The 227,155-nt window shown below is 71.9% G+C and carries 206 protein-coding genes, 2 tRNA genes, 2 pseudogenes and 1 riboswitch (1 of these 211 running past the window's edge); of the genes and pseudogenes, 95 read left to right on the plus strand and 115 right to left on the minus strand.

From position 1 onward, the window contains the following. A protein-coding gene (locus DBP14_RS09570; RefSeq protein WP_129306595.1) for a penicillin-binding transpeptidase domain-containing protein crosses the window boundary here: on the plus strand, positions 1–497 show its end. The gene continues 964 nt to the left of window position 1, outside the view; only the last 497 of its 1,461 coding nucleotides appear in the window; the start codon falls outside the window, past its left edge; the stop codon is at positions 495–497. Positions 498–562: 65 nt separating this feature from the next. Here DBP14_RS09570 and DBP14_RS09575 read toward each other — a convergent pair whose 3' ends face one another. Next, positions 563–1,390, minus strand: a complete 828-nt coding sequence (locus tag DBP14_RS09575; protein ID WP_241741202.1) for a hypothetical protein — start codon at positions 1,388–1,390, stop codon at positions 563–565. A gap of 184 nt (positions 1,391–1,574) precedes the next feature. On the opposite strand from DBP14_RS09575, the gene DBP14_RS09580 reads away from it, so the two are divergent. After that, entirely contained in the window at positions 1,575–2,513 is a 939-nt protein-coding gene (locus DBP14_RS09580) for a diiron oxygenase (protein WP_129306597.1), read from the plus strand. Between the two features lie 609 nt (positions 2,514–3,122). After that, complete coding sequence (locus tag DBP14_RS09585) at positions 3,123–3,773, plus strand: TetR/AcrR family transcriptional regulator (RefSeq protein WP_129306598.1); 651 nt, start codon at positions 3,123–3,125, stop codon at positions 3,771–3,773. 99 nt (positions 3,774–3,872) lie between these two features. Here the strand turns inward: DBP14_RS09585 and DBP14_RS09590 are convergent, their stop codons facing one another. Further along, complete coding sequence (locus DBP14_RS09590; protein WP_164992286.1) at positions 3,873–5,027, minus strand: RNA-guided endonuclease TnpB family protein; 1,155 nt, start codon at positions 5,025–5,027, stop codon at positions 3,873–3,875. A 170-nt stretch (positions 5,028–5,197) separates the two neighbouring features. Between DBP14_RS09590 and DBP14_RS09595 the strand changes: the two genes are divergently transcribed. Further along, the gene (locus DBP14_RS09595; RefSeq protein ID WP_129306599.1) at positions 5,198–5,527 is read left to right on the plus strand and encodes a hypothetical protein; all 330 of its coding nucleotides are present in this window, start codon (positions 5,198–5,200) and stop codon (positions 5,525–5,527) included. Positions 5,528–5,638: 111 nt separating this feature from the next. Further along, on the plus strand, positions 5,639–6,664 hold the full coding sequence (locus tag DBP14_RS09600; protein ID WP_129306600.1) for a C40 family peptidase: 1,026 nt from the start codon (positions 5,639–5,641) through the stop codon (positions 6,662–6,664). 124 nt (positions 6,665–6,788) lie between these two features. Here the strand turns inward: DBP14_RS09600 and DBP14_RS09605 are convergent, their stop codons facing one another. From DBP14_RS09605 to DBP14_RS09625, 5 genes are all read right to left on the minus strand, one after another. After that, a complete protein-coding gene (locus DBP14_RS09605) occupies positions 6,789–8,036 on the minus strand; it encodes a styrene monooxygenase/indole monooxygenase family protein (RefSeq protein WP_129306601.1) in 1,248 nt (415 codons plus the stop codon). Between the two features lie 97 nt (positions 8,037–8,133). After that, positions 8,134–8,778 (minus strand): ATP/GTP-binding protein, encoded by a 645-nt coding sequence (locus DBP14_RS09610; RefSeq protein WP_129306602.1) that lies wholly within the window; start codon positions 8,776–8,778, stop codon positions 8,134–8,136. After that, on the minus strand, positions 8,759–9,196 hold the full coding sequence (locus DBP14_RS09615) for a DUF742 domain-containing protein (RefSeq protein ID WP_129306603.1): 438 nt from the start codon (positions 9,194–9,196) through the stop codon (positions 8,759–8,761). The genes DBP14_RS09610 and DBP14_RS09615 overlap by 20 nt, the downstream gene beginning before the upstream one ends. Further along, positions 9,193–9,690, minus strand: coding sequence for a roadblock/LC7 domain-containing protein (locus tag DBP14_RS09620; RefSeq protein WP_129306604.1), 498 nt, complete (start codon positions 9,688–9,690; stop codon positions 9,193–9,195). The genes DBP14_RS09615 and DBP14_RS09620 overlap by 4 nt, the downstream gene beginning before the upstream one ends. Beyond that, entirely contained in the window at positions 9,687–13,145 is a 3,459-nt protein-coding gene (locus DBP14_RS09625; protein ID WP_129306605.1) for a nitrate- and nitrite sensing domain-containing protein, read from the minus strand. The genes DBP14_RS09620 and DBP14_RS09625 overlap by 4 nt, the downstream gene beginning before the upstream one ends. A 384-nt stretch (positions 13,146–13,529) precedes the next feature. Between DBP14_RS09625 and DBP14_RS09630 the strand changes: the two genes are divergently transcribed. Then, positions 13,530–14,318: a protein phosphatase 2C domain-containing protein gene (locus tag DBP14_RS09630; protein ID WP_129306606.1), complete on the plus strand. Its 789-nt coding sequence runs from the start codon at positions 13,530–13,532 to the stop codon at positions 14,316–14,318. Positions 14,319–14,345: 27 nt separating this feature from the next. Here DBP14_RS09630 and DBP14_RS09635 read toward each other — a convergent pair whose 3' ends face one another. Next, positions 14,346–14,858: a MarR family transcriptional regulator gene (locus DBP14_RS09635; RefSeq protein WP_129311762.1), complete on the minus strand. Its 513-nt coding sequence runs from the start codon at positions 14,856–14,858 to the stop codon at positions 14,346–14,348. Between the two features lie 242 nt (positions 14,859–15,100). Between DBP14_RS09635 and DBP14_RS09640 the strand changes: the two genes are divergently transcribed. Beyond that, positions 15,101–15,925 carry a lysozyme gene (locus tag DBP14_RS09640; RefSeq protein ID WP_129306607.1) on the plus strand — a complete coding sequence of 275 codons (825 nt, stop codon included), beginning with the start codon at positions 15,101–15,103 and terminating at the stop codon, positions 15,923–15,925. Between the two features lie 133 nt (positions 15,926–16,058). On the opposite strand, the gene lon is transcribed toward DBP14_RS09640, so the two are convergent. Both lon and DBP14_RS09650 read right to left on the minus strand, forming a co-directional pair. Further along, positions 16,059–18,479 (minus strand): endopeptidase La, encoded by a 2,421-nt coding sequence (lon, locus tag DBP14_RS09645; RefSeq protein WP_129306608.1) that lies wholly within the window; start codon positions 18,477–18,479, stop codon positions 16,059–16,061. 114 nt (positions 18,480–18,593) lie between these two features. Next, entirely contained in the window at positions 18,594–19,394 is an 801-nt protein-coding gene (locus DBP14_RS09650) for a rhomboid-like protein (protein ID WP_129306609.1), read from the minus strand. Between the two features lie 180 nt (positions 19,395–19,574). On the opposite strand from DBP14_RS09650, the gene DBP14_RS09655 reads away from it, so the two are divergent. From DBP14_RS09655 to DBP14_RS09675, 4 genes are all read left to right on the plus strand, one after another. Beyond that, positions 19,575–20,252, plus strand: coding sequence for a spermidine synthase (locus DBP14_RS09655; RefSeq protein ID WP_129306610.1), 678 nt, complete (start codon positions 19,575–19,577; stop codon positions 20,250–20,252). A gap of 109 nt (positions 20,253–20,361) precedes the next feature. Continuing rightward, positions 20,362–21,102, plus strand: coding sequence for a response regulator transcription factor (locus tag DBP14_RS09660; RefSeq protein WP_129306611.1), 741 nt, complete (start codon positions 20,362–20,364; stop codon positions 21,100–21,102). After that, on the plus strand, positions 21,099–22,211 hold the full coding sequence (locus DBP14_RS09665; protein ID WP_129306612.1) for an ATP-binding protein: 1,113 nt from the start codon (positions 21,099–21,101) through the stop codon (positions 22,209–22,211). The genes DBP14_RS09660 and DBP14_RS09665 overlap by 4 nt, the downstream gene beginning before the upstream one ends. Positions 22,212–22,503: 292 nt before the next feature. Then, on the plus strand, positions 22,504–26,322 hold the full coding sequence (locus DBP14_RS09675; RefSeq protein ID WP_129306614.1) for a multifunctional oxoglutarate decarboxylase/oxoglutarate dehydrogenase thiamine pyrophosphate-binding subunit/dihydrolipoyllysine-residue succinyltransferase subunit: 3,819 nt from the start codon (positions 22,504–22,506) through the stop codon (positions 26,320–26,322). Positions 26,323–26,642: 320 nt separating this feature from the next. Here the strand turns inward: DBP14_RS09675 and fxsT are convergent, their stop codons facing one another. The 8 genes from fxsT to DBP14_RS09715 form a co-directional block, all read right to left on the minus strand. After that, positions 26,643–29,639 (minus strand): FxSxx-COOH system tetratricopeptide repeat protein, encoded by a 2,997-nt coding sequence (gene fxsT / locus DBP14_RS09680; protein WP_129306615.1) that lies wholly within the window; start codon positions 29,637–29,639, stop codon positions 26,643–26,645. A 76-nt stretch (positions 29,640–29,715) separates the two neighbouring features. Further along, positions 29,716–30,975, minus strand: a complete 1,260-nt coding sequence (locus DBP14_RS09685; protein ID WP_129306616.1) for an HEXXH motif-containing putative peptide modification protein — start codon at positions 30,973–30,975, stop codon at positions 29,716–29,718. Further along, positions 30,972–31,256: a hypothetical protein gene (locus tag DBP14_RS09690; protein ID WP_129306617.1), complete on the minus strand. Its 285-nt coding sequence runs from the start codon at positions 31,254–31,256 to the stop codon at positions 30,972–30,974. Before DBP14_RS09690 ends, DBP14_RS09685 begins: the two co-directional genes overlap by 4 nt. A gap of 124 nt (positions 31,257–31,380) precedes the next feature. Beyond that, entirely contained in the window at positions 31,381–35,169 is a 3,789-nt protein-coding gene (locus DBP14_RS36370) for an SAV_2336 N-terminal domain-related protein (RefSeq protein ID WP_206739240.1), read from the minus strand. Positions 35,170–35,176: 7 nt separating this feature from the next. Continuing rightward, positions 35,177–36,193, minus strand: coding sequence for a MoxR family ATPase (locus DBP14_RS09700; protein ID WP_129311763.1), 1,017 nt, complete (start codon positions 36,191–36,193; stop codon positions 35,177–35,179). A gap of 182 nt (positions 36,194–36,375) precedes the next feature. Further along, complete coding sequence (locus DBP14_RS37260) at positions 36,376–38,850, minus strand: trypsin-like peptidase domain-containing protein (protein WP_347239643.1); 2,475 nt, start codon at positions 38,848–38,850, stop codon at positions 36,376–36,378. After that, positions 38,847–39,296: a CU044_2847 family protein gene (locus DBP14_RS09710; RefSeq protein ID WP_241740855.1), complete on the minus strand. Its 450-nt coding sequence runs from the start codon at positions 39,294–39,296 to the stop codon at positions 38,847–38,849. The genes DBP14_RS37260 and DBP14_RS09710 overlap by 4 nt, the downstream gene beginning before the upstream one ends. A 115-nt stretch (positions 39,297–39,411) precedes the next feature. Further along, positions 39,412–39,591 carry a DUF6104 family protein gene (locus DBP14_RS09715; protein WP_003992906.1) on the minus strand — a complete coding sequence of 60 codons (180 nt, stop codon included), beginning with the start codon at positions 39,589–39,591 and terminating at the stop codon, positions 39,412–39,414. A gap of 249 nt (positions 39,592–39,840) precedes the next feature. Between DBP14_RS09715 and DBP14_RS09720 the strand changes: the two genes are divergently transcribed. Next, complete coding sequence (locus tag DBP14_RS09720; RefSeq protein WP_129306618.1) at positions 39,841–40,908, plus strand: DUF4097 family beta strand repeat-containing protein; 1,068 nt, start codon at positions 39,841–39,843, stop codon at positions 40,906–40,908. A gap of 1 nt (position 40,909) precedes the next feature. Beyond that, entirely contained in the window at positions 40,910–41,992 is a 1,083-nt protein-coding gene (locus DBP14_RS09725) for a PadR family transcriptional regulator (protein ID WP_129306619.1), read from the plus strand. An 89-nt stretch (positions 41,993–42,081) separates the two neighbouring features. Here the strand turns inward: DBP14_RS09725 and DBP14_RS09730 are convergent, their stop codons facing one another. Beyond that, positions 42,082–43,047, minus strand: a complete 966-nt coding sequence (locus DBP14_RS09730) for a zinc-binding dehydrogenase (RefSeq protein WP_129306620.1) — start codon at positions 43,045–43,047, stop codon at positions 42,082–42,084. A gap of 411 nt (positions 43,048–43,458) precedes the next feature. After that, positions 43,459–44,676, minus strand: coding sequence for an NADP-dependent malic enzyme (locus DBP14_RS09735; RefSeq protein ID WP_129306621.1), 1,218 nt, complete (start codon positions 44,674–44,676; stop codon positions 43,459–43,461). 569 nt (positions 44,677–45,245) lie between these two features. Between DBP14_RS09735 and DBP14_RS09740 the strand changes: the two genes are divergently transcribed. The 3 genes from DBP14_RS09740 to DBP14_RS09750 all read left to right on the plus strand — a co-directional run bounded on the left by DBP14_RS09740 (position 45,246) and on the right by DBP14_RS09750 (position 47,961). Then, the gene (locus tag DBP14_RS09740; protein ID WP_129306622.1) at positions 45,246–46,205 is read left to right on the plus strand and encodes an ABC transporter substrate-binding protein; all 960 of its coding nucleotides are present in this window, start codon (positions 45,246–45,248) and stop codon (positions 46,203–46,205) included. A gap of 62 nt (positions 46,206–46,267) precedes the next feature. Further along, a complete protein-coding gene (locus DBP14_RS09745; protein ID WP_129311765.1) occupies positions 46,268–47,164 on the plus strand; it encodes an amino acid ABC transporter permease in 897 nt (298 codons plus the stop codon). Beyond that, entirely contained in the window at positions 47,161–47,961 is an 801-nt protein-coding gene (locus tag DBP14_RS09750; protein ID WP_129306623.1) for an amino acid ABC transporter ATP-binding protein, read from the plus strand. Before DBP14_RS09745 ends, DBP14_RS09750 begins: the two co-directional genes overlap by 4 nt. Before the next feature lie 73 nt (positions 47,962–48,034). Here the strand turns inward: DBP14_RS09750 and DBP14_RS09755 are convergent, their stop codons facing one another. Next, a complete protein-coding gene (locus DBP14_RS09755; protein WP_129306624.1) occupies positions 48,035–48,868 on the minus strand; it encodes a class I SAM-dependent methyltransferase in 834 nt (277 codons plus the stop codon). Positions 48,869–48,967: 99 nt separating this feature from the next. Here DBP14_RS09755 and DBP14_RS09760 point away from each other — a divergent pair, with 99 nt between their 5' ends. Next, a complete protein-coding gene (locus DBP14_RS09760) occupies positions 48,968–49,597 on the plus strand; it encodes a CGNR zinc finger domain-containing protein (RefSeq protein ID WP_129306625.1) in 630 nt (209 codons plus the stop codon). Here the strand turns inward: DBP14_RS09760 and sodX are convergent. After that, positions 49,501–49,935, minus strand: a complete 435-nt coding sequence (sodX, locus tag DBP14_RS09765) for a nickel-type superoxide dismutase maturation protease (protein ID WP_129311766.1) — start codon at positions 49,933–49,935, stop codon at positions 49,501–49,503. The two genes, DBP14_RS09760 and sodX, sit on opposite strands and share 97 nt — an antisense overlap. A 145-nt stretch (positions 49,936–50,080) precedes the next feature. Here sodX and sodN point away from each other — a divergent pair, with 145 nt between their 5' ends. Then, positions 50,081–50,476: a superoxide dismutase, Ni gene (gene sodN, locus DBP14_RS09770; RefSeq protein WP_064535234.1), complete on the plus strand. Its 396-nt coding sequence runs from the start codon at positions 50,081–50,083 to the stop codon at positions 50,474–50,476. A 193-nt stretch (positions 50,477–50,669) separates the two neighbouring features. On the opposite strand, the gene DBP14_RS09775 is transcribed toward sodN, so the two are convergent. Then, on the minus strand, positions 50,670–51,488 hold the full coding sequence (locus DBP14_RS09775) for a class I SAM-dependent methyltransferase (protein WP_129306626.1): 819 nt from the start codon (positions 51,486–51,488) through the stop codon (positions 50,670–50,672). Beyond that, a complete protein-coding gene (locus DBP14_RS09780) occupies positions 51,485–52,366 on the minus strand; it encodes a hypothetical protein (protein ID WP_241740856.1) in 882 nt (293 codons plus the stop codon). Before DBP14_RS09780 ends, DBP14_RS09775 begins: the two co-directional genes overlap by 4 nt. A gap of 6 nt (positions 52,367–52,372) precedes the next feature. Between DBP14_RS09780 and DBP14_RS09785 the strand changes: the two genes are divergently transcribed. The 14 genes and pseudogenes from DBP14_RS09785 (at position 52,373) to DBP14_RS09845 (ending at position 61,531) form a co-directional block, all read left to right on the plus strand. Further along, positions 52,373–52,729: an ASCH domain-containing protein gene (locus DBP14_RS09785; protein WP_129306628.1), complete on the plus strand. Its 357-nt coding sequence runs from the start codon at positions 52,373–52,375 to the stop codon at positions 52,727–52,729. 82 nt (positions 52,730–52,811) lie between these two features. Further along, positions 52,812–52,959 (plus strand): annotated as a pseudogene (locus DBP14_RS36760) (DNA mismatch repair protein MutT); the annotation flags it as partial. Positions 52,960–53,005: 46 nt separating this feature from the next. Next, positions 53,006–53,788, plus strand: a complete 783-nt coding sequence (locus DBP14_RS09795) for a S1 RNA-binding domain-containing protein (RefSeq protein ID WP_241740857.1) — start codon at positions 53,006–53,008, stop codon at positions 53,786–53,788. Between the two features lie 182 nt (positions 53,789–53,970). After that, positions 53,971–54,186, plus strand: a complete 216-nt coding sequence (locus tag DBP14_RS37265) for an Imm21 family immunity protein (protein WP_277752752.1) — start codon at positions 53,971–53,973, stop codon at positions 54,184–54,186. Next, positions 54,101–54,337 (plus strand): Imm21 family immunity protein, encoded by a 237-nt coding sequence (locus tag DBP14_RS37270; RefSeq protein ID WP_277752698.1) that lies wholly within the window; start codon positions 54,101–54,103, stop codon positions 54,335–54,337. The genes DBP14_RS37265 and DBP14_RS37270 overlap by 86 nt, the downstream gene beginning before the upstream one ends. After that, a pseudogene (locus DBP14_RS09805) lies at positions 54,315–54,661 on the plus strand (MerR family transcriptional regulator); the annotation flags it as partial. The gene DBP14_RS37270 and the pseudogene DBP14_RS09805, both read left to right, overlap by 23 nt. Positions 54,662–54,707: 46 nt before the next feature. Then, positions 54,708–55,316 (plus strand): IS607 family transposase, encoded by a 609-nt coding sequence (locus tag DBP14_RS09810; RefSeq protein WP_129306629.1) that lies wholly within the window; start codon positions 54,708–54,710, stop codon positions 55,314–55,316. Next, complete coding sequence (locus tag DBP14_RS09815) at positions 55,313–56,716, plus strand: zinc ribbon domain-containing protein (RefSeq protein WP_129306631.1); 1,404 nt, start codon at positions 55,313–55,315, stop codon at positions 56,714–56,716. The genes DBP14_RS09810 and DBP14_RS09815 overlap by 4 nt, the downstream gene beginning before the upstream one ends. 7 nt (positions 56,717–56,723) lie before the next feature. After that, positions 56,724–57,272 carry a hypothetical protein gene (locus tag DBP14_RS09820; protein ID WP_129306633.1) on the plus strand — a complete coding sequence of 183 codons (549 nt, stop codon included), beginning with the start codon at positions 56,724–56,726 and terminating at the stop codon, positions 57,270–57,272. Between the two features lie 58 nt (positions 57,273–57,330). Then, positions 57,331–57,729 carry a helix-turn-helix transcriptional regulator gene (locus DBP14_RS09825; RefSeq protein WP_129306634.1) on the plus strand — a complete coding sequence of 133 codons (399 nt, stop codon included), beginning with the start codon at positions 57,331–57,333 and terminating at the stop codon, positions 57,727–57,729. Positions 57,730–57,846: 117 nt separating this feature from the next. Continuing rightward, positions 57,847–58,275, plus strand: a complete 429-nt coding sequence (locus DBP14_RS09830) for a hypothetical protein (RefSeq protein WP_129306636.1) — start codon at positions 57,847–57,849, stop codon at positions 58,273–58,275. A 1-nt stretch (position 58,276) separates the two neighbouring features. Next, positions 58,277–59,614 (plus strand): tetratricopeptide repeat protein, encoded by a 1,338-nt coding sequence (locus DBP14_RS09835; protein ID WP_129306638.1) that lies wholly within the window; start codon positions 58,277–58,279, stop codon positions 59,612–59,614. An 85-nt stretch (positions 59,615–59,699) separates the two neighbouring features. Continuing rightward, positions 59,700–61,028, plus strand: a complete 1,329-nt coding sequence (locus tag DBP14_RS09840) for a Clp protease N-terminal domain-containing protein (protein ID WP_129306640.1) — start codon at positions 59,700–59,702, stop codon at positions 61,026–61,028. A gap of 86 nt (positions 61,029–61,114) precedes the next feature. After that, complete coding sequence (locus DBP14_RS09845) at positions 61,115–61,531, plus strand: VOC family protein (protein WP_129306642.1); 417 nt, start codon at positions 61,115–61,117, stop codon at positions 61,529–61,531. A gap of 12 nt (positions 61,532–61,543) precedes the next feature. Here the strand turns inward: DBP14_RS09845 and DBP14_RS09850 are convergent, their stop codons facing one another. The 4 genes from DBP14_RS09850 to DBP14_RS09865 form a co-directional block, all read right to left on the minus strand. Next, the gene (locus DBP14_RS09850) at positions 61,544–61,876 is read right to left on the minus strand and encodes a DUF952 domain-containing protein (RefSeq protein ID WP_129306644.1); all 333 of its coding nucleotides are present in this window, start codon (positions 61,874–61,876) and stop codon (positions 61,544–61,546) included. Between the two features lie 9 nt (positions 61,877–61,885). Further along, positions 61,886–62,134, minus strand: a complete 249-nt coding sequence (locus tag DBP14_RS09855; protein ID WP_129306646.1) for a hypothetical protein — start codon at positions 62,132–62,134, stop codon at positions 61,886–61,888. 141 nt (positions 62,135–62,275) lie between these two features. Further along, a complete protein-coding gene (locus tag DBP14_RS09860) occupies positions 62,276–63,430 on the minus strand; it encodes a family 2 encapsulin nanocompartment cargo protein polyprenyl transferase (RefSeq protein ID WP_129306648.1) in 1,155 nt (384 codons plus the stop codon). Positions 63,431–63,542: 112 nt separating this feature from the next. Continuing rightward, the gene (locus DBP14_RS09865) at positions 63,543–64,949 is read right to left on the minus strand and encodes a family 2B encapsulin nanocompartment shell protein (protein WP_129306650.1); all 1,407 of its coding nucleotides are present in this window, start codon (positions 64,947–64,949) and stop codon (positions 63,543–63,545) included. Between the two features lie 307 nt (positions 64,950–65,256). Here DBP14_RS09865 and DBP14_RS09870 point away from each other — a divergent pair, with 307 nt between their 5' ends. Further along, entirely contained in the window at positions 65,257–65,850 is a 594-nt protein-coding gene (locus DBP14_RS09870) for an N-acetylmuramoyl-L-alanine amidase (protein ID WP_129306651.1), read from the plus strand. A 429-nt stretch (positions 65,851–66,279) separates the two neighbouring features. Beyond that, positions 66,280–67,173: a pyridoxal-phosphate dependent enzyme gene (locus tag DBP14_RS09875; protein ID WP_129311768.1), complete on the plus strand. Its 894-nt coding sequence runs from the start codon at positions 66,280–66,282 to the stop codon at positions 67,171–67,173. 17 nt (positions 67,174–67,190) lie between these two features. Here the strand turns inward: DBP14_RS09875 and DBP14_RS09880 are convergent, their stop codons facing one another. Continuing rightward, positions 67,191–68,786 (minus strand): Na+/H+ antiporter, encoded by a 1,596-nt coding sequence (locus DBP14_RS09880; RefSeq protein ID WP_129306653.1) that lies wholly within the window; start codon positions 68,784–68,786, stop codon positions 67,191–67,193. A 61-nt stretch (positions 68,787–68,847) separates the two neighbouring features. Between DBP14_RS09880 and DBP14_RS09885 the strand changes: the two genes are divergently transcribed. The 3 genes from DBP14_RS09885 to DBP14_RS09895 all read left to right on the plus strand — a co-directional run bounded on the left by DBP14_RS09885 (position 68,848) and on the right by DBP14_RS09895 (position 70,946). Further along, entirely contained in the window at positions 68,848–69,108 is a 261-nt protein-coding gene (locus tag DBP14_RS09885) for a UBP-type zinc finger domain-containing protein (protein WP_129306655.1), read from the plus strand. Positions 69,109–69,441: 333 nt separating this feature from the next. Continuing rightward, positions 69,442–69,855 (plus strand): anti-sigma regulatory factor, encoded by a 414-nt coding sequence (locus DBP14_RS09890; protein ID WP_129306657.1) that lies wholly within the window; start codon positions 69,442–69,444, stop codon positions 69,853–69,855. Next, the gene (locus DBP14_RS09895) at positions 69,852–70,946 is read left to right on the plus strand and encodes an RNA polymerase sigma factor SigF (protein WP_129306658.1); all 1,095 of its coding nucleotides are present in this window, start codon (positions 69,852–69,854) and stop codon (positions 70,944–70,946) included. Before DBP14_RS09890 ends, DBP14_RS09895 begins: the two co-directional genes overlap by 4 nt. 18 nt (positions 70,947–70,964) lie before the next feature. Here the strand turns inward: DBP14_RS09895 and DBP14_RS09900 are convergent, their stop codons facing one another. Continuing rightward, positions 70,965–71,423: a hypothetical protein gene (locus DBP14_RS09900; RefSeq protein WP_129306659.1), complete on the minus strand. Its 459-nt coding sequence runs from the start codon at positions 71,421–71,423 to the stop codon at positions 70,965–70,967. 351 nt (positions 71,424–71,774) lie between these two features. Here DBP14_RS09900 and DBP14_RS09905 point away from each other — a divergent pair, with 351 nt between their 5' ends. Both DBP14_RS09905 and DBP14_RS09910 read left to right on the plus strand, forming a co-directional pair. Further along, positions 71,775–72,743: a diacylglycerol kinase family protein gene (locus DBP14_RS09905; RefSeq protein ID WP_129306661.1), complete on the plus strand. Its 969-nt coding sequence runs from the start codon at positions 71,775–71,777 to the stop codon at positions 72,741–72,743. A gap of 320 nt (positions 72,744–73,063) precedes the next feature. Then, on the plus strand, positions 73,064–73,321 hold the full coding sequence (locus DBP14_RS09910) for a WhiB family transcriptional regulator (protein WP_040248489.1): 258 nt from the start codon (positions 73,064–73,066) through the stop codon (positions 73,319–73,321). A 174-nt stretch (positions 73,322–73,495) separates the two neighbouring features. Here the strand turns inward: DBP14_RS09910 and DBP14_RS09915 are convergent, their stop codons facing one another. Then, on the minus strand, positions 73,496–74,992 hold the full coding sequence (locus DBP14_RS09915) for a PAS domain-containing sensor histidine kinase (RefSeq protein ID WP_129311769.1): 1,497 nt from the start codon (positions 74,990–74,992) through the stop codon (positions 73,496–73,498). Between the two features lie 458 nt (positions 74,993–75,450). Between DBP14_RS09915 and nagB the strand changes: the two genes are divergently transcribed. Next, the gene (gene nagB, locus DBP14_RS09920; protein WP_129306663.1) at positions 75,451–76,236 is read left to right on the plus strand and encodes a glucosamine-6-phosphate deaminase; all 786 of its coding nucleotides are present in this window, start codon (positions 75,451–75,453) and stop codon (positions 76,234–76,236) included. A gap of 85 nt (positions 76,237–76,321) precedes the next feature. Here nagB and DBP14_RS09925 read toward each other — a convergent pair whose 3' ends face one another. From DBP14_RS09925 to DBP14_RS09940, 4 genes are all read right to left on the minus strand, one after another. After that, positions 76,322–77,806 (minus strand): glycoside hydrolase family 3 protein, encoded by a 1,485-nt coding sequence (locus DBP14_RS09925; RefSeq protein WP_129306664.1) that lies wholly within the window; start codon positions 77,804–77,806, stop codon positions 76,322–76,324. 9 nt (positions 77,807–77,815) lie between these two features. Beyond that, on the minus strand, positions 77,816–78,655 hold the full coding sequence (locus DBP14_RS09930; RefSeq protein WP_129306666.1) for a carbohydrate ABC transporter permease: 840 nt from the start codon (positions 78,653–78,655) through the stop codon (positions 77,816–77,818). Continuing rightward, positions 78,652–79,638 carry a sugar ABC transporter permease gene (locus DBP14_RS09935; protein WP_129306668.1) on the minus strand — a complete coding sequence of 329 codons (987 nt, stop codon included), beginning with the start codon at positions 79,636–79,638 and terminating at the stop codon, positions 78,652–78,654. The genes DBP14_RS09930 and DBP14_RS09935 overlap by 4 nt, the downstream gene beginning before the upstream one ends. A 177-nt stretch (positions 79,639–79,815) precedes the next feature. Then, positions 79,816–81,096, minus strand: a complete 1,281-nt coding sequence (locus tag DBP14_RS09940; RefSeq protein WP_129306670.1) for an extracellular solute-binding protein — start codon at positions 81,094–81,096, stop codon at positions 79,816–79,818. Positions 81,097–81,505: 409 nt separating this feature from the next. On the opposite strand from DBP14_RS09940, the gene DBP14_RS09945 reads away from it, so the two are divergent. From DBP14_RS09945 to DBP14_RS09970, 6 genes are all read left to right on the plus strand, one after another. After that, positions 81,506–82,270: a GntR family transcriptional regulator gene (locus tag DBP14_RS09945; protein WP_129306672.1), complete on the plus strand. Its 765-nt coding sequence runs from the start codon at positions 81,506–81,508 to the stop codon at positions 82,268–82,270. Positions 82,271–82,493: 223 nt separating this feature from the next. Further along, the gene (locus DBP14_RS09950; RefSeq protein WP_206739241.1) at positions 82,494–82,757 is read left to right on the plus strand and encodes a DUF3311 domain-containing protein; all 264 of its coding nucleotides are present in this window, start codon (positions 82,494–82,496) and stop codon (positions 82,755–82,757) included. Then, positions 82,754–84,364, plus strand: coding sequence for a sodium:solute symporter family protein (locus DBP14_RS09955; protein ID WP_129306674.1), 1,611 nt, complete (start codon positions 82,754–82,756; stop codon positions 84,362–84,364). Before DBP14_RS09950 ends, DBP14_RS09955 begins: the two co-directional genes overlap by 4 nt. A gap of 162 nt (positions 84,365–84,526) precedes the next feature. After that, entirely contained in the window at positions 84,527–85,033 is a 507-nt protein-coding gene (locus tag DBP14_RS09960) for a GNAT family N-acetyltransferase (protein WP_129306676.1), read from the plus strand. 77 nt (positions 85,034–85,110) lie between these two features. Continuing rightward, a riboswitch (cobalamin riboswitch) is annotated at positions 85,111–85,205 on the plus strand. Between the two features lie 145 nt (positions 85,206–85,350). Continuing rightward, positions 85,351–87,702 carry a ribonucleoside-diphosphate reductase subunit alpha gene (locus tag DBP14_RS09965; protein WP_129306678.1) on the plus strand — a complete coding sequence of 784 codons (2,352 nt, stop codon included), beginning with the start codon at positions 85,351–85,353 and terminating at the stop codon, positions 87,700–87,702. After that, a complete protein-coding gene (locus DBP14_RS09970) occupies positions 87,702–88,715 on the plus strand; it encodes a ribonucleotide-diphosphate reductase subunit beta (RefSeq protein ID WP_129306680.1) in 1,014 nt (337 codons plus the stop codon). Before DBP14_RS09965 ends, DBP14_RS09970 begins: the two co-directional genes overlap by 1 nt. On the opposite strand, the gene DBP14_RS09975 is transcribed toward DBP14_RS09970, so the two are convergent. Further along, positions 88,628–88,891 (minus strand): hypothetical protein, encoded by a 264-nt coding sequence (locus DBP14_RS09975; protein ID WP_241740858.1) that lies wholly within the window; start codon positions 88,889–88,891, stop codon positions 88,628–88,630. The genes DBP14_RS09970 and DBP14_RS09975 overlap by 88 nt on opposite strands. 93 nt (positions 88,892–88,984) lie before the next feature. Here DBP14_RS09975 and DBP14_RS09980 point away from each other — a divergent pair, with 93 nt between their 5' ends. Then, positions 88,985–89,947, plus strand: a complete 963-nt coding sequence (locus DBP14_RS09980; protein ID WP_129306682.1) for a helix-turn-helix domain-containing protein — start codon at positions 88,985–88,987, stop codon at positions 89,945–89,947. 24 nt (positions 89,948–89,971) lie between these two features. Here DBP14_RS09980 and DBP14_RS09985 read toward each other — a convergent pair whose 3' ends face one another. The 10 genes from DBP14_RS09985 to DBP14_RS10030 all read right to left on the minus strand — a co-directional run bounded on the left by DBP14_RS09985 (position 89,972) and on the right by DBP14_RS10030 (position 100,095). Continuing rightward, positions 89,972–91,342, minus strand: a complete 1,371-nt coding sequence (locus DBP14_RS09985; protein ID WP_129306684.1) for a cytochrome P450 — start codon at positions 91,340–91,342, stop codon at positions 89,972–89,974. After that, positions 91,339–92,424: an epi-isozizaene synthase gene (gene cyc1 / locus DBP14_RS09990; protein ID WP_129306686.1), complete on the minus strand. Its 1,086-nt coding sequence runs from the start codon at positions 92,422–92,424 to the stop codon at positions 91,339–91,341. The genes DBP14_RS09985 and cyc1 overlap by 4 nt, the downstream gene beginning before the upstream one ends. Before the next feature lie 270 nt (positions 92,425–92,694). Next, on the minus strand, positions 92,695–93,345 hold the full coding sequence (gene def, locus DBP14_RS09995) for a peptide deformylase (protein ID WP_129306687.1): 651 nt from the start codon (positions 93,343–93,345) through the stop codon (positions 92,695–92,697). A gap of 153 nt (positions 93,346–93,498) precedes the next feature. Then, positions 93,499–94,479 carry a hypothetical protein gene (locus tag DBP14_RS10000; protein WP_129306689.1) on the minus strand — a complete coding sequence of 327 codons (981 nt, stop codon included), beginning with the start codon at positions 94,477–94,479 and terminating at the stop codon, positions 93,499–93,501. A 157-nt stretch (positions 94,480–94,636) separates the two neighbouring features. Further along, the gene (locus DBP14_RS10005; RefSeq protein WP_129306691.1) at positions 94,637–95,866 is read right to left on the minus strand and encodes an HD domain-containing protein; all 1,230 of its coding nucleotides are present in this window, start codon (positions 95,864–95,866) and stop codon (positions 94,637–94,639) included. After that, positions 95,863–97,170, minus strand: coding sequence for an HD-GYP domain-containing protein (locus DBP14_RS10010; protein WP_129306693.1), 1,308 nt, complete (start codon positions 97,168–97,170; stop codon positions 95,863–95,865). The genes DBP14_RS10005 and DBP14_RS10010 overlap by 4 nt, the downstream gene beginning before the upstream one ends. Before the next feature lie 148 nt (positions 97,171–97,318). Continuing rightward, a complete protein-coding gene (gene rsrA, locus DBP14_RS10015) occupies positions 97,319–97,621 on the minus strand; it encodes a mycothiol system anti-sigma-R factor (RefSeq protein ID WP_129306695.1) in 303 nt (100 codons plus the stop codon). Next, positions 97,618–98,301 (minus strand): RNA polymerase sigma factor SigR, encoded by a 684-nt coding sequence (gene sigR / locus DBP14_RS10020; protein WP_206739242.1) that lies wholly within the window; start codon positions 98,299–98,301, stop codon positions 97,618–97,620. The genes rsrA and sigR overlap by 4 nt, the downstream gene beginning before the upstream one ends. A gap of 311 nt (positions 98,302–98,612) precedes the next feature. Next, complete coding sequence (locus DBP14_RS10025; protein ID WP_129306696.1) at positions 98,613–99,242, minus strand: alpha/beta family hydrolase; 630 nt, start codon at positions 99,240–99,242, stop codon at positions 98,613–98,615. A gap of 37 nt (positions 99,243–99,279) precedes the next feature. Beyond that, positions 99,280–100,095, minus strand: a complete 816-nt coding sequence (locus DBP14_RS10030) for an SOS response-associated peptidase (RefSeq protein ID WP_129306698.1) — start codon at positions 100,093–100,095, stop codon at positions 99,280–99,282. A gap of 51 nt (positions 100,096–100,146) precedes the next feature. Between DBP14_RS10030 and DBP14_RS10035 the strand changes: the two genes are divergently transcribed. The 4 genes from DBP14_RS10035 (at position 100,147) to DBP14_RS10050 (ending at position 103,666) form a co-directional block, all read left to right on the plus strand. Continuing rightward, complete coding sequence (locus tag DBP14_RS10035; protein ID WP_129306700.1) at positions 100,147–100,869, plus strand: M50 family metallopeptidase; 723 nt, start codon at positions 100,147–100,149, stop codon at positions 100,867–100,869. A gap of 28 nt (positions 100,870–100,897) precedes the next feature. Beyond that, positions 100,898–102,238 carry a 3-phosphoshikimate 1-carboxyvinyltransferase gene (aroA, locus tag DBP14_RS10040; protein WP_129306702.1) on the plus strand — a complete coding sequence of 447 codons (1,341 nt, stop codon included), beginning with the start codon at positions 100,898–100,900 and terminating at the stop codon, positions 102,236–102,238. Between the two features lie 9 nt (positions 102,239–102,247). Then, positions 102,248–103,258: a ribosome small subunit-dependent GTPase A gene (gene rsgA, locus DBP14_RS10045; RefSeq protein ID WP_129306704.1), complete on the plus strand. Its 1,011-nt coding sequence runs from the start codon at positions 102,248–102,250 to the stop codon at positions 103,256–103,258. Positions 103,259–103,342: 84 nt separating this feature from the next. Then, the gene (locus tag DBP14_RS10050) at positions 103,343–103,666 is read left to right on the plus strand and encodes a multidrug efflux SMR transporter (protein WP_129306706.1); all 324 of its coding nucleotides are present in this window, start codon (positions 103,343–103,345) and stop codon (positions 103,664–103,666) included. Here the strand turns inward: DBP14_RS10050 and DBP14_RS10055 are convergent. Next, positions 103,620–104,396, minus strand: a complete 777-nt coding sequence (locus DBP14_RS10055; protein WP_241741206.1) for a TetR/AcrR family transcriptional regulator — start codon at positions 104,394–104,396, stop codon at positions 103,620–103,622. The genes DBP14_RS10050 and DBP14_RS10055 overlap by 47 nt on opposite strands. A gap of 338 nt (positions 104,397–104,734) precedes the next feature. Here DBP14_RS10055 and hisN point away from each other — a divergent pair, with 338 nt between their 5' ends. From hisN to DBP14_RS10070, 3 genes are all read left to right on the plus strand, one after another. Continuing rightward, complete coding sequence (gene hisN / locus DBP14_RS10060; protein WP_129306710.1) at positions 104,735–105,535, plus strand: histidinol-phosphatase; 801 nt, start codon at positions 104,735–104,737, stop codon at positions 105,533–105,535. 145 nt (positions 105,536–105,680) lie between these two features. Then, a complete protein-coding gene (locus DBP14_RS10065; RefSeq protein ID WP_129306711.1) occupies positions 105,681–106,097 on the plus strand; it encodes a CBS domain-containing protein in 417 nt (138 codons plus the stop codon). A gap of 66 nt (positions 106,098–106,163) precedes the next feature. Further along, on the plus strand, positions 106,164–106,580 hold the full coding sequence (locus DBP14_RS10070) for a Fur family transcriptional regulator (RefSeq protein WP_129306713.1): 417 nt from the start codon (positions 106,164–106,166) through the stop codon (positions 106,578–106,580). An 86-nt stretch (positions 106,581–106,666) separates the two neighbouring features. Here the strand turns inward: DBP14_RS10070 and DBP14_RS10075 are convergent. The 4 genes from DBP14_RS10075 to DBP14_RS10090 form a co-directional block, all read right to left on the minus strand. Next, positions 106,667–106,740, minus strand: a tRNA-Met gene (locus DBP14_RS10075). A gap of 245 nt (positions 106,741–106,985) precedes the next feature. Then, positions 106,986–108,797, minus strand: coding sequence for a tetratricopeptide repeat protein (locus DBP14_RS10080; RefSeq protein ID WP_206739243.1), 1,812 nt, complete (start codon positions 108,795–108,797; stop codon positions 106,986–106,988). 205 nt (positions 108,798–109,002) lie between these two features. Beyond that, a tRNA-Met gene (locus tag DBP14_RS10085) sits at positions 109,003–109,076 on the minus strand. 41 nt (positions 109,077–109,117) lie between these two features. Then, positions 109,118–111,985 (minus strand): UPF0182 family protein, encoded by a 2,868-nt coding sequence (locus DBP14_RS10090; RefSeq protein ID WP_129311774.1) that lies wholly within the window; start codon positions 111,983–111,985, stop codon positions 109,118–109,120. A 163-nt stretch (positions 111,986–112,148) separates the two neighbouring features. On the opposite strand from DBP14_RS10090, the gene DBP14_RS10095 reads away from it, so the two are divergent. Beyond that, the gene (locus tag DBP14_RS10095) at positions 112,149–112,691 is read left to right on the plus strand and encodes a PPA1309 family protein (protein ID WP_241740859.1); all 543 of its coding nucleotides are present in this window, start codon (positions 112,149–112,151) and stop codon (positions 112,689–112,691) included. Between the two features lie 95 nt (positions 112,692–112,786). Here DBP14_RS10095 and DBP14_RS10100 read toward each other — a convergent pair whose 3' ends face one another. From DBP14_RS10100 to DBP14_RS10110, 4 genes are all read right to left on the minus strand, one after another. Next, positions 112,787–113,884, minus strand: a complete 1,098-nt coding sequence (locus DBP14_RS10100) for a PDZ domain-containing protein (protein ID WP_129306715.1) — start codon at positions 113,882–113,884, stop codon at positions 112,787–112,789. 50 nt (positions 113,885–113,934) lie between these two features. After that, entirely contained in the window at positions 113,935–114,108 is a 174-nt protein-coding gene (locus tag DBP14_RS35985) for a hypothetical protein (RefSeq protein WP_164992292.1), read from the minus strand. Positions 114,109–114,204: 96 nt separating this feature from the next. Continuing rightward, positions 114,205–114,666, minus strand: a complete 462-nt coding sequence (locus DBP14_RS10105; RefSeq protein WP_129306717.1) for a molybdenum cofactor biosynthesis protein MoaE — start codon at positions 114,664–114,666, stop codon at positions 114,205–114,207. A 288-nt stretch (positions 114,667–114,954) separates the two neighbouring features. Then, positions 114,955–116,067, minus strand: coding sequence for an SDR family oxidoreductase (locus DBP14_RS10110; protein WP_129306719.1), 1,113 nt, complete (start codon positions 116,065–116,067; stop codon positions 114,955–114,957). 193 nt (positions 116,068–116,260) lie between these two features. On the opposite strand from DBP14_RS10110, the gene DBP14_RS10115 reads away from it, so the two are divergent. Then, the gene (locus tag DBP14_RS10115; protein WP_129306721.1) at positions 116,261–117,736 is read left to right on the plus strand and encodes a zinc-dependent metalloprotease; all 1,476 of its coding nucleotides are present in this window, start codon (positions 116,261–116,263) and stop codon (positions 117,734–117,736) included. Beyond that, on the plus strand, positions 117,733–118,248 hold the full coding sequence (locus tag DBP14_RS10120; protein ID WP_129306723.1) for an NUDIX hydrolase: 516 nt from the start codon (positions 117,733–117,735) through the stop codon (positions 118,246–118,248). The genes DBP14_RS10115 and DBP14_RS10120 overlap by 4 nt, the downstream gene beginning before the upstream one ends. 68 nt (positions 118,249–118,316) lie before the next feature. Here the strand turns inward: DBP14_RS10120 and DBP14_RS10125 are convergent, their stop codons facing one another. The 4 genes from DBP14_RS10125 to DBP14_RS10140 all read right to left on the minus strand — a co-directional run bounded on the left by DBP14_RS10125 (position 118,317) and on the right by DBP14_RS10140 (position 122,223). Continuing rightward, a complete protein-coding gene (locus DBP14_RS10125; protein WP_129306724.1) occupies positions 118,317–119,072 on the minus strand; it encodes an AIM24 family protein in 756 nt (251 codons plus the stop codon). 15 nt (positions 119,073–119,087) lie between these two features. Beyond that, on the minus strand, positions 119,088–119,768 hold the full coding sequence (locus DBP14_RS10130) for an AIM24 family protein (protein ID WP_129306726.1): 681 nt from the start codon (positions 119,766–119,768) through the stop codon (positions 119,088–119,090). A gap of 11 nt (positions 119,769–119,779) precedes the next feature. Next, positions 119,780–121,504, minus strand: a complete 1,725-nt coding sequence (locus tag DBP14_RS10135; protein WP_129306728.1) for a TerD family protein — start codon at positions 121,502–121,504, stop codon at positions 119,780–119,782. A 122-nt stretch (positions 121,505–121,626) separates the two neighbouring features. Then, a complete protein-coding gene (locus DBP14_RS10140; RefSeq protein ID WP_129306730.1) occupies positions 121,627–122,223 on the minus strand; it encodes a M48 family metallopeptidase in 597 nt (198 codons plus the stop codon). Positions 122,224–122,497: 274 nt separating this feature from the next. On the opposite strand from DBP14_RS10140, the gene DBP14_RS10145 reads away from it, so the two are divergent. Then, positions 122,498–123,712 carry a TOMM precursor leader peptide-binding protein gene (locus tag DBP14_RS10145; protein WP_129306732.1) on the plus strand — a complete coding sequence of 405 codons (1,215 nt, stop codon included), beginning with the start codon at positions 122,498–122,500 and terminating at the stop codon, positions 123,710–123,712. Beyond that, positions 123,705–125,057, plus strand: a complete 1,353-nt coding sequence (locus DBP14_RS10150) for an AarF/ABC1/UbiB kinase family protein (RefSeq protein WP_129306734.1) — start codon at positions 123,705–123,707, stop codon at positions 125,055–125,057. Before DBP14_RS10145 ends, DBP14_RS10150 begins: the two co-directional genes overlap by 8 nt. Positions 125,058–125,083: 26 nt before the next feature. Here DBP14_RS10150 and DBP14_RS10155 read toward each other — a convergent pair whose 3' ends face one another. The 5 genes from DBP14_RS10155 to DBP14_RS10175 form a co-directional block, all read right to left on the minus strand. Further along, positions 125,084–125,296, minus strand: coding sequence for a hypothetical protein (locus tag DBP14_RS10155; protein WP_129306736.1), 213 nt, complete (start codon positions 125,294–125,296; stop codon positions 125,084–125,086). A 135-nt stretch (positions 125,297–125,431) separates the two neighbouring features. Beyond that, positions 125,432–125,755: a hypothetical protein gene (locus DBP14_RS10160; protein WP_129306737.1), complete on the minus strand. Its 324-nt coding sequence runs from the start codon at positions 125,753–125,755 to the stop codon at positions 125,432–125,434. Continuing rightward, positions 125,752–126,120: a WhiB family transcriptional regulator gene (locus DBP14_RS10165; RefSeq protein WP_129306739.1), complete on the minus strand. Its 369-nt coding sequence runs from the start codon at positions 126,118–126,120 to the stop codon at positions 125,752–125,754. The genes DBP14_RS10160 and DBP14_RS10165 overlap by 4 nt, the downstream gene beginning before the upstream one ends. Before the next feature lie 175 nt (positions 126,121–126,295). Then, a complete protein-coding gene (locus DBP14_RS10170; protein WP_129306741.1) occupies positions 126,296–126,628 on the minus strand; it encodes a hypothetical protein in 333 nt (110 codons plus the stop codon). Between the two features lie 164 nt (positions 126,629–126,792). Further along, positions 126,793–128,991: an ATP-dependent DNA helicase UvrD2 gene (locus DBP14_RS10175; protein WP_241740860.1), complete on the minus strand. Its 2,199-nt coding sequence runs from the start codon at positions 128,989–128,991 to the stop codon at positions 126,793–126,795. 183 nt (positions 128,992–129,174) lie between these two features. Here DBP14_RS10175 and DBP14_RS10180 point away from each other — a divergent pair, with 183 nt between their 5' ends. Then, complete coding sequence (locus DBP14_RS10180; RefSeq protein WP_129306745.1) at positions 129,175–129,432, plus strand: mycoredoxin; 258 nt, start codon at positions 129,175–129,177, stop codon at positions 129,430–129,432. 96 nt (positions 129,433–129,528) lie between these two features. On the opposite strand, the gene nudC is transcribed toward DBP14_RS10180, so the two are convergent. The 5 genes from nudC to DBP14_RS10205 form a co-directional block, all read right to left on the minus strand. After that, positions 129,529–130,473, minus strand: coding sequence for an NAD(+) diphosphatase (nudC, locus tag DBP14_RS10185; protein WP_164992293.1), 945 nt, complete (start codon positions 130,471–130,473; stop codon positions 129,529–129,531). Between the two features lie 85 nt (positions 130,474–130,558). Further along, positions 130,559–131,971 (minus strand): dipeptidase, encoded by a 1,413-nt coding sequence (locus DBP14_RS10190; RefSeq protein ID WP_129306747.1) that lies wholly within the window; start codon positions 131,969–131,971, stop codon positions 130,559–130,561. A 47-nt stretch (positions 131,972–132,018) separates the two neighbouring features. Continuing rightward, the gene (locus DBP14_RS10195; RefSeq protein ID WP_129306749.1) at positions 132,019–135,495 is read right to left on the minus strand and encodes a UvrD-helicase domain-containing protein; all 3,477 of its coding nucleotides are present in this window, start codon (positions 135,493–135,495) and stop codon (positions 132,019–132,021) included. A gap of 93 nt (positions 135,496–135,588) precedes the next feature. Beyond that, positions 135,589–139,131, minus strand: a complete 3,543-nt coding sequence (locus DBP14_RS10200; RefSeq protein ID WP_164992508.1) for a UvrD-helicase domain-containing protein — start codon at positions 139,129–139,131, stop codon at positions 135,589–135,591. A 353-nt stretch (positions 139,132–139,484) separates the two neighbouring features. After that, the gene (locus DBP14_RS10205; protein WP_129306752.1) at positions 139,485–139,871 is read right to left on the minus strand and encodes an MGMT family protein; all 387 of its coding nucleotides are present in this window, start codon (positions 139,869–139,871) and stop codon (positions 139,485–139,487) included. 186 nt (positions 139,872–140,057) lie between these two features. Here DBP14_RS10205 and DBP14_RS10210 point away from each other — a divergent pair, with 186 nt between their 5' ends. From DBP14_RS10210 to DBP14_RS10220, 3 genes are all read left to right on the plus strand, one after another. Further along, on the plus strand, positions 140,058–142,934 hold the full coding sequence (locus DBP14_RS10210; RefSeq protein ID WP_129306754.1) for a lysylphosphatidylglycerol synthase transmembrane domain-containing protein: 2,877 nt from the start codon (positions 140,058–140,060) through the stop codon (positions 142,932–142,934). A gap of 147 nt (positions 142,935–143,081) precedes the next feature. Continuing rightward, positions 143,082–144,626 (plus strand): alpha/beta hydrolase, encoded by a 1,545-nt coding sequence (locus tag DBP14_RS10215; RefSeq protein ID WP_129306756.1) that lies wholly within the window; start codon positions 143,082–143,084, stop codon positions 144,624–144,626. 133 nt (positions 144,627–144,759) lie between these two features. Beyond that, positions 144,760–146,304, plus strand: a complete 1,545-nt coding sequence (locus DBP14_RS10220) for an alpha/beta hydrolase (RefSeq protein ID WP_129306757.1) — start codon at positions 144,760–144,762, stop codon at positions 146,302–146,304. 77 nt (positions 146,305–146,381) lie between these two features. Here the strand turns inward: DBP14_RS10220 and moeZ are convergent, their stop codons facing one another. The 8 genes from moeZ to DBP14_RS10260 form a co-directional block, all read right to left on the minus strand. Then, positions 146,382–147,560, minus strand: coding sequence for an adenylyltransferase/sulfurtransferase MoeZ (moeZ, locus tag DBP14_RS10225; protein ID WP_129306758.1), 1,179 nt, complete (start codon positions 147,558–147,560; stop codon positions 146,382–146,384). Between the two features lie 63 nt (positions 147,561–147,623). After that, positions 147,624–148,442, minus strand: coding sequence for a spherulation-specific family 4 protein (locus tag DBP14_RS10230; RefSeq protein ID WP_129306760.1), 819 nt, complete (start codon positions 148,440–148,442; stop codon positions 147,624–147,626). Then, positions 148,430–149,389, minus strand: coding sequence for an NAD-dependent epimerase/dehydratase family protein (locus DBP14_RS10235; protein ID WP_129306763.1), 960 nt, complete (start codon positions 149,387–149,389; stop codon positions 148,430–148,432). The genes DBP14_RS10230 and DBP14_RS10235 overlap by 13 nt, the downstream gene beginning before the upstream one ends. 67 nt (positions 149,390–149,456) lie before the next feature. Then, complete coding sequence (locus tag DBP14_RS10240; RefSeq protein WP_129306765.1) at positions 149,457–149,972, minus strand: hypothetical protein; 516 nt, start codon at positions 149,970–149,972, stop codon at positions 149,457–149,459. Next, the gene (locus tag DBP14_RS10245) at positions 149,969–151,141 is read right to left on the minus strand and encodes a hypothetical protein (RefSeq protein WP_241740861.1); all 1,173 of its coding nucleotides are present in this window, start codon (positions 151,139–151,141) and stop codon (positions 149,969–149,971) included. The genes DBP14_RS10240 and DBP14_RS10245 overlap by 4 nt, the downstream gene beginning before the upstream one ends. 218 nt (positions 151,142–151,359) lie before the next feature. Next, the gene (locus DBP14_RS10250; RefSeq protein WP_129306767.1) at positions 151,360–153,087 is read right to left on the minus strand and encodes a DUF3492 domain-containing protein; all 1,728 of its coding nucleotides are present in this window, start codon (positions 153,085–153,087) and stop codon (positions 151,360–151,362) included. 233 nt (positions 153,088–153,320) lie between these two features. After that, a complete protein-coding gene (locus DBP14_RS10255) occupies positions 153,321–154,970 on the minus strand; it encodes a DUF3152 domain-containing protein (RefSeq protein ID WP_164992294.1) in 1,650 nt (549 codons plus the stop codon). Positions 154,971–154,978: 8 nt separating this feature from the next. Beyond that, entirely contained in the window at positions 154,979–156,007 is a 1,029-nt protein-coding gene (locus DBP14_RS10260; RefSeq protein ID WP_129306771.1) for an alpha/beta hydrolase, read from the minus strand. A gap of 242 nt (positions 156,008–156,249) precedes the next feature. Between DBP14_RS10260 and DBP14_RS10265 the strand changes: the two genes are divergently transcribed. The 4 genes from DBP14_RS10265 to DBP14_RS10280 all read left to right on the plus strand — a co-directional run bounded on the left by DBP14_RS10265 (position 156,250) and on the right by DBP14_RS10280 (position 158,144). Beyond that, entirely contained in the window at positions 156,250–156,474 is a 225-nt protein-coding gene (locus tag DBP14_RS10265; RefSeq protein ID WP_129306773.1) for a hypothetical protein, read from the plus strand. A gap of 157 nt (positions 156,475–156,631) precedes the next feature. Then, positions 156,632–157,273, plus strand: a complete 642-nt coding sequence (locus DBP14_RS10270) for a TetR/AcrR family transcriptional regulator (protein WP_129306775.1) — start codon at positions 156,632–156,634, stop codon at positions 157,271–157,273. A 179-nt stretch (positions 157,274–157,452) separates the two neighbouring features. Then, positions 157,453–157,680, plus strand: a complete 228-nt coding sequence (locus DBP14_RS10275; RefSeq protein ID WP_164992295.1) for a DUF3107 domain-containing protein — start codon at positions 157,453–157,455, stop codon at positions 157,678–157,680. 194 nt (positions 157,681–157,874) lie between these two features. Then, positions 157,875–158,144: a hypothetical protein gene (locus tag DBP14_RS10280; RefSeq protein WP_129306779.1), complete on the plus strand. Its 270-nt coding sequence runs from the start codon at positions 157,875–157,877 to the stop codon at positions 158,142–158,144. Between the two features lie 128 nt (positions 158,145–158,272). On the opposite strand, the gene DBP14_RS10285 is transcribed toward DBP14_RS10280, so the two are convergent. After that, entirely contained in the window at positions 158,273–159,040 is a 768-nt protein-coding gene (locus tag DBP14_RS10285; protein WP_206739244.1) for a ferritin-like fold-containing protein, read from the minus strand. A gap of 529 nt (positions 159,041–159,569) precedes the next feature. Here DBP14_RS10285 and DBP14_RS10295 point away from each other — a divergent pair. Together DBP14_RS10295 and DBP14_RS10300 are read left to right on the plus strand one after the other, a co-directional pair. After that, positions 159,570–162,095, plus strand: a complete 2,526-nt coding sequence (locus DBP14_RS10295) for a DEAD/DEAH box helicase (protein ID WP_129306784.1) — start codon at positions 159,570–159,572, stop codon at positions 162,093–162,095. A gap of 150 nt (positions 162,096–162,245) precedes the next feature. Beyond that, entirely contained in the window at positions 162,246–163,121 is an 876-nt protein-coding gene (locus tag DBP14_RS10300; protein ID WP_206739245.1) for an alpha/beta hydrolase, read from the plus strand. A gap of 24 nt (positions 163,122–163,145) precedes the next feature. Here DBP14_RS10300 and DBP14_RS10305 read toward each other — a convergent pair whose 3' ends face one another. Beyond that, positions 163,146–164,039, minus strand: a complete 894-nt coding sequence (locus DBP14_RS10305; protein WP_164992297.1) for an NYN domain-containing protein — start codon at positions 164,037–164,039, stop codon at positions 163,146–163,148. A gap of 180 nt (positions 164,040–164,219) precedes the next feature. Between DBP14_RS10305 and DBP14_RS10310 the strand changes: the two genes are divergently transcribed. After that, positions 164,220–164,396 carry a hypothetical protein gene (locus tag DBP14_RS10310; protein ID WP_164992204.1) on the plus strand — a complete coding sequence of 59 codons (177 nt, stop codon included), beginning with the start codon at positions 164,220–164,222 and terminating at the stop codon, positions 164,394–164,396. Positions 164,397–164,434: 38 nt separating this feature from the next. Here DBP14_RS10310 and DBP14_RS10315 read toward each other — a convergent pair whose 3' ends face one another. The 3 genes from DBP14_RS10315 to DBP14_RS10325 form a co-directional block, all read right to left on the minus strand. Beyond that, the gene (locus tag DBP14_RS10315) at positions 164,435–165,040 is read right to left on the minus strand and encodes a MarC family protein (RefSeq protein WP_129306786.1); all 606 of its coding nucleotides are present in this window, start codon (positions 165,038–165,040) and stop codon (positions 164,435–164,437) included. Positions 165,041–165,144: 104 nt separating this feature from the next. Further along, positions 165,145–166,002, minus strand: coding sequence for a PHP domain-containing protein (locus DBP14_RS10320; RefSeq protein ID WP_129306788.1), 858 nt, complete (start codon positions 166,000–166,002; stop codon positions 165,145–165,147). Between the two features lie 240 nt (positions 166,003–166,242). Further along, entirely contained in the window at positions 166,243–166,884 is a 642-nt protein-coding gene (locus DBP14_RS10325; protein WP_129306790.1) for a DUF6758 family protein, read from the minus strand. Between the two features lie 177 nt (positions 166,885–167,061). Here DBP14_RS10325 and DBP14_RS10330 point away from each other — a divergent pair, with 177 nt between their 5' ends. Further along, on the plus strand, positions 167,062–168,339 hold the full coding sequence (locus DBP14_RS10330) for an MFS transporter (protein WP_129306791.1): 1,278 nt from the start codon (positions 167,062–167,064) through the stop codon (positions 168,337–168,339). A 74-nt stretch (positions 168,340–168,413) separates the two neighbouring features. Here DBP14_RS10330 and DBP14_RS10335 read toward each other — a convergent pair whose 3' ends face one another. Then, on the minus strand, positions 168,414–168,998 hold the full coding sequence (locus DBP14_RS10335; protein ID WP_129306793.1) for a suppressor of fused domain protein: 585 nt from the start codon (positions 168,996–168,998) through the stop codon (positions 168,414–168,416). 499 nt (positions 168,999–169,497) lie between these two features. Here DBP14_RS10335 and DBP14_RS10340 point away from each other — a divergent pair, with 499 nt between their 5' ends. Next, positions 169,498–170,622 (plus strand): magnesium and cobalt transport protein CorA, encoded by a 1,125-nt coding sequence (locus DBP14_RS10340; protein WP_129306797.1) that lies wholly within the window; start codon positions 169,498–169,500, stop codon positions 170,620–170,622. 23 nt (positions 170,623–170,645) lie between these two features. Further along, on the plus strand, positions 170,646–171,161 hold the full coding sequence (locus DBP14_RS10345; protein WP_129306799.1) for a hypothetical protein: 516 nt from the start codon (positions 170,646–170,648) through the stop codon (positions 171,159–171,161). Positions 171,162–171,421: 260 nt separating this feature from the next. Here the strand turns inward: DBP14_RS10345 and DBP14_RS10350 are convergent, their stop codons facing one another. Beyond that, positions 171,422–172,174 (minus strand): hypothetical protein, encoded by a 753-nt coding sequence (locus DBP14_RS10350; RefSeq protein WP_206739246.1) that lies wholly within the window; start codon positions 172,172–172,174, stop codon positions 171,422–171,424. 226 nt (positions 172,175–172,400) lie between these two features. Between DBP14_RS10350 and DBP14_RS10355 the strand changes: the two genes are divergently transcribed. The 3 genes from DBP14_RS10355 to DBP14_RS10365 are packed head-to-tail and all read left to right on the plus strand — an operon-like array spanning position 172,401 to position 175,459. Next, entirely contained in the window at positions 172,401–173,690 is a 1,290-nt protein-coding gene (locus tag DBP14_RS10355) for a CBS domain-containing protein (RefSeq protein ID WP_129306801.1), read from the plus strand. Next, positions 173,680–174,282: a DUF1003 domain-containing protein gene (locus tag DBP14_RS10360; protein WP_129306803.1), complete on the plus strand. Its 603-nt coding sequence runs from the start codon at positions 173,680–173,682 to the stop codon at positions 174,280–174,282. The genes DBP14_RS10355 and DBP14_RS10360 overlap by 11 nt, the downstream gene beginning before the upstream one ends. Positions 174,283–174,325: 43 nt before the next feature. Beyond that, the gene (locus tag DBP14_RS10365) at positions 174,326–175,459 is read left to right on the plus strand and encodes an Mrp/NBP35 family ATP-binding protein (protein WP_129306805.1); all 1,134 of its coding nucleotides are present in this window, start codon (positions 174,326–174,328) and stop codon (positions 175,457–175,459) included. Between the two features lie 161 nt (positions 175,460–175,620). Here DBP14_RS10365 and DBP14_RS10370 read toward each other — a convergent pair whose 3' ends face one another. The 5 genes from DBP14_RS10370 to sigE form a co-directional block, all read right to left on the minus strand. Next, entirely contained in the window at positions 175,621–176,283 is a 663-nt protein-coding gene (locus DBP14_RS10370; protein WP_164992298.1) for a hypothetical protein, read from the minus strand. Between the two features lie 218 nt (positions 176,284–176,501). Continuing rightward, positions 176,502–176,984 carry a sec-independent translocase gene (locus DBP14_RS10375; RefSeq protein WP_129306808.1) on the minus strand — a complete coding sequence of 161 codons (483 nt, stop codon included), beginning with the start codon at positions 176,982–176,984 and terminating at the stop codon, positions 176,502–176,504. An 83-nt stretch (positions 176,985–177,067) separates the two neighbouring features. Beyond that, positions 177,068–178,783, minus strand: a complete 1,716-nt coding sequence (locus tag DBP14_RS10380; protein WP_129306810.1) for a trypsin-like peptidase domain-containing protein — start codon at positions 178,781–178,783, stop codon at positions 177,068–177,070. A gap of 157 nt (positions 178,784–178,940) precedes the next feature. Beyond that, on the minus strand, positions 178,941–179,948 hold the full coding sequence (locus DBP14_RS10385) for an anti-sigma factor (protein WP_129306812.1): 1,008 nt from the start codon (positions 179,946–179,948) through the stop codon (positions 178,941–178,943). Further along, positions 179,945–180,658 (minus strand): RNA polymerase sigma factor SigE, encoded by a 714-nt coding sequence (gene sigE, locus DBP14_RS10390; protein ID WP_129306814.1) that lies wholly within the window; start codon positions 180,656–180,658, stop codon positions 179,945–179,947. Before sigE ends, DBP14_RS10385 begins: the two co-directional genes overlap by 4 nt. A 267-nt stretch (positions 180,659–180,925) precedes the next feature. Between sigE and DBP14_RS10395 the strand changes: the two genes are divergently transcribed. Further along, positions 180,926–181,624 carry an O-methyltransferase gene (locus DBP14_RS10395; protein ID WP_129306816.1) on the plus strand — a complete coding sequence of 233 codons (699 nt, stop codon included), beginning with the start codon at positions 180,926–180,928 and terminating at the stop codon, positions 181,622–181,624. A gap of 96 nt (positions 181,625–181,720) precedes the next feature. Here the strand turns inward: DBP14_RS10395 and DBP14_RS10400 are convergent, their stop codons facing one another. Next, on the minus strand, positions 181,721–181,888 hold the full coding sequence (locus DBP14_RS10400; RefSeq protein WP_018544333.1) for a DUF3117 domain-containing protein: 168 nt from the start codon (positions 181,886–181,888) through the stop codon (positions 181,721–181,723). A 384-nt stretch (positions 181,889–182,272) separates the two neighbouring features. Here DBP14_RS10400 and DBP14_RS10405 point away from each other — a divergent pair, with 384 nt between their 5' ends. After that, positions 182,273–183,076, plus strand: coding sequence for an enoyl-CoA hydratase-related protein (locus tag DBP14_RS10405; RefSeq protein WP_129306818.1), 804 nt, complete (start codon positions 182,273–182,275; stop codon positions 183,074–183,076). 34 nt (positions 183,077–183,110) lie between these two features. Here DBP14_RS10405 and DBP14_RS10410 read toward each other — a convergent pair whose 3' ends face one another. Together DBP14_RS10410 and DBP14_RS10415 are read right to left on the minus strand one after the other, a co-directional pair. Next, positions 183,111–183,698: a DNA-3-methyladenine glycosylase I gene (locus DBP14_RS10410; RefSeq protein ID WP_129306820.1), complete on the minus strand. Its 588-nt coding sequence runs from the start codon at positions 183,696–183,698 to the stop codon at positions 183,111–183,113. Continuing rightward, positions 183,695–184,042: a DivIVA domain-containing protein gene (locus DBP14_RS10415; protein WP_129306822.1), complete on the minus strand. Its 348-nt coding sequence runs from the start codon at positions 184,040–184,042 to the stop codon at positions 183,695–183,697. Before DBP14_RS10415 ends, DBP14_RS10410 begins: the two co-directional genes overlap by 4 nt. 147 nt (positions 184,043–184,189) lie before the next feature. Between DBP14_RS10415 and folP the strand changes: the two genes are divergently transcribed. Further along, entirely contained in the window at positions 184,190–185,050 is an 861-nt protein-coding gene (gene folP / locus DBP14_RS10420) for a dihydropteroate synthase (RefSeq protein WP_129306824.1), read from the plus strand. A 477-nt stretch (positions 185,051–185,527) separates the two neighbouring features. On the opposite strand, the gene DBP14_RS10425 is transcribed toward folP, so the two are convergent. Then, positions 185,528–186,286, minus strand: a complete 759-nt coding sequence (locus DBP14_RS10425; RefSeq protein WP_129306826.1) for a TIGR00730 family Rossman fold protein — start codon at positions 186,284–186,286, stop codon at positions 185,528–185,530. 103 nt (positions 186,287–186,389) lie between these two features. Then, the gene (gene dapE / locus DBP14_RS10430) at positions 186,390–187,469 is read right to left on the minus strand and encodes a succinyl-diaminopimelate desuccinylase (protein WP_129306828.1); all 1,080 of its coding nucleotides are present in this window, start codon (positions 187,467–187,469) and stop codon (positions 186,390–186,392) included. Between the two features lie 162 nt (positions 187,470–187,631). On the opposite strand from dapE, the gene DBP14_RS10435 reads away from it, so the two are divergent. Both DBP14_RS10435 and DBP14_RS10440 read left to right on the plus strand, forming a co-directional pair. Next, the gene (locus DBP14_RS10435) at positions 187,632–188,645 is read left to right on the plus strand and encodes a heavy metal transporter (protein WP_129311780.1); all 1,014 of its coding nucleotides are present in this window, start codon (positions 187,632–187,634) and stop codon (positions 188,643–188,645) included. Between the two features lie 274 nt (positions 188,646–188,919). After that, positions 188,920–189,312, plus strand: a complete 393-nt coding sequence (locus DBP14_RS10440; RefSeq protein ID WP_129306830.1) for an ATP-binding protein — start codon at positions 188,920–188,922, stop codon at positions 189,310–189,312. A 469-nt stretch (positions 189,313–189,781) separates the two neighbouring features. Here the strand turns inward: DBP14_RS10440 and DBP14_RS10445 are convergent, their stop codons facing one another. Both DBP14_RS10445 and fdxA read right to left on the minus strand, forming a co-directional pair. Next, complete coding sequence (locus tag DBP14_RS10445) at positions 189,782–190,879, minus strand: bifunctional succinyldiaminopimelate transaminase/glutamate-prephenate aminotransferase (RefSeq protein WP_129306832.1); 1,098 nt, start codon at positions 190,877–190,879, stop codon at positions 189,782–189,784. A 190-nt stretch (positions 190,880–191,069) separates the two neighbouring features. Further along, positions 191,070–191,390 (minus strand): ferredoxin, encoded by a 321-nt coding sequence (gene fdxA, locus DBP14_RS10450; RefSeq protein WP_030929316.1) that lies wholly within the window; start codon positions 191,388–191,390, stop codon positions 191,070–191,072. Between the two features lie 140 nt (positions 191,391–191,530). On the opposite strand from fdxA, the gene DBP14_RS10455 reads away from it, so the two are divergent. Continuing rightward, the gene (locus DBP14_RS10455; protein WP_129306834.1) at positions 191,531–192,655 is read left to right on the plus strand and encodes a GNAT family N-acetyltransferase; all 1,125 of its coding nucleotides are present in this window, start codon (positions 191,531–191,533) and stop codon (positions 192,653–192,655) included. Between the two features lie 29 nt (positions 192,656–192,684). Next, a complete protein-coding gene (locus DBP14_RS10460) occupies positions 192,685–193,551 on the plus strand; it encodes a transglutaminase-like domain-containing protein (RefSeq protein WP_129306837.1) in 867 nt (288 codons plus the stop codon). Between the two features lie 142 nt (positions 193,552–193,693). On the opposite strand, the gene DBP14_RS10465 is transcribed toward DBP14_RS10460, so the two are convergent. From DBP14_RS10465 to DBP14_RS10505, 8 genes are all read right to left on the minus strand, one after another. Beyond that, positions 193,694–194,308 carry a response regulator transcription factor gene (locus DBP14_RS10465; RefSeq protein ID WP_129306839.1) on the minus strand — a complete coding sequence of 205 codons (615 nt, stop codon included), beginning with the start codon at positions 194,306–194,308 and terminating at the stop codon, positions 193,694–193,696. After that, positions 194,305–195,498: a histidine kinase gene (locus DBP14_RS10470; RefSeq protein WP_129311781.1), complete on the minus strand. Its 1,194-nt coding sequence runs from the start codon at positions 195,496–195,498 to the stop codon at positions 194,305–194,307. Before DBP14_RS10470 ends, DBP14_RS10465 begins: the two co-directional genes overlap by 4 nt. A gap of 5 nt (positions 195,499–195,503) precedes the next feature. Then, positions 195,504–196,244: an ABC transporter permease gene (locus DBP14_RS10475; protein ID WP_129306841.1), complete on the minus strand. Its 741-nt coding sequence runs from the start codon at positions 196,242–196,244 to the stop codon at positions 195,504–195,506. Further along, positions 196,241–197,170: an ABC transporter ATP-binding protein gene (locus DBP14_RS10480; protein ID WP_129306843.1), complete on the minus strand. Its 930-nt coding sequence runs from the start codon at positions 197,168–197,170 to the stop codon at positions 196,241–196,243. The genes DBP14_RS10475 and DBP14_RS10480 overlap by 4 nt, the downstream gene beginning before the upstream one ends. 231 nt (positions 197,171–197,401) lie before the next feature. Further along, a complete protein-coding gene (locus DBP14_RS10485) occupies positions 197,402–199,831 on the minus strand; it encodes a hypothetical protein (RefSeq protein WP_206739247.1) in 2,430 nt (809 codons plus the stop codon). Between the two features lie 185 nt (positions 199,832–200,016). Further along, positions 200,017–200,433 (minus strand): DUF6113 family protein, encoded by a 417-nt coding sequence (locus DBP14_RS10495; RefSeq protein WP_129306847.1) that lies wholly within the window; start codon positions 200,431–200,433, stop codon positions 200,017–200,019. Next, complete coding sequence (gene mshB, locus DBP14_RS10500) at positions 200,430–201,365, minus strand: N-acetyl-1-D-myo-inositol-2-amino-2-deoxy-alpha-D-glucopyranoside deacetylase (RefSeq protein WP_129306849.1); 936 nt, start codon at positions 201,363–201,365, stop codon at positions 200,430–200,432. The genes DBP14_RS10495 and mshB overlap by 4 nt, the downstream gene beginning before the upstream one ends. Before the next feature lie 55 nt (positions 201,366–201,420). Further along, on the minus strand, positions 201,421–201,615 hold the full coding sequence (locus tag DBP14_RS10505; protein ID WP_129306851.1) for a hypothetical protein: 195 nt from the start codon (positions 201,613–201,615) through the stop codon (positions 201,421–201,423). Positions 201,616–201,827: 212 nt separating this feature from the next. On the opposite strand from DBP14_RS10505, the gene DBP14_RS10510 reads away from it, so the two are divergent. Continuing rightward, positions 201,828–203,981, plus strand: a complete 2,154-nt coding sequence (locus DBP14_RS10510) for a prolyl oligopeptidase family serine peptidase (protein WP_129306853.1) — start codon at positions 201,828–201,830, stop codon at positions 203,979–203,981. A gap of 195 nt (positions 203,982–204,176) precedes the next feature. On the opposite strand, the gene DBP14_RS10515 is transcribed toward DBP14_RS10510, so the two are convergent. From DBP14_RS10515 to DBP14_RS10535, 5 genes are read right to left on the minus strand one after another with little or no spacing between them, the layout of a single operon-like run. Beyond that, positions 204,177–205,307: a dipeptide ABC transporter ATP-binding protein gene (locus DBP14_RS10515; RefSeq protein ID WP_129306855.1), complete on the minus strand. Its 1,131-nt coding sequence runs from the start codon at positions 205,305–205,307 to the stop codon at positions 204,177–204,179. Continuing rightward, entirely contained in the window at positions 205,291–206,274 is a 984-nt protein-coding gene (locus DBP14_RS10520; protein WP_129306857.1) for an ABC transporter ATP-binding protein, read from the minus strand. Before DBP14_RS10520 ends, DBP14_RS10515 begins: the two co-directional genes overlap by 17 nt. 7 nt (positions 206,275–206,281) lie before the next feature. Further along, the gene (locus DBP14_RS10525; protein WP_129306859.1) at positions 206,282–207,262 is read right to left on the minus strand and encodes an ABC transporter permease; all 981 of its coding nucleotides are present in this window, start codon (positions 207,260–207,262) and stop codon (positions 206,282–206,284) included. Next, entirely contained in the window at positions 207,255–208,181 is a 927-nt protein-coding gene (locus DBP14_RS10530; RefSeq protein WP_129306861.1) for an ABC transporter permease, read from the minus strand. The genes DBP14_RS10525 and DBP14_RS10530 overlap by 8 nt, the downstream gene beginning before the upstream one ends. 6 nt (positions 208,182–208,187) lie before the next feature. After that, positions 208,188–209,825, minus strand: coding sequence for an ABC transporter substrate-binding protein (locus tag DBP14_RS10535; RefSeq protein WP_129306863.1), 1,638 nt, complete (start codon positions 209,823–209,825; stop codon positions 208,188–208,190). Between the two features lie 505 nt (positions 209,826–210,330). On the opposite strand from DBP14_RS10535, the gene DBP14_RS10540 reads away from it, so the two are divergent. From DBP14_RS10540 to DBP14_RS10565, 6 genes are all read left to right on the plus strand, one after another. Beyond that, positions 210,331–211,359, plus strand: coding sequence for an ABC transporter permease (locus DBP14_RS10540; RefSeq protein WP_206739248.1), 1,029 nt, complete (start codon positions 210,331–210,333; stop codon positions 211,357–211,359). A gap of 79 nt (positions 211,360–211,438) precedes the next feature. Next, a complete protein-coding gene (locus DBP14_RS10545) occupies positions 211,439–213,193 on the plus strand; it encodes an ABC transporter substrate-binding protein (RefSeq protein ID WP_129306865.1) in 1,755 nt (584 codons plus the stop codon). 99 nt (positions 213,194–213,292) lie between these two features. Beyond that, a complete protein-coding gene (locus DBP14_RS10550; RefSeq protein WP_129306867.1) occupies positions 213,293–214,273 on the plus strand; it encodes an ABC transporter permease in 981 nt (326 codons plus the stop codon). Positions 214,274–214,319: 46 nt separating this feature from the next. Further along, complete coding sequence (locus tag DBP14_RS10555) at positions 214,320–215,357, plus strand: ABC transporter ATP-binding protein (protein ID WP_129306868.1); 1,038 nt, start codon at positions 214,320–214,322, stop codon at positions 215,355–215,357. A 26-nt stretch (positions 215,358–215,383) separates the two neighbouring features. Then, positions 215,384–216,430 (plus strand): dipeptide ABC transporter ATP-binding protein, encoded by a 1,047-nt coding sequence (locus tag DBP14_RS10560; RefSeq protein WP_129306870.1) that lies wholly within the window; start codon positions 215,384–215,386, stop codon positions 216,428–216,430. 240 nt (positions 216,431–216,670) lie between these two features. Further along, positions 216,671–217,423 (plus strand): transglutaminase-like domain-containing protein, encoded by a 753-nt coding sequence (locus tag DBP14_RS10565; protein WP_129306872.1) that lies wholly within the window; start codon positions 216,671–216,673, stop codon positions 217,421–217,423. Between the two features lie 46 nt (positions 217,424–217,469). Here the strand turns inward: DBP14_RS10565 and DBP14_RS10570 are convergent, their stop codons facing one another. Continuing rightward, the gene (locus DBP14_RS10570) at positions 217,470–217,880 is read right to left on the minus strand and encodes an ATP-binding protein (RefSeq protein WP_129306874.1); all 411 of its coding nucleotides are present in this window, start codon (positions 217,878–217,880) and stop codon (positions 217,470–217,472) included. A 210-nt stretch (positions 217,881–218,090) separates the two neighbouring features. Here DBP14_RS10570 and DBP14_RS10575 point away from each other — a divergent pair, with 210 nt between their 5' ends. From DBP14_RS10575 to DBP14_RS10585, 3 genes are read left to right on the plus strand one after another with little or no spacing between them, the layout of a single operon-like run. Then, positions 218,091–218,942 (plus strand): helix-turn-helix transcriptional regulator, encoded by an 852-nt coding sequence (locus DBP14_RS10575; RefSeq protein ID WP_129306876.1) that lies wholly within the window; start codon positions 218,091–218,093, stop codon positions 218,940–218,942. Between the two features lie 7 nt (positions 218,943–218,949). Beyond that, positions 218,950–219,147, plus strand: coding sequence for a DUF397 domain-containing protein (locus tag DBP14_RS10580; protein ID WP_129306877.1), 198 nt, complete (start codon positions 218,950–218,952; stop codon positions 219,145–219,147). A gap of 44 nt (positions 219,148–219,191) precedes the next feature. After that, complete coding sequence (locus DBP14_RS10585; RefSeq protein WP_129306879.1) at positions 219,192–219,386, plus strand: DUF397 domain-containing protein; 195 nt, start codon at positions 219,192–219,194, stop codon at positions 219,384–219,386. Here the strand turns inward: DBP14_RS10585 and DBP14_RS10590 are convergent. From DBP14_RS10590 to DBP14_RS10610, 5 genes are all read right to left on the minus strand, one after another. Then, positions 219,373–220,317 (minus strand): GNAT family N-acetyltransferase, encoded by a 945-nt coding sequence (locus tag DBP14_RS10590; protein WP_129306881.1) that lies wholly within the window; start codon positions 220,315–220,317, stop codon positions 219,373–219,375. The genes DBP14_RS10585 and DBP14_RS10590 overlap by 14 nt on opposite strands. 64 nt (positions 220,318–220,381) lie before the next feature. Beyond that, positions 220,382–220,768: a VOC family protein gene (locus DBP14_RS10595; protein ID WP_129306883.1), complete on the minus strand. Its 387-nt coding sequence runs from the start codon at positions 220,766–220,768 to the stop codon at positions 220,382–220,384. 7 nt (positions 220,769–220,775) lie between these two features. Beyond that, positions 220,776–221,324, minus strand: coding sequence for a flavin reductase family protein (locus tag DBP14_RS10600; RefSeq protein WP_206739249.1), 549 nt, complete (start codon positions 221,322–221,324; stop codon positions 220,776–220,778). 347 nt (positions 221,325–221,671) lie between these two features. Continuing rightward, positions 221,672–223,798: a tetratricopeptide repeat protein gene (locus DBP14_RS37275; protein ID WP_129306885.1), complete on the minus strand. Its 2,127-nt coding sequence runs from the start codon at positions 223,796–223,798 to the stop codon at positions 221,672–221,674. Next, entirely contained in the window at positions 223,785–225,023 is a 1,239-nt protein-coding gene (locus tag DBP14_RS10610; RefSeq protein WP_129306887.1) for a hypothetical protein, read from the minus strand. Before DBP14_RS10610 ends, DBP14_RS37275 begins: the two co-directional genes overlap by 14 nt. Positions 225,024–225,653: 630 nt before the next feature. Between DBP14_RS10610 and DBP14_RS10615 the strand changes: the two genes are divergently transcribed. Further along, positions 225,654–226,028, plus strand: a complete 375-nt coding sequence (locus DBP14_RS10615; protein WP_129306889.1) for a transposase — start codon at positions 225,654–225,656, stop codon at positions 226,026–226,028. 226 nt (positions 226,029–226,254) lie between these two features. Next, positions 226,255–227,004 carry a class I SAM-dependent methyltransferase gene (locus DBP14_RS10620; RefSeq protein WP_129306891.1) on the plus strand — a complete coding sequence of 250 codons (750 nt, stop codon included), beginning with the start codon at positions 226,255–226,257 and terminating at the stop codon, positions 227,002–227,004. The last annotated feature ends 151 nt before the right edge of the window (positions 227,005–227,155 follow it).

Raw genomic sequence — 227,155 nt, forward strand, 5'->3', positions numbered from 1 at the left:
CCCAGCTCGCACTGTCGTCGATCGGGCAGTACAACACGCGGGCGACCCCGCTGCAGATGGCGATGGTCGCGGCGGCCGTCGCCAACGGGGGCCGGCTGCGGCTGCCGTACCTGGTGGAGCGCAGCACCCGGCAGGGCGGGGAGACCGTCGCGGGCAGCGGGGTGCGCCCGGCCCGGCAGGTGATGCGCCCGTCGACGGCCGTGAAGCTGAAGGAGCTGATGACCGGCGTGGTCGACGAGGGCACCGGCACGAACGCGGCGATCCCCGGCGCGCTGGTCGGCGGGAAGACGGGGACCGCGCAGCACGGGGTCGACAACTCCGGTGTCCCCTACGCCTGGTTCGTCTCCTGGGCGCGGGCCGACGACGCGATGGAGCCGCAGGTGGCGGTCGCGGTGGTGGTCGAGGACGCGTCGGCGAACCGGCGCGACATCAGCGGCGGCGGGGTGGCGGCGCCGATCGCGAAGGCGGTGATGGAGGCGGTCCTCGGATCGTCGTGAGGTGAGGGGCGCACCGGGGCGCGGCGCGGCCGGCGTACGGCCCGCGGGGCGTACGCCGGCCGGGATCAGTTGGCCGGCTTGATCATCTCGGAGCGGACGGTGAGGGTGTCGCGGGCGGCGGCCGCGATGTCCACGTCGGACGCGTCCTTGTGCTCCACGTCGATCTCGCCGACCACCGCGGCGGTGTTGCCGTCCGCCCATGCGCAGATCGGGTAGGTGACGGTCACGAGGGACTCCTGCTGGGAGACCACTTCGCAGGTGATGGTGGTCTGCGCGCCGGGCGGGGTGGCATCCTTCTCGGGCTGCACGAGCGTCACGCCGTCGGCGTCGGCGGCGCCCTTGAGCATGCCGTGCCGGACGTCGGCCTCGTGCTTGAACCGGCCGTACATGCTCGACACCACGAGCAGACCCTTGGACGGGTCGCCCCCGCGGTCGTAGCGGGCGCCCAGGGCGTGGATGTCCTCGGCGTCCCAGGCGCTGTTGGCCTCGTCCTCGATCTTGCCGGTCTGGCTCGCCGGCATCTTCTCGGCGAACTTGTACTGCCCGTCCACCAGGGTGCCGGGCAGTGTGAGCTTGTTCTCCGCCTTCGGCAGGCTCTTCTCGATCTGCCAGCCGAGCACGCCGAGCGCCACCAGCCCGCCGACGATCAGGACGACGACCCCGCCGACGATGCCGAGGACGAGACCGACCCGGCTCTTCTTCGGCGGCGGCCCCATGGGCGGCATCCCCCACGCCGGGTACGGCTGCTGGGGCGGGTACGGCTGCTGCGGGGGGTACGGCTGAGCGCCGTACGGCGGCTGGGGCTGGGGGCCGGGCGGCGGACCGTACGGGTCGGGGCCCTGCGGGGGCTGCTGGCCGTACGGGTTCTGGGGCTGCTGCGGCGGCGGAGGCATGGACACGCCAGCACGCTACTGCACGCGGGTGACAGCGCCGTACGGCAGCACCCGCGCCCCGCGTCGGCGCCCGGCTTCATAGACGAACAGTCAACAAGTGGCGCGCAGAGGATTGACGAGCTTGCTGACAGGCAGTCTCATAAGAGGCGGACGACATACCCCCGGGCAACGAGGTGAGCAATCCATGACGACCGTGACGGAAGCGGACGCTCTCGACGGGCTGCGCGACGCGCTCGGCCTGCTCAAGGACCGGGAACAGGTTGCCGAACGGCTGCTCGTCTCTTCCGCCAAGCACTCCTTCGACCCGGACAAGGAGCTGGACTGGGACGCCCCCTTCGAGGAGGGCAAGTGGTTCTGGCCGCCGGAGCTGGTGTCGCTGTACGGCACCCCGATGTGGAAGCGGATGAGCGAGGAGCAGCGGATCCTGCTCTCCCAGCACGAGGCCGCGGCGCTGGCGTCCCTCGGCATCTGGTTCGAGCTGATCCTGATGCAGCTGCTCGTCCGGCACATCTACGACAAGGCGGCGACGAGCGCGCACGTGCGGTACGCGCTGACCGAGATCGAGGACGAGTGCCGGCACTCGAAGATGTTCGCGCGGGTGATCTCGCGGGGCGGGACGCCCTGGTACCCGGTGAGCCGGGCCCACCAGAACCTGGGGCGCCTGTTCAAGACGATCTCCACGACCCCCGGGTCCTTCACCGCCACGCTCCTCGGTGAGGAGGTGCTGGACTGGATGCAGCGACTGACGTTCCCGGACGAGCGGGTGCAGCCGCTGATCCGGGGCGTCACGCGGATCCATGTCGTCGAGGAGGCGCGGCACGTGCGGTACGCCCGCGAGGAGCTGCGCCGGCAGATGCTGACGGCGCCGAAGTGGTCCCAGGAGTTCACGCGGGTCACGTCCGGGGAGTTCGCGCGGGTGTTCTCGGTCGCGTTCGTGAATCCCGACGTGTACGCGAACGTGGGGCTGGACAAGCGGGAGGCTATGGCCCAGGTGAAGGCGAGCGGGCACCGCCAGGAGGTCATGCAGACCGGCGCGAAGCGGCTGACGGACTTCCTGGACGACATCGGCGTCCTCCGAGGCGTCGGCCGCCGCCTCTGGAAGTCCTCGGGCCTGCTGGCGTAGGCGGGACGCCCCGGGGGTGGGCCCGCTCCCCGGCGCTTGCCGGGTGCCGCTGCGCCCACCCGTGCCGCCCTGGGGCTCCCCCCAGGCCCTTAAGGCACTGGGGGAGGCACGCATGCCCGCAGCTACGAAAGCCCCGCAAGGGGCGCGGGGCTGTGTCGATATGCGGCTCCGCCGCGTGGGCGCGACCAGCCACCACGCGCCCGCAGCCAAAGACGGCGCACGCGGGGCACCGCCCCGTCAGGGGCGCGGGGAACCGCGCGACCAGCCACAGCGCGCCGGCAGCCGGAGACGGCGCAGACCGGGCAGCGCCCCAAAGAGGCGCGGGGAACCGCGCGACAAGCCACCGCGCGCCCGCAGCCAAAGACGGCGCAGACCGGGCAGCACCCCAAAGAGGCGCGGGGAACCGCGCGACAAGCCACCGCGCGCCCGCAGCCAAAGACGGCGCAGACCGGGCAGCACCCCAAAGGGGCGCGGGGAACTGCGCGAGCGGCCACAACGGGGCCGGGGTCGGCGGGCGGCCGGAGCCGGGCGGCGCGCTGCCGCCGGGGCCGGGGCGGCGCGCTGCGGGCGGAGGTCGACCGGGCGCCCCCGGCGACTACGCTGACGTGCATGACCCCGGCCGCCACCCCCGCCTACCGAAGGCTCAGCGTGGAGGAGCGCCGTACCCAGCTCCTCGACGCCGCCCTCTCCCTCTTCGCGCACCGCGCCCCCGAGGAGGTCTCCCTCGATGACGTGGCGGAGGCGGCCGGAGTCTCCCGCCCCCTGGTGTACCGCTACTTCCCCGGCGGCAAGCAGCAGCTGTACGAGGCCGCGCTCGGATCCGCCGCCGAAGAACTCCAGCACTGCTTCGCCGAACCCCGCCAGGGCCCCCTCCTCCCCCGCCTGTCCCGCGCCCTCGACCGCTACCTGGCCTTCGTCGACCAGCACGACACCGGCTTCAGCGCCCTCCTCCAGGGCGGCAGCGTGGTGGAAACGTCCCGGACCACCGCCACCGTGGACGGCGTACGCCGCTCCGCCGCCGAGCACATCCACAACCACCTCGGCGTCTCCGACCCCGGCCCGCGTCTGCGCATGACCGTCCGGGTGTGGATCACGGCCGTCGAGGCGGCCTCCCTCATCTGGCTCGACGAGGACAAGCAGCCCCCGGCCGACGAGCTGCGCGACTGGCTGGTCGACGAGTTCGTCGCGATGCTCACGGTGACCGCCGCCCGCGACCCGGAGACCGCCGAGCTGGTCGGCGCGCTCGCCGAGGATGTCTGAGACTGGTGCCGTCAACTACCCGGCCCTGAGGGACCGGGCTTGCAGGCAGAGTGAGACGGAAAGCTGATGCCCCACCATGAAACCCTGCGTCCGGAACGCCTACGGCGTTCTGGGGCGGTTGACTGCGCCCCGCTGCCACGCGGCGTCGGCCCGGTGGGCGATGTTGCGGGAGCCGTTGTAGTCCGCGTGCAGGACGATCCCGCAGGACCGGCAGGCGAACCGTGCTTGATCCACTCGGTTGGTCCGGTGGGTGTGCCAGCACTCGGAGCACTGGCGGGAGGTGTCGCGCGGGTCCACATGGACCACGGCAACACCGGCCCGCTTCGCTTTGTACTCGACAAAGGCGTCGAGCTGGGCGAAGGCCCAGGAGTGCAGTCGTGCCCGCTGGTCTTTCCTGGCCGTAACCCTCTGCCGGATACCGGTCAGGTCTTCCAGACCGATACCCCGCGAGGTGCGTTCAGCGGTAGCGACGAGCTTCTTGGCGATGATGTGGTTCCGCTGGGTGGCGTACCGGGCTTCCTTGCGCCGCTGGCGCTTGAGGACACGGGCCGCGCTCTTGGTGCGCTTCTTCTGCAGCTTGCCGCGCAGGTCGCGCTTGCGCTGCCGGTAGCGGTTGATCTGACGGCTGGACATGATCTGGCCGTCCGAGGTGGTGGCGATGTTGACGATCCCCAGATCCACGCCGAGAAAGCCGTCAGGCTTGATCACGGTAGGTTCGGGTATGTCGATGGTGGCGATGACGAAGAACATGCCGTCCCACATCACCAGGTCGGATTCGCCCTTACGCGAGGCGAGCAGGTTCATGGCCTGATCGGAGCAGACGAACGGGATGCCCTTCAGTCGTCCGGCCACCGTCCAGATGGACACGGTCCGGGTATCCCGGTTGGTCAGCATCCGGTCATCAAAGGGCTGTGCCGACTCCTCGCGGAACCGGATCGGCTTCGACTCCGCCTTGGCGCGGCGCTTGGAGCCTTCCGCGCCGTAGTTCCCGGCCCGCAGGTTCGCCTTGAACGTGGCGTAGGCATCGCACACCTTCTTGACCGTGCGTACGGCCGCCTGCGCCCCGAAATCAAAGTCAGCCTTGATTCGGTGGTACACGGCCTCTTGCAGCACGTTCCGGCGCTTGAAGTCCTTGGCGAAGGCCACTTCCGAGGCCGCGTTCGCGGCCCGGTTACAGGCACGCAGGGTCGCTGCCAGTGCGTCCGCGTCATGCGAGGACGCAGGCAACGATTTCACCTGCGCAGTTATCTTCACGCAAATGACGCTGGTAGACCGCTGGGAAGCCAGTCAACTCGGGGCTACCCGAGGGAAGTCCGGGGGCAACGGCGATCCGCCGTGACGGCGAATCGCCGCTCCTTGCCCTGCTCCGCAGGAGCTTCGATTCCTCCCCGCCCTAGAGAACGGGGCATCCCAGAAGGAGACAGGTGAAGAGCCAGGACACTCCCTTCGAGGGCGGCCCCATGGACGGCCGGGTGCTCCCGGTCCTGCTGGGCCCCACCGGGCACCCCCCGAAGACGTACCGCATCCCCGTCCCCGACGCGGCCGGCGGCCCGCCCACCGTGCTCGTCTACCACCGTGTGCCCAGGGGCCACAGCAAGCGGCTGGGCCTGGTCCAGGGCTGGAAGTACCTCTACGACCCCGACGACAAGTACGGCGGAAGGCTCAGGTGGCCCTGGTCCAGGCCGGAGCCCCGGCCCTCGGGGCCGGCGCCACACACCACGCCGTCCGGCAAGCCGGACGACACCGACGGGTGACACGATTACGCCGGACCGCGCACGCTCGCCGCGCGGACCGCGCGAACCCGTGCCCAAGCTGCCGGTGCCCGGGAAGCGGAAAAGCCGCCTCCCCGCACCGGAGGTGATGACGTGTCAGGAGTGCTTCTCCGTCTGGCCTGTACGGCGGCGATGGCGGCCCAGGCCGCCCTCGCACCGGTCCCCGCGGTCGCCGCACCCCAGCCGCAGCGGACCGTCGCCCAACTGCTGACGGACCTTCAGCGGCTGTACCAGCAGGCGGAGGAGGCCACCCAGACCTACGACGGCACCCAGGAGAAGCTCACACGGCAGCGCGCCGAGGTCGGCCGCCTCGACGCCGCCCTGGCCCACGCCCGCCTCTCCCTCCAGGACAGCCGGACCGCCGTGGGACAACTGGCCCGCCAGCAGTACCAGGGGGCCGACGACATCTCCCCCTACGTCCGCCTCCTCCTCGCCCCCGACCCCCAGCACGCCCTGGACGAAGGCCACGTCATCGGCGAACTCGCCGAGCAGCGCACCCGGACCGTGGGCCGCCTGACCGGCGCCGAGAAGAAGCAGGACGCCCTGGCCAAGGCCGCCCGCGAGGCCCTGGACACCCGGCTCACCCTGGCCGGAAAGCAGAAGAAGGCACGGGACGACGTGCAGGCCAGGCTCGGCGACATCGAACGCCTTCTGGCCACCCTCACCCCCGAGCAGCTCAGCGAGATCGCGAAGCTGGAGCAGGCCGGCGTCACCGACGCCCAGCGCAGCCTCACCACCTCCGGCGCCCTCAGCGGCGACGACCGCCCCCCGACCCCGACCGCCCGGCGTGCGGTCGGCTACGCCCTGGCCCAGGTCGGCAAGCCGTACGCCTGGGGAGCGCAGGGCCCGGCGTCGTACGACTGCTCAGGCCTGACCGCCCAGGCCTGGGCCCACGCCGGCACCCCCATCCCCCGCACCAGCCAGGACCAGTGGTCCCGCCTCCCCAAAATCCCCCTCGACCAACTCCGCCCCGGCGACCTCATCGTCTACTACCCCAAGGCCACCCACGTCGCCCTCTACATCGGCGACAAACAGGTGGTCCAGGCCCCCCGCCCAGGAGAAAAGGTCAAGGTCTCACCCCTGGCGAGCTATCCAGTCCTGGGCGCGGTCCGCCCTTGAAGCCCACAGAAGGGGCAGCCAACCTGAAGCGGCGCGGGGCTGAATCGATGTGCGGCTCCGCCGCGTGGGCGCGACAAGCCACAACGCGCCGGCAGCTGCCGAACAGCCCCCGCCCCTACGGCGATCAGGCCACCGAAGCGAGGTACGCCTGACACTTCTCCGGCTCGAAGAAGAAGTTCTCGAAGTCGGCCGGATCATTGAACGCATTGGCGAACCGATCAGCCACCGGCTGCAACTCCCCCGCGGCCCCGATGAGGTTCAGCACATGCTCAGGCGGCGGACCCAGCATCGCGTTGGTCCACTTGGTGACATGCTGCGCCGTCCCCCAGTACCGGTCGAACGCCCCCCGCATCCATTCCTCGTCGAACGGCAGGTCCCCCCGCTCCAGGATGGAGGCGAGGTAGGCCGCCGCGCACTTGGACGCCGAGTTGGAGCCCTGGCCGGTGATGGGGTCGTTGGCGACGACCACGTCGGCCACGCCGAGGACCAGGCCGCCGCCGGGGAGCCGGCCGACCGGGTTGCGGACGGTCGGCGCGTACCGGCCGGCCAGCGTGCCGCCGGCGTCCGTGAGTTCGACCTTGGTGGCCCGCGCGTACTCCCACGGCGTGAACTTCTCCATGAGTTCCAGGGTCAGGGAGAGGTGTTCCGCCGGGTCCTTGATCCCGCCGAAGGCGTCCAGCGGGCCGCCGGGTATGCCCTCCCAGAAGAGGATGTCGGCCGGCCCTGAGGTGGTCAGCGTCGGCATGATGAACAGCTCGCCGACGCCGGGGACCAGGTTGCAGCGCACGGCGTGGAAGCCGGGGTGCTCGGGGCGCGGGCCCAGCCCGTGGACGTAGGCCACCGCGAGCGCGCGCTGCGGCTCGCTGTACGGGGAGCGCTCGGCGTCGCGGGCGAACATCGACACCAGCTCGCCCTTGCCGGCGGACACCAGGACGAGGTCGTAGGTGCGGGAGAAGTAGTCGAGGTCGCCGACGGCCGCGCCGTGGATGACCAGCTGGCCGCCGCGCTGGGCGAAGGTCTCCATCCAGCCGGCCATCTTCACCCGCTGGTCGACGGACTGGGCGTAGCCGCCGAGCCTGCCCACCCAGTCGATGGCCCGCTGGGTCGGCCCGGGGTCGTGCGAGCCGGGGGCCGCGACCGAGACGCCGAGTCCCTCGATCTTCGGGGCCTGGGACTCCCAGAAGTTCAGCTGGAGATCGCGCTCGTGCTGCAGGGCCGTGTCGAACATGCACTGCGTGGACATGACCCGGCCGGAGCGGATCTCGTCCGCGGTCCGGTTGGACATCAGTGTGACCTCGTAGCCGTGCGACTGCAGGCCGAGGGCGAGCTGGAGTCCGGACTGGCCGGCTCCGACGACGAGTATCTTCCGCATACGGGTGCGTCTCCTACGGGTCCTACTGGGCGGGCTTGCTGCGAAGGCTGGTGACGACGGTGGGGTGCCGGGGCCCGGACGGCGGCCCGGCCCGGGACTACTCGGGGGTTTCGTCCAGGGCGTGGGCCACCAGGGCCAGGAGGGTCTCGATGGCCGAGATCCGCCGTCGCGCGTCCATGATCATGACAGGGACGTGCGGGGGGATCGTCAAGGCCTCGCGCACGTCCTCCGGCTCGAACCGCTCGGTGCCGTCGAAGTGGTTGACGGCGACGACGTACGGCATACCGCAGCTCTCGAAGTAGTCCAGCGCGGGGAAGCAGTCCTTCAGCCGGCGGGTGTCGGCGAGCACGACGGCGCCGATCGCACCGCGCACCAGGTCGTCCCACATGAACCAGAACCGCTGCTGGCCCGGCGTGCCGAACAGGTAGAGCACCAGGTCGTCATCGAGCGTGAGGCGGCCGAAGTCCATGGCCACGGTCGTCGACAGCTTGCCCGGCGTGGCGGTGAGGTCGTCGGTGTCCTCGCTCGCCTCGGTCATCAGCGCCTCGGTCTGCAGCGGAGTGATCTCCGAGACGGCCGTGACCAGGGTCGTCTTGCCGACGCCGAAGCCGCCGGCCACGACTATCTTCGTGGCGATCGGGGCCCGCGTCGGGTCCGTCTGCCAGGACCGCAGGTTCTCGTCGGGCTCGGGGCCGACGAGCGGGGAGACGCCAGGAGCGGCGTCAGAGACGACGGAGTCCACTCAGCACCCTTTCCAGCAGCGCGCGGTCCGGGCGGCCGGTGCCGTGCCCGGTCCCGGTGCCGTACACACGGATCTTTCCCTGGTCCGCGAGGTCGCTCAGCAGGACGCGGACCACGCCGAGCGGCATCTTCAGCAGCGCGGCGATCTCGGCCACCGTGCGCATGCGGCGGCACAGTTCGACGATGGCGCGCATCTCCGGCATGACCCGGGAGGCCGGGGCGCTCGTCAGTTCCCGGCGTTCCTCGGGGGCTTCGAGAGCGGCGGTGCTCCCGACGAACGTCTCCACCAGCAGGACGTGCCCGAAGCGGGTACGGCCGCCGGTCAGCGAGTAGGGGCGGACGCGGGCGGGCTTACGGGCGCCACCGCGCACGGGAAGGTGTTTGCGCGCGTTCCTCGCGCTTTTCGCAGGGCCGCTCATCGGGTGCTCCCGGTGGGCTCGGACGTCAGGGACTGGCGCAGTTCGCTGCGGAGTTCGGGGGTGAGGACGTGGCCGGCGCGGCCGACGAAGAGGGCCATGTGGTACGCCACGACGCTCATGTCGCACTCCGCGGAGCCGTGCACGCCGAGGAGGGAGCCGTCACTGATCGACATCACGAACAGGCTGCCCTCGTCCATGGCGACCATGGTGTGCTTGACCCCGCCGAGGTCCATCAGCCTGGCGGCGCCGAGGGTGAGGCTGCCGATGCCGGAGACGATGGTGGCGAGGTCGGCGGAGGAGCCGCGGGGGCCCCGGGCGGGGCGGGCCTCTCGGGACGCCTGGGTGCGGGCGGGGTCGGAGGACAGGAGCAGCAGGCCGTCGGAGGAGACGACGGCGACGGACTGGATGCCGGGTACTTCCTCGACCAGGTTGGTCAGCAGCCAGTGCAGGTTGCGGGCTTCACTGCTCAGTCCATAGGTACTGGGCGCGGTCAACTGCTTGCCTCCTCGGCTGGGCCCCCCGTGACTGGTTCGGTGCGGTTCTCTTCTTCTACGGCCCGGTAGCCGGCCTGTGCGCCCTGGCGGAAGCCGCCGAGCCTGCGGCGGAGGGCTTCGGCGTCGAGGGATGCGGGGCGCTGGCGGGGCGGGGCGGTGGGTGCGGTGATCCTGGGTGTGCGCTTGGGGAGGCCCTTGCTGGTGACCGCCTCGCCTCCGGCTTCGGCGCGGTCTCCGTTCCCACCCGCACCACCCGTGCGGCTTTCGCCGGGTGCGGGTGTCCCCAGCGGGGCGTCCTCACCGCCGGCGGCCGCGCGTGCGTCGTGGGGAGCGGCGGACTCACCGGTGCCCGTGCGGCTTTCGTCGCCGGGTGCGGGTGGCCCCAGCGGGGCGTCCTCACCGCCCGCGGCCGCGCGTGCGTCGTGGGGAGCGGCGGACTCACCGGTGCCCGTGCGGCTTTCGTCGCCGGGTGCGGGTGGCCCCAGTGGCGCGTCCTCACCGCCCGCGGCCGCGCGTGCGTCGTGGGGAGCGGCGGACTCGCCGGTGGCGGGGGCCGGGACAGCGGGGTGCGCGTGGTCCGTGGCGGACGGGCCGTCTGCGGGCCCTGCCGGTTCCTCGGGCTGCCCGGGGGCCGAGGGGTGCGCGGGGGCCGAGGCGGACGAGCCGTTCCCGGGCTGTGCGGCTTCCTCGGGCTGCCTGGGGGCCGCGAGGTCCGGGAGGAAGAGTTCCATCGTCGTCTCGGCGAACGTCTCCGGGGGGGCCTTCGGGCGGGACGGCTCCCGGGTGGACGGCTCCTCGGAGGACTCCGGCCGAGTGTGGGTCTCCGTGACCTGGTTCGGGGCGGCGGCCGCTTCCTGCCCGTCGGCAGCCCACGGGGTACCGAGCTCCTCGATCGCCGCCGGTCCCCCGGCCTCCCGGGCCTTCTCAGCCTTCTCGGCCTCACCGGCCTCGGTGGCCGCCGCCGGTCCCCCAGCCTCCCCGGCCTCACCGGCCTTCTTGAACTCCCCGACCTCACTGGCCTTCTTGGGCTCCCCGACCTCGTCGGTCCACGCCGGTCCTCCGGCCTCCCCGGCCTCCCCGGCCTCGTCAGTCGCCGCCGGTCCCGCGGCCTCCCCGGCTTCCTCGGCCCCCGCGATCGCCGCAGCGTCCCCGGCCTGCCCGAACTCCTCAGGCGCCGCAGGCTCCCCGGTCTGACCGGCCTCCGCAGGTTCCCCGGCCTCCCGGGCCGTGTGTTCGGCGAGGGCTACCAGGGGGTCGACAGGCTTGGGGCGGGTGTGGAGGACGTTGGAGTTGGCCTCGGACTCGGCGCCGGGGAGGGTGAAGGTGTGGGTGGGGCCGGAGGCTGTCGCCGGGGGCGGGACCGCGGCTGTGGGCGGGCCGGTGAGGAGGGACTGGGGCAGGACGACGACCGCCGTGACACCCCCCTGCTTGGGATCGCGGAGCTGGACGCGGACACCGTGGCGGTGGGCGAGCCGGGCCACCACGTAGAGGCCGAGGCCGAGACCGTCCTCGCCCTCCTGGTCGTACGGCGCCTCGGGGTCGAACTCGGTGAGGCGGGTGTTGAGGCGGTCCAGGCGCTCGGCGGCCATGCCGATGCCCTCGTCCTGGACGGAGAGCATGACCTCGCCGGACTCCAGCAGCCAGCCGGAGACCTCGACGGGCAGGTCGGGCGGGGAGAACGAGGTGGCGTTCTCCATGAGTTCGGCGAGCAGGTGGGAGAGGTCGTCCGCGGCGAATCCGGCCACGTGGGCGTGGGGCGGGAGGGCCGCGATTCGGACGCGCTCGTAGCGTTCGATCTCGCTGACCGCCGCGCGGACCACGTCGACGAGCGGCACCGGGCCGGGGTGCTGCTGGACGTGCTCGGTGCCGGCCAGGACGAGCAGGTTCTCGCTGTGGCGGCGCATGACCGTGGCGAAGTGGTCGAGCTTGAACAGCGTGGCCAGCCGGTCGGGGTCCTGCTCCCGCTCCTCCAGGCCCTCGATGACGGCGAGCTGGCGTTCGACCAGGCCCAGGGTGCGCAGGGCGAGGTTGACGAACGTGCCGCTGATGCTGGTGCGCAGTCGCTGCAACTGGTCGGCAGCGTCCGACAGTTCGGCCTTGAGGGCCTCGCGGGCGTCGGCCATCCGCTGCCGCTGGCCGACCAGGTGCTTGCGGTCGGTCTCCAGGGTGGCGACCCGCTGGTGCAGGGCGACGGCGTGCCCGTGCAGGGCGTTGACGGACCGGACGACCTGGGCGAACTCGTCGTTGCGGCCGGTGAACGTGACCGGGTCCTGGGCCGCCGGGTCGTCGGACTGCGCGAGCCGGGCCGAGCCGCGCCGCAGCACGGACAGCGGGCGGGTGAGCGTGCGGGCCATGGCGGTGGCGAGGCCGACGGCGACGAGCATCAGGGCGCCGAGGACGGCGATCCGGATCTCCAGCGCGGTGACGTCGTCGTCCCGGAGCGCTTCGAGATCCTTGGTGCGGTGGTCGTAGAGGGCTGCCTCCACGCCCCGCATCAGGTCGACCCGTGCGGACAGGGCCGCGTCCAGCTTCTTGGTGCTGGTGGTCAGCTCGCTGTCGGCGAGGGTGGGCTGGTCGGTGAGCCTGGCGAGGTAGGTGTCGGCGGAGTTGACCTCGGGGCCGGTGACCGTGGAGTCGTAGGAGTCCACCGCCGCCTTGGGCGCGGTCTCACGGAAGTCGGCGACGGCCGCGTCGGAGCGCAGGCGGGCCTGCTGGGCGGCGGCGGTGAGGGCGTCGCGCTGTTTGCGGTCGGCGTCGGTGGTGGTCCTGGTGGTGCTGGGCAGGCCGGTGACGGGGTTGATCACGGTCTGGCTGCTCGTCGGCACGTTCAGCGCGGCGAGCAGCAGGCCGCGGGCGGCGGCGGACTGCTGGACGGCGGAGTCCAGTTCGGCGAGCGCGTAGGCGCCGGACCCGGCCCGGGGCGGCATCTGCTCGGCCAGTTCGTCGGCCATCCGGTGCAGCTCGGTGATCAGCGCCGAGTACGCCTGGTGGGTGCGCAGGGCGTCGGTCTTGCCGGTGAGGGCGGAGCGCCGTACGGCGGCGATGCCGTCGAGGTCGTGGCGCAGCGCGGCCGGGGTGTCGGTGTCGGCGCGCAGATCCTCGACCTGGCGGTCGACGCGGGCGCTGCGCTGCTCGGAGGGCGCCTTGGCCTTGGGGCGGCCGGCGGCGACGTAGGAGGTGACCTCGTCGCGCTCGTCGGCGAGGGAGTGGGCGAGGGTGAGCGCGTCCTGGGTGCGGGTGGCCAGGGTCACCAGGTCCTGGGAGTCGCTGAGGTCCGAGGAGGCGGTGAGGACGGACGGTGCGCCGGCTCCGGCGACGGCCGCGGCGACCACGGCGACGGCGACGATGAGCCGGGTGCGCACATGGGTCGGGCGGCCGGCGCCGACGGGCGGCTGCTCACCGGTCCCTTCGGGGGCCGTCTGCCTGCCTGTGCGCCGAGGCCGCTTCTTCTGCACCGGTGCTCGCAATCCTGAACTCGTCTCCCCAGGGGCCCGGATGGCGCCCCGTCAGCACGGTGCCATGTGGTGCGTACACCCGGTTCGTACGGTTCCCGACCCTCCCAGCGCCGGTGGGTGGTGGACGCGCATCACCTGACCCGCCACCCGAAGGAGTGAACATCGGAGGAGAGTTGGCGGGCAAGTTCCGGTGGCGTGCGCGACGCCCTTGTACGGCGGGCCGGTTGGACGCGCGCGGCAGGCTTTGGCAGTATTCGCCGCCACGCGCGCCCGGAGTGCGTCATTCCCTCCCAAATCAGGCGCCTGACCTGCGAGGCCGTGTCAATTCGGCGGTGCTTGCCAGCCTTTGGCGGACCGGGTGAAGAGGTCGTGCAGACTGGCCGGATGCGTACTGATCTGGTTTCGGAACCCGGTGACGCGGCCCGCCCCAACGAGGACTGGGCCGGTGTCGGACTACCCGCCTCCGGACAGGGAGGTTGCGTGGTCGTGCTGGACGGGGTGACGCCGCCCGGCGGTGCGACGGGCTGTCTGCATCCCGTTCCCTGGTACACGGCGCGGCTCGGCGGGGCGCTGACCGAACTGACCGTTTCCTACCGGGATCTGACCCTGACCGAGATCCTCGCGCGTGCGATCGGCCGCACCGCCGACGCCCATGCGGACACCTGTGACCTTTCTCACGTGCGAACACCGCAGGCAACCGTCGCCGTGGCCCGCTGGTCCGCCGACACGGTGGAGTACCTGGTCCTGTCCGACTCCGTGCTGCTCCTGCGGGCCCCCGGCGGCACGGTCACGCCCGTCCTGGACGACCGCCTCGCCCGGCTGCCGCGCTCCGCGCTGGCCACGGACGCGCTCGTGGACGCCACCCTGCGCAACCGGGAGGGCGGCTTCTTCACGGCCGCCGCCGACCCCGCCGTGGCCTCCCGGGCGGTCGTCGGCACGCTGCCCCGCCGGGAGGTCGGCGCGCTGGTCGCGCTCACGGACGGGGCGGCCCGCTGGACGGAGAAGTTCGGCGAGGGCGACTGGACGGACCTGTTCGACGTCGTCCAGAAGGAGGGCGCGGGGTCCCTGGTCGAGCGGGTACGGCGGCTGGAGGCGGCCGACCGGGAGGCGCGGGTGCACCTGGGCCGCGGCAAGACGCACGACGACGCGACGGCGGCCCTCGTGGAGCTGTGAGCGGCCCCCGGCCCGCCGGGCGGGCGGCTACGCGTGGGTGTGGTGCGGGCCGGTGCGCCAGGAGCCGTTCAGCTCGTGCAGCAGGCGGGCGAGTTCGGCGACCTCGCGGCGGTCCCAGTGGGCGAGCTGGTTGACGTAGCGGGCACGGCGGGCCTCGCGGACCTTGCCGACCCGGCCGCGGCCCACGTCCGTGAGCGTCACCAGCCAGGCCCGTCCGTCGGCCGGATCCGGCTCCCGGGCGACCAGGCCCAGCTCCTCCAGGGCGCGCAGCTGCCGGGACATGGTGGCCTTGCCGACGCCGACGTATGCGGCCAGCTCGGTGGCGCGCTGCCCACCCAGCTCGTCGAGGCGGATGAGCAGGCCGTACGCCGAGGACTCCAGACCGGGGTGCACCTCGCGGGCCATCTCGCCCTGACTGGCCCGGGCGCGGCGCAGCAGTACCGTCAACTCGCGTTCCAGCGACAGGAATTCCTGGTCTGCACCACTCGGCGTCACCTCCGCGCCGACGCGCGGTCCACCGCCGTTTCCGTCCTCGTGCACGTCAGCACCCCTGATCGGTTTCGCAGTCATGAAAGTTTCCGTCAAACGCCCACATTGCCGCAGCTCCGCCAGTATTTCGCAGGCGTAGACCAACGGCAGCTCCCGGACCCCCTTCCCCGGCGTCATCTACGTGCGTAGCGTCAGGGTCAGTCAACACATGGCATGCCCACGCCAGTGGGTTACCGGTCACTTCTCACGGATCCCCCCACACGGATCCCCCCACCCCTCCCCGGAGGCACGTCATGCCCGTGCACAGACCCGGCACCATCCGCCCCCGCGGCCTCGCGGCCCTCGTGACCACGCTGCTCGCGGCCCTCGCTCTCACCCTCCCGCTCACCCCCGCCCACGCCGCGACCACGCCCGCCCGCGGCACCGCCCACATGGGCATGGGCGTCCTCGCCCACGACGGCCGCAGCGGCACGCCCACGAGCAGTGACGCCACCCAGACCGAGGGCGTCGACGTCGCCGGCTACCAGGGCAACGTCGCCTGGAGCACCCTGTGGAACAGCGGGGTCCGCTGGGCGTACACGAAGGCCACGGAAGGCACGTACTACACCAACCCGTACTTCGCCCAGCAGTACAACGGCTCCTACAACGTCGGCATGATCCGCGGCGCCTACCACTTCGCGACCCCGGACACCACCAGCGGCGCCACCCAGGCCAACTACTTCGTCGACCACGGCGGCGGCTGGTCCCGCGACGGCAAGACGCTGCCCGGCGCCCTCGACATCGAGTGGGACCCGTACGGCGCCGCCTGCTACGGCAAGTCGCAGAGCGGCATGGTCAGCTGGATCCGCGACTTCCTCAACCAGTACAAGGCCCGCACCGGCCGTGACGCCGTCATCTACACGGCCACCAGCTGGTGGACCCAGTGCACCGGCAACTACGGCGGCTTCGCCGCCTACAACCCCCTGTGGATCGCCCGCTACTCCTCCACCCCGGGCACCCTGCCGGCCAGCTGGGGCTACTACACGATGTGGCAGTACACCTCGTCCGGTCCGACCGTCGGCGACCACGACAAGTTCAACGGAGCTCTCGACCGGGTCCAGGCGCTCGCCCTCGGCTGAGGCGCCCGCCTACGGCCGCCCCACGGCCGTAGGCCGGACGTACTCCGGTCGTACCCGGTCGTACTCCGGTTCGTACGGCGAAGGCCCGGGCCTCCCTCACGGGACCCGGGCCTTCCCCTTCCGGCCGCGTCCGTCACGCCGCGGCCGGGACCTCCGCCTCCGCGCCGTTGGTGGCCGGTGCGAGGGCCAGTTCGAGGACCTGGCGGACGTCCGTGACGGGGTGGACGTCGAGCGTGTCCAGGATCTCCGCCGGGACGTCGTCCAGGTCGGGCTCGTTGCGCTTGGGAATGATCACCGTGGTGACCCCGGCGCGGTGGGCGGCCAGCAGCTTCTGCTTGACGCCGCCGATGGGCAGCACGCGGCCCGTCAGCGAGACCTCACCGGTCATCGCCACGTCCGTGCGGACCAGGCGGCCGGAGAGCAGGGACGCGAGGGCCGTAGTCATCGTGATGCCGGCGCTCGGGCCGTCCTTGGGGACCGCGCCCGCCGGGAAGTGGATGTGCACGCCCCGGTCCTTCAGGTCGGCGACCGGCAGTTCCAGCTCGGCGCCGTGGCTGCGCAGGAAGCTCAGGGCGATCTGCGCTGACTCCTTCATCACGTCACCCAGCTGACCGGTCAGGGTCAGGCCCGCCGCACCCGTCTCCGGGTCGGCGAGGGACGCCTCCACGAACAGCACGTCGCCACCGGCCCCGGTGACCGCGAGCCCCGTCGCCACGCCGGGCACGGCCGTACGGCGCTCGGCCGGGTCCTGGGCCGACTCGGGCACGTGGTGCGGTCGGCCGATCAGGCCGCGCAGCTCGGCGTCCGTGACGGTGAACGGCAGCTCACGGCCGCCCAGTTCGTGCTGGGCCGCCACCTTGCGCAGCAGCCGGGCGATGGAGCGCTCCAGGGTGCGCACGCCCGCCTCGCGGGTGTACTCGCCGGCCAGCTTGCGCAGGGCGCTCTCGTCGAGCGTGACCTCGTCCGCGTCCAGGCCCGCCCGCTCCAGCTGGCGCGGGAGCAGGTGGTCGCGGGCGATGACGACCTTCTCGTCCTCGGTGTAGCCGTCCAGGCGGACGATCTCCATACGGTCGGCGAGGGCCTCGGGGACGGCCTCCAGGACGTTGGCGGTGGCGAGGAAGACGACGTCGGAGAGGTCGAGTTCGACCTCCAGGTAGTGGTCGCGGAAGGTGTGGTTCTGGGCGGGGTCGAGGACTTCGAGGAGGGCCGCCGCGGGATCGCCGCGGAAGTCGGAGCCCACCTTGTCGATCTCGTCGAGCAGGACGACCGGGTTCATCGAGCCGGCCTCCTTGATCGCGCGGACGATCCGGCCGGGCAGCGCGCCGACGTACGTACGGCGGTGGCCGCGGATCTCGGCCTCGTCGCGGACGCCGCCGAGGGCCACGCGCACGAACTTCCGGCCCATCGCGTGCGCGACGGACTCGCCGAGCGAGGTCTTGCCGACGCCGGGCGGTCCGACGAGCGCCAGGACCGCGCCCCCGCGCCGCCCGCCGATCACGCCGAGCCCGCGTTCGCCGCGGCGCTTGCGGACCGCCAGGTACTCGGTGATGCGCTCCTTCACGTCCTCCAGGCCCGCGTGCTCGGCGTCCAGGACCGCCTGGGCGCCCTGGATGTCGTACGCGTCCTCGGTCCGCTCGTTCCACGGCAGTTCGAGGACCGTGTCCAGCCAGGTGCGGATCCAGCTGCCCTCGGGCGACTGGTCGCTCGCCCGCTCCAGCTTGTCGACCTCCTTGAGGGCGGCCTCGCGGACCTTCTCGGGCAGGTCGGCGGCCTCGACCCGGGCGCGGTAGTCGTCGGACTCCTCGCCGTCCTGCTCGCCGTTGATCTCCCGCAGTTCCTTGCGGACGGCTTCGAGCTGGCGGCGCAGCAGGAACTCGCGCTGCTGCTTGTCGACGCCCTCCTGGACGTCCTTGGCGATGGTCTCGGCGACGTCCTGCTCGGCGAGGTGGTCGCGCAGCTGCTGGGTGGCGAGCCTGAGGCGGGCGACCGGGTCGGCGGTCTCCAGCAGTTCGACCTTCTGCTCGGTGGTCAGGAACGGCGAGTACCCGGAGTTGTCGGCGAGTGCGGACACGTCGTCGATGGCCTGCACCCGGTCCACCACCTGCCAGGCGCCGCGCTTGCGCAGCCAGGCCGTGGCGAGGGCCTTGTACTCCTTGACGAGTTCGGCGACCTGGCCGGGCAGGGGGTCCGGCACGCTCTCGTCGATCCGGGTGCCCTCGACCCAGAGGGCGGCGCCGGGTCCGGTGGTGCCGGCGCCGATCCGCACGCGGCCGCGGCCCCTGATCAGGGCGCCGGGGTCGCCGTCGGCCAGCCGGCCCACCTGCTCGACGGTGCCGAGCACGCCGGTCTTCGCGTACGTGCCGTCGATGCGGGGGACGAGCAGCACCTTGGGCTTGCCGGGCTCGTCGCGGGCGGCGGCCTGGGCGGCCTCCACGGCGGCCCGCACGTCGCCGTCGCTCAGGTCGAGCGGGACCACCATGCCGGGCAGGACGACTTCGCTGTCCAGCGGCAGCACCGGGAGGACGAGGGTGAATGGGGTGTGCTCAGTCGACATGGTCTCCCCTTTGGCAGTGAAGTTGAGCTATGCCGACTCAACTACCCGAGGGTGAGTGGTGTTCCCTTCCCTTGTTCGCTTTGAGCGATCAGGTGCGCGTCAGGGGGTGCGTTGTCAGCGCCGTGCGCGGGTGCGGGTGCGGGTGCGGGTGCGTTGTGGCTTGTCGCGCGGTTCCCCGCGCCCCTGAAGGGGCGCTTCCGCCCATCGGCGTATCAGAGGCCAGGTCGATATGCCTATCGACAGGGCGATCAGGTGGCCCCAGTTGGTCATGGGGTCCTGGAAGGCCCAGAGGTCCTTCAGGAGGAGGGCGGTGATCAGGGTCAGGAGGGGCCACTTGAGCCACGGGCGGAGGAGGCCGGAGAGGGCGCCCGCGCTCGCCGCCACGCCGAAACTGATGCCGTAGTCCATGCGGTGGAGGGAGGTCGCAGGGAGGTGGCCGGCCAGGACGGCGAGGCCGACGGGGACCTCGGTGGCGAGGGTGGCCAGGACGTGGCCCGCCAGGAAGACGCAGGCCGCGCGGGAGCCGCCGATCCGGCGCTCCAGGGCCGTGAGGACCAGGACGAAGGCGAGGGCGTACGGGGAGAGGACGCCGCCCGCGATCCACAGGGCGCTCGCCAGGAGGACCAGGACGGGGGTCCGCACCAGGTGGGCCACGTCGGTGCTGGAGCCCTGGTAGAGGGCGTGGACGAGGCCCGGGCCGGCGTGGGCGGCGATGACCGAGGTGATGGCGAGAACCGTGGCGTAGGCGAACGTGAAGGGCGTGCCCGTGGGGGTCGGGAGCAGGTGCCAGGGGCGGGGGCGGGCCTCGGGGGGCGGGGGCGCCGGGAGTGCCGGACCTCGCTGGCGGGGCACGCCGTCGAGGAGGGGGGCGCCCGCGGGGGCGGGGGGCGCGGGGCTCGTCGCGGTGCGTTCCACGGCGCTCCTTCCGTTCAGGGCCCCCACCCTTCGGCGCGGGGCGAGCCCGTGTCCACGGTCTTCGCCACACGCGAACGTATTCACAGCAACCTCAGAAGCCCCGCGAGCGCCAGTGGCGGCCGCATTCCGCACGCTTAATGCCGGTGCGGTCACAGTGCGTTGTCAGTGATGATGGCAACCATGACCGCTGCCTACGACATTCCCGTGGTCCTGGACCGTCGCGAAGGACCGTACGGCGAGGTGGTGCTGCGCAGACACGGCGCGCTGCTGCAGATCATCGCCAACGGCTGCTTCCTGATGGACACCTCCGACGGCCGCTCGGAGCGGCTGCTGGTCGACGCGGCGTACGGCGCGCTGGACGGGCGGCCGGGGCCGGAGGTGCTGATCGGCGGGCTGGGCGTGGGCTTCTCGCTCGCACACGCCGCGGCGGATCCGCGGTGGGGGCGGATCACGGTGGTGGAGCGGGAGAGCGCCGTCGTCGGCTGGCACCGGGACGGGCCGCTCGCGGAGCTGTCCGCATCCGCGCTCGCGGACCCGCGCACGCGGATCGTCGAGGCGGACCTCGTGTCGTACGTCCATGAGACATCGGACACGTTCGACGCGCTGTGCCTCGACATCGACAACGGGCCGGGCTGGACCGTGACCGAGGACAATGACAGCCTTTACGGGGCGGCCGGACTCGCCGCGTGCGCACGGGTGTTGAGGCCGGGCGGGGTGCTCGCCGTATGGTCGGCCGAGCCCTCTCCGGAATTTGAAGGAACCTTGCGGAATGCCGGGTTCCGGCAGGTGCGTACCGAAGAGGTGCCCGTTGCCCGGGGCGTTCCGGACGCGGTACACCTTGCCGTCGGCCCTGGATAGCGACGGCGCGGTCGATCCCCGTAATGTGCTGCCGTGACGCGGATCATTCAAGCGTCAATCGCAGTCATGGGATCACCCCACGGATTCCGGAAAGCAACAGGGGCGGGCGATGGAGCAGACACACACCTCCCAGACCGGCGCGGCCACGACCACCCCGGGCGCGCAGCGCCGGGTGCTGGTCGTCGAGGACGACCCCACGATCGTCGACGCCATCGCGGCCCGGCTGCGCGCCGAGGGTTTCCTCGTGCAGACGGCGTCGGACGGCCCCTCGGCCGTCGACACCGCCGAGGCCTGGCAGCCCGATCTACTGATCCTCGACATCATGCTGCCCGGCTTCGACGGCCTGGAGGTCTGCCGGCGTGTGCAGGCCCAGCGCCCGGTGCCGGTGCTGATGCTGACGGCGCGGGACGACGAGACCGACATGCTGGTCGGGCTCGGGGTCGGCGCCGACGACTACATGACCAAGCCGTTCTCGATGCGGGAGCTGGCCGCGCGGGTGCACGTCCTGCTGCGGCGCGTGGAGCGGGCGGCGATCGCCGCGTCGACCCCGCGCTCGGGCATCCTGCGCCTCGGTGAGCTGGAGATCGACCACGCGCAGCGCCGGGTGCGGGTGAAGTCGGAGGACGTCCACCTGACGCCGACCGAGTTCGACCTGCTGGTGTGCCTGGCGAACACCCCGCGCGCGGTGCTCTCCCGGGAGCAGCTGCTGGCCGAGGTGTGGGACTGGGCGGACGCCTCCGGCACCCGGACCGTCGACAGCCACATCAAGGCGCTGCGCCGGAAGATCGGCGCCGAGCGCATCCGTACGGTGCACGGGGTCGGGTACGCGCTGGAGACGCCGACGCCATGACCGAGGGGCGTGAGGCCGCACGGAGGAGCCCCGGGGAGGATCCCTGGGGCGGCGTACGCCCGTTCTCGATCAAGACGAAGCTGGGCACGCTGGTCGTCGTCTCCGTGCTGATCACGACCGGTCTGTCGATCGTCGCGGTGCACACCAAGACGGAACTGCGCTTCATCACGGTCTTCTCGATGATCGCCACACTCCTCATCACGCAGTTCGTGGCGCATTCGCTCACCTCGCCGCTGGACGAGATGAACGCCGTGGCCCGGTCGATCTCGCAGGGCGACTACACGCGCCGGGCGAAGGAGAACCGCCGGGACGAGCTGGGCCGGCTGGCCGGGACGATCAACGTCATGGCGGACGAGCTGGAGGCGCAGGACCGGCAGCGCAAGGAGCTGGTGGCGAACGTCTCGCACGAGCTGCGGACCCCGATCGCGGGGCTGCGGGCGGTGCTGGAGAACATCGTCGACGGGGTCACCCAGGCCGACCCGGAGACCATGCGGACGGCCCTGAAGCAGACGGAGCGGCTGGGCCGGCTGGTGGAGACGCTGCTGGACCTCTCCCGCCTCGACAACGGCGTCGTACCGCTGAAGCTGCGCCGCTTCGAGGTGTGGCCGTACCTGTCGGGCGTGCTGAAGGAGGCCAACATGGTGGCCTCGGCGCGGGCCGGCATGGCGTCGGGCTCGGGCAGCCACACGCGCACGGACGTGCACCTGCACCTGGACGTCTCCCCGCCGGAGCTGACCGCGCACGCGGACCCCGAGCGCATCCACCAGGTCGTCGCGAACCTGGTCGACAACGCGGTGAAGCACAGTCCCGCGCACGGCCGGGTCACGCTGAAGGCGCGGCGCGGGCCGCAGCCGGAGTCGCTGGTGCTGGAGGTCCTGGACGAGGGCCCCGGCATCCCGCGTTCGGAGTGGCACCGGGTGTTCGAGCGGTTCAACCGGGGTGCGGTGACCCGGCCGCACGGCCCGGGCAGCGACGGCGGGACGGGGCTGGGCCTGGCGATCGCCCGGTGGGCGGTGGATCTGCACGGCGGCCGGATCGGGGTGGCCGAATCCGACCGCGGCTGCCGGATCATCGTCACACTTCCGGGACTGTCTTCCGTGCCAAGTTGACGTAAAGTGCGAACCGGAGCCGCAAGATCCACGGAGGTCCGGACCGCCGGGCCCGTGTGATCAGGCACAGGTCCGGGGGCGCGTGGGCGCCGGACCCGGCCCGGCGCACCCTCATATTCGCTCTCACATGCGGAACCTCACTTGTTTCCCGCCATTTCAAGCCCTGAAACAGGGATTCCGGTGTGACTTACGCGACGATGACCTTGCTCGACCGCACCTTCACCGGCTCGGGGGCGTAGCCTTTATTCCCGCTGTCCATCACCTTGTGAAGCGGAAGAGGGCGGTTGCCGCCGTGTCGCCACAGTCCCCCAGTAACTCGAGCTCCCCCAGCCTTCGGCCGGGCGGTGCCCCCACGACCGACGACCAAGCAGCCGGGAAGAACCCCGCTGCCGCGTTCGGTCCGAACGAGTGGCTCGTCGACGAGATCTATCAGCAGTACCTCCAGGACCCGAATTCGGTAGACCGCGCCTGGTGGGACTTCTTCGCCGACTACAAGCCCGGTGCTGCGGCCGCGGGGGCCGCAGAGACCCCGACGGCCGCCCCGGCCAGGCCCGCGGCCCAGGCCGCCCCGGCCGCCGTGCCCGCACCGGCCCCCGCGCAGCCCGCCGCGGCGGCTCCGGCCGCTCCGGCGCCCGCGCAGGCCGCCCCCGCGAAGGCCCCGGCCAAGCCGGCGCAGCCCGCACAGGCGCCCGCCCAGCCGAAGGCCAAGGCGGCGCCGGCCGCTCCCGCCACCGCGGCCCCCGACGGCCCGGAGTACGTGACGCTGCGCGGTCCGTCCGCGGCCGTGGCGAAGAACATGAACGCCTCGCTGGAGCTGCCGACGGCCACCTCGGTCCGCGCGGTCCCGGTGAAGCTGCTGTTCGACAACCGCATCGTCATCAACAACCACCTCAAGCGCGCCCGGGGCGGGAAGATCTCCTTCACGCACCTGATCGGCTTCGCGATGGTGCAGGCCATCAAGGCCATGCCGTCGATGAACTGGTCCTTCGGCGAGAAGGACGGCAAGCCGACCCTCGTCAAGCCGGCGCACGTCAACCTCGGCCTGGCCATCGACCTGGTGAAGCCCAACGGCGACCGCCAGCTCGTCGTAGCCGCCATCAAGAAGGCCGAGACGCTGAACTTCTTCGAGTTCTGGCAGGCCTACGAGGACATCGTCCGCCGCGCCCGTGACGGCAAGCTGACGATGGACGACTTCACCGGTGTCACGGTCTCCCTGACCAACCCCGGCGGCCTCGGCACCGTGCACTCCGTGCCGCGCCTGATGCCCGGCCAGTCGGTGATCATGGGCGTCGGCTCCATGGACTACCCGGCGGAGTTCCAGGGCACCTCCCAGGACACCCTGAACAAGCTCGGCATCTCCAAGGTCATGACGCTCACGTCGACCTACGACCACCGGGTCATCCAGGGCGCCGCCTCCGGCGAGTTCCTGCGCCAGGTCGCCAACCTGCTCCTCGGCGAGAACGGCTTCTACGACGACATCTTCGAGGCCCTGCGCATCCCCTACGAGCCGGTCCGCTGGCTCAGGGACATCGACGCCAGCCACGACGACGACGTCACCAAGGCCGCCCGGGTCTTCGAGCTGATCCACTCCTACCGGGTCCGCGGCCACGTCATGGCCGACACTGACCCGCTGGAGTACCAGCAGCGCAAGCACCCCGACCTGGACATCACCGAGCACGGCCTCACCCTGTGGGACCTGGAGCGCGAGTTCGCCGTCGGCGGCTTTTCCGGCAAGTCGATGATGAAGCTGCGCAACATCCTCGGCGTGCTGCGCGACTCGTACTGCCGCACCACCGGCATCGAGTTCATGCACATCCAGGACCCCAAGCAGCGCAAGTGGATCCAGGACCGCGTCGAGCGCCCGCACACCAAGCCGGAGCGCGAGGAGCAGCTGCGCATCCTGCGCCGGCTGAACGCGGCGGAGGCCTTCGAGACCTTCCTGCAGACCAAGTACGTCGGCCAGAAGCGCTTCTCGCTGGAGGGCGGCGAGTCCGTCATCCCGCTGCTCGACGCGGTGATCGACTCGGCCGCCGAGTCCCGCCTGGACGAGGTCGTCATCGGCATGGCCCACCGCGGCCGGCTGAACGTGCTCGCCAACATCGTCGGCAAGTCGTACGCGCAGATCTTCCGCGAGTTCGAGGGCAACCTCGACCCGAAGTCGATGCACGGCTCCGGCGACGTGAAGTACCACCTGGGCGCCGAGGGCACCTTCACGGGCCTGGACGGCGAGCAGATCAAGGTGTCGCTGGTCGCGAACCCCTCCCACCTGGAGGCCGTCGACCCGGTGCTGGAGGGTGTCTCCCGCGCCAAGCAGGACATCATCAACAAGGGCGGCACGGACTTCACCGTCCTGCCGGTGGCGATCCACGGCGACGCGGCCTTCGCGGGCCAGGGCGTGGTGGCCGAGACCCTGAACATGTCGCAGCTGCGCGGCTACCGCACCGGCGGCACGGTGCACATCGTCATCAACAACCAGGTCGGCTTCACCGCCGCCCCGGAGTCCTCGCGCTCCTCCATGTACGCCACGGACGTGGCCCGCATGATCGAGGCCCCGATCTTCCACGTGAACGGCGACGACCCCGAGGCCGTCGTCCGGGTCGCGCGGCTGGCGTTCGAGTTCCGCCAGGCGTTCAACAAGGACGTGGTGATCGACCTCATCTGCTACCGCCGCCGCGGTCACAACGAGTCGGACAACCCGGCGTTCACGCAGCCGCTGATGTACGACCTGATCGACAAGAAGCGCTCGGTGCGCAAGCTGTACACCGAGTCCCTGATCGGTCGCGGCGACATCACCCTGGAAGAGGCCGAGCAGGCCCTGCAGGACTACCAGGGGCAGCTGGAGAAGGTCTTCACCGAGGTCCGCGAGGCCACCTCGCAGCCGGCCGCCGCCGACATCCGCGCGCCGCAGGACGGCTTCCCGGTGACGGTGCCGACCGCGATCTCCTCGGAGGTCGTCAAGCGGATCGCCGAGTCCCAGGTCAACATCCCCGACCACATCACCGTGCACCCGCGCCTCCAGCCGCAGCTGCAGCGCCGCGCGGCCATGGTCGAGGACGGCACGATCGACTGGGGCATGGGCGAGACCCTCGCCATCGGCTCGCTCCTGCTGGAGGGCACCCCGGTCCGCCTGGCCGGCCAGGACTCCCAGCGCGGCACCTTCGGCCAGCGGCACGCGGTGCTCATCGACCGGGAGACCGGCGAGGAGTACACCCCGCTGCAGTACCTCTCCGAGGACCAGGCGCGGCTGAACGTCTACAACTCGCTGCTGTCCGAGTACGCGGCCATGGGCTTCGAGTACGGCTACTCGCTGGCCCGCCCGGACGCGCTGGTGATGTGGGAGGCGCAGTTCGGCGACTTCGTCAACGGCGCGCAGACGGTCGTGGACGAGTTCATCTCCTCGGCCGAGCAGAAGTGGAGCCAGACGTCCGGCGTCACGCTGCTGCTGCCGCACGGCTACGAGGGGCAGGGCCCGGACCACTCGTCCGCGCGTCCCGAGCGGTTCCTCCAGCTGTGCGCGCAGAACAACATGACCGTCGCGATGCCTACGTCGCCGTCGAACTACTTCCACCTCCTGCGGTGGCAGGTGCACAACCCGCACCACAAGCCGCTGGTCGTCTTCACCCCGAAGTCGATGCTGCGTCTGAAGGCGGCGGCGTCGAAGGCGGAGGAGTTCACGAGCGGGCAGTTCCGTCCGGTCATCGGCGACGAGTCGGTGGACGCGGCCGCGGTCCGCAAGGTCGTCTTCTGCGCGGGCAAGGTCTACTACGACCTCGAGGCCGAGCGGAAGAAGCGGGGCGTGACGGACACGGCGATCATCCGCATCGAGCGGCTGTACCCGCTGCCGGGTGCGGAGCTGCAGGCGGAGATCAAGAAGTACCCGAACGCCGAGAAATACCTGTGGGTGCAGGAGGAGCCGGCGAACCAGGGTGCGTGGCCGTTCATCGCGCTCAACCTGATCGACCACCTGGACCTGGCGGTCGGCGCGGACGTCCCGCACGGGGAGCGGCTGCGCCGCATCTCCCGCCCGCACGGCTCGTCCCCGGCGGTGGGCTCCGCGAAGCGGCACCAGGCTGAGCAGGAGCAGCTGGTCCACGAGGTCTTCGACGCGTAAGCCTCCGGCGGTTCAGCCCGTGTGACAGGGCCCGGCACCGAGTTCTCCCTCGGCACCGGGCCCTTTCGCCTTCCCGGCGGGGTGGCCCCGGTGCGTGCGCGACCGCGGGCCCGTCGTGGCCGCTCGCGCAGTTCCCCGCGCCCCTTACGGGGCCCGTCGGAGCTGCGGGCATGCGTGCCGCAAGGGCGGCGCCCACCCGGCAGCGGCCGTGCTACGTAGCTGCGGGCATGCGTGCCGCTAGGGGCGGCACGGGTGGGCGCAGCGGCACCACCCAGCGGGCAGTGGCTCTCCTCGCCCCGCCACCAGTTCAGGGCGAGGGTTCAGCCCAGGTAGGCCTCGAAGTCCCAGTAGGGGCGGGTTCGCTGGCGGGCGGAGATGGTGTGGGGGTGCTGGGCGCCCAGGGTTCGGGTGAGGGTGAGGAGCGCGTCCTCCTCCAGCTTGCCCGCCTCCTCCTGCTCGTGCGCAGCCCGGAGGTCCGCCGCGAGGGCCACCTGGCAGGACAAGGTCAGGGGATGCTCGTGCCCCAGCACGTGCCGGCTCCGCCGGAGGGTCTCCCGGCTCAGTTCCACCGCCTCGGGGATCCGCCCGTTGAAGTTCCGCGCGGACGCCGTGTTCAGCGCGCAGCCGAGGACCCAGGGATGGTCACCGGTGAGCGTCGAGGTGAGCCCGGCCAGCGCGGACTCGAACATCGCCAGCGCCTCGGCGCGTTCACCCGCGGCCTGCATGACGAGCGCGGTGTTGGTCAGCATGCCCGTGGCCACCGGATGGGCGGGCCCGAGCAGCGCGCGGTACCCGGCCTCGGCCTCGTCGATGAGGTCCCGGGCCTGGCTCAGATCACCGTGCTCCCGCAGGTAGTTGCCGTAGTTGGTGACGAACGCGAGCGTGCGGTAGTGCTCGCGCCCCCGCAGCCGGGCCAGCTGTTCGAGCAGCCCGGCCATGGAGGGTGCCAGGTCCTGGCTGTGCCCGCCCTCGCGGCGCCGGCACATGGTCAGCTGGGCCCGCGCCTCCAGCGTCTGCGGGTGCTGCGGTCCGAGCACCTGGACGTGGGTGCGCACGAGCGGTTCCTGGCGGGCCAGCGCGTCCCGGTAGCGGCCGAGGAGCCGCAGGTCGTGCGCGACGGCGTTGCCGGAGTTGAGGGTGTTGATGTGCCGGGCGCGCAGCACGTTGTCGCGCCGGGCCAGGGTCTCCAGGTCGAGGTCGTACGCCTCCTCGTAGCGGCCGAGGAGCCGCAGTCCGACGGCGAGGTTGTGGCGGGCGCTGAGCGTGCCGGCCTCGTCGGGCCCGAGGAGCCTGTCGTTGCCCTCCAGGACCTGCCGCTGGAGTTCGTACGCCTCCTCGTAGCGGCCGAGGTAGCGCAGTCCGCCGGCCACCGCGCCCTGCGTGGTCAGCTCGGCGATCTCGTCGCGCCGCGGGCCGGACCGCAGCCGCTCCAGCAGCCGCCGGTCGAGTTCGTACGCCTCGCGGAACCGGCCGCGGGAGCGCATGAGGTAGCTCTCGTGGTAGGTGAGGTCGAGCATGGGCCGGGACAGCGGGTCCAGGGCCCGGGACCAGCGGTCGCGGATCTTCTGGGCGAGTTCGAGCCCGCTGGAGTACTCGCCGCTGCGCATGCAGTACTCCAGGCAGTTCAGGACGGTCGCCCGGACCCGGGGCTGGCGGCTGTCCAGTGCGCCGGAGGGCTCCAGGTGGGGCAGGAGTTCGGCGTACCGGGGCCAGTTCCGGCTGTCGGCGGCGTTGCCGGGGTCGGCCTCGGCGAGCAGCGTGCGCACCGCGCGTCGGTGGCCGACCCGGCTCTCCTCGCTGGTCAGCTTGGAGACGATGTCGTGGACGAGCCGGTGCATGTGCACGGACTCCTGGTGCGGGCCCATCTCGGCGCCGAGCGCGCCGCGCGTCTCGCGGGTGAGCACCGAGTAGTTGACCAGGGTGTCCAGGGCCCGGGTCCAGGCGGGCAGGTCGGTGGCCATCCAGCGCAGCTGCTCGGGCAGGTCGGTCTGCGGGTAGGCGCGGATCAGGCCGAGCGGGATGCGGCCGGGCGCGAACGAGGTGCACAGGCCGAGGACGTCGATGGCCTGCGGCTGGGAGCGCCGGAGCCGGTTGAGCAGTATCGACCAGGAGGTCATGGAGGACTGCGGGAAGCCCTCGCCGGTGGCGGGCTCGTCGACGGTGGAGAGCCGGCGTTCGCGGACCATCCGCAGGTACTCGGGCACCTCCATGCCGGACTCGCCGAGCCAGGAGGCGGCCTGCACCAGCGGCAGGGGTACGTCACCGAACTCGGCGGCGACCTCGTCGGCCTCGGTGGCGGTGATGTGGGGGGCCCGGCGCAGCAGGTAGGCGGTGGACTCGGCGCGCAGGAACGACGGCACCTCCACCACGTCGGTGTGCTCGGTCCAGGCCCGGTTGCGGGAGGTGACCAGGACGTGCCCCGCGCCCTGCGGGAGCAGCGCGTTGACGCCGTCGCAGTCGTCCCAGCCGTCGAAGATGACGAGCCAGTTGCCGTACGGCTCGCCGCGCCGCAGGACGTCCCGGACGGCGCGGATGCGTTCGCCGGGCTCGTTGCCGATGGGCAGGTCGAGTTCGACGGCGAGTTCGCCGAGGCGGTCGCGCTGGATGTTGCGGTCGTCGGAGTTGACCCACCACACCAGGTCGTAGTCGGTGCTGAAGCGGTGGGCGTACTCGGCGGCGAGCTGGGTCTTGCCGATGCCGGACATGCCGAGCAGGGTGCAGGCGGAGGCGCCGCGCTCGGCGTCGGCGAGGCTCTCGTGGATCTCGGTGAGCAGGTCGTCGCGGCCGGTGAAGCGGGGGTTGCGGCGCGGTACCTCGCCCCAGATCTCGCACCGGTTCTCGGGGTAGCGGGCGCGGGTGGGCAGGGCGCGCGGGGTGCGCCTGCGGTCCAGGCCGAGCCGGATGAGCAGGCGTTCCTCGGCGGCCTCCTCGCTCAGCGCCCAGAGGCTGGCCGGTTCCAGGACGGCGGTGGCGGGCAGCAGCGGACGGTTGGTGAGGTTCACGGCGGCGAACCGGTCGGCGTGGGCGGCGACGAAGCCGCGCAGCACGTCGTTCCACTCGCCGGCGGGGCGCGGGCCGAGTTCGAAGAACCAGTCGTTGAGGACCAGCAGGACCCGGCCGGTGGACAGCAGGAGGTCGCCGAGGGTGTCCTCCAGCGGGACCTCGCGCGGCGGGTCCCAGCGGTGCTGGGTGGTCCGGTGCCCGTGGCGTTCCAGGGTGTAGGCGATCCAGGCCGCCCATGAGCGGTGGTAGCCCGGAAAGACCACCAGGAAGTGCTCCGCCGCTCCGTCAGTGTCCGATCGCCGCTGTTCCGCCATCGCCGCTCCCTGTTCCCGCGCCCGGCTTCCGGGCGAGCGCCCCCATAACGTAGCGCAGTCAATCTTGTACGACGTGTCACCCGAGGGTTCGGGCAGCCACGCCGAGACTCGCGTGATGCCGTTCCATCTCCTGGACGAACTCCCTTCCGGAGGGGGTAAGTTCATCGGATCCGCGGAGGATGGACAAGGCTTTGCCGACCTGATCCCAGTGCGTGTCGAACTCACGCTCGGACCGAGGGCGCCGGCCCCGGCCCAGACCGGCCCCCGCGCGGGCCCTGCTCCACAGGTCGGCGAGTGCGAGGTGCGCGTACACGCCCTGGAGCACGCCGGGCACCGGGCGCGGGTCGGTGCGCCAGCCCACCCGGTACCGGGCGCCGCCCGCCCGGTGCAGCGGCACCAGTTCGTGCAGGGAGGCCAGTTTCGTGTGCTGGGTCTCGTGCACCAGGGTCACGGCCAGGTCGTCGGGCTCGCGGGGCAACTGGCTCAGCAGTGCGCCGGGGGCGGCCCGGAGGGTGGCGCTCATGGGCGGACCGGCGGTGCGCCCCGAGGGCGCGAGGGGCACCACGGCCCGCAGGACGGCCCCGGTCTCCGCCGCGCGGCCGGGGTCGGTGGCCGCGAGCAGCGCCTGCGCGGCCCGCCACCGCTCGGCCCACCCCACCGGGTCGGAGTCGGGACGCTCGGCGGCGGGCAGCGCGTCGGGCCCGATGCCACGGTCCGGCACGCGGTAGGGGTCCAGGTCTTCGAGTACGACGGCGCTGCCGGGCAGCGTGTGCAGCCCCTGCCAGCCGACGCCCGCGCCCGGTCCGGGGCAGGTGAACCGGACCCCGGCGAGGCCGTCCGCGTCCTCGACCCGCGCCGCCCCGGCGACGCCGCGGACCCGGACCCGTCGCGACGGACAGCTCAGCACGCCGAGACCGGGCAGCACGAACCGGCCGGAGGGCACGTCGAGTTCGCGGTCGACGGGGCAGCCGGCGCGTACGGCGGCGGCAGCGGCGAGCCCGCTCAGATGCGCCAGCCGCGCGGCCAGGGCCGGGCCTTCCGGCGCGGCCAGCGTCTCGGTGAGCCAGGCGCCGGTCATCGGGTAGTCGAGCAGGTCGCGGACGGCCGCCGGATCGGTGCGCTCGGCCCGCTCCAGCAGCGCCCAGTCGTCGTCGAAGCGGCGGCGGACGGCCGGGGCGAGCGAGGCGACGCAGCCATCGACGCGGACCAGGACCGCCTTCAGGAGCAGCAGGCGACGCGCGTGGAGTGCGGCACGCAGTGCCTCGGTGCCGCCCGGCGTGGGGCGGGTCCTCGCGAGTTCCCTGATGAGTACGGAGGTGTCGGTCGCCAGGGTCATCCCCGGCTGCCCTCGCCCTCGGCCGGCGCGCCACGTCCGGCCGGAAACGTACGGTCGTCCGGGCCAGCCGGGGCGGCGGAGGGCTGGGCCGGGTCCTCGCCGACGTACCAGACGTCCGTGGGCCCGGCCGGGGCGCTCAGCACCTCGGCCACCGCCGTCAGCAGGCCGGGATCGTCCCTGGCGCGCAATGTCCGCAGGTCGACGGCGGTGAGGCCGGTCAGGAGCGCGGTCCGGCCGGGGTCCTCGCCGGGTCCGGCCGCTGCCTTCCTGTGCTCCGCCACCCTCGGCTCCTCCCTGCCCATGCCCGCCCCGCACGGCCACAACGGCTGCCCAGTTCTTCCCGACGCGGCGAACTCAGAAACACTCAATCGATCAACTCCGGTCACGGCCGGTCGACTTGGTTCCTCATTCGGTCCACGCGTACCACGGTGGTGCGATCCGGGCCCAGTCCTCCTGTGGCATCCCCCGTGCTCCACCCTGTCGTCCTCCCTCCGAGGCCAGTTCCTGTGCCGTTGTGCGGGTGTGTTCCACGTCCGTCCAGTCGACCTCGCGCAGCGCGCCGACCAGGCGTTGCCATTGCTCGTGCGCGGCCCGGAACGCCTCCTGGGCCGCGCCCGGCCGGCCCATCAGGGCCAGCACCGCCCCGCTTCCGTGCCGGGCCCGGGCCGCCGTGACGGAGCCGGGATCGGCGCCGTGCGCGGCCTGCGCCTCCCGCTCGGCGTTCTCGTACGCCTGCAGCGCCTCCATCAGCACCGGGGCGCCCGCCTGGTGCCAGCCCTCCAGCCGTACCCGCCCCAACTGCAGCCACACCTCGGCCCGTACGGCGGCGTCGGCGGCGGCGCGGACGGCCTGGCCGAGGAGGTGCCGGCTCTCGAACAGGTCGGGCAGGAAGCCGAGATGACGGAACCGCTGGGCCAGCGCACTGCCCACGAGCCCCTGCAGCCGCCCCCGCGCGGCCGACCTGGCCGGCAGCGACTTCAGCGCCTCGCGCAGCACCTGCTCGGCCCGGTCGACGACACCGGCGCCGTCCCGCGCCGAGGCACGGCGGAGCAACGACTCGCCCCAGGCGACGAGCAGCCGGCCCCGCACCGCGCTGTCGACGGGCGCCAGCCGCACGGCCCGCTCGTAGGCCGCGTCCGCCCGGGCCGCCTCCCCGGCCGCGTCGTGGAACGCGCCCGAGGCGGCGAGAGCGGGCACCAGCAGGGCGGGGTCGTCCCCCGCGGCCCGCTCGGCCCGCTCCAGCGCCGCCCGCGTCTCCCCGTCGTCGGCTCCGGCCCCGCGCAGCGCACGCGCCAGATCCAGCAGAGCGCTCCCGCGTACGCCGTCCTCGCCCCCCTCGACCTCCAACACGGCACAGGCCTCCCGGAGCTCGGGTATGGCGGCACCCGCCCGCCGCAGGTCCAGCAGAATCCGCCCGCGCGACAGCAACCGCGAACGGTGAGCGCCTATGACCCAGGGGTCGGGCGAGGACACGGGGCCGGGTGAGGACACGGACGCGTCCACGGCGGTGCCGGGCCGGGCACCGGCAGGCTCACCCGAGGCCGCACCGCCGGACACCGGCGCGTCCCCCTGCCCGCTCCCGCTGCCGCCGGCCGACCCCTCCGATCCCGCCTGCGCGGCTCTTCTCGGGGCCTCTCCGGGACCGCGCCGGGACGCCTGCCCCTGCGCGACGGCATCCCGGGACGCGGACAGCCCACCCTGCCCGTCGCCGAACGACCCGGCAGTGCCACCTCCCTCCCCCGCGCCCGAAGCGCTCCCCGAGCCATGCGGAGCAGCCCCGCCGAGGTCACCGGAGCGCTCCCGGCTCAGCCCGCCGTCGCCCGACCCCGGCCCGTCGCCCTCCTCCTCACCGAACGGCCCGGCAGAGGCGCCCCTCTCCCCCGCGCCCGCATCCGCGTCCTCGACGGAGCCGCGCGGGGCGATCCCGCCGGAGCCGTCGTGTCCGGGAGTGGCGCCGCCCGATCCGGGGCGGTCGTCCTCGGCGGCGCCCCGGGCGGGCGGCCCGGTGGAGTCGTGGCGCTCGTCGGTGTCGTCGTGCCGTGCCGCGGTGACCGGTTCCGTTCTCTCCGCGAGCCAGGTCCAGGCTCGGGCGGTCACCGTCGGCCAGGGTGGGGTCGTGGGGTCCAGGGCGGTCAGGGCTGATGTGAGGTGGTCCGGTTCGGCGGTGAGGTGCCACAGGTCGCGGCGGCAGGCAGCCAGTTCCAGGGCGGCGTCGGCCTGTTCGCGGGTGTCGGCGGGGGCCGACGCGTGGGCGGCGGCGAGTTCGGTGACGGCCTCGCGGAGCAGGGTCGCACGCTGCCCCGCGGCACGGGTCGCCGCCGTACCCGCCTCGGCGCGCAGGACGCGGCCGAGGACCAGGCGGACCCGGGCCCCGGAGTCCGGCGGTCCGCCGGTAGCGGAGGCCTCCGCCGCCGCACGGGCGTGGTCGCGGGCGTGCCGCAGCACCTCGGGGTCGCCCAGGCGCCGCCACTGGTCGAGAAGCCGCTCCGCCTGCGTCAGCGGGTCGGGCGGGACCAACTCGGGCAGGTAGAAGCGCAGGACACGGGCCGGGATGCGGGCGAACAGCTCGGCCTCCATATTGCCGCCGCCCTCCTGGTCGCCCACGCCGCCGGGTACGGCCCCGGAGGCCGGGCCGTGGTCGGCCAGCCGGGCCGCGGCGAGGGCGGCGAAGTTGCGCGTGCCCCTGCCGAAGTGCCGCTCCACATACGCCGAGCAGTGCTTCAGGACGAGCCCGGCGGTGTCCTGGTCGAGGGAGGCGAGGAGCAGATCCTGCACCCGGCCGGGATAGGCGAAGCAGGGCTGGTCGTCGGTGCCGGGCAGTTGCCGGAGCAGCCCGCCCAGCAGGACCTCGGCCAGTTCCATCGGCCCCGTGTCGGGCAGCATGGCCCGCTGGACGAGCTGCATCACGGGCAGGGTGAGCGGGGCGGCGGCGAGGTAGACGGCGAGGCGCAGCGCGCCGGGTGAGGCACCGGCGCGGAAGGCACGCAGCAGGTCGTCCTCGCTGCGCGGTGCGGCCGGCGGAACGGGTGCCGCGGCCGCCGTACCGGGGCGGGTCACCCCGGCCCAGGCGCGTTCGGTGGTGGGCCCGGTGCCCGCGAGTAGCCGGGCGAAGGCCTCGAAGGCCTCCGGGGTGGGTTGCAGCACCGGTACCGGACGGGCGTCGGGCGCCGGTTCCTCCCAGGGCTCGTCGTCGGGGAGGAACTCCATGCGTCCGCCCACCTCCGCGGCGCGGACCAGCATCCCGGGCTCGGCGGGCAGCGCGGTGCGGCCCCACAGCCGGGGCGGCAGCGGCTGGACGACGGCCAGCGGGGCGGTGCGCGGCCACGCGTGCAGCAGCCGCTGCGCGGTGCCGTTCTGCCACAGCGGCCCCACGCAGTCGCTGACGACGAAGGTGATCCGGCGCCCGGTGGGGTCGTGCAGTTCGTCGGCCGAGCGCAGCCGGGTGTGCCGGCCGGGCCCGGCGGTCGTACCGACGACGGGGGCGCCCACGTCGTCGGCGTACAGGTGGTGGACGCGTACGGAGGCGAACGCGCCGGACTGCTGGCAGGCCTGGCGCAGTTCCTCGACGAGCCGCCCCCACACGGCCATGGCGGGCCCGGTGTCCATGAGCAGCTGGACGTCGCAGCGCCGGCGGCGGCCGGGGCGGGTGACGGGGAGCAGGATGCCGCTGGCGGCGGCGCGTTCGGCGGTGGCCTCCTCGTCGATCCGCTCGTCCTGGACCCTGGCGGGGCCGACCCGGTAGCGGCCGAGCGCGCGCAGCGCCTTCTCCAGTCCGAGCAGGCCGGGCAGGGCGCCGGCGGAGGGCGCGCGGACGGGGAACGCGGCGGGGGCGCCGTCGGACGGCGCGGAGGGGAGGCCGGGGCGCGGGGCGGGTCCGGGGGCGTGGAGGGGGACGGGGGCGGCGGGGCCGTCCCCGCCGGGCGGCGGCGGAGCGGGATCGGGCCGCGCCGGGGAGCCGGACGGTAACTCGCCTGTTCCGGAGGGGTGTTGCCGCCCCGACCCCGGCGCGTCACGGGCCGACGCCCCCGCCCCCGGCTCGGCCGATGCCCTTGCCTCCGCCTCGGCCGCCGTCTCCGCCGCCGCCTCGCCGAGCCGCCGGGCCAGCCAGACCGCGTCCGCCACGTCCTCGACGGTGGGGTCGAGCCCGCCCTGGCGCAGCTTGCCGATCAGCTCGTCCAGGCGCATCCCGGGCATCCGTCCCTCACCTCGTACGGTCGAGCGGCTGCATGAGCATCTCGGCGATCCGCTCCCGCGTGAGGCTCTGCGCCCGCGGGTCGTGCTGGGTGAGGAAGAGTGCGTTGAGGAGCTGGTCGGCGGCGAGCACCTCGCCGGGTTCGCGCTCCAGGAACCGGCGGATCAGATCGGCGCCGGCGGCCACGCCCTCCGCGCCGAGGTGCGCCTCGACCATGGCGGTGAGCTGCTCCTCGCCGGGCGGGTCCAGCTCCAGCTGGACGCAGCGGCGCAGCAGCGGGGCGGGGAAGTCGCGTTCACCGTTCGAAGTCAGAACGATCACCGGGAACGCGGTGCAGGCGACCCGACCGCCCTGCACGGCGACCCGTTCGCCGTCGTCGGTGAGTACCTCCACGACGGGTTCCCGGTCGGCCAGCCGCTCCAGCTCGGGTACCGCGAACTCGCCCTCCTCCAGGGTGTTCAGGAGGTCGTTGGGCAGGTCGAGGTCGCTCTTGTCGAGTTCGTCGATGAGCAGGACGCGTGGCTCGGCGGCGGGCAGCAGCGCGGTGCCGAGCGGGCCGAGCCGGATGTACGAGCCGATGCCGGGCGCGGCCTCAGCGGCCCCGTCCCCGCCCCGGGCGCGCTCCAGCTGCACGTCCTGGAGGCGGCCTATCGCGTCGTACCGGTACAGGCCGTCCTGAAGGGTCGTACGGCTGACGATGGGCCAGCGCAGCACCCTGCCCAGGCCGAGTTCGTGCGCGATCGCGTAGGCGAGCGTCGACTTGCCGGTGCCCGGATTGCCGGTGACCAGCAGGGGCCGGCGCAGGTAGAGGGCCGCGTTGACGGCGTCGACCTCGGCGGGCCGGGGCGCGTAGCTCTCGACCATGCGGCGGCGCACGCCGAGCCGACGGGCGCTGCTGGGGTCCTCGGGACCGGACTCCCCGCCCTCCCGGGAGGCGGCGAAGTCGCGCCAGGGCGGCGGCGCCGGCAACCGCCGTACGCCGTCGTGCGGCTGACCCACTCCGCGGTAGATCCGCCAGTCGTTCACCTTGGGCTCCTCCCGGCTCTGGTGATCATGCAGCGGGTCCGGCCGTCCGACGTACGAGGCTACCGCCACCGGCCGTGCCTGCCGAGGTGCGACGTGCCCGGCGTTCCCGTTTCGTTGTGCGCGAAAGCCCTTGATCCGAGTGTGAGTTGACGGTAGGTCCGGTGGGTGCCCGGGGGCCCGGGTCAGCCGCCGGGGGCGGCCAGGGGCGGTGGTCGCATGGCCTCCGTTCCGTACGACGGGCGGTCCGGCGGGTCGAACAGCACGGCGAGTTTGCCGCGCAGGCCTTGCGCGTCGGCTGTGCCGGGGTCGGCCAGCCGTATCCGCAGGTCGCGGACGGGACCGTGCAGCCCGTCGGCGTGCCGGGCCGCCGTCAGCAGGGCGGCGGCCTGCCGATGGAAGTCCGCGCACTCGCCGTGGTCGTGCCGGTCACGCCGCCACAGCACCACGGAGTGCCCGGCCATCAGCGCGTCCTTTATCGCCGCCTGCCCCTCCCCGCTGCCGGCAGGCCCGCAGTAGACGGGCACGCAGGCGTCGTCCAGGGCCGTCAGGGCGCCGTAGTACGGGTACGTGCCGGTGGGGCGCGGCCCGGCCGGGTGGCCTTCCTCCGGGGGCCGACCGTGCAGCGCGGCGTGGGCGAGCGGTCCCTTGCACACGCCGTGCCAGCGCCGGCGCCACTCCGGGGAGGGCGAGCGGTCACTGCGGCGTACGTCCCTGATGACGACGGTGCGGCGCAGGCCGAGCGGTATGGACCGCTCGTCGACGAAGTCGTCGTCCGCGTCGCCGTCGCCGTCGCTGTCGGCCCAGGAGGGGGCGTCGACGGGGGCGGCGCCGGTGCCGGTGCCGGGCACCAACTGCCACTCGTCGACCGGCAGGTCGAAGAGCTTGCGCGGCAGGAACACCTCGATCCCGGCCAGGTGCTCGCCGTGGTCACCGAGGCTCAGCGCCCGCGCCAACGGCTCCCGCAGCGCACCGGCGAGTTCCTCGGCCCGCACGCCTCGGTCGTCGCCGTCGACGGGGGTGACGTCCTGGCCGTCGTAGAGGAGCTGCACGCGCCAGGGGTAGCGGCCGTCGTACATCGGTGCGCCGATCTTGACGAGGACGTCGGTTCGGGTGGTGACGGGCACTTCTGCCGGTGGTGCGGGGGCCGGGATCGCGGGGGCGGGCATGAGGGCCGGTCCGGAGCCCGGGCCCGGGGAGGCGGGCACGTGTATCGCTGTCCCGGGGACGGGAGTTGCGGGGGCAGGCGTCCCGAGGGCGGGGGCTGCGGGGGCGGGCGCCACGGGGACCGGCGCTGCGGGCGCGGGCGCGGGCGCGGGCGCGGGCGCGGGCGCGGGCGCGGGCAGGGCGGACAACGGCCGTGCCGGAACCGGGGTTTCCGGTTCGCGCGGGGACGGCAGCCCGACTACGTGTCCGTCACCATGGCCGTAGTTGTAGCCGTCACCGCCGGTGGGTTCATCCGTCCCCCCGGAGGGTCCGCCGGCCACCCCCTCCAGCAGTCCGCGGATCGCCTCGCCCACCGCCCAGTGGCGGTGGCCGTCGGCCTGGCCGGTGATCCACTCGGCGAAGGCGCGCAGCCGCTCGGGGTCCGTCTGCCCCGGCCGCTCCCGCAGGCTGGTGCGCAGCACCTTCGCCGCGTACAGCAGGACGGCGTCGAGGTCGACGAGGGTGCCGCCGCCACCCGGGTCCAGGGTGCGCAGGCCGTACAGCAGTCCGGCGCCCTCCCGCCAGGTCCGTACGTCCTGGAGGACCAGCGAGCGCAGCCGTTCGCCCCGCACCTGCTCCTTGACCTCGTCGACGAGGTGGACGACCTGACCGGCGCCGGCCGGCGGCGGCAGTTCGGCGAGATGGCCGTAGAGGCGGGCCCGCAGACCGGCGGTGATGCCGGAGACGGCCGGCACATGGCCGGGCAGGGCGGTCTGGATGCTGGTCCAGTTCGCGTACGGCGACGGGTCGTCGAGGAGGCGGAGGTGGTGCCGGTCGTGCGCGCGCAGCACCTCGCGCAGCACGCGCGCGCCCTCCCGCAGGTCCAGCAGTTCGTGCAGCGCGGTGACCGGTACGGCGACCCCTTCCTCCCGCCGGCGGCCCTTGATGACGCCGATGACGGAGCCGTGCCGCAGGTCCAGCACGGGGCCGCCGGACAGGCCGCCGATCGGCAGGCTGCCGCCGAGGAGCAGCGCCCGCGCGTCGGAGCCGGAGAGTTCACCGGTGCCGTGCCGTATGCCCAGTTCACCGGTCTGCAGGGACCAGCCGTACAGCCCGACGGGGGCGCGGGCGCCGGGTTCCCGGTCGCTCAGCCAGAGGCAGCGCACGTCGTCGGCGCCGCTCACCCGCACGAGCGCGAGGTCGGGGAACGGCCACGGATCGCGGAACGCGCGCGGGGAGTCGGGGCCGGGTGCGAGCAGGACGGCGACTCCTGTCCCGGCCCGTTCCTCCCAGGCGCCGGCGGCGGTGCGCTCCTGCCAGGTCACGCTCATCGCGCTCTCCCCTCGGCACACCGCGGCTCCCCCCTTCCCCACGACGTGCGCGCAGCTCAGCAGCCATCCCGGGGCGATGAAGAAGCCTGATCCCCAGTACGCGTCACGGTCCGTTGCATACCCTTCGGCCGGTGCGCCGATGCGTGCGAGGGAGGGGCGCACCATCTCGTCGAAGGCGCTCATACGACGCCGGGGGCCGGGGATCCGGACGGTACGGCCCCCGCGTCCGCGCCGTCGCCGGCGGCAGCCGGACCGGTGGCGCCGGGGGTCCCGGCGGGTTCGGTCCAGGTCAGGGACACGTTCAGGGAGGACCGGCCGCCGCCCTCCGCGATGGCGCTCACGATCTTGCCGGACTGCGCGGTCAGTTCGATGCCGAAGCTGACGGCCACCTCGACGGGTGCGGCGGTGTCGAGACCGGCGCGCAGGGAGCGCACGACGCCGCCGACGGTGCCGGCGAGTCCGTCGGCCAGGTCGATGACGCGGTCCCCGAGGCCCGTGTCCCAGAAGCCACCGCCGTCGTCGGTGTCGATGCCGGTGTCGGTGCCCGGGCGGCTCTCACCGGCCGTTCCGATCCGGGCCCAGACGACGGTCCCGTCGTCGAGCCGTATGCGTTCGACTCCACCAGCCATGACGCCCCCGTTCGCTGAATGGGAGCAGCAGGCTAACTCCGGAGGTTGCCGATCGGTACCGGGAAGGGTGACTACTCGTCATTCTTCGGCGGCACCCGGGAGGGCTGCGGCTCGTCTACTCGTCGTCCTCGTCGTCGAGCCGGGCGAGCCAGGTGGCCAGGCGCTCGACGGGCACCTCGAAGTCCGGGTTGAGGTCGACGAAGGTCCGCAGCTGCTCGGCCAGCCACTCGAAGGTGACTTCTTCCTCGCCCCGTCGCTTCTCCAACTCCTCGATGCCACGGTCGGTGAAGTACATGGGCGTCTCTCTTCTGCGTGCTGCGGCGTCCGGCCGGTGTCGGGTCACGTCCAGCGTACGCAATGCCGTGGGGTGGGTTCGCCTCCCGGTCGGCGCCGGTCGCGCCCCTTCGAAAGGGTGACTTGACTTTCCGTGACCGCGATATATCGTGTTTCCCGGAGGACGCGATATGGCGTGTCGTAGCCGTACGGCCTCCCTGTCCGTGCCCCGCCCTGTCTGCTGCCGCCTTGTCCGGCCGAGGAGGTCACCATGTCCGAGTGGTCCGTCGCCGAGCCCCAGAAGCTCACCTTCGACACCCCCGTGCACGACCTGCACGTGCGCATCGTCAACGGAACGGTGAACGTCGTGGGCACGGATGAGGGCCCCGCCAGGCTGGAGGTCTCGGACATCGAGGGCCCACCCCTGGTGGTCACCCAGAAGGGCGGCACGCTCACGGTGGCGTACGACGACCTGCCGTGGAAGGGCTTCCTCAAATGGCTCGATCGCAGGGGCTGGCGCCGCAGCGCGGTGGTCTCCCTCGCGGTTCCGGCCGACACGCACGTGGAGGTGGGCGTGGTCGGCGCCGCGGCAGTGGTCTCCGGGCTGCGCGGCCGGGCGGCGGTCCAGGGAGTCACGGGTGACACCACGCTGGTCGGGCTCTCCGGTCCGGTCAAGGCCGACACCGTGTCCGGCAATCTGGAGGCCCAGGCGGTCACCGGCGATCTGCGGTTCAACTCGGTCTCGGGCGACCTGACCGTGGTCGAGGGCTCGGGCCCCTCCGTCCGCGCCGACTCGGTCAGCGGCTCCATGATCATCGACCTCGATCCGGACGGCCCGACCGATGTGCGGCTGACCAGCGTGTCCGGCGAGATCGCCATCCGGCTGCCGCATCCGGCGGACGCGGACGTCAAGGCGAACACCGCGAGCGGCACGATCTCCAACGCCTTCGAGGGCCTGAAGGTGCACGGCCAGTGGGGCGCGCACAAGATCACCGGACGCCTCGGCCAGGGCAACGGCAAGCTCCGGGCGACGACCGTCTCCGGCTCGATCGCCCTGCTCAGCCGGCCCTCGGCGGAGGACGACGGGGACGCCGCCTGGGAGACCGCGCCCCCGTCCCACCCCGCCCCGGCGCAGCCCACCGCCCCGGTGTCCGGTCCGCCGGCCCCCGCCAGAGACGATTCGGGCTCCGGCCGGGACTCCGACGGCACGGAAGCCGCCGCCGGGTCAGCAGGGTCCGCCGAGTCCACCGGGTCCACCGAGGCCGCCGAGGCCGCCGAGGCCGCCGAGACCGGCCCCGACGCCCCGGCCGGCGGCACGACCGACAAGAAGGTGCTCTGACATGCCTCCCGTCTTCGCCCACGGCCGCCTGCGCCTCTACCTCCTCAAGCTGCTCGACGAGGCCCCGCGCCACGGCTACGAGGTGATCAGGCTCCTCGAAGAGCGCTTCCAGGGCCTGTACGCCCCCTCGGCGGGCACGGTCTACCCCCGGCTGGCCAAGCTGGAGGCCGAGGGCCTGGTCACGCACACCACCGAGGGCGGCCGCAAGGTCTACGCGATCACCGACGCCGGCCGTGCCGAACTGGCCGACCGCAGCGGTGAACTGGCCGACCTGGAGCTGGAGATCCGCGAGTCGGTCGCGGAACTCGCCGCCGAGATAAGGGCCGACGTGCGCGGCGCGGCCGGCGACCTGCGCCGTGAGATGCGCGCGGCGGCCTCCGAGGCCCGCAGCGGCGGCACCAAGGCGGCCGGCACCGGGGCGGGCCCCTTCGGGGACTACGGCGACCTCGGCGACCTCGGTGACAAGGAGTCCTGGAAGGCCGCCAAGGAGGAGATGCGCCGGGTCAAGCAGGAGTTGAAGGAGCAGGCCCGCCGCGCCAAGGACGAGAGCCGCCGGGCCCGCGAGGAGGCCCAGCGGGCCCGCCGCCAGGCCCAGGAGGCGCAGACGCAGGCCCGCGCCCAGGCGCAGGAGGAGATGCAGCGCATCGCCCGGCGGGTCCAGGACCGCGTCCAGGACCACTTCACCCGGGGTGACTGGCCGACGGGCGTGCGCGAGGGCCTGACCGAACTGGCCAAGGAGTTCGGCGAGTTCGGGAAGGAGGCCGGCAAGGAGTTCGGCAAGGACTGGGGCTTCGGCCGCCCACCGGGGGAACCGGGCGCCCACCGGAAGACCCCGGACGCGGAGCCCGCCTATTCGGCGACCCCGGAGGACTTCCCGGCGGCCTACGAGCCGTCCTGGGCCCACGACGACCCCTCAAGCGACCCGGTCCGTGACCTGGACCGTCTCCTGGACCGCTTCCGGGACGACATCCGGGACGCGGCCCGCGACCACGGGGTCACCGCCGACCAGTTCCGTGACGCCCGCCGCCACCTGTCGACGGCGGCGGCGCACATCGGGGCGATACTGCGCGCCCCGAAGGTGTGACCGGCAGGCCTGCGGCCATGAAGCGGCGGCGGGCCCGGTGATCCTCCCTCGGATCACCGGGCCCGCCCCCGAAGTCGCCCCGAGCGGCCTCAGCCGTTGGTGAGGACGATCTTCCCGAACTGCTCACCGGCGGCGAGCCGCTCGAAGCCCTCACGGGCCCGGTCCATCGGGAGTTCCTCGTCGATCACCGGGCGGATGCCGGTGGCGGCACAGAAGGAGAGCAGGTCCTCCAGCTCGTCCTTGGTGCCCATCGTGGAGCCGACGATCTTCAGTTCGAGGAAGAAGACCCGGGTCAGCTCGGCGTGCGAGGGCCGGTCGCCGCTGGTGGCACCGGAGATGACGATCGTGCCGCCGGGCCGCAGGGACTTCACCGAGTGGGACCAGGTGGCGGCGCCGACGGTCTCGATGACGGCGTCCACCCGCTGGGGCAGCCGCGCGCCGGACTCCATGGCCTCCACGGCCCCGAGCTCCAGCGCCCGCTTCCGCTTCGCCTCGTCCCGGCTGGTGGCGAAGACCCGCAGGCCGGCCGCCTTGCCGAGGACGATCGCGGCGGTGGCGACACCGCCGCCGGCGCCCTGCACGAGGACCGAGTCACCGGGCCGTACACCGGCGTTGGTGAACAGCATCCGGTACGCCGTCAGCCAGGCGGTGGGCAGGCAGGCGGCCTCCGCGAAGGACAGCTCCCTGGGCTTGGGCAGGATGTTCCAGGTAGGCACGGCGACCTGCTCGGCGAAGGTGCCCTGGTAGCGCTCGGTGAGGATGGAGCGGGGCTCCCTGGCGCCGACGCCGTGGCCGGACTGGCCGATGACGGAGTGCAGGACGACCTCGTTGCCGTCCTCGTCGACACCGGCGGCGTCGCAGCCGAGGATCATCGGCAGCTTGTCCTCGGCGAGGCCCACGCCGCGCAGGGACCAGAGGTCGTGGTGGTTGAGGGAGGCGGCCCGGACGTTCACGGTGCTCCAGCCGGGGCGGGCCTCGGGGGCCGGACGGTCCCCCAACTCAAGGCCGGAGAGCGGCTGGTCGCGGTCGATTCGGGCGGCGTAGACAGCGAACATGGCTCGACCATAGGTGCGCACCCCGGCCGGCGGAACCAGGGCCCCCTGTGACACATACCCTCTTGCACAACCACACCCACCCGGCCCAGAGGGCCCTGCCCGGACTTTCCCCCGGCCTCCCGCCGGGGCCCGTAGCAAGCGGCCACCACCCCGACATCGGCCTCGTCCTCCACGCCCGGCTTCGCGCGCGGGAGTGGGAGTGCCCCCATCGCGGGGGGCGCGGCGCCCGCCCAGCACGGCGCCCGCCCAGCGCATCACCCGGCGCGCCGCCACCCGCCGGCCTTGTGCCGCCACCGCTGCCCAGCCCCGGCCGACTCAACAGACCTGGCGTCACCCGGTCGGGTGGGCGGGAGGGAGAAAAACGCGATGGCCCCGCCCGAGCGGGCGGGGCCATCGGGACGCTGCCCGGTGCTACCGGCGGGCGACGCCCTCCGCTCGGGCGGCCGCGGCGACGGCCGCGGTCACGGCGGGGGCGACCCGCTCGTCGAACGGCGACGGGATCACGTAGTCGGCGGCGAGATCGTCGCCGACCACGGCGGCCAGCGCCTCGGCGGCGGCGATCTTCATGCCCTCGGTGATCCGGGAGGCCCGCACCTGCAGCGCACCCGCGAAGATCCCGGGGAACGCCAGTACGTTGTTGATCTGGTTCGGGAAGTCCGACCGCCCGGTCGCCACGACCGCCGCGTACTTGTGGGCGACGTCCGGGTGCACCTCGGGGTTCGGGTTGGCCATGGCGAACACGAACGCGCCCTCGGCCATGGAGGCGACGGCCGCCTCCGGGACCGTACCGCCGGAGACGCCGATGAAGACGTCGGCACCCGCTAGGGCGTCCTCCAGCGAACCGGTGAGGCCGGCCTTGTTGGTGAAGGTGGCGACCTCGCTCTTGACCGGCGTGAGGTCCTGCCGGTCCGACGAGATGATGCCCTTGCGGTCCGCCAGCGCCACGTCCCCGATGCCGGCCTCGACCAGCATCTTGGCGATGGCGACACCGGCCGCGCCGGCGCCCGAGATGACGGCCCGCAGCTGCCCGATCTCCCGGCCGCTCAGCCGCGCGGCGTTCCGCAGCGCGGCCAGCGTCACGACCGCCGTACCGTGCTGGTCGTCGTGGAAGACCGGGATGTCGAGGCGCTCCTGCAGCTTGCGCTCGATCTCGAAGCACCGGGGCGCCGAGATGTCCTCCAGGTTCACTCCGCCGAAGGACGGGGCGAGCCGGACGACGGTCTCGACGATGTCGTCGGCGTCCGTGCAGTCGAGCGCGATCGGGACCGCGTCGACGCCGCCGAACTGCTTGAAGAGGATCGCCTTGCCCTCCATCACGGGGAGGGAGGCCTCGGGACCGATGTCCCCGAGACCCAGCACGGCCGTACCGTCGGTGACGACGGCCACCACCGAGGACTTCCACGTGTAGTCGTTGACCAGCTCGGGCTGGTCGGCGATCGCGGTGCACACGCGCGCCACACCGGGCGTGTACGCGAGGGAAAGGTCGTCCTTGTCGCGGACCGGCACCGTGGCCTGCACGGCCATTTTGCCTCCGCGGTGCAGCGCGAACACCGGATCGAAGGAATCGAGGGGCTCGGCCCCGTCCTGATCCGCACTGTCGCTGGGAGGATTGACGATCTCCGCTGCCACTTTGTTGTACCCCTTAGGTATGCATGATTTGAGGGTCGACCACTCCTGGTGAGGGGTGGGCGGGCACCGCGCACGGCCCGATTGCCTGATACGGACGGGCACATACGCGACGGGCGCGCCGCACACGCGCCCTGAGCCCCGGATGAGGGGTGTAAAGAACCTTCTTACCGGACGGACGGCACCCGCGACGAGTCCATTAGGTGCAAGGTCACACTGGGAACCAGAAGGCCACACGAGGGTGACATGAGGCTGACACCCGCTGACGTCCTGTGACATGTGACCGTTCAGTAACTGATGTATCGTGCAACGATTAACCACATCGTGAGATAGCCCGAAGATTTTCCGGCCGGAATGCCGGCGTTCCGCAGATGGTGCGGCCTTGGTGGGCCTGGCTGGACCGACATCACGGCGATCGGGGGTCACCCGTTATCCGATTTTGACATGGCGACTCACCTGGATGGCGTAGTCCGAATGGCAAGATGCCGTAAACCCACGAGGTCGCGACACCCGAAGGTGTGTGTTTCCGTCGACCCATCGGCAACTCTTCCCATCCGCCGGAGGAACCCACGATGACCGCAAGCTCCACCCGTCGTACGACCGCCCGCACCAGCACTGTCGCGGTTGCGGCGATCGCGGTCGCAAGCACCCTGATTCTCACCGGCTGCGGTGACCAGACCGACAAGAGCGGCGGCGACAGCGGCTCCAGCTCGTCCGCCTCGGCGCCGCTCGCCGCCAAGCTCCCCGCCGACATCCGCAAGGCGGGCGTCATCAAGGTGGGCTCCGACATCTCCTACGCCCCCGTCGAGTACATGCAGAGCGGCAAGGCCGTGGGCATCGACCCGGACGTCGCGGACGCCCTGGGCAAGCAGCTGGGCGTGCGGTTCGACTTCCAGAACGGCAAGTTCGACCAGCTCATCGTGGGTCTGCAGGCCAAGCGGTTCAACGTGATCATGTCCGCGATGAACGACACCAAGGACCGCCAGAACGGCATCGACTCCGCCAACGGCAAGAAGGTCGGCAACGGCGTCGACTTCGTCGACTACTTCACCGCGGGCACCTCGATCCTCGTCCAGAAGGGCAACCCCAAGGGCGTCAAGTCGCTGGACGACCTGTGCGGCAAGGTCGTGGCACTGCAGAAGGGCACCACCTCCGAGGGCGTCGCCCGCACGCAGAGCAAGAAGTGCGAGAAGGACGGCAAGGGCGCCATCAAGCTGCAGACCTTCGACACCGACCCCGAGGCGCTGCTCCGTCTGAAGCAGGGCGCGTCGGTCGCGGACCTGAACGACTTCCCGGTCGCGGCGTACAACGCCAAGACCTCGGGCGGCGGCAAGGACTTCGAGGTCGTCGGCGACCAGGTGGAGGCGGGCCCGTACGGCATCGCCGTCAGCAAGGAGAACACCCAGCTGCGCGACGCCCTGCAGGCCGCGATGAACGCCATCATCAAGAATGGCGACTATGCGAAGATCATGCAGAAGTGGAACGTCACGGACGGTGCGGTGACCGAGGCGAAGATCAACGGCGGCTCCTGAACCTCGGGCAACACTGAAGGGCAGTCATCGTGACTGACACTGTCGACAAGGTTCCGGCGCCGATGGTGCCGCCGGAGCAGATCAAGGCCATACCGGTCCGCCACTACGGCCGCTGGGTGGCGGCCGTGGTGGTCATCGCGATCCTCGTGCTCATCGGGATCGCGTTCTCCAACGCGAAGATCAACTACAGCATCGTCCCGGACTACCTCACGGACGGGACGATTCTGTCCGGCGCCTGGCACACGCTGTACATCTCGGTGCTCGCCATGGCGCTCGGTCTCGGTCTGGGCGTGATCCTCGCGGTGATGCGGATGTCGTCGAACCCGGTCACGAGCACCGTGGCCTGGTTCTACGTCTGGTTCTTCCGCGGCACGCCGGTCCTGGTGCAGCTGCTGCTCTGGTACAACATCGCGCTCGTGTTCCCCATCCTGAACCTGGGGTTCTACAAGGACGAGATGAACCAGGTCATGACGCCGTTCCTGGCCGCCCTGCTGGGTCTCGGCCTGAACGAGGCCGCCTACATGTCGGAGATCGTCCGGGCCGGCATCCAGTCGGTCGACCTCGGCCAGACGGAGGCCTCGCACGCCCTGGGCATGACGCAGGGCAAGACGCTGCGCCGGGTGATCCTGCCGCAGGCGATGCGGGTCATCGTGCCGCCGACCGGCAACGAGTACATCAACATGCTCAAGACGTCGTCGCTGGCCTACGTGGTCCAGTTCCCCGAGCTGCTGAAGCGGGCCACGGACATCTCCAGCACCTCGCTGGCGGTCGTGGAGATGTACTTCGTGGCGTCGATCTGGTACCTGATGCTGACCACGGTCTTCAGCATCGGCCAGTACTACCTGGAGCGCCGTTACGCCCGCGGTTCCTCGCGGAGCCTGCCGCCGACCCCGTTCCAGCGCCTGAAGAAGAACCTCCGCATGTTCGGTTCGTTCCGCCGTCCGGAGGTGGCCCGATGACCAGTCTGAGCAAGAACCTCTCCCAGGGCGCGAGCGGGCAGCCGATGGTCGTGGCCGAGGGCGTGCACAAGTCCTTCGGGCTCGCGCACATCCTCAAGGGCATCGACCTGGAGGTGAACGCGCGCGAGGTGTTCTGCCTCATCGGTCCGTCCGGTTCGGGCAAGTCCACCTTCCTGCGGTGCATCAACCACCTGGAGAAGATCAGCGCCGGCCGGCTCTACGTCGACGGCCAGCTGGTCGGCTACCGGCAGAAGGGCGACAAGCTCTACGAGCTGAAGGAGCACGAGGTCGCCGCCCAGCGGCGGGACATCGGCATGGTGTTCCAGCGCTTCAACCTGTTCCCGCACATGACGGCTCTGGAGAACGTCATGGAGGCGCCGGTCCAGGTCAAGCGGGAGTCGAAGGCGGTCGCCCGCGAGCGGGCCCAGCAGCTGCTGGACCGGGTGGGCCTCGGGGACCGTACGGGCCACTACCCGGCGCAGCTCTCCGGTGGCCAGCAGCAGCGTGTCGCCATCGCCCGCGCGCTGGCGATGCAGCCGAAGCTGATGCTGTTCGACGAGCCGACCTCGGCCCTCGACCCGGAGCTGGTCGGCGAGGTCCTCGACGTCATGCGGGACCTGGCGGAGGACGGCATGACGATGATCGTCGTCACGCACGAGATGGGCTTCGCCCGCGAGGTCGGCGACTCGCTGGTCTTCATGGACGACGGCGTGGTGGTCGAGTCCGGCCACCCGCGCGACGTGCTGACCAACCCGCAGCACGACCGGACGAAGTCGTTCCTGTCGAAGGTGCTCTGACCCGGCAGGCGCGGCAGGGGTACGGCGAGAGGGGCGGTACGGAGATCTCCGTACCGCCCCTCTCACGTGCGGCTCACTTGACGGCGAGCAGCAGGGTGTCCGAGGGGGAGCACCACACGGGCCGGGCCTCGCCGAAGCCCTTCTCGCGCAGCACGCGCGCGTGCCAGGCGGCGGAGGGCATGTCACCGTCCGCGTGTTCGCCGTAGATCTCGAAGCGGCGGGCGGTCGGCCCGGCGAGGACCGGGTCCTCGGCGGCGAGCTGCCACCACGCGGCCCAGTCCAGGGCGCCGTCGCGTTTGGCCTGATCCATGCGGGCGTGGCGCTGGGCGCGCTCCGCCGCGTTGATCCGGGGCGTGCTGTCGTCGATCATGTGGTCCGCGTTCATGAAGACACCGCCGTCGCGGACCAGCTCCGCGACCTGACCGTAGAGGGCCGCGAGGGGTTCGCTGTGCAGCCAGTGCAGGGCCGTGGCGGTCAGGACGGCGCCGTAGGAGCCGTACGGCAGTGCCGCCGGCCAGGCGGGGTCCTTGAGGTCGGCGGTGACGAAGGAGACGCGGTCGTCGCCCTCGAAGGTGCCGCGCGCGATGGCGAGGAGCGCCGGGTCGAGGTCGACGCCGGTGCTGGTGGCGCCGGGGAAGCGGGCGAGCAGCCGGGCGGTGATGGTGCCGGTGCCGCAGGCGAGGTCGAGCACACGCGGGGCCGTGCCGACGAGTGCCTCGACCATGTCGAGCATGATCGTGAAGCGTTCCTCGCGGTCCGGCATGTACCACTCCTGCTGCCGGTCCCAGCTCTCCTGCCAGGCGCCCCAGTCGGTCCCGGTACTCGTGGTCGCGCCCGTGGCCGCACTCGTGGCCGCACTCGTCTCCGTATGCGTGGCCGTGTTCGTGGTCGCGCCGCTGCCGCTCATGGAACCTCGTCTCCCCTCGCACGCGTAATACCCTGAAAGCACGACCGGCTGTTACCCGACCGCAGACACGACCCTAGAGCCCCTCCGTAAGGACTACAAGTGGAACTGGCCTATTACTCGGATTACGCCGTCCGCCTCGTCAACACCGAGGAACCGGCCCGGGGCAAGGACTCCCTGACCTCGGTGGAGGCCGTCCGCGAGCTGTTCGGCGGCAACGCCTCGGCGGCCCGCCGCGCCACCGACGCCGACGTGACCCGCTTCCGCTCGGTCCGGGCCCGGCTGCGCGCGGTCTTCGAGGCGGCCGACCGGGGCGAGGAGACACCGGCCGTGGACCTGCTGAACTCCCTGCTGCTGGAGTTCCCGGTCAGCCCGCAGATCTCCGGCCACGACCACCGGGACGAGGACGGCCGCCCCCTGTGGCACATGCACCTGGCCGACCACCCGTCCAACGCCACCGCCGGCTACGCGGCCATCGCGGCGATGGGCCTGGCCTTCCACCTCACCGAGTACGGCGTCGACCGGCTGGGCCTGTGCCAGGCCCCGCCGTGCCGCAACGCCTACCTGGACACCTCCACCAACCGCTCCCGGCGCTACTGCTCCGACCGCTGCGCCACCCGCGCCAACGTGGCCGCCTACCGGGCTCGCAAGCGCCTGGAGGCCGACCGGTCCGACAGCAGCGGCCGGGCGGCCGAGAACGCCCAGCGCGCCAGCGCCAGCGGCGAACGCTGACCGGCGGGGCGGGGGCGGTACCGGAACCGGGCCCGGCCGAGGATCAGCTCCTCGGGTACGACGCCGTAGTCGGTGCTGTCGCCACCGGCGTACGGGTTGTCGCCGAGCACCCACCAGCCGCCCTCGCGCCGCTGCACGGCCCGCTTGACGACGAGCAGGTCCTGCTGGAAGGGATGGCGCAGGACGATCACGTCCCCCGGCCTGATCACGGCCCCGTACTGCAGCAGCAGCCGGTCCCCGTGCCGGAGGGTGGGCACCATGGACGGCCCCGTCACCTCGGCCAGGCCGAAGGGGGCCACGGCCCTCCCCCGCTCGGTGTCCTGCGACAGCTCCGGCATCCCCGGCACCTCCCCGGTCCGTTCCTCCACCAGTCTCAGTCTGACCCTGGACTTTTGTCCTAAGCCCAAGGGGGCACTCGCGAAAACCCGTCCCTCAGGGAGTAATGTCCCACCTGAGAAGACGATCACGAGGAAGGAATGCTCCATGCTTTCCCGCCTGTTTGCCCCCAAGGTCAAGGTCAGCGCGCACTGCGACCTGCCCTGCGGCGTGTACGACCCGGCCCAGGCCCGCATCGAGGCGGAGTCGGTGAAGGCCGTTCAGGAAAAGATGGCCGGCAACGACGACCCGCACTACCAGGCGCGCGCCACCGTCATCAAGGAGCAGCGCGCCGAGCTGGCGAAGCACCACGTCTCCGTCCTGTGGAGCGACTACTTCAAGGCCCCGCACTTCGAGAAGTACCCGGAGCTGCACCAGCTGGTCAACGACACCCTGAAGGCCCTCTCGGCCGCCAAGGCGTCCACCGACCCGGCGACGGGCCAGAAGGCCCTGGACTACATCGCCCAGATCGACAAGATCTTCTGGGAGACCAAGAAGGCCTGATCTCTGGCCAGGCCGCCTGACCCGCGCTTTCGCGAGTCCGGCTACCTACCTGTCCGCACCCGGTCCGCAGCCCGCCGAACCCGGCGCCCGCCGCGGCCCGGGTGCGGTCTTCTTCCGCCGAGGAGCCACGACACCTGCTCACCGGCCTCTGGCCGCCACAGGGGGGACCTCCTCTGGCCGCCACAGGGAAATCTCACCGGCAGCAGACGAGGATGCCGCCGAGGCACGTGATCTCGTACGCGCCGTGCCGCGCGATGTGGTCGGTGACCAGTGTGCGGGCGCGGTCGACCGTCGCGTCGAAGGGCACCTCGTGCTGGTCCGCCCAGGCACGGTACGAAGCCATGTGGGCAACCACAGGCTCTGGGTCGTGGACGGTGATGATCCCCGGCAGTTCGACGACCTCCACGCGGCTGAACTCCTCGCCGAGGAAGGCGGGCGCCTTCTCCAGGGAGAAGCGAGCGCTGAGCGAGATACGAGCCGGGCCCCGGTCGATGCCGAGGACGTCGCCGGCGGCCCGCTGCCAGAGGTCGTCGAGTTCGGCCTTGTCTCGGTCACTGTTGGTGGAGGCGATCACCAGCCCGTCACCGGCCACGATCCGGGCCAGTTCCCTGACCGCCTGGGGGATGTCGGGCACGTGGTAGAGCATGTGGAGCGCAAGGGCGGCGTCGACGCTGCCCGTCGCGAGCGGAAGCCTCGTGGCATCCGCCACGGCGACGGGGCCGGGGACATCGGCGAGGATGCCGGACGCGATGTCGAGACCGAGCAGGAACAGGTCCCCACGGTCCTGACGGAGCCGCTGGATGAACTTGCCGTTGCCGCAGCCGACGTCGACGACGCGCCCGCGTACATCGCCCAGCCTCTCGGCGACGAGGCCGGGCAGATCGTACCGGGGCGTCTGCCACTGGTAGAGCGACTGCCGGGCGGCCAGGTCCCGGTCTCCGTTGTAGGCGCTGCCCACCAAGCGGGCCCGGTCAGTGACAGCGGCGTCGCGGGCGGCGGACAAATCGGTCACGTCGGCACCTCCGAAGGGTGGGCGGCAGGCAGGGACGTACGGACGACCGTGTGCTGGAGCCGGTCACGCAGGTCCACCGCCTGCGCGGCTCCACCGTACTGTGGCCCTCCCAACTCCCGCCCCAGAACGATGAGCCGGCGCACGATACTGGCCGACATGCGCTCCGGCGCGGACTGGAGAACGAAGCCGAGCATCTTCTCCGTACCGTCCAGGTCGCCCAGGAGCAGGTGCCCGCCGGCGAGGTCGAGGTGCGCGGCGAACAGGTCACCGACCGACTGGTCGTCTCCGTCCGCGCTGCGGTAGAGGCGGATCGCCGTCTCCGCGCTGACGATGGCCCGCTGGACGTGCTCCTGCCCGCCTACGGCCAGGAGGGTCGTTCCGGCGTACGCGAACTGCTTGGCCGCAGGGAAGTCGAAGACTCCCAGTACCTCGTCCCGGCCCGAGACCGCCTCACGATATCGATCGGCATCCGACAGGGCGGTGAGCGCTCCAGCCGAGTCGCCGGCTATCGCCAGCGCCCGCGCCTCCAGGCTCGCCAGCCGTGCGCCGATACTGCCGCCCTCCTTGTGCTGACGACCGACCTGGGCCAACTGGGCCGCCCGCTTGTACTGACCGGTCCAATACGCGATCAGTGACTCCACGGCCCGCACCCAGGCCATCATCCCCCCATGTCCGGCCGCCTCGGCACAGGCCTGTGCGGTACGGGCATGAGTGGCCGCCGAGTCGTAGTCGCCGAGGTCCAGGCAGACGTGAGCGGACAGGCCGCAGAGACGAGAGGCTGAGAGATAGAGGTCGGTGGTCTGCCGGGGGCGTTGCCGTCCGCGCAGCAGCTCGAACACCCCGTCCCGTAACCGCTTGATCTCGACGTACTGCTCCATCAGCGGGTGACTGACGTAGGTCCGCGCGAGCCGACCGACGTCCGCCTCCAACCGCTCGACTTCGAGCTCGTGGCAGCGGGCACCAAGACCATCGAGGTGCGGGTCAAGTACCCGCACCTCGCGGACCTCGCCGCCGGCGACACCATCCGCTTCCGCGTCAAAGGCACGGACGAGACCTGCGACGTCGAAGTCCTTCGGGTCACCGAATACCCCGACTTCGAAGCCCTCCTCGACGGCGAGGGTCCGGTGAACGTCAACCCGGCCGCCACCCTTGACCGGCAACTCGTCAACATTCGCACCATCTACGGCCCCGAAAAGGAAGCCCTCGGAGCCCTCGCCATCGAGATCAAGCGCATGGCCTGACCGATTCCCGCTCTCACAAGGTCCGACACTCGGAGCCATCCTCGACCGGAACGGCAACGCCCATCGAAGCCGCCCCCGGTCGGAGGACCGCGAACCCCACAGGCACTCCCAGGTCTGCTGGGTCGACGCCGCAGCCATCCCCGAAGAATTCGTGAAGACCACCGGCAGCGCCCTCAACCGCTATCTCGGAGGCGGGCGGGCCACAGGTCTCCCTCAACGGCTGGAGCTAGGCTCACCGCCATGCCTGATCCAGCTCCTGACCCTCGCCTGCAAACCTTGATCAACCAGCTCCGGCCGGGCGCTGTGAGAAGGGTGGCGGTCATCGGGTTCGACGGAGCGGATGTCGTCGTGGAGCTCGTGGATGGCGAAGGAGAGAAAGCCGAGATCGGTCGGATCCCTGGGCATGAGGCTTCGATGCGTCGGGTGGAGCACCCATCCGAGCTCTTCGAGATCGGCCAAGAGGTTGACGCCGAGGAGCTCGGACGTCGGGGTGAAGGTCAGCTTCATCTCTCTTCCAGGGCTTGCGAGATCCCCTCCTTGCGATCCTTTCTCCTCTCCATGGAACGCGGACAGGTTGTCACCGGGACCGTCGCGGAAGTGCCCAACTTCGGGGTCTTCGTCCACCTCGACGGCGAGCCTGATGGCTTGTGCACCGGTTTCATCCGAGTGCCAGACCTGACGTGGTCCCGGATCGACCACCCTTCCGAAGTCGTCCAAGCCGGCCAGCGGATCACAGCGGAGGTGATTGTCGCCGAGACGCGATCCGGACAAGTCACCCTCTCGCTGAAAGCCCTGCGGGAAGATCCCCTCATCCGCTTCGCGAAGCAGGCCGGCCGCGTCGTCACAGGGCGGATCACCAAGGTCATTCCCTTCGGCGTGTTGGTGCAGCTTGCTCCGGAGGTCGAAGGGCTCCTTCACATCTCAGAGCTGACCGACGAGCCGGTTGAGACCCCTGACCAACTCGTCCGCGAAGGCGAGCTGATCGCGGTGAAGGTCGCCGAGGTCGACCTTCAGCGTCACCGGGTGCGGTTGCGCGCTGCTGACGGGGCGGGCAGTTGACGCTGGCCCGCTGAATGACGCATCGGCTGTCACGTACTGGGTCGGACCTGAGCCGCCCAAAACCGGTTGGCACGCGCCCGCGGAGCGGCGTTGTCGGTGCCTGAGTACGCACTGCCCCTATGAGAACCTCCTCGTCCGCCGCAGCCGAGACGACACACGCCCCCGTTGACTGGGTGGAGTCGATGGGCGGTCCCTTGATCGTGATTCCCGTCTCCGCGCTGGATGCCTGGCGCGGGTGCACGGAGAGCGGGATGATCGTGGGGGACGGGGTCGATCCGGACGACTACGACAGGGCTTGCGCGGTGGACGATCTTGGCCGGCGCGATCGCCGTCGGCGAGGACGGGGTGCAGGCGCTGGTCCTGGGGGACGAGCCCGCCGCGACTTGTTACGTGCCTGAGCATCACGCCTTCCTCCGCTGGCTCGCCGCCGACTCCGAAAACGGGCTCAAAGCCTCGGCCGAAGCTGTCCTCGCAGATCCCGCCACCCAATGGGAGGAGTGCGGGATGTGGATCACGGACGGCCCAGCTGTACCTCTGGTCGATCGGTGAAGTGGCGCGGCGTGCCGAACTGACGGTCAAAGCCGTGCGGTTCGGTTCTATTCGGACCCCGGGCTCGTGGCGCCTGTCTGCCGTAGCGGCGCTGGGTACCGCCGCTACGGCCCGGACGCGGTCGCGCGGCTGGCGTTGGTGCGGACGCTGCGCGAGCTGGGGCTCGGGCTCGACGTGATCCGGCGGGTCATAGAGCGGGAGCTGTCGCTCGGTGAGGTCGCCGCGCGGCACGCCGCCGCGCTGGAGGCACAGATCGGCGTCCTGCGCCTGCGGTGGGCCGTGCTGACGGCCGTGGCCGAGCGCGGACCCAGCCCTGAGGAGCTATGAGTAGTGGTCAATTTCCTTTCCAGTCCTCGCTATAGTTACTCGTATGAGTAAGAAGTACCGCATCTCGGAGTTCGCCCAGCGCATCGGGCGGTCTGCGTCGACCGTCCGCCGCTGGGAGGCCGAAGGGCGTATCACGCCGAAACGGACCACGACCGGACAGCGGTACTTCACCGACGCCGACGTACGTGCCGCTCTCGGGATCGCCGCTCACACGCACCGCGTCACGGTGGTGTACTGCCGGGTGTCCTCACCTGGGCAGAAGGACGACCTCGCCTCGCAGGTCGCCGCAATGGAAACCTTCTGCCTGGGTGCCGGTATCGCGGTGGACGAGTGGGTGCAGGAGATCGGTGGCGGGATGAACCTGCGCCGGAAGAAGTTCCTTGCCCTGATGGACAGGATCGAGGCCGGCGAGATCGCCCGTCTGGTCATCGCTCACGAGGACCGACTCGCGAGGTTCGGGTTCGACCTGATCGAGCACGTAGCCGAACGCCACAGCTGCGAGATCGTCATCGCAAACGCCGAATCCCTCTCCCCCCACCAGGAACTGGCAGAGGACCTGCTGGCGATCGTGCACACCTTCTCCTGCCGCCTGCATGGCCTGCGCCGCTACGAGAAGACCCTGAAGGACGAATTGAAAGCCGGTGGCCGGTGAAGGTCACCCGCATCGCCTACTCCCGGAATCTCAACGCCGGTAAGTACGCCCAGCTCGAAGAGCAGGCACGTCGCCTCGGCCGTGTGCGGGCCATGGTGTGGGCCCGTTACGGATCGCCTGTCAACGACGGCATCAGGGACCGCACCATCCGCGATGCGTGGATGAAGGACGGCACCGCCGACACCTTCGGCGTGCTGGCCAACACGTGGAAGGAGACCCTTCGCGACGCGGTAGCCGACATCGCCGCGCACCGCGAAGCCGGGAAGGTGAAGGTCCGCAAAGCGATACACCACCGCTACCGGGACAAGTCCGAGCGGAAGAAGGCGTACACCGCACTGAAGTACGGCCGGTGGCAGGACGACGGATTCCTGTCCTGGCAGATGCGCCGGCACGTCAAGCACGGCGTGAGCCGCACGGCGAATCAGATCGTGGTGCGCTCCGACCAGTACAACACCTGGCGCATGGCCGACGGCAACGTGTGGATCGACATCCCCGGGCTGAAGCGGCGGCAGAAGATCGCGATCCCGTTGAACACCACCGTCGCACCCACCGGAACCCTGCGGATCGTCCTCCGCGGCGGACGGGTCGAGGTGCACTACGCCATCGACGCCCCTGACCTGCACGAGATCCGCCCCTGCGGAATCGGAAAGGTCGGCGTGGACAAGGGCTACACCGAGGTCCTGACCGACTCCGACGGCAACCACCACGGCGAAGAACTCGGCAAGCTGCTGCGGGAAGAGTCCGACTTCCTCAAGGCCAAGAACGCCCGCAGGGCCAAGATCCGGTCGGTAGCGGAGAATGCCCGCAAGGCCGGTGACCACGTGAAGGCCGACCGCATTGAACGCAGCAACCTCGGTGTGGTCAAGCGCGACCGGCGCCGCAGCCGGTTCACGTCCCGCGTGCGTACAGTCACCTTCACCGCCGTACACACTGTCGTCGACAAGGCCGCCCAGGTGGTGGCCGAAGATCTCACCCGCTCCTTCCCTCCCCGGAAGAAGCTGGGCAAGAACACCAACCGCCGCCTCGCCGCCTGGACCAAAGGCGTCACGGCCGAGGCGCTCACGTCCGTGTCAGAGCGCAGAGGTTCTGCGCTGACGCTGGTCAACGCGGCTTACAGCTCACAAGTCGTCCCCTGCTGCCGAATCCTCGGCAAGCGATCCGGGGACCGGCTTCACTGCACCCGGTGCGGGGAGCTGTGGCAGGCAGACCACGCGGCTGCGATCAACGTCCTGGAACGAGACGGAGACCCTGACATCTCCCTGATCACCCCGCACACGCGGGTCAAGCAACTCATCCAGGAACGGGCCGATCGTCTCCGGACCAGACTGCCGGTCCAGGACTCCAGCACCCACGTGCGGAGAGCGAACCATCCGATCCGAGCAGCAATGCTCAACGAATAGGAAGCAGATGGCACGCATGCACCGACTGACCGGCGAGTTCCTCGACGCCGTCTTCGCGGGAACCGGAGGGGGCGCCCACGCCGGCGCCCGCCGGTCCCTGACGCCCGAACTGCCCGGCACGCCCACGGAGGAGCAGCTCTCCGCGTGGCTGGAGCTGGCGGAACTGTTCGAGGACCCGGAGTTCCGCGCCGGTGTGCGGCGCGCGGTCGAGGAGCACACGGACGACGCCCGTCCCGGGCGGCCGCCCCGGCGGGACGTGGTCGCCCTCGCCCCCGACCACGCGAACGCCGCCCTCGCGTCCGGCATCGACCCCTGCACCCCCGAGGCGGAGCGCGTCGTCGCGGCGCTCGGCGCGGACTGCGCACGTCTCCTCGGCCGGCCCGACGACAGCGGGCTGCGCCCCTGGATGCTGCGGCGGCTGAGCACCGCGAACGATCCCCGGCGCGAGCGGTACGCGCAGCTGCTGGCCGTCGTCAACGGCTGGCCGGCCCCGGAACCTCTGGCGCCCGCACTCGACTGGTCGGTCACGGCCCTGAGCGAGCGCACCGCCGGGTGACGGTGACCGTCGGGCGGAAACCGGGCCGCCCGGCGAACGGGCGTGCCATTCTGGTGCCGTGACCTTGGAGGACCTCAGGCGGCTGCGGCGGGTGCGGGACCGGATGGACCGTGAGTACGCCGAGCCGCTCGACATGGCCGAGCTGGCCCGGGGGGCGCTGATGTCGCCGGGGCACTTCCAGCGCAGTTTCCGCAAGGCGTTCGGGGAGACGCCGTACAGCTATCTCATGACCCGCCGGGTCGAGCGGGCGAAGTCGCTGCTGCGTCGCGGGGACCTCAGCGTGACCGAGGTGTGCCTCGCCGTCGGCTGTACCTCGCTGGGCTCGTTCAGCTCCCGGTTCACCGAGCTGGTCGGTGAGACGCCGAGCGCGTACCGGGCCCGGTCGCACGAGGAGAGCGCGGTGATCCCGTCCTGCGTGGCCCGGACGTTCACGCGGCCGCGCCGCCGGCCCTGGTGAGCACCGGCACCTACGGTCCACCTCTGTGACGAACGGTCACTACCGGGCCGTTCCGCCCTACACTCGATCTCGTCAACGCCGTAGCGCGTCAAGGACTTTGAGGACTTCGGGGGGACCGTGGCGACCGCACTCATCTCCGTACGCAGCAAGGATCCCGTTTCCGACGCGGAGTCGCTGACGGACTGGCTGCGCGGCGACGCGGGGCTGGCCGGCCGGGTGCGGCTGACCGGGACCGAGCCGGTGGACGGGCATCTCGGCACCGCGCTGGACACGGTGACCGTCCTGCTCGGCGCCGGCGGTCCGCTCACCGTGCTCGCCTCCTGTCTGCGGGCCTGGATCACCCAGCCCCGGCGCAGCGACGTACGGCTGGAGATCCGCCGGGAGGACGGGCCGACGGTGGAGATCGACGCCAAGCGGGTCGCGACCGAGGACGTGGCCGAGCTGCTGCGGGAGGCGCTGGCGGAGGCCCCGGGCCCGGAGGGGGTTCCGGGGGGCGTTCCGGAGGGGACTTCCGAGGCCGCGCCGGGCCAGGACGCGCGGGAGTGACGTGCGGCTGCCAGACCGCCACCGCTCCCGGCTGGTCCTGATCGGCGCCGGCCGGTACACCGACCCGGCGCTGCCGGACCTGCCCGCCGTCCACCGCACCCTCACCGATCTGGCCGCGCTCCTCACGGACCCGTACTTCGGGCTGGTCCCCTCCGCGCACTGCACGCTGCTGCTCGACGACGGCGACCTGCGCACCGTCGGAGGGCGGCTGCGGTCCGCCGTGGCCGAGGCCGAGGACCTGCTGCTCGTCTACTACGCCGGTCACGGCCTGGTCGGCGGCCGCCGGCACGAGCTGTACCTGGCGCTGCCCGACAGCGAGTGGGCCGCACCCGAGTTCAACTCCCTGGAGTACGACAAGCTGCGCGACGCCGTGCTGGACAGTCCCGCCGAGACCAAGGTCGTCGTCCTCGACTGCTGCTTCTCCGGCCGGGCCGTCGGCGACGCGCTGGGCGCGGAGGACGAGCGGATCTCGCAGCTGGACGTGGCCGGTTCGTACGTGATGACCTCCGCCCAGCGCGACCAGGTGGCCCTCGCGCTGCCGGGCGAGGACCACACCGCGTTCTCCGGGCGGCTGATACGGCTGCTGCGCGAGGGCGTCGTCGGCGGGCCGGAGCTGCTGACGGTCGAGGACCTGTACCAGCGGCTGAGGTCCGTCATGGCGTCCGAGGGGCTGCCCCGGCCGCTCAACCGGGGCAGCGGCACCGCGCACCGCATCGCGCTCGGTATCAATCGCGCCTTCGCCGCGACGGCGGGCCCCGAGCTGCGCAACCGCCAGATCGCCGCCGTCGACCGGGGCAAGGACGGGGACTGGACGGGTGCGGCCGAGGAACTGCGCAAGATCCTCGACGAGCAGACCCGCGTCCTCGGCCCCGAGCACGCCGACACCCTGCGCACCCGGCAGTCCTACGCGCACAGCCTGGGCGGCGCGGGCACCCCGGTGGAGGCCGCGGGTCTGCTGCGCCGGCTGCTCGCCGACCAGGTACGGCTGCTGGGACCCGACCACGAGGACACGCTGCGCACACGGCAGTTCCTCGCGGTCAACCTCGGCGAGGCGGGGCACCGTGAAGAGGCGGTGGGCATGCTGCGCATCCTGCTCGCCGACCGGAGCCGGGTCCTCGGCGTCGAGCATCCGCACACCCTGCGGACCCGGCACATGCTGGCCCGCAACCTCGCGCCGGCCGGCGAGCGGGAGGAGGCGCTGGCGTTGCTGCGGCAGCTGGTGGCGGAGCGGGAGCGGGTGCTCGGCGCGGACCACCCGCACACGGCACGGGCACGGGACGATCTGCTGGGGATGGAGGGGACGGCCGATGGCCAGGGGCCGCAGTCCGGGCAGGAGTGAGGGGGCGGACCGGGGGGCCAGCCCGCGCAGGAGTGAGGGGACGGACCGGGTGGTCAGTCCGGGCAGGGGTGAGGGGGCGGACCGGGTGGTCAGCCCGCGCAGGAGTGGGCGGGCGGACCGGGTGGTGGCCGTCGGCTTCGAGCAGGTCGAGCTGCTCCGCCAGAACTACCTGAGGCCGGGGCACCTGCTGCTGGCCCTCGCCCTGGAGGCCGAGGAGAGCGGCACCGCCTCCGGGTTCGAGCAGCTGCTCGGGGTGCCGACCGGCGCGGTGGTCGACGCGACGCGGGCGGCCTTCGACAAGGGTCCCAAGAACCCGGGTCGCCCTCCCGTCTACTACACCGCCGAGGCGGCGGCCACGCTCGACATCGCCGGTCAGGAGGCCGCCTCGTCGGACCACGGGTACGTGGAGCCGGTGCACATCCTGCTCGCCCTGCTCCGCCAGGACGACGACACGGTGGCCGGTGTCCTGCGTGAACTGGGCGCCGACACCGGCCGGGCCCGGGCCCGGATCGCGGAACGCCTGCGGTCCGCCGGGCTGCTCCAGACGCTCACCCGCGACCCCGGCCACACCACGGGGCCCGTCATCGGCCGCGCCGCCGAGATCGACCGGGTGGTCCAGGTCCTGACCCGCCACCGGCGCCGCGTGCCCCTCCTGGTGGGCGAGCCGGGCATCGGCAAGGAGGCCGTGACCGTGGGGGTCGCGCGGGCCGTCGCCGAGCGCCGGGTCCCGGACAGCCTGGGCGGGCGCACCCTGCGGTCGCTGGATCTCGCCGCGGTGCTGGCCGACTCGCGGCACCGGGCCCGCGCGGGGGCGCTGATCGCCGAGCTGCTCGCCGAGATCGCCGGCCAGGCGGGGCTGATCCTCCACCTGGAGGGCGCGCTGACTCCCCTGCACCTCCCGGAGGGCACCACCACACCCCTCGGTCTGTTCCGCTCCCTGCTGGAGGAACCGGCCGTCCGTGTCATCGGCGACTGCGGCCGGGCGGAGTACGACCGCCGGGACCGTGACCCCGGTCTGGAACGGCTGGTGCAGCCCGTCTTCCTCCAGGAGCCTCCCGAGGGCGACATACGGGAGATCCTCCGTGTCGTCCGGCCCCGGCTGATGTTCCACCACGAGGCGGGCTTCACCGACGACGCCCTGGAGGCCGCCGCCGCCCTCGCCCGCGACCACGTCCCCGACCAGGCCCTGCCCGGTGCGGCCGTGAGCCTTCTGGACGAGGCGGCGGCGCTGGTCAGGACCCGCAGGGCCCGCTCGGACGCGCCCTCGAAGGAGCCGCACGAGGTCACGGAGGCCGACGTCGTCCAGGCCCTGGCCGCCTCCTCGGGCATCCGGGCCGCCCAGCCCCGCCCGGCCGCGGCCCGCCCGGCCGGCCAACCCGTCCCCCACGACCCGTACGTCTGGACCATGAGCTGACGGGCCACCGGCCACACGGCAGACCCGCGGACGGCGGGCCGCCCGACAACCCGGCGTCCGGCTCGCGCAGCGCCTAGCGTGGGCGCATGGATCTGAAACTGAAGCAGTGCTTCATCGCCGTCGACGACCATGACAAGGCGATGGCCTTCTACTGCGACGTCCTGGGCCTGGAAGTGCGCAACGACGTGTCCTGGGAGGGCATGCGCTGGCTGACCCTGGGGTCCCCGCTCCAGCCGGACGTGGAGGTCGTCCTGGAGCCGCCGGGCGCGAACCCGGACGCCTCCCCCGCCGACCGGCAGGCGATGGCCGAACTGCTCGCCAAGGGCATGCTGCGCGGGGTCATCTTCACCACCACCGACTGCGACGCGCTGTACGACCGGGTGCGCGAGGCCGGCGGGGACGTCCTGCAGGAGCCGACGGACCAGCCGTACGGGGTGCGCGACTGCGCCTTCCGCGATCCGGCCGGCAACATGCTGCGGTTCCTCCAGCGTCCCGCCGGCTGACGCCCCTCCCCCTCAGTTCCAGGGCTCCACCTCCACCACGGCCTCGACCGGCACCGGTCCGTAGACGTGCGGGAACTCCTCGCCGCCCGGCTCCATGGACTCGTACCTCACGGGCACGCCGAGCCGGGCGGGATCCACGACCAGCACGACCAGTTCGTCCGGCCCGTCGTAGTCGCCGTACAGGAAGGCGGCGATGCGCGGGAGCTGCTCGCGGGTGGAGAAGTGGATGAATCCCTCCTCCTGGAGCGTGCGGCCACGCGTCGAGACCTCGTACGTGCCGCGTTCTCGGGCCGCGTCCCACAGAGAACGCTCAGTGATGTGGACGATGTGCGGGAGCTTCGGCATACGGTCACGCTACGGCGTGGCGGGACGGTCGGCGCCTGAATTCCTCGCGACCGTCGTCCCGGGCCGGGAGCCCTCGCCGTCCCCGGGGCCGGTGGCAGCGGTGGCCGCGTCGTCGCGTGGGGTGCCGGACGGGCAGTCCGGGGCGTGGCACGGGCCGGGGCCCCACACCGGCACCCAGGCGCCCAGCGTCTTGTGCCGCCGGACGACCGTGTCGACGGGCCGCCCGCAGACCGGACAGACATGCTCCTCGCCGCCCATGTCCTCAGGGTAGGCCGCGACCGGGCGCCGCGCCTCCGGCGTCCGCCTCGGCACCGGGCCGGGTACCGGGCACCGGACGGGCCCCGCGCACTGTGGGGATGCGCGGGGCCCGTCCCTTTCGGAGCCGCCGGGGCGGCAGCGTCAACTGGTGCGGCGGGTCACGAATTCGGCCAGTCCCAGCAGGCCGTCCGCCGCTTCCGGGTCCGGCACCGCGCGTGCCAGTTCCTGCATGGCGTGGGCCATCCGGTCGGCCGCCTCGGTCTGCGCCCAGTCCCGGCCGCCGGCCCGCTCCACGGCCACGGCGGTGCGGGCGATCTCCCCGTTGTCCGCGTCGCCCTCCGCGTACGGCTTGGCGTACAACTCGGCGAGTTCGTCCGCCGCCAGGGTTCCGGAGGTCAGCGCGGCCACCACCGGCAGGGACTTCTTGCGGGCGGCCAGGTCCGCGCCGGCCGGTTTCCCGGTGCGCCCGGGGTCGCCCCATATCCCGATGACGTCGTCGATCAACTGGAAGGCGAGCCCGGCCTGACGGCCGAAGCCGTCCAGCGCCGCGACCTCCTCCTGAGACGCGCCCGCGTAGAGCGCGCCGATGGCGCAGGCGCAGCCCAGCAGCGCGCCCGTCTTCGCCTCGGCCATCGCGAGCACCTCGTCGAGGGTGACCTCGTCCGGGGCGCGCCGCTCCATGGCCGTGTCGGTGTGCTGTCCGGCGCACAGTTCGACGACACAGGCCGCGAGGCGGGCGGCGGCCGCGGGCGCCGCCGGGTGTGTGTCCTCGGCGAGCAGCCGCAGGGCGAGTGCCTGGAGGGCGTCCCCGGCGAGGATGGCGTCGGCGTCACCGAACACCGTCCAGGCCGTGGGGCGGTGGCGGCGGGAGGTGTCCCGGTCCATCACGTCGTCGTGCAACAGCGTGAAGTTGTGGACCAGTTCCACCGCGGCGGCGGCCCGGACGGCCGCGGTCCTGGCCGCCGTACCACCGAGTGCGGCGGCCGCGGCGAGGACGAGGGCGGGCCTTATGGCCTTGCCCGCACTGCCGGCGGCCGGGGTGCCGTCCGCGTGCTGCCAGCCGAAGTGGTGGAGCGCGACGGCGCGCATGGAGCCGGGCAACGACTCGATCGCGGCGCGGAGTTCCGGGTCGACGACGGCCCGGGTGCGCTCCAGCAGGATCACCGCCTCCTGCCCGTCGTGCGCGCCGGCACCGCTCGCGCCGGCGGTCTTCCCGGCCACGCCCCTGGAGGTGTGCGGTCCGGGCCGGGGTGCCCCGGGGACACGCTCCTTGGCCTCCGTCATGAACTCGGTCATGGCTCCCCCTCGCGGAGTCCGCGGACGGCTGTGTTCCCGCACCGGCTGGACGCGTACCCCGAGGGTCTACCCGCCACGGCCGGTGCGGACACGGCCGCGAAGTGCGGAAACGTCACCTCCACCGGCCGATCTCGACGTTCTCCAGCACTCCGAGCGCGTCGGGGACCAGTACGGCCGCCGAGTAGTACGCCGTCACCAGGTACTTGATGATGGCCTGTTCGTTGATGCCCATGAAACGGACGGAGAGGCTGGGTTCGATCTCGTCCGGGAGGCCGGACTGCCGCAGGCCGATGACGCCCTGGTCGGCCTCGCCGGTACGCATGGCGATGATCGACGTCGTCCGGGCCTCGCTGACCGGGATCTTGCTGCACGGGTAGATCGGCACACCACGCCAGGTGGGAATGCGGTTGCCGCCGATCTCGATGGTCTCCGGGACCAGTCCGCGCTTGTTCAGCTCGCGCCCGAACGCGGCGATCGCACGGGGGTGGGCGAGGAACAGCTTGGTGCCCCGGCGGCGGCTGAGCAGCTCGTCCATGTCGTCCGGGCTGGGCACGCCGTCGTGCGGCTGGAGCCGCTGGTCGTACTCGCAGTTGTGGAGCAGGCCGAACTGGCGGTTGTTGACCAGCTCGTGCTCCTGGCGCTCCTTCAGGGCCTCGACGGTGAGCCGCAACTGCTGCTCGGTCTGGTTCATCGGCTGGTTGTACAGGTCGGCCACGCGGGAGTGGATGCGCAGCACCGTCTGGGCGATGCTCAGTTCGTACTCGCGGGGCCGCGCCTCGTAGTCGACGAAGGTGTGCGGGATGTCCGGTTCGCCGTTGTGGCCGGCGGACAGCTCGACGGCCTTCTCGCCGTACTTGTTGGTGCGCTGCTCGGGGATCGAGCGCAGGTGCTGCACGTGTTCGCGCAGTGAGTCCGAGCGTTCGGCGACCTGCTCGAAGTCCTGCCGGCTGAGGATCAGCATGGTGCACGCGGTGTCCGCGCGTGCGGTGTACTCCCAGATGGCGTCCGGGTCGAGGAGCGCCTGTTCGCCGAAGTAGGCGCCGTCGGCGAGGACGCCGAGGACGGAGTCGTCGCCGTACGGGCCCGTGCCGATCTTCTCCACCCTGCCGTGGGCGAGCAGGTAGACCTCGTCCGCCTGGCTGCCGAAGGACGCGATGACCTCACCGGCCGCGACGTCGCGCTGGCGGCAGCGGCGGGACAGCTCGGTCAGCACGTCCTCGTCCTCGTACGCGCGGAGGGCCGGCAGCTCGCCGAGTTCGGCCGGGATGACCTCGACCTGGTCCCCCGTCTTCACGAAGGTGATGCGGCCGTCCCCGACGGCGAACGTCAGCCGCCGGTTAACGCGGTACGTGCCGCCCTGTACGTCCACCCACGGCAGTGTGCGCAGCAGCCAGCGGGAGCTGATCTCCTGCATCTGCGGCACGGACTTGGTGGTGGTGGCCAGGTTCCGCGCGGCCGCCGTGCCGAGGGACTGCTGCGGCTTGCCCTGCTCCGTGCGGACCTCTTCGCCTACCGACATAAAGAAATGCCCTCCCATGTATGCCCGGTGCCGAATCGCACGGGCCACCGGTCTCGCGGTCGAGCCTTCCATCACGGAGCGCGGTCGCGCCATTACCCGAAAGAGCGGGAATGGATCATCGCACGACTGGGCAGAAAGAGGGATCTTGTCCGGCGCCGCCCTCGATGCCCCTCAAGCGCGGTACTTGTCCGGATCGGCTCGCACAGTGTGCGAACGATGTCGTCCTGGACGTCCGGTTTCGGTAGAAGCAGGCAGGACGAACGGGCCGCGTCCGGCGGCCATCCGGCATGGTGCGAAGGAGGCGGTCATGGCCCCACCCATGTCCGCGAGCGGATTTCTGGACGCTCTCCGCGGGGAGGGCGTCACGGTCGTCGAGGTCGGCGACTGGCGTCAGCACAACCGCAACCACAAGGGTCCCTGGGGCCCGGTCCACGGGGTGATGATCCACCACACCGCGACGCGGGGCGCCGCCGGCACCGTCGAGGTCTGCCGGGACGGCCGTGCGGGGCTGCCGGGTCCGCTGTGCCACGGCGTGATCACCAAGGACGGCCGGGTCCACCTGGTCGGCTACGGCCGCGCCAACCACGCGGGGCTCGGCGACGACGACGTGCTGCGTGCGGTGATCGCCGAGAAGGGGCTGCCGCCGGACAACGAGGCGAACACCGACGGCAACCGGCACTTCTACGGCTTTGAGTGCGAGAACGTGGGCGACGGCGAGGATCCATGGCCGCAGGCGCAACTGGAGGCGATCGAGCGGGTCGCGGCAGCCGTCTGCCGGCACCACGGCTGGACGGAGCGATCGGTGATCGGCCACCTGGAATGGCAGCCGGGGAAGATCGACCCGCGCGGGTTCACGATGACCTGGCTACGGGAGCGGATCAGGGAGCGACTGAAGGGCTGAGGACGGACCGGGGGCTACGTGTGACTTATGGGCGTGCGGCTGACGGCTTGAGCGTGCCTGGCGGGCTGAGCGCGGGCGGCGGGCTGGGTGCACCGGCTGGGTGCGCGCGGGCGGCCCGCTGTGTGCGGGCGGCGGGCCGGTGCGGACGGCGGGCTGAGCGCGGGCGGCCGGCTGAGTGCGGGCGGCGGGCCGAGTGCGGCTGACGGCTTGAGCGCGCCTGGCGGGCTGAGCGCGGGCGGCGGACTGAGTGCGGCCCGCCGGCCGAGCGCGGCCGGCGAGGTGCGTGCGGGCGGCCAGCTGAGCGCAGGCGGCGAGACGAGTGCGGTCGGCGGGATGCGCGCGGGCGGCCGGCTGTGTGCGGGCGGCGGGACGAGTGCGGCCGGCGAGGTGCGTGCGGGCGGCGGGCTGGGTGCGGGCGAAAATGATGTGGTGACCCGTGCCGATCCGTTCGCCCCGCGCCTTCCCTCACCGTTGCAGGAGGTCGGGGACAATCGTTTCGCCAGGCACGGGCTGCGGCTGCTGCTGAAGCGGGACGACCTGATCCACCCGGAGCTGATCGGCAACAAGTGGCGGAAGCTGGTGCCGAACGTCGAGGCTGCGGGGGGCCGGGCGCTGGTGACCTTCGGCGGTGCCTACTCCAACCATCTGCGGGCCACCGCGGCGGCGGGGCGGCTGCTCGGCGTGCCGACCACCGGCGTGGTCCGCGGGCAGGAACTGGCCGGCCGCCCCCTCAACCCGTCCCTGAGCCGGTGCGCGGCCGACGGTATGCGCCTGCATTTCGTCGAGAGGTCGGTGTACCGGCGCAAGACCGAGCCGGAGACGCTGGCCGCGATCCTGCGCGCGGCCGGCGCCGAGGGGGCGTACGTCGTGCCGGAGGGCGGCAGCAACGCGGCGGCGGTGCGCGGCTGCCGGGCCCTCGGTGAGGAGCTGCGCGGGCACACCGACGTCGTCGCGGTGGCCTGCGGCACCGGCGGCACCCTGGCCGGGCTCGCCGCCGGGCTGGCCCCGGAACAGCGCGCGCTCGGCATAGCGGTCCTCAAGGGCGGCTTCCTCACGGCCGACATACAGGCCCTGCAGGAGCGCGCGTTCGGCGCCCGCAGTGGCACGTGGACCGTCGACGACCGCTTCCACCTCGGTGGTTACGCCCGTACGACCCCTGCGCTGGACGCCTTCGCCGCGGACTTCGGGCAGCGGCACGGCCTGCCCGTCGAACGTCTCTATGTCGCCAAGTTGCTCCATGGACTTGTCGCTCTGGCCGAGGAGGGCGCCTTCGCGCGCGGGACGACGGTCGCCGCGGTCGTGACGGGGCGGCCGTTCCCGTAGACACCTGCTGGAGAGCCCTAACCGGCCTCCCGGTAGGCGGCCGCCTCCTCCAGGTCGAGTCTGCGGAGCAGCGCGCGGAGCATCTCGTCGTCGATGTAGCGGTGGTCGCGGAGCCGGACGAACACCTCGCGTTCGGCGCTGATCATCTCGCTGGACAGCCGCCGGTAGGTGTCGTCGACGGATTCGCCGGTGACCGGGTTGACCTGGCCGAGCCGCTCCCAGACGGCGTTGCGGCGGCGTTCCAGGACCGAGCGCAGGCGGTCGGAGAGCGGCGGGGGCAGGGCGTTGCGTTCGTCAGCGAGGAGGTCGTCCAGGCGGCTCTCGGCCGCGCGCGAGGCCTGTGCCTGGGCGTTGGCCTCGGCGAGCGTCTCGGACTGCCGGTCACGGCCGGGGAACTTCAGCAGGCGGATCAGCGGGGGCAGGGTGACGCCCTGCACGACCAGCGTGCCGATGACGGTGGTGAAGGTCAGGAACAGGATCAGATTGCGCTGCGGGAAGGGATGGCCGCCGTGCACGGTGAGCGGGATGGAGAAGGCGATGGCGAGGGAGACAACGCCGCGCATGCCGGCCCAGCCGGTGACCATCGCACCCCGCCAGGTGGGGTTCTCCTCGCGTTCCCGGATGCCGGCCGACAGCAGGCGGGGGACGAAGGCGGCGGGGTAGACCCAGGCGAACCGGGCCACGACCACCACCAGGAAGACCGCCACCGCGTACCAGGCGGCGTCGAGACCCTCGTACGCCCCGAGGCCCTTGAGGACGACGGGCAGTTGCAGGCCGATCAGCGCGAAGACCGCCGACTCCAGGATGAAGGCGACCATCTTCCACACCGCGTCCTCCTGGAGGCGGGTGGCGAAATCGACCTCCCACGCGCGGTGACCGAGATAGAGGGCGACGACGACCACGGCGAGCACCCCGGAGGCGTGGACCTGCTCGGCGACGCCGTAGGCGACGAACGGGATCAGCAGGGACAGCGTGTTCTGCAGGAGCGGCTCCTTCAGGTGGGTGCGCAGCCAGTGCAGGGGTGCCATCAGGACCAGGCCGACGCCGACGCCGCCGACCGCCGCGAGCAGGAACTCGCCGATGCCGCCCGCCCATGTGGCGCGCGCGCCGACGGCCGCGGCGAGGGCCACCTTGTAGGCGGTGATCGCGGTGGCGTCGTTCAGCAGGGACTCGCCCTGCAGGATGGTGGTGATCCGGGACGGCAGTCCGACCCGGCGCGCGACGGCCGTCGCGGCGACGGCGTCCGGCGGCGCGACCACCGCGCCCAGCACCAGCGCGGCGGTCAACGGCAGCCCGGGAACGATCAGATAGGCGGCCCAGCCGACGGCGAAGGTCGCGAAGAGCACGTATCCGACGGACAGCAGCGCCACGGGTCTCAGCTGGGCGCGCAGGTCGAGGTAGGAACTGTCGACGGCCGAGGTGTACAGCAGCGGGGGCAGCAGCAGCGGCAGGACGATGTCCGGGTCGAGCGTGTAGTCGGGCACCCCCGGCACGTACGACACCACCAGGCCCACCGCGACCAGCAGCAGGGGGGCCGGCGCGGGGGTGCGCCGGGCCGCCGCCGCCACCGCCGCACTGCCCGCCACCAGCAACAGCAGCGGCATCACGTCCATGGTCCTCGCCCGCCCTCTTTTTCCGCGCGGCCACCCGCACACCCGTCGTAATCTGGCAATCATGAAACAGTGCACGCATGCCGACGCGCTGCCGCACCCCGAACCCCGTCCGCTCGGCGAGACCTGTCCGGAGTGCCTCGCGCGCGGGACGCATCCGGTTCAGCTGCGGCTCTGCCTGACCTGTGGCCACGTCGGCTGCTGCGATTCCTCGCCGGGCAGACACGCCACGGAACACCATGAGCAGTCCGGGCATCCGGTGATGCGGACCTTCGAGCCGGGCGAGGACTGGCGCTGGTGCTTCGTCGACCACGTTCTCGTCTGAGGGATCCTTCTCGCAGGACGGATCTTGTATGACGGATCGGGTTCTCCTGTGACCGGCCGCGTTCTCGTGTGACACTGCATGTGACCGCTGACGTCGACGGTTCGAGCGTGTGACGCATGGGTACGTCAACCCGGCGCGCGCACTTCCCATTTGGGCCCGCAGACCCTCTAGACACGGAGCGTATACAGAGGTTTACTGTGAGTGACGCCAGGGGGTTGGGGCCCCGGGGACAGGAACGTTCCGAGCGCGATAGCGTCACCGCGGAACCACCGACGCGTTACCCCGGGGGGCGACCCTCGGCCCCGTAAAGCTTGTACCACCATGGAGGTGAGGGTGTCCCAGATCGCAGGCGAGCCCGCGACCCAGGACTTCGTGGAAGTCCGGCTGCCGGCCGCGGGTGCCTACCTGTCGGTGCTGCGGACGGCCACGGCCGGCCTGGCGGCCCGTTTGGACTTCACCCTGGACGAGATCGAGGATCTGCGCATCGCCGTGGACGAGGCATGCGCGATCCTGCTCCAGCAGGCCGTGCAGGGCTCCGTGCTCAGCTGTGTCTTCCGGCTGGTCGACGACTCGCTGGAGGTCACGGTGTCGGCGCCCACCACCGACGGACACGCGCCCTCGCGGGACACCTTCGCGTGGACGGTGCTCTCGGCCCTCGCGGGCAAGGTCTCGTCCGCCGTCGACGAGGACAAGACCGTGTCGATCAGCCTCTACAAACAGCGCGGCGCGGGACCCGGGCCGGCGTGAGGGACGGGGACGGGCCGGTGCGGGACGAAGAGCGCGGCACACGGGAGCTGCCGACGCAGGGCGCGGGCCCTGCGGACGGTTCCCGACGCATGGCGGACGGCATCGACGGCATTCCCGAGCAGGCCAGGCCGCACCCGGAGGACGACTCCGGGTCGGCCGGCCGGGACGGTGCCGTGCAGAGCACGCCCCCTCAAGCGCAGCGCGGAACCGGATCCGCCGCCCGCGCGGGGGCGAGGGCTCGGGGAAGGGCGACGGGCGGAGCGATGAGCGAGCACGAGCGAGACGCCGGGGACGACGCGCTGCGCGCCGAGGCCGTGCGGGCCGCACCGCACGATCCGCACGACCGCAGCGGCGCGCGTGCGAAGTTCGTCGAGCTGCGCAAGCTCAACGCGGGCAGCCCGGAGTACGCGGAGCTGCGCAACCAGCTCGTCCGCATGCACCTGCCGCTCGTGGAGCACCTGGCGCGCCGCTTCCGCAACCGCGGCGAGCCGCTGGACGACCTCACCCAGGTCGCCACCATCGGCCTGATCAAGTCCGTGGACCGCTTCGACCCGGAGCGCGGCGTGGAGTTCTCCACGTACGCCACCCCGACCGTCGTCGGCGAGATCAAGCGGCACTTCCGCGACAAGGGCTGGGCGGTGCGGGTCCCGCGCCGCCTGCAGGAGCTGCGTCTCGCGCTGACGACGGCCACGGCGGAGCTGTCCCAACTGCACGGGCGCTCCCCCACGGTCCATGAGCTGGCCGAGAAGCTGGCCATCTCCGAGGAGGAGGTCCTGGAGGGCCTGGAGTCCGCCAACGCGTACTCCACGCTGTCGCTGGACGTCCCCGACACCGACGACGAGTCCCCGGCGGTGGCCGACACCCTCGGCGCCGAGGACGAGGCGCTGGAGGGCGTGGAGTACCGGGAGTCCCTCAAGCCGCTGCTGGAGGATCTGCCGCCGCGCGAGAAGCGGATCCTGTTGCTGCGCTTCTTCGGGAACATGACCCAGTCGCAGATCGCGCAGGAGGTCGGCATCTCCCAGATGCACGTGTCCCGGCTGCTGGCCCGCACCCTGGCGCAGCTGCGGGAGAAGTTGCTCGTCGAGGAGTAGGAGGAGGGCCCGCCCCTACTAGTCCGTCCGGCCCGGACCCTTGATGCCGAGGGCCTGGGCCGTCGTGGGGCTCACCAGCAGGACCAGCGCGGCGATGGACACGGCCGCGATGACGATGCCGGCCGGGATGGCGAGGCTGTCCGCCTGGAGCAGGTAGTAGGCGCAGAACAGGCCCATGATCTGCGTGATGACGGCCGGGCCCCTGCTCCAGCCGCGGCGGCGCAGCAGGCCGCGGGCGGCGAGCAGCGGGAGCAGGGCGAGGACGCCGAGGGTGATGCCCAGGGCGACGGCCTGCTGCCGGCTGTCGGGGGAGCCGGTGAGGGCCTCGACGCACACCCACACGCCCGCGGCGAGCAGCGCGATGCCCTCCAGGGCGGCGAGGGCGGCGGCGTACGTCAGCCGACGGGGGCGGGGCTCCTCGGCAGCGGCTGCTGCTGCTTCGGCGGGCGCGGTGGTGGGGTTCTGCTCACGACTCACCCTTGCAGGGTATCCGCCGTCCCCCCGAGGTTCGCCGCCGCGAGCTACGACGCCTGCCCCCACCAGCGCCACCAGGGCGCCCGGCGCAGCAGCGGGCCGGGAGTCACGCTCGCCGGCGCTGCCAGGGTGCCGCTGCGCCCACCCGTGCCGCCCCGAGCGGCACGCATGCCCGCAGCTGGGTGGGAACGAGCCCCGTCAGGGGCGCGGGGAACTGCGCGAGCGGGCGTAGCGGGCCCGCAGGCGGGAACCGGCCCCGGGGTTAGCCGGCCCAGCCCACGGAGTGAGTCGGGCTCTTACCGGATCCCTACCTCGGGCTGGGCCCGGTACTTCCCAGTAGGTACGCTGCCATCCATGCGCGCACTTCTCGTGGTCAACCCGGCGGCAACCACCACCAGTGCCCGCAGGCGCGATGTGCTGATCCACGCGCTGGCCAGCGAGATGAAGCTCGAGGTCGTCACCACCGAGTACCGGGGCCACGCCCGCGACCTCGGACAGCAGGCCGCGGAGAGCGACGACATCCGCATGGTCGTGGCCCTCGGCGGCGACGGCACCGTCAACGAGGTCGTGAACGGGCTCCTGCACGCCGGCCCCGACCCCGACCGGCTGCCGGGCCTCGCCGTGGTGCCGGGCGGTTCCACGAATGTCTTCGCCCGTGCCCTGGGCCTGCCCAACGAGCCCGTCGAGGCCACCGGCGCCCTGCTGGACGCGCTGCGCGAGGGCCGCGAGCGGGTCGTCGGCCTCGGCCTGGCCTCCGGCACGCCCGGCAGCGAGGACGAGGCGGTCCCGGCCCGCTGGTTCACCTTCAACGCCGGCCTCGGCTTCGACGCGGGTGTGGTCGGCCGGGTCGAGCAGCAGCGGGAGCGCGGGAAGAAGTCGACGCACGCGTTGTACGTCCGTCAGGTCGTCCGGCAGTTCCTCGGCGAGCCGAACCGCCGCCACGGGAACATCACGCTGGAGCGGCCGGGCGCGGACCCGGTGACCGACCTGGTTGTCGCCATAGTCTCGAACACGTCCCCTTGGACGTATCTCGGCAATCGCCCGATGTACACGTCACCTAAGGCCTCGTTCGACACCGGCATCGACGTGCTCGGTCTCAGCCGCCTCTCGACCGCCTCGGTTGCCCGGTATGGGACGCAGTTGCTCACTTCGTCCCCCGAGCGCGGACCCCACGGCAGACACGCATTGTCACTGCACGACCTGGACCGGTTCACCTTGCATTCGAAGGCGCCCCTGCCGCTCCAGATGGACGGCGACCACCTGGGACTGCGTACGAGCGTGACGTTCACAGGTGTACGCCGTGCACTGCGTGTGATTGTGTGAGCGGAACGCGCCAAACTCCTTTCACTCGAACGTTTAGGCCAGGATCCACCCCATGGAAGTACGGCTGTGACCTAGTCGACACCGAGGAATCAAAAAAAACTTTCCGGAAGGGGTTGTATCCGCCGCCGAGGTTTGCGAGTCTCTACATGGCGATCGGGACGGCCCGCAACACCGGCCTCCACTGATCACCAGAACCCCTCTTCAAACCCAGGACCAACGCCGGGGAGACTCGGCGGTCGGCCCTTCACTTGTTGAGGGATTCGTGAAAGCGTTCACATTCACAAGCAACTTGCACGTAATACCAAGGAGAGGTAGCAGCCATGGACTGGCGTCACAACGCCGTTTGCCGCGAGGAAGACCCCGAGCTCTTCTTCCCCATCGGCAACACCGGTCCTGCGCTGCTGCAGATCGAGGAAGCCAAGGCCGTCTGCCGTCGCTGCCCCGTTGTTGAGCAGTGTCTGCAGTGGGCGCTCGAGTCCGGTCAGGACTCCGGCGTCTGGGGTGGTCTCAGCGAGGACGAGCGCCGCGCGATGAAGCGCCGCGCCGCTCGCAACCGGGCTCGTCAGGCCTCCGCCTGACACTCCCACCCTGCTTGACAGCCTGAGCTTGGCGGCGCGTGCAGCGAGCACGCATCTCCCGCCCCCGAGCCGCAGCGCGCAGTACCCCCGATGCGCATAGCTTCGAGCTTCAGCCCCGGATCACCCAGTGATCCGGGGCTCAATGCTGTCTCGGGCTCCCTGCGCCCCCGTGCGTCAGTGCTGTTCGGCGCCGGTCCGTTCGCCCTGCTTCTGCGCCCGGACGGGAATGTCGAGGATCACCCGCGTGCCCCGCTCCGGCGCCGGGACCATGTCGAACGCACCGCCCAACTCCCCCTCCACCAGCGTCCGTACGATCTGCAGGCCGAGGTTGCCCGAGCGGTGCGGGTCGAAGCCCTCGGGCAGGCCGACCCCGTCGTCCTGGACGGTGACCAGGAGGCGCGGTTCCTTGCTGGTGCCCCCGCGCAACGCGGAGACCTCGACGGTGCCGGTGTCACCCTCCCGGAAACCGTGCTCCAGGGCGTTCTGCAGGACCTCGGTGAGGACCATCGACAGCGGGGTGGCGACCTCGGCGTCCAGGATCCCGAACCGCCCGCTGCGCCGGCCGGCCACCTTGCCCGGTGAGATCTCGGCGACCATCGCGAGCACCCGGTCGGCGATGTCGTCGAACTCCACGCGCTCGTCGAGGTTCTGCGAGAGCGTCTCGTGCACGATCGCGATGGAGCCGACCCGCCTTACGGCCTCCTCCAGGGCCTCCCGGCCGCGGTCGGAGCCGATGCGCCGGGCCTGGAGGCGGAGCAGGGCGGCGACGGTCTGGAGGTTGTTCTTCACCCGGTGGTGGATCTCCCGGATGGTCGCGTCCTTGGTGATCAACTCGCGCTCGCGGCGGCGCAGTTCGGTGACGTCCCGGAGCAGCACCAGCGAACCGATGCGGGTGCCCTTGGGCTTGAGCGGGATCGCCCGGAACTGGATCACCCCCTCGGTGGCCTCGATCTCGAACTCGCGCGGCGCCCATCCGCTGGCCACCTTGGCGAGCGCCTCGTCCACCGGCCCGCGGGTCGGGGCGAGTTCGGCCGTCGTCTGGCCCAGCGGCTGGCCGACGAGGTCGGAGGCGAGGCCGAGGCGGTGGTAGGCGGAGAGGGCGTTCGGCGAGGCGTACTGGACGAGGCCCTCCGCGTCGAGCCGGATCAGTCCGTCACCGACGCGCGGCGAGGCGTCCATGTCGACCTGCTGGTCGGGGAACGGGAAGGAGCCGGCCGCGATCATCTGGGCGAGGTCGGAGGCGCTCTGCAGATACGTCAGTTCGAGGCGGCTCGGGGTGCGGACGGTGAGCAGGTTGGTGTTGCGGGCGATGACACCGAGGACGCGGCCCTCACGCCGTACGGGGATGGACTCGACCCGTACGGGGACCTCCTCACGCCACTCCGGGTCGCCCTCGCGCACGATCCGGCCCTCGTCGAGCGCCGCGTCCAGCATGGGCCTGCGGCCGCGCGGGACGAGGTGGCCGACCATGTCGTCCTGGTACGAGGTCGGGCCCGTGTTGGGGCGCATCTGGGCGACCGAGACGTACCGCGTGCCGTCGCGGGTGGGCACCCACAGGACGAGGTCGGCGAAGGAGAGGTCGGAGAGCAGCTGCCACTCCGAGACCAGCAGGTGGAGCCACTCCAGGTCGGAGTCGTCCAGGGCGGTGTGCTGGCGTACGAGGTCGTTCATGGAGGGCACGTGTGCGAGCGTACCCGGCGGGGCGCGACGGGCCGAAAAACACCCGCGGGCCGCGGCGCCTGGGAGGGACCCTCAACCCACCCGGCACCGCAGCCCGGAGCATCATCGGCCGTGGGGTGTGCGGTCCCGGTCGGCCGAGGCCGAGGAGCCGGGGCAGTCAGGGCAGAGAGCCCGGTTCCTCGTTCCGCCCTCCTGTGCGGGGAGGACGGAGGCTTTTGTATCGCTCCAGAACATTGTGGACTAGACCACGAACGCCTGTCCATGCACCGGAGCGGGTGCGCCGCCAATGGCTTGATGGCACGTGATGCCACGCAGCCTAGCCCGCGCGGGTGCCCCGCGGGGACAGATGGTCATGGCAATTTCGCATGGCTTCCCGGCACGGGCCCGAGAGGCTGAATTCTGTTAGATTGGTCTAAACCACATAGCGACTTCAGAACGGCAGGCCCAGCGTGGAAGTTGTCATCGTTCCGGACGCCGCGGCGGGCGGCGAGCTGATCGCCGAGGCCATGGCCCAGCTGCTGCGGCGCAAGCCCGACGCCCTGCTCGGCGTGGCCACCGGCTCGACCCCGCTGCCCGTCTACCAGGCACTGAGCGCCAAGGTGCGCGCGCGTGCCGTGGACACCTCACGGGCGCGGATAGCCCAGCTCGACGAGTACGTGGGGCTGCCGCCCGAGCACCCCGAGTCCTACCGCTCGGTGCTGCGCCGGGAGGTCCTGGAGCCGCTCGGGATCCCGATGGAGGCGTTCATCGGGCCGGACGGCACGGCGGAGGACGTCCAGGCCGCGTGCGCGTCGTACGACCGGGCGCTGGCCGCGGCCGGCGGGGTGGACCTTCAGCTGCTCGGGATCGGCACGGACGGGCACATCGGGTTCAACGAACCGTGCTCGTCGCTGGCGTCCCGGACGCGGATCAAGACGCTGACGGAGCAGACACTGGTCGACAACGCGCGGTTCTTCGACGGGCGGATCGACCAGGTGCCGCACCACGTGATCACGCAGGGCATCGGGACGATTCTGGAGGCGCGGCATCTGGTGCTGCTCGCCACGGGCGAGGGGAAGGCCGATGCCGTCGCCGCGAGTGTGGAGGGGCCGGTGGCCGCTGTGTGCCCGGCGTCGGCGTTGCAGTTGCATCCGCATGCGACGGTCGTCGTCGACGAGGGGGCGGCTTCCAAGCTGAAGCTTGCGGATTATTTTCGGCACACCTATGTGAACAAGCCGGAGTGGCAGGGGATTTAACGGACGCGTCTGCCGGGTTCGGATTGCTTCCGGGGCGCGGGTTGACTGTGGCTTGTCGCGCAGTTCCCCGCGCCCCTTCGGGCGCTTATGCCCCTGTGATGACCTCGGCCGCTGCCTGGCCGCAGACCCGGGACGCTCCGTGGGTGGCCACGTGGAGGGTGCCTCGGGGTGGGGACTGGGGGACGCCCATTTCTACGACGATCGTGTCGGGGCGGGCCTTGAGGAGGGTGTCCAGGGCCGTGCTCATCCAGGGGTGGCGGTGTTCGTCGCGGACGACGGCGACCACGCGGCGGGAGCCGGCCGCGGTGAGGGCGGCGTGACCCGCGTCGTCGCCGGTGAAACTGCCCGTCTCGGTGCCCGGCAGCAGCCGGGCGAGTTCGGCGGCCACGCCCCAGGGCGTCTCGTCGCCGACGGCGATGTTGGCGACGGGGGTGAACGCGGCGACGTACGGCGCCTCGGTGAGCGGGCCGAAGGGCAGCTCACCGGCGGTCACGCGGACCGCGCGGCGGGCCGCGCGCAGCCCCACCTCGGGGTCGGGCCCGGTCCGCGTGGCGGCGGCGCCGGAGGTCCAGGCGGCCAGCTCGCGGACCCGGCGGGCGGCGTCGGCGAGCCGTTCCTCGGGCAGCTCGCCGGACCGGACGGCCGCGACCAGGGCGTCGCGCAGGCGCCGTACCGTCTCGTCGTCGGCGAGGCCGCCGCCCACGCAGATCGCGTCGGCGCCCGCGGCGATCGCGAGGACGCTGCCGTGCTCGATGCCGTAGGTGTCGGCGATCGCCTTCATCTCCATGCCGTCGGTGACGATCAGGCCGCAGTAGCCCAGCTCGCCGCGCAGCAGGTCGGTGAGGACGGGCCGCGACAACGTTGCCGGACGGTCCGGGTCCAGGGCCGGGACCAGGATGTGGGCGCTCATCACGGCGCGGGTGCCGGCGGCGATGGCGGCGCGGAAGGGCGCCAGGTCGCGGGCGTCGAGGACGGCCGTGTCGACGTCGATGCGGGGCAGCGCGTGGTGGGAGTCGACCGCGGTGTCGCCGTGGCCGGGGAAGTGCTTGGTGCACGCGGCGACGCCGGCCGACTGCAGGCCGCTGACGTAGGCGGCGGTGTGCCGGGCGACCAGGCCGGTGTCGGCGCCGAAGGAGCGCACGCCGATGACCGGGTTGGCGGGGTTGGAGTTGACGTCGGCGGAGGGGGCCCAGTTGAGGTTGACGCCGCAGGCGGCCAGGCGGCGGCCGAGTTCGCGGGCCACCTGGCGGGTCAGCTCGACGTCGTCGACGGTGCCGAGGGCGTGGTTGCCGGGGAACGAGGAGCCGGTGCGCACCTCCAGGCGGGTGACGTCACCGCCCTCCTCGTCGATGGCGACCAGCACGTCGTCGCGTTCGGCGCGCAGCTGGGCGGTGAGGGCCGCGACCTGGGCGGGCGAGGCGATGTTGCGGCCGAACAGTCCGACGGAGGCGAGGCCCTCGCCGAGGCGGCGCAGCAGCCAGTCGGGGGCGGTGGTTCCGGTGAAGCCGGGCTGCAGCACGGTGAGCGCGTCCCGGGTGAGTGTGTCGGTGCCGCTGGCGAATGTCGTCATCGGGTGGCGTTATCCCTTCACGGCGCCCGCGGTCAGGCCCGCGGCCATCTTGCGCTGGACGAGGAGGAACAGAACGACGATCGGCACGGCCATCATCGTGGCTCCGGCCATCATCGGGGCGTATTCGGTGCCGTGCTTGGTGCTGAAGTTGCTGAGCCACACGGTCGCGGTCTGGTGTTCCTGGCTGAGCAGCATCAGGGCGTAGAGGTACTCGTTCCAGGCCTGGATGAAGGCGTAGACGGAGGTGGCGACCATGCCGGGGGCCAGCAGGGGGAAGACGACGCGGATGAAGGCGCCGGTGCGGGAGCAGCCGTCGACCATCGCGGCCTCCTCCAGCTCCTTGGGGATGTTGACGATGAAGCCGCGCAGCGTCCACACGGTGAACGGCAGGACGAACGTCAGGTAAGTGATGATCAGACCGGACAGCTTGTCGTACTGATCGAGGTCGTTCAGCAGCAGGAAGACCGGGATGATCATGGCGACCAGCGGGACCATCTGCACGGCGAGGATGCCGACGATCACGACCTTGCGGCCGCGGAAGGCGAACCGGGAGATGGCGAGCGCGGCGAGCATGCCGACGACGATGCCGACCACCACGACGGACAGCGACACGATCAGGCTGCGGCCGACCGGGCCCCAGAAGTCGGCGATGTCCAGCGCGCGGCGGAAGTTGGACAGGGTGATCCCGGTGGGGAACAGGCTCGGGTCCGGGTCGATGGCGTCCTTGGCCGGCTTGAACGCCGTGTTGAGCATCCAGTAGACGGGGAAGCCGGCGGTCAGGAACACCAGCAGGCCGAGGATGTTCCAGCCGAGCCGGGACGTGCGGCGGGGTGCGGAAGCGAGGCTCATTCGACCTCTCCGATCTTCAGCATCTGGCGCATGTACACGGCGACCACGCCGAGCAGCAGCAGGACGGTGATCAGGGCGATCGCCGAGCCCTGCGCGTAGTCGTTGAGCACGAAGGCGCGGTCGTAGGAGTAGGTCGCCAGGATCTGGAAGTCGGCCTCCGGGTGGCCGCCGCGCATGACGAAGACCTGGGGGAAGACGCCCATGTCCCAGATGACCGACAGGGTCGTGAGCATCACGATGATCGGCTTGAGGATGGGCAGGGTGACATGCCGGAAGACGCCCCAGGCGGTCGCGCCGTCGAGGCGGGCGGCCTCCTCCAGCTCCTTGGGGACCTGGGTGAGGCCGGCGCTGAGGGTGATGACCACGAAGGGCACGGCGCCCCAGACCACCAGCAGCATGATGACGGCGAGGCCCTGGGGTCCGCTGGCGAACCAGTTGTGGCCGATCATGTCGACCCCGGGCAGCTTGCTGAGCAGGGCGTTGAGGATGCCGTAGTCGGCGTCGAAGAGCCACTTGAAGACGGTGGTGGCGACGATGACGGGCATGCCCCAGCTGGCCACCAGGGCGATGTTGATGAGGGTCTTCACCCAGCCGGAGACACGCTGGAGCAGCAGGGCGACCAGCATGCCGAGGACCATCGTGAGGATGACCGAGCCGGCCGCGAAGACGATCGTGCGGACGACGACCTGCCAGAACTCGCTGTCGCCCAGCACGGCGGAGAAGTTGTGGAAGCCGACGGACTCGGCCGGCTGGAAGCCCCACAGCTGGGACTGCCCGAACTTCTGGAAGGACAGGGAGACCAGCCGGACCAGCGGGTAGCCCATGACCACGGCGAGGACCAGCAGGCAGGGCGCGAGCAGCAGCCAGGGGGTGGTGGCCCCGCCCGTTCTGCGCGACGTGCGCGGTCCGGCCTGGACGCCTGGTGGCGGTGCGTGCCGCGGCGGCGGCACCTTGGCGGGGGTGGTCGTGTCTGCGGCACTCATCGCGCGCTCCTCAGCGGTCCCTCTGGCGGTACGAAGACCCGGCCGTGCGAGGTCTGGCGGGCTCGCACGGCGGACGTCCAGCAGGGCCGCGCGACACCTCGGTCGCACGGCCGTACGAACGGCAGGGCCCCGCCCCCCGCGGAACCCCCCAAGGCTCTACGAGGCCCTGCCGTCGCGTCACTTGGCGTTGATGACCTTGTCGATCGCGGCGTCCGCGGTCTTCGCGGCGGCCTGGACCGACTGCTTGCCGGTGCCGATGTTCTGCAGCATGGTCTGCAGCACCTGGGCCTTCTCGACCTGGCCCCAGCCCGGCGCCATCGGGACGAACCAGTTGGACTCGGCGGCGGTGGCCGGCACGGCGGTGGCCGGGTCGCTCTTCAGGGTGGCGAGGTCCGTCTTGTTGTTCGGCAGGTTGCCCTTGGCGATCAGGCCCTTCTGGCCCTTGGCGCCGGTGAACGCGTTGATCCACTCGGCGGCGACGCCCTGCGCCTTGGACTTCACCGGGATGGCGAGGTCGGAGCCGCCGAGGAACACCGGCATGTTCTTGCCGGACGGACCGGGCATCACGAAGTTCTCGAGGTCGTCCTTGAGCTTGCCGGTCTTGTCGTTCTTCGGGTCGGCCGCGGTCGCGCCCTCCCAGGCGGCACCGAAGATCAGGTCGGACTTGCCCTGGCCGTAGACGATGTAGCGGTCGGACTCGTCCTTGGTCTTGTCACCGTGCATGTACTTGTCGATGACGTTCTTGAACTCGGTCAGGCCCTTGATCGACTCGGGCGAGGAGAGGTTGCCCTTCCACTGGCCGCCGTCCTGCTTGGCGATGGAGCCGCCGGCGTCGTAGACGAAGGACATGGCCGCGTACCAGTCACGGGTGGGCTGGTACCAGGCGTTGAACTTGCTTCCCTCCTTCTTCTGCACCTTGTCGAGGTCGGCGGTCAGCTCGGCGTAGGTCTTCGGCGTCGACTTGATCCCGGCCGAGGCGGCGATGTCCTTGCGCCAGGTGGCGACGCGGCCACCGGCGTAGTACGGCACGCCGTAGGTCTTGCCGTCGTACGTCACCGAGGCCTTGAGGCCGTCCAGCCAGGCGGAGGAGTTGTCGAACTTGGCCGGGTCGACGGGGGCGAAGGCGCCCTTGACCATGTAGCCGAGCATCTCGGTGTTGCCCATCTCGACCACGTCGGGGGCCTTGTCCGTGGCGAGGACGGCGTCCAGCTTGGTGTTCTTGTCCGGCCAGCCGTAGTACTCGTGCTTGATCTTGATGCCCGGGTGCGCCTTCTGGACGGCGGCGTCGGCGGCCTTCACCAGGTTCGGCCAGTTGTTCTGGGCGTCGACGGTGAGCCAGACGGTCAGCTCCTTGGCGTCCGTCCCCCCTGCCTTGCTGTCGTCGTTGTCACTGCCACACGCCGCGATGGAGACGACCATGCCCGCGATACCGATCGCGGCTATCAGCTTGCGCTTCACGCCACCCTCCTCAGGGATGCCTCAAACCCCCCAGGCTCCCTGCGGTGACCGTTGAAGGTGCGTACCGCCCACGGGGCCGGGACCTGGACCAATGGTGTAGACCAGTAGGGGGAGCTTGGCCCAGACCAATAGGCCTGTCAAGGGTGTTCAACAGGGCTCCGGGCGTCCGTGACGGGACCGAGATATGCAGGAACCTTTCATTGCGCAAGCGACAGATCGGACGGACCAGTTCCGCCGGACCACGCACGTCGGCCGCATCGTTGGACTAGACCAACCGGGGTCACGACGGTATACAGAGGAGATCACGGAGCGTGCGGGTGGACCCCTGTCACACGAAGCCGTGCCACGATGTGAGCCGTGGCCGATGGGATGCCGTCGCAGTCGGCATCAGGAGCCGGGAAGGCAGAGCATGAGCACCGACGTCAGCAGTGCGGAGAACGAGGCCGGCGGAACCGTCCGTACCGCGCGCGTGCCCAAGTACTACCGCTTGAAGAAGCACCTGCTCGACATGACCCAGACCCAGGCGCCGGGCACGCCGGTCCCGCCGGAGCGCACACTGGCGGCCGAGTTCGACACCTCCCGCACGACCGTCCGCCAGGCCCTGCAGGAACTGGTCGTCGAGGGACGGCTGGAGCGGATCCAGGGCAAGGGCACGTTCGTCGCCAAGCCCAAGGTCTCCCAGGCGCTGCAACTGACCTCCTACACCGAGGACATGCGCGCCCAGGGCCTGGAGCCGACCTCCCAGCTGCTGGACATCGGCTACATCACCGCCGACGACCGGCTCGCCGGACTGCTCGACATCACGGCCGGCGGGCGGGTGCTGCGCATCGAGCGACTGCGCATGGCCAACGGCGAGCCCATGGCCATCGAGACCACGCACCTGTCCGCCAAGCGCTTCCCGGCCCTGCGGCGCTCGCTGGTCAAGTACACCTCCCTCTACACCGCCCTCGCCGAGGTCTACGACGTCCACCTCGCCGAGGCCGAGGAGACCATCGAGACCTCCCTGGCCACCCCGCGCGAGGCCGGCCTGCTCGGCACCGACGTCGGCCTGCCCATGCTGATGCTGTCCCGGCACTCCCTGGACCGCGAGGGCAAACCGGTGGAATGGGTGCGGTCGGTGTACCGCGGGGACCGCTACAAGTTCGTGGCCCGGCTCAAGCGGCCGCTGGACTGAGGTCCGGCGGGGAACCCCTGGAACGGCATCGGCGGGCGACCGCGCATCCGCTGTCAACCGAATCCGGCAGTACGGCAACTCATGAGGGACGGAACCATCCGCCCCGGTCATCGTGAAGCCGCCTGCCGGATTCGCTGTTTCCACGGGCCTTCCCCGGGGCGGAAACCGTCGCTTACATTGCCTGCGCATTACACCTGATCGGCAAAGGGGACGGAGCGGCCGCATGCCGGAGTCAAGTGAAGTGAAACCAGCGGTGGTCACGCCGGTGCGCGTGATCATCGCCCTGTGCCTGTGCGCACCGTTCGTGGCGATGATGTGGGTCGGCTCGTACGCCAAGAGCGACCCGGCGTTCATCGGTATCCCGTTCTTCTACTGGTACCAGATGCTGTGGGTGATCATCGCGACCGCCCTGACCATGCTGGCCTACCAGCTGTGGCAGCGTGACCAGCGCGCCCGCACCTCGCGGAAGGGCGGTGCGGCGGAATGAAGACCGGGGTCAACGGCGTCGCTCTCGGCGTCTTCATCTTCTTCTTCGTGGCCGTCACCGTCATGGGCTTCCTGGCCGCCCGCTGGCGCAAGGCCGACAACGAGCACTCCCTGGACGAATGGGGCCTGGGCGGACGGTCGTTCGGCACCTGGGTCACCTGGTTCCTGCTCGGCGGCGACCTCTACACGGCGTACACCTTCGTCGCCGTACCGGCCGCCATCTACGCGGCGGGCGCGGCCGGCTTCTTCGCGGTGCCGTACACGATCCTGGTGTACCCGCTGATCTTCACCTTCCTGCCCCGGCTGTGGTCGGTCTCGCACCGGCACGGCTACGTGACCACCTCGGACTTCGTGCGCGGCCGGTTCGGCTCCAAGAGCCTGTCGCTGGCGGTCGCCGTCACCGGCATCCTCGCCACCATGCCGTACATCGCCCTCCAACTCGTCGGCATCCAGGCCGTGCTGGACGTCATGGGCGTCGGCGGCGGGGCGCACGCCAACGGGTTCGTGAAGGACCTGCCGCTGCTCATCGCGTTCGCGGTGCTGGCCGCGTACACCTACTCCTCCGGGCTGCGCGCCCCCGCGCTCATCGCGTTCGTCAAGGACGCGCTGATCTACATCGTCATCGCGGTGGCCATCATCTACATCCCCATCAAGCTGGGCGGGTTCGACGACATCTTCGCCGCGGCGAACCACAAGTTCACGACGACGGGCGCGGGCGGTCTCGTGCCGGGCGCGGACAAGCAGTGGACGTACGCCACGCTGGCGGTCGGCTCCGCGCTGGCCCTGTTCATGTACCCGCACTCGATCACCGCGACGCTGTCCTCGCGCAGCCGCGAGGTGATCCGGCGCAACACCACGATCCTGCCCCTGTACTCGCTGATGCTGGGCCTGCTGGCCCTGCTGGGCTTCATGGCGATCGCGGCCGGGGTGAAGGTGACCAACGGGCAGCTGGCGATCCCGCAGCTGTTCGAGAACATGTTCCCGGACTGGTTCGCGGGCGTGGCCTTCGCGGCGATCGGCATCGGCGCGCTGGTGCCGGCGGCCATCATGTCCATCGCGGCCGCGAACCTGTTCACCCGCAACATCTACAAGGACTTCATCAAGCCGGACGCCACGCCCAGGCAGGAGGCCCAGGTCTCCAAGATCGTGTCGCTGCTGGTGAAGCTGGGCGCGCTGGTCTTCGTCCTCACCATGGACAAGACGGTCGCCATCAACTTCCAGCTGCTGGGCGGCATCTGGATCCTGCAGACCTTCCCGGCCCTGGTCGGCGGCCTGTTCACCCGCTGGTTCCACCGCTGGGCGCTGCTGGCCGGCTGGGCGGTCGGCATGGTCTACGGCACGGTCGCCGCGTACGGGGTCGCCTCGCCGACACAGGCGCACTTCGGCGGCTCCGCGGCGAAGATTCCGGGTATCGGAGAGATGGGGTACATCGCCCTCACCGCGTTCGTCCTCAACGTCGCCGTCACGGTGATCCTCACCTTCGTCCTGAGGGCCGTGAACGCCCCGGCGGGCATCGACGAGACCACCCCCGACGACTACACGGCCGACGCGGGCGACGCCGGAGTCCAGGTAGAACTCCCCCCGGCCACGGCGGGTGCCGGTCACTGACGGCCCCTTCTTGAGCAGCGCCCACGCGAACGCGCCCCAAGGGGCGCGGGGCCGTATCAATGTGCGGCTCCGCCGCGTGGGCGCGACCAGCCCAGAACGACCCGCAGCGGGCCGCCGAAACGCACCAGCGACGGCGGCCCACTGTCGTACACACTGACCGGCATGGACATACAGATCCGCCCCGCCGATCCAACCGAATACGCAGCTCTCGGAGAGATCACCGGCCGCGCCTACCTGGACGACGGCCTCCTCGACTACGGCGAGAGCGACCCGTACCTGCCGGTGCTCAAGGACGTGGCGGCCCGCGCGGCCCACGCCGAGGTCCTCGTCGCCGTCGCCGGCGACCACCTCCTCGGCGGCATCGCCTTCGTCCCGTCCGGAGGACCCGTCGCCGACATCGCGCGCCCCGGCGAGGCCGAGATCAGGGCGCTCGCCGTCGCCGCCGAGGCGCGCGGCCGGGGCGCCGGCGAGGCGCTGGTGCGTGCCTGCCTGGACCGGGCGAGGGCCATCCCCGGCTGCACGGCCGTCGTGCTGTCGACCCAGCGGGCCATGCACACCGCGCACCGCATCTACGAACGTCTGGGCTTCGTACGCACACCCGAGCGGGACTGGAATCCCGTGCCGCACCTGGACGACTTCACGCTCCTCACCTACAAGTTGACGCTATGAAGCCGGTGCAACACAACATCTGGGGGTGACACCACAGCCCGGCACAAGATGTATGCTCATGCTCGCTGTCGCCGCAGGGGAATCCGGTGCGAATCCGGAACTGTCCCGCAACGGTGTACTTGTGCGTGTCTGTTCCGTAGGAAGGCCGCGCGCAGGAGTCAGTCCGAGGACCTGCCGACAGCGCGCCCGGTCCGTCCGGTCCGGGTGTCCAGAGTCGTCCGGGCCTCGTGGAGTGGGCCGGCGGACGCGGCGCCGTGCGCGCTCGCGCTGCCCCTTGCCCTCCGCAAAGCCCCGTGCCGAGCGAGGGAGAGCCCCACGTGACCATCGCGCCAGCCGACCCGGCTTCAGTCACCGAACTGAAGACCGACGGTCCCGGTGCCGCGCTGCTGCGGACCCTGACCGAGCTGACCGCCGACCTCCCCGACGCCGACCCCGGCCGGGTCGCCGCCGCCGCGCTGCGCGGCCGGTCGGCGCACGCGGACGAGGCGGAGTTGCGGGAGCTGGCCACGGAGGCCGCCGCCGGCCTCATCTCCGAGGACCCCGCCTACTCGAAGCTGGCGGCCAGGCTGCTGACCCTCGCGATCCGCGCCGAGGCCGCCTCGCAGGGCGTGACCTCCTTCACCGGGTCCGTGGCCGTCGGTCACCGCGAGGGGCTCATCGCCGACCGCACCGCCGAGTTCGTGCGGCTGCACGCCCAGCGGCTGGACGCGCTGGCCGACCCGGCCGCCGACGACCGGTTCGGCTACTTCGGCCTGCGCACCCTGCACAGCCGCTACCTGCTCCGGCACCCGATCACCCGGCGCGTCATCGAGACGCCCCAGCACTTCATGCTGCGCGTGGCGAGCGGGCTGGCCGAGGACGACACGGCCCGGTCGGTGGACGAGGTCGCCGCGCTCTACGGCCTCATGAGCCGCCTCGACTACCTGCCCTCCTCCCCCACTCTGTTCAACTCCGGCACCCGGCACCCCCAGATGTCGTCGTGCTACCTCCTCGACTCCCCGCTGGACGAACTGGACTCCATCTACGACCGCTACCACCAGGTCGCCCGCCTCTCCAAGCACGCCGGCGGCATCGGGCTGTCGTACTCCCGGATCCGTTCGCGGGGTTCGCTGATCCGGGGCACCAACGGGCACTCCAACGGGATCGTGCCGTTCCTGAAGACCCTCGACGCCTCCGTGGCCGCGGTGAACCAGGGCGGCCGGCGCAAGGGCGCGGCGGCGGTATACCTGGAGACCTGGCACTCCGACATCGAGGAGTTCCTGGAGCTGCGGGACAACACCGGTGAGGACGCCCGCCGTACGCACAACCTGAACCTCGCGCACTGGGTGCCGGACGAGTTCATGCGCCGGGTGGACGCCGACGGGCCCTGGTCGCTGTTCTCCCCGGCGGACGTTCCGGAGCTGGTCGACCTGTGGGGTGCGGAGTTCGACGCGGCCTACCGCGCGGCCGAGGCGAAGGGGCTCGCGAAGAAGACCATGCCGGCCCGTGAGCTGTACGGCCGCATGATGCGGACGCTCGCGCAGACCGGCAACGGCTGGATGACGTTCAAGGACGCCGCCAACCGCACCGCCAACCAGACGGCCGAGCCGGGCCACGTCATCCACTCCTCCAACCTGTGCACGGAGATCCTGGAGGTCACCGACGACGGGGAGACGGCGGTCTGCAACCTGGGTTCGGTGAACCTGGGCGCGTTCGTGGCCGGCGGGGACATCGACTGGGCGCGGCTGGACGAGACGGTCCGCACGGCCGTCACCTTCCTCGACCGGGTCGTCGACATCAACTTCTACCCGACCGAGCAGGCGGGCCGCTCGAACGCGCGCTGGCGTCCGGTCGGCCTCGGCGCGATGGGCCTCCAGGACGTCTTCTTCAAGCTGCGTCTGCCCTTCGACTCCCCCGAGGCGCGGGCGCTGTCCACCCGGATCGCGGAGCGGATCATGCTCGCCGCGTACGAGGCGTCCGCCGACCTCGCCGAGCGCAACGGCCCGCTCCCGGCCTGGGACAGGACCCGTACCGCCCGCGGGGTCCTGCACCCCGACCACTACGACACCGAGCGGACCTGGCCGGAGCGCTGGGCGGCGCTGCGCGAGCGGATCGCGCGGGTCGGTCTGCGCAACTCGCTGCTCCTCGCGATCGCGCCCACCGCGACGATCGCCTCCATCGCGGGCGTGTACGAGTGCATCGAGCCGCAGGTGTCCAACCTGTTCAAACGCGAGACGCTGTCGGGTGAGTTCCTGCAGGTCAACTCCTACCTGGTGCGGGACCTGAAGGACCTCGGCGTCTGGGACGCCCGCACCCGGGAGGCGCTGCGCGAGGCGAACGGCTCGGTGCAGGACTTCGCGTGGATCCCCGAGGACGTGCGGCGGCTGTACCGCACGGCGTGGGAGATCCCGCAGCGCGGCCTGATCGACATGGCCGCGGCCCGCACCCCGTATCTGGACCAGGCGCAGTCCCTGAACCTGTTCCTTCAGACGCCGACGATCGGCAAGCTCTCCTCGATGTACGCGTACGCCTGGAAACAGGGCCTGAAGACGACGTACTACCTGCGTTCCCGCCCGGCGACGCGCATCGCCCGGGCCGCGCGGGCGACCGTGCCCGTGCAGCAGGCCGCCGACCCCGAGGCGGTCGCCTGTTCCCTGGAAAACCCCGAGTCCTGCGAGGCCTGCCAGTAATGACTTCCCGCAACACGAACCTGCTCGACCCGGGCTTCGAGCTGACGCTGCGCCCCATGCGCTACCCGGACTTCTACGAGCGCTACCGGGACGCCATCAAGAACACCTGGCACGTGGAGGAGGTCGACCTCCACTCGGACGTGGCCGACCTGGCGAAGATGACGCCCGCCGAACAGCATCTGATCGGCCGTCTGGTGGCGTTCTTCGCGACGGGCGACTCGATCGTCGCGAACAACCTCGTGCTGACCCTGTACAAGCACATCAACTCCCCCGAGGCGCGGCTCTACCTCTCCCGCCAGCTCTTCGAGGAGGCCGTGCACGTCCAGTTCTATCTGACGCTGCTCGACACGTACCTCCCCGACCCGGAGGACCGGGCCGCCGCGTTCGCGGCCGTGGAGAACATCCCGTCCATCCGCGAGAAGGCGGAGTTCTGCTTCACGTGGATGGACTCGGTCGAGAAGATCGACCGCCTGGAGTCGAAGGCGGACCGCCGCCGCTTCCTGCTCAACCTCATCTGCTTCGCCGCGTGCATCGAGGGCCTGTTCTTCTACGGCGCCTTCGCGTACGTCTACTGGTTCCGCAGCCGGGGTCTGCTGCACGGCCTCGCCACGGGCACCAACTGGGTGTTCCGCGACGAGACCATGCACATGAGCTTCGCCTTCGACGTGGTCGACACGGTCCGCAAGGAGGAGCCTGACCTGTTCGACGACCGGCTCCAGCAGCAGGTCACCGACATGCTCCGGGAAGCCGTCGAGGCGGAGCTGCAGTTCGCCCGCGACCTGTGCGGCGACGGCCTGCCCGGCATGAACACCGACTCGATGCGCCAGTACCTGGAGTGCGTCGCCGACCAGCGCCTCACCCGCCTCGGCTTCCCCCCGGTGTACGGCTCGGAGAACCCCTTCTCCTTCATGGAGCTGCAGGGCGTTCAAGAACTGACCAACTTCTTCGAACGCCGCCCCTCCGCGTACCAGGTGGCGGTCGAGGGGACGGTCGACCTGGACGAGGACTTCTGAGCCTTCTGCTGCTCAGGGTGCCGGGGCTCGCCGCCGTGCCTCTCCTGTGCCTCCCTCAGTTCGCGGTCGATGCGCTTCTCGTGCAGGAGGCCGAGGAAGGAGGGGAGGGCGATGAAGGCCAGGAGGGCGAAGGTGGCGAGCATTCCGACGAGGGCCTGGATCTGGTTTCCGTTCATGGACACCACTGTCGTGCGGGACGCCTCCGACGGGGAGTGGCAGGACTGCCGTACACCATCGAATAACTGCCAGCAGTGGGGCACACTGGGGGCATGCTGAAGAACGTGGCCGCGGTGCTGCTGGACGGGGTGCACCCGTTCGAGCTGGGTGTGGTGTGCGAGGTGTTCGGGATCGACCGGAGCGACGAGGGGCTGCCGGTGTACGACTTCGCCGTGGTGAGTGCCGAGGGCCCCGCCCTGGGCACTCACTGCGGGTTCACCGTGCACACGCCGCACGGACTGGAGCGGCTGGAGGAGGCCGATCTGATCGCGGTGCCGGCCGGTGACACGTACGCGACGCGGGAGTACCCGGAGGAGATGCTGGACGCGCTGCGGCGGGCCGTCGGCCGCGGGGCGCGGGTGCTCAGCGTCTGCTCCGGGGTGTTCGTGCTGGCCGCCGCCGGCCTGCTGGACGGGCGGCGCTGCGCGGTGCACTGGCACCACGCCGAACAGCTCGCCCGGCGCTTCCCGCGGGTCGAGGTCGAGCCGGACGTGCTGTACGTCGACGAGGACCCGGTGATCACGTCCGCCGGCACCGCCGCCGGGATCGACGCCTGTCTGCACCTGGTGCGCAAGGAGCAGGGCCCGGAGGTGGCCAACAAGATCGCCCGGCGGATGGTCGTACCGCCGCACCGGGACGGCGGGCAGGCGCAGTACATCGAGCGGCCGCTACCCAAGGGGCCGTGCGACACCGTCGGGGAGGTGCTCGCCTGGATGGAGGGGAACCTCGACCAGGAGGTCACCGTCGACCAGTTGGCCGCCCGCGCCCACATGGCCCCGCGCACCTTCGCCCGCCGGTTCCAGCAGGAGACGGGGACCACCCCGTACCGCTGGATCCTGCGCCAGCGGGTGCTGCTGGCGCAGGAGTTGCTGGAGCGGACGGACGAGACCGTGGACGCGATCGCCGGGCGGACCGGCTTCGGTACGGCGGCCGCGCTGCGCCACCACTTCGTCGGCGTGCTCGGCACCACCCCGCAGGCCTACCGGCGCGCGTTCCGGGGCCCGCGGGCCGCCTGAACACGCGCCGGCGGGCATGGGCGCCTACCAGGGCCGCGCCGTCAGCAGCAGCTTGTGCGGCCGCAGCGTGATGCCCACCCGGGTGCTGTCGTTCGATCCGCCGACCTGCTCGAACCGGTACTTCGCCGAGACCGCCGCGGTGATCAGGCTCAGCTGGGTCATCGAGAAGTGGTCGCTGGGGCACTTGCGGTTGCCCACGCTGAACGGGCTCATCGCGTACTTCGGCACCTCCCCCGCCCGCTCGGGCAGCCAGCGGTCCGGGTCGAAGTCGAGGTGGCGGGCGTACGAGCGGGGGTCGCGCTGGACGGCGTACGGGCTGTAGACGATGTCCGCCCCGGCCGGAATGCGATAGCCACCGAGCGCGGTGTCGGTCACCGCCCGCCGCGTGAGAATCCATACGGCGGGACGCAACCGCATCGCCTCGACGACGACATTGTTGGTGTGCGTGAGCCGGCGCACGTGCTCGAATCCGACGGGTTGGCCGCCGGTCACGGATTCGACCTCGGCGCGCACCTTCTCGGCGTGTTCAGGATGTGCCGCGAGCACCTCCAGCAGCCACATGATCGTGGAGGCGACTGTTTCGCTTCCCGGGGTGAGTATCGCGACCACCTGGTCGTGGATCTCCTGTTCCCCGATGGGCTCGCCATTGTCGTCCTTCGCCGCCAGCAATGCCGTCAGCAAATCGTCCGGCTTTTGACCAGATGCCCTGCGCTCGGCGACGATCTCGTCGACCAGCAGATGCAAATCGGCCAGTGCCCGGTTGAATTCGCGGTTGGCCGGGAACGGCAGCCGGTACAGCGGCCCGAGCGGGATCACCATCCGGCGGTACATCCCGCGGAAGACGGTCGCGAGGTCGACGCTCAGCCGCTCGGCCCGCTCGTCCATGTACTCGCCGCGCAGCAGGCAGCGGGCCGCGATCCGCACGGCGACCCGGAACGACTCGGAGGTGCAGTCGATGGTCTCCCCCGGCCGCCAGCGCTCGGTCAGCGCGTGCGCCTCCTCCTCCATGACCGGCCCGTACGCGGGGATCGCGTCCTGCCGGAACGCCGGCTGGATGGTGCGCCGCTGGCGCCGGTGGCGCGGCCCGTTGGCGGTGGCCACGCCCTCCTTGCCGAGCAGGCCCTCCAGCGACTCCCACAGCGGTCCGTCGATCTTGTAATCGGTGCTGAGCGCGAGCGCGCCGGTCAGCTCCGGCGTGGTGACCGCGTACACCGTCTTGGGGCCGAGTTTCAGGCGCACGACGTCCCCGTGCTCCCGCAGCCCGGACATGAAGGCGAGCGGGTCGCGGACCAGTTTCAGGCCGTGTCCGAGGACCGGCACCGCGCCGCCCGCGAGGGGCGCCTCCCGCGGTGCGCACGTCTCCTCGGTCACGGGCTTCACAGACTCGACGGTCATTTCTCACCTGCCGCTTCGTTGTTGACGTACGGGGGCGTGGACCGGTCGTCCCAGCTGTCGACCATGTACCGGCCGGACTCGTGGTGGAACCAGTAGACGGAGCTGAACCAGTTCCGCATATTGCCGACGCAGGCGCGCACGGCGGCGCTCAGTTCCTTTCCGTACACCGTGCCGTCGGCGAGACGGTCGGCGAAGAGTAACGCGTCCTGTTCCGCGTCCAGGAATTCGCTGATGCATTCCTCGACCCGGCGCCGTACCGCGTCCACGGCTTCTTCCAGGGTCATTCCCTCATGGGTGACGAGGCTGATTCCGAGATTGTGCACCTCGTCGCCCGCTATTTCCTTCGGCAGCGAGCAGAGGTCGTTGTACCAGGCGGCGAATTCCTGGCTGAGCAACGCCGGACGGCGATATGCCGGGTGTTTCCGCACGGCGTCCGGGAGTTCGCACCCGGCGCTCGGCTCCAGCAGGTCCGTCCATATCCAGTGCGCGAAGGTCAGGCGCCGCAGGGCGAGGTATTCCTCGACTCCGGGTATGTAGCCCTCGACGCGGTTGCGGAACTCGCGGTCGTACGCCTCGATCACCGCGTGGAAGTGCCGGGCGAAGCGGCGGCCCCAGGTGTGCGGCAGGAAGCCGTACAGCCGCAGCACGCCGTCCGCGAACCCGGCGACCAGCGGGTCCGGGTGGCGCAGGTGGTGCCGGGGGGCGTCGAGCGCGGTGTGCAGCCGGTACCTGAGCCGCCGCCAGTCCGCCGCCCGGCCGTGCACGATGTCGCGGTCGTGCCGGTCGTCCCAGACGAAGAACCAGGCGCTGTAGTCGGCGATGGCCTGCAGGACGTCGTCGGGGGCGCCCAGGTAGTACCCCGCCATGAGGTCCGTGTAGCACAGACCGTCGGCATATTCCTCCACCTTGTCCGCCGGCATGAGCCGCTTTTCGAGCAGCCACAGCCGGGTCTTCTCCTGCAACTTGGGCCAATACGGGTGCAGTTGCCGAGGAAAGGCGGACTCGATCACCGGGAGTGCCAGCGAGGGTGGGACTACCGCCGTCGTAGGCGTCGATGTGGTGCCGTGTGGGAAAGCATGCACGTACAAACCCCTCTCAGCCGCCAGGAGCGCACACCCCTACCGCTGTGCCGGACGTGCGCGTTGCGTATCCCCGCACTTACATTCAGCACCACAACTGACCGGTCTGGGAACGGATTTGCTCCACTCACTACCCCAAGGTGCCGAGAAACCCCCCTTGTGTGACTGATTAACGAGCCCCAGGGGTACGGAACTGACCCGCCCGGCCCGGCAGTACGAAGGCGCCCGGCCGGGAGGGATCCCGGCCGGGCGCCCCGGCGTCACACGTGTCCGCTAGTCGTTGGCGACCACGGGGTAGCGTGGCTCGTTCTCGGCCATCTGCCGCAGCGCGTCCTTGCGGTCGCGCTTGGACAGCCGGTCGATGTACAGGTAGCCGTAGAGGTGGTCGGTCTCGTGCTGCAAACAGCGCGCGAAGTACCCGGTGCCGCGCACCTTGACCGGGTTGCCCTTCTCATCCTGGCCGGTCACCTCGGCGTAGTCGGGACGCGCGAGCGGGGCGTACGCCGTCGGGACGGACAGGCAGCCCTCGTTGCTGTCGTCGAGGCTGCGCCGCTCGGCCGGCAGGTCGACCAGCCTGGGGTTGCAGACCACGCCGACGTGCCGGGCGCCGTTGTCGTCCTGGCAGTCGTAGACGAAGACCTTCAGACCGACGCCGATCTGGTTGGCGGCCAGACCCACGCCCTCGGCGGTGCGCTGGCTGGCGAACATGTCGGCGACCAGCTGCTGAAGCTCCTCGCCGAACTCGGTGACGTCCCCGCACTCCGTGTGCAGCACCGGGTTGCCGACGACCGTGATCGGCCGCGAGGTGCCACGCTCCCGCCAGCCGGCCTCGCGCTCCTCGCAGTCCTCCGTGTCGACGACGTACCCCTCGTCATCCACGGGGAGCACGCCCACGTGCTGCTGATCGGTGTCCTGCTGCGCCATGACCGACGTACGCCTTCCTGCACAAAAAACGAGGTGAAGTTGCTGATACAGGGTACGTGGACGCGCCCCATAGGGGCGCGGGACTGTGCCGATGTGCGGCTCCGCCGCGTGGGCGCGACCAACCACGACGGCGCCGCACCCGGCATCGAAAGCTCAGCAAACCTCTTCGAGATCCCGCCAGTCCCGGGAGTCAGGACTATCCGCCACCCACCCATCCAGCAACCCCCGAACCAGCGAAGCCGGCGCAGCCACCCCGCACTCCCGCTCAGGAACCCACAGCTGCCCGTCCGTGCGGTGCCCCAGCGGCCCCGGATGCCCCGGCTCACTGTGGTCGTGGGGGTCCAGGTGCACCCCGTCGCCCTCGTCCGACGGCATCCGGGACTCGCTGCACATCCGGCACAGCAGCCGCACCGAGGACGACCAGTCCTCCGCCGCGAACCCGGCGTCGGCCGCCAGCTGCTCCAGCGCGTCGCGGTCCGCCTCGGTCGCCGCCTCCAGCAGCACCACCCAGGTCGGCACGGGCGAGGGCGCCCACAGCTCGATCTCGTCGAACACCGGGTAGGTGTGCCCGGCGGACGTCGTGCGCTCGCCGTGCGGGACCCCGTCGTGCAGCACGACCTCTCCCCAGCGGCGCCCGGAGGAGGGCAGCGGGATGGACAGCACCTCCATCCGCGCGGGGTCCAGCCTGCGGCCCCACACGACCTCGGCCTCGCCCTCCGGGGACAGCCGTACGGCCGCGCTGCCCAGGTCCATGCCGAGGGGCTCACCGGGCGCGGTGGTCCCACCGGGCACCTTGAGGCCGTACGCCTGCCAGGCGCGGCGGGCCAGCGGCCAGTCCTGCAGGGCGGTCGCGGCGATGCCCACGTTCCACCAGTCGGGGGCGCCGGCCTCCCGGTCGAGCAGAGCGACCGCGCGCAGTCCGGCGGCGCGCGCCTGCTCCCAGTCGTGCCGGAACTTGTGCAGCAGCGCCAGGTTGAACCAGGACTCCGACAGCCAGGGTTCCAGGTCGGCGGCGCGGGTCAGCAGCTCGCCCGCGTCCTCGTACCGGCCGTCGCCGATGAGCGTGAACGCCCGGTCGGTGGCCTGCCGCCAGGAGGCGGAGGGCCGGTGCCGTCCCTTGCCGAAGATCCTCACGATTCCCGCCTGCCAGTTCCAGTTTCCACACCTTGGGCTGGCTTGTGCCCCCGAACACCATCTCCCTCGCATCCAACCACGTACGACGGGACGGGCGCTCATTACCCATGGGTTACCCAGCCTGCTCCCACGGGCCACCGTGCCTGCTCCCATGGGACTACCCCGCCCGCGGCATGGTCAGCCGGTCCCGGGCGAGGACGCGGGCCAGTGCGTCCACGACGTCCGGAGCGTAATCCGCGGCGGTGGCCAGGCGCAGCTCCTCCAGGGCCGTCAGGGGTCCCTCGGGGTCGGCGTCGCGGGCCTTCTCCTCGTAGGCGTTCACCGCGCGCACGATCCGCGCGGCGACCGGCTGCTCCCGGTAGGGGTCGGCCTGCCGCTCCACGACGACGGCGACCTCGGCGTCCACCCCGGTCTGCCGTACGACCGCGCCGCCGAGGAGCGCGATGCGGCGCTGCTCCTGCGCCGGGAGGCCGGCGGTGGCCCCGGCCGGGACCGGGTCGAGGAGGCTGAGCTGGCCGATGTCGTGCATGAGGGCCGCGTACTCCAGGACGGTCAGTTCGGGCCGGCTCAGGCCCAGGTCCCGGCCGACGGCCAGGCCGAGGGCGGCGACGCGGCGGGCGTGCCCGGTGGGGGTGTAGCCGGCTATCTCGGTGGCCCGCGCGAGGGACGCGATGGTCTGCCGGTAGGTGGCGCGTACGGCGGCGTACCGGCGGATCGACAGCTGGGTGAGCAGCAGGGGCAGGCAGAACACTGGCAGGGCCCAGAGGCCGACGACGGCGACCCCGAGCGCGATGACGGCGCCGGTGGCGCACACGGCGGACCCGATGCCGTACAGCCCGCGCAGTTCGTCGCGGAGCAGCGGGAGGAACGGCCAGCGCGTGCGGGAGTGGGCGAGGGCGGCGGCGAGCACGGCGTCGCACAGGGCGGTGAGCAGCAGGAGCGCGACGAGCAGCAGGGCGTAGGCGTGACCGCTCCAGCGGTCGAACCCGCCCCGGTTGTAGAGGGGTTGGAAGCAGACGGCGGCGAAGCCGACGGTGAGGACGCGGCGGGCGAGATGGTCGAGGGTCGGGCTGCTGCCGCGCCAGATGTGCGGCACGCTGCCGAGCAGGGAGGCGGCGAGGACGACAGTGACCACCTGGGTCGCGCCGTGCAGGGTGGGCTGTCCGGCGTCGGCGCCCAGCAGCGCGTACGACAGCGAGCCGGCGGTGCCGAGGGGCGCGGCCTGACGGGGCCGGTCCCCGGTCCAGCGGGTCAGCTCGCCGACGGCGATGAGCACGCCGAAGGCGAGCGCGATGCCGCCCTGCTCGACGCCGCACCACAGGACGGCGGCGAGGCAGGCGGCGGCCGTGAGCGCGGCGCAGGCGTGGATGAGCCGCAGCGGCGTCACCGGGGTGCCCCGGTGGTGCTGGTGTCCGCGCGCGCCGCGGGAACGGCGCCCGGCGGCTCGTCGGCGGTGACGGCGGGGTGCCAGCCGTACCGGTCGAGGGCGCGGGTGAGGGCGGTGACCACGCGCGGGTCGAACTGGGTCCCGGCGCACCGCTCCAGTTCGGCGAGCGCCGTCTCGACGGGCCGGGCGCGGCTGTAGGAGCGGGTGGAGGTCATGGCGTCGAAGACGTCGGCGACGGCGACGATCCGGGCGCACTCGGGGATCTGGGTGCCGACGAGGCCGTACGGGTAGCCGCTGCCGTCGAGCCGTTCGTGGTGGTGCAGGATCGCCGCGCGGGCCTCGCCGAGGAAGGAGATGCCGCGCACCATCTCGTGGCCGTACTCGGGGTGGAGTTCGATGATCCGCCGTTCCTCGGGGGTGAGCGGCCCGTTCTTGCGGAGCAGCCGGGTGGGCACGCCGAGCTTCCCGACGTCGTGCAGGATGCCGGCGAAGCGGAGCACTTCGACGCGTTCGCCGTCCATGCCGAGTTCGCGGGCGATCAGCACGGAGGCGTGGCCGACGCGTTCGCTGTGGCCGCGGGTGTAGCCGTCCTTGATGTCGACGGCCTGGACGAGTGCGCGGATGGTGGCCTGGTGGGCGGCGCGTTCGCGGTGGTACTGGGCGAACACCCAGCAGGAGACGCACATCGGCAGCAACACGAGCAGCGCGGAGACCGGGCCGTAGGGGCTGCGCCAGAGCACGGCCATCATCAGTCCGGCGAGTCCGTGCACGGCGACCGGGGCGAGGGAGCGGGAGAGCAGTCCGCGCCAGGCCCGCCGGGCCGGCACGCCGACGGCGAGCACGAGGATGCCGCCGTCGAGTGCGGCGAGCACCAGGCAGAAGGCGAGGACGGCCGCGCCGGCGGGCACGAGGACGTACGGGAAGGCGGGCGCGACGACGGCGTCCCGGCCGCCGAGCGCCCAGTGCACCCGGGCTGCGGCCCAGACGGCGAGCACCTGTTCGGCGGTCCGCCACACCCGCCGCACGGGCGCCTCGCGGGGTCCGGCCGGCGGGAGCAGGGCGGCGGGCAGCGGGACGAGGGCGGCGGCCGGCGGGGGCAGCAGGAAGGCTCCGGCGAGCAGGACGGGGTAGAACGTGCCGCCGGCGCGGCGTCGTACGACGTGTTCGCAGGCCGCGTACAGCGCGGCGAGCAGCGCGAGCGCCCACCAGCGCGTGTGGGTGCCCGGGAGCGGCCACAGGCAGCAGCCGGCCGGCAGGGCGACACAGGCCACGTAGGCGCGCGCGCGTGCCGGAACCGCCTCCATCGCACCTCCCCCGACCGTGCCTGTCAGGCTCGGAGCCTAGGACGGGAACCGGGGGTGCGGGGCGTATGAGCCGAGGATTAGCGCATTCGGGTGACGGGTCCCCGTGCGGGGCCCCGGCTGGGGTCGCTCAGGACTCCCGGAGCGGCGCTCAGGACTCCTGGGGTGTGGCCGTCACGTCGTGGTCCGGCACGGCCTGGCCGGAGCGGATCAGGTCGAGCCGCCCCATGACCTTGGCGCGCAGGTCGGCCGGTACGTCGTCGTGCCCGCAGCAGCGCTTGACCAGCTTCTTCACGGCCTGCTCCAGGCCGTACTTCTCCAGGCACGGCGAGCATTCCTCGAAGTGGTGCTGGAACTTGTCGCGATCGACGTCCGGCATCTCGCTGTCGAGGAACTCGTACAGATGGTCGAGGACCTCACTGCAGTCCGTCTCGTGCGGCTCTCCGCAGCTCATGAGCCCGAGCCTTTCGCTTCGTTCGACTCTCCCGCGCCGGCCGGGACCAGTCCGCGCTCACGGGCGTAGTCCTCCAGCATGCCGCGCAGCTGGCGGCGGCCCCGGTGCAGCCGGGACATCACCGTACCGATGGGTGTCCCCATGATGTCCGCGATCTCCTTGTACGCAAAGCCCTCTACGTCCGCGAGGTAGACGGCGATGCGGAACTCCTCGGGGATCGCCTGCAGCGCTTCCTTCACGTCCGAGTCGGGCAGGTGGTCCAGCGCCTGCGACTCGGCGGAGCGCAGACCCGTCGACATGTGCGACTCGGCACGCGCGAGCTGCCAGTCCTCGATCTCCTCCGCCGCGCTGCGCTGGGGCTCGCGCTGCTTCTTGCGGTAGGAGTTGATGAAGGTGTTGGTCAGGATCCGGTACAGCCACGCCTTGAGGTTGGTGCCCTCGCGGAACTGGTGGAAGGACGCGTACGCCTTGGCGTAGGTCTCCTGCACCAGGTCCTCGGCGTCGGCCGGGTTGCGCGTCATGCGCAGCGCGGCCGAGTACATCTGGTCGAGGAATTCGAGCGCGTCCCGTTCGAAGCGCGCGGTGCGCTCCGCGCTCGACTCCGGGCTGTCGCCCCGGCCCTCGGGCAGCTCCGCCTGGCCGTTGTCGGTCCCTGCGTCGGTACCGGGAACCGGACCCACCTCCTCCAGTGTGGTCGTGGGACCGAAGCCGACCCCACTCGAATCGGAGGATAGACGACGATCCGTCCCCGCCGCCCCTCGAATAGGCGCGGTCTTGGCCGCGTGCAGCACCGTCCAGTCCAGGTCGGTACGGCTGCTGCGGGGCGAATCAGGCGCCGCCGGGCGTAGCCCGTCCACGGGGTGGTGGCGGGTGACGGGCGGGCAGGCGGTCGAACCCATGCGGCGGACTTCCTCTCCTACGACGTCGGTGCCGGTGCCTCAGCACGTCTTGTCCGCCACAACAGCGTGCCGCCGCCCGGCATTCCCGGGGGCTACCCGAGTGACGCGATCCACTGCGTGACGGCGTCCGTGACGAGGTCCAGGGCCCGGTCCTGGGTGATCTCCGCGCGCTTGGGGACGGTGAAGCCGTGATCGCCGTACGGCACCTCGGTGAGCTCGAACCGTCCGTCGGGGAACTCGTCCGGCCTGCCGAAGGGGTCGTTGCCGCCCTGGACGACCAGGGTGGGCACCCCTGCCCCGAGCAGCTCGTCGGCGCGGGACTTCTCCGGCTTGCCGGGCGGGTGCAGCGGGAAGCTCAGGGCGAGCACCGCGTGGGCGCCGAGTTCGCCGGCCGTACGGCAGGCGACGCGGGCGCCGGCGCTGCGGCCACCGGAGATCACCGGCAGGCCCGGCCGGGCGAGCGCGGGCCAAATGCCGCGCCAGCCGGTGTCGAGGGTCTTCGGTGCGGGTGCGACCTTCTTGCCGGCGACCCGCCAGGGCTGTTCCACGAGGGCGACGCTCACGCCGTGCGCGGGGAGGGTCCGGGCGAGGGCCTGGAGGTCGCGGGCCTCGATGCCGCCGCCGGCGCCGTGGCTGACGGCTAGCACGAGGCGGGCCTTCTCCGCCCGGTGCCAGGTGATGCGGGCGGTTCCGGCGTCGGTGTCCGCGGTTTCCGTTGTCACGCTGGTCCCGGCGGCTTCTTCTGTCACGTCTGTCACGTCAGAACAGTGTGCCGACTTCCGGTGCCGTCAGCTCGTTCATCAGCTCCGGGCCGTTGTTGCGGACGTTGCTGACGGCCGTGGACACCGGGAAGGCGCGCATCAGGCCGGGCGGGGGCGGGGCCAGCAGTTCGCGCAGGTCGTCGGGGTCGGTGCGGGAGGGGTCGAGCCAGGCGTCCCAGCGGTCCGGGGTGAGCATCAGCGGCATCCGGGGGTGGATGTCCGCCAGGGCGTGCGGGCCGTCGGCGGGGGCGATGGCCAGCGGGGTCTGCTCGGCCTCGGTGGTGATCACCGAGCAGGTCACCCACCAGGCCTGCGGATGATCATCGGGCAGGGTCCGGTCCCGCCAGAACTCGTACAGCCCGGCCATCGCGAACACCGAGCCGTCGGCGGGCAGCACGAAGTACGGCTGTTTGCGCGGCCGCTTCTTCTTGCCCTCGACCTCCAGTTCGCGCTCCTGCCGGCCGGTGACCCACTCGTAGTAGCCGTCGGCGGGGAGGAGGCAGCGCCGGGCGGCGAAGGCACGACGGTAGGCCGGCTTCTCGTGCACGGTCTCCGCGCGCGCGTTGATCATCCGGGCGCCGCCCTCGGGCGACTTGGCCCAGGAGGGGACGAGCCCCCACTTCAGCTTGCGCAGCTGGCGAACCGGAGCCGGGGCGTCCGCGTCTTTCAGGGGACGGTCCAGAACGGCGTAGACCTCCTTGGTCGGAGCCACGTTGTAGTCCGGTTCCAGGGTCTCCTCGGGTTCCCACCTCTCGATCTCGAAGATTCCCGCGAGATCTTCGGGCCTACGACTGGATGCATACCGTCCGCACATACGTGCCACACTGCCAGACTCGGTCCGGAGCACAGGGAGCAACCGACGAACATGGACAGCACAGCCGCCACCGCGCTGCCCGATCTCTGGGACCGTCTCACCGGCACCCAGCCCGACCCCGATCTGTGGGTGGTGCTCGTCACGCTGGCCGCCGCGCTCGCCGTCGTCGTACCGCATCCGCTGTGGCGCCTGTCGCGCAACGCGATCACCATCGCGCACGAGGGCGGGCACGGGCTGGTCGCGCTGCTCACCGGCCGGCAGCTCACCGGCATCCGCCTGCACTCCGACACCAGCGGCCTCACCGTCAGCCGCGGCAAGCCGCATGGGCTCGGCATGATCCTCACCGCGGCCGCCGGTTACACGGCCCCGCCGCTGCTGGGTCTGGGCGGCGCGGCCCTGCTCGCCGCCGGGCGCGTCACGCTGCTGCTGTGGGTGGCGACGGCCTTGCTGGTGGTGATGCTGGTGATGATCCGGAACGCGTACGGGGTGCTGACGGTCGTCGTGACGGGCGGCGCGTTCCTACTGGTGTCGTGGCTGGCGGGGCCGCAGGTGCAGGCGGCGTTCGCCTACGTGGTGGTGTGGTTCCTGCTGTTCGGCGGGGTGCGTCCGGCGTTCGAACTGCAGGCCAAGCGGTCCCGCGGGGGTGCCGGGGACTCGGACGCCGACCAACTCGGCCGCCTCACGCACGTACCGGCGGGGCTGTGGCTGTTCCTGTTCCACGCGGTGTCCGTGTGCTCGCTGATCGGCGGAGGGCGCTGGCTGCTGGAAGGTTGACGGCGACCGCTCCTTATAAAGTGGCCCCATGGCCCCGAACACCGCCCACACCGCCCTCTGGCCCGCACCGCTCGCGAGCGGAGCCGTCGACGCGACCGTCCACGTGCCGGGGTCCAAGTCGGTCACCAACCGCGCCCTCGTGCTGGCCGCCCTCGCCTCCGAGCCGGGCTGGCTGCGCCGCCCGCTGCGCTCCCGCGACACCCTGCTGATGGCGGGTGCGCTGCGCGCGATGGGCGTCGAGATCGAGGAGACCGTCTCGTCCAGCTCCACCGTCGCGGGCGGCCCGAACGGCAGCGGCGAGGCCTGGCGGGTCCTGCCGACGGGCCTGCACGGCCCGGCCACGGTGGACGTCGGCAACGCCGGCACCGTGATGCGCTTCCTGCCGCCGGTGGCCGCCCTGGCCGACGGCCCCATCCGGTTCGACGGCGACCCGCGGTCGTACGAGCGTCCCCTGCACGGCGTGATCGACGCGCTGCGCGCCCTCGGCGCGCGGATCGACGACGACGGCCGGGGCGCGCTGCCGCTGACCGTGCACGGCGGCGGTGCCCTGGACGGCGGGCCGGTGTCGATCGACGCCTCCTCGTCGTCCCAGTTCGTCTCGGCGCTGCTGCTGTCCGGCCCACGCTTCAACCAGGGCGTCGAGGTCCGGCACACCGGCGCGACCCTGCCGTCCCTGCCGCACATCCGGATGACGGTGGACATGCTGCGCGCCGTCGGCGCCCAGGTGGACACCCCGGAGTCCGGCGGCGAGCCGAACGTGTGGCGCGTGACGCCGGGCGCGGTGCTCGGCCGGGACCTGACGATCGAGCCGGACCTGTCCAACGCCCAGCCGTTCCTGGCGGCCGCCCTGGTCACCGGCGGCAAGGTGCTGATCCCGGACTGGCCGGCCCGGACCACCCAGCCGGGTGACCGGCTGCGGGAGATCTTCACCGAGATGGGCGGTTCCTGCGAACTGACCGAGTACGGCCTGGAGTTCACCGGCTCCGGCGCCGTCCACGGCATCGACGTGGACCTCGGCGAGGTGGGCGAGCTGACCCCGGGCATCGCCGCCGTGGCCGCCCTCGCGGACTCCCCCTCCACGCTGCGCGGGGTGGCGCACCTGCGGCTGCACGAGACGGACCGGCTGGCCGCGCTCACCAAGGAGATCAACGAACTCGGCGGCGACGTCACCGAGACGGCCGACGGCCTGCACATCCGCCCGCGCGCGCTGCACGGCGGGATCTTCCACACCTATGAGGACCACCGTATGGCGACCGCCGGTGCGATCATCGGCCTGGCGGTCGACGGCGTACAGATCGAGAACGTGGCGACGACGGCGAAGACGCTGCCCGACTTCCCCGACCTGTGGACCGGGATGCTCGGGCAGTAGGGACGGGTCATGCGCCGCTACGGCAAGCACACCGACGAGGACGACATCCGCAGCCGCCCCAACCGCAAGGGCAACCGGCCGCGCACGCACATCCGGCCCAAGCACGAGGACGCGGCCGAGGGCATGGTCCTCACCGTCGACCGGGGCCGGCTGACCTGCCTCGTCGAGGACCGTACGGTCCTCGCGATGAAGGCCCGCGAACTGGGCCGCAAGGCGGCCGTGGTGGGCGACCGGGTGGCCCTGGTCGGCGACCTGTCCGGCAAGAAGGACACCCTGGCGCGGATCGTGCGCATCGAGGAGCGGACGTCGCTGCTGCGCCGTACCGCCGACGACGACGATCCCTACGAGCGGGTGGTCGTCGCCAACGCCGACCAGCTGGCCGTCGTCACCGCCCTCGCCGACCCCGAGCCGCGCCCGCGCCTGATCGACCGCTGTCTGGTCGCGGCCTTCGACGGCGGCCTGGAACCGCTGCTGGTGATGACGAAGTCGGACCTGGCGCCGCCGGACAAACTGCTGGAGCTGTACGGCGCGCTGGACATCCCGTACGTCGTCACCAGCCGCGAGGAGCTGGAGACCGGTGGCGCGGCGGACCGGGTGCGCGAGCACCTGGACGGCAGGATCACCGCCTTCGTCGGGCACTCCGGCGTGGGCAAGACGACGCTGGTGAACGCGCTGGTGCCCGAGGAGCGGCGCCGTACGACGGGACATGTGAACGCGGTGACGGGCCGCGGCCGGCACACCACGACGTCCGCGCTCGCCCTCCCCCTGGGCGCCGGGGACGGCTGGGTCGTCGACACCCCGGGCGTCCGTTCGTTCGGGCTCGCCCACATCGACCCGTCCCGGGTGATCCACGCCTTCCCGGACCTGGAGCCGGGCACCGAGGGCTGCCCGCGCGCGTGCAGCCACGACGAGCCGGACTGCGCGCTCGACGCGTGGGTGGCGGAGGGGCACGCGGACCCCGCGCGGCTGTACTCGCTGCGCCGGCTGCTGTCCACGCGGGAGCGCACGGAAGGCGACTGAGCACCGCGTTGTTTGCGGGGCCCCGGGTCCGGCAAGTGCATAATCGCACCGAGCCGGAGATCCGGATCTACGGGAGGACCGCACATGGCGTGGCTGCTGGTCATAGTGGCCGGGATGCTGGAGACCGGTTTCGCCGTGTGCCTGAAGCTCTCCCACGGGTTCACCCGGCTGTGGCCGACGGTCGCCTTCGCCTCGTTCGCGCTGGGCAGTTTCGGTCTGCTGACCCTGTCCCTGAAGCGGCTCGACGTCGGCCCCGCCTACGCGGTCTGGACCGGCATCGGCGCCGCGGGCACCGCCGTCTACGGCATGATCTTCCTCGGCGACCTGGTCTCCACCCTGAAGATCGTCTCGATCAGCTTCGTCATCCTGGGCGTGATCGGCCTCCAGCTGTCGGGGTCGGCCCACTAGATCCTGCCGGGGCCAGGGCGCCGAGTACGAGTTCGGCGACACTGCCGTCGGCCGGCGGTGCGGCGACGCAGGAGAGGCCGAGGCGGACGGCCAGTTCGCATGAGCGGGTCAGGCCGGCGGTGTCCCGCCCGACGGAGGCCACCGGGCCGGTCAGGGCGGCGGTATCCCGCCCGACGGCAGCCACCGGGCCGGTCAGGGCGGCGGTGTCCCGCCCGACGGAGGACGCCGGGCCGGTCAGGCCGGTGGTATCCCGGCCGACGGAGGACGCCGGGCCGGTCAGGGCGGCGACCGCGCGGTCCCGGACCATCCGCACGAAGTCGCCGGGCGAGGGCAGTGGCCTGTCCGCGCGGCGCTGCGCGGGTACGGCGGAGGCGGACGGCACGGCCGCGAGTGCCGGCGCCGGCAGGCGCTCGCTCCAGCAGCCGGTCAGCATGGCCCGGACCAGCGGGTTGCCGCGGGCGGCGGAGGCGGTCCACTCGGCGGTCGCCGCGAGCCGCTCCCGCGGTTCTGCGGAGCCGGCGAGGGCGCGGTCGACCCCGGCGAGATAGCCGTCGGCCTCCCGCCGCACCAGGGCGCGGGCCAGGCCGTCCTTGCTGCCGAACTCGTTGTACAGGGTCTGCCGTGACACCCCGGCCGCCGCGGCCACGTCCACCATCCGCACCGCCGACCACGCCCGGCGCGCGAGGGCCGCCGCAGCGGCGTCCAGCAACGACTCCCGGGCTCCAGGCATCATCGCCTCCCTGCGGGACGATCGGCTCTGCGCCCAGAGTTGACGGGGCGCCAGACCCTGTCAAGGGGCCCCGGGCCGCGAATCAGGGGGCGGCCGGGGCCGACTGCTCAGTGCGGGTCCGCTGTGGCCGATCGCGCGGTTCCCCGCGCCCCTGACGAGGCACGTAAGCACGTACGTAGCTGCGGGCATGCGTGCGCCAAGGGCGGCACGGGTGGGCGCAGCGGCACCCGGCGAGCGCCGGTGAGCGGACTCACCCCCGGCCGGCGACCGCAGGGGGACGCGCCCGCACCACCGCCCCCTGTAGCCCCGTACAACCCCGGACAGATACCGTTCCTCACATGCCGGACTACCTCGACGACCTCCGCCTCGCCCACGTCCTCGCGGACGCCGCCGACGCCGCCACCATGGCCCGCTTCAAGGCCCTCGACCTGAAGGTGGAGACGAAGCCGGACATGACCCCGGTGAGCGAGGCGGACAAGTCCGCCGAGGAACTCATCCGCGGCCAGCTCCAGCGCGCCCGCCCCCGGGACGCCATCCTCGGCGAGGAGTACGGCATCACCGGCACCGGCCCCCGCCGCTGGGTCGTCGACCCGATCGACGGCACCAAGAACTACGTCCGCGGCGTCCCCGTCTGGGCCACCCTCATCTCCCTGATGGAGGCGGGCGAGACCGGCTACCAGCCCGTCGTCGGCCTCGTCTCCGCCCCCGCCCTCGGCCGCCGCTGGTGGGCCGCCAAGGACCACGGCGCGTTCACCGGCCGAAGCCTGACCTCCGCCACCCGCATGCACGTCTCCCGCGTCGGCAGCCTCGCGGACGCGTCCTTCGCGTACTCCTCCCTCTCCGGCTGGGAGGAGCAGGGCCGGCTGAACGGCTTCCTCGACCTCACCCGAGAGGTGTGGCGCACGCGCGCGTACGGCGACTTCTGGCCCTACATGATGGTCGCCGAGGGCTCCGTGGACCTGTGCGCCGAACCGGAGCTGTCCCTGTGGGACATGGCCGCCAACGCGATCATCGTGACGGAGGCCGGCGGCCGCTTCACGGGCCTCGACGGCAGCCCGGGCCCGCACAGCGGCAACGCGGCCGCCTCCAACGGTCTGCTGCACGACGAGATGCTGGGGTATCTCAACCAGCGCCACTGAGCAGCACGGGACGCGTGCGCACGCCCTCAACTGGCCTCGCGCGCCCTCTTGTTGACTCTTCCTTTACCTGGCACTCTGAAGCCACCGCCCACTTGTGAACTTGTGAACCCCTGAACAATCAGGGACCAGGAGGTGGCCCCATCCCATGCTCGTCCGTGACGCCATGAGCACGGTGGTCCTCACCGTCGGCCCCGCACACACCCTCCGCCAGGCAGCCGCCCTGATGTCCGCCCGCCGGATCGGCGCCGCCATCGTCCACGACCCGGACGCCGGCGGCATCGGCATCCTCACCGAACGTGACATCCTCAACTCCGTCGGCCTGGGCCAGGACCCGGACACGGAGCCCATCCACGCCCACACCACCAACGACGTCGTCTTCGCCGCCCCGACCTGGACCCTGGAGGAGGCCGCCCGCGCCATGGCCCACGGCGGCTTCCGGCACCTGATCGTCCTCGACCGGGGCGAACCCGCCGGGATCGTCTCGGTCCGCGACATCATCCGCTGCTGGGCCCCGGCACGGGAGCCGGCAGCGGCCCACCTCCACGCCTCGGACTTTGTCTAAGTCGGGTTACGATCCAAAGTCACACCTATTCCCGACCTGGTCCCCCTTGCTGTTAGTCTGGTAGCCATGAGCGACCTTCTGGAACGGCTGCGTGGACGCGGATGGCGGATGACCGCACAGCGCCGCGTTGTGGCCGAGGTCCTGGACGGCGAGCACGTGCACCTGACAGCCGACGAGGTGCACGCCAGGGCCGTCGCCAAGCTCCCGGAGATCTCCCGGGCCACCGTCTACAACACGCTGGGTGAGCTGGTCACGCTCGGTGAGGTGCTTGAGGTCACCACCGACCAGCGCGCGAAGCGGTACGACCCGAACGCGCACCAGCCGCACCACCACCTGATCTGCGCCCGCTGCGGCTCGATCCGTGACGTCCACCCGACGGGCAACCCGCTCGCCGACCTGCCCGACTCCGAGCGCTTCGGCTTCACGGTGTCGAACGTCGAGGTGACGTACCGCGGGCTGTGCCCGACCTGCGCAAGCGCGTAAGAACGCCGTAGAAACGTCCCCCGGAGCACCGGAGCAATCGACTGAGGGCCGGAACCCATTTCTGGATTCCGGCCCTCGATCATCAGTAGCGGGGACAGGATTTGAACCTGCGACCTCTGGGTTATGAGCCCAGCGAGCTACCGAGCTGCTCCACCCCGCGTCGGTGAACACGACACTACGCGAGGGGTCCCGGCAGAAGCAAATCGATTACATCGGGCCGGGCGCGGCCACCGTCCGGCCAAGCGAGTCGAGCGGGTCAGCGGGTCAGCGGGTCAGCGGGTCAGCGGGTCAGCGGGTCAGCGGGTCAGCGGGTCAGCGGGTCAGCGGGTCAGCGGGTCAGCGGGTCAGCGGGTCAGCGGGTGAGCGGGTGAGCGGGAAGCAAACCCGCCGAAGCCCGGCGCAGCGTCACGCCGACAGCTCCTCCCGCAGCGCGTCCCGCAGCCGTCCCGCCCGTTCCGACACCTCGGCCGGCCCCAGCAGCACCGCCCGGTCGGCCCACCGCTGCCCCTCGGCCAGCTCGCCCCGGCGGGCGTAGACCAGGGCCAGCCGGAGCGCCGCCCGGCCGTGCCCGGCGTCCGCAGCCCGGGTCCACCACACCGCCGCCTCCGGCTCGCTCCCCTCCCGCGCCAGCAGCAGCCCCAGGTTGAAGGCTCCGTTGCGGGAGCCCGCCTCGGCCGCCGCCCGGTACCAGCGCGCCGCCTCCACCACGTCGCCGCGGGCCGCGGCGAGCATGCCGACCCGCACCTGGGCGCGCCGGTGCCCCTGGGTGGCCGCGCGCTCGTACCACTCCTCGCACTCGGTGCGTTCGTGCACGATCTCGCCGAGTTCGTGGGCCGGCTCCGGCGGCCGGCGCGCGTCCAGCACGGCGGCCAGCCGGTACGCGGCCTCCGCGCTGCCCCCGCCCGCCGCGCAGCGCAGGTGCCGCTCCGCCTCGGGCTCGTCCCCCGCCCGCAGCCGGGCCATCCCGACCTGCAGCGCGGCCTCGGTGTGCCCGGCGGCGGCGGCCCGCTCGTACCAGCGCAGGGCGCCGCGCTCCTCGCCGCGCCCGGCGTGCAGGATGCCGAGGTTGAAGGCGGCGTCGACGCTGCCCGCCTCGGCGGCCTTGGAGAACCACGGCTCGGCGCCGGTCGTGTCGCCGCCCCGCAGCAGCAGGATCGCCAGCGCGTTCGCCGCCTCCCGGTGCCCGGCGTAGGCGGCCCGGCGGTACCACTCCTCGGCCTGCGAGGTCCGGCCCTGCTCGGCGCAGAGCAGTCCGAGGTTGTACGCCCCGTTGTCGTCCCCGGCGTCCATCGCCGCCCGGTACCAGCGTTCGGCGGTCTGCGTCTCGCCGCGCTCGGCGTGCAGCGCGCCGAGCGCGTTGGCCGCGTTGCCGTCGCCGTCCTGGGCGGCCCGCAGCCACCACACTGCGGCGCTCTCGGTATCCCCGGCGTCCCGCAGCAGGAACCCGAGGGCGCAGGCGGCCCGCGCCTCGCCGTCCTTGGCGGAGGTGAGGTACCAGCGCCCCGCCTCCTTCAGCTCCCCGCGCTTCTCCAGGATCGCGCCGAGGTGCAGCGCGGCCCGCCGATGACCGCGCGCGGCGGCCTGCCGGTACCACTGCTCGGCCTCCTCGACAGCGTTGTCGGCCACCGGTTCGTCCGTTCGTACGGCGCTCCGGTCGAGGGCGCGCGCCAGCCGGTAGGCGGCCTCGCGGTGGCCGCGCTCCGCGGCGGCCCGCATCCAGCGCCCGGAGCCGCTGTCGCCCCGGTGCTCCAGCAGATCGGCGAGCGCGTACGCGCCGAGGGCGTGGCCCTGCTCGGCGGACTGGCGCAGCCAGTACTCGGCGGCGGGCTCGTCGCCCCGTTCGCGGTGGTGGCGGCCGAGCGCGTGCGCGGCGGCGGCGGAACCGGCGACGGCGGCGATCCGCCACCAGCCGGCGGCCTCCTCGGGGTATCCGCGCTGGTGGAGGAGGACGCCGAGGTTGTTGGCGGCGGCCCGGTCGCCGGCCGCGGTGGCGGCGCGCAGCTGGGGTTCGGCTCCGTCGAGGTCGCCGCGGCGCAGCAGTATGGCTCCGAGGACGCTCGTCGCCTCGACGTCGCCGGACTCCGCGGCGAGCCGGAGGCGGACCTCCTCGGCGGCGTCCGCCATCTCGCCGAGTTCGTCGCGGGCCGGTTCCTCACCGGGAGGCTGCACAAATCGCCCTGTCTCGTACAGAGTTGCCTTGTCCCCCATAACGTCCATCGTCGCACCACCTGCAACCTGGGTACACCCGGTATACCGCAGCCTGCGAGGTCACTTCAGCGTTTTGTCGACATGCCCACAGAGAGACAAGTCAAACACAGCTTCCCCAACTCCCCACGGCGGCGCGGCCGCACCCGTCGTCTGCACATGAGTTCGCACACCACGAAGGCCCGGATCCCTTGAGGATCCGGGCCTTCGACTTCAGTAGCGGGGACAGGATTTGAACCTGCGACCTCTGGGTTATGAGCCCAGCGAGCTACCGAGCTGCTCCACCCCGCGCCGTTGCCTGGTAACAGTACCACGGTATGGGGTGGAGTTGATCAACCCTTCTTGCCGGACTGGGCCTCCTGGGCCTTCTTCAGCGCCTCCTGGAGGTCCTTCTGGGCCTTGGCGTACGCGTTCCAGTCCGGGCCGCCCTGCTTCGTCAGCGCCTGCTGCCCGGCCTCGTAGGCCTTCTGCGCGTCGTTCAGGGCCTGTTGGACCGTCGGGTTGCCGGTGGAGGGCGGTGGCTTGGTGCCCGTGTCCGAGGGTGGGGTGGTGGACGGCTTCGCGCCGAACACCACGTCGAGCGCCTCGTCGAGGGTGTTCTCGAACGCCGTCTTGCCCTCGTAGGTGACCAGAACCTTGCGCAGCAACGGGTACTTCAGCCCGCCGCCGCGTACGTAGACCGGCTCCGCGTACAGCAGGCCCCCGTCCAGCGGGACGGTCAGCAGGTTGCCGTACTCCACTTCGGAGTCGCCGCCCTTGAGGAGTTTGATGGCGGCGGCGATCTCCTGTTCGGAGTTGAACTTGCTCTGTACCTGTCTGGGTCCGTCGACCGTCGTGCTGGTCGGCAGTTTCAGAATTCTGATCTTGCCGTAGTCGCTGCTGCCGGCCTCGGAGTCGACCGTCATGAACGCGCTGAGGTTGGGCCGGCCGTTCGGCGTGAACGTCGTCGACAGCGAGAACGCCTGCTTGCTCTGGTCGGGCATCCGCAGGCTCAGGTAGTACGGCGGCACCGCGTTGCCCGACTTGTTCGTCGGGTCGTCCGGGACCTGCCAGACCTCGCTGCCGGTCAGGAACGTCTGCGCGTCCGTGACGTGGTAGCGGGTGAGCAGCTCGCGCTGGACCTTGAACAGGTCCTGCGGGTACCGCAGATGGGCCATCAGGTCCGGAGAGATCGACGCCTTGGACTTCACCGTGCCGGGGAAGGCCTTCATCCAGGTCTTCAGCACCGGGTCCTGGGTGTCCCACTGGTAGAGCTTGACCTCGCCGGTGTACGCGTCGACGGTCGCCTTCACCGAGTTGCGGATGTAGTTGACCTGGTTCTGCTGGGCCACCACCGCACGGGAGTTGTTGGTGGCGGTCAGCGAGTCGGCGGTGGTGTCGCCGAGGGTCGTACGCGAGGAGTACGGATAGCCGTTCGTCGTCGTGTAGGCGTCGACGATCCACTGGATGTGGTGGTCCACGATCGCCGGGTAGGCGTCGCCGTCGATGGTCAGCCAGGGCGCGACGGCCTCGACGCGCTCCTTGGGCGTGCGGTTGTACAGGATCCGCGAGCCCTTGCCGATCGCTCCCGAGTAGAGGATCTGCGGCTCGTTGAACGCCACCGCGTACGCGGCCCGGTTGAGCGGGTTGGCCAGGTTGACGCCGCTCTTGCCCCGGTAACTCGTCGTCTTCTCACCGTCGTCGGTGGAGTAGTCGATCTCCTTCTGGGGACCGCCGACGATCGAGTAGGTGGTGGTCTTCTCGCCGTAGTACACCCGCTGCTGGTACGACGGCAGGTCACCGGTCGTGGGCAGGTTCTTCTCGGTGAAGACCGGTTCGCCGTCGGCGGCCTCGGTGCCCTTCGCCGCGACGAAGCCGAAGCCGTGCGTGTACCGGAAGTGGTCGTTGATCCAGTTGTTCTTCGGGATGCCGTCCAGGTTCAGCTCGCGCAGTCCTACGACGGTGTCCTGGTCCTTGCCGTCCTTGGTGGAGTACCGGTCGACGTCCAGGTTGGTCGGGAACCCGTAGAAGTTCTTCATCTGCTGGAGCTGCTGGAACGTCGGGGAGACGATGTTCGGGTCCATGATGCGGATGCTGGCCGCGCCGTTCACGTCGTCGCGCAGCTTGCCCTTGTCCGACGTGCTGGGCTTGCCCGAGTAGTCGGTGACCTTGGCGTCGTCGATGCCGTACGCCTCGCGGGTGGCCTTGAGGTTCTTCTGGACGTACGGCGCCTCCTTCGCCTGCTCGTTGGGCTGCACCTGGAACTTCTGCACGATGGCCGGGTACAGGCCGCCGATCAGGATCGCCGAGAGGACCATCAGGCCGAAGCCGATGACCGGCAGCTGCCAGGTGCGCCGCCACAGCGTCGCGAAGAACAGCAGCGCGCAGATGACGGCGATGCAGAACAGGATCGTCTTGGCCGGCAGGTAGGCGTTGGCGTCCACGTAGCGCAGGCCGGTCCAGTTGCCCGTCGCCTTGAAGTCGCTGGACTTGACCGCGAGGCCGTACCGGTCGAGCCAGTAGGCGACCGCCTTCAGCGCGACGAAGATACCGAGGAGCACCGACAGGTGCCCGGTCGCGGCGGCGGTGGCGCGCGCGCCGGGGCTGGTGACCCGCAGGCCGCCGTACAGGTAGTGGGTGAGCGCGGCGGCGACCAGGGACAGGATCGCCGCGGCGAAGCCGAAGCCCAGCAGGAAGCGGTACCAGGGCAGCTCGAACGCGTAGAACGAGATGTCCAGGTGGAACTGGGGGTCCGTCTGGTGGAAGGGGACGCCGTTGACCCACATCAGCCAGGTCCGCCACTGGCCTGCCGCCGAGGCGCCGGCGATCAGGCCGACGAGCGCGGTGATGGCCAGCAGCAGCCACGTCTTGTACGGCGCGATGCCCATCCGGTAGCGGTCCAGGCTCTGCTGCTCCATGGACATGGCGCTCAGCGGGGGCCGCAGCCGGTGCGCGAGCCAGATGTTGACCCCGACCGCGACGGCCATCAGCAGGCCGAAGACGAAGAACAGCCCGATCTTGGTCCACAGCGTGGTCGTGAACACGGACGAGTAGTGCACCGACCGGTACCACAACCAGTCCGTCCAGAAGCCCGCGAACATGGTGAACGCCATGCCGAGGACGGCGAGGACGCCCAGTGTCATGAGCAGGGTCCGGACGCCCCGGGACGGGCGGCCCGCTCTGATCCGCGGTCCCGTCGGACCTCCGCCGCGGTCCGGCATCTGGAAAGCCAAGGTGCGCCCCTCGAAGTCGCTCTCGATCCGTCCGGCCCCCGTGTTCGCGGGCCGTCCGTGGCCCCCCGTGATCGCGGGCCCACACCTATGCAACTTACTCACGGTTCACACGGTTCCCGGTTCCGGCCGGGAACGAGGCAGGATTGTGACCATGTCCAACACTCCCATGGCAGCGAACCCCCTCACCCGGGCCGTACTCGAGATCGACGAGTACGCCTCCGGCCTCGGCTGGGACCAGCCCGCTCGCCTCTTCGCCCTCGTCGACACCGCACGGCTGCGGGCCCAGGAACCCTCGCTCGCGGCCCAGCTGGGCCTGCAGGACGAGCCCGAGACCACCGGTCTCACCCCGATCGAGCAGGACGAGATCCCCGCGGGCAAGCAGCTCGACGAGTTCCTCGGCACCATCGCCTGGCCCGACGCGGTGGCCGGCTGCGCGCTGACGGTGGAGCGTCTGATGCTGCCGCCGTCCGCCGAGGCTCAGGTCCCGCAGGGGCTGGGCGAGGCCAAGCTGGCGACGTGGGTGGCCGAGCACCCCGAGCGCCAGGAGGTCAGGATGACGGTCGCGGTGCTGCGCGACGGCAGCCGCGAGTCGGCGCTGCGCCTGCGCGAGAAGGACTCCCCCACGGAGGTTCTGACGGGCCCGGACCTGGTGCCGCGTCTGGCGGAGGCCCTGACGGCCACGTTCGAGGACTGATCCCGGGGCCACGAGGACGAGGATGCCGGGGGCGCCCGAGTGGCAAAGGCGCCCCCACCGGCAGGGGCGCCCCCGGACGGCTCACTGTCCGTGGCTCAGCCCTTGGTGGTGCACTTCGGCAGGGCGTCCGTGTGGTGGGTGCGGATGTCCTTCAGGGCGGCGAGGGCGTCCTCGATCGTCTTGACCTTGACGAGCCGGAGTCCGTCCGGGGTGTTCTTGGCGGCGCTCGCGCAGTTCTCGGCGGGCGTCAGGAAGTACTGGGCGCCCTTCCGGCGCGCGCCGATCGTCTTCATCTCGATGCCGCCGATCGGGCCGACCTTGCCGTCGTCGTCGATGGTCCCGGTGCCCGCGACGAACGCGCCGCCGGTGAGGCTGCCCGGGGTGAGCTTGTCGTAGAGGCCGAGGGCGAACATCATGCCGGCGCTGGGGCCGCCGACGTCGGCGAGCTTGATGTCCATGCTGAACGGGAAGGCGTGGTCGGTCCCCGCGGTGATCCCGACGATGGCGCGCTTGGCGCCGGTGTCGTGGGAGGTGGTCGTCGTCAGGGTCACCTTCCGCGTCGTGGTGGCCGGCTTGCCGGCCTTCGCGGCGGCGGCCTGGTCCTTGGCCGGGACGACGGTGAAGACGACGTTCTGACCGGGCTTGTGCTTGGTCACCAGCTTGGCCACGTCGGAGGGCTGCTTCACGGCGGTGCCGTCCACCGCCTTGATCGCGTCGCCCGCGTGCAGGCTGCCCTCGGCCGGGGAGTCCTTGACGACGGCGGAGACGATCACCCAGGACTTCACGGGGATGTGCAGCTGCTTCAGGGCGGCGACCTTGGCGCTCTCCTGGGACTCGCTGAACTCCTCGGCGTTCTCCTGGGTGGACTGCTGCTCCGTCTTGCCGTCCGGGTAGAGGGTGTCGTGCGGCACGATCACGCTGTCGCGCGCCAGCCAGCCGTAGACGGCCTCCACCATGTTCATCCGGAAGTCGGCGCTGGTGACCCGGACGGTGGTCATGTTCAGATGCCCGTCCGTCGGATAGGTCTTGTGCCCGGAGATCTGCAGCACCGGCTCACCGCCGTGGTTCCCGAGCGTGTTCACGGTCGGCCCGGGGGACATCTCCGCGTACGGCACGGGGATGAGCACTCCCGCGCACAGGAGCGCGATCAGCATCAGGGTGGAGGCGAGCATCGTCGCGGTGCGGCGTGGCATGGAACGACAGTACGGGACGCCTCTGTCAGCGGACCGTCAGGGCACCCCGGTCACGCCCCGCGGGCGCCCGAGTCGGACTTCTCCATGGCCGCGCGGAAGCGCGCGTACCCGTCGAGCTCGGGGCCGTCACTGCGCGCCTTCCGGGTCCGGTTGGCCCAACTTCCCCACAGCCCGGCCGCGATCGCGGCCACCAGCGGAATCAGCAACCAGACGAGTGCCGCCATGCCGACCTCCCAACCCCATGAGCGTCCGCGACTGACTGATCAACAGATTAACCATCCGCACGGACAACGCTCACGCGCACCCCCCGGTTACGCAACTCAGCAGGCCCCGACCCACTCCTCTGTACCATCCGAGAACTTCTGGTGCTTCCAGATGGGCACCTCGTGCTTGAGGTCGTCGATGAGCTTGCGGCACGCCTCGAAGGCCTCGCCCCGGTGCGGGCACGACACGCCGACGACGACCGCGAGGTCCCCGATCCTGAGGTCCCCCACCCGGTGGACCGCGGCCAGCGCCCGCACCGGGAACTCGGCGACGACCTTCTCGGCGATCCGCCGCATCTCGGCCTCGGCACTGGGATGGCACGAGTACCCGAGCGCGTCGACATCGGCACCGCCGTCATGGTTGCGCACGGTCCCGACGAACAGGGCGGTCCCGCCCGCGGCGTCGTCCCCCACCGCCCGGAACACCTCGTCCAGCGACAGCGCCGTCTCCCGCACCCCGATCAACTTGATCGGATCCTGCGCGGCCTGCTCCCCGGGGTGATCGCTCATAGCTCCCATACGCCCATGGTGCCGCACACCCCCGACATCCAGGAATACGAGTTTCCCCCGTCAGACCCACACCCGCGTTAGAGGCTTCTACAGTGCCTCTTCAACCCACCGAGTCGGGTGGTGGGCGGGCGAGGCCGGGGGTCCAGGGGGCGGAGCCCCCTGGCGGGGTCGCAGGGGCGGAGCCCCCTGGCGGGGTCGCAGGGGCGGAGCCCCCTGGCGGGGTCGCAGGGGCGGAGCCCCCTGGCGGGGTCGCAGGGGCGGAGCCCCCTGGCGGGGTCGCAGGGGCGGAGCCCCTCGCTACAGGCGCCGCCGAGCCTTCCGCGCCCGGCGCACCACCGCGGCCGCACCCAGCAGAGCGACCGTCGCCCCCGCCGCCCCCGCCGCGGTCGCGTCCTTCCGCCCCAGCCGCCGCCCGGCCACCGTGTGCCGCCCGGCGACCTCCTCCAGCAGCTCCGCCAGCACCTCCTCGTTGGTCCAGCCGGGCCGCCACCCCGCGTCGTGCAGCCGGCTCCCGCTGACCACCCAGGGGTACATCGTGTACGCCAGGTCCCCCGCCGGGGACGGGGTGAGCCCGATCCGGTGCAGCCGGGCCGCCGCGCCGAGCGCCACCGCCGACGGCAGCTCCATCCGCCGGATCCCGCTCAGCTCCTCGACCTCCTCCTGCTCCAGCCACCCGTCGCAGCCGACCGCCAGCTCCCCGTCGACCTTCTCCAGGACGGCGTACTCCAGGGCCCCGCACAGGTCCTCGACGTGGCAGAACTGCCACGCGGGACGCGATCCGGCGACGACGAGGAGGCGGGGCGACTCGAAGTACCGGGTCAGCGCGGTGTCGGTGCCGCCGACCAGCAGGGCGGGCCGTACGACGGTGACGTTCAGCCCGGGGTGCGCGCGCGGGGCGCGCCGTGCCAGCCGTTCGATCTCCAGCATGTCGCCCACGCCGGTGGCCTCGGCCGTGGCACGCAGCTCGGCGTCCTCGGACAGCGGCAGCTCGTTGTCCGGGAGCGCGCCGTAGACCATCGCGGAGGTGCACAGCACCACCCGGTGCACGCCGGCCGCCGCGGCGGCGGTCAGGACGGTCTGCGTTCCGCGCACGTTGTAGGCCGTCCGGGCGGCGGCGTCACTCCCGAGGTCGAGATCGAGCGCGAGGTGCACGACGACGTCGGCGCCGCGCAGCTTGTCGGCGATCGCCGGGTCGCGCACGTCGAGGATGTGCCACTCGGCGGCCGCGCACTCCCCGCGCTGCTCGTCCAGGGCGATGACCTGCTTGATCTCCTCGGAGGCGGCCAGCCGCTCGGTGAGCAGCGCGCCGACCCCGGTGGCGGCACCGGTGACCGCGACGACGGGGCCGCGCAGGGCGGGCGAGGTTGAGAGGTTTCGCGCTGCGCGAACCTGCGGATCTGGGGAACTCACCGGGCGTCTCCAGAGGTTGTCTTCAGTACGGGCGCGAGTGACGCGTACGTACCAGGTGCATCCATCCTGCCGCAGGCGTTGTGTCGGCGGAGCACCGAGGCCCGATCGGGGTCCGGGTGTCTACGCTGGGTGGTGTTGTCGGGCAGCCGCGCCGCCGGAGACAGACCGGTGGCCTTACCAGCCGAGGAATCCCGTGAGTGACACCCCATTCGGATTCGGCCTTCCGCCGGAGGAGCCGGAAGACGGCGACGAGGGCAAGAAGAAGGACCAGGAGAGCGGTGGTGGGCAGGGACCGGCCAACCCGTTCGGTTTCGGCGGCCTGCCCGGAGCCGGAGGCTTTGGCGGCCCCGGCGCCGACAATCCGCTCGCAGCCATGTTCGGTTCGCTGAACCCCACCGACCTGGGAGCGGCGTTCCAGCAGCTCGGCCAGATGCTCTCGTACGAGGGCGGGCCGGTGAACTGGGACATGGCCAAGCAGATCGCCCGCCAGACCGTGGCGCAGGGCACGGCCGACGGCGTGAAGGACGCGAGCGTCGGAGCCTCCGACCGCTCGTCCGTGCAGGAGGCCGTCCGCCTGGCCGACCTGTGGCTGGACGACGCGACGTCGTTGCCGTCGGGCGCCGGATCGGCCGTGGCCTGGTCCCGCGCGGAGTGGGTCGAGGCGACCCTGCCGGCCTGGCAGGAGCTGGTCGACCCGGTCGCCGAGCGGGTCGGCGCGGCCATGGGCGATGTCCTGCCGGAGGAGATGCAGGCCATGGCGGGCCCGCTGATCGGCATGATGCGCTCGATGGGCGGTGCCATGTTCGGCACGCAGATCGGGCAGGCCGTCGGCGTGCTCGCGGGCGAGGTCGTCGGTTCGACGGACATCGGCCTGCCGCTGGGCCCGGCCGGGAAGGCCGCGCTGCTCCCGGCCAACATCGAGGCGTTCGGCAAGGACCTGGGCGTACCGCAGGAGGAGGTGCGGCTCTACCTGGCCCTGCGGGAGGCGGCGCACCAGCGCCTGTTCACGCACGTGCCGTGGCTGCGTTCGCACCTGTTCGGCGCGGTGGACGGCTACGCGCGCGGGATCAAGGTCGACACGGCCAAGCTGGAGGACGTGGTCGGCCAGTTCGACCCGCAGAACCCCGAGCAGCTGCAGGACGCCCTCCAGCAGGGCATGTTCCAGCCGGAGGACACGCCCGAGCAGAAGGCCGCCCTGGCCCGTCTGGAGACGGCTCTGGCGCTCGTCGAGGGCTGGGTGGACGCGGTGGTCCACGCGGCCGCGAAGCCGCGTCTGTCGTCCGCGGACGCCCTGCGCGAGACCCTGCGCCGGCGCCGCGCCACCGGCGGCCCCGCGGAGCAGACGTTCGCCACGCTGATCGGCCTGGAGCTGCGGCCCCGCCGCCTGCGGGACGCCTCCCGCCTGTGGGCCTCGCTCACGGACGCGCGCGGGGTGGACGGCCGGGACGCCCTGTGGCACCACCCGGACATGCTGCCGACGGCGGACGACCTGGACGACCCGGACGGGTTCGTGCACCGCGAGCAGCTGGACTTCTCCGAGCTGGACAAGATGCTCGGCGAGGCGGCGGGCAAGCCGGACCTCAAGAAGGCCGACAAGCCGGACCTCGGCGAGAAGAACGACGGCACGGCGCCGGGCGACGGCGAGACCAAGGGTGACGACACCGAGTGAGCCTGCATGACGACGCGGTCCTCGTGCTGAAGGAGTACGAGGACCAGGGGGAACTGCGCCAGGTCTACCTGGAGCACCTCCAGGCGCATCCGGACGGCATGTGGAAGGCCTGCGCGGACGGCCACATCACGGCGAGCGCCCTGGTCGTCGACCCGGAGCGCGAGCGGGTGCTGCTGACCCTCCACCGGAAGCTGCGGATGTGGCTGCAGATGGGCGGCCACTGCGAGCCGGCCGACACCACGCTGGCGCAGGCCGCGCTGCGGGAGGCGACGGAGGAGTCCGGGATCGCCGGGCTGACCCTGCTGCCGGGCGGCCCCGCGCGCCTGGACCGCCATCACACGCCGTGCGCCTGGCACCTCGACGTGCAGTACGCGGCCGTGGCGCCGCCCGGGTCCGTGGAGATGATCAGCGAGGAGTCCCTGGACCTGCGCTGGTTCGGCTACGGCGAGGTCGCCGACGTGGCCGACGGGTCCGTCGTACGGCTGCTGGAGGCGACGCGCGCGAGGCTGTGAAGGCGAGGGCGTACGGGTAAGGGGTGACCGCCATGGCGGTCACCCCTTACCCGTGGCTCGGATCGTGCTCAGTTCCAGACGTTGCCCTGGTTCTGCGCCCGCGCCCCGTGCTGGCCCATGCCGTACTGGGCGGCGAGTCCCTGGCCGATCTGGGCGTGCTGCGGCGGGAACAGTTCGCTGGGCTGGACGAGCGCGAAGCCGGAGCCCATGAAGCTCAGCTCCCAGCCCTCGCCGGTGCTGCCGCGCCGCCGCCACACCCCGGAGGAGTGCGTCTGGGCCTGCATCTGCACGCGCAGCCCGGTCGACCAGGCGACGATCGCGTCGGCGTCGCAGTTGACGTACTTGTCGGGCGTGACCTGCATGAGCAGCGGCGCGCCGGAGGTCATCAGGGCGACCCTGCCGCGGCCGGTGATGTTCAGCTGGTACTTGCCGGACCCGGAGATGCCGTACTGGCTGTCCACGGCGATGACCTCGTGGTGCAGCGAGGAGTCCATGGCGAGGACGTAGGAGCTGTCGACGGTCAGTCCGTCCTGCTCGACGTCCATGATGTGCACGTGCTGGGCGAGGTTGGCGAAGTACACCGTGCCCTGCCCGTGGCAGCGCATCAGGTCCAGGCCCTCGCCGGTGCGGGCGCGCGAGCGGCGCTGGGTGTTGCTCTGGTACTCGGCGTCGAACTCGACCAGCCCCTGGTAGGCGACCATCGTGCCCTTGCGGGCGAGGATGTCGTCGTGGCCCTCCAGGGTGACGCGGAGCAGCTGCTTGTTCTGCAGGCTCCAGCGCTCCTGGGCCTGGGTGTCGTTGAACGCGAAAAGTGGGCTCTGCATGTGTCCTGCTCCCCCTCAGCCCCGGATCCGGAGGCGGTCGGTGCTGTCCTCGCTGGGCTGCACGACGACGATGCCCTGGCCGGAGAAGGCCATCTGGTACGCCTCGCCGCTGCCCCGGCCGATCAGGGACTGCGCCTTGAAGCTGCGCTTGCCCTTCACCTTCAGGTTCGGCGACCAGGCGACCAGCGCGTCGGGGTCGACGTACGTCTCGTCCTCGCCACCGCCGCAGTCGACGACGATCGGCTTGCCCCGGGAGGTCAGCGCGACCCAGCCCTGCCCGGAGATCCTGGTGTTCCACAGGCCCTGCCCGGCGAACTTCGCGAGTCCCTTGACCCGCTCCACGCCCCAGCTGAGGTGGGCGTCGAAGGCGAGCAGGTTGGTGGCGTTGACGGAGATGCCGTCGCCGTTCAGGTTGATGACGACGACGTCGGCGCCGTAGTCGGCGAGGTACAGCAGGCCGTCGCCGGTGCACTTCATCAGGGGTGCGCCCTCGCCGGTGATCCAGTCACGGGCGATCTGGCGGACGGCCGGCGGGTTCGGCTCGTACTGGACGAAGCCCTCGTAGGCGACCATGGAGCCCACGCGCGCGAAGAGGTCGTTTCCGGTCTGCATGGCGACCTTCAGCATGTGGCCGCCGTGGTTCTCCATGCGGGCGGTGACGGGTGCGGGAGCGAAGCCCGCGAGCGGCTGGTTCATGACGGGCTCCCTCAGACCTCGTACGGCTGGACGACGATGAAGTTGCCGGGGGCGCCCCGGAACTGGAGGTTGATGCTCTCTCCCGTGTCGCCCGGGTAGGCGTTGCGGCGCATGCGGACCTGGCTGGAGACGATCACCTGGGAGGCCGCCGACCAGGCGACGATCGCGTTGCAGTCGGCGAACGTCGTCGGCGTCACGGGCAGTACGACGGGCGTGCCGTGCGTCTTGACGACGATCGTGCCGGTCCCCTGGAACTGCATGGTGAACAGCGCGCCGCCGGGGATGCCGTGTCCCTCGATGCGGCGGACCTCGTACTGCAGGGTCTCGTCGAAGGCGAGGACGCTCTCGGCGGACACGCAGATCGCGTCCCCCTGGAGCTCGATGGGGTGCAGGTGGGTGGAGTTCTCGGCGAGGAACACCTGGCCCTGGCCGGTGCAGCGCATCAGCTGCATCTCCTGGCCGGTGGCGTTGCCGACGATCCGTCCGGCGAACCCGGCGCCCTTGTAGCTGAAGTCGACCTTGCCCTGGTAAAGCACCATGCTGCCCTGCCGGGCCAGCACGGGCTGCCCGCCGATGCCGAGGTCGACCCGCATGAGCTTCTTGTTCTGCTGGGTCCAGCGCTGGCCGGTGGGCGTCTCCTTGAACATCTGGAGCGCGGCCGCCACTCCGGCGCCGGTCTGCGGGACGCCCTGCGGTGCGCCGTAGGCCTGCTGGCCGGGGACCTGGCCGTACGCCGGCGGCTGCTGGCCGTAGCCGGGGGGCATGGGCGCGCCGGGCGGCGTGGGCCCGCCGGGCTGGCCGCCGTACGAGGGCTGCTGGGGCGGCTGCCCGTAACCGGGGGGCATGGGGGCGCTCGGCCGGCCGCCGTACGACGGCTGCTGCGGCGGCTGCCCGTAGGGCGCGGGCGCCGGGGCCGGGGGCGGGACCGTGCCGCCGGCGGGCGGGGCCAGGGGGGCGATGACGGTGGGCGCGGCGTGCACGTTCGGCGCGGGCGCCGGGGCCGGGGCGGGGGGCGGGGTCGCGCCGGGCGGCGGGGCGAAGCCCTGCGGGGCGGGCTGCGGCGCGGGTGCCGGGGCGGGCGCGGCCGGTGACGGTGCGGCCGGTGCGCCGAAGGCGGGGGGCGCGGCGGCCTGCGCGGGCGGGGCGAAACCGGGGGCGGCGCCGGACTGCGGCTGCTGGGGCTGCTGCGGCGCGGCGGGGGCCTCCTCCTCCATCACCTCCCCGCCGAAGTTCTTCAGCAGCGCGTCGAGGCCGCCGTCGAAGCCCTGGCCGACGGCGGCGAACCGCCACACGTCCTTGAAGTAGAAGTCGCCGAGCATGACGGCCCGCTCGGTGGAGAACTCCGCGCCGGTGAACGAGTACCGGGCGACCTCCTCGCCGCCCGCGACGATCCGCAGGTAGCCGGGGCTGACCTGGGACATCTGCCCGCCACCGTCGATGGTCGCCGTGAACGACAGCTTCCGGATCGCCTGCGGGATCCGGTCCAGCGTGATCCGGAACGACTCCGTGTCGCCGGCCTGCGCGCCGAGCAGCTGGATGGACTCCTCGGGCGATTTCGGCTGGTTGAAGAAGACGAAGTACCGGTCGTCCGACAGCCGTTCGTCGGCGTCCAGACCGAAGCAGCTGATGTCGAAGGACAGTCCGGGGGCGGTGATCTGCACGCCTACGTACAGATCGGTGCCCGCCGTCAGGTCACTGATCCTGGCCTTGTGGCCGCGTTGGAATTCCCTGGCCATGCGTTACGACCGTCCCCCATCCCGAATGTGAGTGCGTCGCGACAGGCTAACCGCAAACACCGACATCGGCCGCAGTCGGTACAGACCCGGTACACAACCGCGCCCGGCCGCGTACGGGACGCTCACTCACCCCGGGCGCCGGGCACGTGCGGCAACCGTTCGGCGGCGACCACCCCTTCGAGGTAGCCGCGCGCCCGCTCGGTCCGCGGGTAGGCCTCCAGCAGCCGCCAGAAGCGGGGGCCGTGGCCCGGCACCAGCAGATGCGCCAGCTCGTGGCAGAGGACGTAGTCGACGACGTACTCCGGCATGCCCTGCAGCCGGTGGGAGAGGCGGATGCTGCCCTCGGCAGGCGTGCACGAACCCCAGCGGGTGTTCTGGTTGGTGACCCAGCGCACGGAACGGGGCCGGGCCCGGCCGTCGAAGTACTGGGCCGACAGCTGTTCGGCGCGCTCCGCCAGTTCGGTGTCGCCCAGGACCCGTTTGCTCTCCTGCGCGGCCAGTTTGTCGAGCATGAGGGTGACCCAGCGTTGTTCCTCCGCCTCGGACATCCGGGCGGGGATCAGCACGACGGTGCGATCGCCCTCGCGGTACGCGGAGACCGTCCGGCGGCGCCGGGCACTTCTGCGGACCTCGATCGCGCTCGCCCCCGAGCCGCTCGGCGGCTGGCTCGTCGTGCTGCGCTGGGGCTTTCCGGCGCGGTGCAGGGGGTCGGCGGGCACGCCCCGACGTTACCCGCTGTACCTGGCCGAAGTCCCGGGTCGCGGACGGTTCCGCGCCGGATCCCCCACCATGCGTTTGATTTGTACGGTGATGTGCCCGGCCGCTCCGAATCAGTTTGTACGACGAATCCCCCGGCCTGTGGACAACTTTCGGCACGGTTTCGCGGGGCCGGGCATGCTGGCAGTCGTCGGCGGAACGTGACCGGTTCCCCGGCGGACCGGAATCTGCGCGCGGTGCCGCGCGCAGGACCTTCAAGGGCAACGGGGGCCTGTCATGCATCCGATGGTGAAGCCCGCGCTCCGGCGCGGCTGGCGCGACCTGAACACCGTGCAGTTCGGGATGACCCCGGCGCACGCGCTGACGCTGGGCCCGATGGACACGGCGACGGGCAGCTTCCTGGAGCTGCTCAACGGCACCCGCGGCCTGCCCCTCCTGCGCGAGGAGGGCCGCCGCATGGGCCTGCCGGACGGCCACGTCGACACGCTGGTGGAGCGGCTCACCCGGGCCGGCCTGGTCGACGACCCGGGGGGCGGCGGGCCGGCCGCGGACGCCCTGCGCGAGAAGGCGGACGTCGTCGCCCGCCTCCGGCCAGACCTGGCGTCCCTCCAGCTGATCACCGCCGAGCCGGGCGGCGCGCTCGGCCGGCTCGCGGCCCGCCGCTCGCTGCGGGTGCAGGTGCGCGGCGCGGGCCGGGTCGGCGCGGTGGTGGCATCGGTGCTGTCGGCCGCCGGCGTCGGCGAGGTCGACGTGCGGGACATCGGCCGCGTCGAACCCTGGGACGTGGCGCCGGGCGGACTGCCCGTCGAGTCGGTGGGCGAGCGCCGCGGCCGGGCCGCGGGAACCGCCGTCCGCCGCGTGGCGCCGGACCGCCCGCCGCGCCGCACCGGTGCCTCCCGCCGCGATACCCCGGAACCGGGCCTTTCGCTCGTGATCGTCACCCCGCGGGACGACGTCGCCGTGCACGCCCCCGACCCGTTCTCCGCCGAGCCGCTCATGACCTCGGGGACCCCTCATCTGTACGCGGGTGTGGTGGAGGGCACGGGTGTCGTGGGTCCGCTGGTCCTGCCCGGGGAGACGAGCTGCGCGGGCTGTCTGCACCAGGACCGCACCGACCGCGATCCCGCCTGGCCGCGGCTGGTCGCCCAGTGGCGTTCCGGTAAGGCCCGTCAGGTGGGACCCTGTGATCTGGGGCTGGCCACGGCGGTCGCCGGACTGACCGCCGCCCACGCCCTCGCCTTCCTCGACGGGGAGCGGCCGTCCAGTGCGGGTGCCCGCTGGGAAGCCTCCCTGCCCGGCCTGACCTGGCGTGCGCGACCGGTCTGGCCCCACCCGGCGTGCTCGTGCGGGGCGGCGGAGAGAGAGAAGGGGGAGCACTCCTCAACCTGCGCCGAGCCGCGCGAGACAATGGCGGTGCAACGGCCGTCGACGGAGCGGCGACGCACGACTGGCGCGGCGCGGCCGACTGGGACTTGGAGGGCGCATGTCTGATCTTCCCCGGAAGGCGGTCACCCGGACCGCCAAGCTCGCCGCGCTCCCGCTCGGCTTCGCCGGCCGGGCCACCTGGGGGCTGGGCAAGCGGATCGTGGGCGAGTCCGCGGAGATCGTCGGCCGGGAACTGCAACAGCGCACGGCGGAGCAGCTCTTCAAGGTCCTCGGGGAGCTGAAGGGCGGCGCCATGAAGTTCGGGCAGGCGCTGTCCGTCTTCGAGTCCGCCCTGCCGGAGGAGATCGCCGGCCCCTACCGGGCGGCGCTGACCAAGCTGCAGGAGGCGGCTCCGCCGATGCCGACCCGCACCGTGCACGGGGTGCTCGCGGAGCGGCTGGGCGAGGACTGGCGTGAGCTGTTCCTGGAGTTCGAGGACAAGCCCGCGGCCGCCGCCTCGATCGGTCAGGTGCACCGGGCGGTGTGGCACGACGGCCGCGAGGTGGCGGTCAAGGTGCAGTACCCGGGCGCCGGCGAGGCCCTGCTGTCCGACCTGACCCAATTGAGCCGATTCGCCCGGCTGTTGGGTCCGCTCATCCCCGGCATGGACATCAAGCCGCTGATCGCGGAACTGCGGGACCGGGTCTCCGAGGAGCTGGACTACGCCCTGGAGGCGCAGGCGCAGGCCGCGCACGCCGAGGAGTTCGCGGACGACCCCGATGTGGTGGTCCCGGCGGTGGTGCACCAGTGCGAGCAGGTCCTGGTCACCGAGTGGATCGACGGCATACCGCTCGCGGACGTCATCGCGGACGGCACCCAGGAGCAGCGCGACCGGGCCGGCCAGCTCCTGGCCCGCTTCCTGTTCTCCGGCCCCGCGCGCACCGGGCTGCTGCACGCCGACCCGCACCCCGGGAACTTCCGGCTGCTGCCGGCCGACCCGGAGGGCGAGGGGGACTGGCGGCTCGGCGTGCTGGACTTCGGCACGGTGGACCGGCTCCCCGGCGGTCTGCCGGACCCGATCGGCATCTCGCTGCGGATGACGCTGGAGGGCGAGGCCGAGCCGGTGTACGAGCTGCTGTGCGCGGAGGGCTTCGTCAAGGAGACGATAGAGCTCGACCCGGACGCGGTCCTGGACTACCTTCGGCCGATCATCGAGCCGGCCCGAGTGGAGTCGTTCACCTTCACCCGCGGCTGGATGCGCAGCCAGGCCGCCCGCATTGGCGACCCCCGCTCCCCCGCCTACCAGCTGGGCAAACAGCTCAACCTGCCGCCCGCCTACCTCCTCATCCACCGGGTGACGCTGAGCACGATCGGCGTCCTGTGCCAGCTGGGCGCGACCGTGCGGCTACGGGAGGAGCTGGAGGAGTGGCTGCCGGGCTTCGTCGCGGAGGAGCACACCGAGTCGGCCTGACCGGCGCCCGGGAGGGGACGCTCCGGTCACCACCAGGCGGAGTCGAGCCGGCCCTCGATGGATCTGAGGTTCTCCCGGGAGCAGACGTCGCAGAAGTACTGGCGTACGCCGTTCTCGACCGAGCAGGTCCAGGTGACCGGCCGGCCGCCGCGGGCGGCTGTGCCGCAGCGGGCACACACGAGGGGGCGTGGCTCCGCAGTGGAGCCGCCCTGGTCACTGCCTTCGGGAAGACTCGTCACCCGGTGACCATAACTCCGTGCCCGCCGAACCCCGCGCACAACGCACCGCGGGGGCCGGTCCGTTCGCTCGGACCGGCCCCCGCGGGGAGCCATCGCCTCCCTGGGGCGGGAGGCCACCGGTTCAGGTGGGTGGTGTCACTGCATGACGGCCATGGCGAGCGCGCGGCGGGCGCGCAGCGAGGCGCGCTCGGCCCGGCGCTGCATCTTCCGGGCGTTCACCAGGCGCAGGGCCTGGCGTTCCCGCCCGGCGTCATGGAGTCGCTCGTGCATATGCGCACGGGCCAGGGCTTCTTGCATGAGTTGCATCTCTCGGTTCCTGTTCTGACGCGACTCGGTCGCGCCGGTGGTGCTGAAGTCTGTGGTCGCGGAGCCTGCGGGCTCGCTGGTGGACGGCTTCATCGGGGCCTGCTTCTTGGGGTCGTGCGTGAGGGGTCGGTCGATCGTTCCGCGGGTGTTCATGCCGCGACCGGGTTCTTGCGCGGGCGGCCACGCGGCCGCTTGCGGGCGACGACGACACCCTGGACGAACAGCTCGCCACCCCAGACGCCCCAGGGCTCACGCCGCTCCTTGGCGCCGGCGAGGCAGGCCTCGATCAGCGGGCAGGTGCGGCAGAGGGACTTGGCGTACTCGACGTCCGCGGGCGACTCGGCGAAGAAGACCTCCGGGTCGTAGGAGCGGCACGGGACGGGTACGCCGAGGTTCTCGATGGCGTCGTCGAGCGCGGTGAGCGTGGTCAGCGGGGTCAAGGTGGAGTCCTCCGTGAGGCCGGGCGGGGGGATCGTGTCTGAAGGCGGTACGGACGGGGCGTGCGCTTCGAGTTGCACGGTTGGTCTTCCTCGTCTGGTCGGTCCGGCCTGTTGACCGGGTGTCGGCTGGGTACCGGGTTCTTTTCTTGTCCCGAGGCCCCTTCGCTCCGTCGTCCACGTTGGTGGACAAACAGAAGGGCCGCGGATCCCGGGTGGGGTTCCGCGGCCCTGAAGGCGCCGGCCTGATCGGCGATCAGGCTGGATCACTCCAGGGTTCTGGCCCACGGAAGGCCCACATCAGGTGGTGCTGCGTCGTCTGCTTCCGGAATCCGGCACCGGCTGCCGCAAAGGCATAGGCATGTGCCTGTGCCGCTACTGCTTCCAGTGCCTTGGTCGGTCGCTCATTGCGCTCGCGGACAGGGAGTCCCGCGAGGCCCGCGGCGGACGCCGGCCGGACGGCACGAATGCCGGACAGACCGGTGCCCTGGTGGGAGGCGCCGAGCATGCACAGGGAGACGGCCGAGCGATCGGTCAGTTTGGCCGTGCCGTTGGCCGGGCTGATGGTGCTGGTGTTGATGCTGATCACTGGACTCGCCTCCTCTCGGCGTCTCATGGACTGGGGTGAACCAGTCCGTTCGGATATGCAAGTACATCACGGAATCAGGGCCTTGGAGAAGGCCGCCGCTTCCGTGCCTAGAACCTATGGGGATTGCCGGGGCATGCGCAAACTATTTTTGCGACGAGTTCGTATCAGTCCCCCGCGCCGTCATCGCTGACCTCCTGACCAGCGCAGATGGCCAGTACGTCGGCTCCGTGGCGCTGTAGCTTGCGGGCCAGGACGCCGGGGATGCGGGAGAGCTCGGCCGGGGTGGCAGGCTGTGCCTCGGCGATGGCCATCAGCGTCCGGTCGGTGAAGACGCAGAAGTCCGGCTGGCCGGTGCGCTCCGCCTGGACCGCCCGCCATGCCCGCAGCCGCTCGTAGAGTCCCTCGTCCATGTCGGAGGGGCAGTCCTCGCAGCGCATGAGCTTCATGTCGCCGGGATCGGTGAGCGTGCGGCCGCAGACCCGGCAGCGGGCCGGGGTGCGCCGCGTGCGCCGCGGGGCCACGAGGGAGGCCTCCTTCGCGAGACCGCGCTCGATGCCGCCGGCGGTCCCGGCGGCGGTCCGGCCCACGGTGGCGGCCGAGCCGGGGCGCAGCCCGTCCAGGAAGCGGCTGGGTCTGCGGCTCGGCCGTCCGCCGGGCGCGCGGGACAGGGCCCAGGAGAGGTGGAGCCGTTCCCGGGCGCGGGTCACGCCGACGTACAGGAGCCTGCGTTCCTCCTCGATCTGCTCGTCCGTCCTGGCGTAGCTGATCGGCACCATGCCCTCTGCGACGCCGACCAGGAAGACCACGTCCCACTCCAGGCCCTTGGCCGCGTGCAGGGAGGCCAGGGTGACGCCTTGGACGGTCGGGGCGTGCTGGGCGTTCGCCCGCTCGTCGAGTTCCACGACGAGGTCGCCCAGGGTGGCGCCGGAGCGGGCGGCGGCGAAGTCGCGGGCGAGGTCGACGAGTGCGGCGAGCGACTCCCAGCGTTCCCGGACGGCGCCGGAACCCGCCGGCGGGTGGCTGGTCCAGCCTTCGCCGGAGAGCACCGCGCGGACCTGGGAGGGCAGGTCCACGACGTCGTCCAGCAGGGAGTCGTTGGCGCCGAAGCGGGCGGCGGCGCGCAGCGCGGTGGTCGCCCTGCGCACCTCGGGGCGGTCGAAGAAGCGTTCGGCGCCGCGCAGCTGGTAGGGCACACCGGCGTCGGCGAGGGCCTGCTCGTAGGTCTCGGACTGGGCGTTCGTGCGGAACAGGACGGCGATCTCCGCGGCGGGGACGCCGGCGTCGACCAGTTCGCGGATGCGGCGGGCGGCACCCTCGGCCTCGGCCGGTTCGTCGGTGTACTCGGTGTAACCGGGTTCGGGGCCGGCGGCCCGCTGGGAGATCAGTTCCAGCCGGTGGTCGGCGGCTCGGCCGCGGGCCTGGGCGAGCAGCCCGTTGGCGAGGTGGACCACCTGCGGGGTGGAGCGGTAGTCGCGGACGAGCTTGACGACGGTGGCGCCGGGGTGCCGGGTGCGGAAGTCGAGGAGGTGGTCGGGGGTTGCTCCCGTGAACGAGTAGATCGTCTGGCTGGCGTCGCCGACGACGCACAGGCTGTCCCGCGGGCCGAGCCACAGTTCCAGCAGCCTCTGCTGGAGGGGGCTGACGTCCTGGTACTCGTCCACGACGAAGTGCTGGTACTGGGAACGGACCTGCTCGGCGATGTCCGCCCGGTCCTGGAGGATGGCCACGGTGAGCAGCAGGACGTCCTCGAAGTCGATGACCGCGCGCTCGCGCTTGAGGTCCTCGTAGGCCGCGTAGAGGTGGGCGATCTCGGCCGGGTCGCGGGGGACGTCACGGCCCGCCTTCACGGCAGCGTACGGATAGTCGGCGGGGACGGTCTGGGTGACCTTGGACCATTCGATCTCGGCGGCGACGTCCCGCAGCTCACCCCGGTCGAGACGGATGCGGCCGGCGGCGGCCGCGTCGGCGACGAGCTGGATCTTGCGGTCGACGAGCCGGGGCAGGGAGCCACCGATCGCTTTCGGCCAGAAGTACTGGAGCTGTCGCAGCGCGGCGGAGTGGAAGGTGCGGGCCTGGACGCCCTGCGCGCCCAGCTGGCGCAGCCGGCCGCGCATCTCACCGGCGGCGCGGTTGGTGAAGGTGACGGCGAGCACGCTGGACGGCTGGAGGATGCCGGCGCGCACCCCGTAGGCGATGCGGTGGGTGATGGCCCGCGTCTTGCCCGTCCCGGCCCCGGCCAGCACGCACACCGGGCCGCGCAGGGCCGTGGCCACCTCGCGCTGCTCGGGGTCGAGCCCTTCGAGCACCGCGTCGGCCGTGTCCGGTGCCTGCGGGAACAGAGGGGAGTGCGTTGCTGCTGTCACACGGCCATGCTGCCAGGTCCGCGGAGACGACCGCGCCGGTTGTCCACAGGCGGGCCCTTGCAGTCGTACTAATGCTCACGTCGTGCTGGCGCCACGGATACCCCCGGTGGGAATGGCCGGCCGGTCGCGTACGTTCTTCTCCCTGGAGGCACCTTCCCCGAGCTGCTGAGGAGCGCGAGAGACATGCAGGGCACTGTGACGATGTACAGCACGACCTGGTGCGGCTACTGCCGCCGGCTGAAGAGCCAGCTGGACCGGGAGGGCATCGCCTACACCGAGATCAACATCGAGCAGGACCCCGAGTCCGCCGCGTTCGTGGAGAAGGCGAACGGCGGGAACCAGACGGTGCCGACCGTCCGGGTCGCTCCCTCCTCCGGCGCCGGCGAGGTCGTGATGACCAACCCGAGCCTCGCCCAGGTGAAGCAGGCCCTCACCGCCTGATCCTCACTCCCTGACCTTCACGCGGAACGGCCCCCGGCGCCCAGGCGCCGGGGGCCGTCTGCGTACGGCGGGGTCGTGTGCGCGCGGCGGGGCCGCTCAGAGGACGCTCCTCGTCGGCAGGGGCTTGCCGTACCACGTCTCGATCAGCCGGGCGGCGATGGAGATGCCGTAGGGCGGCAGGACCTCGCCGGACTCGAAGGCCGTGTGCAGGTCCTCGCGGGAGAACCAGCGGGCCTCGTGGATCTCGTCGCCGTCGACGTTGATCTCGGTGCTGGTGGCGTGGGCCATGAAGCCCAGCATGAGGCTGGAGGGGAAGGGCCAGGGCTGGCTGGCCACGTACTCGACCTCGCCGACGGTGACGCCGGCCTCCTCCCAGACCTCCCGGCGCACCGACTGCTCGATGGACTCACCGGGCTCGACGAAGCCGGCCAGGGTGGAGAAGCGTCCTTCGGGCCAGTGCACCTGGCGGCCGAGCAGGATCCGGTCCTCCTCGTCGGTGACGGCCATGATCACGGCGGGGTCGGTGCGCGGGTAGTGCTCGGCGCCGCAGGCCTGGCAGCGCCGGATGTGGCCGGCGGCTTCGATGACGGTGCGCTCGCCGCAGCGGGAGCAGAAGCGGTGGGTGCGCTGCCAGTTCTCCAGGCCGACCGCGTGCACCATGAGGCCCGCGTCGCGGGGCGAGAGCAGCAGACCCGCCTCGCGCAGGCCGGCCGGGCGGGCGGACTGGTCGATGCGGCCGGGCAGCGCGTCCTTCTGGAGCGCGAAGTAGCTGACGCCGTCCTCGTCGGTGCCCAGGAAGTAGCGGTGCGCCTCGGTGAGCGGGGCCTCGAAGGACGGTGTCATCACGAGTTCGGTCCGGCCGTCGGGCGTCTCGTCGATGAGCACCTGGCCGCCGGAGACCACGAAGCAGCGGGTCGTGGGGTGGCTCCACGCCGCCGCGAGCCAGGCCTCGTCGAGCCGGTGGTGGGCGGCGCGGTCGATGCCGCTCGGGGCGGTCAGCGAGATGGGTCGGTCGGCGGTGTGGTCGGTCCAGGTGGTCACGGGTGCTTCCAACTCCCCCAGTGGAACGGTTCGGTTCTGTACGGCGGGCGGTACGGCGGATCGTGCGGCGAAGGGCCGTCGCGGGTCAGGGGGCTGGACGCCAGTTCTCGGCGAGGTCACCCCACAGGTACGCGCTGGTCTCGACGCCTTTGAGGAGGAGGTCCAGCTCGACCTTCTCGTTCGGCGCGTGCCAGCCGTCGGACGGTACGGAGATGCCCAGGAAGAGGACGGGCGCGCCGAGGACCTCCTGGAGGTCGGCGGCCGGCCCGGAGCCGCCCTCGCGCGTGAAGCGGACCGGGCTCTCGAAGGCGCGGCCCATGGCCCGGGCCACGGACCGCAGCGCGGGGTGGTCCAGCGGGGTCAGGCAGGGGCGGGTGGCGGAGCCGAAGTCGATCTCGTGCCGGATTCCGGCGGGCACCTGCTCGGCGGCCCAGGCGCGGACGGCCTTCTCGATGTGCCCGGGGTCCTGGCCGGCGACCAGCCGGAAGGACAGCTTCACGAACGCCGAGGACGGGATGATCGTCTTGCTGCCCGGCCCCTGATAGCCGCTGCCGATGCCGTTGACCTCGGCGGTCGGGCGGGCCCAGATGCGCTCCAGGGTGGTGTGACCGGCCTCGCCGTGGGCGGCGTACGACTTGGCGGTGCGCAGCCAGCGCGCCTCGTCGAAGGGCAGTTCGGCGAAGAGTTCGCGTTCGCGGTCGGTCAGCTCGACGATGCCGTCGTAGAAGCCGGGGACGGCCACGCGCGCGTGCTCGTCGTGCAGGGCTGCGACCAGGCGGGCGGCGGCGTCGGCCGGGTTGGGCACAGCGCCGCCGAAGGAACCGGAGTGGATGTCCTGGTCGGGGCCGTACAGCCGGATCTCGCACTCGGCGAGACCGCGCATGCCGGTGCAGACGGTAGGGGTGTCCTCGGCCCACATGCCGGTGTCGGAGACGATCACGGCGTCGGCGGCGAGCCGGCCGGCCCGCTCCTCGACGAGGGCGCGGAAGTGCGGGGAGCCGGACTCCTCCTCGCCCTCGACGAGCAGCTTCAGGTTGACGGCGGGGGCGACGCGACCGGTGGCGGCGAGGTGGGCGCGGACCCCGAGGGTGTGGAAGAAGACCTGGCCCTTGTCGTCGGCCGCCCCGCGCGCGTAGAGGCGGTTCTCGCGGACGACCGGTTCGAAGGGGTCGCTGTCCCAGCCGTCCTCGCGGGCGGCGGGCTGCACGTCGTGGTGGCCGTAGACGAGGACGGTGGGGGCCTGCGGGTCGCCCGCGGGCCACTCGGCGAAGACGGCCGGGGCGCCGGGCGTCTCCCAGACCTCGGCGGTGGGGAAGCCGGTCTCCTTGAGCCGGGCGGCGAGCCAGTCGGCGCTGCGCCGCACGTCGGGCCCGTGGTCGGGCTGGGCCGACACGGAGGGGATGCGCAGCCACGCGGCGAGGTCGTCGAGGAAGGCGGCGCGGTGCTGCTCGATGTACGTACGGACGGCGCTGACGGCACTGTCAACGGGATGGCTCATGCTCACGAGCCTATCGGCCCCCGCGGACATCCCGGACGGGCGGTTCGTCACACTTGGGTTCCCTCGCGTACCGCTTCGGTGTCCTCGGTGAGCAGCCGCTCCAGGGCGGCCCGGTCCGGCAGCCCCTCGGGACGTACGACCTCGCCGCTGCGCACGTACAGGAACGCCGCCGTCACCGACTCGGGCGGCACGCCCTGCTGCTCGGCCCAGGCCAGCCGGTACACGGCGAGCTGGAGCGGGTCGGCGCTGTGGGCGCGGCCGGTCTTCCAGTCGACGATCTCGTACGTCACCCCGTCCTGGTCCTCGTGCCGGTAGACGGCGTCGATACGGCCCCGGACGACGCGTCCGGCGAGGGAGAACTGGAAGGGCACCTCGACCCGGTACGGGGTCCGGCGGGCGTACTCGGTGCGTTCGAACGCCTCCTTGAGGGCCTCCAGATCGCGTTCGTCGGCGATCTCGGCGTCGCTTCCGGGCAGCTCGTCCGGTTCCAGCAGGGGCAGGGTCAGCTCCTCGAAGCGGGTTTCGAGCCAGGCGTGGAACCGGGTGCCCCGGCGTGCGGCGGCCTGCGGGGGGCGCGGCATGGGACGCGCGAGTTCCTGCGCGAGCCCGTCCGGGTCCTCGGCGAGACGCAGCAGCTGGGAGGCGGTCAGGGTGGCGGGCAGGGGTACGTCCGTGACGGCCTGGCGGGAGCGGATCAGCTCTCCGGCGAGTGCGTCGAGGTCGCGGTCCCACGAGGCGATCGCACGGGCTTCCTCGGGGGTGAGGGGCGGCGGCGCGTGGCGTTCGTGGTCGCCGGGGCGGGGCCGCGCGGGCGTCTCCGGGGCGGGGGCAGTCGCCTGGTGGGGGACCGCGGGGCGGTCGGTGGTCCAGGAGTCCCAGTCGGCGGATTCGTCGGGTGCGTACGCGGCCTCGTCGTACGGCTCCTCGTACGGCTCCTCGTCGTCCGGTGGCGGGGGCCAGTCCGGGTCGTCGTAGGCCCCGGGGTCGTCGGGGCCGGCCGGCGGGTGGCCGTCGCCCTGGAGGGTGAGGGCGTCGAGGCGGGCGAGGACCGTCTCGGCGGCCGCGCGGCGGCGGGCCAGGGCGGTGTCGTCCAGCGGCAGGGGCCAAGCGTGCTCGGCGCCGGCCGTGTTCAGGGCCGGGTTCTCCTCGTCCTCGGCGGGCTCGTCCGCCCACGCCTCGATCTCGCCGTAGCCAGCGGCGCAGTGCTCGTACAGGGCGTGCAGGAAGCCGGAAGGCCCGCGCGGCTTCTTCTGGCTGGGGCCCCACCAGTGGCCGGAGCCGAGGAGGAGGGAGCGGGGGCGGGTGAAGGTGACGTAGCCGAGGCGGAGTTCCTCGGTGTGCTGGTGCTCCTTCATGGCCTCGTGGAAGGCCTTCATGCCGCGGGAGTCCCAGGACGTGACGTCGGGCAGGGTGGCGCTGTCGCCGCGCAGGGCGTGCGGCAGCACCTTGGCCTGCGCGGTCCACTTCTCGCGGCCCTTGCCGCTGGGGAACGTGCCGTCGACCAGCCCGGGGACGGCGACGACGTCCCACTCCAGGCCCTTGGCCTTGTGCGCGGTGAGCACCTTGACCGTGTTCTCGCCGCCGGGCAGGGCGTTGTCGAGGCCCTTCTCGTACTGGGCGGCGGTCCGCAGGAAGCCGAGGAAGGCCAGCAGGGTGGCCTCGTTGTCGCCGGCGGCGAAGGAGGCGGCGACGTCCAGGAAGTTCGACAGGGTCTCGCGGCGGCGGGCGGCCAGCGCGTGCGGGGACGCCGACAGTTCCACCTCCAGGCCGGTGACGGCGAGGACGCGGTGCAGGACGTCCATCAGCGGGTCGGACAGGGAGCGGCGCAGGTCGCGCAGTTCGGCGGCGAGACGGGCGAAGCGCACGCGCGCGTCCGGGGAGAACGGCAGCCCGTCGTCGTCCCCGCTCCCGTCGAGCGGTGTCTCCAGGAACGTGTCGAGGGCGTCCGCGAGCGAGATCACCTCCGCCGGGTCGACTCCTTCGACGGCCTCGGCGAGCCGGCGGTCGGGGTCGTCGGCGTCGCCCACGCGCGCGTGGGCGACGAGCAGGCGGGCCCGGCGGCCGAGCAGGGCGAGGTCGCGGGGCCCGATGCGCCAGCGCGGGCCGGTCAGCAGGCGGACCAGCGAGGCGTTGGCGCCTGGGTCCTGGAGGACCTCGCAGACGGCGACGAGGTCGGCGACCTCGGGCAGGTGCAGCAGCCCGGAGAGGCCGACCACCTCGACGGGGACGTCACGGGCGACGAGGGCGCCCTGGATCTCGGCGAAGTCGGTGGCCGTCCGGCACAGGACGGCGATCTCGCCGGGGGCCGTCCCGGTGCGCACCAGGTGGGCGATGGAGTCGGCGGTCCAGTCGATCTCCTCGCCGTGGGTGCGCAGCAGCGCGCAGCGGACCGTGCCGTCGTGCCCGGCGCCCGGGGCGGGGCGCAGGGCCTCCACGCCCGCGTGCAGGGCGCGCAGCGGCTCGGCGAGACCGTTGGCGAGGTCGAGCAGCCGGCCGCCGCTGCGGCGGTTCTCGCTGAGCGCCTGCCGGGTGGCGGGGCGGCCGTCGGCGTGGGCGAAGTGTTCGGGGAAGTCGTCCAGATTGGCGACGGAGGCGCCGCGCCAGCCGTAGATGGCCTGGCAGGGGTCGCCGACGGCGGTCACCGGGTGGCCGGTGCCGTCGCCGAAGAGGCCGGCCAGGAGGACCCGCTGGGCGACGGAGGTGTCCTGGTACTCGTCCAGGAGGACGACGTGGAACTCCGCGCGGAGCAGGCGGCCGACCTCGGGGACGCGGGCGAGGGCGGCGGACAGGGCGATCTGGTCGCCGAAGTCGAGCAGGTCCCGCTCGCGTTTGGCGGCCCGGTAGCGCAGGACGAGGTCGGCGAGTTCGCCGCGGGCGGTGGCCGTGTCGGGCACCTTGCGCAGGTCCGCGTTGCTGAGCTTGGCGCCCTCCAGGGTGTGCAGCAGGCCGGTGTCCCAGGCCCGCAGGTCCTCGGGGCGTACGAGGTGTTCGGCGAGTTCGGCGTCGAGGGCGAGGAGATCGCTGACGAGGTCGGCGAAGGAGCGGGTCAGCGCCGGATAGGGGCCGGGTGCCTCACGCAGCACGCGCGCGGCGAGTTGGTAGCGGGTGGCGTCGGCCAGCAGGCGGGAGGCGGGCTCCAGGCCGATGCGCAGGCCGTGGTCGGTCAGCAGCCGGCCGGCGAACGCGTGGTAGGTCGAGATGACCGGTTCGCCGGGCGGGTTGTCGGGGTCGATGACGTCCGGGTCGGTGACGCTGGCCTTGATCAGTGCCTTGCGGACGCGGTCGGCCAGTTCACCGGCGGCCTTGTTGGTGAAGGTCAGGCCGAGGACCTGTTCCGGGGCGACCTGCCCGGTGCCGACCAGCCAGACCACGCGGGCGGCCATCACGGTGGTCTTGCCCGATCCGGCTCCGGCCACGATCACCTGCGGGGCGGGAGGCGCGGTGACGCAGGCCATCTGCTCCGGGGTGAAGGGGATCCCCAGGAGCTCCTTGAGCTGCTCGGGATCGGTGATACGGGCGGGCATGTCGTCAGAGGCTAGCGGCGCCCACTGACAACCACTGCCGGGGCGGCCGGACGGGAAGCGAGAAGCGCAGGTCAGCGATGGTAGTGCCGTGCGTCACTCGACCACGTGCCGGCCCTCCGGCCGGGCGCTGCACGAGGCCTGGAAGGCGCAGTGCGTGCAGTGCTGGCCGGTGGTCGGGGTGAAGCGTTCGTCGAGGACCTTGCCGGCGGCGGTGGCCAGCAGGTCGCCGACCCACTCCCCCGACGGCGGTTCCTGCGCCTGCACCTTGGGCAGGCCCTCGCCGCCGTCCCGCTGGGCGGCGGGCTGTCTGAGGTGCACCAGTTCGGCGCCGCCGGCTTCCGGCCGTACGCCGTCGAACGCGGTGTCGACGGCGCCTTCGCGGACGGCGAGCTGGTAGACGGCCAGCTGGGGATGGCGGGCCACCTCGGCGGCGCTGGGGGCCTGCTTGCCGGTCTTGAAGTCCACGACGTAGGCACGCCCGTCGCCGTCCGCCTCGACCCGGTCGATCTGGCCGCGGATGCGGACCTGGTAGTCGCCCGCTTCGAGGGTGACGTCGAAGTCCTGCTCGCTGGCGACCGGGGTGCGGCCGGTGCGGTCGAGGACGTGCCAGTTCAGGAAGCGTTCGAGCGCCCCGCGCGCGTTGTCCTTCTCCTGCGCCGACTTCCAGGGCGCGTCGAAGGCGAGCGCGTTCCACACCGACTCCAGGCGTTCCATGAGGACGGCCAGGTCGGCGGGGGTGCGGCCGGAGGCGACCTCGTCGGCGAGGACGTGGACGACGTTGCCGAAGCCCTGGGCGGCGGTGGCGGGCGCGTCCGCCTTCACCTCCCGGCCCAGGAACCATTGCAGGGAGCAGGTGTTGGCGAGCTGGTCCAGGGCGCTTCCGGACAGGACGACGGGCTGGTCGCGGTGGCGCAGCGGCACCTTGCTCTCGGTCGGCTCGAACATGCCCCACCAGCGGTGCGGGTGCGCCGACGGCACCAGGGGGCGGCCGTCGTCGTCGGCGAGCGCGGCCAGCCGGGCCAGACGGTGAGCGGCGGCCTCCCGCAGCGCGGCCGAGGCGCCCGGGTCGACCGTGGTGGCGCGCAGCTCGGCGACGAGGGCGGCGACGTTGAGCGGGCGGCGGGGGCGGCCGGTGACGTCCTGCGGTTCGACGCCGAGTTCGGTGAGGAACCGGGACGGCTGGTCGCCGTCGTCGGCCGGTGCCTTCACCGCGGTGACGACGAGGCGCTCACGCGCGCGCGTGGCGGCCACGTAGAACAGGCGGCGCTCCTCGGCGAGCAGCGCGCCCGGCGTGAGCGGTTCGGCCAGTCCGTCGCGGCCGATGCGGTCGGCCTCCAGGAGGGAGCCGCGGCGCCGGAGGTCGGGCCACAGGCCCTCCTGGACCCCGGCGACGACGACGAGCCGCCACTCGAGGCCCTTCGAGCGGTGCGCGGTCATCAGGCGGACGGCGTCGGGGCGCACCGCGCGGCGGGCGAGCGTGTCGGCGGCGATGTCCTCGGCCTCGATCTGCTCCAGGAAGTTCAGGGCGCCCCGGCCGCCGGTGCGTTCCTCCGCGCGTGCGGCGGTGGCGAACAGCGCGCACACGGCGTCCAGGTCGCGGTCGGCGTTCCGGCCGGCGGCGCCACCGCGTCGTGCGGCGCGTTCCAGACGGGCGGGCCACGGGGTGCCCTCCCAGAGGTCCCAGAGCGCCTCCTCCGCCGTGCCGCCGCCCGCGAGGCGTGTCCGGGCCTCGCGCAGCAGAGCGCCGAGGCGCTGCGCCCCGCGCGCGTACGCGGGATCGTGCGCGACGAGGCGCTCCGGCTCGGCGAGTGCCCGCGCGAGCAGTTCGCCGGACGGCGGCGGCACCGGATTGCCGGCCGCCCGCTCCTCCTCCCGCAGGGCCCGCCCCAGCCGGCGCAGATCGGCGGTGTCCATGCCGGCGAGCGGGGAGGTGAGCAGGGTGAGGGCGGTCTCGGTGCCGAGCCAGTTGGTCCGCGGCAGCGCGTCGGCCGCGGCGGGGCGGGGCTCTGCGGGGCCGGCAGCCGCGAGCGGACGGGTGGCTTCGGCCGGCTCGACGGGGCTGGGGGCATCGGTCGGCACGGCGGGGCTGGGGGCTTCGGTCGGCACGGCCGGGCCGGAGGCATCAGTCGGCACGGCCGGGCCGGAGGCATCAGTCGGCACGGCCGGGCCGGAGGCATCAGTCGGCACGGCCGGGCCGGAGGCATCAGTCGGCACGGCCGGGCCGGGCGCTTCGGTCGGCACGGCCGGGCCGGGCGCTTCGGTCGGCACGGCCGGGCCGGGCGCTTCGGTCGGCACGGCCGGGCCGGGCGCTTCGGTCGGCTCGGCTTGCCTGGAGGGCCCCGCTTCGGCGCGGGCCACCGCGCGCAGGGCCGTCAGCAGGGGTGCCACCGCCGGTTCGTGGCGCAGGGGGAGGTCGTCGCCGTCGATGTCCAGGGGCACGCCGGCCGCCGTGAGGGCGCGGCGCAGGGTGGGGAGGGCGGAGCCCGCGCGGACGAGGACGGCCATGTCGCTCCAGGGGACGCCGTCCTCCAGGTGTGCCCGGCGCAGGATGTCGGCGATGTTGTCGACCTCCGTGCCGGCCGTCGGATAGGTGTAGGCCTCGACCCGGCCGCCGTCCGTGACCGGGCTCAGCCCGCGGTGGGCGCGGACCTTGTCGGCCGGGAGCCGGGTCAGCGGCATGCGCTGGGTGAGCAGGCGGGTCGCGGTCAGCAGGGCGGCACCCGAGCGGCGGGAGGTGCGCAGCACTTCGACGGGGGCGGGGCGGCCGTCCGCGCGCGGGAAGGCCGCCGGGAAGTCGAGGATGCCGCCCACGTCGGCCCCCCGGAAGGCGTAGATCGACTGGTCGGGGTCCCCGAGCGCGACCAGGGTGCGCCCGCCGCCCGCCAGCGCGTGCAGCAGCCGTACCTGGGCCGGGTCGGTGTCCTGGTACTCGTCGACGTACACGGCGTCGTACTGGGCGGCGAGCCGGGCCGCGACCTCGGGACGGCGGGCCAGCAGGACCGCGCGGTGGACCAGTTCCGCGTAGTCGACGACGCCCTGCAGGTCGAGCACGTCCAGGTACTCGGCGAGGAAAGCGGCGGCGGCCCGCCAGTCGGGGCGGCCGATGCGGCGGGCGAAGGAGTCCAGGGCGTCCGGGCCGAGGCCCAGCTCACGGCTGCGGGCGAGGACGGCGCGGACCTCGTCGGCGAAGCCGCGCGTGGTCAGGCAGGCGCGCAGCTCGTCCGGCCAGCGCACGTGCGTCAGCCCGAGCTGTTCCAGGTCGGGCTGGCCGGCGAGCAGCTCGCGGACGGTGACGTCCTGCTCGGGGCCGGACAGCAGCCGCAGCGGCTCGGCGAACAGTCCGCTGTCCTGGTGGGCGCGGACCAGGGCGTAGCCGTAGGAGTGGAAGGTGGTCGCCCGGGGCGCGCGAGCGGCGCCGATGCGCAGGGCCATGCGGTCGCGCAGTTCCATGGCGGCCTTGCGGCTGAACGTCAGTACCAGGATCCGCTCGGGGTCCGCGCCGCGGTCGATGCGCGCCGCGACGGACTCCACCAGCGTGGTGGTCTTGCCGGTGCCCGGGCCCGCGAGGACGAGAAGCGGACCGGCGCGGTGGTCAACCACGGCGCGCTGAGCGGCGTCCAGAGGAGGGGGAGCCAGTGCGGCGGGTGGCGTACGGACCAGTCGGTAAGCGCCACGGCTCCCCTGTCGCGCCGGGGGCTGCTGCAGGCGCCTGGTGGAGGAAGAGGAGCTCACGTGGTTCGCCGGTCCTGGTGGTCGTGCTGATGGTCGGACGGTCACGCGTGCGAGGCGGTGGCCGCGGGGTGGGGGGAAGACGCGCCGCCGACGCTACGCCGCCGCACCGGTCGGAAGCAGGGCTTCCGCTTCTTCCCCTACGACGCTCGGGCCACGCCTGTCCCTCACCTCACGAACGTACGTCATGCCACGGACGTCCCCGGTGTCCCTCGTACGGGCCACGAGGTGCCCACGCGGGCATCGGATGGCGGAAGCTGTCAGGTGTGACCCTCCGTGTCCGCGTCGCCGTCCCACCGGGCCCGCCGCATGTCGAGCCGCGGCAGGTGGCCCTCCGCCGCTCTGCTCGCCTCCTTCAGGGGTGTGCCCTCCGCGCGGTACCGGTCCAGGGCGCGCAGCTCGTGACCGGGGAGCAGTGCCCCGTCGGCGCGCACGACACGCCACCACGGGACGGCTCCGCCGTAGAGGGCCATCACACGGCCGACCTGGCGGGGCCCTCCCTCCTCCAGCCATTCCGCGACGTCCCCGTAGGTCATGACGCGGCCCGGCGGGATCCGTTCCGTGACTTCGAGGACCCGCTCGGCGTACTCGGGCAGCGCGTCCTCGGGCGCTCCACGGGGGTCGTCGGCAGGGCTCTGCTCGCTCATTCGCCCCATCCTGCCGCACCCCACCGACAGCCCGTGCCGCCCCGCACGGCTTCGGCCCTCTCGCCCGGGCGGGGCACTTCGGGCAGACTGTCCGCTCCGCATCGGCACCCTGATGCCCGTGTGTGTCGGTGGGGCATGCCACCATCGTGCGGGCGGTGACCGGTGATACGAGACCAAGAAGAGACCATGAAACAGCAGGGTGTGCACCCCGAAGGCGCGGAGGGCACCCCTGACGACGCCGCACGTCCCGACACCGCCCGGGCGGCCGCGGACGACACCGGCACGGACGACACCGGTGCGCATGGGGACGGTCCCCGCGCGCGGGAGAACGCGCCTCCCACGCGGGAGGACGACGACCGGGCGGAGAGTGACCGATCGGACGGTGACCTGACGGACGGCGGCGCCGGCGAGGAGACGGACGGCTCCGACGGCCCGCGGCCGGAACACGGTCCGGACGAGGCCGGCGATCCGCACGCCGAGGAGGTGGAGGGCGACGAGCCCCTCCTCCCCGCGCGCGTGCACCGCCCCTCCGACCTCATGCGGCTGCTGGTGGGCCTGCTCGCCATCATCGTGCTCTTCGCGATCGCCGCGTTCGCGCACGGCACCACCTCGGGCCTCGAACAGGACATCCACAAGGGCACCGGGCAGGCCCCCGACCTGCTGATCAAGATCGCCGGCCTGGCGTCCAGCATCGCCATCCTCCTGGTCCCGGTGGCCTTCGCGATCGAACGGCTGATCAAACGCGACGGACTGCGCATCGCCGACGGCGTCCTCGCCGCCGTGCTCGCCCACGGGGTGACCCTCGCGACCGACCTGTGGGTCGCCCGGGCCGCCCCGGACTCCATCCAGGAGGCGCTCACCCAGCCCTCACCGGGCGACATCCACGCCCTGACCGACCCGGTGCACGGCTACCTCGCGCCCGTCATCGCCTACATGACGGCCGTCGGCATGTCCCGCAGACCCCGCTGGCGCGCGGTGCTGTGGATCGTCCTGCTGCTCGACGCGTTCTCCATGCTGGTCACCGGCTACACCACCCCCTTCTCGATCATCCTCACCGTGCTCATCGGCTGGACCGTCGCCTACGGCACGCTGTACGCGGTCGGCTCCCCCAACGTGCGCCCCACCGGGCAGACCCTGATGGCGGGCCTGCGGCACGTCGGCTTCCACCCCGTCAGCGCGGCCCGCGAGGAGGTCGCCGAGGCGGAGACCGGCGACCGCGGCCGGCGCTACTTCGTCACCCTGGAGGACGGCCCCCCGCTGGACGTCACGGTGGTCGACCGGGAGCAGCAGGCCCAGGGCTTCTTCTACCGCGCGTGGCGCAACCTGACCCTGCGGGGCTTCGCCACCCGCTCCAGCCTGCAGTCGCTGCGCCAGGCGCTGGAGCAGGAGGCGCTCCTGGCCTACGCGGCGATCGCGGCCGGCGCCCACGCGCCCAAGCTCATCGCCACCTCCGAGCTGGGCCCGGACGCGGTGATGCTGGTCTACGAGCACACCGGCGGGCGCACCCTGGACTCGCTGGCCGAGGAGGAGATCACCGACGAGCTGCTGCGCAACACCTGGCACCAGGTGCGGGCCCTGCAGTCCCGCCGCATCGCGCACCGCAGGCTCGCGGGTGACGCCATTCTGGTGGATCGTTCCGGCAAGGTGATCCTCACGGAGCTGCGGGGCGGCGAGATCGCGGCCGGTGACCTGCTGCTGCGCATGGACGTCGCCCAGCTGGTCACGACGATCGGCCTGCGGGTGGGCGCGGAGCGCGCGGTCGCCTCCGCGGTCGGTGTGCTCGGCCCCGACGCGGTCGCCGACTGCCTGCCGATGCTCCAGCCCATCGCGCTGACGCGCTCCACGCGGGCGACGCTGCGCAGGCTGGGCCGGGAACGGGCCGAGCGGGAGCGCGAGGCGGTGCTGGAGGCGTCCCGGCAGACCAAGCAGGCCCGTCTGGACGAGGCTTCCGGCGACGCCGGGACCGTACTGGAGAAGCCCGACAAGAAGTCCGTACGCGCGGAGCAGCGGGCGGAGAAGCGGGCGATCGACGAGGCCATCGACGAGGCCCGCGAGGAGGATCTGCTCACTCAGATCCGGCACGAGGTGCTGCTCATCAGGCCGCAGGCACCGGTGGAGCCGGCCCGTCTGGAGCGGGTGCGGCCGCGGACGCTGATCAGCTTCATCGCCGGCGCGATCGGCGCCTACTACCTGCTGACCCAGCTCACCCACATCGAGTTCGGCACGCTGTTCGCGCAGGCCCAGTGGGGCTGGGTGATCGCCGCGGTGCTGTTCTCCGCGGCCAGCTACGTGGCCGCGGCGATGGCGCTGCTGGGGTTCGTCCCGGAACGGGTGCCGTTCGTGCGGACGGTCGCGGCCCAGGTCGCCGGGTCCTTCGTGAAGATCGTGGCACCGGCGGCGGTCGGCGGTGTCGCCCTGAACACGCGGTTCCTGCAGCGGGCGGGCGTGCGCCCCGGGCTCGCGGTGGCGAGTGTCGGCGCGTCGCAGCTGTTCGGGCTCGGCTGCCACATCCTGATGCTGCTGTCCTTCGGCTATCTGACCGGGACGGAGAAGACGCCGTCGCTGTCGCCGTCCCGGACGGTCATCGCGGGTCTGCTGACGGTCGCGGTGCTGGTGCTCGTCGTGACGTCGGTGCCGTTCCTGCGGAAATTCGTCGTCACGCGCGTGAGGTCGCTGTTCGCGGGTGTCGTGCCGCGCATGCTCGACGTGCTCCAACGGCCGCAGAAGCTCGTCACGGGTATCGGCGGCATGCTGCTGCTGACGGGCTGCTTCGTGATGTGTCTCGACGCCTCGATCCGCGCCTTCGGCGACGACTCGGCCTCCCTGAGCATCGCCAGCGTCGCCGTGGTGTTCCTCGCGGGCAACGCGCTCGGCTCCGCGGCGCCGACTCCGGGCGGGGTGGGCGCGGTCGAGGCGACGCTGACGGTCGGTCTGATCGCCGTGGGCCTGCCGAAGGAGGTCGCGGCCCCCGCCGTCCTGCTGTACCGCCTGCTGACCCTGTGGCTGCCGGTGCTGCCGGGCTGGCTGGCCTTCAACCACCTCACTCGCAAGGGCGCCCTGTAGGGGCAGACGGCGGGCGTCACGGGCGCGCACGGCGGGCGCCGGGCACGTGAGCGGGCGTCGCCGGGCGCGTAGGAAGGCGTGTGGAGGTCGTACCTCATACGGCCCGTGTCCCGCGCGCCCCGGCGTGCGCGCCCTGAGGATGGGAGCATGGCGAACCCCTCCCGGCCGCGTGCCGCCGCGCTGACCGCCACCGCCGTGCTGGTGTGCTCCCTGCTGGCGGGGTGTGGCGGCGGCTCCGAGCACGGGGACCTGACGGAGCAGAAGCTCGACTGGAAGGACTGCCCGGCCCCGTCGGAGGCGGAGGGCGGGGGCGACTCCCCGTCCCCGCTGCCGGGCGGCGGCCAGTGGCAGTGCGCCACCATGAAAGCCCCGCTGGACTGGAGCAAACCCAAGGGCGACACCATCGACCTCGCTCTGATCCGGGCCAGGTCCGACGGCGGCGCGGACAAACGGATCGGCTCGCTCGTCTTCAACTTCGGCGGGCCGGGCGGCAGCGGTGTCAGCACGCTGCCGGCCTTCGGCGAGGACTACGCCGCCCTGCGCACCCGCTACGACCTGGTCAGCTTCGACCCGCGCGGCGTCGGCCGGAGCGCGCCGGTGAAGTGCGAGAGCGACTCCCAGCTCGACGCCTACTTCCAGCAGGACGCCACGCCCGACGACAGCGCCGAGCGGGGCCAGTTGGTGAAGCGCACCAAGGACTTCAACGCGGCCTGCGAGAAGCACTCCAAGAAGATCCTGCCGCATGTCCGCACCACGGACGCGGCTCGTGACATGGATCTGATGCGCCAGGTCCTCGGCGACGACAAGCTGCACTACTTCGGCATCTCGTACGGCACCGAACTGGGCGGCGTGTACGCGCACTTGTTCCCCCAGCACGTCGGCCGGATGGTGCTGGACGCCGTCGTCGACCCGACGCAGGACCCCGAGCAGGGCGCGCTCGGCCAGGCCAAGGGCTTCCAGCTCGCGCTCGACAACTTCGCCGACGACTGCACCTCCAAGGCCACCGACTGCCCGATCGGCGCGACTCCGGAAGAGGTGAAGAACCGTATCGCCAAGCTGCTGACGGACCTGGAGAAGAAGCCGATCCCGGGTATCTTCCCGCGCCAGCTGACCCAGACCGCGGCGACCAACGGCATCGCACAGTCCCTCTACTCCAAGGACTTCTGGGAGTACCTCACCGAGGGCCTGCAACAGGCGTACGACGGCGACGGCAAGATCCTCATGCTGCTGTCCGACTCGATGAACGGCCGGGACCAGAACGGCGAGTACAGCAACATCACCGCGGCCAACATCGCCATCAACTGCTCCGACGAGAAGCAGCGGTACACCACGGACGACGTCCAGCGGAAGCTGCCCGACTTCCGGGCCGCTTCCCCGCTGTTCGGGGACTACCTGGCCTGGGGCATGGTCAGCTGCACCGACTGGGCCGTGCCCGGCGCCGCCGACCACCCCGACGTCAGCGCGCCTGGTGCGGCGCCCATCCTCGTCGTCGGCAACACCGGCGATCCGGCCACGCCGTACGAGGGCGCGAAGAAGATGGTGGACGCGCTGGGCAAGGGTGTCGCCGTCGAGCTGACGTACAAGGGGCAGGGGCACGGGGCCTACGACAGCAAGAACAAGTGCGTGCAGGGCGCGGTGAACGGCTATCTGCTCGACGGGAAGGTCCCCAAGGCCGGCACGGTCTGTTCATAGAACCTCACGGGCGCACTGAAATCGCAGGTCAGAGCGTTATCCACAGGCTGTCACGGGCTCGGGGCGATCCGCCTACCATGGCGTGAACGCCCGCCGCGGCACGAAGCGGAGGGCCTGTGACGGGGGGTGCGCGATGGCGCGATTCCTGCGGTGGACGGCCGCCGCGGTCGCCGTGCTGCTGACGGCCGGGTGCGGTGGTTCGCCGGGCGGGGGCGGGAACAGGGACGAGGGCAAGGGGACGGGAGGGACGGCCGCGCCGGCGCCGTCGTCCGCCGGGAAGCTGCCCTCCTCGCTCACCGCGCAGCGGCTCGACTGGCGCCGCTGTCCGGCCACCGGCGGGTCACCTGCGCCGGGTGACGCCTGGCGGTGCGCGACGCTCAAGGTGCCGCTCGACTGGTCGAAGCCCGGGGGGACGACGATCGGGCTCGCCCTGATCCGCGGACGGGCCACCGGATCCGACCGCATCGGCTCGCTGCTGTTCAACTTCGGCGGCCCCGGCGGCTCGGGGGTGTCGACGATGCCGTACTACGACGCCACGGTCGCCTCCTTGCGCGAGCACTACGACGTGGTGAGCTGGGATCCTCGCGGGGTCGGTGCCAGCGAGGGCGTCCGATGCCGCGGTGACCGGGACATCGCGGCCGCCGAGAGGATCGACGCCACCCCGGACACACCGGCCGAGGAGAAGGCGTACCTCCAGGACGCCGTCGCCTTCGGCCGGGGCTGCCAGAAGTCCGCCGGGAAGCTGATGGCGCATGTGTCGACGACCGACACGGCACGCGACATGGACCTGATGCGCCAGGTCCTCGGCGACCCGGCCATACACTACTTCGGCATCTCGTATGGCACGGAGCTCGGCGGGGTCTACGCGCACCTGTTCCCGAAGAAGGTCGGCCGGATGGTGCTGGACGCGGTCGTCGACCCCACCGCGGACACCGTGGGCCACGCGGAGAACCAGACCCGGGGCTTCCAGCGGGCGCTCGACGACTATCTGAAGTCCACCGGCCAGGACCCGCGGCAGGGCTCGCGGAAGATCGCGGACCTGCTGACCCGGCTCGACGCGAAGCCGCTGCCGACCGCTTCCAGCAGGCCGCTGACCCAGACGCTGGCGACCACCGGCATCGCCCTGGCGATGTACAGCAAGGCGAGCTGGCCGACGCTGACCGGCGCCCTGAGGTCCGCGGAGCGGGGCGACGGCTCGGGGCTGCTGGCGCTGGCCGACCGGTACGACGAGCGGGACGCCTCGGGGCACTACGGCACGACGAGCCATGCGCAACGGGTCATATCGTGCCTGGACGACCGGCAGCGGCCCACTCCGGAACGGACGAGGAGGCTGCTGCCCCGCTTCGAGCGGATCTCACCGGTGTTCGGGGACTTCCTGGGCTGGGACATGGCCGGCTGGTGCCACGACTGGCCGGTGCCGGGCCAGTTCGACACGCCGCAGGTGAGCGCCCCGGGAGCGGCACCGATCCTGCTCGTCGGCAACACCGGCGACCCGGCGACCCCGTACGAGGGTGCCCGCAGAATGGCCGACGAACTGGGCAAGGGTGTCGGTGTCGAACTCACCTGGAAGGGCGAGGGACACGGGGCCTACGGCAACGGCAGCGACTGCGTCGACTCGACGGTGAACGCCTACCTGCTGCACGGCACGGTGCCGAAGGACGGCACGGTCTGCTCATGACGACGGCGGGGGCTCCGTGCACCGTCGGTGCGCGAAACCCCCGCCGTTCAGACCACCGGTGGGGCCGGGGAACCGGCTCAGTAGACCGGCTTGTCCGGCTCGATCTGGTTGACCCAGCCGATCACGCCGCCGCCGACGTGGACCGCGTCCGCGAAGCCCGCGGACTTCAGGACGGCGAGGACTTCCGCACTGCGGACACCCGTCTTGCAATGCAGGACGATCTTCTTGTCCTGCGGCAGGCTCTCCAGGGCGGAGCCCATCAGGAACTCGTTCTTCGGGATCAGCTTGGCGCCCGGGATGGAGACGATCTCGTACTCGTTCGGCTCGCGGACGTCGATGATCTCGATGTTCTCGCCGTCGTCGATCCACTCCTTGAGCTGCTTGGGAGTGATCGTCGCGTCGGCCGCCGCCGCCTGGGCCTCCTCGGAGACGACGCCGCAGAAGGCCTCGTAGTCGATGAGCTCGGTGACGGTCGGGTTGTCGCCGCAGACCGCGCAGTCGGGGTCCTTGCGGACCTTGACCTGGCGGTACTGCATCTCCAGGGCGTCGTAGATCATCAGCCGGCCGACCAGCGGCTCACCGATGCCCGCGAGGAGCTTGATGGCCTCGTTGACCTGGATGGAGCCGATGGACGCGCAGAGCACGCCCAGCACGCCGCCCTCGGCGCAGGAGGGGACCATGCCCGGAGGCGGGGGCTCCGGGTAGAGGCAGCGGTAGCAGGGGCCGTGCTCGGACCAGAACACCGAGGCCTGGCCGTCGAAGCGGTAGATCGAACCCCACACGTACGGCTTGTTCAGCAGCACACAGGCGTCGTTGACCAGGTAGCGGGTCGCGAAGTTGTCCGTGCCGTCGACGATGAGGTCGTACTGGCTGAAGATGTCCATCACGTTGTCGGCCTCGAGCCGCACCTCGTGGAGGACCACGTTCACCAGCGGGTTGATCCCCTTGACGGTGTCCCGCGCGGACTCGGCCTTGGAGCGGCCGATGTCGGACTGGCTGTGGATGACCTGGCGCTGCAGGTTCGATTCGTCGACCTCGTCGAAGTCCACGATGCCGAGCGTGCCCACGCCCGCCGCGGCCATGTACATCAGCCCCGGCGAGCCCAGGCCACCGGCGCCCACAAACAGCACCTTGGCGTTCTTCAGCCGCTTCTGCCCGTCCATCCCGACGTCGGGGATGATCAGGTGGCGGGAGTACCGGCGAACCTCGTCTACGGTGAGCTCAGAAGCTGGCTCGACCAGGGGTGGCAGCGACACGGGGACTCCGTTGGTCGGTCAATCACTACGGTTGTTCTCTCCGTAACACTGCCACGGCCATCTTCATTCCGAGACACCTGTTCCGATACGCGAGACGATTTCGTCCCAGTAACCGGGCATGGTCTCCCAGGGGTCCACGCGCCCACCGCGATCGGTGTGGTCGGTGAGGTAGATCGTGGCGGCGCCCTGCCAGCGCGCGATGCGCAGTGCCTCGTCGAGGTGGCCCAGCGGCACGCCGTGCACGAAGTGGCAGAAGCGGTCCGGCGGATAGTCCGCGGTCCATTCGGCGACCTGCGACCAGCGGTAGGCGGACCAGGGGCCGGAGAAGGTCACCAACTGGTCGGCGCTCTCGGCGAAGCCCGGGTGCGGGTGGGTGCCGTGGCCGAGGACGATGTGAGCGTCCTCACGCAGCGCCCGCAGGCAGGCGACGGTGCGGCGCACCTCGGGGAGCGCGGTCCGCTCGGCGGGGCAGTGGTCGATCAGGAAGCCGTCGACCTGGTACCAGTCGAGGTAGCGGTGGGCGTCGGGAAGCAGGTCCGGGAGGCCGCTGCCCCGGACGCCGCTCCCCCGCCCCCCGGTGTGCCCGCTGCCGTACCCGCCGTAGTGGCCGCCAGGTCCCCTGCCGGGGTCGGCGTCCAGGTGGCCGAGGACGCGGACGCCGGCGTTGCGCAGCCGGCCTGCCGCCTCCAGGCAGTGCGGGTCGGGACGGGTGCCGGGCCCGGCGGCGACGTTGAGCACCACCCAGTCCACGGGCGCGCCGGGGCGGGCGAGTTCGGCCCACTGGGCGGGGGCGACGAGGGGGTGGGCGTAGCCGGGGACGCCGAGGGCGGTGCGTACGCCGGTGCCGGTGGCGCCTGGCGTGGTGCTGGTCAGATGCGGCATGCCGCCTCCATCCAGATGTCTGCCAGGGATTCTTCGAGGTTGATCCGGGGGCGCCAGCCGAGCCGGTCGCGGGCGGTGCGTACGTCGGCCTGCTGCCAGCTGCCGCAGCCGTCGGGGTACGGGTACGCGACCGGTGACGCGTGGTCGGAGTCGGGGCGGGGGTGCCCGATGGCGGCGCGCAGGGGTCCGGGCGGAGCGTCGAGTTCGTGGAGTGCGCCGCCGTATCCGGCGACGCGGGCGAGGACGGCGGCCGCGTCGCGCAGCCGGACGGCGCGGCCGGAGCCGATGTTGATGACGCCCTGCGCGGCCGAGAGCGAGGCGGCGTGCACGGCGCGGGCGACGTCGCGGACGTCGACGAAGTCCCGCTGGACACCGAGGCCGCCGAGCTTCAGCTCGCAGTCGCCGGACTGCATGGCGCGGCGCATGGCCTCGGCGAGCCGGCCGAGCGGCGAGCCCGCCGGGGTGCCCGGCCCGGCGGGTGAGAACACGCGGAGCACGACGGCGTCCAGGCCGGAGCCGAGGACCAGTTCGGTCGCGGCGAGCTTGCTGACGCCGTACGGGCCGCCGGGCCGGGGTACGGCGTCCTCGGCCGTGGAGGAGCCGGGCTGGCTGGGCCCGTACTCGGCGCTGCACCCGAGTTGTACCAGGCGGGCGCCGCAGCCGCTGCGCCGCAGCGCCTCGCAGACGGTGGCCACGGCGACGGTGTTGTGCCGGGTCAGGTCGCGGGCGCCGCCCCGGGTGGCTCCGGCGCAGTTGACGACGACGCCGGGGTGGACCGCGTCGAGGAAGCGGGTGAGCGCGCCGGGGCTGCCGGTGGCGAGGTCGAAGCGGACGTCGGCGTCGTCGCCCCGGCCGAGCGCGGTGAGCTGGACGGCGGGGTCGGCGAGCAGGCGGTCGGCCACGAAGCGGCCGAGGTATCCGTTGGCTCCGATCAGCAGGACCCTCATCGGGCGGCTCCCGGAGTGTGCGTTCCGGCTGTTCCGGAGCTTGTGGACGCTCCGGGTCGGGAGGTGGTCATCTGGTCTTCTCCTTCGCGGGGATGGTGGGGTCGCCTCCGGCGTGCCGGGCGCCTGCGGCCGGATTGGGGTGCCGCCACGCGGATGCGGTGGTCGGCGGTCTGGGTGCCGTCGGGGAACGGCGGGTGACGGTGGTCTGCGCGGCGCCCCGGACCGGGCGGGTGACGGTGGTCTGGATGCCGTCCACAGCCGGGCGGGTGACGGTGGTCTGGATGCCGTCCACAGCCGGGCGGGCGGCGGTGGTCTGGATGCCGTCCACAGCCGGGCGGGCGGCGGTGGTCTGGATGCCGTCCACAGCCGGGCGGGCGGCGGTGGTCTGGATGCCGTCCACAGCCGGGCGGGCGGCGGTGGTCTGGATGCCGCCGCTCGTCGGGCCGGCTGCCGGGGCCGGCGCGGTCCCGGTGCCGTCGTGCGCCGGGCGGATCGCTGCGGGCGCGCAGCCGTCGCACGCCGGGCGGATGGCGGTGGACCGGCGCCGGGGTAGGGCAGGGGGCGGGGGCGGCAGGAGCGTCACTCGGGGGCTCCCGTCGGTGCGTGGGCCGAGGCCCGGGTGAGGGTGCGGGTCGCGTGGAGCAGCAGGACCAGTGCGGCGGTGCCGCAGGCCAGTGCCGGGACGCTGCCGGGCCCCCACTTGTCCACGAGGGTGTCGACGGGGGTGGCCAGGAAGGCGCAGCCCGGCAGCCGGCCGGCCAGGGCCAGGGCGGGGGCCGCCGCCTCGGTCATCGCCGCCGCGGCGAGGGCGAGTGCGGGGGCGTACCGGCGACGGTGCGCGGTGAGGAGGCGGGCGAGCAGCAGGAGGGCGCCGAGGGTGAGGGTCTGCGGGTAGGCCGCCGGCTCGTGCAGCAGGCCGCCGCACAGGGTGAGTAGGGCGGCGAGGGCGCCGAGGAACAGGGCGAAGGCGCCCCACAGCAGCGGTTGTGCGGCGGCCGTGAACTCGTCCAGGCCACGGCAGCGGGCGAGCCTGCGGCGGGCGCCCGCGGTGAGCAGGTGGGCGCACCAGGCCGCCGGGGCACAGGCCAGTAGGAGCGCCAGGGCGGGTGCGGTGGCGAGGGGCCACGGGTCGTCCGCCGCACCGGTCGGCAGGCTGTCGGGGCCGCCTTCGACGACAGAGCGCAGGAGTCCGTCGCCGAGGACGGCGTAGCCGAGGAGCCAGAGGGTGCACGCCCGTGTGCCGGCCGCGGCGCGCCACGCACGCGTGCCCAGGGGCGCTCTCAGGGGGCCGCGACGCAGGGCCGCGCGGACCGCGAGGGACACCATGAACAGCCCGACCACGACCAGCAGCGGGCGGACCCGGCCGTGGGTGAGGTGCAGCCCCGCCACGACGGCCGTGCCGAGGGCGCCCGGCAGGAGGCTGAGCAGTACCCAGTCCGCACGGACGCGGGGCGTGGGCAGGGGCTCGGCGGCCGGGGCGGGTTCGCCGTCGCGGGGCACGCGCGCGTACAGCTCCTCGGCGAGGGAGAAGACGTCCCGGTGCCGGAACCGGGCGGCGGTGCGATCGGTGACGCCGTGCGCCTCCAGACCGGCGGCGATCTCCAGCGGGTCGACGGCGCGCTCGCACAGGTCGCGGTGCCGGTGCAGCAGGGCTTTGACGGGGTCGGCGGGACCACGACGAGGGGTGGCCGTACGGCTCGCGGCGTCCACCGCCGTACGGGACGGGGACGGGGCTTCCTGCGCCGATGCCACGGAAGAGGAAGAGGTGGAGGGGCCGGCAAGAGCGACCGAGTCGTGGCTGTCGCGCGACGGACCGTCCAGCCATTGAGCCGACCGCGCGTCCCACGCCTCCGCGCCGCTCGGCGCCGCGGGCAGGTCCGCACGGGCCGGCTCGTTCGCGCTCGGGCCAGCGCCTCTCCCGGATCCGCCTCGGGTGGTGTCCGCCCCGCCAGGGGCGCTCCCGCCGGTGCTCATCGGGCCCCCTCGGTCGCCGCCAGGGTGGTGGCGCTCACGGGAGTGGTGGCGGCCCAGCCCGGGGTGGCGCGGGTGGTGGGGCCGGTCCAGTGGCCGGGGACGTGGGCCTCCGGCGGGGTGGCGAACGGCAGGGGTTCACCGGTCTCGCCGAGCACGACGCGGTGCACCGGGCAGTGCGATACGATCTCCAGGTAAATGCCGTGAAATGCCGCGATGTTCTGCTCGACGGTGAACAGTTCGAGCGCGCGGGCCCGGGCAGCCGCGCCCAGGCGCTCACGGCGCTCGGGGTCGCGCAGCAGCGCCCCGCACGCCTCGGCGAGCGCCCGCGGATTGCGCGGGGGCACGACGAGACCTGTCCCGCCGATGACCTCCACCACCGCGCCGGCGTCCGTGGACACCGTGGCACGGCCGCAGAACATGGCTTCGACGAGGCTGATCGGGAAGCCCTCGACGACGCTGGACAGGACGACGACCGCTCCGGAGGCGTACGCATCGGCCGGCGTCGGGGCCTCGGGGCCGCCCATCTCCTCGAAGGAGACGGGGTTGTCCCCGACGGCGTGCACGCCCTCCGCCTCGTCCGGGAAGAGTTGCGCCGCCAGCGCCCGGCAGTGGCCCAGGTAGGCCTCGCCCTCCGGCCCCGCCGGGGCTCCGACGATGCGCAGGCGTGCCTTGGGCCGCTCCTTGCGGATCTCGGTGAAGGCGTGCAGGAGGGACACCAGGTCCTTGGCCGGCTCCACTCGCCCGACCCAGACCAGGGTGTCCGGGTCGGCCCGGTCGGGTGCCTCGCCGACCTCGGCGAAGGGTTCGGCGTCCATGCCGGGGTAGACCGTGCGGATCTTGGCACGGTCGGCGCCGCAGCGCTCCTGCCAGCGCCGCGCGTGCGCGTTGCCGGGGGTGATGACGGCGGCCCGGCGGTAGGTCTCGGCGGCCAGCCGGCCGTGGAAGGCGGCGAGCAGGGCGCGCACGGCGGGGGCGGCGGCGTCGGGGCCAGCGTCGGGACCGAGGCCCAGGTAGTGCGAGCGGAGCCGCACGCCGTACTCGGTGACCAGCAGAGGTACGTCGGAGAAGTGCCGGGCCAGCAGTCCGGGCAGGGCGGCGGGGCCGCCGGCGGTGGCGTGGCAGAGGTCCGCCGCGCCGAGGCCGTCGTCGCCGTACCAGTCGAGGGAGAGGGGGCGCAGGGCGCGTTCGAGGTGGGCCGCGACGGTGAGCAGGTCGGGCACCCGCGCCTCGCGCGCCGTGCGCGGCGCGCCGGGGGCGCGGCAGGCGCGCTCCAGAGTGCGCACGGCGGTGTCGGAGCGGAGCGCCGCCACCACTCCGCCTTCGTCGCGGGCGAGTTCGGCGAGGCCGTACAGCGCACTGCCGAAACGGTCCGCCATGTGAGAGCACGGGGCAACGGAGTCCTCGGAGCCGTCCGGTCCGGGGGCGGTCGCGGCGTCGGTGCCCAGCGCCGCGACCAGTTCGCCGTAGCACTCGGTGAACCTGCGGCGTGCGCGCCTGCCGTACACGACACCGTCGTCCTCGGCCGTCCACAGCGGGGCCGTCCGCACCCGGCTGACCTGCGGTGGGAGCGGGACCCAGCCCTCTTCTTCCTGCTGCCGGCCGCGGCTGAGCGCATGGACGTCGAAGTCGTGCTGCCCGAGCCCGCGCACGAGCCGGTCGCACCAGAGCCTGGCGTCACCGCTCACATACGGATAGCCACCTTCCGTAAGCAGTCCGATGCGCACGTGTGCACCCCCGATCTCCCGTGAGTCGGAGCCGCCGTTGACCCCGGCGGCTCGCAGCGGGACGAACGTATGCGGACAAGGCGGTGGCGCGACGGACGGTTGTCCATCGCGCCACCAAAAGGGGTGAACGGTCGTAACTTTCGCGTGCGAGCCGCGTTCCGGCGCGCTAGGGAATCACAGGGTGATCGCTCGGCCGCGAAACGTTACCGCTGGGAGGCTCGGCGACCCGCGGCTCAGCCCTTCGGGTAGGGCCAGGGGTTGGCCAGGCAGTGGATGCCGTCGTGGTCGAGGAATTTGGTCTGCTGCTGCATGACGGGGGCGAGTTCGCCGTTCTTGCGGCAGAGCTCGTGGTTGTGGCCGAGACGGTGGCCGACCTCGTGGTTGATGAGCATCTGCCGGTAGGCGTAGATCTTGTCGCCGTACGTCGCGCTGCCCTGGGCCCACCGGTAGGCGTTGATCATCACGCGCCGGGTGGCGGCCGAGTCGCAGGAGACGTTCTCCTCGGCGGTGTCCAGGCCGGACTTGGCGCACCAGGTGGCGGTGGTGCCGGGGCTGGCGAGCGTGATGACGAAGTCGGCCTTGCCGGAGGAGACGCGCTCGAAGGTGCGGGCACCGTCGTGCGACCAACTGCGGTCGTCGTTCAGCGTCTTCTGGACGGCCTCGGCGAACAGCGCGCCGTCCAGGCCGAGTCCGTGTTCGATGTCCACCCGGTACGTGTACTTCTGGCCCTTGCCGGGCGCCTTGTCGGTGCCGGGGACGGTGTCGAACGTGCCCGGCCCCTTCAGCTTCACGTCGAGCGGGTACTTCTTGCTCATCTTCTGCTCGTACGTCAGGGGCACCGGCGAGGGGGTCGCCCGGCCGTCGCCGCGGGAGGCGGGGTCGTGGGTGTCGCGCTCCTGGTCCGTGGCGGACTGGGACCGCACGGCGCCGCCCTCATGCCCGTCGGCGACCTGACCGGCGACGACGACCGCGAGCACGGTGGTGACGGCGGCCGCCGCGATGCCCGTGAACGCCTTGCCCTTGCCGCCGCCCTTCCGCGGTGCGGGGACACCGGTCGGGGGCGCGTCGGCGTCCCCGTCACCGCCGCCTGCCGCGGAGGGGTCGAGCACGGGCGCGTACGGCTCCTGCGCCCGCTCGGACTCGGTACGGCCCGGTGTCCCGGCGCGGGGTGCGAAGAGGTCGACGTCCTCCTCGCCGAAGGCGTCGAGGTAGTCCTGCCGAGGCCCGCGCGGGCCCGCACCGGGTGCGCCGGGGCCACCAGGTCCGCCCGGCCCACCCTGCCGCTGCCGGGGAAAGGCGGTACCGTGCGTGTGCGGGGCCCGGCCCGGCCCGGCGCCCGGTGCACCGCCGGCCGGCCCGAACTCGCCCCAGCCGCCCCCGCCTTCCCACTGCTCGGGATGACCACCCCGCACCTGCGGCCCGCCGTACGGCACACCGTCCCCGGACACCCGCGGCACACCCCGCGCGGGGGTGCCGTCAGGGAAGCGCGGAACACCATGGACGGGCGTCCCGTCGGGAAAGCGGGGCACACCGCGGGCAGGAGTGCCGTCAGGGAAACGGGGAACACCATGGACCGGCGTCCCGTCAGGCAGCCTCGGCACGCCACGGACCGGCGTCCCGTCGGGGTGGCGCGGCATGTTCGGGGCGCCGTATCGCGGGTCAGGGCCCGCCGGGCGGGCGGGGGCGGTCCCGTCGGCCGGGCGCGGTGGCGTCCCGCCCTCCGGCGCCCGGCGCTGACTGGGCAGCCCCGGTGTCCTGGGCGCTCCCGCGGCAGCTTCGGGGCTCGGACCCGTGCTCGTATCCGCGCCTCGTCCGCCCCTGCGGCGGCCTGTGTCCGCCGAGTCGTCCTTCGGGGCCGGTCCGCGTCGGCTGTGGCGTCCCACCTCGGCTTTCAGCTCCCTGTGTCCATGGAAGTGACATCGTCCCCGGCGGCCACGACAGGGCCCTCCGCTCTCGACTCGTCCAACTCCCCGACCCCTCTCAGGAGTTCCCGGAAGGCGTCGGCCACCACCTCCGGGTACTCCATCATGGCCACATGGCCGGCGTCCGGCAGGGACAACAGGCGGGAGTCGGGGAAGGAACGGGCGGCCTTCTGCGCCATGCGGTGGCCGACGAGCTGGTCGCGGCCGCCGTAGATCAGGAGGGTCGGGGCGAGGACACGCTCGGCCTGCCGCCACAGCCCCTGCTGCCCGCCGAGGGTGTAGGCGTTGACCAGCCCGCGCGCGGAGCGGGCCATCGCGTCCCAGAAGTACGGCAGGCTCAGTCGCCGTTCCAGTTCCTCGACCGCGTTCTCGAACGCCTCGGGCGACACCCGCGCGGGATCGCCGTAGCAGAGCGCCATGACGCCGCGGACCCGCTGTTCGGCCGTCCACTCCCTGGTGATCCGGGTGAACAGCGCGGCCACTCCGGGTACGCCCAGCAAGGCCGTCGGCACGGCGGTCCGCTGCACCCGCAGCTCCGGCAGGGCGGGCGAGACGAGGGTCAGGGTCCGGACCAGGTCCGGGCGTACGGCTGCCACGCGCGTGGCGACGGCGCCGCCGAGGGAGTTGCCGAACAGGTGGACGGGGCCGCGCCCCGCCGCGTCGAGGAAACGGATGCACGCGCGCGCGTGGGCGGTGACGGAGTAGTTGCCGTCGTCCGGCGGCGGCGAGTCGCCGAAGCCGGGCAGGTCGACCGCCTCGCCGTCGACGACGCCGTCCAGCTCCGCCATGAGCGCCGACCAGTTCTGCGAGGAGCCGCCCAGCCCGTGGACGTACAGAGCGGGTGGCAGGCCCTCGCGCGCGGGGGGCCGCGAACGGACCGACAGGGTCGCCCCCGGCAGCCGCACCGACCTCAGCCGCTCGCCCTCCCCGACCCTGACGGGTGCCACCTTCGGGAGGACACTCGCGGCCGGTACGGACGGCGACTCGGTCGAAGACATGCGGCAATGTTACGAGGTGATCACGTCGTAGTTCGTGTGTTCGCCGTCACAGCGCTGCGGCCGGGACGCCGGGGAGGACCCAGGAAAGATCCCGGGAGACCGCCCCGAAGGACGCCGGAAACGGCCCGATCGGGACGGTCGATGACATGGCGTCGCGATCAGGTGTCTCCTACGCTCGTAGAAAGGGCACCCGCATGTGGCCCCTGCGTGTTCCGGGGACGTTCGTAGGAAGGGAGCCCACCATGGCCTATGACCCCACCGAGCCCGGCACCATCGATGACCTGGCACGGGACGACAGCCCGGAGATCGACGTCGAGGCCGCCGAGGGGGACGCCGTCGAGCAGCACGCGGACCTCGCCGCGGACCGCGACGACCCTCTGACGGGAGTCGACCAGGACCGCGCGAACGAGGCCGATCTCGCCGAGCAGGCGCGCGTGGTCCGGCTCGACGAGGACGACTACCGCTGACCTCCGCCGACGCACTCCGGCCGGCTCGGGACGCTTCGCGGCTTTCGTCGCCGTCCGGTACGTGAAATTCTGCGCTCGCACCGCGCACACCACGGTTACCGAAAAGTACGATGGGTCGCGCGGCCGACACCGCATGTGGACGACTTTGGGAGGCGGCGTGACAGCCATCGAGCAAACTGAGGCGGCACGCCCGCGCGGCACCCGTCTGCCGCGCCGAGCTCGACGGAACCAGCTGCTGGGCGCCGCCCAGGAGGTCTTCGTCGCGCAGGGCTATCACGCGGCGGCGATGGACGACATCGCCGAGCGGGCCGGCGTCAGCAAGCCGGTGCTCTACCAGCACTTCCCCGGCAAGCTCGACCTCTACCTCGCCCTGCTGGACCAGCACTGCGAGGCGTTGATCCAGGCCGTGCGCGGCGCGCTCGCCTCGACGACGGACAACAAGCAGCGCGTGCGGGCGACCATGGACGCGTACTTCGCGTACGTGGAGGACGAGGGCGGCGCCTTCCGTCTGGTGTTCGAGTCGGACCTCACGAACGAGCCCGCGGTGCGCGAGCGCGTCGACAAGGTCACCAACGAGTGCGCCGAGGCGATCTGCGACGTCATCGCCGAGGACACGGGCCTCGCCCGCCCGGAGTCGATGCTGCTCGCCTCCGGCCTGGGCGGGCTCGCCCAGGTGGTGGCGCGCGCCTGGCTGCACAGCGACCGCACCGTGCCGCGCGACCAGGCGGCCCAGCTGCTGGCGTCGCTCGCCTGGCGGGGCATCGCCGGGTTCCCCCTGCACGGCACCGAGCACCACTGACGCCGGGCGGTTCCCGCGGGGACGCGGCGCCGTTCCGGCATCGTCGCGGAAATGTTCCCGCGGGCTGTTCGCTGTTGGCGTTCCCGCCGAGCAGCGTGTACGTCCCCTCACCGGGCTAATGTGTGCTGCGTACGGCGCGGAAGATCGCGCACATCACTGACCGTCGGAGGGACATAGCCGTGGAGGTCAAGATCGGCGTGCAGCACGCGCCCCGCGAGATCGTTCTGGAGAGCGGTCAGAGCGTCGAGGACGTCGAGCGGGTGGTGGCCGAGGCGCTGGCCGGGAAGTCGACGCTGCTGAGCCTTGAGGACGAGAAGGGCCGCAAGGTCCTGGTCCCGGCCGACCGCCTGGCGTACGTGGAGATCGGCGAGCCGACGGTCCGCAAGGTGGGCTTCGGAGCGCTGTAGTCCTCATACAGCGACAAAGGGCCCGGCGGCACTGTGCCGCCGGGCCCTTTTCCTCGTACACGGCCTCGTGCACGCGTGCGTCGTACACACAGACGGCGCACACTTCCCTCACAGCCGATGATTGCAATTCGCAGGTCACGGGTATGACGGGCTACGACCGTGAAGCGCGGGCCGGCCGTGGGAGGGACCTCGACATGATCCTGGAAGTGCTCGGATCCGCCGTGCTGGGTCTGGTTCTGGCGTTCGTGGCGACCAGGCGCCTCGCGCACCGGCTGCCCGCCCAGCCGCTGGTGTACTCGACGGCCGTCGCCGGCGCCCTCTTCGGTGACTTCGTCACCCACAGCGCCCTCGGCCCCGGCACCGTCCTGCTGAGCCTCCTGGGCGCGGCGATCGTCTCGGCGTCCTCCCTGTCCCTCCTCCTCCGCCCGTCACGCCACCTGCACCGCAGATCAGCACCGGCGTAGCGGCGCCCGCACGGCGCAGCCGTCCAGGGGCGCGGGGCTGTGTCTGATGTGCCACTCCGCCGCGTGGGCGCGAGCAACCACGACGAAGCCGCAGCCGCACACACGACCGGACCCACCCCGCGGGAGCGCTACGCGGCCAAGCCGAGCGCAGCCATCCGCTTGGTGTGCGCCTCCGTGATCCGCGAGAACATCCTGCCGACCTCGGCGAGATCGAACCCGTCGGCCACCCCGCCCACCAGCATCGTGGACAGCGCGTCCCGGTCGGCGACCACCCGCTGGGACTGCGACAGCGCCTCCCCCATCAGCCGTCGCGCCCACAGCGCCAGCCGGCCGCCCACGCGCGGCTCGGCCTCGATGGCGGCCCGCACCTTCTCGACGGCGAACTCGGCGTGCCCCGTGTCGTCCAGAACGGCCAGAACCAGTTCCCGGGTGTCGCTGTCGAGACGGGCGGCGACCTCCCGGTAGAAGTCGCTCGCGATCGAGTCGCCGACGTAGGCCTTGACCAGGCCCTCCAGCCAGTCCGAGGGCGCCGTCTGCCGGTGGAAGCCGTCGAGGGCGGCGACGAACGGGTCCATCGCGGCGGTCGGCTCCTCGCCGATCTCGGTCAGCCGGTCCCGCAGCCGCTCGAAGTGGTGGAACTCGGCCGAGGCCATCTTGGCCAGCTCCGCCTTGTCGGCGAGGGTCGGCGCCAGCTTGGCGTCCTCGGCGAGCCGCTCGAACGCCGCCAGCTCTCCGTACGCGAGGGCGCCGAGCAGGTCCACGACCGCCGCGCGGTACTGCGGGTCGGCGGCGGCCTGCGCCCAGTCCTGGGCGGCGACACCGGTGTGCCGGCCGGGTGCGTCGGACGCGCTCTCAGGCTTGGCGGGCGCGTTCTCAGGCTTGTCAGAGCTAGTCATGAGGCGCACAATAGCCCGCTCCCCGCGCGCGGGAGGCGGCCGGCCGAGCAGTGTGACGGCGACTACGTGACCAATTCGGCCATCGCATGTGCGCGATTCCGGGGTATGGTGGTAATGCGCCTGCAGAGTGGGTCGACGTTGCTCGACGTCCTCGACAGGCCGCACGTATGAGGATGCCCGGTCGGTGGCCCGATCGGCTCCGACCCGACAGCCCTCCCGGCCGTACGGCACAGATGCGTACGACAAGGAGAGGGACACCCTCAGCGGTGAGAGCGCTGAGCCTGTCCGGTGGACAGGCTCTAAGAGCGTCGGCAGAGGTCCCGTGCTTTACGGCAGGCCCGAGTGGTTCGCCCGTATGGCAGCCGACGTCCCCGGCACGGTCCGTCAAAGACCCCCGCGCTCGCCTCGCGCCGCGCCACACAGAAGAGGCAGCATCCTGACTACGACGTTCCGAGACCTTGGGATCCTTCCCGAGACCGCCGAGGCCCTGGAGGCCGTCGGCATCACCACCCCCTTCCCCATCCAGGAGATGACGCTCCCGGTCGCCCTCTCGGGCACCGACGTCATCGGCCAGGCCAAGACCGGCACCGGCAAGACGCTGGGCTTCGGCCTCCCGCTGCTGGAGCGCGTCACCGTCCCCGCCGACGTCGAGGCCGGCCGCGCCGCCCCGGAGGCCGTCACCGACACCCCGCAGGCGCTCGTCGTCGTCCCCACGCGCGAGCTGTGCCAGCAGGTCACCAACGATCTGCTGACCGCGGGCAAGGTGCGCAACGTGCGCGTCACCGCGATCTACGGCGGCCGGGCCTACGAGCCCCAGGTCGAGGCCCTGAAGAAGGGCGTCGACGTGGTCGTCGGCACCCCCGGCCGGCTGATCGACCTCGCGGGCCAGAAGAAGCTCAACCTGAGCCACGTCAAGTGCCTGGTCCTCGACGAGGCCGACGAGATGCTCGACCTGGGCTTCCTGCCCGACGTCGAGAAGATCATCAACCTGCTGCCGACGCGCCGCCAGACCATGCTGTTCTCGGCGACCATGCCGGGCGCGGTCATCGGCCTCGCCCGCCGCTACATGTCGCAGCCCACGCACATCCGCGCCACCTCGCCCGACGGCGAGGGCGTGACGCTCGCGAACATCAAGCAGTTCGTCTACCGCGCGCACAACATGGACAAGCCGGAGATGGTCGCGCGCATACTGCAGGCCGAGGGCCGCGGTCTGGCGATGATCTTCTGCCGGACCAAGCGCACGGCCGCCGACATCGCCGAGCAGCTCCAGCGCCGCGGGTTCGCCTCCGGCGCGGTCCACGGCGACCTCGGCCAGGGCGCCCGCGAGCAGGCCCTGCGGGCGTTCCGCAACGGCAAGGTCGACGTCCTCGTCTGCACCGACGTCGCCGCGCGCGGTATCGACGTCGAGGGTGTCACGCACGTCATCAACTACCAGACGCCCGAGGACGAGAAGACGTACCTGCACCGCACCGGCCGTACGGGCCGCGCGGGCGCCAAGGGTACGGCGATCACGTTCGTCGACTGGGACGACATCCCGCGCTGGCAGCTGATCAACAAGGCGCTGGAGCTGGACTTCAACGACCCGGCGGAGACGTACTCGAGCTCCCCGCACCTGTTCACGGACCTCGGCATCCCCGAGGGCACCAAGGGCACCCTGCCGCGCTCGGAGCGGACCCGCGCCGGGCTCGACGCGGAGGACCTGGAGGACCTGGGCGAGACCGGTGGCCGCGGTGGCCGCGGGCGCGGTGGCCGAGGCGACCGGGGCGACCGGGGCGACCGGGGCGGCCGCTCCGAGTCCGGCGGCCAGGAGCGGGAGCGGTCGGCTCGTACGCCGCGCCGTCGCCGCCGCACGCGCAACGGAGCCCCGGTGGACGCCGGTACGGCCCCTGCGGCTACGGCCCCCACGGCGCCCGGCGCCGAGCAGGGCTCCGTGGAGGAGCCCGCGGCGACCCGCACTCCGCGCCGCCGTCGCCGTACCCGCGGCGGAGCGAACCGGACGGAGCCGGTGACGACCGCGGCGACCGCGACCACTGAGGCCCCTTCGGAGGCCGCGGTGGAGACGGTGGCCACGGCCGAGGGCGCGGCCACGCCGGCCGCCGCTGAGAAGCCGCGCCGCCGCCGCACCCGCAAGTCCGCGGAGACCCTTCCGGTGTCCGAGGCGTCGGCGACCGACGCCCCCGCGGCCGAGGTCCCGGCGGCGGAAGCCCCGGTAGTGGCCGAAGCCCCCGTGGTGGAAGCCCTGGTGACGGACCCGGCCCCGGAGGCCAAGCCGCGCCGACGCACCCGCAAGAAGGCCGAGCCGGTCGCGGAGGTCACCGAGACCGCCGAGGCCGCGGTCGCGACGGCCGAGGTCGCGGAAGAGGCTCCCCCGGCGACCAAGCCGCGCCGGACCCGCAAGAAGGCCGTCGCCGCCGCACCGGAGACCGTCGACGCGGAGGCCGAGGCCGAGGCCGAGGCCAAGCCCCGCCGCACGCGGAAGACGGCAGCCGCCGCGGAATCCGCCGTCGACACGGCCGAAGCGGAGACCGAGGCCAAGCCCCGGCGCACCCGCAAGAAGGCCGCCTCCGCCGCACCGGAGACGGTCGAGATCGAGGCCGAGGTCAAGCCGCGCCGCACGCGGAAGACGGCAGCCGCCGCGGAATCCGCCGTCGACACGGCCGAAGCGGAAGCCGAGGTCAAGCCGCGCCGGACCCGCAAGAAGGCCGCCGCCGCACCGGAGACGGTCGACGCGGAGGCCGAGGCCAAGCCTCGCCGGACCCGTAAGAAGGCCGTCGCCGCCGCGCCGGAGACGGTCGAGGCGGAGGCCGAGGCCGAGGTCAAGCCGCGTCGGACGCGCAAGGCCGTGGCCAAGAAGGCGGTGGCCGAGGTGGTCGCTCCGGAGATTCCGGCGCAGGCCACGGAGGAGCCGGAGGTCAAGCCGAAGCGTCGTACGCGCAAGGCGGCCGAGCCGGTGGCCGAGGCGGCTGGGACCGCTGAGGCCGCCGAGGTGAAGCCCCGGGTGCGCCGGACGCGGAAGGCAGCGGCGGCGACCGTAGAGGCCGCCCCCGAAGCCTGACGGGCACCATCCGCACCACAGCACGTCCCGACGGCCCGGCCCACTTCGGTGGGCCGGGCCGTCGGCGTTCCTCGGCATTCCCGCGCGGCACCAGGTCGAGGCGGCCCTACCGCGAACACCCGTGTGCCGGGCGCCCGATAGCCTCTCCCCATGAGCAGGCCTGACACCTTTGATCCGCCGCCCGGCGCTCGTGCGTACTCCCTGCGGACCCGTCGGGGCGAGTTCGCCGTGGTCGACGCGCCTGTCGCCGACGGGGTCGAGGCCAGAGGCGTGGCTCTGCTGCTGCCGGGGTTCACCGGGAGCAAGGAGGACTTCAATCCGCTGCACCTGCCGCTCGCCGAGCGCGGGTACCGGACCGTCGCGGTGGACGGGCGGGGGCAGTTCGAGACGGACGGACCCGAGACCGACGAGTCGGCGTACACGCAGGACGAGTTGGCGCGGGACGTGCTCGCGCAGGCGGAGGCGCTCGAAGCGGCCGCTCCCCTGCACCTTCTGGGGCACTCCCTGGGCGGACAGATCTCCCGGGCGGCCGTGCTGCTCGACCACTCCCCCTTCCGGTCCCTCACCCTGATGGCGTCCGGCCCCGCGCACATCGCGCCGTCGCAGCAGCAGCGCGTGAAGTTGCTGCGGGACGCGCTCGCCGTGATGACGATGGCCGAGGTGTGGGACGCGATCCAGGCGATGGAGGCGCCCGAGGAGACGGCCACCGGCGGGCTCGACGGCGGCCTGGACAGCCGGGAGGACCTGCGGCGGCGCTGGCTGTCCACCAAGCCCGCCCAGCTCCTGGCCACGGGGCGCCAGTTGTGCGCCGAACCGGACCGGGTCGCCGAACTGGCGGGCGTGCCGCTGCCGTTCCACGTGCTGTCCGGCGCGCTGGACGACACCTGGCCGCTGACCCTGCTGGACGAGATGGCCGTACGGCTGAACGCGCAGCGGACCGTCATCGAGGGCGCCGAGCACTCGCCGAACACCGATCGGCCGCTGGCGACGGCCCGTGCCGTCGCCGATTTCTGGGACTCGGTCTGACGCGTCCCGCGCGGTGAAGCCGGGTCAGTACTGCGCCTGGAGGTGCTCCCAGAAGCCGTCACGCAGGGCGCGGCGCAGGTCCGCCTGGCCGCGCAGGGAGTACTGGAGCAGGCCCTCGGCCTCGACGAGGAGGTCCTGGTCGACGGGGCCCGGCAGGTAGGGGTGGCCGGGGAGCAGTTCGACCAGGGACTCGCGGCCCCGCGCGGCCAGCCATTTCGCGGCGATCTGGGCGCCGACGAAGCGGACGTCCTCGCGGGTGGGCCGGCTGCCGGTGACCTCGTAGGCGGCGGCCGTGCGGCGGGAGACGTACGGCTTGAAGAACTCCAGGTCGAGGGTGCGCTGGCTGTCGACCTCCCACAGCAGCGGCTCCGCCTGGTTGCGGCCCTCGGGTGCCTCGATGCCCCAGAGGTGGACGCGGGCGCCGTAGCCCTGGGCCGCCTCGACGGCCGAGACCAGGTCCTCGTCCCCGCCGAGCAGGGCCGCGTCGCTGATCGCGCGGTGCCGGGCCAGTGACTCCAGGTCCGAGCGGATCAGGGAGTCGACGCCCTTCTGCTGGTTGTTGGCGTTGAGGTTGCCGAGGCGGACCTTGACGTCGGGCAGTTCGGCGATGGACTGCTGCTCGGCTGTGTGGATGCGGCGCCGGGCGCCGTCGTACCAGTAGACGCGCAGCAGCCGGCTGTCGGCGAAGATGGTGCGCGCCTTGTCGATGAGCGCGTCGATCAGGCCCTCGGCGTCCAGGTCGAAGGAACGGCGGTCCTCGGTGCCGGCGATCAGCCGGCCCGCCGCCGCGTAGAGGTATCCCGCGTCGACGAAGATCGCGTGGGTCGAGGGCGTCTTCGCCACTTCGGCGAGCATGCGGCTCAGCAGCTCGTTCGTGTGGTCGATGCGGGCGGAGAGGGCCGCCAGGTCGTCGTTCATCGCGTCCATTGTCCCGGCGGTCACGCTGCGAACACAACCGGTCCCGTTCTGTCCCATCCATGCCACTTACCGGTCAGTAATTAGACCTTCGAAAAATTTCCTTAGCGTAGGGAATGTTTGCAGGACACAGCTCGTTACACACAACGACAGCACGTCACACCAGTAGTTCTCCTCAGGAGGATGACCAGACGAAGGGAGAAGCCCATGCGCTTCGAGATCATGCGACTCGACGAGGTCGACGGCACGCCCGTGGACAGCACCGTCGTGGACGCCGCCTCCGTCAACCGGATCGTTCAGCAGGCCGCCGCCATAGGGCAGCGGCTGTGGATCCGCCCGGCCGAGACCACGGCCTCATAACACTCAAGCCTTCCGGGGGAGCCGAGCGCGCTCTCTTCTCAGCTCCCCCGGATCACCTGAGTGATGCCGTTGATGATCTGCTGCACCGCGATGGCGGACAGCATCATCCCGGCGAGCCGGGTCACCAGCACCACTCCGCCGTCCTTGATGACGCGGATGATCAGCAGCGAGTACCGCATCACCAGCCACAGCACGACGTGGATGGCAAGGATCGCCGACCACACCGAGATCTGCGTGGCCACACTGCCCGCCTTCTGCACGGCCAGGATCACGGACACAATGGCACCCGGACCGGCCAGCAGCGGCATGCCCAGCGGCACAAGGGCGACGTTCACGTCCTTGGTCTGCTTCGGCTCGTCGGTCTTGCCGGTGAGCAGGTCCAGCGCGATCAGCAGGAGCAGCAGGCCACCCGCGATCATCAGCGCGGGGACGGAGACATGCAGGTAGTCCAGGATCTGATGACCCAGGACACCGAAGACGGCGATGACCCCGCCGGCCACACAGACCGCCTGGAAGGCCATACGGCGCTGCACCTTGGCCGGACGGCCCGCGGTCAGGGCGAGGAAGATCGGGGTGATCCCGGGGGGATCCATGATGACAAAAAGGGTCACGAACAGAGAGCCGAAGACGGCGACGTCGAACATGGGGGAAGCACAGGCCTTGCGGGAGAAAGTGAAACGGGTGAACGCGGGCGACAGGGATGCCCGGATGAGAGCGCGCTGGAGGCGACGCGAGCGTCGCCGGGGGGTCAGGCTCCGCCCGCCCCCGGAACCGGGAACGCCCCGGTCGCGCGCCGGGTGATCTCCCCGTACACCTCGGGATCCGTCGTGTACGCGCCGAGCGGGACCGTCTTGCGGCTGCCGTGGTAGTCCGAGGACCCGGTGACCAGCAGCCCCAGTTCCTTCGCCAGGCCGCGCAGGCGGATCCGGGCGTCGGCGTCGTGGTCCGTGTGGTCGACCTCGATGCCGTCCAGACCGGCCGCGGCCATGTCGGCGATACGGAACTCGGGCACGGTGCGGCCGCGCTTGGCCGCCGCCGGATGCGCGAAGACGCAGACCCCGCCCGCTCCCTTGACCAGCCGGATCGCCTCGAAGGGGTCCGTCTCGTGCTTCTCGACGTAGGCCCGGCCGCCGTCGGCCAGCCACTCCTCGGTGAACGCGTCGCTCACCGTCGGTACGACGCCCAGCTCGACGAGCGCGGTGGCCACGTGCGGGCGGCCCACGGAACCGCCGGCGGCGATCCGCTCGACCTGCTCCCAGGTGACCGGCACGCCCAGCGCGTTCAGCTTGGCGACCATGCCCTGGGCCCGCGGCACCCGGTCGTCCCGAACCAGCTCGCGCTCGGCGAACAGGGCGGGCTCCGCGGAGTCGAAGAGGTAGGCCAGCAGGTGCATGGACACGCCGTCGACCCGGCAGGACAGCTCGGTGCCTGTGACCAGGGTCAGCCCCTCGGGCAGCGCGGCGATCGCCTCGTCGTACCCACGGGTAGTGTCGTGATCGGTCAGCGCGACGACGTCCAGTCCGGCCGCGGCGGCATTGCGCACCAGCTCGGCCGGGGTGTCCGTACCGTCAGAGGCCCTGGAGTGACAGTGCAGATCGATGCGCACGGCGACTCCAGACAGACGAACGGAAGGGGACGCTCCAGCATACCGGCACAAAAACAGCCCCTGTCACACCCGCACCCGTTAGGCGCCCCCTACACCCGGGGCCACGACGAGACCCACCCGCACACGGACGCGCCCCAAAGGGGCGCGGGGCTGTATCGATCAGCGGCTCCGCCGCGGGGCGCGAGCAACCACGACGCACCCGCACCCGCGCACAAAGAGGCACCCGGCACCCCGTGGACGCTACGGCTCAAGCAAGCGCGGCGACAACGCCCCGCACGGCACCAGATCCACCTCAGCCCCCGCGTCCCGCAGATCCGTCAGCACCAGCTCGTCGTACATCAGCAGCCCCGCCTGCTCGGGCCAGACCACCGCCCACAGCCACAACCCCAGCGCCTCGCCGGCGAAGACGACCCGGTCGTCCGGGGTGCCGTAGACATGCCAGAGCGGGGTCGGCCGGCCGGCCGCCAGCACCTTCGTCTGGGGCGGTTTCTCCACGCTCATGTGCGGCCCCGGGTCCGGCCCGTCGATGCCCGCGTACCGCGCGCCGAGGCCGACGCCCAGTTCCTCGGCGACCAGGATCAGCTCGCCGACCCCGCCGAGCGGGCCGGGCCCGGAGCAGGCGACGGCGGTCGCGCGGCCCCCGGAGCGGTCGTCGCCCGCGTAGCACACGCCCGTGAACAGCCAGCCGACCGGCAGCGGCCAGGGCATCCACACCGGGACCTGGGTGCGGCGCACCACGACGCTGAGGGCCTCGACGCTGGGCGGGATCACGGGCTGCAGAGGATGCACGGTCCCGTGCACATCGCACTGCCAGGAATCGCTGAAGAGTCCGGGAGCCCTGACCCGGCCACCACACTTCGGGCAACTGGGTTCGCCCCTCATAGCGCTCCACGCTCCTACCCGTACCGCGTCCCGTCAAGGACGATCACCCGTCCGGGCGGAACTCGCCTGACCAGGGCAGAGTAGGTGCACCTTGCATTAATTAGCCGAACTAACTTACTATGTGCATACACCAACCATCTACGCCCGGGAACTCCCCCGGGACCTGGGAGGAGCACATTGGACGCCCTCGACGCGGGAGCCGGCAGCATCCTGCGGCAGCCCAAGGCGGTCTGGGCCACGGCCGGAGCCTCCGTCGTCGCCTTCATGGGCATCGGCCTGGTCGACCCGATCCTGCCGTCCATCGCACAAGGCCTGCGCGCCACCCCGAGCCAGGTCTCGCTGCTCTTCACCTCGTACTTCCTGATCACCGCCGTCGCGATGCTGCTGACCGGCTTCGTCTCCAGCCGCATCGGCGGCCGCAGGACGCTGCTGCTCGGCCTCGCCCTCGTCGTGTTCTTCGCGGGCCTGTCCGGCACCTCGGACACGGTCGGCCAGCTCGTCGGCTTCCGGGCCGGCTGGGGACTCGGCAACGCCCTGTTCGTCTCGACGGCCCTCGCCGTGATCGTCGGCGCGGCGAATCCAACAGGTGCCGCGCGCAGCGCGTCGGACAAGGGCGGTGGTGGGCGACGGGCGGGAGGCAGCGCCGCGGCGATCCTGCTCTACGAGTCCGCGCTCGGCCTCGGCATGGCCTGCGGCCCGCTGCTCGGCGCCGTCCTCGGCAACATCAGCTGGCGCTACCCGTTCTTCGGCACCGCCACGCTGATGGCGATCGGCTTCCTGTGCATCACGGCGTTCCTGAAGGAGCAGCCGAAGCCGGCCCGCAAGACGTCACTGCTGGACCCGGTCAAGGCGCTCGGCCACGGCGGGCTCGCCTCGGCGGCGGTCTCCGCGTTCTTCTACAACTACACGTTCTTCACCGTGCTGGCCTTCACCCCGTTCGTGCTGAACATGACCCCGTACAAGTCGGGCGCGGTGTTCTTCGCCTGGGGCGTGCTCCTCGCGGTGTTCTCGGTGATCGTGGCCCCGCGCATGCAGGAGCGGTTCGGCTCCCTGAAGGTGCTCGGCGGCTCGCTGGTACTGCTCGCCGCCGACGTCCTCGTGCTCGGCTACGGCGACCACACCACGGCCGTCGTCTGCACGATCCTGTCCGGCGCGTTCATCGGCGTGAACAACACCGTCTACACCGAGCTGGCCCTCGGCGTCTCCGACGCTCCGCGCCCGGTGGCGAGCGCGGGCTACAACTTCGTCCGCTGGTTCGCCGCGGCCGCCGCGCCGTACTTCGCGCCGAAGATCGAGGAGTGGACCGACATCCACGTGCCGTTCGTGGTCGCGGCGGTCACCGCGGTGCTCGGCGCGCTCGTGGTCGTCGTACGGCGGAAGGCGCTGACGAAGGAGGCGGCGGAGCTGGAGCCGCGGCACGCCACCGAGGACGGCGTCACCGTCTTCGCCAACTGACCGAAGATGAGCGGCCCTTGGTGAGCTTGCTCACGCCGGGGCCGCCACGCGGCTCACCAAGGCCGCCACCTGGCTCACCGCAGCGGGACGGACGTGCGGGCGGGGTCGCGCAGGTCCGTCCCGTTCGCCAGCCAGCGCTCCTGGAGGGCCTGGGCGCCGTGCACCCGCTTCCAGGCGGCCTCGTTCGGTGTCATCGGCAGCAGCGGCAGGAACCGTACGGCCTCCATCGGCTCCGGAAGGTCCAGATCCTCGACGAGCCCGCCGTTCTCCCCGACCAGCACCGAGGTGAACGGCGCTCCGGGCCACAGCGGCTCACCCACGTCCAGGGACGCCCCCGGGGCCACCACCAGGCCCTCCACCTGCGGGGACGCGCCGAGTACGGCGAGGGGGCGCAGCACCTTGTCGGTGTCGGCGAGGCCGGCCCGGACGGACAGGACCAGCTCGGCGCGGGGGCCCTTGACGGGGTCGGCGAGCACAGCCGTGGGGTCGGTCATGGGGTGCGCGGACATGCCGAGCGTGGCGTAGCGGACGAGGTCCCCCTCGTGGAAGCGGAGGACCTCGACGCGGTCCGTCCCGAGGAAGGTGACCGCGGCGCGCGCGTCCGGTTCGCCCAGCGCGGTACGCAACCGTGCCTCGACCAGAGGAAGAACTTCAACCATGCGGTGAGCATAGAACTCGTCAGTACAGGGCAAAGCGGCGCCTTGACACCGGGGGCTGCTGATACTCTGACCCTGGTTCGGGGCAGCACGCAGAAGCGTCGCTATCGGGTCCCGACGCCGAAGGAACTCCCTTACGAGGGACCGGCCGGAGGAGGTGGGGCTGTCATGGATCGAAGTCGACCGTGCAGTACCACTCGCTCTTCCGGCCGCTGATGCGGTTGCTCTGATTCCGGCCTGAAATCCGGCCTGCTGCCGCCTTTCTCGCTCGCGCCTTCACTTCGGAAGAGCACTTCGTTCTCGTTTTGCCTGATCTGTCGATCTGTCGATCAGGTCGGTCTGATTCCGATCTGGTTCAGCAGCGAAGTTCGCCGCCGCGACGGTGCGGTGCTCCCCGCTTTGTGGACGTGCCAAACATCCGCACACAGGACGTCCTCATTCCGGGTAGTTCCACCCGCCGTGGTTGACCGGTCTTCGCTGTCCGATGCGAAGGAGCCTGCCCATGTCGATGATTCGTGACCTGCGCGCCGCGGTCCGTCCCTCGTCCCGCCCCGCCCCGCGCAAGGAGACGAGCACGTCGTACGACACCACGCGGGACCCGGCCACGCCGTCGGCGGTGGTCGACTGCGCGGTCTACCGCGACGGCGGCCGCGTGGAGACGGCTCAGCCGCTCAGCCCGCAGGAGGCGATGCGCCGTGTCCGGCGTGACGGCGGGTTCGTGTGGATCGGGCTGCACGAGCCGACGGAGGCCGAATTCGCCGGTATCGCCGGTGAGTTCGGGCTGCACCCGCTGGCCGTGGAGGACGCGGTGCAGGCGCACCAGCGCCCGAAGCTGGAGCGGTACGACGACTCGCTGTTCACCGTGTTCAAGACCATCCACTACGTCGAGCACGACCAGCTCACCGCCAACAGCGAGGTCGTCGAGACCGGCGAGGTGATGTGTTTCACCGGGCGGGACTTCTTCATCACCGTCCGGCACGGCGGGCAGGGCTCACTGCGGGCGCTGCGGCACCGGCTCCAGGACGACCCCGAGCTGCTGGCGAAGGGGCCGTCGGCGGTGCTGCACGCGATCGCCGACCATGTCGTCGACGGGTACATCGCGGTGGCCGACGCGGTGCAGGACGACATCGACGAGGTGGAGACCGAGGTCTTCTCGCCGGGCCGCAAGGGCGGGGTGTCGCGCGGTGTGGACTCGGCGCGGATCTACCAGCTCAAGCGCGAGGTGCTGGAGTTCAAGCGGGCGGTGGCCCCGCTGCTGCGGCCGATGCAGCTGCTGAGCGAGCGGCCGATGCGGCTGATCGACCCCGACATCCAGAAGTACTTCCGGGACGTGGCCGACCACCTGGCCCGGGTGCAGGAGCAGGTGCTCAGCTTCGACGAACTGCTGAACTCGATCCTCCAGGCCAACCTCGCGCAGGCGTCGGTCGCGCAGAACGAGGACATGCGGAAGATCACCGCGTGGGCCGCGATCATCGCCGTACCGACGATGGTGTGCGGGGTGTACGGGATGAACTTCACGTACATGCCCGAGCTGCACTGGAAGTACGGGTACCCGGTGATCATGGGAGTGACGGTGGCCCTCTGTCTCGGCATCCACCGCACGCTGAAGCGCAACGGCTGGCTCTGAGCGGCGCTGGATAGGCTGGGCCCATGACAAGTGAGCTGCTCGACCAGGCCCTCGTCGAGGAGGCCGCGAAGAAGTCAGGCCTCGTCTGGGTCCGGGCCGCCGGCGCCCCGGCGGCACGTGCGCTGTGGCACGTGTGGCACGAGGGGGCGGTGTGCCTGGTCGGTGACGGCACCGGTGAGCAGCCGCTGTCCGGGCTGGCCGACGGCGGCTCGGCCGAGGTGACCGTCCGCAGCAAGGACAAGGGCGGCCGGCTGGTGACGTGGGCGGCCACCGTGGCGGAACTCGTCCCTGACTCTCCCGAGTGGGAGGCGGCGGTGGCCGAGCTGAAGGGCAAGCGGCTGAACGCGCCCGACGGCGAGGAGATGCCCCGGCGGTGGGCCGCCGAGTGCCGGGTACTTCGCCTCACACCCACGGGGTCCCTGACCCCGCTCCCATCCGGCCCCCTGGCCGAGCCCCCGATGCCGACCCCGGCGACCACCCGCCAACCGGCCCCAGCGGCCCTGCCCCGCCTCCTGACCAAACGCCGCAAGAAGAAGTAGCCCCCGAGCCGAGAAGAGCTGGGCACCGCCGGTCACGAACGTCGTGGCTGATCGCCGCTGCGGCGGAAAAAAAGGGGGCGCCTGGGAGAAGGCCGACCTTGCCACGCGGCTCACGCCCATCTCGGCCGCGCGGCTCATGATCGGCTGTGCCTCTGAACCGCCGCAGCCGGGCCCGGCCACGACGGCGGTGGTCGGCGGAGTACGACGGCGGTCGGCGGCTCGGAGCGGCCGGGAGCCGGGGGCGGGGGTCCCCGGGGGCTTCAGGACGTCGGTAGTTGTTTGCCGTAGTCCACTGTGTCCGATGTGGCGGGGGCGGTTGTGGTGAAGTCCTTGCCCCAGTCGGAGAACCGGAGCGTGCCCGCGTTGCCGGCCCGGGTGAGGAGGAGGGGGTACGGGGCGCCCTGGAGGGAGACGTCGAGGCTGCCGCCGTGGCCGCTCTCGCCGGTGATCCGGATCGTGCGGGTACCCGCCTGCTCGTGGTGGCCGTCCGTCGCCGGCGTGCCGTGCAGCGTCAGCAGACCGTCGAGGAGGACGTCCTTGTCCGTGAAGCCGCTGAACTTCTTGTACGCGGGATCGCCCTGCGGCACCTTCACATACTTGCCGCCGAGCTTCCCGGCCGTCCCCTCGCCCTTGCCGTCCCCGCCGTCGGCCTGCTTCCAGAAATCCGCGTCGGCCTTCAGGTACAGCTGCCGTCCGACCCGCAGCACGCGGAACGTCGTCCCCTTGGACGTGACCGACCCGGTGCCGCCGTCGTCCTTGAGCCGCATGTCGAGCCGGTATGTACGGCCACTGGTGACGACGGTGCCGGACAGCCGTACCGCGCTCGCCGCCTCCGCCGCCGCCCGGCTCTTCGCCTGGATCTGCGCGGCGGACAGCTTGCCCACCCCGTTGGTCCCCGCGTCCGGATCCCCGCCGCACCCCGTCAGGACCGTCGCCCCCGTCACGGCCAGCGCACAGATCGCGGTCGCCCGCGCGGTCCGGGGGAATCGACGACCGTGGGGAATCGCAGTCACAGGGGGCGCTGCCTTTCTGACGGGTCCTGAACGGCGTACGGCAGCGTACCGGGGCCCCGCCCCGCCGGTGGAGCCAGTCCTTCCGGACCGCCCGCCCGGGCGTATCCGACCGGCACGGGCTAGCCTGAAGCGCACCCGAGCGGGCAAAACCGAGCAATTCCCACGCAGGACACGCCCCACGCGCACAGCAAGCGATGCACGCGAAGGAAGCAAAGGAAGCACAGCCATGGCAGCCGGCGCCCCCCGGATCTTCGTCTCGCACCTCGCCGGGGTCCCCGTCTTCGATCCGACCGGCGACCAGGTCGGCCGCGTCCGCGACGTCGTCGTCATGCTGCGCGTCGGCCGGCGCCCCCCGCGTGTGCTCGGGCTGGTCGTCGAGCTGTCCACCCGGCGGCGGATCTTCCTGCCGATGACCCGCGTGACCGGCGTCGAGTCCGGCCAGGTCCTCTCGACCGGCGTACTGAACGTCCGCCGCTTCGAGCAGCGGCCCACCGAGCGGCTGGTCTTCGGCGAGCTGCTGGACCGGCGCGTGACGCTGACGGAGACCGGCGAGGAGGTCACCGTCCTCGACGTGTCCGTGCAGCAGCTGCCCGCCCGCCGGGACTGGGAGGTCGACCGGGTCTTCGTGCGCAAGGGCCGCAAGGGCGGCGCCTTCCGGCGGGCCAAGGGAGAGACGCTGACCGCCGAGTGGTCGGCCGTCACCGGGTTCTCGCTGGAGGAGCACGGCCAGGGCGCCGAGAACCTGCTCGCCACCTTCGAACAGCTGCGCCCCGCCGACCTCGCCAACGTCCTGCACCACCTCTCCCCCAAGCGCCGCGCCGAGGTCGCCGCCGCCCTTGACGACGACCGGCTCGCCGACGTCCTCGAAGAGCTGCCCGAGGACGACCAGATCGAGATCCTCGGCAAGCTGAAGGAGGAGCGCGCGGCGGACGTCCTGGAGGCCATGGACCCCGACGACGCCGCCGACCTGCTCGCCGAGCTGCCCGAGGAGGACCAGGAACGGCTGCTGAGCCTCATGCAGCCCGCCGACGCGGCCGACATGCGGCGCCTGATGTCGTACGAGGAACACACCGCCGGCGGTCTGATGACGACCGAACCCATCGTGCTGCGCCCCGACGCCACCGTCGCCGACGCCCTCGCGAGGGTCCGCAACCGCGACCTGTCCCCCGCGCTCGCCGCGCAGGTCTACGTCTGCCGGCCGCCCGACGAGACCCCGACCGGCAAGTACCTGGGCACCGTCCACTTCCAGCGGCTGCTGCGCGACCCCCCGTACACCCTGGTCAGCGCACTCCTCGACGACGACCTGCAGCCCCTGGACTCCGACGCCACCCTGCCCGTCATCGCCGGGTTCTTCGCCGCGTACGACATGGTCGCCGCACCCGTCGTCGACGAGTCCGGTTCCCTGCTCGGCGCGGTCACCGTGGACGACGTACTCGACCACATGCTGCCCGACGACTGGCGCGAGACGGAGTTCCACCTCGACGAGGGCGAGGGGGCGGACACCCATGGCTCCTGAGCGCGAGGCCCTCCGCGACCGCACCCCGGCGGGCGCCACGGCCACCACCCGGCCCCGGACGCCCCGGCTGGACCAGCCGCGCCCGCCGCGCCGCCGCATCCTGCCCGAATGGGACCCGGAGGCCTTCGGCCGGCTCTCGGAGCGGATCGCCCGGTTCCTCGGCACGGGCCGCTTCATCGTCTGGATGACGGTCGTCATCATCGCCTGGGTGCTGTGGAACATCGCCGCGCCCCGGCCGCTGCGCTTCGACGAGTACCCGTTCATCTTCCTGACCCTGATGCTCTCCCTCCAGGCCTCCTACGCCGCCCCGCTGATCCTCCTCGCGCAGAACAGGCAGGACGACCGCGACCGGGTCAACCTCGAACAGGACCGCAAGCAGAACGAGCGGTCCATCGCCGACACCGAGTACCTGACGCGGGAGATCGCCGCGCTGCGCATGGGCCTCGGCGAGGTCGCCACCCGCGACTGGATCCGCTCCGAGCTGCAGGACCTGCTCAAGGAGATGGAGGACCGGCGCCGCCACGACGGCCACGTCGTATTCCCGGCGGAACGGTCAGAACACCCCTCGGGACGTGACGCAGAAGACCGCTGAAGGACTACCCGGACGCCCCTCGGCGCGCCGTACCATCGTCACTATGGCTACGGAAGACGCGGTGCGCGAGGCACTGGCGACGGTGAACGACCCCGAGATCAACCGACCCATCACCGAACTCGGGATGGTCAAATCGGTGGAGATCGGGGATGACGGCGCGGTCGCGGTGACCGTGTACCTGACCGTCTCCGGCTGTCCCATGCGCGAGACGATCACCCAGCGGGTGACCGAGGCGGTCTCCCGCGTCGAGGGCGTCACCCGCGTCGACGTCACGCTGGACGTGATGAGCGACGAGCAGCGCAAGGAGCTGGCCAACGCCCTGCGCGGCGGCCAGGCCGAGCGCGAGGTCCCCTTCGCCAAGCCGGGCAGCCTCACCCGGGTGTACGCGGTCGCGTCCGGCAAGGGCGGCGTCGGCAAGTCCTCGGTGACCGTGAACCTCGCGGCGGCGATGGCGGCCGACGGCCTGAAGGTGGGCGTGGTCGACGCCGACATCTACGGCCACAGCGTGCCGCGCATGCTGGGCGCGGACGGCCGTCCGACCCAGGTCGAGAACATGATCATGCCGCCGTCGGCGAACGGCGTGAAGGTCATCTCCATCGGCATGTTCACCCCGGGCAACGCCCCGGTCGTGTGGCGCGGCCCGATGCTCCACCGCGCCCTCCAGCAGTTCCTCGCCGACGTCTACTGGGGCGACCTGGACGTCCTCCTCCTGGACCTCCCGCCGGGCACCGGTGACATCGCGATCTCGGTGGCCCAGCTGGTGCCGAACGCCGAGATCCTGGTCGTGACGACCCCGCAGCAGGCGGCGGCCGAGGTGGCCGAGCGCGCGGGCTCCATCGCCGTGCAGACCCACCAGAAGATCGTCGGCGTGGTCGAGAACATGTCCGGCCTGCCCTGCCCGCACTGCGGCGAGATGGTCGACGTCTTCGGCACGGGCGGCGGGCAGACGGTCGCCGACGGCCTGACCCGCACCACCGGCGCGACCGTCCCGGTCCTCGGCTCCATCCCGATCGACGTCCGCCTCCGCGAGGGCGGCGACGAGGGCAAGCCGGTCGTCCTGACCGACCCCGACTCCCCCGCCGGCTCCGCCCTCCGCTCCATCGCCGGCAAACTCGGCGGCCGCCAGAGGGGCCTCTCGGGCCTCTCCCTGGGCATCACCCCGAAGAACAAGTTCTAGAACTGTCGAACAGGGCTGAGGACACCCACCTAGGGGCGCGGGGCTGTATTCGATGTGCGGCTCCGCCGCGTGGGCGCGACAAGCCACAACGCACCCGCAGGCGCGCGACGACCGAAAGCCCTACGGCGAAGGGGCGCCAAAACACCGGCGCCCCTCACCACTCACGCGTAAGCGGCAACATCCTTCACCACGGCGAACCCAAGACCATACGCACTCATCCCGCGCCCGTACGCCCCCACATGCACCCCCGCCGCCGTGGACCCCGCCAGCACCCACCCGAACTCGGACTCCCGGTAGTGGAACGACGTCGCCACCCCGTCCACCGGAAGGGACAGCCGGGACCACTCCGGCCCACCGAGGTCGTCGGCCAGCGCCCACGCCGTCTCCGTCTGCTGGTCCAGCCAGTGGTCCCGCAGGCTGTGGTCCATCTGGCCGGGCCAGGTGAAGGACAGCAGCCCCACCCCCGCCAGCCACGCCGCCGAGGACACCGACGTAGCCTCCAGCAGCCCCGTACCGTCGGCGCTGCGCCGGGACGGACTCGCCGCGACCGTCACCACGACCGCGAACTTCTCGCGCGACTCGGCGGAGCCCGCCTCGTTGCGCACGGAGGGCTCGTCGCCGTGTCCGATCGACCCGTGCTCGACGGCACCGTCGGCCGCCGTACCGACCTGCATCAGCCAGCGCGGCCCCGTGAACGCCTCGTCGAGGCCGTACCAGGGGAAGGGCGCCTGCAGGTAGCCGTCGACCGTACGCCGGGCGGAGGGAAGCGGTTGTCCGCCCTCCGCGGCCGGCGCCTGCGCGCCCACCCGACTCGTCGTCTCCATGCCCGGCGCCTCCTCGCTCTCGTCGGACCGGGGCGGCCCGCCCCCCTTCGGACGTACTCGTCCGGTCCGCACAACAACTCGGCAGCATATCCACACTGCTGAGGGCCGCAGAGAAGCCGCCCGGCGCGTGGAGCGCGCGGACGGCCGGTGTGCGCCGTGACCGGCGCAAGTCTGCTGTGAAACGCGTCACGTGCGCGCCCTGCGCACGCGCGTGTCGGCTACGTGGCGTCCGCGTCGAAGGGCGGGCGCTCGTCCGGGTCCTCGGGCTTCTTGGCCATGTCGACACGACCGCCGCCGGCCGGGGAGGAGCCGGACGCCGACGAGGCCTTGGACGAAGAAGACGAAGAAGAGGACGACGAGGAGCTGACGTCCCGGCCGTTCACGGCGTCCGTGACGTCGGCCATCTCCTTCTTCAGGCCGTCGATGTCGAATCCGTTGCGGATCTCCTTCAGCCCCAGCTCGTCGTTGTCGAGCTGCTTGCGGAGGAACGTCTTCGGGTTGAGGTCCTCGAACTCGAAGTCCTTGAACTCGGGACCCAGCTCGCTGCGGATGTCGTGCTTGGCGCTCTCGGAGAACTCGCGGATCTTGCGGATCGTGCGGGTCACGTCCTGGATCATCTTCGGGAGCTTGTCCGGACCGAAGACGAGCACGGCGAGCACGATGATCGTGACCAGCTCCAGTGGTCCTATGTCATTGAACACCTGACGCTCCTTGCGTGTCCTCGGTCGCTCAACGGTACCCGGCGTTCCCGTCCGACCGGTACCGTCCCGAGGTGAGACTTCCGTCAGTTCTGCGCCGATGCGCCCAGTACCAGTGACACCTTCCGTCCGGTCCCGCCACGTTCGACGGTGAGGTGCAGGCGGTCGCCCGGCCGGTGCGCGCGGACCTTGACGATCAGCTCCTCGGCGGAGTGCACGCGCTCCCCGTCGACCTGGGTGATGACGTCGTTCGCCTTGAGGCCCGCCCGTTCGCCGGGCCCGCCGCGGGTGACCGCGGGACCGCCGTCGCGGCTGGTCGCGTTGATCCGGGCGCCGTCGCCGGTGTAGCCCATGTCGAGGGTCACGCCGATGACCGGGTGGGTCGCGTGGCCCGTGTTGATCAGTTCCTCGGCGACGCGCTTGGCCTGGTTGACCGGGATGGCGAAGCCGAGGCCGATGGAGCCGGCCTGGCCGTCGTCCGGGCCGGACTCGCTGCCGCCGTCGGCGGAGCGGATGGCGGAGTTGATGCCGATGACCTGTCCCCGGGAGTCCAGCAGGGGGCCGCCGGAGTTGCCCGGGTTGATCGGGGCGTCCGTCTGGAGCGCGTCGACGTACGACACGTCGCTCCCGTCGCCCTTCTCGCCGCCGGCGGTGATGGGGCGCTCCTTGGCGCTGATGATGCCGGCGGTGACGGTGTTGGCCAGGCCGAAGGGGGCGCCGATGGCCACGACGGGGTCGCCGACCTGGACGTTGTCGGAGTTGCCCAGCGGCATCGGGGTGAGCCCGCGGACGTCGTCGACCTGGACGACGGCGAGGTCGTAGCCGCTGTCCCGGCCGACGATCTCGGCCTTGGCGGTGTCGCCGCTGCTGAACGTGACGGATATCCGCCCGTGGTCCGCGGCAGCTTCGACGACGTGGTTGTTGGTGAGGATGTGCCCGCGGGTGTCGAGCACGAAGCCGGTGCCGGTGCCCTGTTCGCCGCCGCCGGCCACATGCAGGGTGACGACGCTGGGCAGGGCGCGGGCGGCGATCCCGGAGACGCTGTACGGCGACCTGCCGGGCGGCACCTTGCCGGCCTGCGGCAGGTGCACGTCCCCGATGCCCGCCCGCTCGACGTAGGAGCCGATGATCCCGCCGATGCCTCCGGAGACGAGGGCGATGACGAGGGCCCACCCGAGCACGAACCGGCGGGCCCGTCGCCTGCGCTCCGCCGGGGTGAGCACCCGGGCGCCGGTCTGCTGCAGCGGCGCCCGCACCCCGGCCTGCCCCTCGGCTCCGGCCGCCACCCAGGGGTCGTAACGCTGCCAGGGCCCACCGTCCGACGACTCCTGCACCGCGGGCACGGTGGAAACGGCGGGCGCGGGCGGGGTGGCCGCGGGTGGGGTGGCCTGAGCGGGCTCAGGCGGGGCGGGCGGCACGGGCGCTGCCTGCGCGGGCGCGACCGGCGCGACCGGCGCGACGGGATCGGGTACGGCCGGGGCGGGCGCCACGGGCGTCGGCGGGGCGGGCTGGGCCGGCGGGGCCGCCTGCGCGGGGACCGCCGTCCCCTGCGCGGGGGTCGTCGCCGGGTGCTGCACGGGTGGGGCGGGGGCCCAGGGGCCCGGTTCGCCGTAGGGCGGGGTGCCGTAGGGATCGGGGTCGTGCAGTGGCTTGGGCCGGTCGGACGTGGCTACGGCGGCCACGCCCTCCTCGTCCGGAGCGGGAGCCGGGGGCGCCGCGGGCCGGGCGAGTTCGAAGTCCCCGTCGGCCGTGGGCTCCGCCGCCGCCTGCGGTGCGTCCTCCGGTGACTGCCCCTCGTTCATGCTCTCCCCGCTGCCCGCCGGGCCGTGCGGTCGGCAGCGGTCCCGGAACGTCCTCTCCGTGCCCCGGTCATCAGCCGGGACACGGCCCTCACAGGATTCAACCAGGTTCCGCGACGGGGGTAGGGACAGCGGCCGGCGGAGCCGGCGGACTCAGCGGTCAGGGAGTCTGCCCGGAGGCGGAGACGGACGGGCTGGGGGTGGCGGACGGCGCGCTGAGCAGGGAGACGACACCCGGTGCGGGGGCCGACAGCAGGCCGTGGCTGGGCACCTCGGGGGCCGGGGGCACCTTGGGGGCCTTGGGCCACGAGGCCAGGGTGAGCGGTGCGGCGTCGTTCAGCGGGCGTATCAGGGGGGACACGGCCGCCAGGCCCGTCACCACCGGCGTGGCCAGGCCGCGGCCGGACTCCTGGGCCGGTGCCGCCGGCGGGGTCACGCCGGGCAGCAGCGGTGCGGACATCGAGGTGGGCACCGCCGGTGTCTGCCCGAGCGGGGTGCTCTGGGCGAGCAGCGGGCCCGCCTGGCGGCGGCGCTGCGCCTGGGGTGCCGTCCCGCCGGCGCCCGTCGAACGCGCCGGCACCACACTGCCCGTGCCGGAACCGCCGGAGGCGTCCGCGGCGGCACCGGGGATGCCCGTGGAGACGCCGCCGAGGGCGATGGCGGCCAGGGAGACCGCACCGGCGGCCGCGAACGCGAAGCGCAGCCCGCGCCAGGACGAGCGGTCGAGGTCCGGACGGCCGACGGGATGGATACGGAAGCCGCGCTGTTCATCCGCCGCGGCGGGCGCGGTGTGCGGGCGGACCGGCACATAGCCGAACTCGAAGCGCTCGCCGCGCCCCACCCCGTACACCCCTGCGTCGGAGCCACGGCCGCCGAAGGGCCCGGCGGGCGGAGTGTTACCGCCGTCCAAGTCGCCTCCGCCGGGGAGGCCCTGGAGGCGGGCCAGGAAACTTTCGGAGGGGGGCGGCGGGGCCGCCTCCGCGAACACGTTCTTCAGCCGGCGCTGGGCGTCCGCCTCGGCCTTGCACCGGGCGCAGGTGGCCAGGTGGGCGAGGACACGCTCGCGCGACTCATGACCGAGCTCTCCGTCCACCAGGGCGGAGAGCCGGTCTCCCAGGTGCTGCTCCGCGAGGTGCGCCTCGGCGGGTTTGGGCCGTGATCCACTCACGCGGTCGCGCCCCCTCCTCCCAGCGCGGGGACACGGGCCATGAAGGAGCGCCGCTCGGCCTTCCGCGCCTCGGGGGACCGGTGGGCGAGAGCCTTGCGGAGCTGGGAGCGGCCGCGGTGGATGCGCGAGCGGACCGTGCCGAGCTTGACGCCGAGGGTCGCGGCGATCTCCTCGTACGACAGTCCCTCGATGTCGCACAGGACGACCGCGGCGCGGAACTCGGGCGCGAGGGTGTCCAGGGCCTGCTGGACGTCCGCGTCGAAGTGGGCGTCGTTGAACAGCTGCTGCGGGGTGGGCTCCTTGCTGGGCAGCCGCTCGGCGGCGTCGTCGCCGAGGGCGTCGAAGCGGATCCGCTGCTTGCGGCGGACCATGTCCAGGAAGAGGTTCGTCGTGATGCGGTGCAGCCAGCCCTCGAAGGTGCCCGGCGAGTACGTGGACAGGGAGCGGAAGACGCGGACGAAGACCTCCTGGGTGAGGTCCTCCGCGTCGTGCTGGTTGCCCGTGAGGCGGTAGGCGAGCCGGTAGACCCGGCCGCTGTGCGTGCTGACGATCTCCTCCCACGTGGGCGGAGTCCACGCCTGCCCGTCCGCGTCGGTGGCGAAGGTCGCGGTCTGGGGGTCGCCTGCGGCGATCCCGGCGGCGTGGTGGTCAGCAGCGGTGTCGGTCACGGATTTCGGCCTGCCCGCCGACCCGAGAAAGCGCCTGAGCACTCCTCCCCGGTCCCCGGGTACGGCCGCACCTCCCCTGTCAGCTCTGGTGGTGTCCAGTGGAGCCCCTACCATAGCCACCTCGCCCGTTAGCTCCGGATAAGCGGTTTTACGAGAATTTGATACGCGCTGCCGCGGCCCGCCCGGCGGCGCCGGCGGCTCGTCCGGCGACGTCAGCAGGTGCCCGGCGTCCGGAACCCCGTCCTCGCGCATCTCCTGCCCCCCCCATCACGTCCCGGCCGTCCCACACCCTTCTAAACGCCCGGTCCCATCTGCGGGTTCCCGGGGCCAACGGATACAGTCACGCCGAGGCAACCGCGGGGACAGGAGAGGGTCATTACCGGCAACCGGCAGACGAGCTGGGCGTTCGCCGACGCCTTTGTCGCCGAGGACGAAGCACTGCGCTGGGCCCGGGACCGGGCCCGGGACGCGGGGCTGCGCTCGGTGTCGCCCGGCACGGGCGCCGCGCTGCGGGTGCTCGCCGCCTCCGTGGACGCGAAGGCGGTCGCGGAGATCGGCACGGGCCGCGGCGTGTCCGGGATCCATCTGCTGCACGGCATGCGCCCGGACGGCGTCCTGACCACGGTCGATCCGGAACCGGAGCACCAGCAGTTCGCCCGGGAGGCGTTCCGGGCCTGCGGGTTCGCCAGCAACCGGGCCCGGTTCATCCCGGGCCGCGCCCTGGACGTCCTGCCGCGACTCGCGGACGCCGGCTACGACCTCGTCTTCTGCGACGGAGACCGGCTGGAGTACCTGGACTACCTCGCTGAATCGTTGCGCCTGCTGCGTCCGGGCGGCCTCGTGGTCTTCGAGGGCGTCTTCGCCAACGGCCGTACGGTCGACTCGGGACCGCAGCCCACGGAGGTGCTGCGGCTGCGGGAACTGCTGCGCACGGTGCGGGAGAGCCAGGAGCTGGTGACGTCGCTGCTGCCGGTGGGCGACGGCCTGCTGTGCGCGGTCAAACGCTGACGCCGCGTCCCGCTCGGCAAGGACCCGGGAACGCGGTTGCCCCGGCATCGCGTGCGATGCCGGGGCAACCGGACGGAAAAGGGGTCGGCTCGTGTGTCAGACGACGACCTTCTTGAGGGCGTCGCCGAGCGCCTCGGCCTCATCGGGGGTCAGCTCGACGACGAGTCGACCGCCGCCTTCGAGCGGAACGCGCATGACGATGCCCCGCCCCTCCTTGGTCACCTCGAGCGGACCATCGCCCGTCCGCGGCTTCATGGCCGCCATGCTCGTTCCCCTTCCTGAAACCAGCTCATCGTCTGCCGACGGCCCCCTGAAGGGCAGCCGCGCACCGAAACGGACACACGACACCGGCATCGAACACATTGCTTCCCAGCCATTATCCCGCATCCCCGGACCCGATGACCAACATCAGTAGGCATCGCTTGGGCAACGCGCGCGAGCAAAACCACCCAATTCGGGGATGTGGCTGCGATACTTCGCCACCGCGTGGACGCCCACGCCCGGAATCCGCCCCCGTTTTCTTTGACGCAGGTCACACGTCCGATCCGGGCCCCGGGCCGTGATCTCCGCCATGCTGTCCTTCACAGAGGTCGTACCGAGCGGTACGCCACCGCGTACTCACCACCCGCGACACCGGAGGGGAATCCCATGGCCGACACCGTGCTCTACGAGGTGAGCGACGGACTCGCGACGATCACGCTGAACCGCCCCGAGGCGATGAACGCGCTGAACATCGCGACCAAGGCCGCCCTCCGGGACGCGGCGGAATCCGCGGCCGGGGACGACGCCGTACGGGCGATCCTGCTGACCGCCGCCGGGGACAGGGCCTTCTGCGTGGGCCAGGACCTCAAGGAACACATCGGGCTGCTGGCGGCGGACCGCGAGACCGGTTCCGGGCAGACCATGAGCACGGTCAAGGAGCACTACAACCCGATCGTGAAGGCGCTGGCCGGGGCGCCCAAGCCGGTCGTGGCCGCGGTGAACGGCGTCGCGGCCGGGGCCGGCTTCGGCTTCGCGCTCGCCGCGGACTACCGGGTGGTCGCGGAGACGGCCGCGTTCAACACCTCCTTCGCGGGGGTCGCGCTGACCGCCGACTCGGGCATCTCCTGGACGCTCCCCCGGGTCGTCGGCCCGGGCCGCGCCGCCGACCTGCTGCTCTTCCCGCGCAGCATCAGCGCGCAGGACGCGCTGGAGCTGGGCATCGCCAACCGGCTCGTCCCCTCCGCGGAGTTGCGCGCCGAGGCGGAGAAGGTGGCGCGGGCGCTGGCCCAGGGTCCGACGGTGGCGTACTCGGCGATCAAGGAGGCGGTGTCCTACGGGATGACGCACTCGCTCGCCGAGACCCTGGAGAAGGAGGACGAACTCCAGACCCGGGCCGGGCAGTCGGAGGACCACGCGATCGCCGTGCAGGCGTTCGTGAACAAGGAGAAGCCCAAGTACCTGGGCCGCTGAGGTTCGCCGCCCCGCTCCCCCGCGCCCGCCCCCCTCAGGGGGCGGTTCTGCTGACGCAGGTCTCCAGGTGGTCGTCGACCAGGCCGCAGGCCTGCATCAGGGCGTAGGCCGTGGTCGGGCCGACGAAGCGCAGGCCGCGCTTCTTCAGGTCCTTGGAGAGGGCGGTGGACTCGGGGGTCACGGCGGGCACGTCGTCCAGGGTCTTCGGGACCGGGCGGCCGTCCGGGTCGGGGGCGTGGGACCAGATCAGCCGGTCCAGGTCGCCCTCGGCCCAGCCGGCGAGCACGCGCGCGTTGGCGAGGGTGGCGTCGATCTTGGCGCGGTTGCGGATGATGCCCGGGTCGGCCAGCAGGCGCTCGCGGTCCTCGTCGGTGAAGGCCGCGACCTTCTCGATGTGGAACCCGGCGAAGGCCGTACGGAATCCGGGGCGGCGGCGCAGGATCGTGATCCAGCTCAGGCCCGACTGGAAGGCCTCCAGGCTGATCCGCTCGAAGAGGGCGTCGTCGCCGTGGACGGGGCGGCCCCACTCCTCGTCGTGGTACGTCACGTAGTCCTCGGTGGACAGGGCCCACGGGCAGCGCAGCGCGCCGTCGGTCCCGGCGAGGGCGCCTCGCGTGCTCACCGCTCCTCCTCGGGGCGCCGGTCCCGCGGGGCCTGCGCGGCCGCGCGGGCGCCTGCCAGCGCGGACTCCAGGTCGGCGATACGGGCGTCCCGCTCGGCGAGTTCGGCGGCGACGCGGCTCAGCACGTCGTCGACGTCCGCCATGCGGTAGCCGCGCGGGGCGACCGGGAAGCGCACGCTCTCCACGTCCGTGTCGCGCACCGGGCGGTCCGGGGGCAGCGGGTCCTGGAAGCGCTCCGGGGCCACGTCGGGCAGCGGGCCGCTCTCGCCGCCGCCCAGCACGGCGAGGGTCACCGCGGCGACCACCACCACGAGGGCGACGACCAGGAACAAGAACATAACCATCGCTGAGGTCCCCACGCTCGATGTGCCGGAAGCCGAATGTGTCAGGCTCCGATCGTGCCATGCGAGTCTGACAGTTAGGGTCGCAGGCGGCCGTACCGCGGGACGGGACGGCACGCGAGCGGGACGCACGAGGAGAGGTCACAGGGGATGCTCAGGCTGGGCAAGCGGGAATTCGGGCCGCACGAGCCGGTGATCATGGCGATCGTGAACCGGACCCCGGACTCCTTCTACGACCAGGGGGCCACGTTCCGCGACGAGCCGGCGCTCGCGCGCGTGGAGCAGGCCGTGGCCGAGGGTGCGGCGATCGTCGACATCGGCGGGGTGAAGGCCGGGCCGGGCGAGGAGGTCTCCGCCGTGGAGGAGGTCCGGCGGACGGTCGGGTTCGTCGCCGAGGTACGGCGCCGGTTCCCCGAGGTGATCATCAGCGTGGACACGTGGCGGGCCGAGGTCGGCGCGGCGGTGTGCGAGGCCGGGGCGGACCTGCTGAACGACGCGTGGGGCGGGGTGGACCCGGGGCTCGCGGAGGTCGCCGGGCGCTACGGGGTGGGGCTGGTGTGCACGCACGCGGGGGGCGCCGAGCCGCGTACACGTCCGCACCGGGTGGCGTACGACGACGTCATGGCCGACATCCTGGACGTGACCGTCTCACTGGCCGAGCGTGCGGTGTCGCTCGGGGTGCCCCGGGAGTCCGTGCTGATCGATCCCGGGCACGACTTCGGGAAGAACACGCGGCACAGTCTGGAGGCGACGCGGCGGCTGGACGAGATGGTGGCCACCGGGTGGCCGGTGCTGGTGTCGCTGTCCAACAAGGACTTCGTCGGGGAGACGCTGGACCGGCCGGTGAAGGAGCGGCTGCTGGGGACGCTGGCGACGACGGCGGTGTCGGCGTGGCTGGGGGCGCGGGTGTACCGCGTCCACGAGGTCGCCGAGACTCGGCAGGTCCTGGATATGGTGGCATCCATCGTCGGCCACCGCCCCCCAGCAGTAGCCCGCAGAGGCCTCTCCTGACCCCGGGGGCTCCGCCCGAGCCCCCCATTTCCCACCCACCTGACTCGCACACCTACAAAGCCCCGGAAAAAGCCCTACGCCCGACGCCAGTCACCACAGGCGTGAGCCCCGACTCGCACACCGCCAAGCCCCGCCCAGACTCCCGCCGGTCGATGGCAGGCACCGCAGGGGGTGGTGGGTGCGCCCTGACTCGCACGCCTGCGGAAGCCCGCCCAACGGGCCCTGCCGGCCGGCGCCGGGGGGCCGCCGGGGGGCCTTGGCTCGCCTTTCAGCCCAGCGAGTCGGGTGGTGGGTGGGCCCCGACTCGCACATCTCCAAAGGCTCGCCGGCCGGCGCCGGGCGCCGCCGGGGTGCCCTGCCCTCGCCTACCGGCCCACCGAGTCGGGTGGTGGGTGGGCGGAGCCCCCGGGTGCGGGTGGAGTCACGGGGAGGATGGAGGTTAAGGGGCGTGGGGCTGAGGCGGGACCGCCGGAGGCCTCAGCGGCCCGCTTCCTTGGACATCAGGGCCACCGCTTCCTCCACCTCGTCCGTGACGTGGAACAGCAGCAGGTCCTTCTCCGCCGCCTTGCCCTGGGCGACCAGGGTGTCGCGGAGCCAGGACACCAGCCCACCCCAGTACGCGGTGCCGAACAGGACGATCGGGAACCGGGTGACCTTCTGGGTCTGGACCAGGGTCAGCGCCTCGAAGAGTTCGTCGAGGGTGCCGAGCCCGCCGGGCAGCACGACGAACCCCTGCGCGTACTTCACGAACATCATCTTCCGGACGAAGAAGTACCGGAAGTTCAGCCCGATGTCGACGTAAGGGTTCAGTCCTTGCTCAAAGGGGAGTTCGATGCCGAGGCCGACCGAGGTGCCCCCGGCCTCCCAGGCCCCCTTGTTGGCGGCCTCCATGGCGCCCGGGCCACCGCCGGTGATGACGGCGAACCCGGCGTCCACCAGCCCCCGCCCCAGCCGCACCCCCGCGTCGTACTCCGGCGAGTCCACCGCCGTACGCGCCGAGCCGAACACACTGATCGCGGGCGGCAGTTCCGACAGCGTGCCAAAGCCCTCGATGAACTCCGACTGGATGCGCAGGACCCGCCAGGGGTCGGTGTGCACCCAGTCGGTCGGCGCCCGCTCGTCCAGCAGCCGCTGGTCCGTCGTGCTGGCCGACACCTGCCCCCGCCGTCGGAGGACCGGTCCGAGTCGCTGCTCGTCCGGCGGCTGCTTCTTCCCCTCGGGGTTGCCGGTAGGCATGTGCGCTCCCTCCGCTTGCCGGTATTTCGACCTCAGCGTAGATCCACCCGGGTTACGGAGGGGGGACGCCGCACTGCACGGCGCATGACCTTGCGGACCTTCCTCAGGCGGTCAGCCAGTTCCGGAGCCGTTCCTGGCCTGCGATGATCTTCGCCGTCTCCACCCGCTCGTCCCGCTTGTGCGCCAAGTGCGGGTTGCCGGGACCGTAGTTGACGGCGGGGATGCCGAGCGCGGAGAAGCGGGAGACGTCCGTCCAGCCGTACTTGGGCATCGGGGTCCCGCCGACCGCCTCGATGAAGGCCGCGGCGGCCGGCTGGGAGAGGCCGGGCAGCGCGCCGGGGCTGTGGTCGTCGACCACGAACTCCTCCACCCCGCAGTCGGCGAACACCTCGTGGACGTGCGCGAGCGCCTCCTCCTCGGAGCGGTCGGGGGCGTAGCGGAAGTTCACGGTCACGACGCACTCGTCCGGGATGACGTTGCCCGCCACTCCCCCGGAGATCCGCACGGCGTTCAGGCCCTCGCGGTACTCCAGCCCGTCGATGACCGGCCACCGGGGCTCGTAGGAGGCCAGGCGGGCCAGGATCGGGGAGGCGGCGTGGATCGCGTTGGAGCCCATCCAGCCGCGCGCGGAGTGGGCGCGCTCGCCCTTCGTCTTCAGCAGGACCCGCAGGGTGCCCTGGCAGCCGCCCTCCACCTGGCCGTCGGAGGGCTCCAGCAGGATCGCGAAGTCGCCGCGCAGCCAGTCGGGGTGGGCCTCGGCCACGTGCCGCAGGCCGTTGCGCTCGGCCTCGACCTCCTCCTGGTCGTAGAAGACGAAGGTGAGGTCGCGGTTGGGGGCCGGCACGGTGGCCGCGATCCGCAGTTGGACCGCGACGCCGGACTTCATGTCGCAGGTGCCGCAGCCCCAGAGCACGCCGTCCTCGTCCAGCCGGGAGGGCACGTTGCCGGCGATCGGGACGGTGTCGATGTGGCCGGCCAGGATCACGCGCTCGGCGCGGCCCAGGTCCGTACGGGCGATCACGTTGTTGCCGTACCGGTCGACGGTGAGGTGCGGGAGGGCGCGCAGGGCGGTCTCGATCGCGTCCGCGAGGGGCTTCTCGGAGCCGCTCTCGGAGGGGAAGTCGACGAGCCGCGCGGTGAGCGCGGCGGCGTCCAGCGTGAGGTCAAGCGAGGTGTCGGCCATGCCACCGACCCTAGCGCCCCACCTCCGGCGGGCCTTTTTCCGAATCCCGTGGCACCGGAGGTGAGTGTTCCGGGGGGCTCAAGTACCTTGTACCGCGTGTCAGAGACGACCCCCAACCGTCCCAAGCGCCGCGGCCGCCTCTTCCGTTTCGGCGCGGCCCTGTTGGTCCTGTGCGCCGTCGCCGCCTACCTCGTGGTGCAGTACGTCACAGGGGGCCCCGGCATGCGCGGATGCAAGGTGGTCTCGGGCACGGAGACCGGCACGGGGCCGGGGGCCGGGTCTGAGACGTCGTACGAGTTCACGCCCGAGCAGGCGGCGAACGCGGCGACGATCGCCGCCGTCGGCACCGGGCGCAACATGCCGGAGCGTGCGGTCACCATCGCGCTGGCGACCGCCCTCCAGGAGTCCGGGCTGCGCAACCTGGAGCACGGCGACCGGGATTCGCTCGGCCTGTTCCAGCAGCGGCCCTCGCAGGGCTGGGGCACCGAGCGGCAGATCTTGGACCCGGCGTACGCGGCGGGCATCTTCTACGCCCATCTCGCCAAGGTGCCCGATTACACCCGGCTGCCGCTGACCGTGGCCGCACAGCGCGTGCAGCGCAGCGGCTACCCGGAGGCGTACGCCAAGCACGAGCCGGACGCCACGCTGCTGGCCGCCGCGCTGACCGGCCGCTCGGCGGCCGCGCTGACCTGCGACGGGCGTCCGGAGCGCACGGCGGAGGCGACCGGTCCGTACGCGGTGCGCGCCGCGCTGGTACGGGACTTCGGGCGGGACGCGCTGCAGGAGACGGGCGCCGAGGTGGGCGGTACTCCGGTGCCCTCGCCGACACCCGCGCCGAGTGTCACCGCGACCGCGCACGGGCGGACCGTGACCGTTCCCGTGCCGCAGGGCGCCAAGCGGGACGCGGCGGGCCGCAGTGAGCGGGAGCGGGGCTGGCAGCTGGCGCAGTGGGCGGTGGCCAACTCCTCGGCGCTGCACATCCAGCGGGTGGCGTACGCGGGGCGGGAGTGGAGCGCCGGGAACACGGACACGCGGTGGCGCGCCACTGGTGGGCCGTCCGCGGCGGGGACGGACACGGGCACCGGCGCCGGGAGCGGGAGCGGGACGGACAGTGGGGGCGGGTCCGGGGGTGCGGAGTCGTCCCTGGGCGCGGTCCGGATAGTGACCGGACAGTAGTACGGGTCTTCACTCCGCCGGGTTGTGCGGGGGCGGTCGGCGCGGGTTCGCGGGCGGGTGCCGGGTGGCGCTCGGGATGCCTTGGGAATCAAGGGCCGGAAGGATTCTGCAGGGGCTTCCATGGACGGTCTTTGCCCGTTTTTATCCACACCTGATAATGCGATGCGTTATCCATTCTTTACCTGAGGGGTCCGCAACCTTCGTCGGCTTCGAGCGGTAGTCACGGCGTCCGACCACGGACGACATCACGTTCTCTCCCGTCGAATGGAGCATCATGTCCCTCCCTCTGACCCGCCGGATCGCCCGTGCCGCGCTGCTCGTCGCAGCGGGAGCGGCTGCCGGGGTCGGTGCGGCCGGCTCCGCCAGCGCGGCCGCGAACCTGCCGACGGCCACTCCGAACCTGGGTGGTCTGAGCACCCTGGACACGGCGCACGTCGGTGACACCGTCGACGGTGCCGCCCAGAACGTCAGCGGGCTCGCGGGCAACGCGGGCAGCAACGCGCTGAAGCAGGCCGTGCCGGCGACGGGGCTGGCCGGTGGCGGTGCGGTGAAGAAGGCGGCGCCGACGGCGCAGCAGGCGGCGGGGGCCGCGGCTGGGGTGCTCGGGGGTGCCACGTCCAGTGCGAAGGGTGGGCTGCCGGTTCAGGGTCTGCCGCTGGGCGGCTAAGCGCCTGGCTTTGACCACGCCGACGGGGTCCAGGGAGTTCCCTGGGCCCCGTCGGCCTTTGCTGTTCTACGTCGGTCCCGTCGGGCGGTGTTGCTTCGGCACCCGGCGCCGCAGGCCGTGCCCACCCTCCCCCATCCCCTGCGGAACGCCTGCCCACGGCGGGGGCGGCCGGGGCGGGGCGGCGGCCCGACGGAGGTGGCGGAGCGGCGGGCACAGCGGAGACGGCGGCGCGGCGGGGCGGGGCGGCAGCCCGACGGAGGTGGCGGAGCGGCGGGCGCGGCGGGGCGGGCGCGGCGGAGGTGGTGGGGGCTGCGCGGATGGTGGGCTGGGGAGGTCGGGCGGGCGAAGCCGGCCGGGGCGGCGGGCCCCGGGGGCGGTGTCCCGCTCGGGGCGGCGGGCCCCGGGGGCGGTGTCCCGCTCGGGGCGGCGGGCCCCGGGGGCCGGTGCGGCCGTCGGGGCCGCCGGTCGGCTACTGGGTCAGGCGGTGGGTGGCTGCTTGGGTTCGTTCGTCTGTTGCTGTGAGGGCTACTCGGACGAAGGTGGCGCCGGCGGGGCCGTAGAAGTCGCCGGGGGCTACCAGGATGCCCAGGTCGGCCAGGTGGGCGACGGTGGTCCAGCAGGGTTCGTCTCGGGTGGCCCAGAGGTAGAGGCTGGCCTCGCTGTGTTCGATGCGGAAGCCGTGGGCGAGGAGGGCGTCGCGCAGCGCCGTGCGGCGGGCCGCGTAGCGCGCGCGCTGCTCGTGGACGTGGGTGTCGTCCGCGAGGGCCGCCACGGTGGCCGCCTGGGTGGGCGCCGACGTCATCATGCCGCCGTGCTTGCGGATCTCCAGCAGCGGGCCGAGGACGGCCGGGTCACCGGCGGCGAAGGCGGCGCGGTAGCCGGCCAGGTTGGAGCGCTTGGAGAGCGAGTGGACGGCCACGATGCCGTCGTACGAGCCGCCGTTGACCTCGGGGTGCAGCACCGAGACCGGGTCGGCCTCCCAGCCCAGCTCGATGTAGCACTCGTCGGAGACGACCAGGACGCCGTGGGCGCGGGCCCAGCTGACGATCTCCGTCAGTTCCCGCTGGGACAGCACCTTGCCCGTGGGGTTCGACGGCGAGTTCAGCCACAGCAGCCTGAGGTTCGCCGGGTCCAGGTCGCGCGGGTCGTCGTAGGCCTCGTACTCGGCGCGGGCGAGGCGGGCGCCGACCTCGTAGGTCGGATAGGCCAGCCGCGGGTAGGCCACCTTGTCGCCGGGGCCCAGGCCGAGCTGGGTCGGCAGCCAGGCGACGAGTTCCTTGGAGCCGACGATCGGCAGCACGTGGTGGTGGGTGATCCCGCGGGCGCCCAGCCGGCGCTCCAGCCAGCCGGTGATCGCGTCGCGCAGCGCGGGCGTGCCCCAGACCGTCGGGTAGCCCGGCGAGTCGGCCGCGTCGACCAGGGCCTTCTGGACCAGCTCGGGGACCGGGTCGACCGGGGTGCCGACGGACAGGTCCACGATCCCGTCCGGGTGAGCGGCGGCCGTCTGCTTGTACGGGGCCAGCTTGTCCCAGGGGAACGTGGGGAGCCGGTCGGAGACTGCGGACACGGTTCTTGCTCGCTTTCGTCGGTACGGCGCCGGCCATCGGTGCGGCGACGCGGCCGTGGGTACGGCGAACGCCTCGGTCCCGTGCGGCGGTGATCAAGGTGATCGGGGCCGTACGGGACCGAGGCGGCGATGGGGGTCCCCCCGGTTCGAGCGAAGCCGAGAACTGGGGGAGTGCGGGGCCGCCGGGCTGTTACTCGGCCTGCGGCGGCAGCGCGGCGATGAAGGGGTGGTCCCGCTCGATCAGACCCAGCTTGCTGGCGCCGCCGGGCGAGCCGAGCTCGTCGAAGAACTCGACGTTCGCCTTGTAGTAGTCCTTCCACTCCTCCGGAGTGTCGTCCTCGTAGAAGATCGCCTCGACCGGGCAGACCGGCTCACAGGCACCACAGTCGACGCATTCGTCCGGGTGGATGTACAAGGACCGCTGGCCCTCGTAGATGCAGTCGACCGGGCACTCCTCGATGCACGCCTTGTCCTTGACGTCGACACAAGGCTGCGCGATGACGTAGGTCACGCTGTCGTTCCTCCTCGATTGGGCGCTGGCGGGCCTCCTCAGGCTCCGCCGCCTGGCGCGCGGGAGCGCGGCGTCGTCGATGCCCGCCCCTAGTATCTCCGTTCCGGGGCATGATCCGAACAGGAGGGGTGAACTGACCAGTGGAAATCTCGGCGACAGGACGACTTGAGGTCCGTATCACCCCTGCTGACGTGGGGAAACGAGTCTCGGTGCGGCGTTTGACCGAACTTGGGGGCGGGGCTGAGAAGTTCACCGACACGGTGGGTGTTCTCACATCATGGGACGACGGCGTGCTCATGATCACACGTCGGGACGGCGCGGGTGTCCGGATCGCGGAATCCGCGGTGGTCGCGGGCAAAGTCGTGCCGGCCGCCCCGGCGCGTCGCCGCGGTCCGGCGGCGAGCTACCCGGAGCTGGCCCGGGTCACCGCGCGCGGCTGGCCGCCGGTGGAGAGCGAGCGGCTGGGCGAGTGGGAGCTGCGGGCTGCCGGCGGGCACACGCGGCGGGCCAACAGTGTGCTGCCGCTCGGTGACCCCGGGACGCCGCTCGACGAGGCGCTGGGGGTCGTACGACGCTGGTACGGCGAGCGCGGCCTGCCCGCGTACGTGCAGGCGGCCACGGGTGCCGAGGGCACGCAGGAGCTGCTCTGCGCGGAGCTGGAGCGGCGCGGATGGGTGCGCGAGGTGACCACCGAGGTGTGGATCGGCGCGCTGGCCCCGCTCGCCGACCGGGCGGAAGACGCGGGTCCGCGTGCGGCTGCCCGCGTCATGCTGTCGCGGGAGGCCGACGAGGCGTGGCTCGCGCTGTACCGGGGCGGAGAGGTGGTCGAGGCGGCGGCTCGGCATGTGCTGGCCGGTGGGCCGTCGGTGTGGTTCGCGCAGGTGCCCGGGGCGGCGGGTGAGGCTCCGGACCCCGCGGCCCCGGCAGGTACGGCTCCGGACCCCGCGGCCCCGGCCGGTGCGGCTCCGTTCCCCGCGGCCCCGGCCGGTGCCGCTCCCGCGGCGATCGGGCGGTGTGTGGTGGACGGCCGTTGGGCGGGCTTCGCCGCGATCGAGGTGGATCCTGTGCGGCGCCGTGAGGGGCTGGCGACCCGGGTGATGGCGGCCCTGGCCGGGCGGGCCCTGGAGGAGGGTGCCTCGGCGGCCTGGCTGCAGGTCGAACGGGACAACGAGGCGGCCCGGGGGCTGTACGCAGGTCTGGGTTTCACGCGGCACCACAGCTACCACCACTACCGGGCGCCGGAACCCTCCGGCACGGGGAGCTAGGAAGCCTCGTGGAAGGGCATGAGCCTGGCATGGGCCATCCGTACCTGCCGCCCCCGTACCCGCCCGGTCCCGAGCGGGCCGCCGAGGTGCGGCGGAGGTTCGGCGAGGAGGCGCGCTCCGAGCGGCCCGACCTCTCCGCCCTGTGCCTGCTGATCGGCGCGGCGGCGGACGGCTCGCTCGACGACGCCGGCCTCGACGCCGCGCAGCTGGAGCTGGACGAGCTGGCCGGACAGCTGCCGTACCGGCCGGGCGGCCCGCGCGCGTGGGCGGAGGCGGTACGGCGGCTGCTGGGCACGCGGTACGACTTCGGCGGGTCCCCGGCGGACTACCAGCGGCTGGAGTCCTCCCTGCTGCACGAGGTGCTGCGACGCCGGCGCGGGCTGCCGATCCTGCTGTCGGTGGTGTGGCTGGAGGTGGCCCGCAGGGCGGGCGCGCCGGTGCACGGGGTGGCGCTGCCGGGTCACTTCGTGGTCGGTTTCGGGCCGCCGGAGGAGCAGGTGCTGGCCGATCCGTTCGAGGGCGGGCGGGTGCTGAGCGGGCCGGACGCCGAGGTCCTGGTGGCCGGGGCGACGGGGACGCCGCTGGAGCCGTCCATGCTGGTGCCCACGACGCCGTTGCAGGTGGTCCAGCGGGTGCTCAACAACATGCGGGCGTGGGCTTCGGCCCGGCCCGAGCGGTCGGACGTCGCGCTGCTGGCCGTCGAGTTGGGCCTGCTGCTGCCGGCGCACCCGGCCCGGCTGCGTTACGAGCGGGGTCAGCTGCTCGTGCAGCGCGGCGAGTTCGTCGCGGGGGCGGCGGAGCTGGAGGCGTACGCCGAGCTGGTCGGGGTGGTCGACCCCCACACCGAGGAGCGCGCCCGGGCCCAGGCGCGCGAGGCACGGGCCCTGCTCAACTAGGAGCGCTTCTCAGCAGGAGCCGTTCTCACTGACGGCCGCTCTCACCGGGCGCCGTTCCCGCAGGGTGCCGCTCACACCGGGCACCGCTCCTACCGGGAGCCGTGCCCACTGACCGCCGTTCTCACTGGCACCGGGAGCCGTCTCACAGCCAGCCCTTCTCCCGCGCTATCCGTACCGCCTCCGCCCTGTTGCGTACGGCGAGTTTCTGGATGGCCGTGGAGAGGTAGTTGCGGACCGTGCCCTGGGAGAGGTGGAGGGCGGCGGCGAGTTCCGCGTTGGTGGAGCCGTCGGCCGCCGCGCGGAGGACCTCGCGCTCGCGGTCGGTGAGGGGGTTGGCGCCCTCGGCGAGGGCCGCCGCGGCGAGGGTGGGGTCGATGACCCGTTCCCCGGCGAGGACCTTGCGGACGGCCTCGGCGAGCTGGGCGGCGGGGGCGTCCTTGACGAGGAAGGCGTCGGCGCCGGCCTCCATGGCGCTGCGCAGGTAGCCGGGGCGCCCGAAGGTCGTGAGGACGACGAGCTTGACGTGCGGGAACGCGCGGTGCACTTGGGCCGCCGCCTCGATGCCGGTGCAGCCGGGCATCTCGATGTCGAGCAGGGCGACGTCCACGCCGTGTTCGCCGACGGCCGCGAGCACCTGGTCGCCCCGCGCGACCTGGGCGACGACCTCGATGTCGTCCTCCAGGCCGAGCAGGGCGGCCAGGGCCTCGCGGACCATCGACTGGTCCTCGGCGAGGAGAAGCTTGATCGCGCTCGTCATGCCCCGGATCCTACGTCCACCGAGGTGGCCGTAGGGACGCGGGCGACCAGCCGGAATCCGCGCCTGGCCCGGCCCGCCTCCAGCGTGCCGCCGGCCTTCTCCAGGCGCTCGGCGAGGCCGGTCAGGCCGTTGCCGGGGCCCTTGCCGGAACCGCCGGATCCGTTGTCCTCGACGCTGAGTTCGAGGTGGGGGCCGTCGAGGGTCTGGCGGTGCAGGAGCTGTACGACGCACCGGTCGGCGCCGCTGTGCCGGACCACGTTGGTGACCGCCTCGCGCAGCGCCCAGGCGAGCGCGGACTCGGCGTCCTCGCCGACGCCGGTGAGGTCGGGTTCGGCGGGCACCTCGGCGGTGACCCCGGCCGCGGTGAGCGCGACCCTGGTCCCGGCGAGTTCGGCGGCGAGGCGGGGGCGCCGGTAGCCGGTGACGGCCTCGCGGACGTCGACCAGCGCCTGGCGGCTGACCTGCTCGATGTCCGCGACCTGCTGGGCCGCCTTCGCCGGATCGCCGGGCAGCATCCGGCCGGCCAGCTCGCTCTTCAGCGTGATCAGGGACAGCGAGTGGCCGAGCAGGTCGTGCAGGTCGCGGGCGAGGCGCAGCCGCTCCTCGTTGGCGGCGAGCTGGGCGACGGTGGCCCGGGCCTCGCGCAGTTCGACGGTCGTCCGCACCAGCTGGCGGATGCCGGTCATCGCGAACCCGATGAGCAGTACGAGCACGACCAGGCCGACCGCCTGGTCCTCCCCGGCGTACAGGCCGACCAGGTACATCAGGGCCGCCGAGGCGGGGATGGCCCAGTAGGCGGCCCGCAGGGGCAGGGTGGCCCCGCAGGCGACCGAGAGGTAGACGAAGAGTCCGAGCCAGGGGGTGCCGAGTGTGCCGGCCAGGACGACGGCGAGGACGCAGAGGACCGCGAGCAGGACGATCACGGCGCGGGCGGAGAACGGCCGGCCCATGTTGCGGAACACAAGCGTCAGGTAGAAGCCGACGAACGCGGTCAGGCCGACCGAGCCGGCGACGGTGGCGCCGGTGCCGTGGTCGCCGCTGATCAGGTCCTGGAGGGGAGAGCTGAGGAAGACCAGCCAGACGCCGATCCACAGCAGTTTGATCAGCAGGTCGCGCCGGTTGCGGGGCGGCTGGCCCACCCACATCCGGTGTTCCGGCCGGTGGGTGCCGGTGCGCGGGTCTTCCGTCATGGTGCTCACGCCTTCAGCGTGTCCTTCCGGTACAGCCAGGCCGCGCCGCCCGCGAAGAGGACGAAGGAGACGGCGAGGACGGCGATGTCCTGGGCGCTCGGCGACTGGCTCTGCTCGACCGCCCGCCCGAGGGAAGCGTACGCGTGACTGGGCAGCCACTTCGCGATGTCCTGCAGCCACTGCGGGAAGTTCGTGGACGGCATCCACAGGCCGCCGAGCAGCGACAGACCGAAGTAGATGATCATCGTGATGGGCCGGACCGCGTCCCCGGAGGCGAGGTAGCCGATGGCGACGCCGAGCGCGGCGAAGACGAGGCTGCCCGCCCAGATGACCCCGGTGAGCGCGAGCCACTGCCAGGCGGCGAGGCGTACGTCCTTCACGGCGGCGGCGACGATGAACACGAAGACGATGGACGGCAGGCTCACCACGGCGGCGCTGGCCGTCTTGGCGAGGACGTAGCCGCGCCCGGGCAGGGAGGTCAGCCGCAGCTGCCGTACCCAGCCGCTCTCGCGCTCCTTGGCGATGCGCTCGCTGTTGCCCATCAGCACGGCGGTCAGGGCGCCGAAGGAGGCCATGGAGACCATCAGGTAGGTGGCGACGGTCAGCCCGGTGCCGTCGACCTTCTCGCTCGTGCCGGCGCTGCCGCTGAAGATCAGGAACAGGATCGAGGGGTAGAGGACCGAGAAGAACAGGAACTTGCGGTTGCGCAGGGCGCGGGCGAGTTCGAGCTTGATCAGACTGTTCATGACTGCTTGGCCTCCTCGGCCTCCGTGATGGCGACGAAGGCCTGCTCCAGGCCGAGGCCGGCGACTTCGAGGTTGCGGGGGTAGACACCGGAGCCGTACAGGGCGTGGACGGTGGCGTCGGCGTCGGAGGACTGGATGCGGACGGTCTGGCCGGAGACGTCGAGTGAGGTGAGGAAGGGCAGGTTGCGCAGGGCGGCGTGGTCGATGGTGCCCTCCAGGTCGAAGGAGACCCGGCGGGCGCCGGCCTTGGCCTTGATCTCGGCGGCGGTGCCGTCGGCGAGGAGCCGGCCCCGGTGCAGCACGAGCACCCGGTCGGCGATGGCGTCGGCCTCTTCGAGGTAGTGGGTGGCGAAGAGGACCGTACGGCCCTGGTCGGCCTGTTCCCGCATGGTGGCCCAGAACGCCTGGCGGGCGCTGACGTCCATGCCGGTGGTCGGCTCGTCCAGCACGATCAGGTCGCTGTCGCCGGCGGTGGCGAGGGCGAAGCGGACGCGCTGGGCCTGACCGCCGGACAGCTTGTTGACCTTGCGGTCGGCGATCTGGGTGACGCCCGCGCGGGCCATCACGTCGGCGGCCCGGTACGGCTTCGGGTGCAGGGCGCAGGCCAGCTTCACCAGCTCCTCGACCGTGACCTCGTCCATCAGGCCGCCGCTCTGCAGCATGGCGCCGACGTGGCCGCGGACGATGGCGTCCCGCGGGCTGGTGCCGAACACCTCGACCGTGCCGCTGTCGGCCTGCTTGAGACCGAGCAGCAGGTCCAGCGTGGTGGACTTGCCGGCGCCGTTCGGGCCGAGCAGGGCGACGGTCTCACCGGGGTGCAGGCGGAGGGAGAGCCCGTCCACGGCCCGTACGTCGCCGTACGTCTTGGTCACCTGGTCGAACCCGACCACGGCGGTGGCGGTGTCGGGTACGGCTGTCGTTGTCATGGGGTAATGCTGGCCGCTGAGCTCTGCGGGTGTGCAGTGTCGGGGGTCCTGAGTGCGGGATGACGAATGTCATGGTGCGCGGGCCGAGTCTGTCATCTGCGGGTGCGTCGTGGCTTGTCGCGCAGTTCCCCGCGCCCCTTTCAGGGCGCTGCCGCCGAGCCCCGTAAGGGGCGCGGGGAACTGCGCGATCAGCACCCACCGGCCCGCAGCCGACCGACCACGCAGCGCCCCCTAGTTGGGCGTCGTACTGATAACCGCCACCCTGTTCGTCTTGCTGACCAGCGCCTGCCGCAGCGCCACGTACACGTCCTGCGGCGTCACAGCCGTCTTCTTGCCGCTCGCCCGCGTGATCAGCACGTTGTCGAACGCGTGGCCGTACAACTGCTGGAGCGCGTTCAGGTCGGGCTTGTCGGTCAGCTTGCCGTCGGGCGTGGCCGCCACCCTGAGGAACTTCCACAGGGACTTCTGCGGGCTCATCCGCACCGAGTGCGCCGCGTCCGTCTGCACGGTCACTGTCCCCGACATGGCCGGCTCGGCGAACGCCTTCATCTCGCGGTCGACCTCGGCCTTGGAGACCGTCGGCTGCCTGGTGGTCGTTGGGACGGTCACCGGGGTCACCGTGCCCGTCTCCACCTGCGTGCGGTACGCCTGTTCGACCGCCCGGGTCGACTGGGCCGCGTCGATGGCCTTGCCGGCCTTGCCGTAGACGGCGACGGCCTGGCCCGACTTGAACTCGATGCCGCCCTCGGTGACGGAGCCCGAGCCGCCGCCCGCCTGCTGGAGCGCGACCTGGAGCTTCTCCTCGTCGACCGGCATGACCGGCTCGACGGTCCGCTGCTGCCCGAAGAGGTTGCCGATCACGGAGACCGGGTTGTAATCGTTGGTCGCGGCCTTGCCGACCGTGGCCTGGAAGTCGAACTGCAGACCCGCGTTCTCCGGGGTGAGGGAGACGGTCTTGCCGCCCACGGACAGCTTCAGCGGCTTGTTGACCCGGCTGCCGAAGGCGTCGTCGAGCTTCTTGACCGCGTCGTCGCGGGTGCCGCCGCCGATGTCGACGCCGAGGACGGTCGTGCCCTTGGGCACGTCGGTGTGGTTCATCAGCAGCCCGGCGCCGTAGGCACCGCTCGCGAGGACCACCACGCCGACGCAGAGCAGGACGAGCTTGCTGCGGCCCTTCTTCTTCTGCGGCTTGGCCGCCGCCTTGGGCGGCGCGACCGGCTCGGGCAGCTTGGGCGCGGTGTGCGGGCCCTGGCCCTCGGCGCGGGCGCCCGGGCGGAACGGGGAGTTGCCGGCGGACGGGACGACCGGGATGCCGCTGGTGACGGTGTGCCCGGAGACGTTGTCCGCCGGAGAGCCGTAGCCGGGGGTGCCGTCCGGGGCCGGCTTCTGCGGCGTGAGGATCGCGGTGTCGTCGCTGAGCGCGGCACCGGGGGCGAACGGGCCGCCGTGGGCGCCCATGCCGTTCGCCGCGCCGGGGGCGTCGTACGCGCCGGAGCCGGACGGGGCGTCGAAGCCGGACGGGGTGTCGAAGCCGGAGGGGACGTCGAAACCACCCGTGTCGGTGAAGGACTCGCCGGACCGCAGGTCGATGTCGCCGAGGCCGCCCCGGCCGCCGACGGGCGGGATGACGGGGCCGTCGCCGGTGACCGGGCCGCTGGTCGGGCCCGTGGGGCCCTGCGGGCCGCCGGAACCGCCCAGTCCGTTCGGGCCGTTGAAGCCGCTGCGCCCGCCGGGACCGCCCGCGCCGCCACCCGGCACACCGGGTCCACCGGCACCGCCGAAGCCCGCGGTGCCGGACGGGGCGCCGGGCAGGCCCGGACCGTCCCCGCGGCCGGTGCCGCCGTTCTGGCCGCCGTTCTCGGCGAAGTACGGCAGGTCGTCGCGGCGCGGCTCGTCGGCGCCGCTCGCGCCGGGGCGGGAGCCGCCCAGCGGTCCCGCGTTCAGTGCCTCGGTCACGTCGAAGGAGCCGGTGCCGCCGCCGTGCCCCGGGGCCACGGGGCCACCGGTGGCGCCGGGCAGCCCCGGGCCGTTCGTGCCGCCCGGGCGGGAGGTGCCCGGCACGCTCATGGAGCCGACCACGCCACCGGGACGGCCGCCGCCGGGGCGTGCTCCGGTGCCGCCGGCCGTGGGAGCGGAGGCGGGGCCCGCCGTACCCGGTGAGCCGGGCGCCCCCGAGGCGCCCGACGTGCCGGTCGTGCCGGATCCCGCGGCCGAACCACCGGGCATCCCTGCCCCGTTCGTACCGCTTCCGCCCTGACCGCCCCTGTTCGCACCGGACTTGCGGGGCGCGAACCAGTCGCTGGCCCGTTCCTCGGCCGGCGCCGCGGGCTCGTCGGGAACCTCGGGAGCGGCGGCGGGCGCGGGGGCCGGGGTCTGAGGACGCGGGTCGGCGCCGGCGTCGACGGCGGCGGCGCCTTCGGTGTCCCCCATGGGCTTGCGCACGACGACCGGAGGAATCGGCCGGGACCCGGGGATGTTGATCCGGATCCGGGTCGTCAGCGTCGTCTCGGTCTTGCGTTCCTCCGGCTGCGCGGGCGAAGGGCCCGCGTCCGAACCGTCGCCGGAAGCCATGGGGGTCCCGTACGGCGGGGTGCCGGAGGGGTATGCGGCTCCGCCGCGCCCGTTGGGCCCGGAGGACGGAGTGTCAGTTTCACGACTCAAGGCAGGTTCTCCCGGTTGGCTCCGCCGCCCGTCACGACCTCACGCGGGCACCTCGGCGGCGCGCACCACCATACTGGCCGCGTCTGCCGGGTATCCCGGGACCGATGCGGAAACCCACACCGGACTCGCACCTGAGCGGTACGGCTGTTGTCTGCCGGGGCACCGGGTCCCGGCGAAGTGGTACGTCACTTGCCAAGTCGGGCAGGGCCGGCCCCGGGCCGCCCCACCGGAGCAAGGGTGGCGCAGATCACAGCCGAGGTCATGCCGCCGAGCAGGAACAGGTAGGAGCTGATCCCCGCCCCGTACAGGAAGTCCCCCTCGGGCCGGGAGGCGACGAGCAGAAGCGCGGCGATGATCCAGCCCGCCACCGGCGCGACCGCCCCGGCGCGGCGCCCGGTCGCGTACGCCCCGCCGAGGAAGAGTCCAGTGGCACCGGCGAGGGCCAGCAGCAGCCCGCCGGGGAGCCAGGCGGCCTGCACCAGGGCCCCGGCGAGGGCGACGACCGCGCCGAGCAGGAACAGTCCCGTGTAGGCGGCGGCCCGGCCGGCGGAGGGGGGCTTCAGCGGCTGGGCCATCAGCGGTCCGCGGCCTGCCGTACTCATGACGCCTCCTCGGTGGCGGTGCCGGTGATGCTGGGGGCCGCGGTGCCGGTGTGGGCCGCGGTGCCGGTGACGGCGTCGGCGTCCGTGCCGAGGCCCCCGAACAGGTCGGTCTCGTCGGCTCCGGCCGCCTCGCCGCGGACCAACTCGTAGTACTCGGTGGTGAACAGGGGCTGAGCCAGCTCGTTGGAGAGCACGAAGTACCGTCCGGCCACGGTGATCTGGGTGGCGTGGGCGCGCATCGCCGCCGCCTTGGCGTCCGCGTGCGCGGTGCCGTCGACCGCGGTGGTGATCCTCGCGTCGTCCACGACTCCGGGTACGTCGTCCACGGCGGCGCTCTTCTCGAACGGCAGGGCGGGCAGCTCGTCCCGGAGACGGGCGAAGGCGGACTCGGCGACGGAGCGCGGCACGCGGTTGACGTACACCTTGTCGATCCGGTGGCCGGCCTCGGCGGCCAGTTCGACGGCCCGCAGTGCGACGCGGTGGGCCTGGATGTGGTCGGGGTGGCCGTAGCCGCCGTTGTCGTCGTAGGTGACGAGGACCTGGGGGCGGGTCTCCAGGATCACCTCGACGAGGTGTCCGGCGGCCTCGTCGACGTCGGCCTGCCAGAAGCAGTCCGGGTCGTCATTGTCGGCGATGCCCATCATTCCGGAGTCGCGGTAGCGGCCCGGGCCGCCGAGGTGCCGGACGTCCGTCACGCCCAGCTCGCGGGCGGCGGCGGCCAGCTCGCCGCGGCGGTGCGCGCCCAGCGCGGCACCGGCGAGGTGCCGCAGCCGGGGCGGGATGACCTCGCCGCGCTCACCGAGCGTGCAGGTGACCAGGGTCACGTGGGCACCCTCGGCCGCGTACTTGGCCATCGTCGCGCCGTTGTTGATCGACTCGTCGTCCGGGTGCGCGTGCACCAGGAGCAGACGGCGAGCTGGGAGTTCCGTCATGGGCCCAGCCTACGAGGCGGGACCGACAGCGCCGCGCACCCGGGGGCGGGCACGGTCAGAACTTGATGCTGCCGATCATGCTGGCCACGTTCGTGGTCAGGTCGGTGATCGTGGGCGCGACGGTCGAGGAGGCGAGGTAGAACCCGAGCAGCATGCAGACCACCGCGTGGCCGCCCTTCAGCCCTGACTTCTTGATGAGCAGGAAGACGACGATCGCCAGCAGCACCACCGCCGAAATCGAGAGTGCCACGGCGGCTCACCTCCAAAGTTCCCGGGGACGAGGGCGGGTACGCACACGGGGGTTGCGTCTCGGTTGTGTCGTGGTTGTGGACCGGCAAGGCAAAGCCATGCGGATGCCAGCAGGTTCATACCCACTCAGCGGTAGTGATCATAACTATCCGTGCTCGCGCATCGCTCGGCGCACGGCCGCACAAGGGGGCGCATGGCCAATATGGTCGAGGCATGACGACCGAGGCTGACTCCTTCCCCCGTCGACACGCCCGCACCCAGCGGTTCACGCTCGGCGCGCCGCGCGCGTTCACCGTGGCGCCCGACGGTTCACGTGTCACGTTCCTGCGCTCCCCCTCCGGCACCGACCGGGCCAACTGCCTGTGGGTTCTGGACCTTCCGGACGGCCCGGAGCGGGTGGCGGCCGACCCCGGCGCCCTGCTCGGGGGTGCCGCCGAACAGCTCTCGCCCGAGGAACGGGCACGCCGGGAGCGCAGTCGCGAGGGGGGCGCCGGCATCGTCGGCTACGCCACCGACGCGGCCGTGGAGTCGGCGGCCTTCGCCCTGTCCGGGCGGCTGTTCACTGCCGATCTGCGCGCCGGCGCCGAGGCCGGTGCGACCCGCGAACTGCGGGTCCCCGGACCGGTGATCGACCCGCGTCCGGCACCGGACGGACGGCACGTCGCGTACGTCTCCGGTGGTGCGCTGCGTGTGGTGGAGGCCGGCGGCGAGGGCGACCGGGCGCTGGCGGAGCCGGAATCGGACAACGTCACCTACGGTCTCGCCGAGTTCGTCGCGGCCGAGGAGATGGGGCGCGCGCGGGGCTTCTGGTGGGCGCCGGAGTCGGACCGGCTGCTGGTGGCGCGCGTCGACGACACGCCGGTGAACCGGTGGTGGATCGCGGACCCGGCCCATCCCGGCCGGGAGCCGAACCTGGTCGCGTACCCCGCGGCGGGCACGGACAACGCGGAGGTACGGCTGTTCGTGCTGGGCCTCGGCGGGGAGCGCACGGAGGTCGCGTGGGACCGGGCGCGCTACCCGTACCTGGCGCGTGTGCACTGGTCGGGGGCGGGTGCGCCGCTGCTCCTGGTGCAGTCCCGGGACCAGCGCGGCCAGGTGTTCCTGGCGGTGGACCCGGAGTCGGGCGCGACCCGGATGGTGCACGCCGACGAAGATCCGGTTTGGCTGGAACTGTTCCCCGGGGTGCCGTGCTGGAGCCCGTCCGGGCAGCTCGTGCGGATCGCGGACGAGGGCGGTGCGCGCCGTCTGGCGGTGGGCGAACGTCCGCTGACCGGCCCGCAGTTGCACATCCGGGCGGTGCTGGACGTGACCGCCGACGACGTACTGGTGTCGGCGTCCGCGGGTGAGGAGGCGCAGTCCCCCGAGACGGGTGAGATCCATGTGTACCGGGTGAACGAGCTGGGCGTGGAGCGCGTGTCGCAGGAGCCCGGTGTGCACTCGGCGGTGCGCGCCGGGGGCGTGACCGTGCTGGTGTCCTCGGTACTGGACAGTCCGGGCGCCCGTGTCCAGGTGCTGCGTGACGGAAAACTGACGGCGACTGTCCGGTCGTACGCCGAAGATCCCGGTATGTCCCCCCGCGTGACGCTCACTCGTGGGGGCGCACGCAAAATTCCGTGCGCCGTGCTTATGCCTACGGACTACTCCGGTGACACGCCCCTCCCGGTCCTGATGGATCCCTACGGCGGCCCGCACGGCCAGCGGGTGGTGGCCGCGCACAACCCCCACCTGACCTCGCAGTGGTTCGCCGACCAGGGCTTCGCCGTGGTCGTCGCCGACGGCCGGGGCACTCCCGGCCACTCCCCCGCCTGGGAGAAGGCGGTCCGGGACGAGGTGGCCGCGGTGGCCCTCCAGGACCAGGTCGACGCCCTCCACTCGCTCGCCGGTGACTTCCCGCTGGACCTCGGCCGGGTGGCGATCCGGGGCTGGTCCTTCGGCGGCTATCTGGCGGCGCTGGCGGCACTGCGCCGCCCGGACGTCTTCCACGCGGCGGTGGTCGGCGCACCGGTCACGGACATGCGCCTGTACGACACGCACTACAAGGAGCGTTACCTCGGGCACCCGGACGAGCAGCCGGAGGTCTACCGGCGCAACTCCGTCATCGACGACGCGGGTCTGGTCGACGCGGCCGAGCCGCACCGGCCGATGATGATCATCCACGGGCTGGCCGACGACAACGTGGTCGTCGCGCACTCCCTGCGGCTGTCCTCCGCCCTGCTGGCCGCCGGCCGCCCGCACGAGGTGCTGCCGCTGTCCGGGGTGACCCACATGACCCCGCAGGAGACGGTCGCGGAGAACCTGCTGCGGCTGCAGCTGGACTTCCTCAGGCGCTCGCTGTCCCTGAACGCGCCGACGGGGCAGGCCGGTTAGACGGGGCAGGCCGGTTAACACGCGGGCAACGCGCCCGACGCCGTACCGATATACGGACCGGAAAGGCTGACGGGCGTACGGCTGGTGCGGATGCCGTAGCGAGCGGGCCGGGGCGGCACCACGCCACCCCGGTCCGCAGCCGTACGGCGAAGCCGTCTCACTTCGGCCCCGCCTCACTCCGCCCCTTCGCCGGTCTCACTCCACCCCGTCACCCGTCCACGCCGTCGATCCTTTGCCCGGCTCCCGCGGCCGGTCGTCGCCCGAGGCGTCGGGCGGGGGCTGTGTCGCCTCCTCCGGCGGCACCACCCGTTTCTCCTCGGCGAAGTGGCAGGCCGAGGGATGGACGGCCGGACCGCTCGCGCCCTGGAACGCCTCCGGCACGGCCAGCAGCGGCACCTCCTCCGCGCACCGCTCCCGCGCCTTCCAGCAGCGGGTACGGAAACGGCACCCGGACGGGATGTTCGTCGGCGACGGCACGTCACCCGTGAGGATGATCCGCTCCCGGTGTTCGCGGGCCTCGGGGTCGGGGACGGGCACCGCGGAGAGCAGCGCCTGGGTGTAAGGGTGCGTGGGATGGTCGTAGATCTCGGCGTCGCGGCCGATCTCCACGATGCGGCCCAGGTACATGACGCCGACCCGGTCGGAGATGTGCCGGACGATCGAGAGGTCGTGCGCGATGAAGACGTAGGAGAGGTCGAAGTCCGACTGCAGCCGGTCCAGCAGGTTGATCACCTGGGCCTGCACGGAGACGTCCAGGGCGGAGACCGGCTCGTCGGCGACGATCACCTCGGGGCGCAGGGCCAGTCCGCGCGCGATGCCGATGCGCTGGCGCTGGCCGCCGGAGAACTGGTGCGGGTAGCGGTTGACGTACTCCGGGTTGAGGCCGACCACGTCGAGCAGTTCCTGGACCCGGCGCCGCCGGTCGCCCTTGGGCGCGACCTCGGGGTGGATGTCGTACGGCTCCCCGATGATGTCGCCCACGGTCATGCGGGGGTTGAGGGAGGTGTAGGGGTCCTGGAAGACCATCTGGACGTTGCGGCGCACGGCCTTCAGGGCGCGGCCGGACAGCTTGGTGACGTCCTCGCCCTTGAACCGGATGGCGCCGGCCGTGGGCCGCTCCAGGTGGCAGAGCATCTTGGCGACCGTGGACTTGCCGCAGCCGGACTCGCCGACGATGCCGAGGGTCTCGCCGCGGCCGAGGGTGAAGTCGACGCCGTCGACCGCCTTGACCGCGCCGACCTGCTTCTTGAACAGGATGCCCTGGGTGAGCGGGTAGTGCTTGACGAGGCCGCTGACCTCCAGGACGGGCTCACCGGTCGACGTCATGCAGGCACTCCCTCCAGAAGTGGCAGGCGCTGCCGCGGTCGCCGGACACCTCGTACAGCGGGGGTACGTCGGTGCGGCACACGTCCTGGGCCATCGGGCAGCGGGGGTGGAAGGCGCAGCCGGGCGGGATGTGCATGAGGTTCGGCGGCAGTCCCTTGATGGCGTACAGTTCCTGGCCCTTCTGGTCGAGGCGCGGGATGGAGTCCAGCAGGCCGCGGGTGTAGGGGTGAGCGGGGCTCTTGTAGATGTCGAGGACGGGGGCCGACTCGACGATCTTCCCCGCGTACATGACCGCGATCCGGTCGGCGACGTCGGCGACGACGCCGAGGTCGTGGGTGATGAGGATGAGCCCCATGTGGTACTCGCGCTGCAACTCCGCGAGCAGGTCCATGACCTGGGCCTGGACGGTGACGTCGAGGGCGGTGGTGGGCTCGTCGGCGATGATGAGGGCGGGCTCCAGGGCCAGCGCCATGGCGATCATGATGCGCTGGCGCATGCCGCCGGAGAACTGGTGGGGGTAGTCGCGGACCCGCTGGGCGGCGGCCGGGATGCGCACCCGGTCCATCAGCTCGACGGCCTTGGCCCGCGCGTCCTTCTTCGACAGGCCGCGGTGGACGGTGAACATCTCGCCGAGCTGCTCGCCGACGGAGAGCACGGGGTTGAGGGACGACAGCGCGTCCTGGAAGATCATCGCCATTCCGGCGCCCCGGACCTTCCGCCGCTCCTCCCCCTTCATCTTCAGCAGGTCCTTGCCCTGGAAGAGGATCTCCCCGCCGGTGATCCGTCCCGGCGGCATGTCGAGGATGCCCATCACGGCCTGCGCGGTGACGGACTTCCCCGAGCCGGACTCGCCGAGCACCGCGAGGGTCTCCCCCGCGTCGACGGCGTACGACACGCCGTTGACGGCGTGGGCGACGCCGTCCCGGGTGCGGAACTCCACGTGCAGGTCGCGGACGTCGAGCAGCATGGCGCTCTCACCTCAGCTTCGGGTCGAGGGCGTCGCGCACCGCGTCGCCGAGCATGATGAAGGCCAGGACGGTGATCGCGAGCGCGCCGGCCGGCCACAGCAGGGCGTGCGGCGCGTTGCGGATGTAGGGGGAGGCGGCGGAGATGTCGATGCCCCAGGAGACGCTGGGCGGTTTGAGGCCGACGCCGAGGTAGGACAGGGTCGCCTCCAGGGCGATGTAGGTGCCCAGCGCGATGGTCGCGACGACGATGACGGGGGCGACGGCGTTCGGGGCGATGTGCCGCAGCAGGATGCGGGTGTTGGAGGCGCCGAGGGCGCGGGCGGCCTGGACGTAGTCGTTCTGTTTGGCGGTGATGACGGAGCCGCGGGCGATGCGGGAGATCTGCGGCCAGCCGAGCAGGACGATGAAGCCGACGACCGGCCAGACCGTGTTGCTGGTGACGACGGACAGCAGGACGAGTCCGCCGAGGACGACCGGGATGGCGAAGAAGATGTCGGTGATCCGGGACAGCACCGAGTCCCAGATGCCGCCGACGTATCCGGCGAGCCCGCCGAGCACGGACCCGAGGATCGCCACGCCGAGGGTGCTGCACACGCCCACCGCGACGGACGCCCGGGCGCCGTACACGGTCCGGGTGTAGACGTCGCAGCCCTGGCCGTCGAAGCCGAACGGATGGCCCGGCTGGGAGCCCTGCTGGGCCTTGGCGAGGTCACACGTGAGGGGGCTGCCGGAGGTGATGGCCGAGGGCCACAGGGAGATGAAGACCAGGAAGAGGATGACGAGGGCGGAGATCAGGAAGACGGGGTTGCGCCTGAGGTCCCGCCAGGCGTCGGACCACAGCGACCGGGGCTTCTCGGCCGGGCCGGTGCCCTCCGGTCCTCCGGGAGTCTTCTCAAGCGTGACGGCCTCGCTCGCGCCGAGGTCCATCGCGCCGCCCATGCCGGTGCCCGCGATGGCGCGCTCGGGCTCGTACGGCTGCTCAGGCATAGCGGATCCTCGGGTCGAGTACGGCGTACAGGAGGTCCACGAGCAGGTTGGCGACCAGGAAGACCAGCACGAGGACGGTCACGAAGCCCACCACGGTCTGGCTGTTCTGCCGCAGGATGCCCTGGTAGAGCTGGTAGCCGACGCCGTGGATGTTGAAGATCCTCTCGGTGACGATCGCGCCGCCCATCAGCGCGCCGATGTCGGTGCCGATGAAGGTGACGACGGGGATGAGGGAGTTGCGCAGCAGGTGCCGGGTGATGACCCGGCGCCGGGGCAGGCCCTTGGCGATGGCGGTGCGGACGTAGTCGGAGCGCCGGTTCTCCGCGATGGAGGTCCGGGTCAGCCGGGTGACGTAGGCGAGCGAGACGGAGGCCAGGACGAGGCCGGGCAGGATCAGCTCGTCGAAGGTGGCCTCCGGGGACACCGAGGGGCTGATCCAGCCCCACTCGACGCCGAGCAGCAGCTGGAGCAGCAGACCGGTGACGAACGTGGGGACGGAGATCACGACGAGGGTGGTCAGCAGTACGCCCGTGTCGACGGGCCGGCCTCGGCGCAGACCGGTGACGACACCGAGGGCGATGCCGATGACGATCTCGAAGATGATCGCCACGATGGTCAGCCGGATGGTGACGGGGAACGCCGTTCCCATCAGCTCGGTGACCTTCTGCCCGTTGAACGCCGTACCGAAGTCACCGGTGAACACGTTCCCCATGTAGGTGAGGTACTGCTGGGGGAAGACGGGCTGGTCGAGGCCGAACTGGTGCTTCAGCTGGGCGGCGGTCGCCGGGTCGCACTGCCGCTCCCCGCACAGTCCGGCGATGGGGTCGCCCATCACGTTGACCATGAGGAAGATCAGCAGGGTGGACCCGATGAACACCGGGATCATCTGGAGCAGTCGCCGGACGACATAGCGTCCCATGGCGGGTCAGCTGACCTTGATCTCGTCGTAGACCGGGACGCTGAACGGGTTGAGCGCCACGTTGGACAGCCGCTGGGAGTAGCCCGCGCTGCCGTTCTGGTACCAGAGCGGGATGGCTGCCATGTTGTCCCGGACGACTCCCTCGGCCTGCTGGAAGGTGGAGACGGCCTTGGGGAGGTCCGTCTCGGCGTTGGCCTGGTCGACGAGCTGGTCGAACTGCTTGTTGGACCACTTGCCGTCGTTGGAGGAGGCGTCGGTGTAGTAGAGCGGCTGCAGGAAGTCCTGGATGAGCGGGTAGTCCATCTGCCAGCCCGCCCGGAACGGGCCGGTCATCTTGTGCTGCCCGATCTGGTTGCGGAAGTCGGCGAAGGTGCCGATCGGGTTGCCGACGCAGGCCTTGCCGTTGCCGAGCACGTTGTTGATGGAGTTGCAGACGGCGTTGACCCAGTCGCGGTGCGAGCCGGTGTCCGCGTTGTACGAGATCTTGACCTGGCCGCCGGGGAGCCCGCCGCCCTCCTTGATGAGCTTCTTGGCCTCGGCCGGGTCGTAGTCGCAGGCCTTGCCGCACAGGCCGGACTTGTAGCCGCCGGCCGAGCCGAGGACCGGTGAGGTCCAGTCGGTGGCGGGGGTGCGGGTGTTGTTGAAGATCGTCTCGGTGATCTGCTTGCGGTTGATGGCCATGGACAGGCCGGTGCGCACCTTCTGGGCCCCGGAGGAGTTCCAGTCCTTGTCGTAGAAGGGGAAGGCGAGGGTCTGGATGATGCCGGCCGGGGTGTTGATGTAGCGGTCGCCGAGGTCGCTCTTGACGTTCTTCAGCTGGGAGGCGGGGATGTCGTCGACGAGGTCGAGGTTGCCGGCCATGAGGTCGGTGTAGGCGGTGTTGTTGTCGGTGTAGACCTTCAGGGTCACGCCGCCGTTCTGGGCGGCGTCCGGGCCCTTGTAGCCGGTCCACTTCTTCAGCTGCATCTGCGAGCCCTTGGTGTAGGACTCGATCGTGTAGGGCCCGTCGCCGACCGGCTTGTTCAGCCAGGCCGCGTGGTCGGTGAAGAACGCCTGGGGCAGCGGGGCGAAGGCCGCGTAGCCGAGGGTGACGGGGAAGCCGGAGAACTTCTGGTTGAGCTTGACGGTGAAGGTGTGGTCGTCGACGACCTTCAGGCCGGACAGGGTGTCGGCGCTCTGCTTGCCGCTCTCGGGGTGCACCTTGTCGTAGCCGTCGATGTAGCCGAAGAAGTACGCGTTCTTCTGGTTGTTCTTCAGGCTCGCGCCGTAGTTCCAGGCGTCCACGAAGGAGCGGGCGGTCACCTTCTCCCCGTTGGAGAAGGTCCAGCCGTCCTTGAGCTTGATGGTGAAGTTCTGCGAGTCCTTGGTGTCGATGGACTGGGCGATCATGTTCTCGGCCTTGGCGGTCTTCGGGTTGTACCGCACCAGCCCGCGGAAGATCATGTCGAGCACCTTGCCGCCCTGCACCTCGTTGGTGTTGGCCGGCTCCAGCGGGTTCTGCGGGTCGCCCCAGGAGGAGCTGAGCACCCCGCCGCCGCTGCCGCTCCCGCCGCCGCTGTCGCTCGAACCGCCCCCGCAGCCCGTCGCGGCGAGCGCGACCGCCACCGCACCGGCGGCCCATCGGGCGTGCGTGATTCCCCGCATGGCGTGCCTCCTCCGTGATCACCGAACCGTTACCGGTCAATATCAACCCATAAGGTGCACATCGCACGCGCGGCGCCCCCTTGAGGGGGTCCTCGTACGGCCTTTAGGGGGACGCCGGGGCGGCCCCAGGGGATGACTCACCCGAACGCGGGCACGATCTTGGGACGTCTTTGGTGATCTTGAGACCGGGGCGCAATGGATCTCCGGGCAACGATGCCGAAACGTTGGATTCCGGCGCGCTCGTGTACGCATTTCGACACATCGGCGTCCGCATATCGAACTCCTTGCCGGGATTGTCCATTTGGTCCGATGTGAAGCACAGTTTGGTTACATCGCGCTACCTGCCCCACTACGGAACGGTCAAGCCCGAGCAAAAAAGGTAAAGACGCAACCAAGGCGACCGAGAATTTATTGACCTTGAATGAATTGCGTTGAAAAAGTCCGGCGTAGCCCGTAGGGGAGTGCCCTGCGGAGTCATCAGACCCTCCCTTGGGCCAGGAGCACCATGACCCTCCCAACTCCATCTGCGGCTGTCTCCCTCGACGTGTCCGACGAGTCCGTCCTGAAGTCGACCACTTCCGGCGATTCGAAGGGCAGCGAGGGACGTTCACCCGGGCGTCTCGCCTGGAAGCGCTTCAAGCGCGACCGAGCAGGCGTCATATCCGCCTGTGTCGTGATCTTCTTCTTCGTGATCGCGATCGCGGCGCCGCTCATAGCCAAGCTGTACGGCAAGAACCCGTACACCACCTACGCGAGCCAGGACCCGAGCCTGCTCGACGCCTTCTCGTACCCCGCGGGGCCGAACGGCGGCATGAGCAGCGACTTCTGGTTCGGCATCGAGCCCCAGCTCGGCCGGGACGTCTTCACGTTCCTGCTGTACGCGATCCGGAACTCCCTGGGCATCGCCCTCGCCGCCGCCATCCTCACCACGGTCGCCGGTGTCGTGATCGGCATCACGGTCGGTTACCTGGGCGGCAAGACGGACTACATCGTCGGCCGGATCATCGACATCCTGCTGTCGTTCCCGTCGACGCTCTTCTACATCGCCTTCATGCCGGTCGTGTACAGCATCTGGGTCGCGCCGGACGACGACATCCCGACCTCCCTGCGCGCCGCCTCCCTGATCATCGTCATGGCCTTCTTCGGCTGGGCCTCCCTCGCGCGCCTGCTGCGCGGTCAGGTACTCGGCCTGCGTGAACGCGAGTTCGTGGAGGCGGCGAAGGTCACGGGTGCGTCTCCGATGCGCATCGTCTTCAAGGAACTGCTGCCCAATCTGTGGACGCCGATCCTCATCCAGTCCACCCTGATGGTCCCGCTTTACGTGACTGCGGAAGCGGGTCTGGCCTTCCTCGGCGTCGGCATGATCGACCCGACCCCCGACTGGGGCGTGATGATCGGCCGAGGTGCCCAGTTCTACAGCCAGGACATCACCTTCATGCTCTTCCCGGGCATCTCGATGGTGATCTTCGTACTGGCCTTCAACCTGCTCGGCGACTCGGTGCGCGACGCGCTCGACCCGAAGTCCAAGCGGTAACGCAGTTCCACCCGGCACGGGGCGGTGACACCCGGCTGGTCCAGTCAAGTTCCGACCAACCTTCTAGGCAGGCTCAAGCATGTCTTTTTCCCGTAGAAACTTCCTGATCGCCACCGGTGTCGCCGCGGCCTCCACCAGCGTGCTCACCGCCTGCGGCGGTGGCGGCAGCTCGTCCAAGGACAGCGCCCCCTCGGTCGGCAAGACCAAGACCACCAAGATCGACGTCGGCACCAAGGCCGACTCCACCGGTCCGGCCCCCGAGGTCGAGGGCGCCGTCAAGGGCGGCACGCTGTGGTCGCTCGACCAGCAGGACATGGACCACCTGGACCCGGCCCAGATCTACTCCTCGACCGAGTCCGCCATCACCGTCCCGATCCTGCGCGGTCTGACCGGCTACAAGATCGACGACAAGGGCGGCGCCATCCTCGTCGGCGACCTCGCCACCGACGCCGGCACCATGAAGGACGGCGGCAAGACCTGGTCCTTCACCCTGAAGGACGGCCTCAAGTGGGAGGACGGCGCCGACATCACGATGGACGACGTGCGCCACACCTTCGAGCGCCTCTTCGCGTCCTTCATCACCCAGGGCCCGCGCTACGTCCAGAACTTCCTCGTGGGCGGCAAGGGTTACAAGGGCCCCTACGACGGCAAGCACCTGAAGTCCATCGAGATCTCGGGCAACACCGTCACCTTCCACCTCAACCAGGCGCGCGGTGACTTCAACTTCACCCTCGCCATGCGTGGTTACGCCCTGGTGCCGAAGAAGCACGACACCAAGGAGAAGTACGACAAGCGCCCGATGGCGTGCGGCCCGTACATGATCGGCGACCGCAAGATCGGCAAGTCCCTCACCTACGTGCGCAACCCGCACTGGGACCCCAAGACGGACTCGATGCGCAACGCGTACCCGGACAAGTACATCTTCCAGTTCGGCTTCCAGCCCGTCGCCTCCACGGACCGCTTCATCGCGGACCGCGGCAACGACCAGTACGCGATGACGATCTTCAACGAGGTCGCGGCCGAGCGCACCGCCCAGGTCCTCACCAACGCGAAGCTCAAGGAGCGCGTCGTCACCGCGGTCGACCCGGTCACCTACTACTGGGCGATCAACACGACCCGGATCAAGGACGTCAAGGTCCGCCAGGCCATCAACTACGCCTGGCCGTCGCAGGAGCTGCAGACGATCCGCGGTGGCCGCGCCACCAGCGAGATCGCCACCACGATCCTCAGCCCGGCCACGCCCGGCTACCAGGACTTCGACCTCTACGGCAAGACCAAGAAGCCGGGCGGCGACCCCGCCAAGGCCAAGGCCCTGCTGAAGGAGGCCGGCAAGCTCGGCCAGAAGCTGGTCCTCGCCTACCAGCAGTCCGACAACTCGGTCAAGCAGGCCGTCCAGATCAAGAACTCCCTTGAGGCCGCCGGCTTCAAGGTGGTCAACAAGCAGGTCGACAAGACGACCTTCTACACGCAGATCAGCCACCTGGACAACGGCTACGACATGTTCGCCGCCGGCTGGAGCCCGGACTGGCCGGCCGGTTACTCGGTCTTCTTCCCGTGCTGGGACGGCAGCCAGGTCATGGAGGGCGGCACCAACTGGTCGCAGCTCAACAACACCAGCGTCAACAAGGCGATCGACGCGGCCTCGAAGATCACGGACCCGGAGAAGGCCAACAAGGCCTGGGGCGACATCGACCGCCAGATCATGGAGCTGGCGGCCTGCGTCCCGGACTACCACTCCATCCGTAACTGGATGCACGGCTCCAAGGTCGGCCACGTCGTCTACGACAGCGCCAACACCTGTGTCGCGCTCTGCAAGATGTACGCGATGAAGTAACCCAGCTGTACCCCTGGGGGCGGCCATGACCTGGCCGCCCCCTCCGGCCCACTCCCCTCACCCCCGGCGACGGCGCCCCGTCCGGAAAGTCACGCCCTCATGCTCCGCTTCCTTGTCCGCCGAGTGCTCGGCGCGCTGGTCATCCTGCTGATCATCAGCGCTGTCGTCTTCTGGCTGTTCTACGCCATCCCGCGTGACCCGGCCATCATGTCCTGCGGCAAGAACTGCACGCCCGACATGCTCGCCAGGGTCCGGCACAACCTGGGCATCGACCATCCGGTCCCGGTCCAGTACTGGTACTGGCTGAAGGGCATCTTCGTCGGGCGCAGCTACGGGGACTTCGGTGACTGCAGCGCGCCGTGCCTCGGATACTCGTTCGCCAACCGCCAGCCCGTCCTCGGCACCATCCTGGACCGGCTCCCGCTGACCCTCTCCCTCGCCTTCGGCGCGGCCGTGGTCTTCCTGGTCTTCGGTATCGGCGCGGGCATGCTCGCCGCCGTGAAGCAGGGCAAGTGGCAGGACAAGCTGGCCAGCTCGGCGTCGCTGATCGCGTCCTCGATGCAGATCTACTTCGTCGGTTACATCGCGATGTACCTGCTCGTCGCGAAGTGGAACCTGCTCAGCAACCCGTCGTACACGCCGCTGACCGACAACCCGCTCGAATGGGCCTCCGGTCTCCTCGTGCCCTGGCTGGTGCTGGCCCTGATCTTCACCGCCAACTACACGCGTATGACGCGCTCCCAGATGGTCGAGTCGATGACCGAGGACTACGTCCGCACGGCCCGCGCCAAGGGCCTGCCCAGGCGGAACGTGTTCTTCCGGTTCGCCTGGCGCGGTGCGATGGGCCCGATCGTCACCATCTTCGGCCTCGATCTCGCGGTGCTCATCGGCGGCGCGATCATCACCGAGACCGTCTTCAGCCTGCAGGGCGTGGGCCGGCTCACCATCGAGTCCGTGGACAAGTCCGACCTGCCCATGGTGCTCGGCGTGACCGTGCTGTCCGCCGGCGCGATCGTGATCAGCAACATCGTGATCGACGCCGTCTACGCCCTCATCGACCCGCGGATCCGGCTCGCCTGACCTCCGCCCCACCCCCGACCCTCGCATCACCCCCAGGAGCGTCCCCGTGACGAGCACCGATCAGCAGCCGTTCCTCTCCGTCAAGGACCTCAGGGTCCACTTCTCCACCGAGGACGGCATCGTCAAGGCCGTCGACGGACTCAGCTTCGACCTGGCCAAGGGGCAGACCCTCGGCATCGTGGGCGAGTCGGGCTCCGGCAAGTCCGTGACCAACCTGACGATCCTGGGCCTCCACGACCCGGACCGCACGTCGATCGACGGCGAGATCCTGCTGGACGGCCAGGAACTGCTCACCACGCGTGAGCGGGATCTGGAGCGGCTCCGCGGCAACAAGATGTCCATGATCTTCCAGGACGCCTTGGCCTCGCTGTCGCCGTACCACACCATCGGCACGCAGATCGCCGAGACGTACCGCAAGCACACCGGTGCCTCCAAGTCCGAGTCCCGCAAGCGCGCGATCGAGATGCTGCGCCGCGTCGGCATCCCGCAGCCGGACATGCGGGTGGACGACTACCCGCACCAGTTCTCCGGCGGTATGCGCCAGCGCGCGATGATCGCCATGGCGCTGGTCTGCGACCCCGAGCTGCTGATCGCCGACGAGCCGACCACCGCCCTCGACGTGACCGTCCAGGCGCAGATCATGGACCTGCTCAAGGACCTCCAGCGGGAGTTCGGCACCGCCATCATCTTCATCACGCACGACCTCGGTGTCATCGCCGACATCGCGGACGACGTACTGGTGATGTACGGCGGCCGGTGTGTGGAGCGCGGCACCAAGAAGGAGGTGCTGAGCGACCCCCAGCACCCCTACACCGTCGGTCTGCTGGGCTCCATGCCGAGCCTGAACGGCCCGGTGGACGTGCCGCTGTCACCGATTCCCGGCTCGCCGCCCTCGCTGCTCAACCCGCCGTCCGGCTGCCGCTTCCACCCGCGTTGCGCGTTCGCCGACCAGGTCGCGGACGGCAGGTGCTCCAAGGAGCGGCCGGTGCTGGAGGTCAGCGAGGGCCGTGGCTCCGCCTGCCACCTCACCCAGGAGCAGAAGCAGGAACTCTTCGCCGAACACGCCGCGAACCGGCACCACTGACGGACACGAGACGGGACTTCACGACCATGAGCAACAACCCCCTCCTGGACGTCTCCGGGCTGACGAAGCACTTCCCCATCAAGGGCGGCTTCCCGATCCGGCGGACCGTCGGTGCGGTGCAGGCGGTGGACGGCCTGGACTTCCAGGTCTCCGAGGGCGAGAGCCTGGGCCTCGTCGGCGAGTCGGGCTGCGGCAAGTCGACCACCGGCCGGCTGATCACCCGCCTGCTGGAGCCGACCGGCGGCAAGATCCTCTACCGGGGTCAGGACATCACCCACGCGAGCCGCAGGGGTCTGGCGCCGATCCGGTCCGAGATCCAGATGATCTTCCAGGACCCGTACGCCTCCCTGAACCCCCGCCAGACGGTCGGCAAGATCATCTCTGGCCCGATGGAGATCAACGGCATCAACCCGGCCGGCGGCCGGGAGGCGCGGGTCCGTGAGCTGCTGGAGATCGTCGGCCTCAATCCCGAGCACTACAACCGCTTCCCGCACGAGTTCTCCGGCGGCCAGCGCCAGCGCATCGGCGTCGCCCGCGCGCTCGCCCTGGAGCCGAAGCTGATCGTGGCGGACGAGCCGGTCTCGGCCCTGGACGTCTCGATCCAGGCGCAGGTCGTCAACCTGCTCCAGAAGGTCCAGAACGAGCTGGGCATCGCGTTCGTCTTCATCGCCCACGACCTGGCGATCGTCCGGCACTTCTCCCAGCGCGTCGCGGTCATGTACCTCGGCAAGATCGTGGAGATCGCCGACCGCGCGGACATCTACGACAACCCGCGCCACCCGTACACCCGGGCCCTGCTCTCCGCGGTCCCCGAGGCGACGGTGGACGAGGAGCCCCGCGAGCGCATCCGCCTGGTCGGTGACGTCCCGTCCCCGATCAACCCGCCGTCCGGCTGCCGCTTCCGCACCCGCTGCTGGAAGGCGACGGAGAAGTGCGCGACCGAGGCCCCGCCGCTGGTCCAGGTCGAGGGCAACAAGCCGGGCCACCTGACGGCCTGCCACTACCCCGAGACCGGCGAGACGGTTCCGGCCCCCCGCGCCTCCACGGAGACGCTCGGCAAGACCCTCTCCTAGAACCCCGACGCGGCGGCCGGCACACCCCTTTACCGCCGGCCGCCCCGTACGGAACGGACCTTCCCGGCCCATTGACCCGAGCCCAAGAACGTCCGCTCCAGGGGACGAAGACCCGCGCTTACCCAGGCGCGGGTCTTCTTCTTGCCCGGCCGGCCGCCAGATCGCATTCTTGAACGCGTTCAAAATCTCTGGGATGCTGGGCCGGGCCGCGAGAGGCGGTACGGACGGGAGGAGCCGGTCATGGTGAGTTCGCTGCTGATGCCGCGCGGGCGGCCCCGGGCGGCAGACGCCGCGGACCGTGCGGCGCCCGGCTCCACGGCGCCGACGCCGATCCTCGACTGGGAGCATCCCCGGGTCCTGGCCGCCGTACGGAGCATCGCCGGCCCAGCGGGCGGTGAGCCCGCCGTGGCCGCTCTCCGCCGCGCGCACCGGTGGATATCCGCGGAGGTACGGCCGGTGTACTCGGTGGAGGAGGCACGGCCGGTCTCGGAAGTCCTGCGGCTCGGACGGGGCTCGTGCAGTCAGCGGATGGCCGTCCTGGAGGCGGTGGCCAGGGCCTGGGGCGTGCCCACCCGGGTTCGCGGTCTCGTCGTGGACGGCACGTTCTGGTACCCCCGCTTTCCCCGGCTCCGCCGCCTCGTCCCCCACCACGTGGTCCTGGCCTGGCCGGAGTTCCACGTCGACGGGGCCTGGCTCCCAGTGTCCCGGCTCTTCGCCGAAACCACCGCCGCCCGGTCCACCGGGGAATTCACGAACTCCGGCACCGAGACCCTCTTCGAGGCGCTGTCGCGGACCGGCATCGACTGGGACGGGGACGGATCGAGCGCCTGCCCGGCATCAGCCGGCCGCTGCGACCTCTCGGCCCACCTCCGCCTCGACCTCGGCCGCTTCGACTCCCGCGACCAACTCTTCGCCCGACACGGCCAGACGCTGTGCACCGCGGCACGCTTCCTGGCCGAACCGGTCCTGGGCCGACGGGCAGCCGGCGTGTGAGTGGAAGGTTCGGGCCACGTCCGTCGCCCGAGAACCCCAGGGCCGCTCAGGCGGCCTTGAGTTCGCACCACACGAACTTCCCCCTGTTACCGAATCTCGCCGAGGGCTGCCACCCCCAGTAGTCCGCGCACGCCTTGACCAGGCCCAGGCCCCGGCCGTCCTCCAGCTCGGTGACTTGGCTGAGCGGTTTCGGTGGCTCAGGAGGGGCCGGGTCGGTGTCCCACGCGCCGATCCACACCACCCCCTCTACGGTCCTGCGCACCCTGAGCGCCGCCGGCCCCTTCGTGTGCCGTACGGCGTTGGAGACCAACTCCGCCGCGAGGAGTTCGGCCGTGTCCACGAGCCCGATCAGACCGTGCAGGGTCAGGATCAGGCGCAGGGTGCGGCGGGAGACGGTCACTGCTCTGAGGTCGTTGGGGATGTAGAGGGTGTAGTCCCAGGTCTCGGTTTCGGGCATGCGGGATCAACTCCGGTGGTGTGAGAGGGGAAAGAGGGCGCGCGGTGGCATTGCCGCAGCCGTCTTGGCAGGGCGGAGCGGTGCGCTTCCAACGCGTGAGCAGTACGTCACTGACGGTAGGGGTCAATTTTGGTCCCGCGCAAGTCGTTGCCATAATCTGACGCCGAACGAGTCATCGCCCTACGGCAGTTGCCGGACCTGGAGGAAGCCATGCCACGCAGGCAGCAGGCCACTGCACGGCAGCAGCGCCTGGGGGCTGAGCTGCGAAAGCTTCGGGAGGCCGCAGGACTCAAAGGGCGTGAAGCCGCAGCGCTGCTCGGTACCGATTCCGCTCAGGTGAGCCAGTTCGAAGCGGGCCTGGCGGGTGTCAGCGAGGAGCGCCTGCGTCGGATTGCGGGGCACTACGCCTGCACGGACGCGGATTTGGTGGACGCGCTGGCCACGATGACGAGCGATCGGACACGCGGTTGGTGGGAGGAGTACCGGGGCCTCCTCCCGACCTCCTTCCTGGACCTGTCGGAGCTGGAGTACTACGCCGCCTATCGGCGAGACGTGGAGTTCCTGCACGTTCCCGGACTGCTCCAGACGGAGAACTGCGCACGGGCACTCTTCTCATCCCGGGTTCCAGAACTTCCCGAGGACGAGCTGGAGCTGCGGGTTCAGCACCGCATGCAGCGGCGGGCCATCCTGGAGAAGCCGTCACCGACCGCGTACGAAGCGGTGATGCACGAGGCGGCGCTCCGCATGATGGTCAGCAGTCGCGCTGACGCACACGCTCAACTCGCCCGCGTCCTGGAGCTCTCCGAAGCGGAGCACATCACGGTGCGGGTGATTCCCTTCGCCCTGGAGCACTTCATCGACCTCGGCTCCGCCATGGTGTACGCGGGCGGCACAGTACCCAAATTGGACACGGTCGTACGCGACGGACCCCATGGCACTGTCTTCGTCGACTCCGAAGCGCAACTGGAAGTGTTCCGAACACACTTCCGTAGAGTGGAGGCGGCGTCGCTCACCCCGGCGCGATCGCGGGACTTCATCCACGGACTCTCGAAGGAACTGTGAGGCACCCATGGACAACGTCGATCAATGGCGCAAGTCGTCCTACTCCGGAGGCGGCGACGGCAATGCCTGTGTTGAGATTGCCCACCGGCGCTCCCACGTAGCGGTCCGCGACTCCAAGGCCCCGGCCAGAGCAACCCTCACCTTCCCGAGCGGAGCATTCGTCCCCTTCCTTGACGCGCTGAAGGCCACGCGCCCAGGGCACTGACGTCACGACCTCATCCATGGACTGCCCAAGGAGCTGTGATGCGCATGTCCCCTCTGCCCGACACCTGGCGGAAGTCGTCCTACTCCGGGAGTGGTGACGGCAACGCCTGTGTCGAGATCGCCGAAGGCACCACCCACATATCCATCCGCGACTCCAAGAACCCGGCCCACAGCACGCTCACCGTCCCCGCCGCCGCCTTCACCCCCTTCGTCAACGCCCTGAAGGTCACGCCGGTTTGATCAGCGGTGCGTCCCGGGAGAGTTCTCGGAAGCCGACGCCGTAGAAGAGGGTGCGGGCCTTGGGGAAGCCGGGGGCGCCGAGGCAGGCGACCGTGGCGTGGGTGGCGCCGGCCTCTCGTGCCCGGTGCATGCCGTGGAGGAGCATCGCTCGCGCCAGGCCCTGGCGGCGGTAGTCGGGGTGGGTGCCGACTGGTTCGAACTCGGCCGTGTGGTTCGCCTCGTCGAGCCACATGATCGTGGACGCCGCGAGCGTGCCGTCCGGGGCCTCGATCAGGATGTGCAGGTCGGGGCGGTAGCCCGCCGTGTGCAGGAGGCCCTGGTAGGACTCGGTGGTGAACGAGGAGGGGGCCCAGGCGTCGACGTGGGCGCGGACCGCGGCTTCCGGGCCGGTCTCCTCGGCGGTGCGGAAGCGGAAGCCGGCGGGGAGGACGGGCCGGTCGATGTCGGTGAGGTCCCGTTCGTTGAGCTGGGTCCAGGCGCCGGTGTCGCCGAGTGCGGCCGGGTCGGTGGTGTAGCCGTGGGCCGTCCAGCGGGTCAGGGCGAACTCGTCGGCGGCGCTCGGGATCACCGAACGCTCCAGTCCGGCCGCCGTACCCTCGTACCAGTCGATCACCGCGTCGACCAGCCCGGTGTGCGCGGGATGGACCTGGTACGTCAGGGAGGCGCCGGTGACCTCCCTGACCGAGCCGTCGCCGCGCCGCACCCGGTGCGGGAGGCGGGCCCAGCCCCACGCGACCAGCTCGCCGTCGGCGAACCACAGCCGGCGCGGCCAGCCGCTGCCCTGGGCGGTGTGGTCCTTGCCCCAGTTCCAGGCCAGCTCGCCGTACGTGGCCTCGCAGTTCAGCAGGTCCGGGCGGAGGGCGGTGACACGCTGGGCCAGGCCCTGCATCAGCTGGACGTCCGCGGCCGTGAGGAGCTCCAGGTTCGCCATGGTGGGCCACTGTCCCAGAGTCCCGCCGGAGCCGTCGAACGGTTTTCGGGCCCGGCGGGCGCGCCTACGCCGGGCCGTCCAGGCCGAAGACCGTGCCGAAGGGGTCGGTGAACTGGCAGATGCTGCGTTCCGCGCCGATGTCGAGCGGGCCCCGGTGGTGCGTGCAGCCGCGCGCCAGCAGGGCCTCGCGCGTGGCGTTCACGCTCTCCACCGCCCAGTAGACGACCGGGCTTCCGCCACGGGGGTTCCGCTCGTCGTCGGCCGGGTGGAAGCCCAACTCGACTCCCCCGCTGGTGTCGATCCAGGCGAACACGGACGTCCCGTCCCGGTCCACGTGTACCTCGGCCCCCAGGGTCTTCCCCCACCAGCGGGCGGAGGCTTCCGGGTCGTCGGCGAACACCATGACGGCCCGCACGCCTCGGACGGCGACGGCCGATGCCTGTGTAGTCATGATCAGATCATCGGGCCTGGCCGCCTCCGCCCGCCAGTTGATCGGCTCGCGGCATCGGCGCCGGGCCCTCGTGGTACCCCCCGTCCGCGAAGAGCAGGGTCCGGCTGGCCGTGCGGGCGTGGTGCTCGACCGTGCCCAGGATCAGGAGGTGGTCGCCGGCCGGTACGACGTCGTGGCGGCGGCAGCAGAGCAGGGCGGCGGTGCCGGGGAGGAGCGGTTCTCCGTGCGGGCCGGGACGCGTCACCAGGTCCCGGAAGCGGTCGCCGGGGGCGGTGAAGCGGGCTGCCAGGGGGCGTTGGTCCGCCGCCAGGACGTTGACCGCGAAGTACTCGGCCGTCGTGAAGGCGGATCTGCTGCGGGAGGACAGGGCCAGGCACCAGAGGATGAGGGGCGGGGCCAGGGACACGGACGTGAAGGAGTTCACCGTCACCCCGGCGGGGGCGTGGTGCGGACCGCCCGCGCAGGTGACGACCGTGACTCCGGTCGCGTACCGGCCGAGGACGTCGCGCAGTGCCCGCGCGCCGGTACCCCCCGGCGCGGCCCGCCGCGGCGCCACCGAGCCCGACCCCACTGCCGGACCCGGCCCCGCCACCGGGCCCATCCCCGCTGCCGAGCCCGACCCCGCCACCGAGCCCGACCCCACTGCCGGACCCGACCCCGCCACCGGGCCCATCCCCGCTGCCGAGCCCGTCCCCGCCACCGAGCCAGTCCCCGGCGCCAAGCTGCTCCCCGCCACCGAGCCGGTCCCCGGCGCCGGCTCGGTCGCGGCCCCGGCCTCCGCTCCCGCTGCCCACTCGGCCGCGGACCCGGCTTCCACCCCCGCTGCCCACTCGGTCGCGGCCTCGGCCTCCGCCCCCGCCGCCGCTTCGGACGCCGTCCCCGCCTTCACCCCCGGTGCCGTCGTCACGCCGCGTCCGGGGCGCGGAGTGTGGCCAGGGCCTCGGTGATCTCCGGGTCCTCCGGGTCGAGTACGGCGGCGAGTTCCAGGTCGGCGAGGGCCTCGTCGCGGTGGCCGGCCTCCTGGTGGAGCAGGGCGCGGTTGTAGCGCAGGGCGGGGTCCTTGGGGTCGAGGTCGACGGCCCGGGTGAGGTCGGCGAGGGCCTTCTCGCGGTGGCCCGACTCGTAGTGCACGGCGGCCCGGCCGGAGAGGGCGCTGACCAGCGTGGGGTCGGCGTCGATCGCGCGGTCGTACGACGCCTCCGCCTCGGCGAGTTCACCGGTCTCGGCGAGGGCCTGGCCGGCGGCGGCGTGCAGGTAGGCGTTGGCCGGGTCGAGGAGGAGGCCGGTGCGGGCGTCGGCGAGGGCCGCGGCCTGGTCGCCGGCGTCGAGGTGGATGCCGGCCCGGTTGATGTAGGCGTCCACGAACTCGGGGTCCTGCTCGATGACGTAGCTGAAGTCGGCCAGCGCGCCCTCCACGTCCCCTTCGGTCAGGCGCAGGTCGCCCCGGTTGTAGTAGATCTCCGGGAAGGGCGGGGAGAGGGTGAGGGCGCGGGTGTAGTCCGCCAGCGCTTCCTCGCCCCGGCCCTGGCGGCGGTACAGGTTGCCGCGTTCCAGGTAGTGCTCGGCGTGGTTGGGGTCCTGCTCGATGACGACCGCGTAGTCGGTGAGGGCCTCTTCGAGGCGGCCGAGACCCGAGTACACCCTGGCCCTGTTGTTCCGCAACACCGAGCGGTGCAGGCGGTGTTCGTCGGGGGTGAGGCGCCGGTCGAGGTCGTCGATGCACTCGGTGACCAGCCGCAGCGCCTCCAGCGGGTCGCCCAGGTTGACCTCCACGAGGGCGCGGCCGTTCTTGTAGAAGGCGCTCTGGAAGGCCTGGGCCACCCGGTCGGGCAGCAGCGACGCGGTGGCGATGGCACCGTTGAGCAGGGACTTGGCCTTGTTCTCGTCCCGGTCGGCGGGGTCGTTGTGGCGGGTGTAGAGCATGGCGGTGGAGTAGGCGCACGCCATGTGTACGGCCGGGTCGGTCGACAGCAGCCGCGCCTTGTCGTAGACGGCCTCGGCCTCCTTGGTCTCGCCGAGGATGGACAGGGCGAGGCCCAGCTGGACGGCGAACTTCCACCACTGGGCGGTGTCCTCGCGGCCGTCGACGAGTCGGTGGCCCCGGCGGTCATAGTCGACCACGGCGGTGTAGAAGCCGTTGACGAGGCAGTGGTCCGAGGCGGCCCACAGCGCGGGGAGGGCCTCGGTGGCCGGTGCGGTGCCGCGTTCCAGGTGGTACGGGAGCGCGCCCAGGGTGAGGGAGAACTCCGCCGCCTCGCGGAGTTCGGCCGCCCTGCGGTCGTGGAGGGCGGCGCGGTCGCCGGCCGGCAGTGCCTCGTAGGCGGTACGGGCCGCCTCGCCGGCGGGGCCGTCCAGCAGGCCGTCGGCGGCCACCCACTGCCAGGCGGGATCCCCCGCCGGCAGCGCCGGACCGGGCCCTGCCGGGGGCACGGGTACGGCCGTCGTGTGGCGGTCGAGCGCGGGAGCCAGGTCGCCGTCCGGGTCGGGGGCCTCGGCGCCGCACAGGACGACGGTCAGGGTGCCCGGGGCGACGCGGCGGATCAGGGTGGCCAGGAACTCCTGGTCGGTGGTCTCGGCGTGCTCGGCGTTCTCCACCACCAGGCGGCGGGGGCCGTCGTGGCCGAGGGCCGGCAGCGCGTCGCGGACGAACTCCGCCAGGCCGCCCGCGATGCGCCGGGTGCGGAGGCGGGCGTAGAAGCGGGTGCGTTCGGCGGGCAGCGCCATCGAGGTGAGCGTCTCGCGGGAGTTGGGCACGATCGACGACAACTCGGGTGCGGCCGAGAGGAGTTCGATGTCGTGACGGCGTACCAGGTCGGGGTCGGCGGCGAGTACGGCGGGGACGAGGGCGCGGGCGATGGTGCCGGCCGCGGTGTAGGGGCCGCGCAGCCGCCGGTGGCAGTCGACCGGGGGCAGCAGCGCGGGCAGGACCGGGGGCGGGAGCGGGAGGCCGTCGACAGCGGCGGCCCGGTCGTGCCGCGTGCCGCCCTGGAGCCTGAGGTGGGCGAGGGGCGCCGAGTCAGCCTGCTGCATGTGCGGTCTCCTTTGCGGTGGTGGCCGGGGCCTGTGTGCGGCGCCGCCATGCGCGGAGCGCCAGGTAGGCGGCGAAGACCGGCTCCCAGAAGTTGAGGGTGAGGAAGGTGAGGACGTCGGCGACGTTGGCCGGGGAGAGGTCGCTGCCGAGCTTGTGCACGGCGACCTCGGTCAGGCGGATCCCGGTGGGGATCGCCGCGGTCAGCAGCGTGACGGTGAGGAACAGGTAGCCGGCCGGCAGCAGCCACTGGTACCAGCGGGCGATCTGCCGGTCGCGTGTCCCCCAGGTGCTCTCGTCCACGAGCCGGTCGGGCCGGCGGAGCAGGCGCATCACGCGGTTGCGCAGCATCTGGCGGGCGGTGGTCTGCAGGTCGTTGCAGCCGAGCACGGTGATGGCGAGGTAGTACAGGTCGGTGCGCAGGAAGAAGTAGAACTGCCAGACGAGCCGCAGGACGACGGCGAACGCCATGGACAGCAGCAGCCGGTGGACCACCCCCGCGGCGCCGCCGGTGTCCGGTACGGCGGCCGCCCCGAGGGTCAGGCCGCTGATGACGAGTACGTCGACGATCATTCCGGCGAGCATCGGCAGGTACCGCTTGCGGCGGGGTACGGCGACCAGGCCGTCGAGCGCGGTCACGAAGACGACGTAGTAGAAGCGGCGGCTGATCGACAGGGTGGAGTTGAGGCCGAGGCGGCGTCCGGCGAGTGCGTGGGCGGCCTCGTGCAGCAGGATCCACGGCACCTGGCCGAGGACGATGCCGAGGGTGAGCAGGACCAGTGAGCTGCGGGTGAAGAACAGGTTCTGGTAGTGCGGTGCCAGTTCGGGCCGGCGGACCATGGCGACGAGGGCGGCGATCACGAGGGCGCCGTAGAGGACCCAGGCGACCGGGGAGAACACGGCGGTGCCGAGGCGCTGCCAGCGCACCGGGCCCGTGGGCGCGGCCACCTGTTCGCCGTCCTTGACCACGAGTTCCAGTTCCTCCAGTACTTCGAGGAACTCGGCCATGTCGACCTGCTCGCCGTACTGCTCGGTGTACCACCGCGCGGCCTCGCTGGGCGGGGTGCCGGCCTCCAGGCGGCGCAGCAGTTCGGCGCCGTCGGGCGGGAAGAGGCCGTAGGAGTCGATGTCGGCCCGGCCGACGGTGACTTCCTCGCCCTCCTCCAGGTAGGTGAGCGGGTGCAGTCGCACGGGCTGGTCGAGATCCGGGGACGGCGTGGTGGTCACTGCCTCACCTCACTGGTCGGGGGCCGGTGCGCGGTGCGCGCCGGGCCCGGGGGCCCGGCGCGCACCTGCCTGGGATCAGGCGGTCTGGGTACCGCAGCAGTACGTCGACGCGGCGGCGGAGGTCAGACGGACGGTCCCGGCCTTGCGCACGGCGATCTTCTTCATGGGGATCTCCTTCTCTGTGAAGTGGTGCACAGCGCCGCCGGGGTTCCGGACGGCGTACCCGATGCCTCGGGTGCTCTTGGGAGTGGGCGAGAAGGAGTACCGGGAATTACACGGAAGGTGCACGGACAGTTGCGCTGGAGAATCCGCTCGGGTATTGAACGAAGTGAACTCATCGAACGAGCTGAATGCAATGCGCAGGAGCCGAAATAATCACCGGGATTCCCGCCCCCCGATTCAACGTTCGACAGCTTTGCACCGGCTGGACAGGCATGTCAACGGGCCGAACGCGCAGTCGTGAGCGCAGCGTTACGCGCCTGAACCACCCTCGCGGAAAAGGGGAATTCAACGTTCAGTTAAGGGGGCAGGCGGCCGGTTCGCATACGGCGGCCGTCTCATGTGGTTGCACGGAAAGCACGGAGGGCCGGGGATACGGAATAGGGAAATCCCGGCCCGGAATGGGGGGCGATGATGAAATACGAGCTGGCCGGGCGGCTGGTGCCGGACGGAATGTGGAGCCTGGTCGAGCCGCTGCTGCCCGGGTTCGCCGGTCGCCGGCAGGGGGGCGGCACGGCGCCACTGGACGAGCGGCGGACGTTCACGGCTGTGGTCTACGTGCTCTCGTCGGGCTGCGCCTGGCGGGAGCTGCCGCCGTGGTTCGGGGTCTCCGCGGCCACGGCGCACCGGCGGTTCACCCTGTGGACCCACGCCTGCCTGTGGGGTGACCTGGAGCGGGCCGCCGTCGGCCATGCCGACGAACTGTGGATCGGTGACGTCGCGGCCGCCGCCCACCGGAGGGCGGCCTCGCGGCCGCTTCGGGCCGCCCCGCACGCCACCACGTGAGATGCCCGTTATGGGCGCTGGTGCCGGACTCCCGGACGGGCGTCGGCGGCGGTGTGCGCCGGGCGGACGTCGGGAGTCGGTCACCTCGTCACCATCCGTGGCCGGTTCCGATCGGCCGGGCGGGCAGCGGGAGCGTCTGTGACCGTCAACCGCCCGTCCACGTGGAGAGATTGAGAACTGGGTGGATCCTGACGCGCTGATCAGCAAGGTGTGTCAGACTGCCGCGGTGGTAGATCATTCGTTCGCCGATCTTTCGCTCGCCGCGTTGTACGACAGTCTCAATCCCTGGGGACCGGGGGACGACTTCTACCTGGGCCTGGTGCGGGACGCCGGGGCCGTGCTGGACGTCGGGTGCGGCACCGGGCAGGTGCTGCGCCGGGCCCGGGGCGAGGGGCACGGGGGCCGGCTCGTCGGGCTCGATCCGGCCGCCGCCATGCTCGTACAGGCGCGTCGGGCCGAGCCGGGCGTCGAGTGGGTGCTCGGGGATCTGCGGACGCGGTTATGGGAGGCGGAGTTCGAGCTCGTCGTCATGACCGGGCACGCGTTCCAGGTGCTGGTCGGTGACGAGGAGCTGCGGGCTGCGCTGCGGGCCGTGCGGGGCGCTCTCGCGCCGGGCGGCCGGTTCGTGTTCGAGACGCGGAATCCGGCCGCGCGGGCGTGGGAGGCGTGGACGCCGGACCGGGTGCGCGAGGTGACCACGCCGGACGGGGCCGTCGTACGCGTCCGGCACGAGGTGCTTTCGGCGCCCGCCGGGGACCGGGACGGGGACCGGGTGACCTTCACCGAGACGTTCGCCGGCGAGGGCTGGGACGGGGACCGAGTGAGTACGACGACCCTCCGCTTCCTGGGCGCGCGGGCCCTCGGGGACTTCCTCACCGAGGCCGGGCTCACCGTCGTGGAACAGTTCGGGGACTGGGGGCGTACGGCCCTCTCCCCCACCGCGCCCGAGATCATCACGGTGGCCGAGCGGACGTGAGTCCCGTGCGGACGTGAGTCCCGTGCGGACGTGAGTCCCGTGCGGACGTGAGTCCCGTGCGGACGTGAGTCCCGTGCGGACGTGAGTCCCGTGCGGACGTGAGTCCCGTGCGGACGTGAAGCGGCGCCCTTGCTCCGTCCCCGGCGAGGGG

This window comes from Streptomyces sp. L2, assembly GCF_004124325.1.
Classification (GTDB): Bacteria; Actinomycetota; Actinomycetes; order Streptomycetales; family Streptomycetaceae; genus Streptomyces.

What these genes read in the sequence shown, in the direction of transcription:
- DBP14_RS09575 (WP_241741202.1), bottom strand. Translation starts at nt 1,390, where the DNA reads ATGCCTCCGCCGCCGCAGCAGCCCCAGAACCCGTACGGCCAGCAGCCC.
- DBP14_RS09580 (WP_129306597.1), top strand. Translation starts at nt 1,575, where the DNA reads ATGACGACCGTGACGGAAGCGGACGCTCTCGACGGGCTGCGCGACGCG.
- DBP14_RS09585 (WP_129306598.1), top strand. Translation starts at nt 3,123, where the DNA reads ATGACCCCGGCCGCCACCCCCGCCTACCGAAGGCTCAGCGTGGAGGAG.
- DBP14_RS09605 (WP_129306601.1), bottom strand. Translation starts at nt 8,036, where the DNA reads ATGCGGAAGATACTCGTCGTCGGAGCCGGCCAGTCCGGACTCCAGCTC.
- DBP14_RS09615 (WP_129306603.1), bottom strand. Translation starts at nt 9,196, where the DNA reads ATGAGCGGCCCTGCGAAAAGCGCGAGGAACGCGCGCAAACACCTTCCC.
- DBP14_RS09630 (WP_129306606.1), top strand. Translation starts at nt 13,530, where the DNA reads ATGCGTACTGATCTGGTTTCGGAACCCGGTGACGCGGCCCGCCCCAAC.
- DBP14_RS09640 (WP_129306607.1), top strand. Translation starts at nt 15,101, where the DNA reads ATGCCCGTGCACAGACCCGGCACCATCCGCCCCCGCGGCCTCGCGGCC.
- lon (WP_129306608.1), bottom strand. Translation starts at nt 18,479, where the DNA reads ATGTCGACTGAGCACACCCCATTCACCCTCGTCCTCCCGGTGCTGCCG.
- DBP14_RS09655 (WP_129306610.1), top strand. Translation starts at nt 19,575, where the DNA reads ATGACCGCTGCCTACGACATTCCCGTGGTCCTGGACCGTCGCGAAGGA.
- DBP14_RS09660 (WP_129306611.1), top strand. Translation starts at nt 20,362, where the DNA reads ATGGAGCAGACACACACCTCCCAGACCGGCGCGGCCACGACCACCCCG.
- DBP14_RS09665 (WP_129306612.1), top strand. Translation starts at nt 21,099, where the DNA reads ATGACCGAGGGGCGTGAGGCCGCACGGAGGAGCCCCGGGGAGGATCCC.
- fxsT (WP_129306615.1), bottom strand. Translation starts at nt 29,639, where the DNA reads ATGGCGGAACAGCGGCGATCGGACACTGACGGAGCGGCGGAGCACTTC.
- DBP14_RS09685 (WP_129306616.1), bottom strand. Translation starts at nt 30,975, where the DNA reads ATGACCCTGGCGACCGACACCTCCGTACTCATCAGGGAACTCGCGAGG.
- DBP14_RS36370 (WP_206739240.1), bottom strand. Translation starts at nt 35,169, where the DNA reads ATGCCCGGGATGCGCCTGGACGAGCTGATCGGCAAGCTGCGCCAGGGC.
- DBP14_RS37260 (WP_347239643.1), bottom strand. Translation starts at nt 38,850, where the DNA reads ATGAGCGCCTTCGACGAGATGGTGCGCCCCTCCCTCGCACGCATCGGC.
- DBP14_RS09710 (WP_241740855.1), bottom strand. Translation starts at nt 39,296, where the DNA reads ATGGCTGGTGGAGTCGAACGCATACGGCTCGACGACGGGACCGTCGTC.
- DBP14_RS09715 (WP_003992906.1), bottom strand. Translation starts at nt 39,591, where the DNA reads ATGTACTTCACCGACCGTGGCATCGAGGAGTTGGAGAAGCGACGGGGC.
- DBP14_RS09720 (WP_129306618.1), top strand. Translation starts at nt 39,841, where the DNA reads ATGTCCGAGTGGTCCGTCGCCGAGCCCCAGAAGCTCACCTTCGACACC.
- DBP14_RS09725 (WP_129306619.1), top strand. Translation starts at nt 40,910, where the DNA reads ATGCCTCCCGTCTTCGCCCACGGCCGCCTGCGCCTCTACCTCCTCAAG.
- DBP14_RS09730 (WP_129306620.1), bottom strand. Translation starts at nt 43,047, where the DNA reads ATGTTCGCTGTCTACGCCGCCCGAATCGACCGCGACCAGCCGCTCTCC.
- DBP14_RS09740 (WP_129306622.1), top strand. Translation starts at nt 45,246, where the DNA reads ATGACCGCAAGCTCCACCCGTCGTACGACCGCCCGCACCAGCACTGTC.
- DBP14_RS09745 (WP_129311765.1), top strand. Translation starts at nt 46,268, where the DNA reads ATGGTGCCGCCGGAGCAGATCAAGGCCATACCGGTCCGCCACTACGGC.
- DBP14_RS09750 (WP_129306623.1), top strand. Translation starts at nt 47,161, where the DNA reads ATGACCAGTCTGAGCAAGAACCTCTCCCAGGGCGCGAGCGGGCAGCCG.
- DBP14_RS09755 (WP_129306624.1), bottom strand. Translation starts at nt 48,868, where the DNA reads ATGAGCGGCAGCGGCGCGACCACGAACACGGCCACGCATACGGAGACG.
- sodX (WP_129311766.1), bottom strand. Translation starts at nt 49,935, where the DNA reads ATGCCGGAGCTGTCGCAGGACACCGAGCGGGGGAGGGCCGTGGCCCCC.
- sodN (WP_064535234.1), top strand. Translation starts at nt 50,081, where the DNA reads ATGCTTTCCCGCCTGTTTGCCCCCAAGGTCAAGGTCAGCGCGCACTGC.
- DBP14_RS09780 (WP_241740856.1), bottom strand. Translation starts at nt 52,366, where the DNA reads ATGGAGCAGTACGTCGAGATCAAGCGGTTACGGGACGGGGTGTTCGAG.
- DBP14_RS37265 (WP_277752752.1), top strand. Translation starts at nt 53,971, where the DNA reads ATGGGCGGTCCCTTGATCGTGATTCCCGTCTCCGCGCTGGATGCCTGG.
- DBP14_RS09810 (WP_129306629.1), top strand. Translation starts at nt 54,708, where the DNA reads ATGAGTAAGAAGTACCGCATCTCGGAGTTCGCCCAGCGCATCGGGCGG.
- DBP14_RS09820 (WP_129306633.1), top strand. Translation starts at nt 56,724, where the DNA reads ATGGCACGCATGCACCGACTGACCGGCGAGTTCCTCGACGCCGTCTTC.
- DBP14_RS09845 (WP_129306642.1), top strand. Translation starts at nt 61,115, where the DNA reads ATGGATCTGAAACTGAAGCAGTGCTTCATCGCCGTCGACGACCATGAC.
- DBP14_RS09850 (WP_129306644.1), bottom strand. Translation starts at nt 61,876, where the DNA reads ATGCCGAAGCTCCCGCACATCGTCCACATCACTGAGCGTTCTCTGTGG.
- DBP14_RS09855 (WP_129306646.1), bottom strand. Translation starts at nt 62,134, where the DNA reads ATGGGCGGCGAGGAGCATGTCTGTCCGGTCTGCGGGCGGCCCGTCGAC.
- DBP14_RS09860 (WP_129306648.1), bottom strand. Translation starts at nt 63,430, where the DNA reads ATGACCGAGTTCATGACGGAGGCCAAGGAGCGTGTCCCCGGGGCACCC.
- DBP14_RS09865 (WP_129306650.1), bottom strand. Translation starts at nt 64,949, where the DNA reads ATGTCGGTAGGCGAAGAGGTCCGCACGGAGCAGGGCAAGCCGCAGCAG.
- DBP14_RS09870 (WP_129306651.1), top strand. Translation starts at nt 65,257, where the DNA reads ATGGCCCCACCCATGTCCGCGAGCGGATTTCTGGACGCTCTCCGCGGG.
- DBP14_RS09880 (WP_129306653.1), bottom strand. Translation starts at nt 68,786, where the DNA reads ATGGACGTGATGCCGCTGCTGTTGCTGGTGGCGGGCAGTGCGGCGGTG.
- DBP14_RS09885 (WP_129306655.1), top strand. Translation starts at nt 68,848, where the DNA reads ATGAAACAGTGCACGCATGCCGACGCGCTGCCGCACCCCGAACCCCGT.
- DBP14_RS09905 (WP_129306661.1), top strand. Translation starts at nt 71,775, where the DNA reads ATGCGCGCACTTCTCGTGGTCAACCCGGCGGCAACCACCACCAGTGCC.
- DBP14_RS09910 (WP_040248489.1), top strand. Translation starts at nt 73,064, where the DNA reads ATGGACTGGCGTCACAACGCCGTTTGCCGCGAGGAAGACCCCGAGCTC.
- DBP14_RS09915 (WP_129311769.1), bottom strand. Translation starts at nt 74,992, where the DNA reads ATGAACGACCTCGTACGCCAGCACACCGCCCTGGACGACTCCGACCTG.
- DBP14_RS09925 (WP_129306664.1), bottom strand. Translation starts at nt 77,806, where the DNA reads ATGACGACATTCGCCAGCGGCACCGACACACTCACCCGGGACGCGCTC.
- DBP14_RS09930 (WP_129306666.1), bottom strand. Translation starts at nt 78,655, where the DNA reads ATGAGCCTCGCTTCCGCACCCCGCCGCACGTCCCGGCTCGGCTGGAAC.
- DBP14_RS09935 (WP_129306668.1), bottom strand. Translation starts at nt 79,638, where the DNA reads ATGAGTGCCGCAGACACGACCACCCCCGCCAAGGTGCCGCCGCCGCGG.
- DBP14_RS09945 (WP_129306672.1), top strand. Translation starts at nt 81,506, where the DNA reads ATGAGCACCGACGTCAGCAGTGCGGAGAACGAGGCCGGCGGAACCGTC.
- DBP14_RS09950 (WP_206739241.1), top strand. Translation starts at nt 82,494, where the DNA reads ATGCCGGAGTCAAGTGAAGTGAAACCAGCGGTGGTCACGCCGGTGCGC.
- DBP14_RS09955 (WP_129306674.1), top strand. Translation starts at nt 82,754, where the DNA reads ATGAAGACCGGGGTCAACGGCGTCGCTCTCGGCGTCTTCATCTTCTTC.
- DBP14_RS09960 (WP_129306676.1), top strand. Translation starts at nt 84,527, where the DNA reads ATGGACATACAGATCCGCCCCGCCGATCCAACCGAATACGCAGCTCTC.
- DBP14_RS09970 (WP_129306680.1), top strand. Translation starts at nt 87,702, where the DNA reads ATGACTTCCCGCAACACGAACCTGCTCGACCCGGGCTTCGAGCTGACG.
- DBP14_RS09975 (WP_241740858.1), bottom strand. Translation starts at nt 88,891, where the DNA reads ATGAACGGAAACCAGATCCAGGCCCTCGTCGGAATGCTCGCCACCTTC.
- DBP14_RS09980 (WP_129306682.1), top strand. Translation starts at nt 88,985, where the DNA reads ATGCTGAAGAACGTGGCCGCGGTGCTGCTGGACGGGGTGCACCCGTTC.
- DBP14_RS09985 (WP_129306684.1), bottom strand. Translation starts at nt 91,342, where the DNA reads ATGACCGTCGAGTCTGTGAAGCCCGTGACCGAGGAGACGTGCGCACCG.
- def (WP_129306687.1), bottom strand. Translation starts at nt 93,345, where the DNA reads ATGGCGCAGCAGGACACCGATCAGCAGCACGTGGGCGTGCTCCCCGTG.
- DBP14_RS10010 (WP_129306693.1), bottom strand. Translation starts at nt 97,170, where the DNA reads ATGGAGGCGGTTCCGGCACGCGCGCGCGCCTACGTGGCCTGTGTCGCC.
- rsrA (WP_129306695.1), bottom strand. Translation starts at nt 97,621, where the DNA reads ATGAGCTGCGGAGAGCCGCACGAGACGGACTGCAGTGAGGTCCTCGAC.
- DBP14_RS10030 (WP_129306698.1), bottom strand. Translation starts at nt 100,095, where the DNA reads ATGTGCGGACGGTATGCATCCAGTCGTAGGCCCGAAGATCTCGCGGGA.
- DBP14_RS10035 (WP_129306700.1), top strand. Translation starts at nt 100,147, where the DNA reads ATGGACAGCACAGCCGCCACCGCGCTGCCCGATCTCTGGGACCGTCTC.
- aroA (WP_129306702.1), top strand. Translation starts at nt 100,898, where the DNA reads ATGGCCCCGAACACCGCCCACACCGCCCTCTGGCCCGCACCGCTCGCG.
- rsgA (WP_129306704.1), top strand. Translation starts at nt 102,248, where the DNA reads ATGCGCCGCTACGGCAAGCACACCGACGAGGACGACATCCGCAGCCGC.
- DBP14_RS10050 (WP_129306706.1), top strand. Translation starts at nt 103,343, where the DNA reads ATGGCGTGGCTGCTGGTCATAGTGGCCGGGATGCTGGAGACCGGTTTC.
- DBP14_RS10055 (WP_241741206.1), bottom strand. Translation starts at nt 104,396, where the DNA reads ATGCCTGGAGCCCGGGAGTCGTTGCTGGACGCCGCTGCGGCGGCCCTC.
- hisN (WP_129306710.1), top strand. Translation starts at nt 104,735, where the DNA reads ATGCCGGACTACCTCGACGACCTCCGCCTCGCCCACGTCCTCGCGGAC.
- DBP14_RS10065 (WP_129306711.1), top strand. Translation starts at nt 105,681, where the DNA reads ATGCTCGTCCGTGACGCCATGAGCACGGTGGTCCTCACCGTCGGCCCC.
- DBP14_RS10070 (WP_129306713.1), top strand. Translation starts at nt 106,164, where the DNA reads ATGAGCGACCTTCTGGAACGGCTGCGTGGACGCGGATGGCGGATGACC.
- DBP14_RS10080 (WP_206739243.1), bottom strand. Translation starts at nt 108,797, where the DNA reads ATGGACGTTATGGGGGACAAGGCAACTCTGTACGAGACAGGGCGATTT.
- DBP14_RS10090 (WP_129311774.1), bottom strand. Translation starts at nt 111,985, where the DNA reads ATGCCGGACCGCGGCGGAGGTCCGACGGGACCGCGGATCAGAGCGGGC.
- DBP14_RS10095 (WP_241740859.1), top strand. Translation starts at nt 112,149, where the DNA reads ATGTCCAACACTCCCATGGCAGCGAACCCCCTCACCCGGGCCGTACTC.
- DBP14_RS10100 (WP_129306715.1), bottom strand. Translation starts at nt 113,884, where the DNA reads ATGCCACGCCGCACCGCGACGATGCTCGCCTCCACCCTGATGCTGATC.
- DBP14_RS35985 (WP_164992292.1), bottom strand. Translation starts at nt 114,108, where the DNA reads ATGGCGGCACTCGTCTGGTTGCTGATTCCGCTGGTGGCCGCGATCGCG.
- DBP14_RS10105 (WP_129306717.1), bottom strand. Translation starts at nt 114,666, where the DNA reads ATGGGAGCTATGAGCGATCACCCCGGGGAGCAGGCCGCGCAGGATCCG.
- DBP14_RS10125 (WP_129306724.1), bottom strand. Translation starts at nt 119,072, where the DNA reads ATGCAGAGCCCACTTTTCGCGTTCAACGACACCCAGGCCCAGGAGCGC.
- DBP14_RS10130 (WP_129306726.1), bottom strand. Translation starts at nt 119,768, where the DNA reads ATGAACCAGCCGCTCGCGGGCTTCGCTCCCGCACCCGTCACCGCCCGC.
- DBP14_RS10135 (WP_129306728.1), bottom strand. Translation starts at nt 121,504, where the DNA reads ATGGCCAGGGAATTCCAACGCGGCCACAAGGCCAGGATCAGTGACCTG.
- DBP14_RS10145 (WP_129306732.1), top strand. Translation starts at nt 122,498, where the DNA reads ATGCATCCGATGGTGAAGCCCGCGCTCCGGCGCGGCTGGCGCGACCTG.
- DBP14_RS10150 (WP_129306734.1), top strand. Translation starts at nt 123,705, where the DNA reads ATGTCTGATCTTCCCCGGAAGGCGGTCACCCGGACCGCCAAGCTCGCC.
- DBP14_RS10160 (WP_129306737.1), bottom strand. Translation starts at nt 125,755, where the DNA reads ATGAACACCCGCGGAACGATCGACCGACCCCTCACGCACGACCCCAAG.
- DBP14_RS10180 (WP_129306745.1), top strand. Translation starts at nt 129,175, where the DNA reads ATGCAGGGCACTGTGACGATGTACAGCACGACCTGGTGCGGCTACTGC.
- DBP14_RS10190 (WP_129306747.1), bottom strand. Translation starts at nt 131,971, where the DNA reads ATGAGCCATCCCGTTGACAGTGCCGTCAGCGCCGTCCGTACGTACATC.
- DBP14_RS10195 (WP_129306749.1), bottom strand. Translation starts at nt 135,495, where the DNA reads ATGCCCGCCCGTATCACCGATCCCGAGCAGCTCAAGGAGCTCCTGGGG.
- DBP14_RS10205 (WP_129306752.1), bottom strand. Translation starts at nt 139,871, where the DNA reads ATGAGCGAGCAGAGCCCTGCCGACGACCCCCGTGGAGCGCCCGAGGAC.
- DBP14_RS10210 (WP_129306754.1), top strand. Translation starts at nt 140,058, where the DNA reads ATGAAACAGCAGGGTGTGCACCCCGAAGGCGCGGAGGGCACCCCTGAC.
- DBP14_RS10215 (WP_129306756.1), top strand. Translation starts at nt 143,082, where the DNA reads ATGGCGAACCCCTCCCGGCCGCGTGCCGCCGCGCTGACCGCCACCGCC.
- DBP14_RS10220 (WP_129306757.1), top strand. Translation starts at nt 144,760, where the DNA reads ATGGCGCGATTCCTGCGGTGGACGGCCGCCGCGGTCGCCGTGCTGCTG.
- DBP14_RS10230 (WP_129306760.1), bottom strand. Translation starts at nt 148,442, where the DNA reads ATGCCGCATCTGACCAGCACCACGCCAGGCGCCACCGGCACCGGCGTA.
- DBP14_RS10235 (WP_129306763.1), bottom strand. Translation starts at nt 149,389, where the DNA reads ATGAGGGTCCTGCTGATCGGAGCCAACGGATACCTCGGCCGCTTCGTG.
- DBP14_RS10260 (WP_129306771.1), bottom strand. Translation starts at nt 156,007, where the DNA reads ATGTCTTCGACCGAGTCGCCGTCCGTACCGGCCGCGAGTGTCCTCCCG.
- DBP14_RS10265 (WP_129306773.1), top strand. Translation starts at nt 156,250, where the DNA reads ATGGCCTATGACCCCACCGAGCCCGGCACCATCGATGACCTGGCACGG.
- DBP14_RS10280 (WP_129306779.1), top strand. Translation starts at nt 157,875, where the DNA reads ATGATCCTGGAAGTGCTCGGATCCGCCGTGCTGGGTCTGGTTCTGGCG.
- DBP14_RS10285 (WP_206739244.1), bottom strand. Translation starts at nt 159,040, where the DNA reads ATGACTAGCTCTGACAAGCCTGAGAACGCGCCCGCCAAGCCTGAGAGC.
- DBP14_RS10295 (WP_129306784.1), top strand. Translation starts at nt 159,570, where the DNA reads ATGACGCTCCCGGTCGCCCTCTCGGGCACCGACGTCATCGGCCAGGCC.
- DBP14_RS10300 (WP_206739245.1), top strand. Translation starts at nt 162,246, where the DNA reads ATGAGCAGGCCTGACACCTTTGATCCGCCGCCCGGCGCTCGTGCGTAC.
- DBP14_RS10305 (WP_164992297.1), bottom strand. Translation starts at nt 164,039, where the DNA reads ATGAACGACGACCTGGCGGCCCTCTCCGCCCGCATCGACCACACGAAC.
- DBP14_RS10310 (WP_164992204.1), top strand. Translation starts at nt 164,220, where the DNA reads ATGACCAGACGAAGGGAGAAGCCCATGCGCTTCGAGATCATGCGACTC.
- DBP14_RS10315 (WP_129306786.1), bottom strand. Translation starts at nt 165,040, where the DNA reads ATGTTCGACGTCGCCGTCTTCGGCTCTCTGTTCGTGACCCTTTTTGTC.
- DBP14_RS10325 (WP_129306790.1), bottom strand. Translation starts at nt 166,884, where the DNA reads ATGAGGGGCGAACCCAGTTGCCCGAAGTGTGGTGGCCGGGTCAGGGCT.
- DBP14_RS10335 (WP_129306793.1), bottom strand. Translation starts at nt 168,998, where the DNA reads ATGGTTGAAGTTCTTCCTCTGGTCGAGGCACGGTTGCGTACCGCGCTG.
- DBP14_RS10340 (WP_129306797.1), top strand. Translation starts at nt 169,498, where the DNA reads ATGTCGATGATTCGTGACCTGCGCGCCGCGGTCCGTCCCTCGTCCCGC.
- DBP14_RS10345 (WP_129306799.1), top strand. Translation starts at nt 170,646, where the DNA reads ATGACAAGTGAGCTGCTCGACCAGGCCCTCGTCGAGGAGGCCGCGAAG.
- DBP14_RS10355 (WP_129306801.1), top strand. Translation starts at nt 172,401, where the DNA reads ATGGCAGCCGGCGCCCCCCGGATCTTCGTCTCGCACCTCGCCGGGGTC.
- DBP14_RS10360 (WP_129306803.1), top strand. Translation starts at nt 173,680, where the DNA reads ATGGCTCCTGAGCGCGAGGCCCTCCGCGACCGCACCCCGGCGGGCGCC.
- DBP14_RS10365 (WP_129306805.1), top strand. Translation starts at nt 174,326, where the DNA reads ATGGCTACGGAAGACGCGGTGCGCGAGGCACTGGCGACGGTGAACGAC.
- DBP14_RS10370 (WP_164992298.1), bottom strand. Translation starts at nt 176,283, where the DNA reads ATGGAGACGACGAGTCGGGTGGGCGCGCAGGCGCCGGCCGCGGAGGGC.
- DBP14_RS10380 (WP_129306810.1), bottom strand. Translation starts at nt 178,783, where the DNA reads ATGAACGAGGGGCAGTCACCGGAGGACGCACCGCAGGCGGCGGCGGAG.
- DBP14_RS10400 (WP_018544333.1), bottom strand. Translation starts at nt 181,888, where the DNA reads ATGGCGGCCATGAAGCCGCGGACGGGCGATGGTCCGCTCGAGGTGACC.
- DBP14_RS10405 (WP_129306818.1), top strand. Translation starts at nt 182,273, where the DNA reads ATGGCCGACACCGTGCTCTACGAGGTGAGCGACGGACTCGCGACGATC.
- DBP14_RS10415 (WP_129306822.1), bottom strand. Translation starts at nt 184,042, where the DNA reads ATGGTTATGTTCTTGTTCCTGGTCGTCGCCCTCGTGGTGGTGGTCGCC.
- folP (WP_129306824.1), top strand. Translation starts at nt 184,190, where the DNA reads ATGCTCAGGCTGGGCAAGCGGGAATTCGGGCCGCACGAGCCGGTGATC.
- DBP14_RS10425 (WP_129306826.1), bottom strand. Translation starts at nt 186,286, where the DNA reads ATGCCTACCGGCAACCCCGAGGGGAAGAAGCAGCCGCCGGACGAGCAG.
- dapE (WP_129306828.1), bottom strand. Translation starts at nt 187,469, where the DNA reads ATGGCCGACACCTCGCTTGACCTCACGCTGGACGCCGCCGCGCTCACC.
- DBP14_RS10440 (WP_129306830.1), top strand. Translation starts at nt 188,920, where the DNA reads ATGTCCCTCCCTCTGACCCGCCGGATCGCCCGTGCCGCGCTGCTCGTC.
- DBP14_RS10460 (WP_129306837.1), top strand. Translation starts at nt 192,685, where the DNA reads ATGGGCCATCCGTACCTGCCGCCCCCGTACCCGCCCGGTCCCGAGCGG.
- DBP14_RS10465 (WP_129306839.1), bottom strand. Translation starts at nt 194,308, where the DNA reads ATGACGAGCGCGATCAAGCTTCTCCTCGCCGAGGACCAGTCGATGGTC.
- DBP14_RS10470 (WP_129311781.1), bottom strand. Translation starts at nt 195,498, where the DNA reads ATGACGGAAGACCCGCGCACCGGCACCCACCGGCCGGAACACCGGATG.
- DBP14_RS10475 (WP_129306841.1), bottom strand. Translation starts at nt 196,244, where the DNA reads ATGAACAGTCTGATCAAGCTCGAACTCGCCCGCGCCCTGCGCAACCGC.
- DBP14_RS10480 (WP_129306843.1), bottom strand. Translation starts at nt 197,170, where the DNA reads ATGACAACGACAGCCGTACCCGACACCGCCACCGCCGTGGTCGGGTTC.
- DBP14_RS10495 (WP_129306847.1), bottom strand. Translation starts at nt 200,433, where the DNA reads ATGAGTACGGCAGGCCGCGGACCGCTGATGGCCCAGCCGCTGAAGCCC.
- mshB (WP_129306849.1), bottom strand. Translation starts at nt 201,365, where the DNA reads ATGACGGAACTCCCAGCTCGCCGTCTGCTCCTGGTGCACGCGCACCCG.
- DBP14_RS10510 (WP_129306853.1), top strand. Translation starts at nt 201,828, where the DNA reads ATGACGACCGAGGCTGACTCCTTCCCCCGTCGACACGCCCGCACCCAG.
- DBP14_RS10515 (WP_129306855.1), bottom strand. Translation starts at nt 205,307, where the DNA reads ATGACGTCGACCGGTGAGCCCGTCCTGGAGGTCAGCGGCCTCGTCAAG.
- DBP14_RS10520 (WP_129306857.1), bottom strand. Translation starts at nt 206,274, where the DNA reads ATGCTGCTCGACGTCCGCGACCTGCACGTGGAGTTCCGCACCCGGGAC.
- DBP14_RS10525 (WP_129306859.1), bottom strand. Translation starts at nt 207,262, where the DNA reads ATGCCTGAGCAGCCGTACGAGCCCGAGCGCGCCATCGCGGGCACCGGC.
- DBP14_RS10530 (WP_129306861.1), bottom strand. Translation starts at nt 208,181, where the DNA reads ATGGGACGCTATGTCGTCCGGCGACTGCTCCAGATGATCCCGGTGTTC.
- DBP14_RS10535 (WP_129306863.1), bottom strand. Translation starts at nt 209,825, where the DNA reads ATGCGGGGAATCACGCACGCCCGATGGGCCGCCGGTGCGGTGGCGGTC.
- DBP14_RS10540 (WP_206739248.1), top strand. Translation starts at nt 210,331, where the DNA reads ATGACCCTCCCAACTCCATCTGCGGCTGTCTCCCTCGACGTGTCCGAC.
- DBP14_RS10545 (WP_129306865.1), top strand. Translation starts at nt 211,439, where the DNA reads ATGTCTTTTTCCCGTAGAAACTTCCTGATCGCCACCGGTGTCGCCGCG.
- DBP14_RS10550 (WP_129306867.1), top strand. Translation starts at nt 213,293, where the DNA reads ATGCTCCGCTTCCTTGTCCGCCGAGTGCTCGGCGCGCTGGTCATCCTG.
- DBP14_RS10560 (WP_129306870.1), top strand. Translation starts at nt 215,384, where the DNA reads ATGAGCAACAACCCCCTCCTGGACGTCTCCGGGCTGACGAAGCACTTC.
- DBP14_RS10565 (WP_129306872.1), top strand. Translation starts at nt 216,671, where the DNA reads ATGGTGAGTTCGCTGCTGATGCCGCGCGGGCGGCCCCGGGCGGCAGAC.
- DBP14_RS10570 (WP_129306874.1), bottom strand. Translation starts at nt 217,880, where the DNA reads ATGCCCGAAACCGAGACCTGGGACTACACCCTCTACATCCCCAACGAC.
- DBP14_RS10575 (WP_129306876.1), top strand. Translation starts at nt 218,091, where the DNA reads ATGCCACGCAGGCAGCAGGCCACTGCACGGCAGCAGCGCCTGGGGGCT.
- DBP14_RS10580 (WP_129306877.1), top strand. Translation starts at nt 218,950, where the DNA reads ATGGACAACGTCGATCAATGGCGCAAGTCGTCCTACTCCGGAGGCGGC.
- DBP14_RS10585 (WP_129306879.1), top strand. Translation starts at nt 219,192, where the DNA reads ATGTCCCCTCTGCCCGACACCTGGCGGAAGTCGTCCTACTCCGGGAGT.
- DBP14_RS10590 (WP_129306881.1), bottom strand. Translation starts at nt 220,317, where the DNA reads ATGGCGAACCTGGAGCTCCTCACGGCCGCGGACGTCCAGCTGATGCAG.
- DBP14_RS10595 (WP_129306883.1), bottom strand. Translation starts at nt 220,768, where the DNA reads ATGACTACACAGGCATCGGCCGTCGCCGTCCGAGGCGTGCGGGCCGTC.
- DBP14_RS37275 (WP_129306885.1), bottom strand. Translation starts at nt 223,798, where the DNA reads ATGCAGCAGGCTGACTCGGCGCCCCTCGCCCACCTCAGGCTCCAGGGC.
- DBP14_RS10615 (WP_129306889.1), top strand. Translation starts at nt 225,654, where the DNA reads ATGATGAAATACGAGCTGGCCGGGCGGCTGGTGCCGGACGGAATGTGG.